The 211,954-nt window shown below is 67.5% G+C and carries 189 protein-coding genes, 3 tRNA genes, 3 pseudogenes and 3 riboswitches; of the genes and pseudogenes, 74 read left to right on the forward strand and 121 right to left on the reverse strand.

Annotation, left to right across the window (positions count from 1 at the left end; all coding sequences use genetic code 11):
• On the reverse strand, positions 1–357 hold a 357-nt coding region (locus tag WT24_RS35395), incomplete at its 3' end, for a hypothetical protein (protein WP_257127527.1).
• Between WT24_RS35395 and WT24_RS33120 the strand changes: the two are divergent.
• From WT24_RS33120 to WT24_RS18840, 7 genes and pseudogenes are all read left to right on the forward strand, one after another.
• Positions 244–578 (forward strand): annotated as a pseudogene (locus WT24_RS33120) (helix-turn-helix domain-containing protein); the annotation flags it as partial. The gene WT24_RS35395 and the pseudogene WT24_RS33120 sit on opposite strands and share 114 nt — an antisense overlap.
• 402 nt (positions 579–980) lie before the next feature.
• Positions 981–2,123, forward strand: a complete 1,143-nt coding sequence (locus tag WT24_RS18815) for an acyl-CoA dehydrogenase family protein (protein ID WP_060035457.1) — start codon at positions 981–983, stop codon at positions 2,121–2,123.
• A gap of 49 nt (positions 2,124–2,172) precedes the next feature.
• Positions 2,173–3,075 carry a CoA ester lyase gene (locus tag WT24_RS18820; RefSeq protein ID WP_059785824.1) on the forward strand — a complete coding sequence of 301 codons (903 nt, stop codon included), beginning with the start codon at positions 2,173–2,175 and terminating at the stop codon, positions 3,073–3,075.
• Positions 3,076–3,083: 8 nt separating this feature from the next.
• A complete protein-coding gene (locus WT24_RS18825; RefSeq protein ID WP_060035459.1) occupies positions 3,084–3,737 on the forward strand; it encodes a pyridoxal 5'-phosphate synthase in 654 nt (217 codons plus the stop codon).
• Positions 3,737–4,966, forward strand: a complete 1,230-nt coding sequence (gene metC / locus WT24_RS18830) for a cystathionine beta-lyase (protein WP_373557243.1) — start codon at positions 3,737–3,739, stop codon at positions 4,964–4,966. Before WT24_RS18825 ends, metC begins: the two co-directional genes overlap by 1 nt.
• Positions 4,960–5,604, forward strand: coding sequence for a glutathione S-transferase family protein (locus WT24_RS18835; protein ID WP_082742238.1), 645 nt, complete (start codon positions 4,960–4,962; stop codon positions 5,602–5,604). Before metC ends, WT24_RS18835 begins: the two co-directional genes overlap by 7 nt.
• A gap of 20 nt (positions 5,605–5,624) precedes the next feature.
• Positions 5,625–6,407: a glutamine amidotransferase gene (locus WT24_RS18840; protein ID WP_082742008.1), complete on the forward strand. Its 783-nt coding sequence runs from the start codon at positions 5,625–5,627 to the stop codon at positions 6,405–6,407.
• Here the strand turns inward: WT24_RS18840 and WT24_RS18845 are convergent.
• From WT24_RS18845 to WT24_RS18865, 5 genes are all read right to left on the reverse strand, one after another.
• The gene (locus WT24_RS18845; protein ID WP_059498898.1) at positions 6,330–7,064 is read right to left on the reverse strand and encodes an autoinducer binding domain-containing protein; all 735 of its coding nucleotides are present in this window, start codon (positions 7,062–7,064) and stop codon (positions 6,330–6,332) included. The two genes, WT24_RS18840 and WT24_RS18845, sit on opposite strands and share 78 nt — an antisense overlap.
• Positions 7,065–7,149: 85 nt before the next feature.
• On the reverse strand, positions 7,150–7,635 hold the full coding sequence (locus WT24_RS18850) for a hypothetical protein (RefSeq protein ID WP_257127522.1): 486 nt from the start codon (positions 7,633–7,635) through the stop codon (positions 7,150–7,152).
• 5 nt (positions 7,636–7,640) lie between these two features.
• Entirely contained in the window at positions 7,641–9,179 is a 1,539-nt protein-coding gene (locus WT24_RS18855; protein WP_034207345.1) for a DHA2 family efflux MFS transporter permease subunit, read from the reverse strand.
• Positions 9,176–10,540 (reverse strand): efflux RND transporter periplasmic adaptor subunit, encoded by a 1,365-nt coding sequence (locus WT24_RS18860; RefSeq protein ID WP_060035465.1) that lies wholly within the window; start codon positions 10,538–10,540, stop codon positions 9,176–9,178. The genes WT24_RS18855 and WT24_RS18860 overlap by 4 nt, the downstream gene beginning before the upstream one ends.
• A gap of 9 nt (positions 10,541–10,549) precedes the next feature.
• Positions 10,550–12,049, reverse strand: coding sequence for an efflux transporter outer membrane subunit (locus tag WT24_RS18865; RefSeq protein WP_060035467.1), 1,500 nt, complete (start codon positions 12,047–12,049; stop codon positions 10,550–10,552).
• A 103-nt stretch (positions 12,050–12,152) separates the two neighbouring features.
• Here WT24_RS18865 and WT24_RS18870 point away from each other — a divergent pair, with 103 nt between their 5' ends.
• Both WT24_RS18870 and WT24_RS18875 read left to right on the forward strand, forming a co-directional pair.
• Complete coding sequence (locus tag WT24_RS18870; RefSeq protein ID WP_059498901.1) at positions 12,153–12,989, forward strand: helix-turn-helix domain-containing protein; 837 nt, start codon at positions 12,153–12,155, stop codon at positions 12,987–12,989.
• 119 nt (positions 12,990–13,108) lie between these two features.
• Positions 13,109–14,476, forward strand: coding sequence for a glutamate--cysteine ligase (locus WT24_RS18875; protein WP_060035635.1), 1,368 nt, complete (start codon positions 13,109–13,111; stop codon positions 14,474–14,476).
• A gap of 19 nt (positions 14,477–14,495) precedes the next feature.
• On the opposite strand, the gene WT24_RS18880 is transcribed toward WT24_RS18875, so the two are convergent.
• Positions 14,496–15,608, reverse strand: a complete 1,113-nt coding sequence (locus WT24_RS18880) for a 3-deoxy-7-phosphoheptulonate synthase (protein ID WP_082742231.1) — start codon at positions 15,606–15,608, stop codon at positions 14,496–14,498.
• A 383-nt stretch (positions 15,609–15,991) separates the two neighbouring features.
• On the opposite strand from WT24_RS18880, the gene WT24_RS18885 reads away from it, so the two are divergent.
• From WT24_RS18885 to WT24_RS18920, 8 genes are all read left to right on the forward strand, one after another.
• Positions 15,992–16,402, forward strand: coding sequence for a thioesterase family protein (locus tag WT24_RS18885; RefSeq protein ID WP_034207340.1), 411 nt, complete (start codon positions 15,992–15,994; stop codon positions 16,400–16,402).
• A gap of 28 nt (positions 16,403–16,430) precedes the next feature.
• On the forward strand, positions 16,431–17,078 hold the full coding sequence (locus WT24_RS18890; protein ID WP_060035469.1) for a hypothetical protein: 648 nt from the start codon (positions 16,431–16,433) through the stop codon (positions 17,076–17,078).
• Positions 17,075–17,626, forward strand: a complete 552-nt coding sequence (locus tag WT24_RS18895) for a shikimate kinase (RefSeq protein ID WP_156440185.1) — start codon at positions 17,075–17,077, stop codon at positions 17,624–17,626. The genes WT24_RS18890 and WT24_RS18895 overlap by 4 nt, the downstream gene beginning before the upstream one ends.
• Positions 17,627–18,249: 623 nt before the next feature.
• Positions 18,250–18,669, forward strand: coding sequence for an organic hydroperoxide resistance protein (locus WT24_RS18900; protein WP_034201940.1), 420 nt, complete (start codon positions 18,250–18,252; stop codon positions 18,667–18,669).
• A 66-nt stretch (positions 18,670–18,735) separates the two neighbouring features.
• Complete coding sequence (locus WT24_RS18905; RefSeq protein ID WP_060035471.1) at positions 18,736–19,062, forward strand: DUF4148 domain-containing protein; 327 nt, start codon at positions 18,736–18,738, stop codon at positions 19,060–19,062.
• A gap of 64 nt (positions 19,063–19,126) precedes the next feature.
• Positions 19,127–19,453 carry a DUF4148 domain-containing protein gene (locus tag WT24_RS18910; RefSeq protein ID WP_059789929.1) on the forward strand — a complete coding sequence of 109 codons (327 nt, stop codon included), beginning with the start codon at positions 19,127–19,129 and terminating at the stop codon, positions 19,451–19,453.
• A 74-nt stretch (positions 19,454–19,527) separates the two neighbouring features.
• Positions 19,528–19,857, forward strand: a complete 330-nt coding sequence (locus WT24_RS18915; RefSeq protein ID WP_059498904.1) for a DUF4148 domain-containing protein — start codon at positions 19,528–19,530, stop codon at positions 19,855–19,857.
• Between the two features lie 167 nt (positions 19,858–20,024).
• The gene (locus WT24_RS18920; protein ID WP_060035473.1) at positions 20,025–20,741 is read left to right on the forward strand and encodes a GNAT family N-acetyltransferase; all 717 of its coding nucleotides are present in this window, start codon (positions 20,025–20,027) and stop codon (positions 20,739–20,741) included.
• A gap of 52 nt (positions 20,742–20,793) precedes the next feature.
• Here the strand turns inward: WT24_RS18920 and WT24_RS18925 are convergent, their stop codons facing one another.
• The 12 genes and pseudogenes from WT24_RS18925 to WT24_RS35840 form a co-directional block, all read right to left on the reverse strand.
• Positions 20,794–21,249, reverse strand: a complete 456-nt coding sequence (locus WT24_RS18925) for a MarR family winged helix-turn-helix transcriptional regulator (protein WP_060035475.1) — start codon at positions 21,247–21,249, stop codon at positions 20,794–20,796.
• Between the two features lie 111 nt (positions 21,250–21,360).
• Positions 21,361–21,489: a hypothetical protein gene (locus tag WT24_RS35400; protein WP_256122098.1), complete on the reverse strand. Its 129-nt coding sequence runs from the start codon at positions 21,487–21,489 to the stop codon at positions 21,361–21,363.
• The gene (locus tag WT24_RS18930) at positions 21,486–21,857 is read right to left on the reverse strand and encodes a GFA family protein (RefSeq protein WP_060035477.1); all 372 of its coding nucleotides are present in this window, start codon (positions 21,855–21,857) and stop codon (positions 21,486–21,488) included. Before WT24_RS18930 ends, WT24_RS35400 begins: the two co-directional genes overlap by 4 nt.
• Before the next feature lie 119 nt (positions 21,858–21,976).
• Positions 21,977–22,090, reverse strand: a pseudogene (locus WT24_RS35405) (nitronate monooxygenase); the annotation flags it as partial.
• A gap of 279 nt (positions 22,091–22,369) precedes the next feature.
• A complete protein-coding gene (locus tag WT24_RS18940; RefSeq protein ID WP_059789922.1) occupies positions 22,370–22,582 on the reverse strand; it encodes a hypothetical protein in 213 nt (70 codons plus the stop codon).
• Between the two features lie 198 nt (positions 22,583–22,780).
• Positions 22,781–23,218 (reverse strand): hypothetical protein, encoded by a 438-nt coding sequence (locus tag WT24_RS18945; protein WP_059498907.1) that lies wholly within the window; start codon positions 23,216–23,218, stop codon positions 22,781–22,783.
• Between the two features lie 120 nt (positions 23,219–23,338).
• Positions 23,339–24,262, reverse strand: a complete 924-nt coding sequence (locus tag WT24_RS18950) for an ABC transporter permease (RefSeq protein WP_060035481.1) — start codon at positions 24,260–24,262, stop codon at positions 23,339–23,341.
• Positions 24,262–25,134 (reverse strand): ABC transporter permease, encoded by an 873-nt coding sequence (locus WT24_RS18955; RefSeq protein WP_060035637.1) that lies wholly within the window; start codon positions 25,132–25,134, stop codon positions 24,262–24,264. The genes WT24_RS18950 and WT24_RS18955 overlap by 1 nt, the downstream gene beginning before the upstream one ends.
• 49 nt (positions 25,135–25,183) lie before the next feature.
• Positions 25,184–26,263, reverse strand: a complete 1,080-nt coding sequence (locus WT24_RS18960) for an ABC transporter ATP-binding protein (protein ID WP_060035483.1) — start codon at positions 26,261–26,263, stop codon at positions 25,184–25,186.
• A gap of 49 nt (positions 26,264–26,312) precedes the next feature.
• Positions 26,313–27,479: an ABC transporter substrate-binding protein gene (locus WT24_RS18965; RefSeq protein WP_060035485.1), complete on the reverse strand. Its 1,167-nt coding sequence runs from the start codon at positions 27,477–27,479 to the stop codon at positions 26,313–26,315.
• Between the two features lie 384 nt (positions 27,480–27,863).
• Entirely contained in the window at positions 27,864–28,250 is a 387-nt protein-coding gene (locus WT24_RS18970) for a type II toxin-antitoxin system death-on-curing family toxin (protein WP_059498911.1), read from the reverse strand.
• Positions 28,251–28,560: 310 nt separating this feature from the next.
• Positions 28,561–28,998: an alpha/beta hydrolase gene (locus WT24_RS35840; RefSeq protein ID WP_373557242.1), complete on the reverse strand. Its 438-nt coding sequence runs from the start codon at positions 28,996–28,998 to the stop codon at positions 28,561–28,563.
• Here WT24_RS35840 and WT24_RS18975 point away from each other — a divergent pair.
• Positions 28,948–29,652: a glutathione S-transferase N-terminal domain-containing protein gene (locus tag WT24_RS18975; RefSeq protein WP_059789914.1), complete on the forward strand. Its 705-nt coding sequence runs from the start codon at positions 28,948–28,950 to the stop codon at positions 29,650–29,652. The genes WT24_RS35840 and WT24_RS18975 overlap by 51 nt on opposite strands.
• A gap of 122 nt (positions 29,653–29,774) precedes the next feature.
• Here the strand turns inward: WT24_RS18975 and WT24_RS18980 are convergent, their stop codons facing one another.
• Positions 29,775–30,290 carry a MarR family winged helix-turn-helix transcriptional regulator gene (locus WT24_RS18980; protein ID WP_059498913.1) on the reverse strand — a complete coding sequence of 172 codons (516 nt, stop codon included), beginning with the start codon at positions 30,288–30,290 and terminating at the stop codon, positions 29,775–29,777.
• Between the two features lie 130 nt (positions 30,291–30,420).
• On the opposite strand from WT24_RS18980, the gene WT24_RS18985 reads away from it, so the two are divergent.
• On the forward strand, positions 30,421–31,599 hold the full coding sequence (locus WT24_RS18985) for an MFS transporter (protein ID WP_060035487.1): 1,179 nt from the start codon (positions 30,421–30,423) through the stop codon (positions 31,597–31,599).
• Between the two features lie 21 nt (positions 31,600–31,620).
• Here the strand turns inward: WT24_RS18985 and cobM are convergent, their stop codons facing one another.
• The 4 genes from cobM to WT24_RS19005 are packed head-to-tail and all read right to left on the reverse strand — an operon-like array spanning position 31,621 to position 35,458.
• Positions 31,621–32,349, reverse strand: a complete 729-nt coding sequence (gene cobM / locus WT24_RS18990) for a precorrin-4 C(11)-methyltransferase (RefSeq protein ID WP_060035489.1) — start codon at positions 32,347–32,349, stop codon at positions 31,621–31,623.
• Positions 32,350–32,391: 42 nt separating this feature from the next.
• Entirely contained in the window at positions 32,392–33,123 is a 732-nt protein-coding gene (locus WT24_RS18995) for a cobalt-precorrin-6A reductase (protein WP_060035491.1), read from the reverse strand.
• A complete protein-coding gene (locus WT24_RS19000) occupies positions 33,120–34,208 on the reverse strand; it encodes a cobalt-precorrin-5B (C(1))-methyltransferase (RefSeq protein WP_060035494.1) in 1,089 nt (362 codons plus the stop codon). Before WT24_RS19000 ends, WT24_RS18995 begins: the two co-directional genes overlap by 4 nt.
• Positions 34,208–35,458: a bifunctional cobalt-precorrin-7 (C(5))-methyltransferase/cobalt-precorrin-6B (C(15))-methyltransferase gene (locus WT24_RS19005; protein WP_060035639.1), complete on the reverse strand. Its 1,251-nt coding sequence runs from the start codon at positions 35,456–35,458 to the stop codon at positions 34,208–34,210. Before WT24_RS19005 ends, WT24_RS19000 begins: the two co-directional genes overlap by 1 nt.
• Positions 35,459–35,660: 202 nt before the next feature.
• A riboswitch (cobalamin riboswitch) is annotated at positions 35,661–35,851 on the forward strand.
• 106 nt (positions 35,852–35,957) lie between these two features.
• Between WT24_RS19005 and cobG the strand changes: the two genes are divergently transcribed.
• The 5 genes from cobG (at position 35,958) to WT24_RS19030 (ending at position 42,090) form a co-directional block, all read left to right on the forward strand.
• The gene (gene cobG, locus WT24_RS19010; protein ID WP_306453357.1) at positions 35,958–37,322 is read left to right on the forward strand and encodes a precorrin-3B synthase; all 1,365 of its coding nucleotides are present in this window, start codon (positions 35,958–35,960) and stop codon (positions 37,320–37,322) included.
• Positions 37,315–37,941: a precorrin-8X methylmutase gene (locus tag WT24_RS19015; RefSeq protein WP_060035498.1), complete on the forward strand. Its 627-nt coding sequence runs from the start codon at positions 37,315–37,317 to the stop codon at positions 37,939–37,941. The genes cobG and WT24_RS19015 overlap by 8 nt, the downstream gene beginning before the upstream one ends.
• Positions 37,938–38,672 (forward strand): precorrin-2 C(20)-methyltransferase, encoded by a 735-nt coding sequence (locus tag WT24_RS19020; RefSeq protein WP_050012643.1) that lies wholly within the window; start codon positions 37,938–37,940, stop codon positions 38,670–38,672. The genes WT24_RS19015 and WT24_RS19020 overlap by 4 nt, the downstream gene beginning before the upstream one ends.
• Positions 38,669–40,384 carry a precorrin-3B C(17)-methyltransferase gene (gene cobJ / locus WT24_RS19025; protein ID WP_060035501.1) on the forward strand — a complete coding sequence of 572 codons (1,716 nt, stop codon included), beginning with the start codon at positions 38,669–38,671 and terminating at the stop codon, positions 40,382–40,384. The genes WT24_RS19020 and cobJ overlap by 4 nt, the downstream gene beginning before the upstream one ends.
• A gap of 350 nt (positions 40,385–40,734) precedes the next feature.
• Positions 40,735–42,090 (forward strand): chitinase, encoded by a 1,356-nt coding sequence (locus tag WT24_RS19030; RefSeq protein ID WP_060035503.1) that lies wholly within the window; start codon positions 40,735–40,737, stop codon positions 42,088–42,090.
• A gap of 101 nt (positions 42,091–42,191) precedes the next feature.
• On the opposite strand, the gene WT24_RS19035 is transcribed toward WT24_RS19030, so the two are convergent.
• The 4 genes from WT24_RS19035 to WT24_RS19050 all read right to left on the reverse strand — a co-directional run bounded on the left by WT24_RS19035 (position 42,192) and on the right by WT24_RS19050 (position 46,900).
• On the reverse strand, positions 42,192–42,935 hold the full coding sequence (locus WT24_RS19035) for an IclR family transcriptional regulator (protein WP_060035505.1): 744 nt from the start codon (positions 42,933–42,935) through the stop codon (positions 42,192–42,194).
• 60 nt (positions 42,936–42,995) lie between these two features.
• The gene (locus WT24_RS19040; RefSeq protein WP_059498922.1) at positions 42,996–44,162 is read right to left on the reverse strand and encodes an acyl-CoA dehydrogenase family protein; all 1,167 of its coding nucleotides are present in this window, start codon (positions 44,160–44,162) and stop codon (positions 42,996–42,998) included.
• A 127-nt stretch (positions 44,163–44,289) separates the two neighbouring features.
• Positions 44,290–45,591 carry a CitMHS family transporter gene (locus tag WT24_RS19045; protein WP_060035507.1) on the reverse strand — a complete coding sequence of 434 codons (1,302 nt, stop codon included), beginning with the start codon at positions 45,589–45,591 and terminating at the stop codon, positions 44,290–44,292.
• A gap of 133 nt (positions 45,592–45,724) precedes the next feature.
• A complete protein-coding gene (locus WT24_RS19050) occupies positions 45,725–46,900 on the reverse strand; it encodes a CaiB/BaiF CoA-transferase family protein (protein ID WP_060035509.1) in 1,176 nt (391 codons plus the stop codon).
• 276 nt (positions 46,901–47,176) lie between these two features.
• Between WT24_RS19050 and WT24_RS19055 the strand changes: the two genes are divergently transcribed.
• Positions 47,177–47,437, forward strand: coding sequence for a hypothetical protein (locus WT24_RS19055; RefSeq protein ID WP_060035511.1), 261 nt, complete (start codon positions 47,177–47,179; stop codon positions 47,435–47,437).
• A 151-nt stretch (positions 47,438–47,588) separates the two neighbouring features.
• Positions 47,589–48,011 (forward strand): NUDIX hydrolase, encoded by a 423-nt coding sequence (locus WT24_RS19060; RefSeq protein WP_060035513.1) that lies wholly within the window; start codon positions 47,589–47,591, stop codon positions 48,009–48,011.
• A gap of 33 nt (positions 48,012–48,044) precedes the next feature.
• Here WT24_RS19060 and WT24_RS19065 read toward each other — a convergent pair whose 3' ends face one another.
• The 7 genes from WT24_RS19065 to cobW form a co-directional block, all read right to left on the reverse strand.
• Positions 48,045–48,371: a low molecular weight protein tyrosine phosphatase family protein gene (locus WT24_RS19065; RefSeq protein ID WP_060035515.1), complete on the reverse strand. Its 327-nt coding sequence runs from the start codon at positions 48,369–48,371 to the stop codon at positions 48,045–48,047.
• A gap of 29 nt (positions 48,372–48,400) precedes the next feature.
• Positions 48,401–49,033: a DUF1993 family protein gene (locus WT24_RS19070; RefSeq protein WP_060035517.1), complete on the reverse strand. Its 633-nt coding sequence runs from the start codon at positions 49,031–49,033 to the stop codon at positions 48,401–48,403.
• A 25-nt stretch (positions 49,034–49,058) separates the two neighbouring features.
• A complete protein-coding gene (locus WT24_RS19075; RefSeq protein WP_059789886.1) occupies positions 49,059–49,511 on the reverse strand; it encodes a YaiI/YqxD family protein in 453 nt (150 codons plus the stop codon).
• 37 nt (positions 49,512–49,548) lie between these two features.
• Positions 49,549–50,181 (reverse strand): VWA domain-containing protein, encoded by a 633-nt coding sequence (locus tag WT24_RS19080; RefSeq protein WP_060035519.1) that lies wholly within the window; start codon positions 50,179–50,181, stop codon positions 49,549–49,551.
• 68 nt (positions 50,182–50,249) lie between these two features.
• Positions 50,250–51,341, reverse strand: coding sequence for an ATP-binding protein (locus WT24_RS19085; RefSeq protein ID WP_060035521.1), 1,092 nt, complete (start codon positions 51,339–51,341; stop codon positions 50,250–50,252).
• Positions 51,338–55,147, reverse strand: coding sequence for a cobaltochelatase subunit CobN (cobN, locus tag WT24_RS19090; protein ID WP_060035523.1), 3,810 nt, complete (start codon positions 55,145–55,147; stop codon positions 51,338–51,340). Before cobN ends, WT24_RS19085 begins: the two co-directional genes overlap by 4 nt.
• Before the next feature lie 6 nt (positions 55,148–55,153).
• A complete protein-coding gene (cobW, locus tag WT24_RS19095) occupies positions 55,154–56,233 on the reverse strand; it encodes a cobalamin biosynthesis protein CobW (RefSeq protein ID WP_060035525.1) in 1,080 nt (359 codons plus the stop codon).
• A 326-nt stretch (positions 56,234–56,559) separates the two neighbouring features.
• A riboswitch (cobalamin riboswitch) is annotated at positions 56,560–56,825 on the reverse strand.
• 152 nt (positions 56,826–56,977) lie between these two features.
• On the opposite strand from cobW, the gene WT24_RS19100 reads away from it, so the two are divergent.
• The 5 genes from WT24_RS19100 (at position 56,978) to WT24_RS19120 (ending at position 62,661) form a co-directional block, all read left to right on the forward strand.
• Positions 56,978–59,116: a TonB-dependent siderophore receptor gene (locus WT24_RS19100; RefSeq protein WP_060035527.1), complete on the forward strand. Its 2,139-nt coding sequence runs from the start codon at positions 56,978–56,980 to the stop codon at positions 59,114–59,116.
• A gap of 69 nt (positions 59,117–59,185) precedes the next feature.
• A riboswitch (cobalamin riboswitch) is annotated at positions 59,186–59,423 on the forward strand.
• A 110-nt stretch (positions 59,424–59,533) separates the two neighbouring features.
• Positions 59,534–60,343, forward strand: a complete 810-nt coding sequence (gene cobA / locus WT24_RS19105; RefSeq protein ID WP_179949375.1) for a uroporphyrinogen-III C-methyltransferase — start codon at positions 59,534–59,536, stop codon at positions 60,341–60,343.
• Positions 60,340–60,717 (forward strand): cobalamin biosynthesis protein, encoded by a 378-nt coding sequence (locus tag WT24_RS19110; RefSeq protein ID WP_060035529.1) that lies wholly within the window; start codon positions 60,340–60,342, stop codon positions 60,715–60,717. Before cobA ends, WT24_RS19110 begins: the two co-directional genes overlap by 4 nt.
• Before the next feature lie 34 nt (positions 60,718–60,751).
• Positions 60,752–61,354, forward strand: coding sequence for a cob(I)yrinic acid a,c-diamide adenosyltransferase (gene cobO / locus WT24_RS19115; RefSeq protein ID WP_060035531.1), 603 nt, complete (start codon positions 60,752–60,754; stop codon positions 61,352–61,354).
• 2 nt (positions 61,355–61,356) lie between these two features.
• Positions 61,357–62,661, forward strand: coding sequence for a cobyrinate a,c-diamide synthase (locus WT24_RS19120; RefSeq protein ID WP_060035533.1), 1,305 nt, complete (start codon positions 61,357–61,359; stop codon positions 62,659–62,661).
• A gap of 94 nt (positions 62,662–62,755) precedes the next feature.
• Here WT24_RS19120 and WT24_RS19125 read toward each other — a convergent pair whose 3' ends face one another.
• Complete coding sequence (locus WT24_RS19125) at positions 62,756–63,919, reverse strand: M20 aminoacylase family protein (protein ID WP_060035535.1); 1,164 nt, start codon at positions 63,917–63,919, stop codon at positions 62,756–62,758.
• Between the two features lie 343 nt (positions 63,920–64,262).
• Between WT24_RS19125 and WT24_RS19130 the strand changes: the two genes are divergently transcribed.
• Complete coding sequence (locus WT24_RS19130) at positions 64,263–65,339, forward strand: type IV toxin-antitoxin system AbiEi family antitoxin (protein ID WP_059498937.1); 1,077 nt, start codon at positions 64,263–64,265, stop codon at positions 65,337–65,339.
• Entirely contained in the window at positions 65,308–66,213 is a 906-nt protein-coding gene (locus WT24_RS19135; RefSeq protein ID WP_059498938.1) for a nucleotidyl transferase AbiEii/AbiGii toxin family protein, read from the forward strand. The genes WT24_RS19130 and WT24_RS19135 overlap by 32 nt, the downstream gene beginning before the upstream one ends.
• 42 nt (positions 66,214–66,255) lie before the next feature.
• On the opposite strand, the gene WT24_RS19140 is transcribed toward WT24_RS19135, so the two are convergent.
• From WT24_RS19140 to WT24_RS19180, 9 genes are all read right to left on the reverse strand, one after another.
• The gene (locus tag WT24_RS19140; protein ID WP_059789866.1) at positions 66,256–66,678 is read right to left on the reverse strand and encodes a PIN domain-containing protein; all 423 of its coding nucleotides are present in this window, start codon (positions 66,676–66,678) and stop codon (positions 66,256–66,258) included.
• Positions 66,675–66,938 (reverse strand): type II toxin-antitoxin system VapB family antitoxin, encoded by a 264-nt coding sequence (gene vapB / locus WT24_RS19145; RefSeq protein ID WP_059499090.1) that lies wholly within the window; start codon positions 66,936–66,938, stop codon positions 66,675–66,677. The genes WT24_RS19140 and vapB overlap by 4 nt, the downstream gene beginning before the upstream one ends.
• A gap of 250 nt (positions 66,939–67,188) precedes the next feature.
• A complete protein-coding gene (locus WT24_RS19150; protein WP_059498939.1) occupies positions 67,189–68,205 on the reverse strand; it encodes a GNAT family N-acetyltransferase in 1,017 nt (338 codons plus the stop codon).
• A complete protein-coding gene (locus WT24_RS19155; protein WP_060035537.1) occupies positions 68,205–69,044 on the reverse strand; it encodes a N(5)-hydroxyornithine transformylase PvdF in 840 nt (279 codons plus the stop codon). The genes WT24_RS19150 and WT24_RS19155 overlap by 1 nt, the downstream gene beginning before the upstream one ends.
• 88 nt (positions 69,045–69,132) lie before the next feature.
• On the reverse strand, positions 69,133–71,400 hold the full coding sequence (locus WT24_RS19160; RefSeq protein ID WP_060035538.1) for a TonB-dependent siderophore receptor: 2,268 nt from the start codon (positions 71,398–71,400) through the stop codon (positions 69,133–69,135).
• Between the two features lie 22 nt (positions 71,401–71,422).
• On the reverse strand, positions 71,423–72,799 hold the full coding sequence (locus WT24_RS19165) for a lysine N(6)-hydroxylase/L-ornithine N(5)-oxygenase family protein (RefSeq protein WP_060035540.1): 1,377 nt from the start codon (positions 72,797–72,799) through the stop codon (positions 71,423–71,425).
• A 32-nt stretch (positions 72,800–72,831) separates the two neighbouring features.
• Positions 72,832–73,863 carry a GNAT family N-acetyltransferase gene (locus WT24_RS19170; protein WP_060035542.1) on the reverse strand — a complete coding sequence of 344 codons (1,032 nt, stop codon included), beginning with the start codon at positions 73,861–73,863 and terminating at the stop codon, positions 72,832–72,834.
• Complete coding sequence (locus WT24_RS19175; protein WP_060035544.1) at positions 73,853–78,838, reverse strand: non-ribosomal peptide synthetase; 4,986 nt, start codon at positions 78,836–78,838, stop codon at positions 73,853–73,855. Before WT24_RS19175 ends, WT24_RS19170 begins: the two co-directional genes overlap by 11 nt.
• Positions 78,839–78,847: 9 nt before the next feature.
• The gene (locus tag WT24_RS19180) at positions 78,848–88,522 is read right to left on the reverse strand and encodes a non-ribosomal peptide synthetase (RefSeq protein WP_060035643.1); all 9,675 of its coding nucleotides are present in this window, start codon (positions 88,520–88,522) and stop codon (positions 78,848–78,850) included.
• Positions 88,523–88,794: 272 nt separating this feature from the next.
• Between WT24_RS19180 and WT24_RS19185 the strand changes: the two genes are divergently transcribed.
• Positions 88,795–90,540, forward strand: coding sequence for a cyclic peptide export ABC transporter (locus tag WT24_RS19185; protein ID WP_060035547.1), 1,746 nt, complete (start codon positions 88,795–88,797; stop codon positions 90,538–90,540).
• A gap of 174 nt (positions 90,541–90,714) precedes the next feature.
• On the opposite strand, the gene WT24_RS19190 is transcribed toward WT24_RS19185, so the two are convergent.
• From WT24_RS19190 to WT24_RS19220, 7 genes are all read right to left on the reverse strand, one after another.
• Positions 90,715–91,737, reverse strand: a complete 1,023-nt coding sequence (locus WT24_RS19190; protein ID WP_059789852.1) for an ABC transporter substrate-binding protein — start codon at positions 91,735–91,737, stop codon at positions 90,715–90,717.
• Positions 91,734–92,534: a siderophore-iron reductase FhuF gene (gene fhuF / locus WT24_RS19195; RefSeq protein WP_060035549.1), complete on the reverse strand. Its 801-nt coding sequence runs from the start codon at positions 92,532–92,534 to the stop codon at positions 91,734–91,736. Before fhuF ends, WT24_RS19190 begins: the two co-directional genes overlap by 4 nt.
• Positions 92,531–94,621, reverse strand: coding sequence for a Fe(3+)-hydroxamate ABC transporter permease FhuB (gene fhuB / locus WT24_RS19200; protein WP_060035551.1), 2,091 nt, complete (start codon positions 94,619–94,621; stop codon positions 92,531–92,533). Before fhuB ends, fhuF begins: the two co-directional genes overlap by 4 nt.
• On the reverse strand, positions 94,618–95,466 hold the full coding sequence (locus WT24_RS19205; RefSeq protein WP_059498949.1) for an ABC transporter ATP-binding protein: 849 nt from the start codon (positions 95,464–95,466) through the stop codon (positions 94,618–94,620). Before WT24_RS19205 ends, fhuB begins: the two co-directional genes overlap by 4 nt.
• Positions 95,463–96,473, reverse strand: coding sequence for a TauD/TfdA family dioxygenase (locus WT24_RS19210; protein ID WP_059789845.1), 1,011 nt, complete (start codon positions 96,471–96,473; stop codon positions 95,463–95,465). The genes WT24_RS19205 and WT24_RS19210 overlap by 4 nt, the downstream gene beginning before the upstream one ends.
• Positions 96,474–96,519: 46 nt before the next feature.
• Positions 96,520–96,762, reverse strand: a complete 243-nt coding sequence (locus tag WT24_RS19215; protein WP_006476052.1) for an MbtH family NRPS accessory protein — start codon at positions 96,760–96,762, stop codon at positions 96,520–96,522.
• An 85-nt stretch (positions 96,763–96,847) separates the two neighbouring features.
• Positions 96,848–97,516, reverse strand: coding sequence for an RNA polymerase factor sigma-70 (locus WT24_RS19220; protein ID WP_059498951.1), 669 nt, complete (start codon positions 97,514–97,516; stop codon positions 96,848–96,850).
• A 293-nt stretch (positions 97,517–97,809) separates the two neighbouring features.
• Here WT24_RS19220 and WT24_RS19225 point away from each other — a divergent pair, with 293 nt between their 5' ends.
• Both WT24_RS19225 and WT24_RS34950 read left to right on the forward strand, forming a co-directional pair.
• Positions 97,810–98,055, forward strand: coding sequence for a hypothetical protein (locus WT24_RS19225; RefSeq protein ID WP_059498952.1), 246 nt, complete (start codon positions 97,810–97,812; stop codon positions 98,053–98,055).
• A 46-nt stretch (positions 98,056–98,101) separates the two neighbouring features.
• Positions 98,102–98,239, forward strand: a complete 138-nt coding sequence (locus WT24_RS34950; RefSeq protein WP_014897078.1) for an HHHH-motif protein — start codon at positions 98,102–98,104, stop codon at positions 98,237–98,239.
• Positions 98,240–98,314: 75 nt separating this feature from the next.
• Here WT24_RS34950 and WT24_RS19230 read toward each other — a convergent pair whose 3' ends face one another.
• Both WT24_RS19230 and WT24_RS19235 read right to left on the reverse strand, forming a co-directional pair.
• Positions 98,315–99,694: an ATP-binding protein gene (locus tag WT24_RS19230; RefSeq protein ID WP_060035553.1), complete on the reverse strand. Its 1,380-nt coding sequence runs from the start codon at positions 99,692–99,694 to the stop codon at positions 98,315–98,317.
• A complete protein-coding gene (locus WT24_RS19235) occupies positions 99,691–100,356 on the reverse strand; it encodes a response regulator transcription factor (RefSeq protein ID WP_059789840.1) in 666 nt (221 codons plus the stop codon). Before WT24_RS19235 ends, WT24_RS19230 begins: the two co-directional genes overlap by 4 nt.
• Positions 100,357–100,640: 284 nt before the next feature.
• Between WT24_RS19235 and WT24_RS19240 the strand changes: the two genes are divergently transcribed.
• Together WT24_RS19240 and WT24_RS19245 are read left to right on the forward strand one after the other, a co-directional pair.
• A complete protein-coding gene (locus WT24_RS19240; protein ID WP_060035645.1) occupies positions 100,641–101,168 on the forward strand; it encodes a DedA family protein in 528 nt (175 codons plus the stop codon).
• Positions 101,169–101,210: 42 nt separating this feature from the next.
• Positions 101,211–101,855, forward strand: coding sequence for a class I SAM-dependent methyltransferase (locus WT24_RS19245; RefSeq protein WP_156441836.1), 645 nt, complete (start codon positions 101,211–101,213; stop codon positions 101,853–101,855).
• Positions 101,856–101,968: 113 nt separating this feature from the next.
• On the opposite strand, the gene WT24_RS19250 is transcribed toward WT24_RS19245, so the two are convergent.
• From WT24_RS19250 to WT24_RS19280, 7 genes are all read right to left on the reverse strand, one after another.
• Positions 101,969–102,994 (reverse strand): fimbrial protein, encoded by a 1,026-nt coding sequence (locus WT24_RS19250; RefSeq protein ID WP_060035555.1) that lies wholly within the window; start codon positions 102,992–102,994, stop codon positions 101,969–101,971.
• Positions 102,991–103,737 (reverse strand): molecular chaperone, encoded by a 747-nt coding sequence (locus WT24_RS19255; RefSeq protein WP_060035558.1) that lies wholly within the window; start codon positions 103,735–103,737, stop codon positions 102,991–102,993. The genes WT24_RS19250 and WT24_RS19255 overlap by 4 nt, the downstream gene beginning before the upstream one ends.
• Positions 103,738–103,752: 15 nt before the next feature.
• Positions 103,753–106,206 (reverse strand): fimbria/pilus outer membrane usher protein, encoded by a 2,454-nt coding sequence (locus WT24_RS19260; RefSeq protein ID WP_060035559.1) that lies wholly within the window; start codon positions 106,204–106,206, stop codon positions 103,753–103,755.
• A 122-nt stretch (positions 106,207–106,328) separates the two neighbouring features.
• Positions 106,329–106,841 carry a fimbrial protein gene (locus WT24_RS19265; protein WP_059498958.1) on the reverse strand — a complete coding sequence of 171 codons (513 nt, stop codon included), beginning with the start codon at positions 106,839–106,841 and terminating at the stop codon, positions 106,329–106,331.
• 862 nt (positions 106,842–107,703) lie between these two features.
• Positions 107,704–109,164 (reverse strand): efflux transporter outer membrane subunit, encoded by a 1,461-nt coding sequence (locus WT24_RS19270; RefSeq protein WP_060035647.1) that lies wholly within the window; start codon positions 109,162–109,164, stop codon positions 107,704–107,706.
• Positions 109,164–112,304 (reverse strand): multidrug efflux RND transporter permease subunit, encoded by a 3,141-nt coding sequence (locus tag WT24_RS19275; RefSeq protein WP_060035561.1) that lies wholly within the window; start codon positions 112,302–112,304, stop codon positions 109,164–109,166. The genes WT24_RS19270 and WT24_RS19275 overlap by 1 nt, the downstream gene beginning before the upstream one ends.
• A gap of 15 nt (positions 112,305–112,319) precedes the next feature.
• Positions 112,320–113,519, reverse strand: coding sequence for a MexX/AxyX family multidrug efflux RND transporter periplasmic adaptor subunit (locus WT24_RS19280; RefSeq protein WP_060035563.1), 1,200 nt, complete (start codon positions 113,517–113,519; stop codon positions 112,320–112,322).
• 151 nt (positions 113,520–113,670) lie between these two features.
• Between WT24_RS19280 and WT24_RS19285 the strand changes: the two genes are divergently transcribed.
• Positions 113,671–114,333 (forward strand): TetR family transcriptional regulator, encoded by a 663-nt coding sequence (locus WT24_RS19285; RefSeq protein ID WP_059498961.1) that lies wholly within the window; start codon positions 113,671–113,673, stop codon positions 114,331–114,333.
• 321 nt (positions 114,334–114,654) lie between these two features.
• Positions 114,655–115,920 (forward strand): M23 family metallopeptidase, encoded by a 1,266-nt coding sequence (locus tag WT24_RS19290; protein WP_060035565.1) that lies wholly within the window; start codon positions 114,655–114,657, stop codon positions 115,918–115,920.
• Positions 115,921–116,059: 139 nt separating this feature from the next.
• On the opposite strand, the gene WT24_RS19295 is transcribed toward WT24_RS19290, so the two are convergent.
• The 24 genes from WT24_RS19295 to WT24_RS19410 all read right to left on the reverse strand — a co-directional run bounded on the left by WT24_RS19295 (position 116,060) and on the right by WT24_RS19410 (position 149,475).
• Positions 116,060–116,782 (reverse strand): amino acid ABC transporter permease, encoded by a 723-nt coding sequence (locus WT24_RS19295; RefSeq protein ID WP_059499094.1) that lies wholly within the window; start codon positions 116,780–116,782, stop codon positions 116,060–116,062.
• A 2-nt stretch (positions 116,783–116,784) separates the two neighbouring features.
• Positions 116,785–117,507, reverse strand: a complete 723-nt coding sequence (locus tag WT24_RS19300) for an amino acid ABC transporter permease (protein WP_060035567.1) — start codon at positions 117,505–117,507, stop codon at positions 116,785–116,787.
• A gap of 92 nt (positions 117,508–117,599) precedes the next feature.
• Positions 117,600–118,415, reverse strand: a complete 816-nt coding sequence (locus WT24_RS19305) for an ABC transporter substrate-binding protein (RefSeq protein WP_059498964.1) — start codon at positions 118,413–118,415, stop codon at positions 117,600–117,602.
• Between the two features lie 181 nt (positions 118,416–118,596).
• Complete coding sequence (locus WT24_RS19310) at positions 118,597–119,775, reverse strand: fimbrial protein (protein ID WP_059789832.1); 1,179 nt, start codon at positions 119,773–119,775, stop codon at positions 118,597–118,599.
• Between the two features lie 64 nt (positions 119,776–119,839).
• Positions 119,840–122,836 carry a GLUG motif-containing protein gene (locus WT24_RS19315; protein ID WP_060035569.1) on the reverse strand — a complete coding sequence of 999 codons (2,997 nt, stop codon included), beginning with the start codon at positions 122,834–122,836 and terminating at the stop codon, positions 119,840–119,842.
• Between the two features lie 80 nt (positions 122,837–122,916).
• A complete protein-coding gene (locus WT24_RS19320) occupies positions 122,917–123,708 on the reverse strand; it encodes a molecular chaperone (RefSeq protein WP_060035570.1) in 792 nt (263 codons plus the stop codon).
• Between the two features lie 4 nt (positions 123,709–123,712).
• Positions 123,713–126,364 carry a fimbria/pilus outer membrane usher protein gene (locus tag WT24_RS19325; RefSeq protein WP_060035572.1) on the reverse strand — a complete coding sequence of 884 codons (2,652 nt, stop codon included), beginning with the start codon at positions 126,362–126,364 and terminating at the stop codon, positions 123,713–123,715.
• 167 nt (positions 126,365–126,531) lie between these two features.
• A complete protein-coding gene (locus tag WT24_RS19330; RefSeq protein ID WP_257126160.1) occupies positions 126,532–127,242 on the reverse strand; it encodes a molecular chaperone in 711 nt (236 codons plus the stop codon).
• Between the two features lie 72 nt (positions 127,243–127,314).
• The gene (locus WT24_RS19335) at positions 127,315–127,899 is read right to left on the reverse strand and encodes a fimbrial protein (RefSeq protein ID WP_059498970.1); all 585 of its coding nucleotides are present in this window, start codon (positions 127,897–127,899) and stop codon (positions 127,315–127,317) included.
• 940 nt (positions 127,900–128,839) lie between these two features.
• Positions 128,840–130,144, reverse strand: a complete 1,305-nt coding sequence (locus WT24_RS19340; RefSeq protein WP_059498971.1) for an MFS family transporter — start codon at positions 130,142–130,144, stop codon at positions 128,840–128,842.
• 234 nt (positions 130,145–130,378) lie between these two features.
• Positions 130,379–132,058 (reverse strand): SpoVR family protein, encoded by a 1,680-nt coding sequence (locus WT24_RS19345; protein WP_060035574.1) that lies wholly within the window; start codon positions 132,056–132,058, stop codon positions 130,379–130,381.
• Positions 132,055–133,323, reverse strand: coding sequence for a YeaH/YhbH family protein (locus tag WT24_RS19350; protein ID WP_034207259.1), 1,269 nt, complete (start codon positions 133,321–133,323; stop codon positions 132,055–132,057). Before WT24_RS19350 ends, WT24_RS19345 begins: the two co-directional genes overlap by 4 nt.
• A 125-nt stretch (positions 133,324–133,448) precedes the next feature.
• Positions 133,449–135,371 (reverse strand): PrkA family serine protein kinase, encoded by a 1,923-nt coding sequence (locus WT24_RS19355; RefSeq protein ID WP_027784391.1) that lies wholly within the window; start codon positions 135,369–135,371, stop codon positions 133,449–133,451.
• 557 nt (positions 135,372–135,928) lie between these two features.
• Complete coding sequence (locus WT24_RS19360; protein WP_060035577.1) at positions 135,929–137,698, reverse strand: methyl-accepting chemotaxis protein; 1,770 nt, start codon at positions 137,696–137,698, stop codon at positions 135,929–135,931.
• 268 nt (positions 137,699–137,966) lie between these two features.
• Entirely contained in the window at positions 137,967–138,896 is a 930-nt protein-coding gene (gene rbsK / locus WT24_RS19365) for a ribokinase (RefSeq protein WP_060035579.1), read from the reverse strand.
• Positions 138,893–139,924 carry a LacI family DNA-binding transcriptional regulator gene (locus WT24_RS19370; protein WP_034207256.1) on the reverse strand — a complete coding sequence of 344 codons (1,032 nt, stop codon included), beginning with the start codon at positions 139,922–139,924 and terminating at the stop codon, positions 138,893–138,895. Before WT24_RS19370 ends, rbsK begins: the two co-directional genes overlap by 4 nt.
• 35 nt (positions 139,925–139,959) lie before the next feature.
• Complete coding sequence (locus WT24_RS19375) at positions 139,960–140,979, reverse strand: ABC transporter permease (protein WP_059789824.1); 1,020 nt, start codon at positions 140,977–140,979, stop codon at positions 139,960–139,962.
• Complete coding sequence (locus WT24_RS19380; RefSeq protein WP_059498975.1) at positions 140,976–142,589, reverse strand: sugar ABC transporter ATP-binding protein; 1,614 nt, start codon at positions 142,587–142,589, stop codon at positions 140,976–140,978. The genes WT24_RS19375 and WT24_RS19380 overlap by 4 nt, the downstream gene beginning before the upstream one ends.
• Before the next feature lie 145 nt (positions 142,590–142,734).
• Positions 142,735–143,685, reverse strand: a complete 951-nt coding sequence (locus tag WT24_RS19385; RefSeq protein WP_059498976.1) for a sugar ABC transporter substrate-binding protein — start codon at positions 143,683–143,685, stop codon at positions 142,735–142,737.
• Between the two features lie 720 nt (positions 143,686–144,405).
• Positions 144,406–145,332, reverse strand: coding sequence for a CysB family HTH-type transcriptional regulator (locus WT24_RS19390; protein ID WP_034207252.1), 927 nt, complete (start codon positions 145,330–145,332; stop codon positions 144,406–144,408).
• 75 nt (positions 145,333–145,407) lie between these two features.
• Complete coding sequence (locus WT24_RS19395) at positions 145,408–146,466, reverse strand: sulfate/molybdate ABC transporter ATP-binding protein (RefSeq protein WP_060035581.1); 1,059 nt, start codon at positions 146,464–146,466, stop codon at positions 145,408–145,410.
• Positions 146,467–146,479: 13 nt separating this feature from the next.
• Positions 146,480–147,424, reverse strand: a complete 945-nt coding sequence (gene cysW, locus WT24_RS19400) for a sulfate ABC transporter permease subunit CysW (RefSeq protein WP_059789822.1) — start codon at positions 147,422–147,424, stop codon at positions 146,480–146,482.
• Positions 147,421–148,314 (reverse strand): sulfate ABC transporter permease subunit CysT, encoded by an 894-nt coding sequence (cysT, locus tag WT24_RS19405; protein ID WP_060035583.1) that lies wholly within the window; start codon positions 148,312–148,314, stop codon positions 147,421–147,423. Before cysT ends, cysW begins: the two co-directional genes overlap by 4 nt.
• A 123-nt stretch (positions 148,315–148,437) precedes the next feature.
• Positions 148,438–149,475 (reverse strand): sulfate ABC transporter substrate-binding protein, encoded by a 1,038-nt coding sequence (locus WT24_RS19410; protein ID WP_059498979.1) that lies wholly within the window; start codon positions 149,473–149,475, stop codon positions 148,438–148,440.
• A gap of 264 nt (positions 149,476–149,739) precedes the next feature.
• Between WT24_RS19410 and lexA the strand changes: the two genes are divergently transcribed.
• From lexA to WT24_RS19425, 3 genes are read left to right on the forward strand one after another with little or no spacing between them, the layout of a single operon-like run.
• Positions 149,740–150,387 carry a transcriptional repressor LexA gene (gene lexA, locus WT24_RS19415; protein ID WP_059498980.1) on the forward strand — a complete coding sequence of 216 codons (648 nt, stop codon included), beginning with the start codon at positions 149,740–149,742 and terminating at the stop codon, positions 150,385–150,387.
• 25 nt (positions 150,388–150,412) lie between these two features.
• Positions 150,413–150,748 (forward strand): hypothetical protein, encoded by a 336-nt coding sequence (locus WT24_RS19420; protein WP_006476078.1) that lies wholly within the window; start codon positions 150,413–150,415, stop codon positions 150,746–150,748.
• Between the two features lie 29 nt (positions 150,749–150,777).
• The gene (locus WT24_RS19425; RefSeq protein ID WP_060035585.1) at positions 150,778–151,503 is read left to right on the forward strand and encodes a DUF2939 domain-containing protein; all 726 of its coding nucleotides are present in this window, start codon (positions 150,778–150,780) and stop codon (positions 151,501–151,503) included.
• Positions 151,504–151,590: 87 nt separating this feature from the next.
• Here the strand turns inward: WT24_RS19425 and WT24_RS19430 are convergent, their stop codons facing one another.
• Complete coding sequence (locus WT24_RS19430; protein ID WP_059498982.1) at positions 151,591–152,088, reverse strand: universal stress protein; 498 nt, start codon at positions 152,086–152,088, stop codon at positions 151,591–151,593.
• A gap of 330 nt (positions 152,089–152,418) precedes the next feature.
• Here WT24_RS19430 and nodI point away from each other — a divergent pair, with 330 nt between their 5' ends.
• Both nodI and WT24_RS19440 read left to right on the forward strand, forming a co-directional pair.
• Positions 152,419–153,333 carry a nodulation factor ABC transporter ATP-binding protein NodI gene (gene nodI, locus WT24_RS19435; protein WP_060035587.1) on the forward strand — a complete coding sequence of 305 codons (915 nt, stop codon included), beginning with the start codon at positions 152,419–152,421 and terminating at the stop codon, positions 153,331–153,333.
• A 6-nt stretch (positions 153,334–153,339) separates the two neighbouring features.
• Positions 153,340–154,173 (forward strand): ABC transporter permease, encoded by an 834-nt coding sequence (locus tag WT24_RS19440; RefSeq protein ID WP_060035590.1) that lies wholly within the window; start codon positions 153,340–153,342, stop codon positions 154,171–154,173.
• A gap of 37 nt (positions 154,174–154,210) precedes the next feature.
• Here the strand turns inward: WT24_RS19440 and WT24_RS19445 are convergent, their stop codons facing one another.
• The 4 genes from WT24_RS19445 to WT24_RS19460 all read right to left on the reverse strand — a co-directional run bounded on the left by WT24_RS19445 (position 154,211) and on the right by WT24_RS19460 (position 157,938).
• Complete coding sequence (locus WT24_RS19445) at positions 154,211–154,633, reverse strand: hypothetical protein (RefSeq protein ID WP_034207242.1); 423 nt, start codon at positions 154,631–154,633, stop codon at positions 154,211–154,213.
• A gap of 101 nt (positions 154,634–154,734) precedes the next feature.
• Positions 154,735–155,793, reverse strand: coding sequence for a permease (locus WT24_RS19450; RefSeq protein ID WP_060035592.1), 1,059 nt, complete (start codon positions 155,791–155,793; stop codon positions 154,735–154,737).
• Positions 155,790–156,920, reverse strand: a complete 1,131-nt coding sequence (mnmH, locus tag WT24_RS19455; RefSeq protein WP_059789818.1) for a tRNA 2-selenouridine(34) synthase MnmH — start codon at positions 156,918–156,920, stop codon at positions 155,790–155,792. Before mnmH ends, WT24_RS19450 begins: the two co-directional genes overlap by 4 nt.
• Positions 156,921–156,984: 64 nt before the next feature.
• Positions 156,985–157,938 (reverse strand): LysR substrate-binding domain-containing protein, encoded by a 954-nt coding sequence (locus WT24_RS19460; RefSeq protein ID WP_059498987.1) that lies wholly within the window; start codon positions 157,936–157,938, stop codon positions 156,985–156,987.
• 162 nt (positions 157,939–158,100) lie between these two features.
• Here WT24_RS19460 and WT24_RS19465 point away from each other — a divergent pair, with 162 nt between their 5' ends.
• Positions 158,101–159,522, forward strand: coding sequence for a M20 family metallopeptidase (locus WT24_RS19465; RefSeq protein WP_060035594.1), 1,422 nt, complete (start codon positions 158,101–158,103; stop codon positions 159,520–159,522).
• A 33-nt stretch (positions 159,523–159,555) separates the two neighbouring features.
• Positions 159,556–160,842, forward strand: coding sequence for an MFS transporter (locus tag WT24_RS19470; protein WP_059498989.1), 1,287 nt, complete (start codon positions 159,556–159,558; stop codon positions 160,840–160,842).
• Positions 160,843–160,919: 77 nt separating this feature from the next.
• On the opposite strand, the gene WT24_RS19475 is transcribed toward WT24_RS19470, so the two are convergent.
• Both WT24_RS19475 and WT24_RS19480 read right to left on the reverse strand, forming a co-directional pair.
• Entirely contained in the window at positions 160,920–161,972 is a 1,053-nt protein-coding gene (locus WT24_RS19475) for an NADP(H)-dependent aldo-keto reductase (RefSeq protein WP_059789816.1), read from the reverse strand.
• Positions 161,973–162,121: 149 nt separating this feature from the next.
• Complete coding sequence (locus tag WT24_RS19480; RefSeq protein WP_059498991.1) at positions 162,122–162,559, reverse strand: PaaI family thioesterase; 438 nt, start codon at positions 162,557–162,559, stop codon at positions 162,122–162,124.
• Positions 162,560–162,746: 187 nt separating this feature from the next.
• On the opposite strand from WT24_RS19480, the gene WT24_RS19485 reads away from it, so the two are divergent.
• Both WT24_RS19485 and WT24_RS19490 read left to right on the forward strand, forming a co-directional pair.
• The gene (locus WT24_RS19485; protein ID WP_060035596.1) at positions 162,747–163,235 is read left to right on the forward strand and encodes a helix-turn-helix domain-containing protein; all 489 of its coding nucleotides are present in this window, start codon (positions 162,747–162,749) and stop codon (positions 163,233–163,235) included.
• 335 nt (positions 163,236–163,570) lie between these two features.
• Positions 163,571–164,194 carry a phospholipase D family protein gene (locus tag WT24_RS19490; RefSeq protein ID WP_027784365.1) on the forward strand — a complete coding sequence of 208 codons (624 nt, stop codon included), beginning with the start codon at positions 163,571–163,573 and terminating at the stop codon, positions 164,192–164,194.
• Between the two features lie 150 nt (positions 164,195–164,344).
• On the opposite strand, the gene WT24_RS19495 is transcribed toward WT24_RS19490, so the two are convergent.
• Positions 164,345–164,572 carry a hypothetical protein gene (locus tag WT24_RS19495; protein ID WP_060035598.1) on the reverse strand — a complete coding sequence of 76 codons (228 nt, stop codon included), beginning with the start codon at positions 164,570–164,572 and terminating at the stop codon, positions 164,345–164,347.
• Positions 164,573–164,770: 198 nt separating this feature from the next.
• Here WT24_RS19495 and WT24_RS35845 point away from each other — a divergent pair, with 198 nt between their 5' ends.
• Positions 164,771–165,091 (forward strand): diguanylate cyclase domain-containing protein, encoded by a 321-nt coding sequence (locus WT24_RS35845; protein ID WP_373557104.1) that lies wholly within the window; start codon positions 164,771–164,773, stop codon positions 165,089–165,091.
• Positions 165,092–165,165: 74 nt separating this feature from the next.
• On the opposite strand, the gene WT24_RS19505 is transcribed toward WT24_RS35845, so the two are convergent.
• The 4 genes and pseudogenes from WT24_RS19505 to WT24_RS19515 all read right to left on the reverse strand — a co-directional run bounded on the left by WT24_RS19505 (position 165,166) and on the right by WT24_RS19515 (position 167,029).
• A complete protein-coding gene (locus WT24_RS19505) occupies positions 165,166–165,639 on the reverse strand; it encodes a VOC family protein (protein WP_059498995.1) in 474 nt (157 codons plus the stop codon).
• Between the two features lie 186 nt (positions 165,640–165,825).
• Positions 165,826–166,327 (reverse strand): annotated as a pseudogene (locus tag WT24_RS19510) (aspartyl-tRNA synthetase); the annotation flags it as partial.
• Between the two features lie 103 nt (positions 166,328–166,430).
• A complete protein-coding gene (locus WT24_RS35660) occupies positions 166,431–166,679 on the reverse strand; it encodes a hypothetical protein (RefSeq protein WP_082741804.1) in 249 nt (82 codons plus the stop codon).
• A gap of 41 nt (positions 166,680–166,720) precedes the next feature.
• Positions 166,721–167,029 (reverse strand): hypothetical protein, encoded by a 309-nt coding sequence (locus WT24_RS19515; RefSeq protein ID WP_059499096.1) that lies wholly within the window; start codon positions 167,027–167,029, stop codon positions 166,721–166,723.
• 183 nt (positions 167,030–167,212) lie between these two features.
• On the opposite strand from WT24_RS19515, the gene WT24_RS19520 reads away from it, so the two are divergent.
• Positions 167,213–167,956 (forward strand): DUF695 domain-containing protein, encoded by a 744-nt coding sequence (locus tag WT24_RS19520; RefSeq protein WP_060035601.1) that lies wholly within the window; start codon positions 167,213–167,215, stop codon positions 167,954–167,956.
• Between the two features lie 684 nt (positions 167,957–168,640).
• Here WT24_RS19520 and WT24_RS19525 read toward each other — a convergent pair.
• Positions 168,641–169,036, reverse strand: coding sequence for a hypothetical protein (locus tag WT24_RS19525; RefSeq protein ID WP_059789811.1), 396 nt, complete (start codon positions 169,034–169,036; stop codon positions 168,641–168,643).
• 283 nt (positions 169,037–169,319) lie between these two features.
• On the opposite strand from WT24_RS19525, the gene WT24_RS19530 reads away from it, so the two are divergent.
• Positions 169,320–169,784, forward strand: coding sequence for a hypothetical protein (locus WT24_RS19530; RefSeq protein WP_060035603.1), 465 nt, complete (start codon positions 169,320–169,322; stop codon positions 169,782–169,784).
• 95 nt (positions 169,785–169,879) lie between these two features.
• On the opposite strand, the gene WT24_RS19535 is transcribed toward WT24_RS19530, so the two are convergent.
• Positions 169,880–170,395, reverse strand: a complete 516-nt coding sequence (locus tag WT24_RS19535; RefSeq protein ID WP_060035605.1) for a GNAT family N-acetyltransferase — start codon at positions 170,393–170,395, stop codon at positions 169,880–169,882.
• Between the two features lie 1,211 nt (positions 170,396–171,606).
• On the opposite strand from WT24_RS19535, the gene WT24_RS19540 reads away from it, so the two are divergent.
• The 10 genes from WT24_RS19540 to WT24_RS34490 all read left to right on the forward strand — a co-directional run bounded on the left by WT24_RS19540 (position 171,607) and on the right by WT24_RS34490 (position 180,267).
• On the forward strand, positions 171,607–172,980 hold the full coding sequence (locus tag WT24_RS19540; RefSeq protein WP_060035607.1) for an integrase family protein: 1,374 nt from the start codon (positions 171,607–171,609) through the stop codon (positions 172,978–172,980).
• Positions 172,981–173,063: 83 nt separating this feature from the next.
• Positions 173,064–173,339: a hypothetical protein gene (locus WT24_RS19545; protein ID WP_156441837.1), complete on the forward strand. Its 276-nt coding sequence runs from the start codon at positions 173,064–173,066 to the stop codon at positions 173,337–173,339.
• Positions 173,340–173,856: 517 nt separating this feature from the next.
• The gene (locus tag WT24_RS34480) at positions 173,857–174,237 is read left to right on the forward strand and encodes a hypothetical protein (RefSeq protein WP_156441838.1); all 381 of its coding nucleotides are present in this window, start codon (positions 173,857–173,859) and stop codon (positions 174,235–174,237) included.
• Between the two features lie 50 nt (positions 174,238–174,287).
• Positions 174,288–174,755 (forward strand): hypothetical protein, encoded by a 468-nt coding sequence (locus WT24_RS33165; RefSeq protein ID WP_082742234.1) that lies wholly within the window; start codon positions 174,288–174,290, stop codon positions 174,753–174,755.
• A 118-nt stretch (positions 174,756–174,873) separates the two neighbouring features.
• Positions 174,874–176,349, forward strand: coding sequence for a hypothetical protein (locus WT24_RS34485; protein WP_156441839.1), 1,476 nt, complete (start codon positions 174,874–174,876; stop codon positions 176,347–176,349).
• 143 nt (positions 176,350–176,492) lie between these two features.
• Entirely contained in the window at positions 176,493–176,699 is a 207-nt protein-coding gene (locus WT24_RS19555) for a hypothetical protein (protein ID WP_060035612.1), read from the forward strand.
• Position 176,700: 1 nt separating this feature from the next.
• Entirely contained in the window at positions 176,701–177,039 is a 339-nt protein-coding gene (locus WT24_RS33170) for a hypothetical protein (protein WP_082742235.1), read from the forward strand.
• On the forward strand, positions 177,036–179,015 hold the full coding sequence (locus WT24_RS19560; RefSeq protein WP_060035614.1) for an AAA family ATPase: 1,980 nt from the start codon (positions 177,036–177,038) through the stop codon (positions 179,013–179,015). The genes WT24_RS33170 and WT24_RS19560 overlap by 4 nt, the downstream gene beginning before the upstream one ends.
• A 166-nt stretch (positions 179,016–179,181) precedes the next feature.
• Positions 179,182–179,607 carry a DUF5681 domain-containing protein gene (locus WT24_RS19565; protein WP_060035616.1) on the forward strand — a complete coding sequence of 142 codons (426 nt, stop codon included), beginning with the start codon at positions 179,182–179,184 and terminating at the stop codon, positions 179,605–179,607.
• 171 nt (positions 179,608–179,778) lie between these two features.
• Positions 179,779–180,267: a hypothetical protein gene (locus WT24_RS34490; protein WP_156441840.1), complete on the forward strand. Its 489-nt coding sequence runs from the start codon at positions 179,779–179,781 to the stop codon at positions 180,265–180,267.
• Positions 180,268–181,027: 760 nt separating this feature from the next.
• Here WT24_RS34490 and WT24_RS34495 read toward each other — a convergent pair.
• From WT24_RS34495 to ssuD, 9 genes are all read right to left on the reverse strand, one after another.
• Positions 181,028–181,576, reverse strand: a complete 549-nt coding sequence (locus WT24_RS34495) for a hypothetical protein (RefSeq protein ID WP_156441841.1) — start codon at positions 181,574–181,576, stop codon at positions 181,028–181,030.
• Positions 181,577–181,776: 200 nt separating this feature from the next.
• A tRNA-His gene (locus WT24_RS19570) sits at positions 181,777–181,852 on the reverse strand.
• A gap of 54 nt (positions 181,853–181,906) precedes the next feature.
• Positions 181,907–182,893, reverse strand: a complete 987-nt coding sequence (gene dusA, locus WT24_RS19575) for a tRNA dihydrouridine(20/20a) synthase DusA (protein WP_059785570.1) — start codon at positions 182,891–182,893, stop codon at positions 181,907–181,909.
• 128 nt (positions 182,894–183,021) lie between these two features.
• Entirely contained in the window at positions 183,022–183,267 is a 246-nt protein-coding gene (locus WT24_RS19580; protein ID WP_059789796.1) for a hypothetical protein, read from the reverse strand.
• Between the two features lie 55 nt (positions 183,268–183,322).
• Positions 183,323–183,520, reverse strand: coding sequence for a hypothetical protein (locus tag WT24_RS19585; protein WP_059499097.1), 198 nt, complete (start codon positions 183,518–183,520; stop codon positions 183,323–183,325).
• 148 nt (positions 183,521–183,668) lie between these two features.
• The gene (locus tag WT24_RS19590; RefSeq protein ID WP_006476104.1) at positions 183,669–183,884 is read right to left on the reverse strand and encodes a molybdopterin-binding protein; all 216 of its coding nucleotides are present in this window, start codon (positions 183,882–183,884) and stop codon (positions 183,669–183,671) included.
• 57 nt (positions 183,885–183,941) lie between these two features.
• A complete protein-coding gene (locus WT24_RS19595; protein WP_060035618.1) occupies positions 183,942–184,901 on the reverse strand; it encodes an ATP-binding cassette domain-containing protein in 960 nt (319 codons plus the stop codon).
• Positions 184,898–185,710 (reverse strand): aliphatic sulfonate ABC transporter permease SsuC, encoded by an 813-nt coding sequence (gene ssuC / locus WT24_RS19600; protein WP_059499003.1) that lies wholly within the window; start codon positions 185,708–185,710, stop codon positions 184,898–184,900. The genes WT24_RS19595 and ssuC overlap by 4 nt, the downstream gene beginning before the upstream one ends.
• Positions 185,711–185,725: 15 nt before the next feature.
• On the reverse strand, positions 185,726–186,883 hold the full coding sequence (gene ssuD / locus WT24_RS19605) for an FMNH2-dependent alkanesulfonate monooxygenase (protein WP_059499098.1): 1,158 nt from the start codon (positions 186,881–186,883) through the stop codon (positions 185,726–185,728).
• Between the two features lie 340 nt (positions 186,884–187,223).
• On the opposite strand from ssuD, the gene WT24_RS19610 reads away from it, so the two are divergent.
• The gene (locus tag WT24_RS19610) at positions 187,224–187,652 is read left to right on the forward strand and encodes a hypothetical protein (RefSeq protein ID WP_034207173.1); all 429 of its coding nucleotides are present in this window, start codon (positions 187,224–187,226) and stop codon (positions 187,650–187,652) included.
• Between the two features lie 133 nt (positions 187,653–187,785).
• Here WT24_RS19610 and WT24_RS19615 read toward each other — a convergent pair whose 3' ends face one another.
• The 3 genes from WT24_RS19615 to WT24_RS19625 are packed head-to-tail and all read right to left on the reverse strand — an operon-like array spanning position 187,786 to position 189,811.
• Positions 187,786–188,940: an enoyl-CoA hydratase/isomerase family protein gene (locus WT24_RS19615; RefSeq protein WP_060035649.1), complete on the reverse strand. Its 1,155-nt coding sequence runs from the start codon at positions 188,938–188,940 to the stop codon at positions 187,786–187,788.
• A gap of 31 nt (positions 188,941–188,971) precedes the next feature.
• Positions 188,972–189,304 (reverse strand): multidrug efflux SMR transporter, encoded by a 333-nt coding sequence (locus tag WT24_RS19620; RefSeq protein WP_373557105.1) that lies wholly within the window; start codon positions 189,302–189,304, stop codon positions 188,972–188,974.
• 9 nt (positions 189,305–189,313) lie between these two features.
• Positions 189,314–189,811, reverse strand: coding sequence for a heme-degrading domain-containing protein (locus WT24_RS19625; RefSeq protein WP_006476110.1), 498 nt, complete (start codon positions 189,809–189,811; stop codon positions 189,314–189,316).
• A gap of 197 nt (positions 189,812–190,008) precedes the next feature.
• Here WT24_RS19625 and WT24_RS19630 point away from each other — a divergent pair.
• The 7 genes from WT24_RS19630 to WT24_RS19660 all read left to right on the forward strand — a co-directional run bounded on the left by WT24_RS19630 (position 190,009) and on the right by WT24_RS19660 (position 195,299).
• Positions 190,009–190,085 (forward strand) — tRNA-Met (locus WT24_RS19630).
• A gap of 183 nt (positions 190,086–190,268) precedes the next feature.
• Entirely contained in the window at positions 190,269–190,814 is a 546-nt protein-coding gene (locus WT24_RS19635) for an NUDIX hydrolase (RefSeq protein WP_006476111.1), read from the forward strand.
• A gap of 11 nt (positions 190,815–190,825) precedes the next feature.
• Positions 190,826–191,590 (forward strand): leucyl/phenylalanyl-tRNA--protein transferase, encoded by a 765-nt coding sequence (aat, locus tag WT24_RS19640; RefSeq protein ID WP_059499005.1) that lies wholly within the window; start codon positions 190,826–190,828, stop codon positions 191,588–191,590.
• A gap of 33 nt (positions 191,591–191,623) precedes the next feature.
• Positions 191,624–192,454, forward strand: coding sequence for an arginyltransferase (locus tag WT24_RS19645; RefSeq protein WP_060035620.1), 831 nt, complete (start codon positions 191,624–191,626; stop codon positions 192,452–192,454).
• Positions 192,455–192,551: 97 nt separating this feature from the next.
• The gene (locus WT24_RS19650; protein WP_027807358.1) at positions 192,552–193,589 is read left to right on the forward strand and encodes a quinone-dependent dihydroorotate dehydrogenase; all 1,038 of its coding nucleotides are present in this window, start codon (positions 192,552–192,554) and stop codon (positions 193,587–193,589) included.
• A 100-nt stretch (positions 193,590–193,689) separates the two neighbouring features.
• Positions 193,690–194,484: a cystine ABC transporter substrate-binding protein gene (locus WT24_RS19655; RefSeq protein ID WP_034207169.1), complete on the forward strand. Its 795-nt coding sequence runs from the start codon at positions 193,690–193,692 to the stop codon at positions 194,482–194,484.
• A 122-nt stretch (positions 194,485–194,606) separates the two neighbouring features.
• The gene (locus WT24_RS19660; RefSeq protein ID WP_006484207.1) at positions 194,607–195,299 is read left to right on the forward strand and encodes an amino acid ABC transporter permease; all 693 of its coding nucleotides are present in this window, start codon (positions 194,607–194,609) and stop codon (positions 195,297–195,299) included.
• 52 nt (positions 195,300–195,351) lie between these two features.
• Here WT24_RS19660 and WT24_RS19665 read toward each other — a convergent pair whose 3' ends face one another.
• The 6 genes from WT24_RS19665 to rnr all read right to left on the reverse strand — a co-directional run bounded on the left by WT24_RS19665 (position 195,352) and on the right by rnr (position 202,567).
• The gene (locus WT24_RS19665) at positions 195,352–196,338 is read right to left on the reverse strand and encodes a Gfo/Idh/MocA family protein (RefSeq protein ID WP_060035622.1); all 987 of its coding nucleotides are present in this window, start codon (positions 196,336–196,338) and stop codon (positions 195,352–195,354) included.
• A 98-nt stretch (positions 196,339–196,436) separates the two neighbouring features.
• Positions 196,437–197,153, reverse strand: coding sequence for a FadR/GntR family transcriptional regulator (locus tag WT24_RS19670; protein ID WP_006476118.1), 717 nt, complete (start codon positions 197,151–197,153; stop codon positions 196,437–196,439).
• A gap of 280 nt (positions 197,154–197,433) precedes the next feature.
• Positions 197,434–198,129 carry a ribose-5-phosphate isomerase RpiA gene (rpiA, locus tag WT24_RS19675; protein WP_059499010.1) on the reverse strand — a complete coding sequence of 232 codons (696 nt, stop codon included), beginning with the start codon at positions 198,127–198,129 and terminating at the stop codon, positions 197,434–197,436.
• Between the two features lie 92 nt (positions 198,130–198,221).
• Positions 198,222–199,094 carry an N-acetylmuramoyl-L-alanine amidase gene (locus tag WT24_RS19680; protein ID WP_060035624.1) on the reverse strand — a complete coding sequence of 291 codons (873 nt, stop codon included), beginning with the start codon at positions 199,092–199,094 and terminating at the stop codon, positions 198,222–198,224.
• A gap of 109 nt (positions 199,095–199,203) precedes the next feature.
• Positions 199,204–199,947 carry a 23S rRNA (guanosine(2251)-2'-O)-methyltransferase RlmB gene (rlmB, locus tag WT24_RS19685; RefSeq protein WP_059499012.1) on the reverse strand — a complete coding sequence of 248 codons (744 nt, stop codon included), beginning with the start codon at positions 199,945–199,947 and terminating at the stop codon, positions 199,204–199,206.
• A gap of 148 nt (positions 199,948–200,095) precedes the next feature.
• A complete protein-coding gene (rnr, locus tag WT24_RS19690) occupies positions 200,096–202,567 on the reverse strand; it encodes a ribonuclease R (RefSeq protein ID WP_059789788.1) in 2,472 nt (823 codons plus the stop codon).
• 252 nt (positions 202,568–202,819) lie between these two features.
• Between rnr and WT24_RS19695 the strand changes: the two genes are divergently transcribed.
• Positions 202,820–202,906, forward strand: a tRNA-Leu gene (locus WT24_RS19695).
• Between the two features lie 229 nt (positions 202,907–203,135).
• Here the strand turns inward: WT24_RS19695 and WT24_RS19700 are convergent.
• The gene (locus WT24_RS19700; protein WP_060035626.1) at positions 203,136–203,708 is read right to left on the reverse strand and encodes a bacterioferritin; all 573 of its coding nucleotides are present in this window, start codon (positions 203,706–203,708) and stop codon (positions 203,136–203,138) included.
• Positions 203,683–203,940, reverse strand: coding sequence for a hypothetical protein (locus WT24_RS34955; protein ID WP_179949374.1), 258 nt, complete (start codon positions 203,938–203,940; stop codon positions 203,683–203,685). The genes WT24_RS19700 and WT24_RS34955 overlap by 26 nt, the downstream gene beginning before the upstream one ends.
• Here WT24_RS34955 and WT24_RS19705 point away from each other — a divergent pair.
• Positions 203,891–206,248, forward strand: a complete 2,358-nt coding sequence (locus tag WT24_RS19705) for an AsmA family protein (RefSeq protein ID WP_060035627.1) — start codon at positions 203,891–203,893, stop codon at positions 206,246–206,248. The two genes, WT24_RS34955 and WT24_RS19705, sit on opposite strands and share 50 nt — an antisense overlap.
• 374 nt (positions 206,249–206,622) lie before the next feature.
• Here WT24_RS19705 and WT24_RS19710 read toward each other — a convergent pair whose 3' ends face one another.
• A complete protein-coding gene (locus WT24_RS19710) occupies positions 206,623–208,287 on the reverse strand; it encodes a SulP family inorganic anion transporter (protein ID WP_257127526.1) in 1,665 nt (554 codons plus the stop codon).
• Positions 208,288–208,946: 659 nt separating this feature from the next.
• Between WT24_RS19710 and WT24_RS19715 the strand changes: the two genes are divergently transcribed.
• Entirely contained in the window at positions 208,947–210,479 is a 1,533-nt protein-coding gene (locus WT24_RS19715) for a CYTH and CHAD domain-containing protein (RefSeq protein WP_060035631.1), read from the forward strand.
• A 169-nt stretch (positions 210,480–210,648) separates the two neighbouring features.
• On the opposite strand, the gene WT24_RS19720 is transcribed toward WT24_RS19715, so the two are convergent.
• Entirely contained in the window at positions 210,649–211,170 is a 522-nt protein-coding gene (locus tag WT24_RS19720) for a DUF6496 domain-containing protein (protein ID WP_059499017.1), read from the reverse strand.
• Positions 211,171–211,460: 290 nt separating this feature from the next.
• On the opposite strand from WT24_RS19720, the gene WT24_RS19725 reads away from it, so the two are divergent.
• The coding region (locus WT24_RS19725; protein ID WP_179949376.1) for a PhnD/SsuA/transferrin family substrate-binding protein at positions 211,461–211,954 on the forward strand (494 nt) is incomplete at its 3' end.

Genomic DNA, 211,954 nt, shown 5'->3' on the forward strand with positions numbered 1-211,954 from the left:
AAACGCTGCAAAACCAACCTTGAAACCGGACATTTTTAAATGGCTCGAAGGTGGACATCTGAATCCGGGTATGACATGTATTGTAGCAGCTAAGTTCAAATGTCCGCTTCCGGCTAAGTTCAGATGTCCGTTTTTCGACCCGTCGCAAGCTGACCGACCGCTGGCAATCCAGCGCCGGAGGCTGCGATGGCTGCAACGGAACGGATCACGATGACGATGCGCGAGCTGGACCGATTCAAGGTCATTCAGGACGTAGCCGACGGCAAGCTCAAACCATGGCGTGCGGCGGAACGGTTGGAACTGACGACCCGGCAGGTTCGCCGACTGGTCGCCAGATTGCGGGAAGACGGACCTCAAGGTCTTGTGTCGGGACGGTATGCGAAGCCCAGCAACACCCGGCTGGACGCGGTAATTGTGGACCGGGCGCTATCGATCATCCGCGATCGCTCGCCGATTTCGGGCCGACGTTGGCCTGCGAGAAGCTCTGGGAGTGTCACGGCATTCGGCCGGCCAAGGAGGCGGTCAGGAAGCTGATGACGGAGGCCGGGTTATGGATTCCGCGTCGGCAACGACCGCCGAGCCGACCGTCTGGCTGAAATCACTTTTAAATCGCCGGCGGGCGGACATCTGAATCCGGGTATGGCACGCGTTATCAAACCCGGATTCAGGCGATGCGAAACACGGAATTGCATCGTAATCCAAATTGTTTAAGTGTCGACCATCCTCTGCGCGATCGCGTCGCGCTCGACCGCACGCACGCTGGCGGCCGCCGTGCCCTTTGCCGCATCGATACGCCGGATGTCCAGCGTCGGTGAATCGATCAGCCTCGTATCCCGGGCCGTCGCGATCCCCCCTGAACCGTCCATTCACCCTGCAACTACCACTACTGCCAGTACCTGCGCTGTCCGTGGCCTCTTAATCTTGTCGTCACCACTGGCGCGCCGTCGAAGGCCGCGCCGCTTCGACTGGAGACACGAAAGATGCCATTTGACTGGACGCAGGAGCAGCACGCGACGCGTACGCGGTTTCGCGATATCGGCGCGGGGATCGCCGCTGCCGTCGAACACGACGGCAACGCGCCCGCCGGGTTCGACGAAGCCGGCTGGACGCGGCTCGGGCACGAAGGACTGTGGGACATGATCGTGCCGGAGACGTATGGAGGCGACGGTCACGGCTGGTGGCATTTTTCCGCGGCGCTGGAAGGGCTTGCATCGTCGATCCGCCGTCCGGCGCTGCTGCTGTCGGTGATCGCGCAGGCCGGCATGGTGCGCGCGCTCGAGCGATATGGCACGGCGGCGCAGCAGGACCGCTATTTCGGCGCGATCCTGCGTGGCGAACTGAGCGCGACCGCGATTGCCGAGCCGGGCACCGGCACCGACGTGCGCAGTATCGCGACGACGCTCGTCGAGCACGGCGACGGCTACCGGCTGACCGGCAGCAAATTCAATATCGCGCATGCACCGCTTGCGCGTTTCATCCTCGTCGTCACGCGCATCGAAACGCCGGGTCGGCGCAACACCGCGCTCGTGATCGTCGATCGCGACCAGCCGGGCATGACGGTGGCCCCGCCCGACCGCAAGCTCGGCCTCGACGACCTGCCCACCGGCGCGCTGCATTTCGACGACTGTCCGATCATGCGCGGCCAACTGCTCGGCGAACCGGGTGCCGGGCTCGGCAACCTGATCGACATCATCTCGCTCGGCCGTCTCTATTACGGTCTCGTCGCCGCCCAGGTGACGGCGCCCTATCTGCACGATGCGATCGGCTATTGCCGCGAGCGACGCAGCTTCGACAGCACGATCGACACGCATCAGTACGTGCAGCGCCGCCTCGTGGACCTGCAGATCGGCATCGAGCGCGGCACGTGGCTCGCGCGCGGCGCGCTCGCGCAGTTGCTGACGGATCATCCGCAAGCGTTGATGACGTGCTCGATCGCGAAGCTGGTCGGCGCGCAGGATCTCGTCGACAGCGCGCTCGGCCTCGTGCGGCTGTACGGCAGCCTCGGCTACCAGGCCGGGCCCGTGGCCGCGTTCGTCTCGGACGCGCTGGGCTTCATGAGCGTCGGCGGCACCGAGGAAATGCATCGCAAGAACATCTTCAACCAGATGATGCGCGCCGGCTGATCGCCCGCGCCATCGCCACGCGTACCACGCGCCCTACAGGAAACCACGCATGACACCGACGAACCGACGCCCTTCCCGCCTGCGCCGCTCCTGGCTGTTTCTCGCCGGCGCCGATCACGATGCGCTCGTTGACGGCACCGCGAGCGGTGCGGACGTCCTGATCCAGGAACTGGAAACCTTTACTCCTCCCGACCGGCGCCCGGCCGCGCGCGAACTGAGCGAGCGGGTGCTCGCGGGCTGGCGCGATGCCGGCGTGCTGGCGTCCGTGCGCGTGAATCCGCTCGACGCGGGCGGCATCGACGACCTGCGCGCCGCGATGCGCGGGCGCCCGGACATCGTGATGATGTCGTACGTCGCGACGCCCGAGCAGGTCGTCGCGCTCGACGAAGCCGTCACACGTTTCGAGCGCGAGTACGGTATCGCACCGGGCTCGACCGAGCTCGTGCCGAACGTCGAGACGACGCTCGGACTCGTGAACACGATGGCGATCGCGCGCTCGAGCCCGCGTGTGTCGGCCGTGCTCGTCGCAACCGAGGACATGGTGGCCGACATGGGCGCCGAGCGCACCCGTGCGGGGCGCGAGCTCGACTACGTGCGCTCGCGCTTTCGCGTCGAATGCGCGGCGGTCGGCGTGACCGCGATCGACTGCCCGTACAGCTATGCCGACAACGAAGGTGCTGAACTCGACATGCGCGTGTCGCGTGGCCTTGGCTACCAGGCGAAAGCGATCGTCAACGCGCAGTTCGTGCCGGTCGTCAATCGCGTACTGACGCCGACGGCCGATGAAGTCGCCCTCGCCCGCCGCGTGATCGACGCGTTCGATCACGCGCGGCGCGCCTCCGGCGGCCGTCGCGTTGCCGCCGCCGTCGTCGACGGCTTCCTCGCGGAAGTCCCCGACTATCTCGCCGCGCATCGGTTGATCGCCCGCGCGACGCAATTCGGCATCGCATGAGTGTCGCCATGGATACGATCGCAACGCGCCTGAAGGCGCTAAAAACCCTCGCCCACGCTGCGCCGCACGTGGCGACCGACAACTGGGCCGGCACGCCGCACGCGCAGTTCGAACGCTGGCTCGACGAGGCCGTGAGCGCCGGCGCACTCGAACCGCAGGTGACGACGCTGTCGACGCTCCACCCGGACGGACGGCCCGATGCACGGTCCGTCGTGCTGCTGAATGTGGACGCTCGCGGCTGGCATTTCGCGGCGAACGCGTGCAGTCCCAAGGGGCGCCAGCTCGCGAACCGGCCGTTCGCGGCGCTGACTTTCTACTGGCCCGTGATCGCGAGCCAGATCCGGCTGAGCGGCCCGGTCGAGCGGTTGCCGGCCGCCGAAGGCCACGCCGATTTCGCGGGCCGCCCCGAGCGGTCGCGCGCGAGCATTCTGGCCGGACGGCAAAGCGAACGACTCGACGATCCCGCCGACCTGACGCGTGCGATCGACGCGCAGCTCGAGCGTCTGGCCGCCGACCCCGCGCTCGTGTCGGAGGACTGGCACCTGTATGCGCTGGCGCCCGACGAAGTCGAGTTCTGGCGGGCCGACAGTTCGCGCCGTTTCGCGCGGCAGGCTTACCGTCGCGCCGGCGCGCGCTGGGAACGGTGTGCGCTATGGCCGTGATGTCCGCCGAAGCGCCGTCGCTGCCGCGCGACGGCATGCATGACCGCCTGCACGACGACACGCGGCTCGCGCACGCGGGCCGCGACAGCGCCGCGTGGCACGGCTTCGTCAATCCGCCCGTCTACCATGCGTCGACCGTGCTCAGCCCGACGGTGTCGGATCTGTTGAACCGCACGCAGCCGTATATCTACGGCCGTCGCGGCACGCCGACGACGGAAGCGCTCGAGCGCGCGGTGACGAGCCTCGAGGGGGGAGCCGGCGCGGTGCTGTGCCCGTCGGGCCTGTCCGCGTGCACGCTCGCGCTGCTGTCGTGCCTGAAGCCTGGCGACCATCTACTGATGACCGCATCGGTCTACGGCCCGGTGCGTCACGCATGCGAAGGCGTGCTTGCGCGGCTCGGCGTCGAGACGACGTGGTACGACGGCAGCACGCCCGTCGCAGCCGCGTTTCGTCCGAACACGCGCGCGCTGTACGTCGAAGTACCCGGGTCCTACACGTTCGACATGCATGACATCCCTGCCCTCGTGCGGCTCGCGCACGCACACGGCGCCCAGGTCATCGCGGACAACAGCTGGGCCACGCCGCTGTTCTTTCAGCCGCATGCGTTCGGGATCGACCTGTCGATCCAGGCCGCCACCAAGTATCTGGTCGGGCACTCGGATGCGATGCTCGGCACGGTGTCGGCCAGCGCGCGCGCGTGGCCCGCGTTGAAGCAACTGCATGGCGATCTCGGACTGTGCGCGGGCCCCGACGACGTGTATCTCGCGCTGCGCGGGTTGCGCACCCTCGGCGTGCGGTTACGGCAGCACCAGCGCAACGCGCTCGCGGTCGCGAGCTGGCTCGACGGGCGTCCCGAGGTGCAGCGCGTGCTGTATCCGGCCTTGCCGGGCGACGACGGGCACGCGCTGTGGCGCCGCGATTTCCGTGGCGCGTCGGGGCTGTTCTCGGTCGTGCTGCAGCCGGCTCCCGCGCACGCGATTGACGCGTTTCTCGATCACCTGACGCTGTTCGGGCTCGGCTATTCGTGGGGCGGCTACGAGAGCCTCGCGCTGCCGTTCGAGCTGGAGGCGCACGGCCTCGCGGCGCGCTGGCCGTCCGGCAGCCGCGGCGTGCGCCTGCACATCGGGCTCGAGGATCCGGACGACCTGATCGCCGACCTGGCGGCTGGCCTCGATCGCTACGCGGCATGCGCGTCGATCGCCGCCTGCGAGGATGCGTCGCGATGCTGACCGTCTGGGGCCGCCGCACGTCGTTCAACGTGCAGAAGGTGTTGTGGCTGATCGGCGAGCTCGGCCTGCCCTACCGGCATATTCCGGTCGGCGGCGAGCACGGTTCGCTGCAGACGCCCGCATTCGCGGCACTGAATCCGACCTGCCGGATTCCGGTGATCGACTGGGACGGCGACGTCGTATGGGAGTCGCACACGATCCTGCGCTATCTGGCCGCGCGGGTGCCGAACAATCCGTTCTGGTGTCGCGACACGTTCGCACGTTCGCGCGCGGAGCGCTGGATGGACTGGTCGCAGACCGCGCTCGAACCCGACGTGATGACCGGACTGTTCTGGGCACTCGTGCGAACGCCACCGGAGCGGCGCGACGATGAGATCGTGCGCGACAAGGCCGCGCGCAGCGCCATGCATTACCGGCTGCTCGACCGGCTGCTGTCGACCCAGCCGTTTCTCGGCGGCGCGACGCCGGGCCTGGCCGACATTCCGGCCGGCGCGACGCTGTTCCGCTATTTCTCGCTCGACGTCGAGCGGCCGCCGCTGCCGCACGTCGAAGCCTGGTACGCCCGCCTGTGCCGACGGCCCGCCTACCGCGAACAGGTGATGGTGTCGTTCGACGCGTTGCGCGGCCAGCCGGGCTGATCTTCTACCGACTACACGACATGACGCACTTCGCACTTCGTCCGATCCTGATCGTGCTGCATCGCGAACAGTCGAGCCCCGGCCGGATCGGCCGGCTGCTCGCCGCGCGCGGCCATCCGCTCGACATCCGCCGTCCGCCGCTCGGCGATCCGTTGCCGGCGACGCTCGCCGACCATGCCGGCGCCGTGGTGTTCGGCGGCCCGATGAGCGCCAATGACGGCGATCGCTGGATCCGCGACGAGATCGACTGGATCGGTGTGCCGCTGCGCGAGGCGGCGCCGTTTCTCGGCGTCTGCCTCGGCGCGCAGATGATGATCCGCCATCTGGGCGGTCGCGTGAGCGCGCATCGGGACGGGCGCGCGGAAATCGGCTACTGGCCGATCGCCGCGACGCCGGCCGGCCGGCGGCTCGGTTCATGGCCGTCGCACGTGTACCAGTGGCATCGCGAGGGCTTCGAGCGCGTTGCCGGGCTCGAGATTCTCGCGACCGGCGAGCATTTCGAGAACCAGGCCGTCCGTTACGGGCCGTGCGCGTATGGTGTCCAGTTCCATCCGGAAGTGAGCTATCCGATGATGCGGCGCTGGAGCACGGCCGCCGCGCACAAGCTCGCGGCACCCGGCGCGCAGGACCTCGCGACGCAGGCGAGCGAAGGCTGCCGCCACGACCGCTCGACGGCCGCGTGGCTCAGCGCGTTTCTCGACCGCTGGCTCGACGAGACGCCGGCATCAGGTCGGCACCGTCACGTCGGAGATGCTGATCAGCCCCCACTCGACCGCGCGCAGCACGGCTTCGTGCCGACGTGACACGTTGAACTTGCGGCGAATGTTCATGAAGTGGAAGTTGATGCACGACTCGGTCACGTTCAGGATGTGGCCGATTTCCCACGAGGTCTTGCCGGCCGCATGCCAGCGCAGGCACTCGACCTCCCGCCGGCTGAGGCGCGGCACGCTGTCGGGCGGTGCGTGGTAGCGCGTGCCGGCGATCGCTTCGCATGCGATGTCGCGCAACAGCGTGAGCGCGGCCAGATGCCGGTCGCAGCGCTCGCGCGTGGCGGCGAGATCGTCCGCGCTCGCGCACGACAGCATGCCGACTTCCCCCTTCGGGCCGTGCACGGGCAGCACGACGCCGCTGCGCATGCCGTACGCGGCCGCCGCTTCGTAGCACGGCCGTTGCCCGGGCAATTCGTACAGCGCGTCGTCCCAGACGAGCGGCAGCGCCGAACGAAAGCAATGCTGCAGCATCGGGTCGATGCGGTCGAACTGCCGCTGCCGGTACAGCGCCGTCCAGCCCGGCACGCCGCTGCTCCACTTGCGCGCGAGATCGAACGATGCGCCGGTAAATGGCAACACGATCAGCACGACCTTGTCGAATCCCATGCCGGCGGCCGCGTCGGTCATCCGCTGCCATGACGCGTCCGTGTCGCCGGGTACCAACCATTTCAGACAATCCAGTCCTTTCATACAAGCCACCCCGTTTATTCGTTGAAATCTTCAATCAGGCGGACTTGCGCAACCGGTTCGAGGCGTTGCGCGCGAACGGGCCGCGCTAAACCGCCTCGGTCAGTCGTCGCCGACCCGCCTGCTTCGCGTCATCCAGCGAAGCCGCGACGTCGAACGGAATCCCGAACGCCTTTTCGATGCCGGATGCGTTGGCAATGGCCGCTTCACGCTCGTTCGGGTCCGGTTCGACCGACACGAGCGCGCGGCAGACCGCAGCAAGCGCGGCGCGGTTCTGCTTGAGCCACATGCCGCGCTCCTTGCGGTCGTCGTGCGGCTCGTCGGGGCGGGCCGGCGGAAAGATCATGACAAACGGCTCGCCGTGCAGCATCAGCGCATGCATGTCGTCGAGCCAGCGTTGTGCGTAGCCGGGGGATGCGATTGCATCGTTGCGCACGACGACGAGCGGAAATTCCGCGACGTCGAATACGGCGAGCGTCGCCAGTGCGGGCGGCGTGTTTCCGGCGTGGTGGGTAGGCATCGGGTCAATCTCCATCGAATTGAACAGCATGGGTCGGAACGGGCCGCGCAGCACTCGCTTCATCGTTTGGCGGCGGCCCCGGGGCCGAACGGCGGGCGGGCGAGCCACACCACCGCGATCACGGCGAGATACACGCAGCCGAGCGCGAACGACACGTCGTTGAACGAAATCTGGTACGCCTGCGCATCGACCAGGTTGCCGAGCAGCGCCGCCGCGCGTTGCGGATCGCCGCCGCCGAGCTGCGCGAGCTCCGCGCGAACGGCCGGATCGAACTTGCTCACGTGTTCGCTGAGCTGCGCGTGATGCAGGATCGCGCGCCGGTCCCACAGGAACGACGTGATCGACACGGCGAAGCTCGCGCCGAGCGTACGCAGGAACGTCGACAGGCCGGAGCCGGCGGCGATCTCGTCCGGCTTCAGGTCGGACAGCAGGATGCTGTTGATCGGCATGATGAACAGCGCGAGGCCGAGGCCCTGCAGCAACTGGATCAGCGCGATGTGCGTGAAGTCGACGTCGGGCACGAAACCCGCGCGCAGGAACGACGACGTACCGAGGATCGCGAACGCGCAGCACACGAGCACGCGCATGTTGAAGCGCGGCGCGTACTTGCCCATGAACGGCGTCATCAGCACGGGTATCACGCCCATCGGCGCGACAGCCAGCCCGGCCCAGAACGCCGTATAGCCGAGCGTGCGCTGCAGCCACTGCGGCACGATCACGTTGACCGCGAAGAACGCCGAGTACGCGAGCACGAGCGTCAGCGTGCCGGCCGCGAAGTTGCGATGCGCGAACAGCCGCAGGTTCACGATCGGGTTCGGCTCGTTGAGCTCCCAGATCAGGAACAGCAGGATCCCGAACGCGGCGACCACGGACATCACGACGATGAACGTCGAGTTGAACCAGTCGGCCTCGTTACCCTTGTCCAGCACGATCTGCAGCGCGCCGACGCCGACGACGAGCGCGGCGAGACCGACGTAGTCGACGCGCGCGGCGACCGTCGTCTCGACGCGCGCGCGCATCTGCGCGAACACGCACATCGCGGCGAACACGCCGATCGGAAGATTGATCAGGAACGCCCAGCGCCACGAGTAATGTTCCGTCACCCAGCCGCCGAACACGGGGCCGGCGATCGGCGCGACGACGGTGACCATCGCGATCATCGACAGCGCGAAGCCGCGCCGCTGCGGCGGGTAGATCGACAGCATCAGCGCCTGGGTGGTCGGGATCATCGGGCCGGCCACGAGGCCCTGCAGCGCGCGGAACGCGACGAGCTGCGGCAGGTTCTGCGCGAGGCCGCACAGCAGCGACGCGAACGTGAACGCCAGCGTCGCCCACACGAACAACCGCACTTGTCCGACGCGCTTGACGAGAAACCCGGTCAACGGCAATGCGATCGCATTGCTGACCGAGAACGTCGTGACGACCCATGCGCTCTGCGTCGTGCTGACGCCGAAGTTCCCGGCGATCGTCGGCAGCGAGACGTTCGCCACGGTGCCGTCGAGCACCTGCATGAACACCGCGAGCGCGAGGCCGAACGTCGTCAGCGCAACGCTCGACGGACGAAAGCCGGCGTCCGCGGCTGGCATCGGGCCGCTCATCGCACACGCTCCGCACGCACCGCCGCCGGCAGGTTCGCATGCACGATGTCCGCGATCAGGCTGTCGGCGCGCGCGAGCTCGTCGCGGTACACGTCGGTCCGAAACACCGGCGAATCCTGCTCGCGACGCGACAGCATCGCGCCGCTACGGTCGTGCTGGTCGACGCGCACATGCATCGACAGGCCGATGCGCAGCGGATGCGCGTCGAGTTGCGACGGATCCGTCAGTTCGATGCGCACCGGCAATCGCTGCACGATCTTGATCCAGTTGCCGGTCGCGTTCTGCGCGGGCAGCAGCGAGAACGCGCTGCCGGTGCCGACGCCGAGGCTCTGCACGCGGCCCGTATACCGCACGGCGTTGCCGTACAGGTCGGCCGTCAGTTCGACCGGTTGCCCGATCCGCATGTGCTCGAGCTGTTTTTCGGTGAAGTTCGCGTCGACCCACAGCTCGCGCAGCGGTACGACCGCGAGCAGCGGCACGCCGGGCGACACGCGCTGCCCGACCTGCACCGTGCGCTTGGCGACGTAGCCGGTGACGGGCGCGACGATGTCGGTGCGTGCACGGGCAAGATAGGCGGCGCGCAGCCGCGACGCCGCAGCTTGCACGTCGGGATGCGACGCGACCGCGGTGTCGTCGACGAGCGCCTTGCTCGTCTGGTGCTGTTCGCTCAAGGTCGCGAGCGCGCTTTGCGCGGCGGCGTACGCGCTTTGCGCGGACGTCAGCGTGTCGAGCGCATGGGCGAGCTCCTCGCGTGAGATCGCGCCGGAGCGGCCGAGATCCTCGCGGCGCCGGTAGTCGGCCCTTGCCTTGTCGAGCGCGGTGCGCCGCGCGTCCAGGTCGGCGCGCGCGCCGTCGATGCTGTTCGCGAGCCCGCGCTCGTTGCTGTACAGGCCGCGCACCTTGCGCACGGTGGCCGCGAGATCGGCCTGCGCGGCCGCGAGCGCGATCTGCGCGTCGCTCGCGTCGAGACGGACGAGCGGCGTGCCGGCGCGGACGAGGTCGCCGTCGTCCGCGTCGATCGACACGACGGTGCCCGTCACCTGCGGCGTCAGCTCGACGACGTTGCCTTGCGCGTACGCGTTGTCGGTGGACTCGTACCAGCGACCGACGATTCCGTACCAGATACCCCACCCGGCGATGCCGACCGCGAACGCGGCGACGAGCGCACGTACGAGGTGCTTGCGTCTGGCGGGCGGCGGCGTGGCCGGTGCGGCGCCGCCCGGTACCGGTTGCGTGCGGGCGTCCGCCCCACCTGGGGCGCGTGGCGCACCGGTGTGGTCGGCCGACGGGTGCTGGCGGGCACTGGCGGGATCGGCGGCTGCGGGCCGCACGGGAGTCTGCAGGGTGTTGTCGCTGCTCATGGTTCGATGTCAAGGACGGTTGGAAGGCGTGGCGGCAAGCGCAACGTCGTCGGGCTCGGCGCGAAAGCCGCCGCCGAGGGCTGCAACGAGCTGCAGCGACTGGTCCGCGCGCTGGGCGCGCAACGCGGCGACTTCGCGACTCGCGATCAAGAGCTGCTGGCGCACGACGAGCGCGTCGAGGTAACTGCCGACGCCGGCCCGGTAGCGCGCGTCCGCGAGCCGCCATGCATCGGTGGCGGCATCGAACGCGCGCTGCTGGGCATCGGCCTGCACGGCGAGCGCATGCAGCCGGTGCAGATCGTCGGCCACCTCGCCGATCGCGCCGATCAGCGTCTTGTTGTAGGCGGCGACCGCGACGTCGTATTGCGCGTCGCGCTTGCGCAGCACGCCGCGCCGTTCGCCGCCGTCGAAGATCGGCAGGCTCACGGCCGGGCTGACGTTGTAGGTGCGCGAGGCGGCCTGGAACAGCGATGCGCCGCCGCGCGTTGCAAGACCGATCAGCGCGGTGAGACTCACGTCGGGCAGGAAGTCCGCGCGGGCGGCCGCGACGTTGCGGCTCGCGGCCTCCACCCGCCAGCGTGCGGCGACGAGATCGGCGCGCCGGCCGAGCAGCGCGGCCGGCAGGTCGGCCGGCACCGCGAGCGCGGCGGCGGGCAGCGGCGCAGGCCGCGCGAGCGCGAGGCCGCGATCGGGGCCTGCGCCGAGCAGGATCGCGAGCGCGATGCGCGCGCTGTCGACCGCCTGCGCCGCGCGTGCCTGCTCGCGCATCGCGGTCGCGACTTCGCTTTCCGCCTGGCGCTGCTGCGCGACGTTGTCGATGCCTTTCATGACACGCTGTCGCGTCAACGACAACGCTTCGTCGGCGCGGTCGTATTCGGCCTGCGCGACGTCCTGCTGATCGAACGCATAGGCGAGATTCACGTAGGCCCGCGCGACGTTGACGGACAGCAGCACGCGCGCGGCCCGCGCATCGATCCGTGCGGCCCGCGCTTCGCCGAGCGCGGCTTCCCACGCCGCGCGGCGGCCGCCCCACAAATCGAGATCCCAGCTCAGGCCGAGATTGACCTCGCGCGTGTGGCTGAAGAAACCGCCGCCCTCACCCGCCGAGAATTGCGTGCCGGACGTTCGCTCGCCTTTCGCGCTTGCACGGCCGACGAGGTGCGGCAGTCGGGCGGCCTGCGCTTCGATCACGAGCGCCTGTGCCTCGCGGGCACGCGCATCGGCGGTCGCGAGATCGGGATTGCCGGCAAGCGCTTCGTCGATCAGCGCATTCAGTTGCGCATCGTTCAGCGCAACCCACCAGTCGGCGGCCGGCCAGTCGCCGGCCGGCGCATGCGCGAGGCTGCGCGATGCGGCGAGCGTATCGGCGCCGCGCAGCGTACCGGCGGGCGCGAGCCCGTCGCGGCTCGCGCAGGCGCCTAGCAAGGCGAGCGCCACGGCGACGGCCATGCGCGACAGCGTGCGCAGCGTGACGGCATCGCGTGGCGAGGGAGCAAGTGCTGCATGCATCGCGTTCCTCTGCTTCGTTTGGGTTTGAACACGACTCGCATTGTTGGACGCTCGCGGGCAAAGCTGATAATGTTGTTTAGACAAAAAATAATGAATTCCGGCCATGCCCATCCGAGACGCTTCTCCCGCCCGCGCAGTGCAGCGCGCCAACGCCGATCCGAGCGAACGCGCGGACGGCCCGTCACTGATCGCCGTCTGGGGCGAGGACGACGGCAGCAACGCCTACCAGCTCGGCACGCGAGAGGTCGACTGGCACAGCCATCTGCGCGGCCAGGTGTTCTGCGTCGAAAGCGGATTCGCGCACGTACGCACGCCGCACGGTTCGTGGCTGCTGCCGCCGCATCGCGCGGGCTGGATTCCGCCGGGAGAGCAGCACAAGGTCAGCATCAGCGGTGCGTTGAGCGGCTGGAGCGTCGTGATCGCACCGGCCGCGAGCCGCCGGATGCCCGATCAGCCGTGCGTGATCGCGATCACCGAACTGATGCGCGCACTCGTGCGGCGCGCAGTGTCGTGGGCCGCTCAGGATCGGCTCGACATCGAGCAGGCGCGCATGAGCGTCGTGCTGCTCGACGAGATGCGCCGCGCGCCGCACGAACCGCTGCACTTGCCGATGCCGCACGACCGGCGGTTGCTGCGGATCGCCAACGCGATCCTCGGGCAGCCGCACGATGGCCGCACGCTCGACGCATGGGCCGAATGGGCCGGACTGTCCGCCCGCACGCTGAGCCGGCTGTTCGTCGCGGAAACCGGCACGAGCTTCGCGCAGTGGCGGCAACAGGCACGGCTCACGCATGCGCTCGAACGTCTGGCGAACGGCGACAGCGTCGCCAACATCGCGGACGCGCTCGGCTATGCGACGCCGAGCAATTTCATCGCGATGTTCCGTCGCGCGTTCGGCGATTCGCCTGCCCATTACTTCGCGAAGCGCAAGCAGCCGTAATGCCGCACGGCATCGCACGGCCCCTATCACCCCTGCCAGTACTGCGCGCGCATCGACGTCGCTATAGTCGCCGTGCGACCGGCCGGTCGGTCGCCCAATGTGACCTGTGGAGGATGTCGATGTCGAATGCCGTCGGATCGGACAACACGCCGATCGTCTCCGAGCAGCAGCTCGCCGATCATCTGGCCGCCGGCTGCAAGCCGGCCGCGCAGTTCCGGATCGGTACCGAGCACGAGAAGTTCGTCGTTTCCCGCGCGACGCACGCGGCTGCGCGCTATGAAGGGCCGTCCGGCATCGCCGCGGTGCTGGCGCGGCTGCGCGGCGACGGGGCGCCGATCGTCGATGCCGGGCAGACCGTCGGCGTGATTCAGCGCGACGGCGCCGCGATCTCGCTCGAGCCGGCCGGCCAGCTCGAACTGTCGGGTGCGCCGCTCGATACGCTGCACGACACGCATGCCGAACTGCATGCGCACCTCGCCGCGGCCCGTGCAGCATGCGATCCGCTCGGCCTGCGCTGCGTGCCGCTCGGCTTTCACCCTCACCTGTCGCGCGACGCGCTGCCGTGGATGCCGAAGCAGCGCTACGCGATCATGCGGCGCTACATGCCGCGTGTCGGCACGCGCGGGCTCGACATGATGCAGCGCACCTGCACCGTGCAGGTCAACCTCGATTTCGCATCGGAAAGCGACATGGCGCGCAAGATGCGCGTCGCGCTCGCGTTGCAGCCGGTCGCGACCGCGCTGTTCGCGAATTCGCCGTTCCGCGACGGCCGCCCGTCGGGCCTGCTGTCGACGCGCGCACACACGTGGCTCGATACCGACGAGGATCGCTGCGGCGTGCCGGCGCTGTTCCTGTCGCGCAGCTTCGGCTTCGAGCGCTACGTGAGCTGGCTGCTCGACAACGTGCCGATGTATTTCGTGCGGCGCGGCGATCGTTATGCGGATGCGACCGGGCACACGTTCCGCGATTTCATGCGGCGGCGCATTCCGCATCTCGAAGGCGAGACGCCGACGCTGGGCGATTTCGCGGACCATCTGACGACGGTGTTCACCGAGGTACGGCTGAAGCGCTATCTCGAGATGCGCGGCGCCGATGCCGGCTCGCCCGACATGATGGTCGCGCTGTCCGCGTTCTGGACCGGCCTGCTGTACGATCCGGCCGCGCTGTCGGACGCCGGGACGCTGGCTGCCGCGATCGACCGCGGCACGTTGCTCACGCTGCGTCGCGACGTGCCGCGTACCGGGCTCGATACGCCGGTCGACGGCCGGTCGTTGCGCGCGATCGCGGCCGATGCGCTCGCGATCGCGCAGCGCGGCCTGCGCGCGCGGGCGCGCATGGATGCGGCCGGCCGCGATGAATCGATGTATCTCGCGCCGCTCGACGAGATCGTCGCCGGCGCGCCGACCCAGGCCGAACACTGGCTGGCCCGCTATCGCGACGCGTGGGCCGGCGATGCGACGCGGATCCATGACGAAGCCGCCATCTGAGCACGTCGCGCCGGGCCGCTCACGCGCAGCAGGCGAGCAGCGGCTCGTGAGCGAACTCGACGCCGATCGGCAGCGCGTGGCCGCGTCGCCGCGTACGGACGGCGTGCGCGAGCGTCTCGAACAGCCGAGCGGTATCGGCGAACGACAGGCACGCGTCCGTGATGCTCTGCCCATAGCGCAGCGGTACGCCGGGCACGAGATCCTGGCGCCCTTCGATCAGGTTCGACTCGATCAGCACGCCGACGATGCGCGTATCGCCGGCCGCCACCTGCGCGGCGACTTCCGCGCCGACCGCGAGCTGATTCCGGTACTGGCGGCGGCTGTTGCCGTGACTGACGTCGATCATCACACGCGGTGCGAAGTGCGCGGCCGTCATGCGCTCGCACGCGGCATTCACGGCGGCCGCGTCGAAATTCGGCTCGCGGCCGCCGCGCAGCACGACGTGCGTATGCGGATTGCCGGACGAAGCGGCCGCGCATAGCCGGCCGCCCGCATCGATCGACAGGAAGCGGTGCGCGTGCGCCGCCGCGCGCATCGCATCGACGGCGATCTGGACATTGCCGTCGGTACCGTTCTTGAAGCCGATCGGGATCGGCAGCGACGACGCCAGCTCGCGATGCACCTGCGACTCCACGGTGCGCGCGCCGATCGCGCCCCACGCGACCAGATCGGCCAGGTAGCGCGGCGACAGCGGATCGAGCAACTCGGTCGCAGCCGGCATTTCCGTGCCGTTGATGTCGCATAGCAACGCACGGGCCGTGTGCAGTCCGACGTCGATCCGGTCGCTGCCGTCCAGCAGCGGATCGTTGATCAACCCCTTCCAGCCGACCGTCGTGCGCGGTTTCTCGAAGTACACGCGCATCACGATTTCCAGTTCGTCCGCAAAGCGCGCGCGTTGCAGCGCGAGCCGCGCCGCGTAGTCGCGCGCGGCGTCGGGATCGTGTATCGAGCACGGACCGGCGATCACCACGAGCCGGTCATCCGTGCCGTCGAGCACGTCGACGATCGCGCGGCGGGTCGTATGAACGGTGCGCGACGCGCGCCACGCCGGCGGCAGTGCGTCGGCCAGATCCGCAGGGGACGGCAAGCGCAGCACGGCGTCGCGGTTTGTCGTCCAGGCGTTTGCATCCATGGGGACTGCCCTCCTGTCGATAATTAACGAGACTTTTTACTACAGCGCGACTGTATTGAATGGTGCTTTCGACGCGCAACTAACATATTTATCAGTATCTAATTCATAACCTTATGAATATGAAGAATAAGCGTCGGATTCAATAATCGGGGGTCCGGCAATTTGTCGTTAACGGGGCGTGAAATGGAGCGTGCATTCGGTTTTCATTTGAAAACGCGGATGCGATTGTTGCGCGGCAATGCGCGCACGGACGGCATTTTTACCAAGCTTCGCTATTCGTTCTGATAGTGGCGGCCCGATAGTCGTTCGATTAATTTTCGGATGCCCGACAGGCCATTCGGGCTCGAAAATATAAATCAACCCAGTCATTGCGGAGAGTCATCATGTCGAAGCGACATTACGAAACCCCCATTCACGTCAAGTATCGCGATACGGATTCGATGGGGCATGTGAGCAGTCCCGTCTATTACGACTATCTGCAGCATTCGTATCTCTGCTACATGTTCGACCTGCTCGGCCTGCCGCGCAGCGAGAAACTGCCGCACATCATGGTGAAGACACAGTGCGAATACCTCGCGCCGGCACAGTTCGGCGACAACCTGACCGTTCGCTCGAGCATCGTGCGCTTCGGCAGCAAGAGCTTCGATCTCGAACACCTGATGGAGCGCGACGACCAGACCATCGTCGCGCGCGGCGTGTCGACGCACGTGATGTTCGATTACGCGAACAACACGACGCTGGCCGTGCCCGACGAATTCAAGACGCGCGTGCTCGAATTCCAGGGGTCGCTGTAATGGGGGCGCGCCTGCTCGGGAGCGACACGTGAGCTGCGCGGTGGCGCGCGCCCGGCGCCGGATCGGCGCGATCGTCGAGCGGCGGGACGATCGCGCGATCGTGATCGTCCGGCATGCAGCGCAGGCATTGCTCGAGCCGGCGACGCTCGAGCGGCACCGTGCGCTCGCATGCCGCCATGAGGACGAGCTGGAGGTGCTGCTGCAGCCGTGCGGCGGTGTGCACGACGGCGTGCGGCCGCTGCTCGGCCGGCTGCGGGACGCCGGCGTGGCCGTGGCGCTCGACGCGGCGACGGTGGCCCACGACGCGTCGCTGCTCGAATTCGCGAGCTGGGTCACACGGTGTACGACGCCCGACGGTTCGGCGGCGGCCCCCGACGACACGGCCGTGCCCGGCGGTGCGCTGCTCTACGGGCTGGTCGTGCGGTGGCGCGATCTGCACGGCAGGTGGCGACGGCCGGGGCGCGACGCGGAGCCTGAACGCACGCCGCGGACCATCGCGGCGGACGCGGCCGAGCACCTCGTGGCCGGCGATCCCGACGCGCCGGTGCTCGGCGCGCTGCTCGACGCCGATGACGCGTCGACCGACGCGGCGCTCGACACGCTGTCGGATGCGGTGCGCGCGCGACGGATCTGTCTGGCGACGCGGGCGCGCTGGCCGCTCGCGCGACGGTTATGAGCGGCGTGGTCGCGCCGGCTGGCGGGCGCGCGTTCCTGGTCGGCATGATGGGTGCAGGCAAGTCGACGCTTGGCCGCGCGCTCGCGGCTTCGCTCGGCTGGGCGTTCGCCGACAGCGACGACGAGATCGAACGGCGCACGGGGCGCTCGGTCCCCGCGCTGTTCGATGTGGTCGGCGAAGGCGGCTTTCGGCTGCTCGAAACGCAGATCGTCGACGAGCTGACGCAACGCGCGAACGTGGTCGTCGCGACCGGCGGCGGCTCGGTCCTGAATCCGCGCACCCGCGCCCGCCTGAGCGAACGCGGCAGCGTGATCTATCTGCATGCGGATCCCGATGTGCTGTGGCGGCGGACACGCGACGACACGCGGCGGCGGCCGCTGCTGCAGTCGGGCGAGCCGCAGCAGACGCTCGCCGCGCTGTACCGGATGCGCGACCCGCTGTATCGCGAATGCGCGCATGCGCTGGTCGATACGGCCGCACATGATGTCGCGCGCGCGACGGCGGAAGTATTGACGTTGCTGTTTGCGCGGATGAAGGCGCCGGAGTGACGGCGCTTTCGCTTCCCTGCCCTTCGAATCGAGCGCGCGTTCGGTATCACGCGCGTTTTTGGAACGGCGAGTTCGGATTCTTTATCGTCCTATTGTGATAAGAAAAGTTATCCAGATGGTAGTGTTTCGTGATCCAACTGCGTGTTCCGCGACAGAAGAATCGACGCGCCGCGCGCCGCGAATCCGTACTCGTCGAACCACCCGGCGCGGTGTCGTCGCGCGACACGTAACGTCTCCGTTTCGAATGCGCTCGTTGTCCGTGCAAGCGCAGGCCGTCGGCGGGTCGCTCGCGATCGGGGCCTGCAAAGCTGGGAGAGACGGTGCGCTGTATAAAGCGGAATAATGACGAGGCGCCTGTTCGCTTTAGGGAAACGTTGAGCGGACGACTGCTCCGCTTTCCCGCGGCCTTTCCGGAATCGTTCGCCGTTCGTCGATGTCCGGCCATCATCGCCGGACCGCCCGAAAGCCTTGTCCAGCAAGGCGCTACACGATCCAGATACATTGAAATACAAAATATCGTATGCGATTTAATCGAATGCGCTTGACCTGGCTGGCCGTCAGGCGGAAACTGCGTCGCATGCGATCGAATCGCATCTGAGACAAACCTACCGACGGAGCAAACGATGAGCAAGATCGACAAAGTGCTGTACACGGGCAAGACGCATACGACTTCCGGCGGCCGCGACGGCGCCGCGCGCAGTTCCGATGGCCGCCTCGACATCCAGTTGTCGTCGCCGGGCAGCGCCGGCACCGGCACCAACCCGGAGCAACTGTTCGCAGCCGGCTGGTCGGCCTGCTTCATCGGCGCGATGCAGCTTGCGGCGCGCGCCGCGAAGGTGACGCTGCCGGCCGATCTCGCGGTCGACGCCGAAGTGGATCTCGGCACGGCGGGCAACGCGTACTTCCTGCAAGCCCGGCTGAACGTGAGCGTGCCGGGGCTCGAGCGCGACGTCGCGCAACGCATCGTCGACGCCGCCCACCAGACCTGCCCGTATTCGAAAGCGACGCGCGGCAACATCGACGTCGACATCCGGATCGCCTGAACGTTGCATCGGGCGGCCGAGCGCCGCCCTCCCGAATTCCCGATTCCTTTTCCATCGAGGTGAAACATGAAAGTCCAACTGATCGCTGCCCTGTTCGTCGCTGTTTCGGCTGCCGTTGCCGCTCCGGCGTTTGCCAATGAAGCTACCGTGACGCGTGCGCAGGTGCGCGCCGAACTCGCGCAGCTTCAACGCGTCGGCTATCCGCTGAACCGCGCGACCGACGCCACCTACCCGAACGATCTGCAGGCCGCGCTGACGCAGATCCACGCCGACGATGCCGTCGCGGCCAACGCCGCAGCGTCCGGCTACGGCAGCGACGGCGACACCGCGACGCAATCCGGTCGCCGGCACGTCGCAAGCGTGGCCGAGCGCTCGGTGTACTTCGGTTACTGAGCACACACGCGGTACGTGAACCCTGATTCCCTTTATCCCTGATTCCATTTTGTCGAGGTGAACGATGAAAACCCGATTGATCGCTGCCCTTCTCGTGGCTGTTTCCGCTTCTGCCGCCGCACCGGCGTTTGCCGACGAAGCCGTCGTGTCCCGCGCGCAAGTCCGCGCCGAACTCGTCCAACTGGCACAGGCCGGTTATCGGCCCGGCCGCGCGAACGATCCGCACTATCCGGACGACCTGCAGGCCGCGTTGACGCGCATTCATGCCAGCAACGCGGTGGCGGCCGATGCTGCGGCATCCGGTTACGGCAACGATGCCGCCGCCGCGACGCAGTCGGGTAGCCGGCCGGCGACGCGACTCGCCGAACGCTCGATCTACTTCGGTCATTGAACGAACGCGCGAACGGCGCCGATGGCCGGCGTGCGATGCGCAACCCCTGAATTCCTGAATCCCTGTCGAGGTGAATGATGAAGACCCAACTGATTGCCGCCCTTCTCGTTGCCGTGTCGGCTTCTGTCGCCGCACCGGTTTTTGCCGGCGAAAGCACTGTCACGCGTGCGCAGGTGCGTGCGGAACTGGCCGCGTTGCAGCAAGCCGGCTACCAGCCGAATCGCCCGAACGATCCGAACTACCCGGACAATATCCAGGCCGCGCTGAACCGGATTCGCGATGGCGGCGCCGTCGCGGCCGATACGCAGGCGGCCGGTTACGGCAGCGACGCCGGCGGCGCCACGCAGTCCGGCAGCCGAAACACGGTGCGTACAGCCGAGCGCTCGATCTATTTCGGCCATTGAGCGCGGTACGGCGAATTCGGCCGCCGAAGTCCACCATATAACTCGCATGCGATGTAATCGCATGCGAGTTATTATTTGCATCGTCCGGACTGCATCGTCAGCGCTACCTGTTCGCCTGATCCGGGATTATTCTGTGCGGCACCCCATCTTCCACCAAGGAGCCGCCGATGCCGGACGCCATGACCGGAAACGCGACAGGCGATGCGCACGTGCTCGACCGGGTCGTCTGGAATGCGCTCACGGGCAGGCAACGCCGTTTCGCGCTCGGCGAGGGTCGCGCGCTGCGGTTCCCGGCGGCCATCGCGCCGTTTGCCGCGATCGACGACACGAGCCCGGCGTCGTTCGGCGCGCTGTGCGAACTGATCGCCGCACACGGACCGGCGGCGCTCGTCACGCCGGACGAGATCGAGCCGCCGGCAGGCTTGTCGGTGATCCGGCGCGCGACGTTGCTTCAAATGACCTGGCAACGGACGTTCGATCCGACGCACGACGCGGAATCTGTCTCGCTCGGCGAAGCCGACGTGCCTGACATGCTCGCGCTGACCGCCGCCGCGCAGCCGGGCCCATTCGGTCCGCGCACGTTCGAACTGGGCCACTACGTCGGCGTGCGCCGTGAAGGCCGGCTGGCCGCGATGGCGGGCCAGCGAATGCAGGTCGACGGATATACCGAGATCAGCGCCGTCTGCGTGGATGCCGCGTTTCGGCGGCAAGGGCTGGCGACGCGGCTGATCCGGTCGTTGATCGCGACGATCGGTGCGCGTGCGGAAACGCCTTTCCTGCACGTCCTCACGACGAATCAGGTGGCGATCGCGCGCTATCTCGCACTCGGTTTCGTCGTCCGTCGCGAGATGCACCTGCTGGTGGTGGGCGACGCGCGCACGTGACAACGCGGCCGGCGCGATTCCCGCGTCGGCCGCTTGTCGTGTCTGGATATTTTTATGCTTCGGTCGACCGGATCAGGTTGCCGCGCAGCGTGACGATCGCCTTCTGCACCTTGGCGAACTCGTCCGGCTTCAGCCCGGTAGCTTCGACCAGGTTCATGTCGAGCCCCTTCTCGCGCACGCGGCGACCGCTTTTGGTCAGGCTGACGAGCACCTGGCGCTCATCGGACGAATCGCGATGCCGCTCCAGATAGCCCATCGCCCCGAGCTTCTTCAGGATCGGCGTCAGCGTGTTGGATTCGAGGAACAGCTTCTCGCCGAGCTGGCCGACGGTCTGGTTGTCCTGCTCCCATAGCGCAATGATCGTGATGTACTGCGTATACGTGAGGCCGAGCTCGTCGAGAATCGGCTTGTATGCCTTGCCGAACGCGAGGTTCGCCGAGTAGATCGCAAAGCACAGGAACTCGGACAGCTTCGGCGCGGCGGACGACGGGGTTTCGGTCGGTTTCATGGACTTCCTCCAGCGACGCGAACGGTCGCAGACGATCGCATTATATATCGCATGCGATCTTATCGGAAGCATGATAATCGGTGTCGATAGGCCGACGCCCGCCGCGTTCGCTCAGCCCGGCTTGCGGCGCTTGCCGGTTTGCTGACGGCTGACCGACAGCAACGTGCACTGCACCGGATGCGCGATTTCGGTCGCGAGGCCGCCCGCGGCAAACAGCAGGATCATCAGCCAGCGTTTCATGCGTCCTCCACGACCGAGAGGCTCGCACCGTCGGCGATCGTCGCATCGAGCGTAGTCGGATCGACGCCGTCGAGGCAGCCGAGATTGACGCGCCAGCATGCCGGGTCCTTGCGGGTCTGATGGAACGGATAGACGCCGCACCGGCTGCAGAAATAGTGGCGCGCGGTGTGCGTGTTGAAGCGATAGCACGTCAGCGCGCCCTCGCCTTCGACGATCGTCAGGCTGGCGGCGGCGAGCATCGGGCTCATCAGCGCGCCGCGCCGGCGGCACAGGCTGCAGTTGCAGCGGACGGCCGGCGTGATGGCCGCGCTGACTTCGAATTTGACGGCCCCGCAATGGCAGGACCCTTTGAACCAGGTGGCAGACATGATGGGCTCCGAAACGGTCATGCCTGCTTTATAGCGAACCCGCGCGCGGGCGTTGTATCGCACTGTATCGACGGTCGGCGCAGATACAGGACATTGCAAATCCGCGGCTTACGCGCTCGGTCCGGCACGTGCTGCATCCGCGCGATTGCCGCGCGCGTTTCGCGTTCGAGCGCCGCGAACGGCTCGGCTGCCGGCAGCGCGCGAGCCAGCAGTGCTGCCGGTCTCGCCCATTTGTGGACGACCCACGTTGCGCGACGCGCAACGTCGCCGCTTTCGTTGGCGGCGGGCTGCGGAATGTCGCGTGACATGCACAAACAGAACGGCCCCGCTCGATTGCTCGAAGCGGGGCCGACCGGATGTGCGGCTGCTTACGCCAGCGACTCGGCACATAACAGATTCGTGCATGCTCCCTGTCTTGCGGCCGGTTTCCGAATGCCGGATGGCCGCTGCTTCAACGCATTCGGATCGGCGGTGATGCAGGCAAGCCCGGCAAGCGGAAAAGCGGCTCAGGCTCAGTAAGCGGACATCTCGACGCAGGGATCGACCTTGGACGGCGAGCAGATGACCGAGTACTTGGCGCTTTCGCGCATCAGCGCTTCGCCTTCGTGCAGCGCGATCTTGATCTCGGGATGACGCTCGTACGCGAGGAAGGCCGAGCACACGACGGCGGACATCACGACGATAGAAAACACAAATTTTTCAAGGGTTTGGAAGCGTTCAGGCATGGTATGACCTTTCTCTCATGGCCGAAATTATACCGTGAGATAAGGGTTTTCCCTATAACCCTGTCTGCATACCGAGGATGCGTTCGAACGAGATGGGCACGACGCTCGCGCCCTTTTACCGGGGCAAGCGCGGCGCTACGGCCGGCAAGGCCCGCGCCGCCTATCCGGGGAAGAGAACGAAGGCTTGCCGCCCGCGCATCACTGCGGCGCCGACGCGCCGCTCGCCGCATTGCCCGGCCACGCCTTGCCGATATGGTCGATCAGCGACTTCGCGGTGCCCGTCACGATCGCCGCGTCGACACCCGACGTCTGCCACGAGCCGTCTGCTGCCTTCACGAAGGTCAGGTTCGCGCGCGACGGCGAGTAATCGGCGTTGCGCCACGTGACCACGACGTCGCACGAATACGTGCGATCGCCGAGCTTCTTGCAGTCGCCGTCGGGTTTCGCCGACACGACGTCGGCCGATACGGGCAGCGGCTGACCGAACAGCGCGTTCAGGCCGCCGTGGTTTTCCGCTTCGAGCGCGCGGCGCACGGCGGCGTCGACGTCGCTCGATCCGGGACCGTCGTGAAGCAGGTTGCAGGCGGCCAGCAGCGTCGAGGCGCCGGCGAGTGTCAGCAGCGTTTGAACCTTCATGGATATCCGTCGATCGGGGGAACGCCGCGTAGTCTGCAACGTCCGCGTGTCGTGCGCGGTATCCATTTGTAACCAATTGCACGCTGTCGGCAGCCCCGCGCGACTGTACGACGCCCTCGCCTACTGCCGCTCCTGCTTCACGCGGCTCACGAGCTGGGTCGGACTGACGAACTGCAGCGCGATCACGACCCACACGAGCGTGATGACCATGTAGATCATCGCCATCGCGTCGATCGACTGCGGCGCGCGCACGCCGGTCGAGAACACCGCGTAATACAGTGCGACGACGAGCGTCTGCGTGCTCGGGCCCGCGGTGAAGAACGTCAGCTCGAACATCCCGATCGTGCGCACCAGCACGAGCAGCCCGGCCGCGAGCATGCCCGGCACCAGCAGCGGCAGCAGCACGTAACGGAAATAGCGCCACGTGTTCGCGCCGAAGATGCGCGCGGCGGCTTCGAGGTTCGGATCGATCTGCTCGATGAACGGCGTCATCACGAGGATCACGAACGGCAGCGCCAGCACGAGGTTCGCGAGGATCACGCCCGGCAGCGTGCCCGCGAGCCCGATCTTGTACATCACGGTCGCCATCGGGATCCCGTAGGTGACGGGCGGCACCATCAGCGGCAGCAGGAACACCAGCAGCGCGAAGCGCTTGCCGCGGAACTGCACGCGTGCGAGCGCATATGCGGCCGGCACGCCGAGCGCGATCGACAGCAGCACGACCGCGCCGACCACCTCGACGGTCACCCACAGCACGCTCGCGAGCTGGAAGTCTTCCCACGCCTTCGCATACCAGTGCAGCGTGAAGCCTTGCGGCAACGGCGTGCCGAACCAGCGCGTCGCGACCGAATTCACCGCGACGGTGGCGATCAGCAGCATCACGTTCAGCAGGAAGAACGCCATCAGCGCCCACACGAGCGCCTTCCATGCGCGGCCGGCGAGGTTGCTTCTCATCCTGTGCGGTTTTCCCGTGTCGACGGGCCGCGCGTCGGGTGCATCGTGCTTCGGCGGCCACGTGCGAGCGGCATGATCGTCGGTCGCCATCAGCCCTTGCCTCCCGTCACCGCGCCCGTATAGAAGAAGCGGCGCGCGCCGAGCATCGACGCGACCACCAGCAGCTGCACGAAGCCCATCACGATCGCGATCGCCGACGCGAGCGAATAGTCGTAGCTCTCGAACGCGGCTTCGGCCGCCGCGATCGAGATCACGCGCGTCGGCCCGGCCGGCGCGCCGAGCAGCACGGCCGACGGAAATACCGAGAACGCCTGCACGAACGACAGGCACGCGGCCATCGTGAGCCCCGGCACGAGCAGCGGCAGGTAGATCTGCCGGAACTGCTGCCACGGGTTCGCGCCGAGCGTCGCGGCCGCGTGCGCGAGGGTCGGGTCGATGCCGCTGATGTACGACAGCATCAGCAGGAACGCGAATGGAAAGCCCGACACGATCAGCGACAGCAGCACGCCCCAGTAGTTGTGCGTGAGGCGCACTTCGTCCGTGTACAGGTGCAGCCCCTGCAGCGCCTGTGGAAACCAGCCGTTCGGCCCGAAATACGTGAGCATCCCGTCGGCGACGAGCACCGTGCCGAGCGTGACGGGAATCACGAGCAGCGTCGTGACGAACTTCTGGTATGGCGAGTTGCGACGCAGCGCGAATGCGACGGGCACCGCGATGCCGACATTGAGCAGCGTCGCGGGCACCGCGAGCTTCAGCGTGACGAGCACGGTCGGCCACATCGCGGTGTCGGTGAAGAACTGCACGTAGTTCGCGAGCGCGCCGCCGCCGTTCATCGGCTGGAACGACAGCACGAGACCGTACGCGAACGGATAGATGAACAGCGCGGCGATGAACGCGAGCGCCGGCGTGACGAGCCAGGCTTTCGCGTCGCGCGCCGCGCCGTCGGTCGCGAGCGTGCTCATGCGGCCTCCGGGCGAGACGCCGCCATGCATGCCGCTTGGCGCAGCCCGTTCATTGCACGTCTCCCGGATAGACCAGCGTCCGTGCCGGCGCCACGCGCAGCCGCAGCGGTTCACCTTCCGCGAACTCCCCGGCCACACGCGCCCAGATCGCGCCGAACGGCGTGAGCGCGCGGATCAGCGAGTCGCGCCCGCCGTACTCTACGGTCTCGACGGTCGCGTCGAACGCGTTGTCGGCGCCTTCTTCCGCGCGCTCGACGTCGTCGGGGCGCAGCGCGACCACGACGCCCTTCGCGTCGAAGCCGGCCATCGGCACGCCCGCGAGGCGCACGCCGCCCGACGCGACACTCACGCGATCGCCTGCCATTCCTTCGAGCGTAAACGGCAGCACGTTGCGATAGCCCATGAAGCGCGCGACATGCAGGTTGTGCGGGCGCGTGTACACGTCCTTCGGCGACGCGACCTGCTGCACGACGCCCTCCTTCATCACGACGATGCGGTCGGCCATCGACAGCGCCTCGTCCTGGTCGTGCGTCACGTAGATCGTCGCGCGTTCGAGCTGCGTGTGGATGCGGCGAATCTCCGCGCGCATCTCGATGCGCAGTTTCGTGTCGAGGTTCGACAGCGGCTCGTCCATCAGCACGAGCGGCGGCTCGATCACGATCGCGCGCGCGATCGCGACGCGCTGCTGCTGCCCGCCCGACAATTGCCCGGGCAGCTTGCCTTCGTGGCCGACGAGTTGCACGAGCTCGAGGGCCTGCTGCGCGCGCCGCCGCGTTTCCTGCTTCGGCACGCCGCGCATCTTGAGGCCGAAGCCGACGTTGTCGAGCACCGACATGTGCGGAAACAGCGCGTAGTTCTGGAACACCATCCCGAAGCCGCGACGCTCGGGCGGCAGCACGTCGATGCGCGTGTCGTCGAGCCAGATGCCGCCGCGCGTGAGCGGCTGCAACCCGGCGATGCAGTTCAGCGCGGTCGATTTGCCGCAGCCCGACGGGCCGAGCAGCGCGATGAACTCGCCGCGCCGGATCTCGAGGTCGAGCCCGTTCAACGCGGCGACCTGTGCGCCTTGCGCATTGGTGAAACTGCGGCACACGCCGTCGAGCCGCAACCGTTCGAAACCGTGCTTCATTCCACGAACTCCATCGACGCGGGCGCCGCGGCGCCCGCCGGTTCAGCCGTCACTTCGATTTCTGCGAACCGATCTCGCGATCCCACTTCTGGAACGCGGCGACCATTGCCTGCGCGCTGAGCGGCTGCACGTGCGGTCGATCGGCGAGCAGCTTCGCGTATTCGGGGCGACCGAACTTGCGAACGACTTCCTGGCTGTGCGCGGGCGCCATCTCGAGCGTCACGCCCTTCACCGCCGGCCCCGGATAGAAGTACCCGTCGTCGTAGGTCATCGCCTGCTGCGCCGGTTCGAGCAGGAAATTCATCAGCTTGAACAGCACGTCGAGCTTTTCCTTCGGCACGCCCTTCGGGATCACCATGTAGTGCGCGTCGTTGACCCACGTCATGTTGTCGAACGCCTGGATTCTGAATTCGGCCGGCACGATGCCGAGCGCGCGCGGGTTGAGGTCCCAGCCGGTGACGGTCACGGTCATGTCGCGCGTGCCTTCGCCGAGTTCCTTCATCACCGCCGACGTGCCGCCCGGGTAGTACGGCACGCAGTCGTTCAACTGTTTCAGGAATGCCCAGGTCTTGTCCCAGCCGTTGATCGGGTCCTGCGGATTCTTGTCGCCGAGCACGTACGGCAGCCCCATCAGGAACGTGCGGCCGGGGCCCGAGTTCGCCGGGCGCGCATAGATCAGCTTGTTCGGGTGCGCCTTGCACCAGGCGAGCAGTTGATCGGGGGTCTTCGGCGGGGCGCTCACCTTCGCGGGGTTGTATTCGAGCAGCGGGCCGGCCGGCATGTAGGTGACTTCGAGACCGAAGCCCTGCGCGAGATCCTGCATCTTTCGCGGGCCGGGCGCGTACTTGTCGAGTACGCCGGGGAAGGCGGCCGCGTTGTCGGGCAGGAGCTTCTGCCACAGGTTCTGCTCGATGCCGGCGGCCAGCGCGTCGGTGCCCGTCAGCACGAGGTCGATGTCGGAGCGCCCCGCCGCCTGCATCGCCTTGATCTTGCCCGGCAACTGCGGCGCGGGTGCGTTCGTGAACGTGACGTTCGCGACGAGATTCGGATTCTTCTCCTTGAACGCCTCGATGGCCTTCTGCGTGAGCTGCAGGTTGCCTGCGACGTCGACGATGTTCAGCGATACGGGGGCAGCAACGGCTGCGGCGGCCGACAGCGCGAAGCCCAGTGCGAGTGCGATCCGGCGGACACGGCGAGCGATCGGGGTGGTGTTCATGTCTCCTCACTTCGGTCGGTGGATGGGACCTTTCTTGTCAGGAAATCATGACGGCGTTATACGATGTCGGTCAACAAAAAACCACGGAATCCGGGGCGGGACTTTCCCTGACAAAAACCCTTCTGCGGTGAGGCGATCCGGCAGGCAGAATGAGCGCCAAGGGCCGAAATGGAGCGCTGAACGATATGAGTTAGGACATCGTATATCGATGCGAGATCAGGCTGAAACCGGGCGGCGACCAAGCACAACCGGCATATTTCGCGGGATGGAATGCCAGGCCCGACGGACGTCCGGCGCGAGTAATCGAATCTTCGTGCCCGTTGTTTATCGACGAGTGGCCATTGGCGGGGACATGGTGAGAAAATGCCCCGGCGGGCCCCGCTTTCAGCGAGACAGGGACAATTCCCAGACCGCACTGAAATACTCGGCCAGTTCCTCGTTCGTCACGCTGCCGTCGGCAACATCGACCATGAGATCTTCGAGATCGGCTAGACGAGGAATCGAGATGCCCTGTCGTTCCATATACGTCAACGCACAAGTGAGGCCGGTACGCTTGTTTGCATCATTGAACACGTGGCCCCGTGCGATTGCGACGGCATAGGTCGCCGCAATGCCGAACACGTCATCGAGCCCCGCGTAATGGACATGATTGTCGACGCGTTGCAGGGCGGCCTCGACTCCGCCCCGGCCTGCATGCGCGAAACCGCCGAGGCCGCCGAGATCGCGGATGATCTCGTCGTGGATGGTGATGACGTAGTCGAGATCCAGCAAATCAGCGATCCTTCAACGCGATTAGTACGTCCCGGTGTTCCGAAATGACTTTTCGCGCCGCGCGAAGCACATCGCCTTTCTCGGTCTCGGTCGAAGCCTTGACCTCCGTCGTGGGACGAATGATTGCGCGGGGTTTCAGTTCAACCCCGTACAGCACCTTTCTCTTGGGAGCCATGACAGATACCCGCTAAAAAAAACGATAACAATCAGCCGCTTACCCCGTTGTCATACGGGTGGCCATATCACCGGCAATCATAGCACCCGACGAACCGGCGAAGGAGGCCCGGGACGGGCAAACGGTATCGGTGCGTCAATCCCTCGGACCGGAGCGACCTTCTCCGAGCGCGATCGTCTCGTTGGCCAGCCGCTCCGCATCACGCCACTCGCCGTAGCGGGATGCCGGATTAAGGTGCCCGACCTCGCCGAGATGGACGAGCTGGCTACCCACCCGGCCGTCAGCGTCTCGATGCGTTCGAAGCGCGAGCGGATCGTTGCGGCTTTCGACGACGATGCTCGGGAATGGCAGACGCGCAGCCGGGCGGTACAGGCGCAGGCGTGGCCAGCCCCTGCATCGATTTCCCGGATCGGCTACAGTGGGCGCTTTCGGCGCGCACCGCCCCGCCGCCGCGCCCTGAACCGTGCGCGAGCACGGCGGCACGGGCGGGCGCGGATCATTCACTTCGACGAGCGAACCTTCATGCCCGATCTGTCCGCCTTCCCGATCACGCACAAGTGGCCGGCCCAGCACCCCGACCGTCTCCAGCTCTACTCGCTGCCGACGCCGAACGGCGTCAAGGTGTCGATCATGCTCGAGGAAACCGGCCTGCCGTACGAGCCGCACCTCGTGCGCTTCGACACGAACGACCAGATGTCGCCCGAATTCCTGTCGCTGAATCCGAACAACAAGATCCCCGCGATCATCGATCCGAACGGCCCCGACGGCCAGCCGCTGCCGCTGTTCGAATCGGGCGCGATCCTGATCTATCTCGCGGACAAGACGGGCCAGCTGATCCCGAAGGATCTCGCGGGCCGCTACGAGACGATCCAGTGGGTGATGTTCCAGATGGGCGGCATCGGGCCGATGTTCGGCCAGGTCGGCTTCTTCCACAAGTTCGCCGGCCGCGACTACGAGGACAAGCGCCCGCGCGACCGCTACGTCGCCGAATCGAAGCGCCTGCTCGGCGTGCTCGACGCGCATCTCGCGAACCGCCAATGGGTGATGGGCGATACCTACACGATCGCCGACATCGCGATCTTCCCGTGGGTGCGCAACCTGGTCGGCTTCTACGAAGCGGGCGATCTGGTCGGTTTCAACGAATTCCGGCACGTCAAGCGGGTGCTCGACGCGTTCGTTGCGCGGCCGGCCGTCGCGCGCGGGCTCAATATCCCGGCGCGCGATTGAGACCGGGCAGCAGCGCGGGCTCGCCGTGTGCGGCCCACGCGCTGCTCGAGCCAGGCCCGCCGCATTGCGCGGCGGGCATTTTTTTGCCCGTGCGGTGCGCCGGCGTCACGCATCCGGCGGCGCTACTTTCCGCCACGCGCGTCCGGCGCAGGATTTTCCAGCCCCGCCAGCAGCTTGCCCAGCAGTTGCGACAACTGCGCCTGTTCGGCCGCCGACAACGCGGCCAGCAGGTCGCGCTGGTTGTCGATGTGCGCGACGACCGCTTCGTCGATCAGCGCACGCCCGGCGTCGGTCAGCGCGACCAGCGTGCCGCGCCCGTCGGCCGGGTTCGGCCGGCGCTCGACCCAGCCGGCCTTCTGCAGCCGGTCGATGCGCGCGGTCATCCCGCCCGACGACATCATCAGCGCGTCGTACAGCGCGGTCGGCGTCAGCGCGAACGGCGCACCGCTACGCCGCAGCGTCGCGAGCACGTCGAATTCGCCCGGCTGCATGCCGTAGCGCGCGAACAGAGGATTGAGACGGTCGCGCGCAATCACGAGCGCGGCTTCTTGCAGCCGCCCCATCACGACCATCGATGTCGCGTCGAGATCCGGGCGCTCCGCGCGCCATTGCGCGAGCGCATGCTCGGCTCGATCCATTAACCCTCCTCGGCTTGCCAGTTATCTTGACGTCGAGATAAATAGTCATTTATCTTGATATCGAGATACTTTACCTGAAAAACGCGCGGCGCCTCGCGGGCGGCCGCGCACCGATATCGAGGGCCTTGCATTGAATCGCTTCACTTCCCCCGGATGGCGGCTCGGCGCGATCGTGCTCGTCGGGCTGAACCTGCGGCCGGCGCTCGCCGCGGTCGGCCCGTTGCTCGACATGATCCAGCGCGCGACCGGTATCGGCGACGGCGCGGCGAGCCTGCTGACGACGATCCCGATTCTGCTGATGGGGTTCGGCGCGCTGAGCGCGCGGCGCCTGCAGCGCATCGCCGGGATCGCGGGCGGCGTGTGGCTCGGCGTCGCGTTGATCGGACTGGCTTGCGCCGCGCGCGTCGGTGCGCAGCATGCAGGGTTGCTGCTCGCGAGCGCGTGCTGCGCGGGCGTCGGAATCGCGATGGTGCAGGCGCTGTTGCCCGGCTTCGTGAAGGCGCATTTCGCGACGCGCATCGGCGGTGCGATGGGCGTCTACTCGACGTCGATCATGGGCGGCGCGGTGCTCGCGAGCGTCGTCGCGCCCTTCGCGGCGGCGCGCTGGGGCTGGCTCGTCGCGCTCGCGGGCTGGGCGTTGCCGGCGGCGCTCGCCGCACTGGCCTGGCCGCTGGCGAGCCGTGGCGGTGACGCGCCGGCCGGCGGGCCGCTGTCGGTATCGAATGCGCGGCCGTCGCGTTCGCCGCGCGCATGGCGGCTCGCGTTGTTCTTCGGCATCGCGACGGGCGCCTACACGCTCGTGCTCGCGTGGCTGCCGCCGTACTACATGCGGCTCGGCTGGTCGCCGACCGCGGCCGGCAGTTTGCTCGGCGGCGTGACGCTCGCGGAAGTGGTCGCGGGATTGACGATTGCCGCGACGATCGACCGCCTGCCCGATCGCCGGCCCGCGCTGCATGCGGCGATCGCGTCGCTGTTCGTCGGGTTGCTGACGATGCTGGCCGCGCCCGACGCACTCGCGTTGCCGGCCGCGCTGCTGCTCGGCGCGGGAATCGGCGCGCTGTTTCCGCTGTCGCTGATCGTCACGGTCGACCACGCGGCCACGCCCGCCGATGCCGCGTCGCTGACGGGGTTCGTGCAGGGTGTCGGCTACCTGGTCGCCGGGTTGTTTCCATTCGCGGCGGGTGTCGTGCGCCAGCATCTCGCGGACCTGACGCCCGCGTGGGTCGCGATGGCGTGCCTGTGCGTCGCGCTATTCGCGCTGGCGGCGGGGTTTGCGCCGAAGCTGGCGCGGCACGTGGCGCGGGTCTGAGCGACGCGGGCGCGGGTGCGTTCAGCCCGTGCTTGCGTACAGCGTCGAATCCGCGAACCCTTCGGCGTCGAGCACGCGACCGATCAGGATCAGCGCGGTGCGCTCGATCTGCGTGCCCTGCACCTTGCCGACGATGTCGGCCAGTGTGCCCGTCACGCGTTCCTCGTCGGGCCAGCTCGCGCGATAGATCACCGCCACCGGGCAATCGGCGCCGTAATGCGGCAGCACTTCGTCGACGATGCGCGCGAGATGGCGCACGCCGAGATGGATCGCGAGCGTCGCGCGGTGCGCGGCGAGCGAGCCGAGCGCTTCGCCTTCCGGCATCGTCGTCTTGCCCGCGAAGCGCGTGAGGATCACCGTCTGCGCGACGTCGGGCAGCGTCAGCTCGACGCCGAGCGTCGCCGCGCACGCGGCCGTGGCCGTCACGCCCGGCACGATTTCGTACGGAATCCCGAGCGCTTTCAGGCGGCGGATCTGCTCGCCGATCGCGCCGTACAGCGATGGGTCGCCCGAATGCACGCGCGCGACGTCCTGCCCTTTCGCATGCGCGGCGGCGAGCAGCGCGACGATCGCGTCGAGATCGAGGTCGGCCGTGTTGACGACCTGCTCCGCGCGATGACCGTCGAGCACGGCGGCCGGCACGAGCGAGCCCGCATACAGGATCACCGGGCACGTGCGCACGAGGCGCTGGCCCTTTACCGTGATCAGCTCCGGGTCGCCGGGGCCCGCGCCGATGAAATACACCGTCATCGAAATTTCTCCGTCAATTCGTGGGATGACCGCTGCGTCGCGTCAGGCGCGCGCGGCCGGATCGAGTGCGTCGACGAGCGCCCGGACCGAGTCGAACGCGCGGTCGGCATCGGGCAGCGGCGGCCGGCGCAGCATCACGACCGGCAGCCTGCGTTCGCGTGCGACGTCGAGCTTGGCCTCCGTGGCCGCGCCGCCGCTGTTCTTGCTGACGACGACGTCGATCCCCGCCAGTGCGAACAGCGCACGCTCGCCGTCGGGCGTGAACGGCCCGCGCGCGGCGACGACCTGTGCGCGGGTGTTGCCGGGATGCGCATCGAGGCAGCGCACGAGCCAGAACTGGTGCGGCGGGATCGTGTCGAGATGCGCGAGCGGTTCGCGGCCGAGCGTGAACAGCGGACGCCTGAACGGCGCGAGCGCGGCCTCGATGCCGGCCCAGTCGTCGACCATCCGCCAGTCGTCGCCCGGTTGCGGCGTCCACGGCGCGCGGCGCAGCGCCCATAGCGGCACGCCCGCGTCGCGCGTCGCCGCCGCGGCGTTCGCGCTGATTTGCGCGGCATACGGATGCGTTGCGTCGATCACGAGGCCGATGCCGGCGTCGCGAAGATACGCGGCGAGCCCGGCTGCGCCGCCGAAACCGCCGACGCGCACGTCGCAGCGCAAGTCGTCGGGCGTCTTGCCGAGGCCGGCGAGACTATAGACATGATGCGGGCCGAGCGCGCGCGCGATTTTCAGCGCATCGCCGGTGCCGCCGAGCAGCAGGATGCGCGGGCTCATCGCGCCTCCCCGACGAAGCGGCCTTGCCGGTCGATCGCGAACATCTCGACCGCGACCGACGGCGGCACGATGTCGCGCGCCACCTGCAACGCATGTGCGCAAACGAGATCGCCGAGCGGCACGCCGTCGGCCTGCGCGAGTTTCAACGCTTCCTGGCTCGTGTTCGCGGCGCGCATCGCGGCCTGCAGCGCATCGCCCGCGCCGGCTTCGGCCGCCCACTGCGCGAGCAGCGGCAGGTCGATGCTCGAATGGCGGCTGTGCAGATCGAGATGGCCGGCCGCGAGCTTGCTCAGCTTGCCGAAGCCGCCGCACATCGACAGGCGCGCGACCGGCGCGCGCCGCAGGTGCTTGAGCACCGCGCCCGCGAAGTCGCCCATCTCGATCAACGCCATGTCGGGCAGACGGTAGTGCGCGCGCATCGCGTCCTCGCTCGCGTTGCCCGTGCAGGCGGCGATGTGCGCGATGCCGTTCGCTCGCGCGACGTCGATGCCCTGATGAATCGACGCGATATAGGCCGAGCACGAGAACGGCCGCACGATGCCGGTCGTGCCGAGGATCGACAGCCCGCCAACGATGCCCAGGCGCGGGTTCATCGTCTTCAGCGCGAGCGCCTCGCCGCCGTCGACGCCGATCGTCACGTCGAAGCCGCCCGCGTAGCCGTGTTCGGCGGCGAGCGCTTCCAGGTGCGTGGTCATCATCCGGCGCGGCACCGGGTTGATCGCCGGCTCGCCGACCGGCAGCGTCAGCCCTGCCCGCGTGACCGTGCCGACGCCCGGCCCGGCATGAAAGCGCACGCCGGGCGCCGCCGCGAGCGCGACGCGCGCGAAGATCAGCGCGCCGTGCGTGACGTCCGGATCGTCGCCGGCATCCTTGATCGTGCCGGCTTCGGCGCCGTCGGCCGTGGCGCGGCAGAATTCGAGCCGCATCATCACGCGCTGCCCCTTCGGCAGCACGATCTCGACCGCGTCGTCCGCATGGCCCGCGAGCAGCAGTCGCGCGGCCGCGAGCGACGTCGCGGTCGCGCAACTGCCGGTCGTGTAGCCGAAGCGCAGCGGCGCGGGCTGTTCGGGAGTTTCGTCGCGCATCACGCGTCCGTTGCGTTCGACGGATTCAGAGTCGACGAGCCGGCCGCGTCGGGCTTGCGCACGTCGTACAGCGTGACCGGCAGCGGCTGTCGCCACGTGTCGAAACGGCCAAGCGGTTCGGCATGTGCGAGCGACACGCGCGTGAGCGTGCCGCCGTGCACGTCGCGCCACGCGGCGAGCGCCATCTCGCCCTGCAGCGTGACCGCGTTCGCGACCAGCCGGCCGCCCGGTTTCAGCGACGCCCAGCACGCGTCGAGCACGCCGGGCGCCGTCGCGCCGCCGCCGATGAAGACCGCGTCGGGCGCGGCGAGCCCCGCGAGCGCTTCGGGCGCACGACCCGCGACGAGTTGCAGGCCCGGCACGCCGAGCGTCTCGCGGTTGTGTTCGATGAAGCGCTGCCGCTCCGCATGCGCTTCGATCGCGATCGCCTGGCACGATGGATGCGCGCGCATCCATTCGATGCCGATCGAGCCGCTGCCGGCGCCGACGTCCCACAGCAGCTCGCCGGGCGCGGGGGCGAGGCGCCCGAGCGTCATCGCGCGCAGGTCGCGCTTGGTGAGCTGGCCGTCGTGGCGGTACGCGTCGTCGGGCAGGCCGGGCGTGAGCGCGCGGCGCGGCGCGTCGGGGCCCGCCCGGCAGTCGAGCGCGACGAGATTGAGCGCGGCGGTTTCGGCGACGCTCCAGTCTTGCGCGAGGCCATCGATCCGTCGCTCGAGCGGGCCGCCGAGGTGTTCGAACACGCTGACGCGCGTCGGCCCGAAACCGCGGGCGGCGAGTTCGGCCGCGACGGCGGCCGGCGTGCGGCCGTCGGCGCTCAGCACGAACAGGCGCCGGCCCGGCAGCAGATGGCGCGCCAGCGTCGCGAGCGGCCGCCCGACGAGCGAGACCGCGCCCACGTCCTGCAGCGCCCAGCCGAGGCGGGCGGCCGCGAGCGACAGCGACGACGGCGCGGGCAGCACGCGCCATTCGTCGGGAGAAAGCGCGCGGGCGAGCGTCGCGCCGACGCCGAACAGCATCGGGTCGCCGCTCGCGAGCACGCACACGGGCGCGCCGCGGCGCGCGAGCAGCCCCGACAGGTCGAACGGCGACGGCCATGCTTCGCGCGTCGCCCGCAGCCGTGCGGGCAGCATGTCGAGATGCCGTTTCGCGCCGACCACGCGTGTCGCGTCGAGCAACGCGCGCCGCGCGTGGCGTCCGAGCCCCGCGTAACCGTCGTCGCCGATGCCCACTACCGTCAGCCACGCCGTCATCCACCCTTCCCCATCGTTCGATTTCATCGTGTCGCCGCGCGGCCCCGAAAGCGCCGATGCGGCCGTCCGCATTGCGAAATACGGCATGGTACCGTGTTCCACTCCGCGTTTCATCCGGCCGCCTGCTCGCGCCCGGGCATTGCCCGTTTCGCCCGCCGCGAACGGCCAGCCGGTCGCGAATCGTGGTCGAAATCGGGTATCCTACGGCCGTTCGTTCGCCGGTGCCCTTCGGGGCCGAAGAGGGAACACAGGGCGCACCGCGCGCCGCTGTGGCTGCCCCCGCAACTGTAGACAGCGAGCCGATCCCCCCTCATGCCACTGGTTTCACCGGGAAGGCCGGGAGCCGGCGCCGACCTGTCAGCCAGGAGACCTGCCGGCCAGAAAGTGCGTGCGTGCCAGTCGGCGTCGGGCGGGGTGTACCGATGCGTTGGCCGCGGCGCCACACTGTTCCGGTATCCCGTTGAGTTCCGCTCCCGATTCGATTCCTGCGTCGTCCGTCGTGCGCCCGTCGGCCTGCCCGGGGCTCGTGCGCGTGGTCGCGGCCGCCGACGGCGGGCTGTGCCGGATCAAGCTGCCGGGCGGCCGGCTCGACGCGCGCCAGGCGCGCGCAATCGCCGCCGCCGCGCGCCTGTACGGCTCCGGCGCGATCGATGCGACCAATCGCGCGAATCTCCAGTTGCGCGGCATTCGCGACGGTGCGGCCGATGCGCTGACGCGCGCGTTGCTCGATGCGGGGCTCGGCCCGCGAGCAAGCGCCGACAACGCCACCATCGTCAATGCGGCCGCGCTCGCGGCGAGCGACGACGTCCGCAACGTGATGCTGAGCCCGCTTGCCGGGCACGACCCCGCCGCACTCGTCGACAGCCACGCGCTCGCCGTGCCGCTGCTCGACATGCTCGCGAGCGAGCCGCGCCGCGGCGAATCGTCGCCGAAATTCTCGATCCTGCTCGACGGCGGCGAAACGGTCGCGGCGCTCGATCATCCGCACGACATCTGGCTGGCCGCGTGGCGCCGCGGCGACGGCGCGGTACGTCTCGCAGCGGGACTGGCCGGCTGTCCGCCGGCGGCGCACGGCGATCGGCCCGCTTCGGTCGACGTGTCCGCGGACCAAGGCGTGGCACTGGTTCGCGCGCTGCTGCTCGCGTTCCTCGATCTCGCGCCGGCCGACGTCACGCGGATGCGCGCATTGCTTGCGACGTGCGACGAACGCACGCTGCTGGAACGCGCGCAGCACTACCTGCCCTTCCCGCTCGCGGCCGATCCGGCGCTTGCCGACTGGCGGCGCACGCGCGTCGACCCTGCGTTGCGTTTCGGCGCGCGCCCGTCGCGCGACGCGGCGCGTTGCAGCGTCGGCGCGCAATTCGCGCTCGGGCGGCTCGACGCGGCGCAACTGGAGCAGCTCGCCGCACGGGCCGAAGCCGATGGCGACGGCACGCTGTCGATGACGCCGTGGCAAGGCGTGTTCGTGCACGGCGTGCCGAACGAGCGTGCGGCTGCGACGCGCGACGCACTCGCGTCGCTCGGCCTCGTGTGCGCGTCGTCCGACCCGCTGGCGATGCTCGTTGCCTGCACCGGCAGCACGGGCTGCGCGAAAGCGCGCGCCGACACGAAACGCGACGCACGCGCACTCGCCGCGCGCGTCGGCCATCCGCTCGACGTGCATCTGACCGGATGCGAGCGCCACTGCGCGCTGCCGCACCCGGCCGCCCATACGCTCGTCGCGGTGGCGCCCGCGCATTACGACCTTTACCGGCGCGACGCGGCCGCGGGCCTCGGCGCCCCGCTCGCGCGCCATCTGACGATTGATCAGGCCGCGGTCCGACTCATGGACGCGCGGCACAGCCAGGACACCACCGATGCTTGACTACATTCGCGACGGGCAGGAAATCTACCGCCAGTCGTTCGCGACGATCCGCGCCGAGGCCGACCTGTCGCGGGTTCCGCCCGATCTCGAGAAACTCGCGGTGCGCGTGATCCACGCGTGCGGGATGGTCGACGTCGTGTACGACCTGCGCTTCTCGGCCGGTGCCGGCGCGGCCGGCCGCGCCGCGCTCGCGGCCGGCGCGCCGATCCTCTGCGACGCGAGGATGGTCGCCGAAGGCATCACGCGCGCGCGGCTGCCGGCGGCCAATCGCGTGATCTGCACGCTCGGCGAGCCGGAAGTGCCCGACCTCGCACGGCACCTCGGCAACACGCGTTCGGCCGCCGCGCTCGAACTGTGGCGCCCGCATCTCGCGGGCAGCGTCGTCGCGATCGGCAATGCGCCGACCGCGCTGTTCCACCTGCTCGACATGATCGACGCCGGCGCGCCGCGCCCCGCGCTGATCCTCGGTTTCCCGGTCGGCTTCATCGGCGCTGCCGAATCGAAGGCGATGCTCGATGCCGACAGCCGTGGCGTGCCGTACGTGGCGCTGCTCGGCCGGCGCGGCGGCAGCGCAATAGCCGCCGCTGCGGTCAATGCGCTGGCCACGGAGGTCGAATGACGCGCGCGCGCGGACGGCTGTTCGGTGTCGGCGTCGGCCCCGGCGATCCCGAACTGATGACGATCAAGGCGCTGCGCGTGCTGCAGGCGGCGCCCGTGGTCGCGTATTTCGTCGCGAAGGGCAAGAAAGGCAACGCGTACGGCATCGTCGAAGCGCACCTGCTCGACGGGCAGACGCAATTGCCGCTCGTCTATCCGGTGACGACCGAGGCGCTGCCGCCGCCGCTGTGTTACGAGACGGTGATCGCCGATTTCTACGACACCGCGGCCGAGATCGTCGCGGCGCATCTCGATGCAGGCCGCGACGTCGCGGTGATCTGCGAAGGCGACCCGTTCTTCTACGGCTCGTACATGTACCTGCACGACCGTCTCGCGCCGCGTTACGACACCGAGGTGATCCCCGGCGTGTGCGCGATGCTCGGCGGCACGGCCGTGCTCGGCCAGCCGCTCGTCTATCGCAACCAGAGCCTGTCGGTGCTGTCGGGCGTGCTGCCCGAGCACGAGCTGCGCGAGCGCCTCGCGCGCGCCGATGCGGCGGTCGTGATGAAGCTCGGCCGCAACTTCGACAAGGTGCGGCGCGTGCTCGACGAACTCGGGCTCGCGAAGCGCGCGCTGTACGTCGAGCGTGCGACGATGGCAAACCAGCGCATCGTGCCGCTCGACGAGGTCGATCCGATGGCGTCGCCGTATTTCTCGCTGCTCGTCGTGCCGGGGGAAAAATGGCAAGGATGACGACACCGCCCGCGATCGTGATTCTCGGCGCGAGCGCCCTCGATACCGCGCGACGTATCCAGGCGCGCTACCCGGGCGCCCGTGTGCACGGGCTCGCGTCGCGCGTCGACGCGGACGTGCCGTTCGACGAACTCGGCGCGCACCTGCGCGAACTGTATGCGCGCGGCTTGCCGATCGTCGCGCTGTGCGCGGCCGGCATCGTGATCCGCTGCCTCGCGCCCGCACTCGCCGACAAGGGCGTCGAGCCGCCGGTACTCGCGGTCGCGGAGGACGGTTCGGCCGTCGTGCCGCTGCTCGGCGGGCTGACGGGCGTCAATGCGATCGCGCGCGAAATTGCCGAATGCGTCGGCGTCGCGCCCGCGATCACGACGAGCGGCGAACTGCGCTTCGGCGCGTGCGTGCTCAATCCGCCGGAAGGCTATGCGCTCGCCGATCTCGCGCAGGGCAAGCGCTTCGTGTCCGACCTGCTCGCGGGCGCGTCGACGCGCATCGACGGCGCCGCGCCGTGGCTCGACGCGGTCGCGCTGCCGCGCGATGCCGCGGCCGCACACGCGATTCGCGTGACGCCCGATGCGTGGCGCGGCGCGCGCGACGAACTCGTGATTCATCCGCGCAGCGTGGTGGTCGGCGTCGCCGCGGAGGCCGTGCATGCGGAACACGCGCTGGCCGAGCGCATCGCAGCTGCGCTCGATACGCAGGGTCTCGCCCGGCTGGCGCTCGCGGCCATCGTCGCGCCGGCGTCGGCGATCGGCGAATCCGCGCTGGAAGAAGCGGCGAGCACGCTCGACGTGCCGCTGCGTTTCGTCGATGGCGATAGCGACAGCGCCATGCCCGCCGACGCCGCCACGCTGCTCGCCCGCGCATTGCGCGTCGCCCACACGATGCGTGCGGCATCGCACGGCCTCGCGTGCGCGGTCGCCTCGCATCCGATCGATCCCGCGACGCTCGGCCGCGCACGCGGCCGCCTGACGGTGCTCGGTCTCGGCCCGGGCGGCGCCGCATGGCTCACGCCGGCCGCACGCGCGGCGCTCGCGGACGCGACCGACATCCTCGGCTATACGACCTACGTGAACATGGCCGGCCCGTTCCGGGCGGACCAGCGCGTGCACGGCACCGACAATCGCGAGGAAATGCAGCGCGCGCGCCATGCGTTCGAACTGGCGGCCGAGGGCCGCCGTGTCGCGGTCGTATCGTCGGGCGACCCCGGCGTATTCGCGATGGCCGCGGCCGTGCTCGAAGCGCTCGACGAAGCGCGCGACCCGCAATGGGCCGCGGTCGACCTGCGCGTGGAGCCCGGCATCTCGGCGTCGCTCGCGACGGCCGCGCAGGCCGGCGCGCCGCTCGGTCACGACTTCTGCGCGATCTCGCTGTCGGACAACCTGAAGCCGTGGGACGTGATCGAGACGCGCCTGCGGCATGCGGCGCAAGCCGATCTCGTGATGGCGTTCTACAACCCGATTTCGCGCGCGCGGCCGTGGCAGCTCGACCGGGCGCTCGATATCGTGCGCGCGTATCGCATGGCCGACACGGTGGTCGTGCTCGGCCGCGACATCGGCCGGCCGGGCGCGACGCTGTCGACGACGACCCTCGGCGCGCTACGCGGCGACCAGGTCGACATGCGCACGATGGTGATCGTCGGCTCGTCGACGACGCGGCGCTTCGCGATCGGCAACACGCGCGAATGGGTCTATACGCCGCGCTGGTATCGCTGACGGCCGCTGCGCCCGGCCGGCGCGCGTACCGCATCCGGCGGCGCTCGCGTGAATGCGCATGCGCGCGAGCCGGTAATCGGCATGCCGGCGCGTCGCCGGTTCGCTGGAACCGGTCCATGCGCACCGCGTCGCGCGATCGGCCGGAAAAAATGCCCGCCCTGCGTTTCGAAATGCGATCGAATCGGCAAGTTCGTTACGTATCGGGAATCGAATAACAAAAAGAAGAACACCTAAATTCCCTATTCGACGCGAATCCTCCAAGATAGGCACGCCGCCGGCGGGGCACGTGCCTGCCCCATCGGCGGCGATACGCAGGCCAGCGTATCCCTCTTCCACTTGGAGAACACAGAATGAACAACAATGCGTTGACGCGTTTCGTTCCGCGTGCGTTTGCCGCGGGTTGTCTGCTCGCGATGGCGAGCGTGTCGCACGGTGCCGGCGTCTATGCGCCCTATGTCGACGTGACGCTTTATCCGACACCGCTGATCGACCAGATCGGCGTGCGCCAGGGCATCCAGCAGTTCACGCTCGCGTTCGTGGTCGCGGGCAACGGCTGCGTGCCGTCGTGGGGCGGCGTGCAGCCGATCGGCAACGGCGCGAGCGGCGGCCTGCTGACTGCACTGTCCACGTCGATCGCGAGCTACCGCGCGAAAGGCGGCGAAGTCGCCGTGTCGTTCGGCGGTGCGAACGGCACGCCGCTGATGCAGGCGTGCTCGACGGTCCCCGCGCTGAAAGCCGCGTACCAGACGGTGATCGACACGTACGGCCTCACCCATGTCGACTTCGACATCGAGGGCGGGTCGCAGCAGGACACGGCGGCGCTCGCGCGCAACTTCCAGGCCGTCGCGCAACTGCAGGCCGACTACGCGGCGAAGGGCAAGCCGCTGCATGTGACGCTGACGCTGCCGACGATGCCGACCGGGCTCACGCAGGACGGCGTGAACGTCGTCAACGCGGCCATCGCGAACAAGACCGCGTTCGACGCGGTCAACGTGATGGCGATGGATTACGGCCCGGCGAACCTCGACATGGGCGCCGCGGCGATCAGCGCCGCGCAGGCGCTCTACTCGCAGCTCGACACGGCGTTCAAGTCGGCCGGCCAGCCGAAGACGAATGCGCAGCTGTGGCAGATGGTCGGCGTCACGCCGATGATCGGCGTCAACGACGTGCAGGGCGAGACGTTCACGCTCGCGAATGCGCAGACCGTGCTGAACGCGGCAGTCGCGAACGGCTACGGCTTCTTCGGCAACTGGTCGGTCGGCCGCGACCAGGCGTGCCCGTCCGGCGGCACGTATGCGTCGCCGACCTGCTCGGGCGTCGCGCAGCAGCCGTACGCGTTCGCGACGATCTTCAAGAAGCTCGACGGCAAGTGGGGCGCGGGCGTCACGCAGGACCCGAACTACGGCGGCGGCACGAATGGCGGCACGCCGCAGCCGGGCGCACCGTGGGCGGCCGGCCAGGTCTATACGGCCGGCGCGACGGTCACCTACCAGGGCACGACGTATCAGGCGCAGTGGTGGACGCAGGGCGACGTGCCCGGGCAGGCGGCCGTGTGGAAGCCGGTCGGCGGCGGCACGCCCGCGTGGTCGGCGACGACCGCCTACCAGGGCGGCACGTGCGTGACGTACCAGGGCGCGAAGTATTGCGCGAAATGGTGGACGCAGGGCGACAACCCGAGCGCAGGCGGCGTGTGGGTGAAGTCCTGACGTTGCGACGGGCCGGCGCGTGACGCGCGGCGGGCCGTTTTCGGCGTGGCTGACCGCACGCCGGCAACGGCCCGCTGCCGTCGCCGTCGGGTGCCGCCGCCCTACCCGCGTGCATGCTCGGCCAGCAGCCGCGCCTTCGCGTCGACGAGCAGCGCCGCATGCGCGTCGCGATGCTGGCGAATCCGCTCGGTCGGCCCGACGACCGACAGCCCGTACCAGTCGCCGTCGAGCATCAGCGCGACCGCGATCGCCGACAGTTCGGGCGCGCTCTCGCCGAAGTTCTCCGCCCAGCCGAGCTCGCGAAACCGCGCGGTCTGCGCGACGAGCGCCGGCAGGTCGGCCACCGTCGCGTCGGTGAAGCGGTCGAACGGCAGTTGCGCGCCGAGCGCCTGCTGCACGTCGCTCGCGAGTTCCGCGAAGATCGCCTTGCCGATCGAGTTCGCGTGCAGCGGGCGCAGCTCGCCCGGCTGGCGCGTATAACGGATCGCCTGCTCGGATTCGACGACGTCGAGGTAGGTGACCGACACGCCCTGGATCTTGCCGAGCACGGCGGTTTCGCGGGTCGCGTCGCGCAGCGCGACGAGGTGCGGATGCACGATGTCGACGACCGGGTCGGTCGCGTCGATCGCGGCGGCGACCGTCTGCAGGCGTCGCGTCGGATAGTAGCCGCCGCGCTTGCGCACTTCGTACAGATAGCCGCGGCTCACGAGCGTGCGCGCCATCGCGAGACAGCTCGACGCCGGCACGTTGAGCAGGCGCGCGAGTTCGGTCAGCGGCAGCGGCCGCCGTTCGGCGGCGAACAGCTCGAACAGGTCGAGCGTGCGGGCAACGAGTTTGACGTCCATGGCAAGCGCTTGATTCGGAACGGGAAACCGCGCGCCGGGCGAGCCGCCGGGTCGGTACGGTCAGTACGACTTCGGCAGCCCGAGCACCTTCTCCGCGATGTAGCACAGGATCAGTTGAGGGCTCACGGGCGCGAGCCTCGGAATCATACACTCGCGCAGGTAGCGCTCGACATGGTATTCCTTCGCATACCCCATGCCGCCGTGCGTCGCGATCGCCGTCTGACAGGCCTGGAACGCGGCTTCCGCGCCGAGGTATTTCGCCGCGTTCGCCTCCGCGCCGCACGACTGGCCCGCGTCGTAGCGCGTCGCGGCCTTCATCACCATCAGCCATGCGGCCTCGAGCTGCATCCACGCCTGCGCGAGCGGATGCTGGATCGACTGATTCTGCCCGATCGGTCGGCCGAACACGACGCGCTCGCACGCATACTGCGTCGCGCGGCGCAGCGCGGCCTGCCCGAGCCCGATCGCCTCGGCGGCGATCAGGATCCGTTCGGGGTTCAGGCCGTGCAGCAGATAGCGGAAGCCGTCGCCTTCGTTGCCGATCAGGTCGTCGCGCGACACGCGCAGGTTGTCGATGAACAGCATGTTCGAATCGACCGCCTTGCGGCCCATCTTCTCGATTTCACGCACCTCGACGCGCGAACGGTCGAGGTCGGTATAGAACAGGCTTAGCCCGTCGGTCGGCTTCGCGACCTGGTCGAGCGGCGTCGTGCGCGCGATGATCAGCATCTTGTTCGCCACCTGCGCGGTCGAGATCCAGATCTTGCGTCCGCTCAGCACGTAGTGATCGCCGTCGCGGCGCGCCTGCGTGCTCAGGTGCGTGGTGTCGAGGCCCGCGTCGGGCTCGGTCACCGCGAAGCACGCCTTGTCGCGCCCGGCGATCAGCGGCGGCAGGAAGCGCGCCTTCTGCGCATCGTTGCCGAACACCTGCACCGGGTTCAGCCCGAAGATGTTCATGTGGACGGCCGACGCGCCGGACAGGCCGGCGCCCGATGCGCTGATCGTGCGCATCATCAGCGCTGCCTCGGTCATCCCGAGCCCGGCGCCGCCGTAGGCGGGATCCATCGCGATGCCGAGCCAGCCGGCGTCGGCGAGCGCCGCGTGGAAATCGGCCGGAAACCCGCCCGCGCGATCGCGTTCGAGCCAGTAGTCGTCGCCGAAGCGCTCGCAGATTTTCTCGATCGCGCTTTCGATCGCGCGCTGGTCGTCGGTCAGGTCGAACTGCATGGTTTGCTCTCCAGGAAAACGTGAACGGCCGCGCCGCTTTCGCGACGACACCGGGCCGCCCCGGCCGTCGCGCCGACGAAAAACGCCTTCGGGCGGCCGGCACGCGGCGTCGGGGCAACGCGCACGGTCATAACGGAAACACGCCCGTCGCGACCGCGGCGAATACCATCAGCACGGTGGCGGCGAACAGGAACGGAATCGTGAATTTCTGGTGCTCGGCGAGCTCGACGCCGGTCAGGCCGACGATCAGGAACGTCGCGGGCGTAAGCGGGCTCACCGGAAAGCCCGTCGTCATCTGGCCGAGCAACGCGGCTTGCGCCATCTGGATCGGCGGCACGCCGAGCAGCTTGCCGCTTTCCGCGAGCACGGGCAGCACGCCGAAGTAGAACGAATCGGGATCGAACAGCAGGCTGAGCGGCATCGACAGCAGCCCGAGCACGAACGGCATGTGGCGCGCATGCTCGATGGGCACGTGCGCGACGACGACCTCGGCCATCGCCTTCAGCATCCCGGTGCCGGACATGATCCCCGTGAACGCACCGGCTGCGAGCAGCACGCTCGCCATCATCAGCGCGGCTTTCGCATGCGCGTCGATCCGCTCGCGCTGCGCCTGGACGTCCGGGTAATTGATCACGAGCGCGGCGACCGTGCCGAGCATGAACATCACCATCGGGTCGACGATGCCAGACACGAGCGTGACGAGCACGACGAGCGTCAACGCGACGTTGATCCCGAATCGCCCCGGCCGGCGCAACGCGCGTTCGGCGTCGGTCAGCTCGCGCGGCGCGATCGCGAGCGACGCCGCGCCGGCGCGGTCGAGCCCGAGCCGTTTCGCCTCGCGTACGCCGAGCACCCAGGCGGTGCCGAACACGAACGCGAGCCCCACGATCTGCACCGGAATCATCGGCGTGAAAATCGCCGAGCCGGGAATGTGCAGCGCCGCCGACGCGCGCAGCATCGGCCCGACCCACGGCAGGAAGTTGACGCCGGCCGCCATCGACGCGACGCACGCGAGGATGCGGCGATCCATCCCGAGCCGCGTATAGAGCGGCATCATCGCGGGCAGCGTGACGAGAAACGTGACCGCGCCGGAGCCGTCGAGATGGATCAGCAGCGCGAGCAGCGCCGAGCCCATCACGATGCGCGGCGGATGGCAGCCGATCACGCGCAGCACGCCGGCGATGATCGGGTCGAGCATCCCCGCATCGGTAAGGATGCCGAAAAAAAGAATCGCAAAAACGAACATCCCGGCGATCGGGCCGATGTTCTGTACGCCGTGCACGACGAACTTGCCGGTCTGCAGCCCGAAACCTGCCGCGAGCGACGCGGCCACCGGCACGACGATCAGCGCGACGAGCGGCGACAACCGCTTCGTGATGATCAGGCCGAACAGCGCGACGATGGCGACCGCGCCGATCCATGCGAGCATGATGCGTCTCCTCTTCTGCCGGTGCGCATGTCGGTGCATGTCGACGCGCGGGCCGGCGTGATGTCCGAATGACGGTGCGCGCGGCGCGCGGCCGTGCGCCGCGGTACCGCACGGCTGGCGGCCGCGATGCCGGTCAGCGCCGGCGGTCGTCGGCGTTGCCGTTGTCGTTGCCTTCGTCGTCCGCAAAAACCTGCGCCGCATGTTCGTTCAGCGCGGGCGGCGGACGCCGGTACGTCGCCGGCGTGCGGCCGAGCTTGATCGGCGACGCGATGCCGCGATGCCGGCCCAGCTCGATCTTCATCCGCCGATGCGCGACATGCGGGTGGTCGAGCGCCGCATCGAGCCCGAGCACGGGCGCGCACGGCACGCCGCGACGCATCAGTTGCTCGGCGAGCGCGGCGCCGTCGTGCGCGGCCAGCGCCGTTTCGAGCAGCGTGCGCAGCGCGGTGCGATGCTGACTGCGCGCGCGGTTGTCCGCGAAGCGCGGATCGTCGAGCCAGTCGCGCGTGCCGAGCACGTCGCACAGCGCGGAGAACTGCCCGTTGTTGCCGACCGCCAGGAAGATGTCGACGCCCGCCGTCGGAAAGCTGTCGTACGGCGTGATGTTCGGATGCGCGTTGCCGGTGCGCACGGGCGCCTTGCCGGAGTGGAAGAAGTTCGGCGTATGCGGATGAAGGATCGACAGCGCGCAGTCGAACAGCGTCGATTCGACGAACTGGCCGCGGCCGCTGGCGTCGCGCTCGCGCAGCGCCATCAGCACGCCGAGCGCCGCGTTCAGCCCCGTGACGAGATCGACGATCGGCACGCCGACGCGCAGCGGCGCGCCGCCGGCTTCGCCGTTGACGCTCATCAGCCCCGCGAGCGCCTGCACGGCCGCGTCGTAGCCCGGCAGCCCGCCCAGCGGGCCGTCCGCGCCGAAACCCGACACGCGGCAATGGACGAGGCGCGGAAACCGCGCATGCAGGGCGTCGAACCCGAGCCCCCAGCGCTCCATCGTGCCGATCTTGAAGTTCTCGACCAGCGCGTCCGCATGTTCGAGCAGCCCGAGCAGCCGCTCGCGATCGGCCGGCTGCGTCAGGTCGAGCACGATACCGAGCTTGTTGCGATTCACGCCGAGAAAGTACGACGCGGTGTCGCCGTCGAACGGCGGGCCCCACGTGCGCGTTTCGTCGCCGGACGGCGGTTCGACCTTGATCACCTCCGCGCCATGATCGGCGAGGATCTGGGTCGCGTACGGACCGCCCAGCACCCGCGACAGATCGATGATGCGCAATCCCGCCAGCGCGCCCTGCTGCTCGTGTTCCGCCATGCGTCTCGCTCCTGGTTCCGGTTGATCGGACTGCCGGTTCCGGCGGCCCGGCGCGTGCAGCGGGGTTGCTCCGGATTCGACGAATAATTCTTGTATGTGAATTTATATTCACACCCACGAATTATGTTGTCAAGCCCGGATGGACCCGGCTACCGCGCGGACGACGTCGGCGTGCACCAGGTGGAACGGCACCGAACGCGCGCCGGTTGCGGTCGCGCCCCGCCGTTGGCTAAGCTGGCGGGCGACATTCATCCCCCCATACAAGGCGGAACATTCATGAAACGGTTGTGGCTGGCGGCCTTCGTGCTGGCGTCGACGCTGGGCGTCGCGCACGCGCAAAACCAGACTTTCCACTTCGGCGAAGGACAAGCCGGCATGCCGGGCGCGGCGCCACACGCTGCCGCGCCGGCGGCCCGGCCCGCGCCCGCACGCCGGCACGTCACCGCGCCGTCGCCTCATCATCGGCGTGCGGTTCACAAGCGCCGCCATTCGCGCGGCGCGAAGCCGGCGCGCGGCGGGATCTACACGCACGCGTGACTGGCGTCCGTGGCGCGACCGCGGTGCACGCGATTGTCATGAACGGCCGGTAACATCGGCGCGGCGGCTTGCATGCCGTCGCCGCCTGCTGCCAGACCACGCGCAGCCGACGTGCCTTTCCTCCACGATTCAGCACCTGTTTTGCCAGAACATGAGCACCGGGCCGGATACCCTCCCCGTCAACAAGGAACGCGCCACGATCGTGTGCCGCCAGCGCAGCAGCGTGCTGCTGGTCGCGCGCACCGCGGCGCGCTGGTCGCTACCGGGCGGCACGATCCGGCGCGGCGAGACGCCGCTCGAAGCCGCGCTGCGGGAACTCGCGGAGGAGACGCGGCTGGAGGGGCTCGCGCTCGACTACGCGGTGCAGTTCGGCGGGCTGACGAAGCTGCATCACGTGTTCGTGGCCGACGTGCCGGCGCACCTGACGCCGCGCGCGAGCAACGAGATCGCCCGCTGCAAGTGGTTTACCGTCGACCGGCTCGACACGCTGCGCGCCAGCGTGCCGACGCGCAAGATCATCGAGTTGCTGCGGCTCGACTGTTTCTCTGCGCTCGCGAGCGGGCCGCTTCGCTGAGGCCGATGCCGGGTCGGCCTCCGACCGCGGCGATTACGCGCGCAGGAACGGGCCGGCCTTGCGTTCGAGCAGTGCGACGAGTTCGGGTTGCATGAACGCGTAGCGGTCGGGGATGTCGAGGCAGACGATCTTCCGGTGCTTCAGATGCGCACCGAATTGCGCCGACAGTCGCGCCTTGTGCGCGCGCTCCATCACGAACACGATGTCCGCCCAGTCGAGTTGCTCGGCGGACAGCCGCACGTCCGCGTCGGGCGCGAGGCCCGCGGAGTCGGTTTCGACGCCGGGCCACGCGGCGAACACCGCTTCGGCCGTCGGGCTGCGTAGCCGGTTGCGGCTGCAGATGAACAGTGCCCGTGTCATGTCGCTTCGCGGCTGCCCGAGCGGCCGGCTCAGCCCTGCGGAATCGTGCCCGGCCGCACGTACGCAAGCATGTGCGGCACGTAATCGGCCTTGCCGAGCTCGACGCCGTGATGGCGCAGGATCGCGTACGCAGCGATCGCGTGGAAGTAGAACTGCGGCAGCGCCCAGTCGCGCACGTACTGTTCGCCCGTCATGTCGAACGCGATCCCGTTCGGCAGTTCGAGCGTGATCGGCAGCGCTGCGCCGCCATCGAGCGCATCCGGCGCGAGTTCGCCGAGAAAGGCGAGCGTGCCTGCGATGATCGCCTGCGCATCGGCCGGCGAACCGGGTTGCGCATCGGCGTTCCAGCCCGCCTCGCGCAACGCGAGCAATGCCGCCGGCAGCGGTTCGCCGCGCAGCCGGTGGACCGGCTCCATCGCCTGGAAACACGAGAAACGCACCTGGGCGGCGAGCGGATACATGTCGGGCGCCAGCCTCAGCGTCATCGCCGCGTCGGGTTCGTCGCCGGCGGACTGCCGGTGCGCGACGGCCTTGTCGAGCCACGCGGACTGCGCACGCAGCATCTGGGTGTAGGTCGGAACGAGAAGTTGGGTCGGTGACACGCGTGCGCTCCTGTGCTGGGGTTCGCGCCACACGATAGCAGCGTCGGCGCAAACCTGCATCCTTGGTCGGGCGCGCCGTGTGCCGTCACGGCTTGCCGTGCCGCGCCAGGAACCGGTCGAGCTGCGACGCAAACGCCTTGCCGTCGCGCGCGCTGAACGGCGCCGGCCCGCCCGTGTCGATGCCCGCGCTGCGCAACTGGTCCATCATCGCGCGCGTCGACAGGCGTTCCTCGATGTTCTCGCGGCTGAACCAGTTGCCGCGCGGGTCGAGCGCGTGTGCGCCCTTGTCGAGCACGGCGGCGGCCAGCGGGATGTCGGCCGTGATCACGAGGTCGCCGGGTTCGGCCAGCTCGACGATGCGCGCATCGGCCACGTCGAAGCCGGCCGGCACCTGCACGGCCTTGATGAACGGCGACGGCGGCGTGCGCAGAAACTGGTTCGCGACCAGCGTCACGCAGATCTCGGCGCGACGCGCGGCGCGAAACAGCATGTCCTTGATGACGGCGGGACACGCGTCGGCATCGACCAGTACTTGCATGGCGGAGGTTTCCGGTGGGCAGAAGCAGAAGCGGCGATCATAGCGCACCGCCGGCCGGCCATCGGCCGCCGAGATCGGTGCGAAGCGCGTCGGCCGTCACCCGCTGCGCGCCCCACGACGCGGCGAGCCGTGCACCCTGCCCGATCCGCACGGCCGCATCGTCGAAGTCGACGAACACGACGTGATCGGCCGCCGCGGGTCTGGCTGGCGTGTCGCGCGTGCGCCCGTCGGACAACACCCATAGCCAGCGCGCTTTGCCGGGCTCGCGCCGCGCCGCGCGGGTGAGCAACTGCGCGGCGGCCGCGATGCCGTCCGCGAGCGGCGTACCGCCGCCGCCGTCGACCGGCTCGAGCCAGCGCGCATTCCACCAGCGCGGCACGGCCGGGCCGAAGCGCCGCACGGCGCCGTTGCCGCCGAAGCAGACCAGCGCGGTTTCGACACGCGCGTGCGCGGCCTGATCGAAATACGCGACGATCAGCCCCTTCGCGAGCGCGAGCCGTTCGTGCGACAGCATCGATGCCGAACAGTCGAGCACGAAGCAATGCAGCGCGTGCAGCGTGCCCGCGCGTTTCCCGTAGCGCAGATGATCGCGATGCAGCGGGCCGCCGCGCTTCGCGGCGAGCGTCGCCGGCCATGCGACGGCCGTGCCGGCGCGCACCGTGCCCGGCACGCGCGCGGCAGCGCCTGACTGCCATCGAGGACCGCGAATCGCGTTCGCGGCGGCGCCGGCTCGATGGCTCAGCGTTTTTTTAGCGGCAGCGGCACCACGCTTTTCACGTCGCGCAGCCCGGCCGGTTCGGGCGGCAGGTAGCCCCAGTCGGCCTGCGGTGCCGACACGCCGGCCGTCGGGTCGCCCGTTTCGCGCGGCCGGTCGTCGGGGCGCGGGTCCGGCGGCGCGCGACCGTCGCGTTCGCCATCGTGCTGCGACGACTGGTACGACGATTGCTGCGACGACTGCGGCCCCGCATGGCGCCGGTGCCGCAGCACGGCCTCGGCTACGCGCTCCACGTGCGACACCGCCACCGCGCCGGCCCGTTCCAGCGCGGCCAGCGCACGCGCGGCGCGCAGCATCACGAGATCGGCACGCAGCCCGTCGACGGCCGCGTCGATGCACAGCGCGCTGACGCGCGCATGGACCGCATCGTCGAAATCCAGCGCCGGCAGCCGGGCGCGCGCCGCGCGAATCCGGTCCGCGAGTTCCCGCTGAGCGGACGCGTGACGCGCGCGAAACGCGTTGGGATCGAGATCGAACGCGAGTCGCGCCTTCACGATCCGCTCACGCTGGGCGGCGTCGAAGCAGTTCTCCAGTTCGACCATCAGCCCGAAGCGGTCGAGCAACTGCGGGCGCAGCTCGCCCTCCTCGGGATTCATCGTGCCGACCAGCACGAAGCGCGCGTCGTGCGCGTGCGACACGCCATCGCGCTCGACGATGTTCACGCCGCTCGCGGCGACGTCGAGCAGCGTATCGACGAGCCCGTCGGCGAGCAGGTTCACTTCGTCGACATACAGCACGCCGAGATGCGCGCGAGCCAGCAGGCCCGGCCGGAAGCGCACGCCGTTTTCGGCCAGCGCATGCGCGAGATCGAGCGTGCCTGTCACCTGCTCGTCGCTCGCCGACAACGGCAGCGTGACGAACTGCCCTTCCGGCAACAGCTCCGCGAGGCCGCGCGCGGCGGTCGATTTCGCGGTGCCGCGCGGCCCGCTGACGAGCACGCCGCCGAGCGACGGGTCGATCGCGGCAAGCAGCAGCGCCTGCTGCAACGCGTCCTGCGCGACGAGCGCCGCAAACGGAAAAACCGCGCGGGCGCGGTGCGTCGTCGGATCGGTCATCGCCGCCCCCCTTCCTGAAGTTGTTCGCTCGCGAGCCAGACCGCTTCGATCCGCTCGCGATAGTTGCCCGGCTGCTGCCACAACCCGCGCTGCATCGCCTCGACGAAGCGTTCGCAGATCCCGTGCAGCGCCTTCGGGTTGTGCCGCTCGAGGAACGCGCGGGTGGCGTCGTCGAACAGGTATGCGTCGGCGACGAGCGCGTACTGGTGATCGGACAGCACGCGTGCGGTCGCGTCATAGCCGTACAGATAGTCGACGGTCGCGGCCAGCTCGGCCGCGCCCTTGTAGCCGTGACGCTTCACGCCGTCGAGCCATTTCGGGTTGACGACGCGCGAGCGGATCACGCGCGCGATTTCCTCGCGCAGCGTGCGCATCTTCGGCGCGACCGGGTTCGCATGGTCGCCGTGGTAGATGCTCGGCTGTTGCCCGGACAGGTGCCGCACCGCCGCGGTCATCCCGCCCTGGAACTGGTAGTAGTCGTTCGAATCGAGGATGTCGTGCTCGCGACTGTCCTGGTTCTGCACGACGACGTCGATCGTTGCCAGCCGTTCGCCGAACACGTCGGCCGCCGCGTCGCCTGCGCTGCTCTGCGCGTACGCATGGCCGCCCCATCGACGGTAGGCGTCCGCGAGATCGGCGTCGGTCTGCCAGCGGCGCCGGTCGATCAGGTCCTGCAGGCCCGCGCCGTAGCTGCCCGGCCGCGCGCCGAACACGCGCCAGCCGGCGCGGCGCCGCGCTTCGTCGTGCGCCACGCCCTGCGCGATCCATTTCGCGCGTTCACGCTCGATGCGCGCGCGGATCGGGTTCAGCGCCTCGGGCTCGTCGAGCGCGGCGACGGCCTGCACGGCCGCGTCGAACAGGTGCATCAGGTTCGGGAACGCGTCGCGGAAGAAGCCCGACACGCGCAGCGTCACGTCGATGCGCGGCCGGTCGAAGATCTCGATCGGCAGGATCTCGAAGTCGGTCACGCGATGGCTGCCGTGCGCCCATTTCGGCCGCACGCCGATCAGCGCGAATGCCTGCGCGATGTCGTCGCCGCCGGTGCGCATCGTGGCCGTCCCCCACACCGACAGCCCGATCGCGCGCGGATAGTCGCCATGATCCTGCAGATGGCGCTCGATCAGTTGCTGCGCGGATTTCAGGCCGAGCGACCACGCCGCCTGCGTCGGCACCGCGCGCGTATCGACCGAGTAGAAGTTGCGGCCGGTCGGCAGCACGTCGGGACGGCCGCGCGACGGCGAGCCGCTCGGCCCCGGCGGCACGAAACGGCCGTCGAGCCCACGCAGCAACTGACGCATTTCCTCGCCGCCGCAGGCGTCGAGCGCGGGTAGCAGCATCGTGCGCACGCGCTCGATCACCGCGAGCGTATGCGGCCATGCGCCGGGCGGCGGAATGTCGATGCGGGGTTCGTCTGAAGCGGCTCCGCACACGGCGTCGAGCCAATGTTGCGCAAGCCGTTCGAGCCGCTCGCGCGTATCGCCCGCATGACGCCACGGCGACGCATCGAGCGCCTGCAGGACGGTCGGCCGCGGCCCCGTCCACGGCGCGGCCCAGTCGGCCGCGAGCGGGTCGAAATCGTCGCCGAGCGCGAGATCGCGCGCGAGTGCGCCGATCAGCCCGGCACGTTCGCCCTTGCCGTCGCCGACCGGAAAGCGCGCGAGCGCGAGCAGCGTGTCGCGCCGCTGGCGCTCGACCGGCGACGCGCCGAACACGTGCAACCCGTCGCGAATCTGCGCCTCCTTCAGCTCGCACAGCCATGCGTCGACCCGCGTGAGCAGCGCATCCTCGTCGCCCGCGTCGCGCGGCGGCGACACGCTCAGCTCGTCGTGCAGCCGATGCTCGGCGATCGTCGCGAGGATCGACTTGCGCAACAGCTTCGCGCGCCGCGCATCGACCATCAGCGCTTCGTAGTATTCGTCGACCTGCCGTTCGAGATCCTGCAGCGGGCCGTAGTTTTCCGCGCGCGTGAGCGGCGGCATCAGGTGATCGACGATCACGGCCTGTGCGCGGCGCTTCGCCTGGCTGCCCTCGCCCGGATCGTTGACGATGAACGGATACAGGTGCGGCAGCGGCCCGAGCGTCAGGTCGGGCCAGCACGCGTCGGACAGCGCGACGCTCTTGCCCGGCAGCCATTCGAGATTGCCGTGCTTGCCGAGATGGATGACCGCGTCGACGCGATACGCATCGCGCAGCCAGAAATAGAACGCGAGATACGCATGCGGCGGCACGAGCTCCGCATCGTGGTAGCTCGCGTAGTCGTGGTCGTCGCGCGAGCGTGACGGCTGGATGCCGACGAACACGTTGCCCGCGCGCCAGCCAGCGATCGTGAAACGCCCTTGCCGCAGCGTCGGGTCGGCTTCAGGCGGCCCCCAGCGCGCGTTCAGCGCGTCGCGCACGGCCGCCGGCAGCCGCGCGAAATGCGCGACGTAGTCGGCCAGCGGGAAGCTCTGGAACGCCGGGCGCAGCGCGTGCACGGCCGTGTCGTTGGTCACGCCTTCGATGAGCCGCGCGATCAGCGCGTCGCCGTCGGGCGGCAGATCGGCAACCGTATAGCCCGCGTCGCGCAGCGCCGCGAGCACGCGCAGCGCGGATGCCGGCGTGTCGAGCCCGACGCCGTTGCCGATGCGCCCTTCGCTTTGCGGATAGTTCGCGAGAATCAGCGCGATGCGCTTGTCGGCATTGTCCAGCGTGCGCAGCCGGCACCAGCCGCGCGCGAGCGCCGCGACGAACGCGATCCGCTCGGCATCCGGCTGATAACGCACGACGTCGACCTCGGTATGCGGGCAGCGATACGCGAGCCCCTTGAAGCTCACCGCGCGCGTGACGATGCGCCCGTCGACTTCGGGCAGCGCGACATGCATCGCGATGTCGCGTGCGTGCAGGCCCTGGTTGTCGGCCACCCACACGTCGCGATTGCCGCCGGACAGGATCACTTGCAGCACCGGCGCGTCGCCGGCGAGCACGTCGTGTTCTGGGCTGTCGATCGCGCCGGCCGCGAACGCGGTCGTGTTCAAGACGAGTGCGACGCCGTGCGTGTCGCAGAGTTGCGCGATGACCTCGCGGCTCACCGCATCCTTCAGCGACGTCACCGCGATCGGCAACGGATTCAGCCCTGCGTCGATCAGCGCGTCGGCCAGCGCATCGAACACGGCCGTGTTCGCGGCTTGCCAGTGCGCGCGATAGAACAGGATCGCGACGACGGGCGCGTCGGGCGTCCAGCGCGGCCGCCAGTCGTCGACGCTCGCGCGGTCGCGCGCCGGGTGATACAGCGCGGCGGCCGGCAGCGGGCGTGGCGGTTCGGGCTCGTCGCCGAACCCGAGCGTGTGAAACGCGATGCTGCGCAGCAGCGCGTCGGCGTTGTGCACGCCGCCTTCGCGCAGATAGCGCCACCATAGCCGGCACAGGTCGGCCCCGACCGTGCTCTTCGCGACGAGGTTCGGGTCTTCCTGCAGGTCGCCCGAGAACATCGCGAGCCGTTGCCCGCGCTTCGACGCGAGCGACACCGCCTGTTCGATCCCGTACGGCCAGTACGCTTCGCCGCCGAGGTGATCGATCACGACCGTCTTCGCGTGACGCAGCACGTCGTCGACGTAGAAATCGACCGACGCCGGCTGCCGCAGGAACGTGACGTTCGCGAGCCGCACGCTCGGGAACCCGGCGGGCAAGTGCGGCACGACACTCGCGAGCAACGACAGCGTCGTGTCGGCCGAGCTCAGGATCACGATGTCGGCCGGCTGCTGGTCGATCCGAACGACACCCTGCGTATCGTCGACGAAGCCGCCCGGCGTGGTGCGCAGCAGATGCATCGTGCGTTACGCCTGTTGCGGCTCGGCCGCGCACGCGGCGTCGAACGCGCGTTGCAGCGCGGCCGCGTCGAGATCCTCGCCGATCAGCACGAAGCGGCTCGCGCGCGTTTCGCCGTCCTGCCAGCGGCGGTCGAAATAGCTGTCGAAGCGGCGGCCGACGCCCTGGATCACGAGCCGCATCGGCGCGCCGGGCAGCGCGGCGAAGCCTTTCGCGCGATAGATCGTGTGCGCTTCGACCACGCGCTGCAGCGCGGCGATCGTCGCTTCGCGCGTGCCGGCGTCGCCCGACACCACCACCGAATCGAAATCGTCGTGATGGTGGTCGTGATCGCCGTCGTCGGCCGCACCGTGATGGTCGTGACGCAGGTGGATCGTTTCCTCCGACGCCGATTCGAGGCCCAGCAGCATCGCGAGATCCAGTTCGCCGCGCGTCGCGCGCACGATCTTCACCTGTGGCGGGATCTCGTCGCGGATCGCGGTTTCGATTCGCGCGAACTCGGCGTCGCCGACGAGGTCGGCCTTGTTCACGATCACGAGATCGGCGGATGACAACTGATCGGCGAACAGTTCGTGCAGCGGCGATTCGTGGTCGAGATTCGGATCGGCGCGGCGCTGCGCGTCGACGGCCTGCGGGTTTTCCGCGAACTGGCCGCTCGCGGCGGCCGGCCCGTCGACGACGGTCACGACCGCGTCGACCGTGAAGCTGTTGCGGATCGTCGGCCAGTTGAACGCCTGCACGAGCGGCTTCGGCAGCGCGAGGCCCGACGTCTCGATCAGCACGTGGTCGATGTCCGCGCGGCGCTCGACGAGCGCTTCCATCACCGGATAGAACTCTTCCTGCACGGTGCAGCACAGGCAGCCGTTCGCGAGTTCGTACAACTGGCCCGATGCCTCGCCCCGTGCATCGTCGCAGCCGATGCCGCAGCCCTTGAGGATTTCGCCGTCGATGCCGAGTTCGCCGAATTCGTTGACGATCACCGCAATGCGGCGGCCTTCGGCGTGCTGCAGGATATGGCGCATCAGCGTCGTCTTGCCGCTGCCGAGAAAGCCCGTGACGATCGTGACGGGAAGCTTGCGTAGGGTCATGGTAGGTCCTGTGACGGAAATGGAATCAGGCCGGGGTCGTCGCGTCGGTGGCGGCGCGGCCATTCATGGGGCGGGACGCGGGAAGGCCGCCGCGCAGTCCGGCCGGACAGCCGCAGGACGGGCGGAACAACGAATCGGGCATGGTGCTTCCTTGCGAACGGTCGACATCGTGAATGCCAACACGGCTGCCGCGGCCCCGCCCGCGCCGCCTGCCGCTCGCCGCGCCGGCCGCTCGCGTGCGCGCGGCGGCAGATGGGCGGAGGAAGCGTCGAACACCGGGCGTCGGGCCTGCTGCGGCCGTGGACGATGCGCCGCCTCCCCGCGGCGCTGAACCCTAACGTTTAGGCCGGTATCCGGGCTGACGAACACGCCGCTTCGCCTTCCCGGATACGCGCGGCATCCAGTGGCGGTCGTCCGCATGCGCGGGGCATGCGGCGAAGCGGCGCTGCATCGCGCTGCGCGCGACGCGTTCGCTTACCGTTGCGGGGGCAGCACAGGTTGGCTCGACTGCGGCGCAGGCAGGCTCCCTGTTTCCCGTTTAACTGCGTGCGCCGGAGCGGCGCGCGCGAGCACCAAAACGCGTGCGAGTGTAGGCGGCGGTGCGGGGAGCGTCAAGGCGAGCGGCCGGCAGCAAACGCGAATGATTGTCGTTTTCAACCATGTGAGATAAACTTCGCTCGATAACGAAACCTACCATCACGCGACGGCCATGTGAGGCAATCACTCAGTCATCCTTAAATTTCCATGTCGAAACGACAGATATCCGGGCGGCGGTTTCCTGTGCTGGCCCTGTCGCTGTGCTCGATCGCCGGCGTTGCTTCCTGCCCTGCCCCGGCGGCCGAGTTCGACGACGAGCTGCCCACGCTCGAGGTGCGCAGCCGACGCCATCCGAACGATCCGCGCGCCGAAAGCGTGAGCACGGCGACCCGCACCGCGAGCGATCCGCGTGACGTCCCGCAAACCATCGACAGCGTGCCGGTCGAGGAAACGCTGTCCTATGGCGGCCGCACGCTTGCCGACGCGCTGGCCGGCGTGCCGGGCGTGTCCAATACGTCGGACACGCGCTTCGATGCGTTCCGCATCCGCGGCTTTTCCGCCGCGGGCGACCTGCTGCTCGACGGCATGCGAGACGACGCGCAATACGTGCGCAGTCTCGGCAATATCGAACGCGTCGAAGTGCTGAAGGGGCCGGCCGCGGCGCTGTACGGGCGCGGCAGCGGCGGCGGCGTCATCAACCGGATCACCAAGCAGCCGTTGCCGGAAAACTTCGGACATGTCTCGGCGGCGACCGGAAGTTATGGACGGCTCGGCGCGTCGGTCGATCTCAACCGGATGCTGTCGAGCGCATGGAGCATGCGGCTCAACGCGGGGCGCGAACACGCAGGCAGCTTCCGCGACCACGTCGACGGCACGCACCAGTACGTCGCGCCGTCCATCAAGTGGCAGGACGCGCGGCGAAGCTGGCTGCTGCAATTCGAATACGACACGTACGACCGCGTGCCCGATCGCGGCATGCCGGCGCCGGTCGCCGCGGTCGATGCGGCCGGCAAGCCGGTCGCGTTCTCGCTGCCGTCCACGCCACGCGCAACCTTCTTCGGCGCGGCGGGCCGCGACACCCTCCGCGACGAGAACATGAACTGGCGCTCGGTCTTCACGCACGTGCTCGATGGCGACTGGAAATTGCGCCATACGCTGGGCGTGCTGGATTTGCGCAGCACCTTCGACAATACCTACGTCACGCAAAGCTACGTCACGAAGCCGCGCGACTACCGGCGCGTGCAACGTGCGCGCTACCTGCAGGACATGACGCATCTCAACGTGCAGACCGGCGTCGAGCTGAGCGGCAAAGTCGCGACCGGCCCCGGCTTGCATCACCTGCTGTTCGGCATCGAATACGGCTGGCAGAAACGCAGCCCGACGCTCTGGCAGGCCGACGCGGCGCCGGTCCCGATCACCGGGCCGGATCGCCTCGCGCCGGCCGGTGGAGCGCCGCGCCCGTATGCGATGAACCGCCATCGCGTCAGCGACTACGCGATCTTCGCGCAGGATCGCATCGACCTCGGGCGAGCGTGGAAACTGCTCGGCGGCGTGCGCGGGGAACGCTTCGACGTCGATTCGACCAACGCGCTGAACGCTTTGCATGCGCGGCGCACGACGACGGCATGGAGCCCGCGGCTCGGCGTCGTGTGGTCGCCGGTTGGCGCGCACAACGTGTATGCGTCGTACAGCAAGAGCTTCGCGCCGGTCGGCGGCGACCTGATCGGCATCACGCCGGACGCGCGCGGCAACGCCAACGATCTCGGCCCGCAATACAACCGCCAGTACGAGATCGGCGTGAAAAGCGACTGGCGCGATGGCGCGCTGAGCACGACGCTCGCACTGTTTCAGCTCGATCTGTACAACCGCCGCGTCGCCGATCCGGTTCGGCCCGGTTTTTTCGACCTCAACGGCCTCGAGCGCAATCGCGGCCTGGAACTGGGCGTCGCCGGCCGGCTCGCGGGCGACTGGTTCGTTCGCGGCGGCATCGGCTGGCAACACGCACGCGTGGTCGACGCCGAGCCGAAGTACGCGGGCAAGCGGTCGGCAGGCGTGTCCGGGTCGAACGGCAGCCTGTTCGTCGGCCATGCGCCGCTGCGCGGATTTTTCGCCGAACTCGGGCTGGTGTACGAAGGGGCGCGTTACGCCGATCGCGACAACCTGCTCGAACTGCCCGCATACGTCCGCTGGGACGGCAAGGCCGGATATCGCACGCGCGACCTCGAGGTGACGCTGGCGGCCGTCAACCTGACCGATCGCGACTACTACGCGAATGCGACGGGTCTCGCGCAGATCGTGCCCGGTTCGCCACGCACGTTCACGCTGACGGCGGCGTACAAGTTCTGACCTCGCGGGCCGCGCCGACGCCCCGCGCAACCGGTCCGCCGGGCGGCTCGTGCGTTGCACGCCTGTGCTATCGTATGCGCCGCGTTCGGTGCTCGCATGCGCATTCCGCGCATGCAGTTAAACGGGAAACAGGAGGCGGATGTCCGCCCGGCCTGTGCTGTCCCCGCAACGGTACGCCGCCCGCGCAACGCGCTTTTCCGCACGTGCGCCCAGGCCGCCCGCGATGCCACTGCCCTTCGACCGGGCGGGAAGGCTGCGGTCTGGCAAGCGGCCAGCCCGGATACCGGCCGACGCAAGGGGCGAGCGCGATGCTCGCCGAACGCCCGATCCGCGGGGGACGGATGGGGTGCGCATTCCACCCGCGTTCGCGCGGGGTTTCGCCCGATCCGTCATGCACTGCCTGCCCGCCGGCCGCCGATGTGCCGCCCGCCTTCCCCGTTCCACTGTGTCGACACGGTGCGCACCGTGCCGCGCGCGATGAGCCGCGCATGGCTCGTCGGCGCGGGCCCCGGCGACGCCGACCTGCTGACGCTCAGGGCCGTGCGCGCGATCGGCGCGGCCGACGTGCTGCTCGTCGACGATCTCGTGAACCCCGACGTGCTGCGCCATGCGCGCGCCGACGCGCTGATCGAGCACGTCGGCAAGCGTGGCGGCCATGTGTCGACGCCGCAGGAGGCGATCGTCGCCGCGATGCTCGCGCACCTGCGCGCGGGCCGCAGCGTCGCGCGGCTCAAGGGCGGCGATCCGTTCGTGTTCGGCCGCGGCGGCGAGGAACTGGTCGCGCTCGGCGCGGCGGGCTTTCCGGTGGAAGTCGTCAACGGCATCACCGCGGGCATCGCCGCGCCGGCCGCGCTCGGCATCCCGGTCACGCACCGTGGCGACGCGCAGGGCGTGATCTTCGTCACCGGCCACGGCGCGGGAGCCGACGAGCCCGACTGGCGCGCGCTCGCGGCCACGCGCATGACGATCGTGATCTACATGGGCATCCGCCGCCTCGACGCGATTGCCGCGGCGCTGCGCGACGGCGGCCTGCCCGGCGATACGCCGTGCGCGGCGATCGAAAGCGCCACGCGCCCCGAACAGCGCCACCTGCTCGCGACGCTCGATACGCTCGTCGAGCGTGTCGGTGCGGCCGGTATCGGTTCGCCTGCGATCGTCGTGATCGGCCGCGTCGCGGCGCTCGCCGACGATCCGGCGGTGCGTGCGGCGCTCGGCGGCTGCGCATGATGCGCGTCGCGCTCGGCGTCGGCTTTCGCGCGGGCGTCACGGCCGCGCAACTCGATGCCGCAATCCGTGCCGCACTCGCGCGCTACCCGGCCGCCGAACCGGCGCTCGTCGCGACGCTCGCCGACAAGGCACGCGCCCGGGCGCTGCGCACGCTGTGCGCACGCCGTGGCTGGCCGCTCGTCGCGTTCGATGGGGCGCAACTCGCGAGCCGCCCGGAACTGGCCGCGAGCGGCCCGTCCGGCGCCGCGCTGGCGCGCTTCGGCATCGCGGGCGTGGCCGAGCCGTGCGCGCAGCTCGCCGCGCCGCACGGCCGGCTGCTCGGCCCCAAATCCATCCGGGACGGCGTGACGGTCGCGCTCGCCGGCCCGCTCTGAACCCGTTGTTTCGCTTTCGACAGGACGATTCCCGATGAAGACCGATTCCGAATCCCATCAGCGGATGGCCGAACGCCGCCGCGCCGGCCACGAGAAGAAGCAGGCCGCCGCCACGCAGGAAAAGGGCCTGCTGATCGTTCACACCGGCAACGGCAAGGGCAAGAGCACGGCCGCGTTCGGGATGGCCGTGCGCGTGCTCGGCCACGGCATGCGGCTCGGCGTCGTGCAGTTCATCAAGGGGGCGTTGCACACGTCCGAGCGCGACTTCCTCGGCGCGGTCGCGCAATGCGATTTCGTGACGATGGGCGACGGCTATACGTGGAACACGCAGAATCGCGACGCCGATATCGCGACCGCGCGCAAGGGCTGGGGCGAGGCGCGCCGGATGATCGACAGCGGCGACTACCGGATGGTGATCCTCGACGAACTGAACACCGTGCTGAAGTACGAATACCTGCCGCTCGACGAAGTGCTCGCGACGCTCGTCGCGCGTCCGGCGTCGGTGCACGTCGTCGTCACCGGGCGGCATGCGCCCGATGCACTGATCGATGCAGCCGATCTCGTCACCGAAATGCGGCTCGTCAAGCATCCGTACAAGGAGCAAGGCGTGAAGGCGCAGCGCGGCGTGGAGTTCTGAGCATGCCGGCCTGCCCCGCGCTGTTCGTCAGCGCCCCCGCGTCGGGCCAGGGCAAAACGTCGGTGACGGCCGGCCTCGCGCGGCTGCACCGCCGGCTCGGCCGCCGCGTGCGCGTGTTCAAGACCGGCCCCGATTTTCTCGATCCGATGCTGCTCGAACGCGCGAGCGGCGCGAGCGTGCATGCGCTCGACCTCGGGATGGTCGGCGAGGCCGGTTGCCGCGCACTGCTCGCCGAAGCCGCGCGCGACGCGGACCTGATCCTGATCGAAGGCGTGATGGGGCTGTTCGACGGCACGCCGAGCAGCGCCGATCTCGCGGCCGCGTTCGGCGTGCCGATCGTCGCGGTGATTTCGGCGAAGGCGATGGCGCAGACGTTCGCGGCGATCGCCTTCGGGCTCGCGCGGTTCCGGCCGGGATTGCCGTTTCACGGCGTGCTGGCCAATCGCGTCGGCTCGGGTCGGCACGCGCAATTGCTGCAACAGGCGTTGCCCGACGAGCTGCGCTGGCTCGGACACGTGCCGGCCGATGCGGGCATCGCGCTGCCGGAGCGACATCTCGGCCTGCATCGGCCGGCCGATATCGACGATCTCGACGCGCGGCTCGATCGCGCGGCCGATGTGCTCGCACAGACGGCGCTGGCCGACTTGCCGCCGGCCGTCGCGTTCGCGGAACCGGACGTGGCCGCGCCGCTGCCGCGCGCGCTGGCCGGCAAGCGGATCGCGGTGGCGCGCGACGCGGCGTTCTCGTTCATCTATCCGGCCAATCTCGCACTGCTGGATACGCTCGGTGCGACGCTGCGATTCTTCTCGCCGCTCGCCGACGAACCCGTGCCCGACGATTGCGATGCGCTGTTTTTGCCGGGCGGCTATCCGGAACTGCATGCGGCGACGCTTGCCGGGAATGCCGTGACCGCACGGACGATTCGCGCGCACGCGGCAGCCGGACGGCCGATCGTCGCGGAATGCGGCGGGATGGTGTATTTGTGCGAATCGCTGACCGATGCGGATGGCTCGACGACGCCGATGCTCGGCCTGCTGCCGGGGCATGCGACGATGCAGCGCCGGTTCGCGGCGCTCGGCATGCAGCAGCTCGATACGCGCACCGGGCCGATGCGCGGTCATACGTTCCACTATTCGCGGCTCGCGACGCCGCTGGAACCGGTCGCGCACGCCGCGCGCCCCGACGCCGCGCGGGACAGCGGCGAAGCCGTCTACCGGAGCGGCGCGATCGTCGCGACGTACATGCACATGTACTGGCCGTCGAATCCGGATGCAGTCGTGGCGTTGTTCAGCGGGGACGCGTTCTAGATAGCTGGATGCGGCGCTCGGATCGAGGCCGCGCGTTCGCCGTTCCGAAGCGGGGCCGATGCTCGGCCCGGCGCCGCGTGCCTCGCCTCGTCCGTCACACCAGAAACGCCTCGGTCAGCTTGACCCAGTACGACGCGCCGGTCGGCAGCGCCGCGTCGTTGAAGTCGTAGCCGGGGTTATGCACCATGCAGCCGCCCTCCCCGTCGCCGTTGCCGATGATCAGGTAGCAGCCCGGCCGTTTCTCGAGCAGGAACGCGAAATCCTCGCTGCCGGTGAGCGGCACCATCCCGTCGATCAGGTTGGCTTCCCCGACCCATTCGCGAGCGACGCCGCGCGCGAACGCCGTCATCTGAGCATCGTTCACGAGCACCGGGTAGCGGCGCTGGTAGTCGATCGTCGCGGTCGCACCGAACACGGCCGCCTGCGCATGCACGACCTCGTTGATGCGCGTTTCGAGCAGGTCGCGCACCTCGGGCTTCAGCGCACGCACCGACAGGCGCATCTGCGCACGATCGGGAATCACGTTCGGCGCCTCGCCCGCATGGATCGCGCCGACCGTGACGATCGCCATGTCGAGCGGCGACACGTTGCGCGACACGATCGTCTGCAGCGCCAGCACGATCTGCGCGCACACGACGACCGGATCGATCGCCCGGTGCGGCACCGCGCCGTGACCGCCGCGGCCCTGCACGTCGATGACGACGGTATCCGACGACGCCATGAACGCCCCCGGCAGGAAACCGAATTTGCCGGTCGGAAAGCCCGGCATGTTGTGCATCGCGAAGATCGCGTCACACGGAAATTGCTCGAACAGCCCTTCGTCGAGCATCTTCTTCGCGCCGCCGAGCCCTTCCTCGGCCGGCTGGAAAATCAGGTTCAGCGTGCCCGAGAAGCGGCGTTCGCGCGCGAGGTGTTTCGCGGCCGCCAGCAGCATCGCCGTGTGGCCGTCGTGGCCGCATGCGTGCATCTTGCCCGCGATCGTGCTCTGGTACGGCAGGCCCGTCGCTTCGTGGATCGGCAGCGCGTCCATGTCGGCGCGCAGGCCGAGGCGCTGCTTGCCGTCGCCCACTTTCAACTGGGCGACGACGCCGGTGCCGCCGAGCCCGCGATGCACGGTGTAGCCCCACGACTGCAATTGTTCGGCGACGAGATCGCTCGTCGCGAATTCCTCGAAACCCAGTTCGGGATGGGCGTGGATGCGATGCCGAATCTCGATCATTTCGTCGGCGAGGCCTGCGGGAATCACGCTGTGCGTCACGGTGTCGTCTCCTGATGTGCGATGAGGAACATGCAGGCAACGATAGTCGATTCGGCAGCAACCGGACAGACGGAAAGTCGTCGCGGTAGCAACCGGTGGTTGCTATATGGAAATATGGCTCAGGGCACATGGTGGCCGGCCATCCGGACGACTGACGCGGCCGATCCGGCCGTGCGACACTGGGCGTCCTGTCGCGAATTCTCGTGCAAGAGGGGTGGTCGTGGTCATTTATGCGCCTGAAATACTGCCTTTATCTCAAAGACTTACGAGATTATGTTCACTCTTTGACGTTTGTACATTTTTTGTGTACGCTGATAAAAAAGTGAACAAGCGATCCTCGTTGATGCCCAAGAACGCCACTCTCCCGATGTCGGAACAGCAGGTGCTCGACGAAGCGTGCGCCGCGTTCGGCCGCATAACCCCGCGCTTCAACGCGCGGCCCGTGCGCGTGCCGGCGGCATACCGCGCGCGTGCCGACGCGATGATTCGCTTCGACGTGGCGGGACAGGTGGTGGAGATGCCGGCCGCCGTGAGCCTTCGTATCGAATCGCTGGCGGGCGCGCTCGCGGAACTGCGTCGCCGCAGAGGCGGGACCGCACACGCGCCCGGCGAGCGGCCGCTGATGCTGGTCGCACCCTACCTTTCCGGCGAACTGGCCGCCGGCCTGATCGACCAGGGTATTCCGTTTCTCGACACCGCCGGCAACGCATGTCTGATCCAGCCGGAAGCGACCGTCATGATCGCGGGCCGGCCCAAACCTGCACGCACGCCGCGCCGGCAGGCGTCACGCGCGACGACGCCGAAGGGGCTGGCCATGATGTTCGCGCTGGCGACGCAGCCGGGCCTGGTCGCGCAGCCGTATCGGGAGATTGCCGCCGCGTCGGGCGTCGCGCTCGGCACGGTCAATCTCGCGATGGACGATCTGATCGCGCGCGGTCTCGTCGGGCAACGCCGCAACGGCGAGCGCCTGATTCCCGACTGGCCGCGCTTCGTACAGGAATGGGCCGCGCTGTACCCGAGCCGCTTGCGTGCGAAGCTGCCGAGTCGCCGGTTTGCCGGCCTCGCGCCCGACTGGTGGCGCGGCTTCGATTTCGCGGCCTTCGATGCGCAACTCGGCGGCGAGCCGGCGGCCGATCTGCTGACGCACGATCTGAAGCCGGCCGCGATCACCGTCTATACGCACGGCGCCGTGCCGAACCGCCTGCTGCTGCAGGGCCGCCTGCGTCCGGACGCGCACGGCGACGTCGAAATCCTCGAAGCGTTCTGGCCGCGCTCGCCGGCACTCGACTGGCGCGAGCAAGATGTGCCGCTCGTGCCGCCGCTCCTGATCTATGCGGATCTCGTCTCGTCCGGAGACAGCCGCAATCTTGCCGCCGCCGAACACATCCATGACCGATACCTCGCCCACCCGCCCGCTTGAAGTCGATGCGAGCCGCCCGCTCGAGCCGGCGGCGGTGGCGCTGCTACAGTCGGTCGGCGCGGCCTGCGCGCAACTCGACGCGGCATTCGTCGTGGCCGGCGCGACCGCACGCGACATCCTGATGTGGCATGTCCACGGCATCCGGCCGGTGCGCGCGACGCGGGACGTCGACGTCGCGGTGTGCGCGGTCAGCTGGCCGTTTCATGCACGGCTCGTCGATACGCTCGTCGCGACCGGGCAATTCGCCCGCGCGCCGAAGCATCGGCAGAAACTGCTGTTCGACAGCGGTACGCAAGGCTTTCGCACGGAACTCGACCTCGTGCCGTTCGGGCCGCTCGAAGCGCCGCCCGGCGAAATTGCATGGCCGCCCGGCGGCGACTTCGTGCTGAACGTGCTGGGTTTTCAGGAGGCGGTCGATACCGCGCTGACCGTGTCGATCGGCGCCGGCATCACGGTGCCGGTGGCGAGCCTGCCGGCGCTCGCGCTGCTGAAGCTGCTCGCGTGGAAGGACCGACGGGCACGCCAGAACAGCGACGCGTACGACCTGCTGTTCCTGCTCACGCATTTTCACGATGCGGGCAATCGCGAGCGCATCTGGGACGTCGCGCCCGACCTGCTCGAACGACATGGCTTTCAGCCGGAACTGGCGGCAGCGGCGCTGCTCGCGCGTGACGCGAAGCGCGCCGCGTCGCCGCATACGCGCGATGCGATCCGCGCGCTGTTGTCCGACGAAGCGACTTACGCGACGCTCGGGCAGGATCTGCAGGCCCGCGCGTTCGCGCTCTTGCCAGGTGAATTCAATGACGATGCCGACCGGTATCTCGATGCGTTCCGCGATGGCTTCCTCTCGGATCCGCCCGTTCGTCGGGCATGACATGCTGCCGCGCGACGGCAATACCGTCGTGCATTCGCCGCGTCATGCCGAGGCTGCCCAGTCTTCGAGCGGCAACCCCGCGACACGACTGAATTCGCGACCATTGTTCGTGACGAGCACCGCACCGGCTGCGATCGCGTGGCCGGCGATCGAGGCGTCGTTCGCGCCGATCGGCGTGTCGCGTGCGGCAAGGTCGGCGCGGATCGCAGTCGTTGCATCGATCGCCGCGGTATCCCACGACAGCACGCCGTCCAGCCGCGCGACAAAGCTCGTCACGAGCTCGGCATGCTTCGGCGATGCCTTTCTGCCGACTGCACCAAACCGCATTTCGGCATAAGTAACGGCCGATACGACGATCCGGTGCTGCGCGTTGACGCACGACTGCAACCGCGACAGCACCGCGGGCGGCCGCTCGCGCATGATGAACGAACAGATGTTCGTATCGAGCATGTAGAGCGTGGTCACCGCTTGGACTCCGTCGGCGCATCGGCGTCGCCGGACAAGTCGAAGCGGCCGGATTCGATGACGGCCGGGCGCTCGGCAAGGAAATCGGCATCGGCCAGCGGTTCGTTCGCGAACGACAGCCACGTGGGACGGACCGGCCGTAACAGCAGCGTATCGCCCTCGCGGCGGATCTCGAGCTCCGTGACACCCTCGAACTCCATGTCCTTCGGGATGCGGATTGCCTGGTTACGGGCGTTCTTGAAAATGGAAACGGTGCGCATGAGCCACTCCATGGGAGTACGATGCGCCCACTGTAGACATATGCTGGCATATGTCAATTTGGCGGGAGGCGAATCCACCGTTGCGCCCCACGTGGTCGAGGATGTCTGATTCATGCTGCCGGCCTGTCGTCGATGATAGGAGCAATCCATTCTTCATGACGCAGGCCGCGCGGTCCATATACCGGACGGCCAATGCATACGCATCGCAAGGCCGCGCACACCGTCGCACCGACGCTGCGCGCGCCGCCCCTCATGGCAACCGGAAAGTGTCAAAGAACGTATCGCGCTCGATCACGGTGAGCGCCGCGCGCTTGTGCGGGAAATCGAACTCCTTCAGCGTGTAGAACCCGAGCCGATGCATGTACGCGATATGCCGCACGTGGTCGACGCGCGGCTCGCCGACGAGCCGCTGCGTGCGCGGCTCGTCGACGAACATGTAGTGCAGCACCCCGCTCCACCACGCATGCAGCTTGCCGGCGCTCTGAAAACGCGAGTCGCCGATCAGCAGGTGCAGCCCGCGATCGTAGTCGTGCGCATCGTAGAACGGCGCGAGGCGGTCCTCCTTCGCCCAGTAGAACTCGAAATAGCCGAACGGCGTGTCGTCGAAATAGCCGATCATCGGGTGCATGTGCGGGTCGGCGAGCCGTTCGGCGAGATACGCCGCATGCTCGTCGCGCGTGCCGCGCTGGTCCCAGAAATGCGCGACACGGTCGAGGTTCATCCAGGTGCTGAACAGGTCCGCGTGCGCATCGATGTCGACGGTGCGCAGGCTGAACGTCATGCCGACCTGCGGCATCGCGCGGGCATAAATCTCGCCGGCCGGCGACGGCGGCCGCACCGGATGCCGATGGCCGTTCGTGATCGCATAGCGCAGCGGCATCCCGCCCGACGCGGGCGCCTTCAGCCACGGCCGCGGATTCTGCCAGAACGTCGTGCGCGACACGGTGAGCCGCAGCGTGTCGCCCGCGACCTGCGCGCCGTCGATCACGCCTTCGCGCACCGCACGCGCGACGTACGATGCCACGGCCGCCGCATCGGCGCCGCCGAGCGGCACCGAGATCGTCGCCGCATCGTGCCGCGTGTCGGTGTTGAACAGTGCGACGAAGGTCGCGAGCAGCGCGTCCGGCGCGTCGTCGGGCCGCCATGCGTCGAGCGCCTGCTCGACGACGGCCGCCGCCTGCCCGTGCGCGGCGCCGTCGAGCGCCGCGGCCACTTCACCTTCGACGGCGTCGGCCGTGCCGGCCGGTTTCGTCAGCGTGTCCTGCATCACAATGCTCCCGCGTCGTGGCGATCGGCGAGCACGTGCAGCCCGCGTTCGAGCGCCGGAAACAGGCTGCGCTGGAAGTTGTTCCAGCGCAGTTCGAGAATCGTGTCGTCCGGCGCGATCGGCGTGTCGAGCACGTCGCAGATCACCTCGCCGGAATCGATACCGTTGTCGACGTAGTGGAACGACGCGCCCGTCATCGTCACGGGGTCGACGGACGACGTCGCGCCGGTGGCCCAGTCGACCCGTTCGCCGCGTGCGCCGTGCAGCGCGTCGAGCGTCGCCCACGCGCCGCGCCGCTGGTACGGCGAATCGTCGGCCGTGATGCCCGGGTGGATGTTCGCGATGCGCCGGTGAAAACGCGCGCCCGGCCGCACGAGTTCGTCGAGGATCACGAGCAGCCCGTCGAGCACGACGATGTCGGCGTCGAGTTCGAGCAGGCGCTCGAGCAGGCGGCGCTCGAATGCCTGTTTGCCGGTCACGCGCTCGCGCGCGTCGCGCGGCAGCCGCCGATACGTCGACGCGATCGTGCAGAACAGTTCGTCGACGGGCCGGCCTTGCACCGTCAAGCCCTCCGGCAAGATCCACGGGCGGCCCGGCGTGCGTGCGAACCCATAATCGGCCACTTTCGCGCGGTCGGATGGCGACCCGTCGTCGTCGTCGACGATCACGCCCCGGAGCGTGTAGCGTTCGCCGAGCGGCGAATCGTTCAGGCGCTCGACGAGGAATTCGAGCGGCGCCTTCATGTAGCGCGTGCCGCCGCGATAAGCGACCGGCTGGCCGGCACGATCGGCCGCGCCGTTGCGCAGCGACTGGATGTAGACGAGATTTTTCTTCGGCATGGAGGCGTCGTGGAAAAAAGCGGACGAAGGCGCCGCGGCCGGCCCGCGCCGGCCACGCAGGCCGGCCGGCGAGCGGCGGCGCGCGACGTCACCAGTTGTATTTCGCGGTCGCGATCACCGTGCGGTCGGTCCCGAAAATGCAGACGTTCGCCGATTGGCAACCGCTGATGTAATGGCGATTGAACAGGTTCGTCCCGTTCACGGCGAAGCGCCAGTTACGCGTGTCGTAATGCAGGCCCGCATCGAACAGCGTGACGCTCGACACCGTCAGCGAGTTGTCGGCCGCACCGGCCGACGCGCTCTGGTAGCGAATGCCGCCGCCGAGGCCGAAGCCTGCGAGCGGGCCGGTGTGCCACGTCCAGTCGGTCCACAGCGACGCCATCTGGCGCGGACGCGGAATGTCGACCGGCCAGTTGTTCAGCGAGACATCGTTGGCCTGCACGTTCTTCACGTCCTGATAGACGTACGACGCGATCACCGACAGGTTTCGCGTGACCTTGCCGGTCGCGCTCAGCTCGATCCCGCGCGAACGCACTTCGCCCGTCTGCACGGACTTCGTGCCGGTGTCGTCCTGGCTCGGCAGCGCCGGCGTCAGCACGTTGGTCTGGTTGATCTGGTAGATCGCCGCGTTCAACATCAGGTTCTTGCCGGGCGGCTGCCAGCGCAGGCCGGCCTCGATCTGCTTGCCGCGCGTCGGCTGCGGCAGCCCGCCGCCGAGCAGGTTCACGCCGATCAGCGGATTGAACGACGTCGCGTAGCTGATGTACGGCGACAGCCCGTAATCGCCCTGGTACGTGAGGCCGACGCGGCCGGTGAACGCCGTGACGTCCGCCTTCGTCGACGTGCCGGCCGCGCGGTCGTCCATCCGCATGTTGACCCAGTCCTCGCGGCCGCCGAGCGTCAGCGTCCAGCGGTTCCACTTGATCTGGTCCTGCGCGTACAGGCCGAACGTGTTCATCGTCGTGTACGTATTCGTGCGGTACGTGGTGTTCGGATCCGAGAACACGGCCGTCGTGACCGGCGTATAGACCGGGTTGTACAGGTTCAGTGTCGGCGCGGCGGCCAGCCATTCGCTGTCGGTCGTGGTCTGACGGTTGTACTGGAAGCCGAGCAGCAGCGTGTGCTGCAGCGGCCCCGTCGCGAAGCGGCCCTCGAGGTTGTTGTCGATGTCGAAGCGGCTGTAGTTCATCTGGAACACGCCGGCCCAGCGATTGACGGTGGTCAGCGTGTCGTCCGAGAAGCCGTTGCCCCACACCGAACCGTTGTCGAGCGACAGGTGCATCAGGCGCGTGTTCTGACGGAACGTCCAGGCCGGCGTCAGGTTGCGCTCGAACTGGTAACCGACCGACCACTGCTTCTTGCGGTAGTAGTTGAAGTTGCCGTCGCCTTCGTAGATGTCCTTGTCGATCTGGCCGTTCGGGTTCGGCAGCACCGTGCCCTGCGCCGGCAGGAAGTTCGACGAGATGTCGCCCCAGTCCTGCAGGTAGGTCGCGGACAGCGTCAGCGACGTATCCGCGTCCGGGCGCCAGCGGAACGACGGCGCGAGTGCGACGCGCTGATCGTTGTTCGGTCCCGTCAGTGCATTGCCGTCGCGCGCGACGCCGACGAACCGGTACGCATACTTGCCGTCCGGATCGAGCTTGTCGCCGACGTCGATCATGAACTGCTTGCGTGCGTAGTTGCCGATCTGCACGCCCGCTTCGCGCACGCGCTCGCCGTCGGCGAGCTTGGTGTGCACGTCGATGATCGCGCCCGGATCGCCCGCACCGTACAGCACCGAGGTCGGCCCGCGCAGCACGCTGATGCTGTCGATCATGTACGGATCGACGCGCCAGCTCGCGAGGTTGATCGTGTTCGGCACCTGCAGCCCGTTCACGTAGGCGGTCGGCGTGAAGCCGCGCAGCGCCGCGTACCAGTCGGAGCGGTTGTCCGATCCGTACGACGAGAAGCCCGGCACGTAGCGCAGCGCCGCGTTCACGTCGGTGGCGCCGGTCATCTCGATCTGCTGCGCGGTGACGACGTTGATCGTCTGCGGGATCTCGTTGAGCGGCGTGTCGGTCTTGGTGCCGGTCGTGCTGCGCTTCGCGACGAGCCCGACCGTGCCGTCTCCCGCCGAGGCCGCGTTGACGGTGATCGCCGGCAGCGTGCCGTTTTGCGCGCCCGTCGACGGATTCGCCGTCGCGCCGTTCTGCGCACTGCTCGCCGACGCCGCGGCGCCTGCGTTCACGGCCGGCGCCGTCTGGGCATAAGCGTGCCCTGCCGCCGCCGTACCGAACGCCACGCTTGCCGCGGCTGCGATCGCACGCAAACGCGTGCCTGTTGCCCACTCCATCTTCTTCTGCTCCACTTTTTTCATGCGGTCTCCGACCGCGCCTTTGTCAAAGAGCGAAAGCCATCCGGCCCGCGCTCACCCCGTTGTTCGGTCGTTTTTCATGCGTTGCCCGGGCCGCGCCTTCGTCATGCGCGGACGCGATCCCGTCTTCGAGCGACGCGCAGATTTCGTCCGCGCGGCGCGCCAGTACCGACAGCAGCGTGTCGGACAGGCCGTGGCTGTCTTCGCAGCAGCCTTGCAGATAGATGCGCGGCGCGAAGTGCTCGGGCGTCGCGAGCAGGTAGTCGCGCGTCACGTCGCCGCGCGCGAGCGCATCGCCCAGATGCGGCGCGAGGCCTTCGAGCAGCGCCGAATGCGTGTCGCGGCGGTAGCCGGTCGCGAGCACGAGCGCGTCGAAGCGCTCGACGCGCGTGATGCCGCTCAACCGGTCGCGCAACGTCAACTCGATGCGGCCGTCGGCGGTGCGCACCGCGGCCTCGATCGCGCTGTTCGCGAGCAGCGCATGACGCGGCGTGCCGTCGATGCGCTGCAGGTACAGCATTTCGTAGATCTGCTCGATCAGCGGCCGGTCGACCACCGCGTAGTTCGTGTCGCGATAACGCTCGAGCAGCGCGCGGCGCGCATCGTGCGGCTGCGCATAGACGACGTCGGTGAATTCGGGGCTGAAGATTTCGTTGACGAACGGGCTGTCGTCGGCCGGCTTCAGCGCGCCTGCGCGCATCACGAGGCTCGCGTCGACGTGCGGGAAGCGGCGCGCGAGGTCGATGAACACCTCGGCCGCGCTCTGCCCCGCCCCGATCACCGCGACGCGACGTCGCTCGCCGTCGGGCGACGCGACGAGCCGGTCGATGTCGGTCAGGTAGGATGACGAATGGATCACGCGGTCGCGGCCGAGCGCGGCGAACGCATCCGGAATCGCCGGCGTGCCGCCGACGCCGACCGACAGCGCACGCGTGACGCGCTGGCGCTCGTGGCCGGCCGCGTCGCGCGACAGCACGCGCAGTGCGTCGATCCTTGCCCCCTCGCCGCGCACGGGTTCGATCCCGAGCACGGTCTCGCTGTAATGGACGCGATCGTCGAACGCGTCGGCCACCCAGCTCAGGTAGTCGTGGAATTCGACGCGGGTCGGATAGAAATTCTTCAGGTTCACGAATTCGTTCAGCCGGCCGCGTTCGAACAGGTAGTTGATGAACGTGTAGCGGCTTTTCGGATCGCGCATCGTGACGAGATCCTTCAGAAACGAGATCTGCATCCGGCAGTCGTCGAGCAGCATCCCGCGATGCCAGCCGAATTCCGGCTGGCGCTCGACGAAGCAATGGGCGAGCGCGTGCACGCCGCCGCGCTCCGCGAGGCGCACGGCCAGCGCCAGATTCGACGGCCCGAAGCCCACGCCGATCAGGTCGAATACGGTTTCTCTCTGCATGTCTCAGCTCCCTTGTCGGTGAATCCGGCCCGTCAGACGTGACGGCCGGAGAAGAACGTCTCGCGCAGCGTGCGCATCCACAGCGGCTGCGCGTCGGCCAGCGCGAGACGGCGCTGCCGCGCGAAGCCGTGCCGCGCGAGATGGTCGGCAACCCGCGTGTGGCCGGCCGGAACGGCACAGCCGACCGCATCGGTACGCAGGTCGTCGAGAAACAGGTAATGCACGACGGACGGCAGCCAGCCGGCTACGCGGTGCGGGCCGCGCCAGCGCGGCTCGCCGACCAGCATCCGCAGCCCGCGGTCGTAGTCGCGCGCCGCGACGTGCGGCGCGAGCGCGTCCTCCTTCAGCCAGAACGCTTCGAAATACGCGAACGGCTCGCCGTCGAAGCAGCCGACGAGCGGCGTGACGTGCGGATCGGTTTCCTGCGGGCCTGCCGCGCCGCATGGCGCGGGCCGTGCGCCCGGCCAGCCGTCGCGCACACGCGGTTCGTCGAACCAGCGCGCGAGCCGCTCGGCATCCTCCGCCGGCTGCCAGCCGCGCAGCGTGAAGCGCACGCCGAGCGCCGGCAGGTCGCGCGCGTAGACGTCGCCGCGCGGCGCGGGCGGCCGGAGCGGATGACGCCGGCCGTCGGTGATCGTCGGCAGCATCGCGCACGGCGGAGGCGCGCCGACGCGCCACAGGTCGGCCTGTTGCGCCCAGCCGTCGCGCACGCAGCGGCCGCCGTCGGCGAGGACGCCGCTCGCGCGCAGCGCGTCGAGCGCGACCGCCGGCCAGGCGGCCGGGTCGAGCCGGATCGCCGCGTGGCGCGCGCTGTCCGAGAACGCCGCGGCCAGCGCGGCCAGCAGCGCCCGCCGCTGATCGGCCGGCGCCGCGCGATGGTTGTAGGCGACGAGGCGCAGCGCGCCGTCGTCGCCAAGCTGCGCGCGCAGCAACTGCGCGCCGATCCCGTCGCCCTGCGCGACGCGAATCTCCACGCCGTCGCGCACGGCGAACAGGCCGTCCGCGAACGCGAGGCGGTAGGTATCGAGCATCGTGAATCCGTCCGGACGCACCTCAGCCAGCATGGCGCGCCTCCTGTCCCGTTTGCGCTTGCGCATCGAGCCGCGCGCCGAGCGCTGCGAGCGTCGGCGCCGCGAACACGTCGGCGACCGTCAGCGCATGGCCGGCACGGCTTGCGGCATCGACGAAGCGCACGACGTCGAACGACGTCGCGCCGGCTTCGAACAGGTCCGCATCGGGCTCGGGGGCGGCCGTCGCGAACGTGTCCGACCACAGCGCGGCGAGCACGGCAGCGGCATGCGACGGCATGGCGTGGATCCGTGTCGCGCCGTCGGCGCGTGCGCCGAACGCGACGCGCGTATCCGCGCGCTCATCGGGCGCGCCGAGCACGGCTTCCGACGCACCGGCGAAACGCGCGACTTCGTCGTGATACAGATCGACGAGCGTGTCGACGAAATCGCGCGCGAGCAGTTCGTCCGCATACGAGAACGCGGCGCTCACGCGGCCGTCCGGATGCTCGACGACGTCCAGCTCCAGCGTAAACACGACACGATGGCGCACGTCGTCGAATTCGGCCAGCGACAGGCCGGCCCAGTCGCGCGCGGCCGCACCCGTCGGGCGCAGGTAGTTGAACATCACCTGGAACAGCGGATTGGCCTGCGCGGCACGCGGCGCACGCAACGCGGCCACCACATCGGCGAACGGCACGTCGGCATGCGCATACGCGGCGAGCGCCGTGTCGCGCACCTGTGCGAGCACGTCCGCGCGACGCGCGGCCGGGTCGATGCGCGTGCGCACGACGACCGCGTTGATGAACAGGCCGAGCGCCGCGCGGGCCGCGTCGCCCGTGAGCGCGCGCGTCGACGCGAGCACGCCGACCGGCTGGTCGGCCACGCCCGTCGCGCGGAACAGCGCGGTGTTGAGCGCCGCGTGCAGCAGCATCGGCAGCGTGGCGTGCGACGCCGACGCGGCGTCGCGCGCGGCGCGAATCAGTTGCCCATCGAATTCGAACGCGATGCGGGCCGCGCGCCATTGCGGCACGGCCGGCGCGTCGGCACGCTGCGGCAGCACGCGCGACGGCAGATCGGCGAGCGCATCGCGCCAGTACGCGACACGCGCCGGATGGCAAGGCGCCGGCAGCACGAGCGGCAGGGCCGGCTGCACGGCTTCGTCAGGCTGCACGGCGCCGCGCCGCACGCGGGCGACATAGCGGGCGCGCACCGCGTCGAGCCACAGCTCGATCGATTCGCCATCCGACACGATGTGGTGAATCGTCAGCGACAGCACGTGATCGTCCGCGCCGAGCCGCAACACGCGAGCGCGCCACAGCGGCGCGTCGGCCGCGAGGTCGAACGGTGCGAGCGCATCCGCGTCGGTCAGCGCGGCCGCGCGGGAGAGCGCATCGGCGTGGGCCGACAGGTCGGTCACCGGCAGATCGACGGCAATGTCCGCGTCGATCCGCTGGCCCGGCAGCGCGCCGTCGCGAGCGACGAGCCGCGCACGCAGCGCCGGATGCACGGCCGCCGCATCCGAGAACGCCCCGCGCAGCGCCTCGACATCCAGCGGGCCGCGCACGCGCAGCGCGACCGGAATGTTGTACGCGGCGCTGTCCGGTTGCGCGCGCCACAGGAACCACAGGCCGAGTTGCGCGGGCGACAGCGGCCATACGCCGTGCGCGTCCGGCTTGACCACCGCGACGCCCGGCGCCGCGGCGCCCGCATGCGCGGCGCGCGGCGCATCGGCCACCTGCAGCGCGTATTGCGCAAGCACGGGTGCCTCGAACAGCGCACGCACCGGCACGTCGCGGCCGAGCCGTTCGGCCACGCGCGTCGCGACGCGCACGGCCGCGAGCGAATGACCGCCGAGATCGAAGAAGTGATCGCCGCGGCCGACGCGCTCCAGGTTCAGCACGTCGCACCAGATCGCCGCGAGCACGGCTTCGTCGCCGTCGTGCGGCGCCTCGTACTCACGTTCGATACGCACCGGCGCCGGCAGCCGCGCGCGGTCGACCTTGCTGTTCGCGTTGCGCGGCAGCGCGTCGAGCACGATCAATTGCGCGGGCACCATGTAATCGGGCAGCGTGCGGCGCAGATGCGCGTCGAGCGTCGCGGCTTCGACCGGCTGCGCGGCTGCCTGCGCGTCGGCGGTCAGTTCGACGTACGCGACGAGTTGCGCGAGCGCGCCCTGCCCGTGCACGACCGCGCATGCTTCGCGCACCGCGTCATGTGCGGCGAGCTGCGCTTCGATTTCGCCGAGCTCGATGCGCAGGCCGCGCAGCTTCACCTGGTGATCGACGCGGCCGATGAAATCGAATACGCCGTCCGCGCGGCGCCGCACGAGGTCGCCGGTGCGGTACAGTCGCGCGCCCGGCGCGCCGTACGGATCCGGCACGAAACGCTCGGCCGTCAGCGCCGGGCGGTCGAGGTAGCCGCGTGCGACGCCGATCCCCTCGCCGCCCAGATACAGTTCGCCGATCACGCCGACCGGCAGCGGATGCAGCCGCGCGTCGAGCACGTGCGCGGTGCGCGCGCCGACCAGCGTGCCGATCGGCAGATACGCGGCGTCGCCGAGCTTCGCGAGATCGTCGCCGGGGCGAAACATCCACAGCGTCGGCGTGATGACCGTTTCGGTCGGGCCGTAGCCGTTGACCACGCGCACGTTCGGCAGCGCACGGCGCAACATCGCGAACGCCTCGCGCGACGTCGCCTCGCCGCCGACGGTCAGCGAACGCAGCGTCGGCGGCGCGCCGTGCGCAAGCGCCCATTCGGCGAGCTGTGCCGCGCAGCCGGGTGGCACGTAGGTCATCGTCACGCCGTCGCGGATCATCATCGCGCAGGTCTGCGCGGGCGGCCACAGCACGTCGGCCGTCACCGACACGGCGGCGCCCGACATGTATTGCGAAAACCAGCCTTCGTGCGCACCGTCGAAATTGACCGACTGGAACAACAGGAACACGTCGTTCTCGCCCGCGCCGTAACGCTCGGCGATCGCCGCGCAATGCAGCGCGAACGACGCGTGGTCGACGATCACGCCTTTCGGCTTGCCGGTCGAGCCCGACGTATAGATCGCATAGGCCGCGTGGCCGGGCAGCACGTCCGGCAACGCGACGTGCGCGGCTTCGTCGAGCGCATCGATCGCATCGGCGCGCCACACGCGCAGCGCAGGCAGTTCGGGCAGCGACGCGGCGCTCGCGGCGTCGGTCAGCACGTGCGCGATGTTCGCGTCGCCGACGATCTGCGCGAGCCGTTCGCGCGGGTGAGCCGGGTCGAGCGGCACGAACGCGGCGCCCGACTTCAGCACCGCGATCAGCGCGACGAGCAGGTCGACCGAGCGCTGCAGCGCGACGCCCACGCGCATCTCGGGCCGCACGCCGGCCGCCACCAGATGACGCGCCAGGCGCGCCGCGCGGTTATCGACTTCGCCGCGCGTCAATGCGCGATCGACATCGGCGACGCCGCGTGCGTCGGGCCGCGCGTGCGCATGCGCGGCGATGCGCACATGCACCGGAACGAACGGCTCGGCAGCGGTCGCGCCGGCCGGCGCGTTCCACGCGAAGAGCTGCGCGCGTTCGTCGGCAGGCAGCCAGTCGAGATCGCCGATCGGCATGTCGGGGCGCGCGAGCGCATCGGTCAGCAGCGTGACGAAGCGCGCGGCCAGCCGTGCGATCGCATCCGCGTCGAACAGGTCGAGCGCGTAGATGAAAGCAGCGTCGAAGGTGCCGTCCGGCGTCGCTTCGACGGACAGCGTCAGGTCGAATTTCGCGGACGGCGTGCCCGACGGCAGCAACGCGGCCGATGCCGAGCCGAGTGCCGGCAGCGCGCGGCGTTCGCCGTACGCGGCCATCACCTGGAACAGCGGATGATGGCTTGCACTGCGCGGCACGCCGAGCGCGTCGACCACCTGCTCGAACGGCACGTCCTGATGCATCTGCGCGTCGACGAGCGCGCGCTGCGTACGCGCGACCAGCGACGAGAAATCGCCGTGCGCGGGCACGTCGACGTCGATCGCCAGCGTGTTGACGAAGAAACCGATCAGGCCCGCGACTTCCGCGCGCTCGCGGTTCGCGGCCGGCACGCCGACGCAGATCCGTGCGTCGCCGGTCGCGCGCGCCAGCAGCGCGTCGAGCGCGGCGAGCAGCACCGCGAACGGCGTCGCGCCGGCCGCGGCCGCGAACGCGCGCAACCGCGCACCGATGCGCGCATCGAGCGAAAACACATGACGCGCGCCGCGCGCACTGCGCCGCGCCGGCCGCGCGGTCGCGCCGGGCAGCGTCAGCACGCCGCGCTGCGGATCGAGCCGCTCGCGCCAGAACGCGAGCTGACGGTCGCGCTCGCCGGCGTCGAGCCAGCGGCGCTGCCACAGCGCGTAGTCGGCGTACTGGATCGGCAGCGGCGCGAGCGGCACCGGCTCGCCCGACGCATACGCGCGATAGAACGCCGCGAGTTCGTCCAGCATCACGCCCGACGACCAGCCGTCCGACACGATGTGATGCACGGTGAGCGCGAGCCAATGATGCGTCGCGTCGAAGCGAATCAGATGCGCGCGCACGAGCGGCGCCGCCCCGAGATCGAACGGTTCGGCTTCGTCGGCCGTCGCGAGCGCTTGCGCGCGCGCCACGCGCTGCGCATCCGGCAACGCATCGAGATCGGTTTCGCGCCACGGGCAGCGCAACGGCGCGTGGATCGTTTGCGCGACGCCGTCCTGCGCTTCGTCGAAGGTCGTGCGCAGCGCCTCGTGGCGCGCAATCAGCGCATCGCATGCGAGACGCAGCGCATGCACGTCGAGCGGGCCCGTCAGCGCCAGGCGCTCGGTGATGTGGTACGCGTCCGGCGCATCGATCAGCCGCGCGTGCAGCCACAGCCGCGTCTGCGCGAACGACGCCGGCACGCGGTCGCTGCGCGGCGTGCGCGGCGGGATGGGGAGCACGCGGAAGTCGATGCCGGCCGCGCCGAGCTTGTCGATGAAGACCGCGCGCTGCGCGTCGGGCAGTTGCGCGAAACGCGTCGCGAGCGCGAGCCAGTCGGGTTGAACCTTCGTCATCCGTCGTCCTTATTGGGTTTCCAGTTCGCCGAGCAGCGCGTCGATCGCGCTTGCCGCATCGGTTGCGCCGCGTGCCGCGCAGGCCGCGTCGATCGCTTCCGCGCAGCGCGCCAGCGTGCGCGTGTCGAACAGCGTGCGCAGCGGCAGCGCGAGCCCCCAGTGCAGGTTGGCCTGCGCGTGGGCCTGCGTCGCGAGCAGCGAGTGGCCGCCGAGCAGGAAGAAATCGCCGTCGCGGCCGATCGCGTCCACGTGCAGCACGCGCTGCCAGATTTCCGCGAGCGCACGCTCGGTATCGGTCGCGAGTTCGATGGCTTCGGTCGCTTCACGCACCGGCGCGGGCAACGCATGGCGGTCGCACTTGCCGTTCGGCGTAACGGGCAATGCATCGAGCTCGATCAGTTGCGACGGCACCATGTACGCCGGCAGTTGCGCACGCAGCGCGTCGAGCAACGCCGCGCGGTCGAGCGGGCCAGCGCCGCCGCGGGCGACGTAGCCGATCAGTTGCTCGTCGCGCACGATCACGACCGCATCGTTGACGCCCGGCGCCGCGCGCAGCAGCGCCTCGATCTCGCCCGGCTCGATTCGCTGGCCGCGCAGCTTCACCTGCGTGTCGACCCGGCCGAGGTAGTCGAGCGCGCCGTCCGCGCGCCGGCGCGCGAGGTCGCCGGTGCGGTACATGCGGCCCCCCGGCACGAACGGATCGGGCACGAAGCGCTCGGCGGTCAGCGCCGGACGGCCGAGATAGCCGCGTGCGAGGCCCGCGCCCGCGAGATACAGTTCGCCGGTCGCGCCGGCCGGCACCGGCTGCCACGCGGCATCGAGCACGTGCAGTTGCAGGTTCGCGATCGGATGGCCGATCGGCACCGCGGCCGCACGCGCGTCGTCGGGGCCGCAGGTCCAGTGCGACACATCGATCGCGGCTTCGGTCGGCCCGTACAGGTTCACGAGCGTCGCGTTCGGCAAGAGGCGCGCCATCTTCGCGACGAGTTCGGGCGCCAGCGCCTCCCCGCTCGCGACGATCAGGCGCACGCTGTCGCATTGCGCGGCGGCCGAGAAATCGTCGAGATGCGCAGCGAACGCGGCGAGCATCGACGGCACGAAATGCAGCACCGTCACGCCGTGCGCGTGGATCGCGGCGGCCAGACGCGCCGGATCGCGGTGATCTCCCGGCGCGGCGATCGCGAGCTTCGCGCCGATCGCGAGCGGCCACACGAATTCCCACACCGACACGTCGAAGCCGAACGGCGTCTTGTGCAGCACGACGTCGTCGCGCGTCAGCCGGTACGCATGCTGCATCCACGCGATCCGGTTCGCGAGCGCGCCGTGCGTGTTGCCGGCGCCCTTCGGCTTGCCGGTCGAGCCGGACGTGTAGATCAGGTACGCGAGCTGCGCGTCGTCGATCGCGGCGGCGTGATCGTCGGTATCGCCCGCTTCGTCGGCCAGCAGTTCCGCGACCGTCAGCAGTTGCGTCTCGGCGCCCTCGCCCAGCGCGGCCTCGACCTGTTCGCGCAGATGCGCCTGCGTGATCGCGACGGCCGGCCGCGCGTCGCGCAGCAGGTAAGCAATGCGTTCGGCCGGATAGTCGGGATCGACCGGCAGATACGCGGCGCCGGCCTTCAGCACGCCGACGAGCGCCATCACCATGTCGAACGAGCGCTCGACGCACAGCGCGACCGGCGTATCGGGCTGCACGCCGCGCCGGCGCAGCGCAGCGGCGATGCGCGACGTCGCGGCGTCGAGTTCGCGATAGGTCGCGCGCTGCACATGGCCGCGAGCGTCCGCGTATTCGAGCGCGGTCGCGTCGGGCGTCGCCCGTGCCGCGTCGCCGAATTGCAGGTGCAGCGGCTGCCGTCGTTCCACCGGCCAGGTACACGCGGTGTCCTGCACACGCGTCAGCGCATCGCGGGCCGCATCGTCGGCGATCGACAGCGTGCCGAGCCGCGCGTCAGGCGTACGGGCCAGCGCATCGAGCGCGCAGGCGAAGGCGCGGTGCCAGGTCTCGACCTGACGCGCGTCGATGCGCGCGGTGTCGTAGCCGTAGTCGATCGTCAGTTCGACGCCGGTTTCGATCACGAGCGTCAGCGCGAAATCGGTCGCTTCGATGCTGCGTACGCCGCTCAACGCCAGCCCGCGCGGATCGGCATCGCGCGCGGTGTCGTCCACCGGATAGTTCTCGAATACGACCAGCGTATCGAACAGTGCGCCGCCCGCCCCGCGCGCCCAGCGCTGGATGTCGGCGAGCGGGGTGTGCGCGTGTTCGGCGGCGGCCGCGTTCTCGCGTTGCAGCGTTTGCAGCCAGTCGGCCGCCCGTTGCTGCGGCGCCGGCGCGGTGATCACCGGCAGCGTGTTGATGAAAAGACCGAGCACCGAGTCGACGTCCGCGAGCGCGTCGGGACGGCCCGCGACGGTCGCGCCGAACGCGACGGCCGGCTGGTGCGTCATCCGCTGCAGCGCGAGCGCCCATGCACCCTGCACCAGCGTGTTGACGGTCAGTTTCAACGCGCGGGCGGTCTGCGCGACGCGCGTCGTCGTGTCGGCATCGAACGTCGCGCGCCACGTGACCATCTCGGCATCCGCGCGGTCGGCCGTGCGTTCCGCGATCAGCGTGGGCGCGTCGAGCCGCGCCAGGCGCTCGGTCCAGAAGCGCTCGTCGGCGTCGCGATCGCGCGTGCCGAGCCACGCGATGAAGTCGCGATAGCGCAGCGCCGGACGGCTCGCGAACGGCGACACGGCGTCCGGGTCGCGGTAGTCGCGCAGCACGTCGGCGAGCAGCCGCGCGGTGCTCCAGCCGTCGAGCAGCACGTGGTGACGCGTCCATACGACGCGCCATGCGTCGTCCGTCACGCGGATCAGCGTGAGCCGCATCAGCGGCGGCTCGCGCCAGTCGAAGCCGCGTGCGCGGTCGGCCGCGAGCCACGCGTCGAAATCGGCGTCGAGCGTGTCGCCGCGCGTGCGCCAGTCGAGCTGCTCGACCGGCATGCGCGCGTGGCGATGCACGCACTGCAGCGGCGCGGCTTCGTCCGGCATCACGCTCGTGCGCAGGATGTCGTGACGCGCGACGGATGCGTCGAACGCAGCCGCGAGCCGGTCGGCGTCGAGCGCCGTTGCGGTCGCGACGAGCTGGTTCACGTAGCTCGCGTGGCCGGGCGCGAACAGCGCATGGAACAGGATGCCCTGCTGCATCGGCGACAGCGGATACACGTCGTCGATCGCGCGCCAGTCGAGCGGTGCGCGCTCGATCGCGGCCTGCGTGAGACCGGCCGCCTGCGCGAGCGGGAAATCGCCCGGCGTCGCGCCGGCGCCGCGATGCGCGACGCGCGACGCGCAGGCGTCGACGAGTTCGCGCAGCGCGGCCGCGAAGCGTTCGGCGAACGCGTCGATCGTCGCGCGTTCGAATTGCGGCGCACCGTAGACCCAGTGAACCTTCAGCGTGCGCGCGCCGTCGCCGTCCGCGTCGAGGTACGCGTGGATCGCGAGCGTATTGCCGAGCGGGCCCTGCGGGTCGCGCTCGACGCCGGTGCCGCCGAAACGCGGGACGAGCATTGCATCGCGCGGCGCGTCGAACTGGCCGAGATAGTTGAACGTGACGCGCGGGCGCGGCACGGCGGCCAGCGTCGCGCGCGTCGCCGTATCGCCATGGTGCGCGAGCACGCCGAAGCCGAGCCCCTTGTGCGGCACCGCGCGCAGCGTGTCCTTGACCGCGCACAGCGTGTCGCGGGCCGTCGCTTCGACCGGCAGCGTCACCGGGTAATGACTCGTCAGCCAGCCGATCGTGCGGCTGGCATCCGCGTCGTCGAACAACGCCTCGCGGCCGTGTCCTTCCAGCTCGACCCGGCACGATGCGGCGCCCCGCGCGCCGGCCAGCGCCAGCGCGAGCGCCGCGCCGAGCAGCTCGATCGTCTGCGTGCGATAGGCCGCGTGCGCGTCGGTCAGTGCGGCGCGGGTCAATGCCGCGTCGATCGTCTGCACGACGACTGCCGCGTCGGCGTTCGTCGCCGCTGCGTCGGGGTGATCGGGCACGATGTCGTCGCCCTGCGCCATGCCGGCCCAGTAGGCGGCTTCGGCTGCGAACGGCGACGCCGGCTCCGTTGCGGCGCGGGCGAGCCGCGCGGCCCATGCGTCCGCGCGCAGGCCCGGTTGCGACAGGCGGATCGGCGTGCGCTCGCATGCGGCGCGATAAGCGGTGTCCAGGTCGTCGAGCAGGATCCGCCACGACACGCCGTCGACGATCGCATGGTGAATCGCGAGATAGAGCCGCGTCGAACCGTCCGGCAGCCGCGCCGCGCACGCGCAGGCGAGCGGCCCGCTGCCGAGGTCGAGACGGCGTTGCAGCGCGTCGAAACGTGCCAGCGCGTCGGCTTCGTCACGGGCGGCGACTTCGACGAACGGCAGCGCGTCGTACGGCTTCGCCGCATCGCTCGCGTGCCACGTGCCGTCTGCGCCGCGCGCGAAGCGCTGACGGAATGCGTCGTGATGCGTGAGCAGCGCGTCGAATGCGCGTGCGAATGCGTCCGCGTCGAACGCGCCGCGCACATCGAACGACACCGACTGGTTCCAGTGGCCGCGGTGCGGGATATCGAGCGCGAAGAAGCGTTGCTGCGCGGGCGTCAGGATCGACGTGGCAGCCGGCAGCGCGACGGCAATCGCGTCTGCGCGTGCAGGCCGGGCGGCGATGGCCGTGTCGTCCGTTTTTGCGATGCGTGCGAGTTCGGCGACGGTCGGCCCGTCGAACAGCTGCTTCGGCGTGAAGCGCACGCCGCGCTTGCGCGCACGGGCGATCACCTGCAGCACGAGGATCGAATCGCCGCCGAGTTCGAAGAAATTATCGTCGCGGCCGACTTTCGGCGCCTTCAGCACGGCTTGCCAGACGTCGGCGAGCACCGTTTCGACCGCGCCCTGCGGCGCATCGCCGGACGCGACCGGGACCGGCACGGCCGCCAGCTCGCGCAATGCCGCGCGATCGATCTTGCCGTTCGCCGTCACGGGCAGGCGCGCCAGCGCGACGAATTGCGCGGGCACCATGTAGTCGGGCAGCTTCGCGGCGAGCGCGGCGCGCATCGCGGCCTCGTCGAATGTCGCACCGTCGCGCATCACGACGAACGTCGCGAGCCGCAGGCGGCCATCGTGCTCGATCGCGAGCGTTTCGGCCTGCGCGATCGGGCCGGCCGCGCGCACGGCCGCACTCACCTCGCCCGGCTCGACGCGGTAGCCGCGAATCTTCACCTGGTCGTCGATACGGCCGAGGAAAACGAGCCGGCCGTCCGCGCGCAACCGCACGCGGTCGCCCGTGCGATACAGCCGCGCGCCGGGTGTGAACGGATCGGGCACGAACCGTTCGGCGGTTTGCGCGGGGCGTCCGAGATAGCCGCGTGCGACACCCGGCCCGCCCAGATACAGCTCGCCCGTCGCGCCGGCCGGCACGCAGGCGCCGAACGCGTCGAGCACCAGCGCGCGCGCATTCGGCAGCGGCACGCCGAGCGGCACGCCGCTCGCGGGATCGCGCGCGTCGGCGGCAATCGACGCCGTGTCGCACGCGATCGCGCCGACCGTCGCTTCGGTCGGCCCGTAATGGTTGATCACGCGGCAGGCCGGTGCGAGCGCGGCCAGCCGCGCGACCAGCGCCCACGTGAGCGTTTCGCCGCCCGTGACGAGCGCGTGGCGCGGCAGCACGTCGGCCGGCGCGCGCGCATCGAGCAGCGCCTGCAGGTGGCTCGGCACGATCTTCAGCACGCCGACGTCGCGTCGGCGCATTTCGTCGGCGAACAGATCCGGGTCGAACGCACACGCGGCCGGCAGCAGGTGCAGCGTGCGGCCTGCGCACAACGCGCCGAACAGCGTCGTGTGGCCGAGATCGGCCGCGACGGTCGAGACCATCGCGAACGACGCGTCGGGTGCGAACGCGAGTTCGTCGAGCATCCCCTGCACGTAGTCGGCCAGCGCGCCGTGCGAGACGACGACGCCCTTCGGCGCGCCGGTCGAGCCCGACGTATAGATCAGGTACGCGCCCTGTTCCGGGTGCGGCGCGGTGCGCACGCCGGCCGCATGGGCGAGCGTCGCGTCCTGGACGAGCGCGTCGACGTCGAGCGGCTGCGCGTCGATGCCCGCCGGCCACGCGGCCGGCTCCGCGACGAGCGCCCAGCGCGCACCGCAGTCGGCCGCCGCCGCGGCGAGTCGCGCGGCCGGCTGCGCGGGGTCGAGCAGCACGGCCAGCGCGCCGGCTTTCAGCGCGCCGAGCAGACCGACGACGAAACGCGCCGAGCGCTCGATGCAGACGACGACGGCCGCTTCGGCGGCCACGCCGCGTTGCGCCAGCGCCCGCGCGATGCGGTTCGATGCGTCGTCGAGCTCGGCGAACGTCAGCGAAGTCGATGCGTCGGAAAGCGCGACGCGATGCGGATACGCGGCCGCCTGCCGGGCGAATGCGGCGACGATGTCGGCATGTTCGACTTGCAGCGCACGGCCGTCGCGCGGCTGGCGCGACGCGGCCGAAGCATCGCACGGTAGCGTGGCCGTCGTGTGCTGCGGATCGCGCGCGGCCGCGCCGACGAGCGCCGCATAGCTGTCGAGCCATGCGCGCGCGGTATCGGTGTCGATGCAGTCGGTCGCATACGCCGCGACCAGTTCGATCCCGTTCGCGTCTTCGGTGAAATCGAGCGCGAAGTCGAAGCGCGCGGCGAGATCGGGGCCCGGCGTCGCGACCGCCGTGGCGCCCGGCAGCACGCTGTCGTGCCGTGCGTCGAACTGCTGCGCGAACTTCACCCGCAGCCATTCGTCGCCGCGCTTGACGGGCGGCTTCACCGCGTCGACGACGCGCTCGAACGGCACGTCCTGGTGCGCGACCGCATCGAGCGCCGCGGTACGCGCCGCGTCGACGAGCGCGCGGAACGGCAGTGTCGGCGCCACGCGTACGCGCAGCGCGACCGTATTCAGGAAAAGGCCCAGCAGCGCACGCGTTTCGGGACGCTGGCGATGCGCGACCGGCACCGCGACGACGACGTCCGTTTCGCCGGTCAGGCGCGACAGCCATGCGTCGAGCGCCGCCAGCAGTACCGTGAAGACGGTTGCCCGTGCGTCGCGTGCGAGTTGCCGCACGTCGGCCGCGACCGCATCGGGCAGGCGCGCCGACACGCGCGCGCCGTGCAGCGTGCGTACCGCGCCCGGCTGGCGATCGACCGGCAGCGCGAGCGGGCCCGGCACGTCGCGCAACGCGCCGCGCCAGTAGTCGAGCTGGCGCTCGCCCTCGCCGCCGGCCAGCACGTCGCGCTGCCAGTCCGCGTAGTCGGCGTACTGGATCGGCAATTCGGGCAGCGACGGTTCGCGGCCTTCGGCATACGCGCGATACGCAGCCGACAGTTCGTCGAACGCGCAGCGCGAGCTCCAGCCATCGGTGATCGCGTGATGCGCGGTCAGCAGCAGGCGATGACGATCGTCGGCGAGCGCGATCAGCGTCGCGCGCAGCAGCGGGCCGCGCGCGAGGTCGAACGGCTCGGCCGCGTCGCGCTCGGCGAGACGGGCGGCTTGCGCGTCGCGGGCGGCCGGCGGCTGGTCGCGCAGGTCGACCGCGGCGATCGGCACCGGCAGATGCGCATGAATCCGCTGCATCACGACGCCGTCGTCGTTGTCGACGAGCGTCGTGCGCCAGGCTTCGTGACGGCCGATCACGTGATCGAGCGCCCGCTGCAGCGCGTCGCGGTCGAGCGCGCCGTCGATCGTCCAGTGTGCGGCGATGTGATACGCGGCGCTGGCGCCGCGTGTTTGCGCGAGCACCCAGAAACGTTGCTGCGCGAGCGATGCCGCACGGTCGATGTGCGGCGCACCCTGCGCACCCGGCGCCGCCGCATCGGCCGCCGCACGGCGCGCGGCAATCGTGGCCACCGGTTCGCCGGTCTCGCGTTCCGCCCGGTCGACTGTTGCGGCCAGTTCGGCGAGCGCCGGATCGGCGAACAGCGTATCGAGCCGCAGATTCACGCGCACGGTGGCGCGGATCGCGGCCTGCAACTGCATCGCGGCGAGCGAATCGGCGCCCAGCGCGAAGAAGCGATCGTCGCGCGACGGCGTGACGTCGAGGCCCAGCAGCGTCTGCCAGAGGCCCGCGATCTGCCGTTCGGTCGGCGTGCGCGGCGCATCGCCTGCGCCTTGCGCCGTGTCGCGCGCGGCGGCGATCCGCTCGCGCAGCGCGGCACGGTCGAGCTTGCCGTTCAGCGTGTACGGCAGCGTATCGCAACGCACGAACCGGTGCGGCTGCCAGGCGGCCGGCAATTGCGCGGCCACGTGCGCCTTCAATGCGGCATCGTCGGCCGCCGCGCGCAGCGCGACGCACGCAATCAGCCGCGTCGGCCCGTTGGCGGTTTCGGCCACCACGGCCGCGTCGGCCACGGCCGGGTGCGAGCGCAGGCATGCGGCGATTTCCGCCGGCTCCACGCGCACGCCGCGCACCTGAACCTGATCGTCGAGGCGGCCGAGAAAGTCGAACGCGCCGTCGTCGCGCAGGCGTGCGAGGTCGCCCGTGCGATAGACGCGCGCGCCGGGTTCGCCGTGCGCATCGGGAATGAAACGTTCGGCCGTGAGCGCCGCGCGACCGTGATAGCCGCGTGCGACGCAGACGCCGCCGAGCAGCAGCTCGCCCACGCCATCGGCTGCGGCGCCGCCGATGCGTGCCACGCGCGGGCCGATCGCGCGGCCGATCGGCAACGACGCATACGCGTCGTCCGCGGCCAGCACCGGCGTTTCGCCCGGTTCGACCGGCCACAGCATCGGCGAGATCACGGCCTCGGTCGGCCCGTAACCGTTGATCAGGCGGACTGCCGGGAACGTGCGGCGCACGAATTCGAACGCCTGCTGCGGCAGCGCTTCGCCGCCGAACGCGAGTACGCGCAGTGCCGGCGGCACGCCGTCGCGCGCGGCGACGGCCGCGAATTCGCGCAGGTACGCGGGCGGAAATGCGGCGACGCTGACCGCTTCGCGCACCATCAGCGCATGCGCGGCGTCCGGCGCGAACGGCTGCGGCGGCGCGACGACGATGCCGGCACCGACCGCGAGCGGCGCGAGCCAGCATTCGTGCGCGGCGTCGAAATTGACCGACGCGAAATGCAGCAGGCGGTCGCCCGCCTCGATCGGCAACGCGGCCGCGAGCGCGTCGCAATGCGCGGCGAGCGGCCCGTGCTCGACGACCACCGCCTTCGGCGTGCCGGTCGAGCCCGACGTATAGATCATGTACGCGGCCGAACGCGGGTGCACGGTCATCGTGTCGTCATCGAACGCATCGTCCTGCGCGACACCCGATGCGTCGGCCGTCGCGTCGAACGCGTGTTCGAACGGCGTGCCGAGCGCCGCACGGCCGGCGGCGTCGACGATGCCGTGCCGCAGTTGCGCGTCCTGCACGATCCAGTCGAGGCGTGCGGCCGGATGGCGCGGATCGAGCGGCACGAACACGCCGCCCGCCTTGAGCACGGCCAGCAGCGCGACGAACAGTTCGCACGAACGCTCGACACATACGCCGACCCGCACTTCGGCGCCGACGCCGGCCGCGCGCAGGCGCCGGGCGAGTTGCGATGCACGTGCGTCGAGCGCACCGCGCGACAGGCGCAGGTCGTTCTGGAAAGGCACCGCGATCGCGGGTGCGTCGGGCGCGATGCGCGCCAGTGCGCGGATTCGGTGATGCAGCGCAGTCGGGAAACTCGTCATGTGCGTGAAGTCCTTCGGTCCGGCCGCTTCGGCCAAGTCTCGGGGCCGCTTGGGGCGGCTTCACTGGTGTGACGAACGACGCGGCCGATTTTTTACCGTTTTGCGCGCAAAGTGCGTGCGACCGCTTTTTTTGACGACGGGGCTAAATATTTGCGCGGCCCGTTCGTCTATCAGGGAGGAACGCCGCAACGGGGCAGGCCCCGCCCGCTGCGTTCGCATCAGATTCGCCGTTTTTCGCGTTATTGCCCGCCTTCCCTTTACCGACGTTGCCGATGACAGCCGCCCACGAGCCCTCCTCCCCGCCGTCCCTCGACGCTTCCCCCGCCCGCCCCGCGGCGCGCCTGATCCTTGCGCTGCTGCGCGAAAGCCGCGTGTCGCTCGCGCTGGCGCTCACCGCGTGCGTGCTGAACGGCGTCGCGAGCGTGCTGCTCGTCGCGACGCTGAACCGCGCGCTGTCGCAACCGGGGGCGGCCGATGCATCGCTCGCGTGGCGCTTCGCGTTGTGCGCGGTGATCGCGCTCGTCACGCGGATCGTGTCGGGCACGCTGTTTGCCCGCCTGTCGCAGGACACGATGGCGCGGCTGCGCGTGCATCTGGCGCGGCGCGTCGGCGCGGCCGAATTGCGCGACATCGAGCGAATCGGCGCCGCACCCGTGCAGTCGGTGCTGACCGACGACGCGACCAACGTGTCGATGCTGTTCTTCGCGTTGCCGAACCTGGTCATGCACGGCTCGATCGTGTTCGGCTGCCTCGGCTATCTGGCGTGGCTGTCCTGGCCCGTGTGCGTGCTGGCGCTGGCCGCGATCGTCGCCGGCTCGCTCGGCTATCACACCGGCGACCGCCGCGCGATCGCGTCGCTCGAAGCCGCCGGCCACGCGCAGGACCGCCTGTTCGGCTATCTCGGTTCGCTGTTCTCCGGCGCGAAGGAGCTGAAGCTGCACGATGCGCGCGCACGCCAGTTCGTCGACGGCCAGCTCGGCGCCGCGATCGGCGAGGTGCGCGACCACCGCCGCCGCGCATTCAGCGCGTATGCGGTCGGGGTCGGCTGGATCATCTTCCTGTTCTACGTGTTCCTCGGCGTCGCGTCGTTCTGGCCGCAGCTCGGCGTGCATGCCGACCCGGCCGCGGCCGCCGGCTACGTCGTCGTGTTCCTGTTCATGCTCGTGCCGCTCGACGGCCTGCTGAACAACCTGCCGACCGTCAACGCGGCGCGCGTGTCGCTCACGCGGATCGAAGGCGTGATGGCCGAATTCGGCGCGCTGCGCACGGTGCCGCCCGCGGCCGATGCGCCCGACGTGCCGCCGGCCGGCGCCGTCACGCTGCGCGGCGTCACGCACGCGTATTTCCACGAGCGCGACGAACGGATGTTCAGCATCGGGCCGATCGACCTGACGATCAAGCCGGGCGAGCTCGTGTTCATCGTCGGCGGCAACGGCAGCGGCAAGACGACGCTCGCCAAGGTGCTGACGGGGCTCTACGAGCCCGAGCAAGGCATGATCGAGGTCGATGGCCGCACGATCGGCTGGCGCGAGCGCGCAGCCTACCGGCAGCGTTTCAGCGCGGTGTTCAACGATTTCCATCTGTTCGATGCGCTGCTCGGCATCGTCGACCCCGACGATCCGTCGCGCGCACAGGCCGATGCGCGGGCGAACGCGCTCGTCGCGAAACTCGCGCTCGACCACAAGGTGAAGGTGGTCGACGGCGCGTTCTCGACGCGCGCGCTGTCGACCGGGCAGCGCAAGCGGCTCGCGCTCGTCGTCGCATACCTGGAGGATCGTCCGTTCTACCTGTTCGACGAATGGGCGGCCGACCAGGATCCGTCGTTCAAGGCCGTGTTCTACGAGCAATTGCTGCCCGAGCTGCGCGCGCGCGGCAAGGCCGTGATCGTGATCACGCACGACGACCGCTACTTCGACCTCGCCGACCGTCTGCTGAAGCTCGACAACGGGCGCATCGTCAGCGACACGCAACCGGCGCGCGTGCGTGCGCAGGATGGCGTCGATGCGCTGAGCGCGTAACGCGGCGGTCGATCGAAACATCGCCGGCACGCTGCACTGGCAGTGTGTCGGCGATTGTCGGATTGTCGTTTCGCAGGAAATGGGGCTTGATGCGTTGGCGAACAGGAAAAAGCGGAAGTCACGCGTCGTCAAGCCAGCACGGCGCCCTGCCGGCATCCCCCCGGCGACGCGCACTCAGCGCACGGCCGGCAGCTTCAACATCGTGTCGGTCATCACGTCGGCCAGCTTCAGCGCCGACATCGGGCCGCCAAACCCCCAGATGTTGCGCTCGATCAGCGCGATCCGGTGCGCCTTCAGCGCGGGCACGAAACGCCACACCGGCGAATCGAGTTTGGCCGACAATGGCACGTCCATCCCCGACGCGGTCACGAACAGCACGGCGAGATCGCGCTGCCGCAGCAGATCGGCCGACGTCACGTACAGCGTGCCTTCTCGCGTCGGCTTCTTCGGCCACGGATCGAGCCCGAGCGCCCGCGCGAGGCCCGCGGACGTACTGTTGCCCGTATAGGCCCAGTAACGATCGGGCAAGCCGAGATCCTGCAGCAGCGCGACGCGCTCGCCGTTGCGGCCCGCGGCCGCGAGCCGCGCCGCATTGCGCGCGATGCCGGCGTCGAGTTGCGCTTCGACTGCCTGCGCGCGCGCGTCGCGCCCCGTCACCGCGCCGATCGTCCGGAAGATCTGCCGCATCCAGTCGAGCTGCGTGACCGGCACGCCACCCTCCGACACGTTCGGGCTGAACTGGAACAGGATCGTCGGCGCGATCCGGTCGAGCGCGTCGAAGATCGGCGCATGCCGGAAACCGACGCCGATGACGAGATCCGGCTTGACCGCCGCGATCGCCTCGAGCCCGGGCTCCTGTCGCGAGCCGACGTCGGTCACGCGTGCGAGCTGCTCGCTCCGGTAGCCGAGCCAGCCCGGGTAGAACGCCGTATCGGCCATCCCGACCGGCACGATGTCGAGCGCGATCACGCTTTCCGCGAACATGAAGTCGAGCGCGACCACGCGCTGCGGCCGCACGGGCATCTTCGCGCTGGCCTGCGACACGACGGGATTGCCGGCCAGCGACACGGCGCCTTGCGTACCGCCGGCACCCCCGGCCTCGGAAACGGCGGCCGCCGATGCGGACAACGCGCCGCAGCACGCGGCGCCGAGCGCGGCGAGTGCGCCGAGCGCATGCCGGCGGCCGGGGCGCGTCACCGGATCGCGTCCTGCTCGGCCAGCGCCGCGTCGTCCATCGTCAGTAGCAGGGGGCAGCTTCCACACAGTTGCGTTTCTCCAGGAATTTCGTAGCGCAGGCAGCACACGCGGCGCGCGCGAAACGGCGTCGGCAGCAGCGGCGAGCGCGGCAGCGCGTCGCGCACCGGCATGCGCAGCGGATTCGGCTCGCCGTGCATGCAGGTCGAACCGAACAGCCAGTTCGCGTCGCCGACGGGATCGGCCGCGCACGGCAACGCACGACAGGTCTCGAGCAGATAGTCGAGCAGATTGCCCGCGTTGCTCCACAGCACGCGCGGCGTGACGCGCCCCATCGCCGCGAGCCGGTCGATCACCGCGCCGAGATGCGCGATGAGCCCCGCATAGCGCGGCTCGGGATCGTCGCACGGCGCACCGAGCGCGTCGCTTGCGAAATACAGCGCGGCCGGCATCCCGCCATCGAGCGCGACGAACGTACGCTCGGGCGTCATGTCGAGCGGCCGACCGAGCGTCAGCGCGGCGACGACGCCGGCCGTCGCCGCGCGGCCGAAATAGTATTTGCTCCACTGCGACATCAGCGCACGCGCATGCTGCGTCGGATCGCCGCCGTAATGGTCGACCATCGCGCCGAGCACGGCGTCGCGGTGCGCGGGCAACGCGCTGACGGGCACGACGATGCGACCCGGCGCGTGGGCATCCTCGGGCATGCCGAGCCACACGACGTCGAGGTGTTCGGCGAACGGTTGCGGCGCGAACGCCGAAAAGCGCATGGCACGCGCGCCGTCGACCGACGGCGTCATCGCCCCGCGCGCCGGGCGCGGCGCCCCTCGAGAACCAGCAGCCCGAGCAGGTACGGTGCGCCGATCAGCGCGGTCAGCACGCCGGCCGGCACTTCGCGCGGCGCGACGACGATGCGCGCCGCGAGATCCGCGGCGCCGAGGATCAGCGCGCCGCACGCCGCCGCGAGCCACAGCCGCGTGCGATGCCGGCGCGCGCCGAGCATCGTCGCGACGTGCGGCGCCATCAGCCCGATGAAGCCGACCGGCCCGACCGCCGCGACCGCCGCGCATGCGGCGAGCGTCGCGATCGTCAGCGCGAGCGGCCGCAGCGCCGCCACCGGCAGGCCGAGCGCAGCGGCCTGGTCGTCGCCGAGCGCGAGCATGTCGAGCGGTTTCGCGAGCCACGCGAACACCGGCACCGCGAGCGCGCACCACGGCAACAGCATCGAGACCTCGCCCCAACTGCGGCCATACGTGCCGCCGACGAGCCACACGACGAAGCGCGCGGGCTGCACGCTTTCCTGCGTGATCAGCCACTGCGCGAGCGTGGTCCACAACGCACCGATCACGATGCCCGTCAGCGCGACCGCGAGCGGCGCGTAGCGATGCCGGTGATTCAGCGCGAGCGTGATCGCGAGCGACAGCCCGCCGCCGATCAGCGCGGCGGCGGCAAGCGTCACGTGGCCCATCAGCGGCCACGTCGACAACGCGAACAGCGTGACGAGCCCCGCGCCCTGCGTGACGCCGAGCACTTCGGGGCCTGCGAGCGGATTGCGCACGACGCTCTGCATCGCGACCCCGCTGACGGCAAGTAGCGCGCCGGCGAGCAGCGCGCACAGCAGGCGCGGCATGCGCAGGTCGATCAGCATGCGCGCGAGCGCATCGTGACCGGACAGCGCGGCCGACCAGCGCGCGGGCGACAGCCACTCCGGCCCGGCCGACACGCCGACCAGGACCACCAGCACGCCCGTCGCGACGAACAGCGCGGTGCGCAGCGGCCAGCCGAGCCGTTCGAGCCAGCCGACGAGCCGCGTCGAGCCGCCGCCCGCCGCGCGTTCGGCATCCGCGTGCAGCACGCCCGACCACGCGGCGCCGCGCCGGATCATCGCGAGCATCAGCGGCGTGCCGACCAGCGCGATCGCGACGCCGGTCGACAGCGTCGCGTCGAGGCCCGACGCGAGCACCGCGCTGTCGGTGACGAGCACGAGCGCGCCGCCGGCGAGCGCCGACAGCGGCACCAGCACGCCGAGCCGGACCGTGTGCGCGCCGCGCACCTGGCGCAGCAGGTTCGGCGCGACGAGGCCGACGTACGACAGCGGGCCGGCGATGCTGACGGCCACGCTCGTGAACGCGACCGCGACGATCGTCGCGGCGAGTCGCGTCGCATCGACGCGCACGCCGGCCGCGGCCGCCGCATCGTCGCCGAGCGTGAGCGGATTCAGCGGCCGGATCACGAACGGCAGTGCGATCAGCGGCACCACGAGCCAGCGCACGGCGAGCGCGAGGCCCGTCGCGCCCGGCTGGTACAGGCTGCCGTTGGTCCACAGCGCGGCGCCTGCGATGTTCTGCTCGAAGAACGCGAGCACGAGCGTCGACAGTGCGGCGAACAGCAGCATGCACACGCTGCCCGCGAGCACGAGCCGCAACGGCGTCGCGCGCCAGCCGCCCGCTGCGACGATCGCGCACGCGGCGGCGGCGAGCCCGCATACGAACAGCAGCGGCACCGACGCGACGCCCGCCAGCGCCGGCACGAGCATCGCCGCGAGCAGGCCGAGTTGGGCGCCCCCCGTCACGCCGAGCAGGTCGGGCGATGCGAGCGGATTGCGCGTGAGCGACTGGAACAGCGCGCCGGCGATGCCGAGACAACCGCCCGCGACGAGCGCGGCCGCGACGCGCGGCAGATTGAGGTCGAACAGGAATACGTGCGCGAGCGACGCGGCATCGCTGCCGGGCGCCGCGTCCCACCACACGCGCAGATCGGGGGCAATCCGCAGCGCCGCGAGCAGCGCGATCAGCACGACGAGGCCGAACGCGATCGCGCCGGCCCGCCCTGTCGTCGCCCCGTTGCCCGTCGCCGTGAGGCGCTTGCGCATCGCGAACGTCGTCATACCGCGAGATCCCGGTCGAAGACGCCGGCCGCCTGCGGCGCGCCGTCGGTCGACGGCCCGTAGGCCGGCACGCACATCGGTGCGCCCGTGCGCGGATGCGCGAGCTTCAGCATCTCGACGCCGAACGCCGCGCGCAGCCGCGCCGGGTCGAGCATCGCGTCGGGCGTGCCCTGCGCGACGAGGCGGCCCGCGCGCATCAGCACGATCTCGTCGCTGTACGCGGCCGCCTGGTTCAGGTCGTGCAGCACCCACACGATCGTCAGCCCGCGCGCACGGTTCAGCGCACGCAGTGCATCGAGGATGTCGAGCTGGTGATGGATGTCGAGATAGGTCGTCGGTTCGTCGAGCAGCACGATCGGCGCCTGCTGCGCGAGCGCCATCGCGATCCACGCGCGCTGGCGCTCGCCGCCCGACAGCGCGCCGACGTCGCGCTGCGCATCGTCGGCGAGGCCACTCGTTTCGAGCGCCTCGTCGATTGCCGCATGATCGATCCGCGACAGGCCGCGCAGGAAGCCGCCGTACGCATAGCGCCCGTACGCGACGAGCTCGCGCACGGTGAGGCCCGACGGAATCTGGTTGAACTGCGCGAGCATCGTCAGCTCGCGCGCGAGCGCGCGACGGCGAAACGATGCAAGCGGCTTGCCGTTCACTTCGACATGACCGGCGCGCGCGGGCTGCAGGCCCGCCAACGTGCGCAGCAGCGTGCTCTTGCCGCAGCCGTTCGGTCCGCACAGCGCGGTGACGCGGCCGGCCGCGATCGACAGGTCGAGCCCGTCGATCACGACATGGTCGCGATATCCCACCGACAGCCCGCGCGCGGCAAGCGCGGCGGTACTACGCGTCATCGATCCTCCGTTCGGTCGCGCGGGACCGTGTAACTCTGGGCCATCGCGACGACGACCTTGCGCGGCCCCTCGAACGGGTCGCGTGCATGCGCGCTCAGCATGTTGTCGAGCATCAGCACGTCGCCGGTGCGCCACGGGAACACGATGCGCTGCTGGTCGAGCACGCCGCGAATCTCCGCGAGCGCGTCGGCCTCGAGCGGTTCGCCGTCGCCGTAGTACACGTTGCGCGGCACGTTCTCGAGCCCGACCGCGTCGACGAGCGCTTCCTGCATGTCTTCGTCGAGCGCCGACAGGTGAAACAGGTTCGCCTGGTTGAACCAGACGCGCTCGCCCGTGCGCGGATGACGCGCGACGGCCTGGCAACGCTCGCGCGTGCGCAGCAGCAGCTCGCCGTCGTCGTCGGTGCGCCACGCGCATTCGATGCCGCGCGCCGCGCACATCCGCTCGACCTCGGCCGGCTCGTCGGTGCCGAACGACTGCTGCCACGGCAGATCGAGCCCTTGCCCGAAATTGCGCACGTACAGCAGCTCGCGCTTCTCGAAGCGCGCGACGAGCGCCGGATCGAGTGCGCGGTACACGGCGCGGCTGTCCGCGATCGGCGTCGCCCCGCCCTTCGGCGCGGCGAGCGCGCAGTGGAACCAGATCCGCAGCGGCCATTCGCGCGTGTACGACTGTTCGTTGTGCAGCGGAATCGCGCGGTGCGGCGGGTATTCGGTCGACGTGTAGACCGCGCCTTCGACCTGGCTGCGCGGCGTCGATGCGTATTCATAGCCGATCAGCGGATCGCCGAACGAAGCCGCGAACTGCTGGAACGCGTCGATCGACGGCACGCGAAAGCCCGTGAACAGCACGCCGCCCGCCCGTTCGAGCGTGTCGGCCGCGATCTCGCGCGCCAGCGGCGCGACATCGTCGATCGACATCCCGTCGTTGCCGCGCGGCGACACGACGGTGGGCAGCCCCGGCTCGATACGCAGATCGTCGAGCGTCGGCAACGAAAGCAGGGTCATGCAAACGTCCTCTTCAGGTGAGGCGCCGCACCCGCGGCGCAGCAGATCACGACGCGCGCGTCGCGCGCTCGCCGTCCATCGCACGGCGCAGGCTCGCCGGGCGCATGTCGGTCCAGACGGTCTCGATGTGCGCGAGACAGTCGGCCTTCGGGCCGCTCACGCCCACTTCGCGCCAGCCGGCCGGCACGGGCCGGAACGTCGGCCAGATCGAATACTGTTCTTCGTCGTTGATGACGACCGTATAGACGAGATCGTCGGTGTCGGCGGAAGGCGTCGGGGCTTGCGTCATGATCGGAAATCGCTGGGCGGTTGAAGGAGGCGAAGCGGCGGATTCGGCCGCTCCTGTCTGATAGACGGTTGGCCGGCGCGTTTTTTTACCGCCGCCGCGCGCGGCCGCCGAGGAACACCGGGCAGGCGACGCCACGATGGCACGCGTCGAGGCATTCCGCGCAATGGCGCTCCGCGTCGCGCACCATGAAATGCACGAGCGTCTGCGACACGTTCAGCGCGCGCGCCGCGGTCTGCAGCGTCTCCTCGCGCAGCCGCACCATCTCGAATGCCGCACGGCTGCGCGCCGGCAGGTCGTCGAGCGCGGCCCACACGCGCCGCAGCGTATCGCGCGTCATCAGCGCGGCTTCCGGCGTCGGCTCGGGCGACGGCACGTCGAAGCCGTCGTCCTCTTCCGTGTGATAGACGTTTTCCAGGCTCTGCCGGCGGCATGCGTCGATCGACGCATTGCGCACCATCCGCGTCACGTACGCGACCGGCTGGCGCACCGCGTCCTGGTTCGGGAATTCGACGAGCTTCACGAACACGTCGTGCACGACGTCCTCCGCGCGGCTCGCGCAACCGACGAAGCCGCGCGCGACGTTGACGAGCATCGCGCGATGGGCGATCAGCACGTCGAGCAGCGCGCCCTGCGCGCGGGGCTCGGACGCCCGGCGCGGACGCGGCGCGGCGCGTGGCGGCAGGTCCGGATAACTGCCGAGGAACGGGTTTGCCGCTGTCGCCGCCGGTCGGTCGAGCACTTCCGCCATGGCCATCGATCTGCTCCGTCAAATTCCGAGATAGCGCAATTTAACGTAAACGCAAATCATTCTCAATCCGATTACGAGATGACCCTTTAGGTCATCGGGATTTGTCTGAACAATTGGTGGAATCGTTGTTGGAGTGGACAGGTGTGTATCTGCGCTGCGCAGACGGCTCGCACGCCGCGCACGCATGCTTTCACGTTCCTGACGAAACGCCTGCACGTGTCATCGGCGGTAGCAACTTCTTACTACGTGAAATTTTGGGGTCTCGTACGATCGACCTGCCGTTTCCAAGGGAGAGCAACATGAAATCCATCGTGTTATCCGCAGTCATGGTGGGCGCGCTGTCGAGCGTGATGCTCGCCGGGTGCGTCGCCTACCCTGGCCCTGCCGAAGTCACGATCGGCTGGCATGGCGATCGTTACTGGGACGGAAATCGCTACTGGGAGCGCCGCGACTGGGAAGCCCGGCATCCCGGCCCGCGTGACGACCGCGATCGCCGGGATGACCGCCGTGACGACCGTCGCGACGATCAGCGGCCGCAGTGGTGATGCCGCTGCGCACTCTTGACCCATCATTCAACGACAGGACCTCGACATGAAGACGCTACTCAAAACCCTCACCGCCGCCGCCGTTGCCGCCGCCGTGCTCGTGCCGGCCATCGCCGAAGCGCATCCGCACCGCGTGTGTCACTTCGAGCATCACCATCACAAGGTATGCCGCTGGGTGCGTTGAGCGTCGCGCAGCCGATGCGGAAAAGCGCCGCTTGCCGGCGCTTTTTTTCGTGGTCGACGCCACGCGGCGTCCACGCTAGCGCTGCCACTGCTCCGGCGCGAGCCAGATCGGAAACGACAGGATCACCGCGAGCCCGCGCCCGTCGATACCGGACGTCACGTCGACCGCCCCGCCGTGAGACTCGGCGATGCGCGCGACCAGCGACAGTCCGATACCGCTTCCCGGCTGCGCGGTGCCCGGCACCCGGTAGAAGCGTTCGAAGATTCGCTCGCGCTGATCGATCGGCACGCCCGGTCCGTCGTCCGCGATCCGCAACCCGACCCGCCCTGCATCCGCAACGCCATCGCACGTGATCTCGACCCGTCCGCCTTCACGGCCGTAACGCAGCGCGTTGTCGATCAGGTTGCGCACCGCGATCGCGATTTCGTCCAGGTCGCCCCACACGCATACCGGCTCGACCGCCACCCGCACCGTCTGCCCGCGTGCATGCGCGGCCGCGTCGAAGTCGCTCGCGATCAGCGCAACGAGCCGTGCCAGGTCGACCGGCCCATGCTGCTCCGCACGCGAGCCGGCATCCAGCCGCGCCAGCTCGAGCAATTGCGCCGACAGCCGCGCGCTGCGCTCGACGCCCGTTGCCAGCCGGCGCAGCGCCGCGTCCTTGTCCGTCGGATCGTCCGCCCGCAATGCCACTTCCGCCTGCGCCGACAACGCCGCCAGCGGAATGCGCAATTCGTGCGCCGCATCGCCGATGAAACGGCGCTCGGTATCGACGGCCTGGCTCAGCCGCGTGAGCAGCCGATTGAACGATTCGACGAGCGGCCGGAGTTCGCGCGGCAGCATCGTCAACGGCAACGGCGAAAAATCGAACGCGGCCTTGTGCTGGATCGCCCGCTGAACCTCGCGCACCGGCCCGAACGACCAGCGGATCCCCCACCAGATCGCCACGCCCAGCATCGCGAGCATCACCGCCGTATTGAACAGGCCGAGCTGCACCGCATTGCTGGCCTTCTCCTGCCAGGTCGTGGCCGGCCCGCCGGTCTGCACGTGAATCCGGCCGGCCGGATCCGCGAGCGAGTAAACCCGCCAGGTCTCGTCGTGCGCGAGACCGCGTCCGGCGCTCACGCCGTATCCGTCGCGCATGTCGGCCTTGAGCGCCGGCCCCGGCGCATCCGCGCTGTGCATGACGTTGCGGCCGTCGACCCAGATCTGGAACGCGACGTCGTATTTGCCGTACGCCGTTTTCGGCAACACTGCCTGTGTGCGCACTTCGGGCAGGCGATCGATCGTATCGGGCAACGACAACAGCAGCAGTTGCGCGGCGCCCTCGAGCAAGCCGTCGCGCCAGCCGCGCTGTTCTCGCCACAGGCCGATGCCGAGAAACGCGCCCCAGCCGGCCCAGAACACGACGACCATCGCCATCACGGTCGCGAGCAGGCGTACGCGCAGCGACCTCATGCCGTACCCTCCCCGATGCGATAGCCGAAGCCGTGCACCGTCACGATCAGTTCGTCGCCGAGCTTGCGCCGCAATTGATGGATGTACACCGCGATCGTGTTGCTTTCGATTGCGTCGTCGTTGCCGTACACGCGCTCCTCGAGCTGCGCCCGCGTGACGACTCGCCCTTGCCGCTCCATCAGCGCGAGCAGCGTCCGGTATTCGTGGATGCTCAACGCAACCGGTTCGCCGGCCCGCGTGACTTCCCGGCGCGCCGGATCGACGTGGACATCGCGGCAGACCAGCCGCTCCGACACACGGCCCTGGCTGCGGCGCGTCAGCGCGCGAAGCCGCGCATAAAGCTCGTCCAGCTGGAACGGCTTCACGAGATAGTCGTCGGCGCCGGCGTCGAGGCCGCGAATACGGTCGCTCAACTGATCGCGCGCGGTCACGATCAGCACCGGCGTCGCATCGTAGTTCGCACGCATCGCGGCCAGCAGCGTGAAACCGGACGCGCCCGGCAGTTGCAGGTCGAGCAGCACCGCGTCGTAGTCGTGCCCGACGAGCGCGAGCCGCGCCGCCGGCACGTCGGCCGACCAGTCCGCGTGCCAGCCGTTCTGCGCGAGGCCGGCCCGCACGGCGTCGGCCAGCATCGCATCGTCTTCCACCAGCAGGATATGCATCGATATCGCTCCTCGATTGGCGAGGTCGCCAGCCTGACGGACCGCGATTAAAAACTTCTTAAAGCCGAGGGGCCACGATGCGCATCGATCGCCGCATTGCCGGCGCAATGCATCCGGCGCTTTCCAGAGAGGCCCGCCATGACCGTGTTCCGTTCTTCGATTTCGTTGCTGCGATGCAAGACGGCGCGGCGCGCCACCTTCGCGCCGGGCCGGTGCGCGCCATTCTGGCATGGAAGGCCGCACGCGTCGTGCCCGTCGTGCCCGGGTCGCACGGGAGCCGCGCGATGAACCAGTTCGCCACGCTCGTCCCGTTCGGCCTCGCGCTGAGCCTGGCCAGCGCCAACGGCATCGTCTGCCTCGCCGGGCTGTCGCTGATCGAACGACTGATTCCCGTGCTGCCGTCGCACGTGCTGCTCGCGATGATCGGCGTCGCCGGTGCGCAAGGCGCGTGGACCTTGCCGGAAGCGATCGTCGTCACGGTGCTCGGCAGTTTCGCCGGCTGCCTCTTTCATTACGCGCTCGGCAATCTGTGGCCCGAAGACAGCGTGCTGCCCCTGCTGCGCCGCCTCGCACCGCTGGGCCGGCTGCAGCCCGCCAGAATCGACGCGCTGATCGAAAGCATCCGCGCGCGGCCCACGCGGCTCGCCCTCTGGTCGCAATTGGTGCCGTTCGTCCGGCTCGTCGCGCCGGCGCTCGCCGGATTGCTGGAAACGAGCTTCACGCGTTTCGCGTCCGGCGCCGCGGCCGGCATTGCGCTGTGGAACACGCTGTTCATCACGGCCGGCTATCTCGCCGCGCAAGCGGTCGCCTAGCCGCGCCTGTCATTGACCGATCGACCCTCCAGGAGCCTGTCGATGCGAATCCCCGAATGGATGCTGTTTCTGCGTAGCTGGTGGCACAACCCGCGCCGGGTCGGCGCACTCGCGCCGTCCGGTCCGGCGCTCGCCGCGTTGATCACCGCACAGGTACCGTGCGACGGCGCGTCCGTGATCGAACTCGGCGCCGGCACCGGCGTGTTCACGCGCGCGCTGCTCGCACGCGGCGTCGCGAGCGAGCGGCTGGTGTTGGTGGAAGCCGATCCCGCGTTCGCGAACGCGCTGCGGCATCAATTTCCGGCGTTGCGGGTGATGCAGATGGATGCGGCCGAGCTCGGGACGACGGGCGACTTCTTCGGCGGGCAGCGCGCGCACGCGATCGTGAGCGGGTTGCCGCTCGTCGCGATGCCGGTCGAACAAGCCGTCGCGATCGTGCAGTGCGCATTTGCGCGCCATCTGGCTGCCGGTGGCGCGTTCCATCAGTTCACCTATGTGCCGCGCTGCCCGATTCCCGCGCGCTATCTGGAAGCCATGCGCGTTCGCGCCGTGCGGGTCGGGGTCGCGTGGATGAATTTTCCGCCGGCCTTCGTGTATCGGTTCGAACGGCTGGGTGAGGTGGTCGGCCGGCACCGTGCCGCTGCGAAGCTGTCGCTGGATGAGGTTGCGCGAGCAACGGCTTCGTAGGGTCGAGACACGGCCCGGCTGTTCGTGCTGCCGGGCGCTGCCCCGGGCGACGGGTCGCGCGCGTTCGCTCCGGTCGCGCCGATCCCGGTCAATGGATCGACGCCGCCCAACACTCAATACAGGAAAATCCGGATCGTTGCGGCTGCATCGAAAGGCCCGATCTTCGGTGGTCCGAACGACTTGAGCACCGCATCGAGCAACACGCTCTGATTCGCGACGTTGGCCGGAAACTGCGTGAGCGTGAACTGCTTGTTGAACTCGATCGCCTTGCCCTGGCTGTCCTCGAGGCCGATGCCGAAGTTGCTCTTGCTTTCAGGCACCAGCAAGCCGTTCTGCACGATGCCTTTCGTCGCTTCGAAGTAACCGTCGACGCGCACCGGGATGCTGCATTTCTTCGTCAGCGACAGCGAAAACCGCCGGCGCGGCACGGCCGGCAGGAAGCCGTTGCCGGACGTCTGCACCTGCCCGAAATTGACGATGCCCGGCTCGGGCGTCACCAGCACGTCGACGAAGCACGGCGTCGGCTTGAGGTTGCGCAGGCCGCTCAGACGGTACTGGAAGCTTGTGCCGAATGCATTCAGTCCGAACTCGCCGTCGAACTGGAACACCGTATAGATATCGCTCGGCGGCTGGACCCAGTTGCCCTTCTTGCGCACGACGACCTGATAGTCGATGCTGATGCGCGTCTGCTGGCAACGCCCGCGGCCGAAGTCGTACCTGCTGCACGGCGGCACCGAATATCCGGTAAACACCCCGCCGCCGCGATTGCTGGTTTTGTCGAAATAGTCGACGCCCTTGTAGCGGATGCCGATCTCGAGCCCCCACGCGGCAGGGTCCGTGCGATTCGGATTCGCGTAGAAGTAAATGTTGTCGACAACCTTCAGGCTGCCGTCGTCACCCAGATCCTTGTAGCAGTACCCCGACGTCGTGCGCACCGGCGACACCCAGATCACATAGCCGTCCGGCGCGTCGGTCGGATACGACGCAACACCGCCGATCGGCTCAGTCAACGACGTCGCGCCGCTGTTGGTCAGGCAGCGCAGCGCCCACGCAGGCTGCACGGCCGCGAGCAGCAGCGCGAGTACGACCCAGCGCAACCATGCCGTCGACGATTCCCGCTGACGCATTCCCCCGCTCATTTCTTCACGCTCTTGCACACACCGGCCTCGCACGCATACTCGACCGCCACCTGGCCGCCGTAATCGTCGATATGCGTGACGAACAGCGTCGACGGCGTCGCCGCGTTGAACGGCACGTCGGCCGTGCTCATCGGGCCGACCATCACCGGCTCCATCGGCACGGGCGTCTTGTGTGCGCCCGACGCCACGTCGACCACCGTCACGTGGTAAGGCGTCGGGTTGTCCAACACCAGCTTGTGCGCCGCCGCATCCACCCGCAGCGTCATCGGCAGCGTCCAGTCCTCGTCGCGCGCGGGCTGCACGGCCTTCGGCCGGTAGAACAGCTTCATCTGCGTATGCAGCGCGATCTGCAGCGTGTTCGGCGTGTCGGTCTTCGGCGGCACTTCGCGGATGTTCAGGTAGAACACCGTTTCGCGATCGGCCGGCAGTTGCGCACCGGGCAGCTTCGCGATCCGCAGCACGTTGCGCTCGTTCGCCTCGACCCGCTGCAGCGGCGGCACGACCATCAGCGGCGACGTGATCTTGTTGCCCTTCGTATCCTCGAGCCACGACTGCACGAGATACGGATACGTCGTGCTCTTGTTGGTGATCGTCACGATCGCGGCCTGCTCGCCTTCGTTGAAGATCACGCGTGTGCGGTCGGGCACGATCGCCGCCTGCGCGGCGCCGGCGAGCAGCGCGCCGACGGTTGCGAACGCGCACAGCGCGCGCCGCGGGAAAGAACGGGAAATGGAATGCTTCATCGCTGGATCCGTAAATCATCGTTCGGCCCGCACGGCCGCTGCATGCGACTCGCCGGGCGGCTGGCACGTCACCGGAATCGGCGTGCCTTCGAGTTGGAGCTGGTTCGGCAGTGCGTCGATCGTGCAGAGCGTCCGTTCGCCCGCCCGCACCGCCAGCGTGGCTTTCGGCTGAACCTGGGTCAGGAACGCCGCGCCGCCTTCGCCCACGATGCCGAGTTCCTTGCCGTTCGCCGCGTCCTGCACCGACGCACCGAACGGCAGCGGCTTGCCGGCCGCGTCGGTCAGCGTCAGGTACAGGTTGCTGCCGCGCGCGGTGGAAAATTTCACGAAGCCGATCGCGCCGTCGGTCAGCACCATGCGCTGGATCGGGTTTGTCACCTGCACTTCGAGCGGCAGCTTCTCGACGTTGACCGTCGCGTCGTACACGTTGTACGGCGAGATGCCGTCGAGCACCGCGTAGCCGCGCGAGTCGGTATGCGTGAGCGTGCCGGACAGCGGCACGTCGGGCACGCCGTCGGTCGACACCAGCAGCCGCGTGTCGCCCGCATTGCCGTTCGCGTGCGCGGACACGCCGTACTGCGTCGCGACGAACGAGCCGTCGACTTCGAGCGACGCGGCCGCATACGCATTGGCGAGCGTCGACGCCTGCGCGGTGAGCTGGTACGCCGACGTGCGCTGGCGGAAGCTCGCGTTCGCCGACGCGCGGCCGTCCGTCGCGCCCGCATTGACCTGGTAGACGCGTCCGGCCGGGTCGTCGTAGATGTAGCCGGCGTTCGCGCTGGTGCTGCCGCTGCCCGTCGTCAGGTTCGACGTGACGGTGTGGTTGCCGCCGATCGGCAGCGTCGCGGTGACCGAGAACTGGTTGCCGCTCGCGCCCGCGCTCTGCGTGCGGAATGCCGACACGCTGACGTTCAGGTTGCGCAGCGTGCCGATCGAGAACGACCGCGTGAGCGTCAGGCCGACCCGCTGCTCGGACGCACGCGCCCAGTAGGTCGTCTGGTCGTACGAGAAATAGGTCGACGTATTGCCGAAGCGTTTCGACATCGTCGCCGAGTAGCGCTGCTTGCTGTTGGCGAGGCCGTACGACGTCGGATCGCCGGAGAATTGCGCGAAGTTGGTGTACTCGCGCTCGGAGAAACGGTAGCCGAAGAAGCGCACGTCGGCATCGAGCCCGTCGAAGTGTTTCGAATAGTTGATGCGATACGAGTTGCCGTTGCGTGTCGCGCCGTTCCACCACAGGCGCGCCCGCGCGTGCGTGACGTCGGCCGACACCGCGCCGAAGGCGCCGAAATCGCGGCCGACGCCGAGTGCGACCGACGTGTAGCCCGACGCCGCGATGAAGCCGCCATACGCGGTGATGTCGAACCGCAGACCGTACGCGATTTCGCCGAAACCGAAGAACGGCGTGATGCCGGCGCCGCCGAACAGGCGCGGCTTGCCGACCGCGGCCTTGTAGCGCAACTGTCCGGTGCGCGCGAGGAACGGCACGGCGGCGGTCGTCACCTGGAAGCGCTGCACGCTGCCGTCCTCTTCCTCGACCGCGACGTCGAGCGTGCCCTGCACGCTCGTGTTGATGTTCTGCAGCGCGAACGCGCCCGGCGACACGCGCGTCACGTACAGCACGCGACCGGCCTGCGACACGGTCACGGTCGCGTTGGTGCGCGCCACGCCCGAGATCAGCGGCGCATAGCCGCGCAGCGACGGCGGCAGCATGCGGTCGTCGCTGCGGATCGACGCGCCCGTCAGCGCGAACGTGTCGAAAATGTCCGAGCTCAGGTAGTCGTCGCCGAACGTCACCGTCGACTGGATCGACGGCAGCGCGCGAAATGCGTAAAGCCGGCTGAAGCGGAACGTGCGGTCCGCGTACGCCGTGTTACCCACGTTCGATTGCGCCTGGTAGTCGCCGCGCAAGCGCCACGCATCCCAGTTCGCGCCCACCGTCCCGTAGGCCTGGATCGAATTCGTCTGCCCGCCGGCCGCACCGAAGTTGCGGTTCGTGTTCGCGATCACGCGATAGTCCAGCATCGCGCCGGGAATCCCTTCGGACCAGTGATCCGGCGGCAGGTAAGTCGAATCGGTGAATTCGAGCGCGGCCTGCGGAATCGTGATCTTGAGCCGCCCGTCGCTTTTCAGGTAACGCACGGTCGCCCCTTCGATCGCCGCCAGGTCGACGCAAGCGCCGCCCCGGAAGCGCGGCAGGTCCTTGACCAGCGACGGCTTCAGGCCGAACCGAGCGACGAGCTCCGGTCGCAGGCACGGCTTGCCCGCGCCCGTTGCATCGACGGTCACGAATTCGATCGGCTGCAGTCCGAGGTACAGGTCGTTGACCTGCACGTCGAGCATGTACTCGCCGGGCAACGTGAAGTCCGGCTGCGAGAACTGCGACAGGTCGACGTTGCTCGTTCCGTCGATGTCGAGGAACGACGAATTGAATTCCGTCGCATGGCTCTGGCTGCCGACGACCAGCACGGAGACGCAAAGGAAGGAATGTCTGATTCGCACGCGGCGCTACCGGGAGTCCAGGGAGAAGGAAAACGGGAGGAAAGACGAAGGAGGAAGGGACGCACGCCCCCCTCCTCCGGTACGGACGCTTACTGGTAGCGGACCGTGAAGTTCGCGACGCCGTCGGCGGTACCCGGCGTCACGCCGGCTGCCGTCGCTTCGTACATCGCCGCGAAGCGCGCGGTGTTCGTGCCGTTCTGCAGCAGCGTCGGTGCCTTCTGCTCGGCACCGTTGTCGAGGTATTCGCCCGACGCGGACTGCAGGCGGATGCCGACGTTGGTTGCCGAACCGATCGTGGCAAGCAGCTTCGGCTGGCCGGCACTCGACGTGCCCGTGAACGTGAAGTACGCGTTCTGCGCGATGCTGGTGTCGCAGTCGGTCAGCTTGATGTCGAACGACACCGGGTCCGACTTGTCGCCGGCTTGCTTGAACTTGTTGGTCGGCACCTTGCCGAGCTGCACGGTCTGGTTGACCGAGTTCGAATCGATGCCGCATGCGCCCGCGACGATCTCGCCCGTGAAGTTGATCGTGCCGGTGCCCGCCGCGAAGGCCGAGGTGGACAGGGCCGCGAGTGCGACAGCGGTCAGGAGAGATTTTTTCATGACGTTTCCCGTAAGGAGTGCAAATGGAATGAACGACGTGGCGGACACAAACGGTAGCGTGTGGTGGCTCCCGTCCGACACGAGGCCGCATTATCGAGATAACCGTGAAAGATTTCTGTAAATCATTGTCAAATACATCTGACAATGTTTTCTTTATTCCTCTGGAACCTCATTCTTTCCTTTCGATTTCCAATTCCGGATCTTTAATCCGCAGTCATTTTTTATTTTCCGGAACCGATTGAAGATTAAGGGAATTTTTTGCCGGTAATCGGCTTGGCCGTGCCCCTCGTCGCTGGGGCCGGCTCGCACGCTGCCTCCATTCAAAGGACAAAACATTGTCCAGTGCCGCCATCGTTGTCCGATCGCAACACGAATATCGAGTCATTTTCAACTGACAGGAAATTAAAGACGGTATTTCATCAATATGGATTTATCGCGCAAACGATTGCGAAAAGCATACAAACGTTTTACTGCGACACTTTGCCGCCGCCATTGATTCCAATGCATTGATTAATTCGATCGTCAATTACCGATCGGGAATCGACAGCATGCGCGGCCGCCGGAACACGCCTGGCATGCCGGATCGGATGAGATGAGAAACGAAGAGACGCGGCACATGTTTACGCCGGCGGGCGACACGATTGGTCCACGGATGCGGACGCCGCCCCTGCGCGCGGCCGAGAGATGAGAACGATGCGCGGGCCGGCGAAAGGAAGCGCCGATGACGAAAGGCGGTACGGCGGGCGGTACGACGGGCGGTACGGCGGACAGCACGCCCTGTCGAAGCGGCGGCCGTACGTCGAATCGTACGGCCGCCATCATGTCGCCCGACACGCTGCGGTATCGGGCGACGAATCGCCCATCACGCGGAAGCCGCGGCCTCCGCCGATGCAAGCGCCCAGCCGCCGCCGAGCGCGCGATACAGCGCGATCGCATTTGCGAGCCTGAGCTGCCTGAGCCGAATCAGCTCCTGCCCCGACTCGTACGTGCTGCGCTGCGCGTCGAGCAGTTCGAGATAAGTCGCGACGCCGCCCGCATAACGACGCTCCGCGAGCTTCAGCCGCGCGCCGTCCGCCGCATACACGTCCTGCTGCGCGGCAAGCTGCCGGTCGATCCAGTCGCGCGTGGCGAACGCATCGGCCACTTCGCGAAACGCGGTCTGCACCGCCTTCTCGTATTCGGCGACCGCGATGTTCTTGCGCGCGTTCGCGACGTCGAGGTTTGCGCGATTGCGCCCGCCCGCGAAGATCGGCAGCGTGATGCGCGGCGCGAAGGTCCACACGCTCGTGCCGGCCGCGAACAGATTCGAGAACGCGTCGCTCACGGAGCCGTAGTCGGTCGTCAGCGCGATGCGCGGGAAGAACGCCGCGCGCGCCGCGCCGATGTTCGCGTTCGCGGCCTTCAGCCGTGCCTCGGCCTGCCGGATGTCCGGCCGCCGTTCGAGCAATTCGCTCGGCGCGCCCGGCGCCACGGGCGCGATCGACAGCGTGTCGAGCGCGGTCGCGTCGGCAGACACGTTGCGCGCGAAATCGCCCGCCAGCAGTTGCAGCGCCCGTACGGCCTGCGCATGCTCGCGCTGCAGCGCGGCCTGCGACGCGCGCGCGGATGCGACCAGCATCTCGGCCGAGCGCAGCTCGATCGCGTCGCTCGTGCCGGCGGCATAGCGGCGTTGCGTGAGCGCGGCCATCCGCTCACGCGCATCGAGCGTGCGCTGCGCCAGCGCACGCTGCTCGTGCAGCGCACGCTCCGATACGTACGCACCCGCCACTTCGGCGATCACACCGATGCGGACCGTTCGCTGCGCGTCGGCCGTCGCGAAGTATTCGGCGAGCGCCGCGTCGGACAGGTTGCGCACGCGGCCGAACAGGTCGAGCTCGTACGCGCTGACGCCGACGCCCGCGCGATACAGCCCGCTGATCGCGCTTTCGCGCACGACCGGATCGTACTGGCGCGCGCGTTCATAACCGAGCTGGGCATCGACCGACGGCATCCGGTCCGCACGCTGCACGCCGTACAACGCGCGCGCTTCCTCGAGCCGGCCGGCCGCGATCCGCAGGTCGCGGTTGTTCGCGAGCGCCGCATCGATCCACGCCTGCAGCGCCGGATCGGTGAAATACGCATGCCAGTCGTCGAGCAACGCGGCATCCTGCGCCGCGGCCGGGTCGGCCGCCGGCGCGGTACTGCCGTCGACCGGCGCATAGCTTGTCGGCACCGGCGCCGCCGGGCGCTCGTAACGCGGCGCGAGCGAGCAGCCGGCGAGCGCGAGTGCAGCGGCCAGCGCGGCCGGAACCCGCCGCGCGGCGCGCGCGTTCAGCGCAAACATCATGGTTGCGAACCCTCCATCGTCGCCGGCCGCGACCCGCCGCGCCGGCGCGGGCCGACGTCGAACAGGCGGCCGACGATCACGAAAAACAGCGGGACGAGAAACACCGCGAGCACGGTCGCCGTGATCACGCCGCCCAGCACACCGGTGCCGATCGCCATTTGCGCACCGGACGCGGCGCCCGATGCGAATGCGAGCGGCAGTACGCCGACGCCGAATGCGAGCGACGTCATCACGATCGGCCGCAGCCGCAGGCGCGCGGCCTCGAGCGCCGCGTCGACGAGCGACATGCGCTGCGCCACGAGATCCTTCGCGACTTCGACGATCAGGATCGCGTTCTTCGCGGACAGCCCGATCGTCGCGATCAGCCCCACCTTGAAATAGATGTCGTTCGGCATCGCCCGCAGCGTCACGCCGAGTACCGCGCCGATCACGCCGAGCGGGACGACCAGCATCACCGCGAACGGAATCGACCAGCTCTCGTAGAGCGCCGCGAGCGCGAGGAACACGACGAGCACCGACAGCGCGAACAACATCGGCGCCTGCGCGCCCGACAGCCGCTCCTCGAACGACTGCCCCGACCACGCATGGCCGATGCCGGCCGGCAACGTCGCGGCGATCCGCTCGATCGCGCTCATCGCCTCGCCGCTGCTGTGGCCTGCCGCGGCCGAGCCGTTGATCGTGAACGACGGATAGCCGTTGTAGCGCGTGAGCTGCGGCGGCCCGAGCGTCCAGTGCAGCGTCGCGAACGCCGCGAGCGGCACCATCTCGCCGCGCGCGTTGCGCACGCGCAGCTTCCTCACGTCGTCCGGATCGAGCCGGTGCAGCCCGTCGGCCTGCACCATCACGCGCCGCACCTGCGTGCCGTGCATGAAGTCGCCGATATAGTCGGAGCCGAACATCACCGCGAGCGTCGTGTTGATCTCGTCCATCGACACGCCGAGCGCGGACGCCTTCGTGCGATCGATGTCGAGCTTCAGTTGCGGCGCGTCCTGCGTGCCCGCGAACATCAGGTCGGTCAGCGCCGGATCCTTGTGCCCCGCCGCGAGCAGTTGCTCGCGTGCCGCGCTGAACGCCGCGTAGTCGAGCCCGCCGCGATTCTGCAGCCGGAAGTCGAAGCCGCTCGACGAACCGAGATCGGGCAGCGCCGGCGAATTCATCGCGAACACCGTCGTGTTCGGCGTGCCCGCGAAGCGCTCGTTGATGCGCGCGACGATCGACTGCACGTGATCGCGTGCGGCCTTGCGTTCCTTCCAGTTCTTCAGCGTGACGAAGATCATCCCGCCGTTCGGCCCTTCGCCGTACAGGTTGAAGCCGCCGAGCGCATACGTATAGGCGGTCGGCTCGTCGCGGCGGATGCTCGACTCGACCTCGCGCACGCTCTGCATCGTTTCCGCGAGCGGCGTGCCTTGCGGGCGAATCACCATCACCATGAAGTTGCCCTGGTCCTCGTCCGGCAGGAACGCGGTCGGCAACTGCGTGAGCATCAGCGCGGCCGCCGCGGTCAGCGCGCCGTACACGACGAGCCAGCGCAGCGGCTTCTTCAGCATCGTGCCGACCCGCGTCGCGTAGCGCTGTGTCGCGCGCGCGACGAAGCGGTTGAACCAGCCGAAGAAGCCGAGCTTCTCGTGATGGTCGCCGGACACCGGCTTGAGCAGCGTCGCGCACAGCGCGGGCGTCAACGACAGCGCGAGGAAGGCCGAGAAGCCGATCGATACCGCGAGCGACAGCGCGAACTGCCGATAGATGTTGCCCACCGCGCCGCCGAAGAACGCCATCGGCACGAACACCGACGTCAGCACCACGGTGATCCCGACGATCGCGCCGCTGATCTGCCGCATCGCCTTGACGGTCGCGTCGTAGGGCTGGAGCCCTTCCTCGACCATCAGCCGCTCGACGTTCTCGACGACGACGATCGCGTCGTCGACGAGGATGCCGATCGCGAGCACCATCCCGAACATCGTCAGCACGTTGATCGAGAAGCCGGCCGCATACATCACGCCGAACGTGCCCGCGAGCGCGACCGGCACGACGAGTGTCGGGATCAGCGTCGCGCGCAGGTTCTGCATGAACAGGAACATCACGAGGAACACCAGCACGCCGGCCTCGATCAGCGTCGTGACGACCTTGTTCATCGACACGCGCACGAACGACGACGTCTCGTACGGGATCTGGTATTTCACGCCCGGCGGGAAGTATGCGGACAGCTCGTCCATCGTCGCGCGCACGCGCTTCTCGGTGGACACCGCGTTCGAGCCCGGCGCGAGCTTGATGCCCATCCCGGTCGCGACCTTGCCGTTCACGTACGACGGATAGTTGTAGTCGTTGCCGCCGAATTCGACGCGCGCGACGTCGCGCAGGAACAGCGCGGAGCCGTCCGCCCGCGCGCGCAACGCGATCGCGCCGAAATCGGCCGGCGTCTTCAGCGGCGCGTCCGCGAACACGGTCGCCGCGATCGGCGCGCTGTCCGGCACCGCGCTGCGCCCGATGTCGCCGATCGTCACGCGCGCATTGTGCGCCCGCACGGCCGACGCGATGTCCGACGCGGTGAGGCCGTGCCCGGCCATCTTCACCGGGTCGGGCCAGATCCGCATCGCATATTCGGCGCCCCAGAACTGCACCTTGCCGACACCCTCGACGCGGCGCAGCGCCTGCACCACGTTCGCGGACGCGTATTCGCCGAGTTGCACGGCATTCATCCGGCCGTCGTCGGACGTCAGCGACACGACGAGCTGGATGTTGTCGGCCGCCTTCTCGACCTGGATGCCGTCGCGGCGCACGGGCTCGGGCAGGCGCGCATCGACCGTCTTCAGCCGGTTCTGCACTTCGACGGCCGCGAGATCGGCGTTCACGCCCTGCTTGAACGTCAGGTACAGCGACGCCGCCCCGGCGCTGCTCGTCGCCGACGTATACAGCAACCCCGGCGCCCCGTTCATCTCGCGCTCGATCAGCGCGGTCACCGATTCCTCGACGACCTGCGCGGACGCGCCCGGGTACGTCGCATAGATGCTGACGACGGGCGGCGCGATGTCCGGATACTGCGCGACGGGCAGCGCGCGGATCGCGAACAGGCCGCCCAGCATGATGAAGATGGCGATCACCCATGCGAAGACGGGGCGATCGATGAAGAAACGTGCCATGTTGGTTTGAACCGGTCAGGTTTGACGGGCGGCCGGCGAAGCGGCCGCTGCCGGCGCCGCCTTCGACGGCGGCGCCTTCTCGACGGGCTTGACGACCGTATCGGGCGCGAACTGCGCGGCGTCGTCGACGATCACGCGCTCACCGCCCGCGAGGCCGCGCGTGATGCGCCAGTCGTGGCCGCTCATCTGGTCGGCCGTGACTTCGACGTCCCTGACCTTGCCGTTCGCGCCGACCACGCGCACCGACGTCCGGTCGGTCGTGCGCAGCAGCGCGTCGCGCGGCACGAGGATCGCCCGCTGGTCGACCGCCGTGTCGAGCGAGATCCGCACATACGCGCCGGGCAGCAGCTCGCGCTCCGGATTCGGAAACAGCGCGCGCATCGCGACGGTGTCGGTGGTCGGATCGACCGCGAGATCGCTGAACAGCAACTTGCCCTTCAGCGGATACGTAGTGCCGTCGGCGCGCAGCAGCGTCACCGCGACGTCGTGCTGCGCGATGCCCGTCGCGCGCCCGCTCTTCACCGCGCGACGCAATGCGTCGACGTCGGCGGCCGGCTGCGAGAAGTTCACGTAGATCGGATCGAGCTGCTCGACGGTCGTGAGCGGCGTCGCCTGGTCCTGGCCGACGAGCGCGCCCTCGGTCACGAGCGCGCGCCGTGCGCGACCCGCGATCGGCGCGGTGACGGTCGCGTAGTCGAGCTGCAGTTGAGCCCGCGCGAGTTCGGCCTTCGCGGATACGACTTCGGCCTTCGCCTGCGTGTCGGCCGCGACGGCCTCGGTGTGGTCGCGCTCGCTCACCGCGCGATCGCGCACGAGATCGTCGTAACGGCGACGCTTGTCGGTCGCCGCGAGCGCGGCGGCCTGCGCCTTCGCGAGCGCGCCCTGCGCGGCGTCGCGTGCGGCCTTCAGTGGTGCGGGATCGATGCGGAACAGCACCGCGCCCTGCTTCACTTCCTGGCCTTCCTCGTAGGTACGTGCGGTGACGATGCCCGCGACCCGCGCGCGGACCTCCGCCTGCCGGTATGCGTCGAGCCGGCCCGGCAGTTCGACGGTCATTGGCACGGCCGTCGGGCGTACCGTCACGACGGTGGCCTGCTTCGCGGTCTCCGGCGCGGCGTCCTTGTCGCCCTTTCCGCATCCGGCCACGGCCAGCAAGGCTGCGAGCGCGAACGGCGCCAGCCGCATGCGGCGCCACAGGGTGCGTTTGTTATTCATGTTCTGACCTCGGATCACTCGCCGCCGATACAATGCGGCGGCTCAGGGTGGCCGATTATAATCAGTCACGACTGATTAAATACAGACGACTTCAATCTGGCCCGCACATTGTCTCAATAAAACGACAGCGAACTGTAAGGAATTTCACGACATGGCCCGCAAGACCCGGGAAGAATCGCTCGCCATCAAGCACCGTATCCTCGACGCCGCCGAACTCGTGCTGCTCGAGCGCGGCGTCGCGCAAACCGCGATGGCGGACCTCGCCGAGGCCGCCGGGATGTCGCGGGGCGCCGTGTACGGCCACTACCGCAACAAGATGGAAGTGTGTCTGGCAATGTGCGACCGCGCGTTCGCGCGCACCTCGGAAGGTTTCGACGCGGGCGATGGCCTGCCGCCGTTCGCGACGCTGCGGCGCGCCGCGTCGCACTACCTGCAGGAATGCGGCGAGCCGGGCCCCATGCAGCGCGTGCTGGTGATTCTCTATACGAAGTGCGAGCAGAGCGAGGAAAACGGTGCGCTGCAACGGCGGCGCATGCTGCTCGAGTTGCAGATGCTGCGCATCACCAAGGCGCTGCTGCGTCGCGCGATCGCCGCCGGCGAAGTCGCCGCCGATCTCGACGTGCATCTGGCCGCCGTCTATCTCGTGTCGCTGCTCGAAGGCGTGTTCGCGTCGATGATCTGGACCAACCGGCTGCGCGGCAATCTGTGGAACGACGCCGAGGCGATGCTCGACGCCGGTTTCGACGCCGTCCGCACCTCCGCCGCCCTCCGCCGACGCGCGCAAAAATTGCCTGACCGACCAAAATCGTCGTAACAAATGCTGATTTAACCCGATTTACCGCAGTGCGAAACGAATGAGCTGACCCCCTTTAAAATTTTTAACGTTTCGCGGAACATCGGTAGACTGACGCTGTCATTTTTCTTTAGCGTCTGCGTGATACCGGGTTCGACCCGGTATGCACGCCGCCGTTCGAAGCGGGCCCACCCCGCGCGTTGGGTCGAACGGAAACGACACAGGCCCCTGGCGGGGCCTGTTTTGTTGCACGCCCGCCGCCCGCCCCGTCGCCTTTCGACGATGTGCCGCCGGTGGCCCCCGCCCACACCCCTTTGAACCGCTTTCCTGGATGTGGACACCTTGGTCAAGTCCGTCGTAACCCCTGATGCCGTCGCGCCCGGCCGTGCGCAGCGCGCCGTGCGCGCGCTCGTGCCGGCCGCCGTGCTCGGCGCCCTCGCCACATTTGGCCTCGCCGCCGCGCTGCCGGCGGTGTCGCAACTGCCGGGCGCCGTCGACTCGGGCACGGCCGCGCTGCCGCAGCGCGTGCTGTCCGATACGCCGTTTCCCACCGCGCAGCATTTCGTGACGAGCGAGCTCGCCCGCACGATCGGCGAGCGCAACGAACACGTCGAGCGCAACGATCGCAGCCTGCAGCCGGGCCTGTTCGCACCGCTCAGCGCGCATCGCAACGACATGCTCGGCTATGCGAGCCTGTTCCAGTTCGCGTCGCCCGAACAGCAGCACGGGATGCGCGCGGGCGACATCGAGCTCACGCTGTCCGATACGCTGAACCGCCTCGACGTGCCGCCCGAAGTGCGCATCCAGCTCGGCGATCTCGTCACCGGCAAGGTCGCGATGCGCGCGAGTGCGCAGCGCGGCGACTATTACCGCATCGCGTTCGACACGAACGACGGTACGCCGCGCGTCACCGCGCTCGAGCTGCGCGTCGCCGGCCGCACGTTCGGCGCGATCTGGTTCCGCGCGCCCGGCGCCGAGCACGGCGCGTACTACACGCTCGACGGTTCGCCGCTCGAAGCTGCCGCGTTCACGATGCCGGTCAAGTGGACGCGCATCAGCTCGTTCTTCGGCGAGCGCATCCATCCGCTGTCGCAGGCGATGGCGTTCCATACGGGTGTCGATCTCGCCGCGCCCAGCGGCACGCCGGTCGATGCGGCCGCCGACGGCGTCGTGTCGTTCGTCGGCACCGATCCGGGCGGCTACGGCCGCTATGTGATCGTCGATCATGCGGACGGCTATTCGACCTACTACGCGCACCTGTCCGCGTTCGCGCGCGGGCTGAAGGTCGGCGAAACCGTGAAGCAAGGCCAGCGCATCGGCTCGGTCGGGATGACGGGCGCCGCAACGGGCCCGCACCTGCATTTCGAGGTGCGAGTCGCGAACGATCCGGTCGATCCGCTCGTCACGCTCGCGAGCGCGCAGACGGCGCTGTCCGACATGCAGCTCACCGCGTTCCGTCAGGAAGCCGCGCAATGGCGCTTGCGCCTCGCGTCGATCAGTACGACGCCGTTCGCGTTCACGCAGAACGACGGGCCGCTGTGGGGCGATTTCGCGACCGGTTCGTCGACGCTGCGCGCGGTGTTCGATACGCATTACAGCGCGTCCTGACGCGCGAACGCCGGCACTCACGCCAAGAATCGCACCGCGGCCACAGCAGCATGCTCACGCCCGTCGCCGCTCGACCCGCGGCGACGCGGCCCCCATCTTCATCACCGGAAATCCGCCGCCTGCATCGGGCGGCACGCCGTCACCGCGCGGGTTCGGTGCGCTCCGCCGCCTGCGCGATGCGCGGCGCCCTCGGGCGCCGCGACAGCAACCACCGCGCCGCGCCGTCGAGCGACGTGCACAGCACCAGATAAATCGCCGCGACGAACAGGAAGATCGGCGCCGGATACACCATCAGCCGGTTGTTCACCTGGGTCGCGACGAACGACAGCTCCGGCACGCCGACGATATACGCGAGCGACGTGTCCTTCACGAGCGCGACCCACTGGTTGACGAACGACGGCGTCATGATCCGGATCGCCTGCGGCAGCAGCACGTAGCGCACCGTCTGCCAGCGCGTGAGGCCAAGCGACAGCCCGGCCTGCCATTGCCCGTCGCCCGCCGCGACGATCCCCGCATGCACCGCATGCGCGAGATACGCGCCGCCGACCAGCGCCAGCGCGCACACGACCGTCGCGAGCCCCGGCACGTCCATGTGCAGCAGCACGGGCATCAGGAAATACGTCCAGAAGATCAGCATCAGCACCGGAATCGCGCGAAAGAAGCCGATGAACGCGAGCAGCAGCACGCGCGCCGGACCGCGTGCGAGCGCCATCGCGACGCCGAGCGCCACGCCGAGCCCGGCCGACGCAATCGCGGACGCGAGCGCCAGCACCAGCGACAGCGCGGCGCCGCCGAGCGGGCCGTCCGGAAACGCGCCGACGAGCAGGTACGGCAAATTGGAGACGAGCAGCGAAAGATCCATCGTCAGCGCCCCGCTCCGAGCCGGTCGCGCCATTGCGTCGCCGCGTACGCACCGGCTTCGATCGCGGCCACCGTCGCGACGTACAGCAGCGTCGCGACGCCGAACGCGGCGAACGTCCTGAACGTTTCGGTCTCGACCTGCCGCGACGCATACGACAACTCGGCGACGCCGATCGCCATCGCGAGCGACGAGTTCTTCACGAGATTCATGTATTGGCCGAACAGCGGCGGCAGCGCGATGCGCACGGCCTGCGGCAGCACCACGTAGTGCAGCGACTGCATCGGCGTGAGTCCGAGCGCGGCCGCCGCATCGTGTTGCGCACGTCGCACGCCGCGCAGGCCGGCTTCGCATTCCTCGGCGACGAATGCCGCCGTATAGGCGCTCAGGCCGACCCAGCCCGCGACGAATTCGAACGACGGCCACGCGAGCGTAAACGGGCCCACGCTCACCGCATGGCGCGCGTTGAGCCACGCGACCCACGTATCGGGCAGCAACGACGCGACGCCGAAATACCAGAACAGCAACTGCACGAGCAGCGGCGTGTTGCGAAACGCGACGACGTATGCGGCGGCGACCGTGCGCGGCGCCCTGCCGCGCGCATGCCGCATCACGGCGAGCAGTAGCCCGCCGACGGTCGCGGCGACGGCCGACGCGGCCGCGAGGCCGAGTGTCAGCAGGAAGCCCTGCCAGAGCCAGGACAGATATTTGGGAGCCAACCCGAGCATGCTGTGGCGCGCGCGAAGCGCACGTTCGGATGAAAACGAAAAGCGCCGCACGGCCGACGTTCAGGCCGATCGCGGCGCACGTGCGTGACCGATCAGGTCTTGTCGCCGATACGGAAAATGCGCGTGAGCGGCGTTTTCGTGGTCGGCCCGAACCATGCGTCGTAGATCTGCGTGGCGCGACCGCTCGCCTCGAGCCCCTTCAGCGTGTCGTTGACGAAGCCGAGCAGGCGCGTCTCGCCCTTCGGCACGCCGACACCCATGTAGTCGTTCGAGATCGTGAACGCCGGGATCTCGTAGTTCTGCTTGTCGGGCACGTTCGCGAGTAGGCCGATCAGTTTCGGGCCGTCCTGCGTGATGGCCTGCACGTTGCCGGCGCGCAGCGCGGCGAACGCGAACGGCGTGTCGTCGTACGCGACGATCGTCGCCTTCGGGAATTTCTCGCGCAGCGTGATCTCGTTGGTCGTGCCCTTGTCCGCGCCGACGCGCAGGCCGTTCAACTGGTCTGCCGATTTCAGCACGCCCTTCTTCGCGAGAAACTGCTGGCCCGACGAGAAATACGGAATGCTGAAGTCGACCTGCTTCGCGCGCTCGTCGGTGATCGTGAAATTCGCGAGCACGAGATCGACCTTGCCGGACGTCAGGAACGGGATGCGGTTCGCGGGGTTCGTCGGTTGCAGTTGCAGCTTCACGCCGAGCTTGTCGGCCAGCGCCTTCGCATAATCGACGTCGAGACCGACGATGCGGTTGCTTTTCGCGTCGACATAGCCGAACGGCGGATTGCTGTCGAACGTCGCGACGCGCAGCACGCCGGCCTTCCTGATGTCGTCGAGACGGTCCGCATGCGCGACGGTGCCTGCGGTAACGAGCGCGACCCCGATGAGCCACGTAGCGAGCGTGTTGATTTTCATGAGCACGACCTGATTTGTTATGGAGGCCGCCGCGGATCGCGCGGCGGCACGGTTCGAAGAACATCGCGACGAAGTGTGTCGTCGCGAAGCCGCTAACGTATCAGCGCGTGCGGCGAACTCGAACCAATAAATGGTGCTTTGCTCTGCGGGTTTCGTGATGAGGCACGCATCGCGCGCCGCGTCACGGAAACGTGAACGAGAATTCCGCCCCACCGCCCGCATAGCCGGGCGCCAGTTCCCCGTCCGCGCCGGTACGGATGTACTGCGCACGCAGCGGCATCACGGCCATGTCGCCCGTGCGTCGCATCGGATACTCGGTCGCTGCGCCCGGCTCGCCGTACGCGATCCGCTCGCCGGTCAGCGCGTTCGTCATCACGATGTTGAATCCGCGCGCGACCGTCTGCCCTGCCGGCGCGCTCAGTTGCAGCAGCGTCTTGTCGGGATTCGGCTGCGCGGCCTTGTCGCGGAAGCTGATCGACGGCTTGGCCGACGCTGCGCACTGGCTGAGCGCGATATCGAAACTGACCGGCTTCGACGTCGCGTTCAGGCTCGGAAAATTGCTGATCGAGAAGTTGCCGAGCGTCACCGGCACGATCTCCTTCGACTGCACCTCGCAGCGGTTCGGCACATGAATCTCGCACTCGCTGCCAATGCACACGTTGCCGACCCCGACGAAAGCCTTCAACTGCTTGCAAAGGTTCGGCGGGCTTGTCTGCTCGGGCACCGCCACGGTGCCGCCGACCGTTGCGACACCTTTCGGCAAGTCGAGCGCGTAAATCGCGACGGTCGGATTGCCCGGCAGATTCTTGACGACCAGCTTGCCCGGCGGCAATTGTGAAACCGGCTTGGCGAGCACCAGGAATTGTCGGAAGCGCATCATTCGCGAATCGGTACCCCCGGCGCCCGACTGGATGAGTGCTTGCTTCGCGGTCGCCACCGGCAGCGTGCCTTGCTGCAGCGTGCGCTCGACGCCGTCATCGGATACGCCCGCCCATTTGAAGCCGATGCCATCGACGTTCGTCTGCGCGACGCCGTCCGCGACGATACTGCCCGGCGTCCAATGTGCCGCACTCACGAGTTCGTGTGCCGTCGGAGCCATGCTGCCGTACTTGAACGTCACCATGAGCGAAACGGTGCGCTTGTACAGGATCGCGTTGTTCGGTGTCGTGCTCGTCAACGGCGTCTGCATTTGCCAGGGTGTCGCTTCGACGTTGCTGAAACTGCAATCCAGCGCCGTCGCGTTACTACCGCTTTGCGCCATGACGTGCGTGCCGAACGCAAGCATCAGATATCCCATCATCGTCAGGCGTCGTATCGCCCGGCCGATACGCCCGGGCCTGCACCATTGAATCGTCTTCATGCTGCCCCACCTTTGTATCGCTGGCTGGCGGGCGTGCCGATCGGCACGCCCCCCAGCCATTGCATTACTCGATCACACCGAGATTGAGACCGGCGATCTTTTGCAGTGCAGCTTCGCCGGACGCGATGCTGTTGCGGAAGATGCCTCGGTTGATACCGACGAGGCCGCCGAAGGTCTGGCCCGACGATCCGTTGACCCGCCCGCTCGCGACGGAGCGCTCGACAAATCCGGTGTTCATGCCGATCAAGCCGCCGAGTGTCGAATAGCAGCCGGCGCCGACCATGCCCGATGCCGACGCGTCACGCACCGTACCGAGGTTTTCGCCAGTAAAACCGCCCACCGTGCTGGACCCACCGCCCGTCACGTTGCCGGTTGCCGACGCGGCCTCGATCGTGCCGGACGTCGTGTTGGCGCCGGCAAAACCGCCCACCGACGCGCCAAACCCGCCAGACACGTCGCCGCTCGCATCGACGTTGCCCAGTTCGGCCGCGTTGCTGCCGACGAAGCCGCCCGTCTTGCTGTAGTTGCCGCCCGTCGTCTTGCCGCGCGCGACCGCGTGTGCAATCCGTCCGCCGAGATGACTGCCGACGAAGCCGCCGTTGGTGCCCTGGCCGCCTTTCACCGCGCCATGCGCTTCCGCCATGTCGATGATCGCGTTCGGACCCAGGTTCATGCCGACAAAGCCGCCCGTCGAACCCGTCGATGCGCTCCAGACCTCGCCCAGCGCCTTGCTGTCGGTCACGATCCCCTGGTTCAACCCGACGAAACCACCGATCGCTTGCGCATATCGACCGTCGACGATGCCGCTCGCACTCGACTTGACGATCTTGCCGGTATTGCTGCCGACGAGGCCGCCCACCGTACCGCCCGAGCCGCCTGTCACGCGGCCCAGCGCGGCCGAGTCCTCGATCATGCCGAGCAGGTTCGCCCCCACCAGTCCACCCACGTTCACGCCGGCGATATTGGCGCCCGACGTGGTGCCGCGGCTCGTCGACCGGAGAATGTCGCCGCCCCGGTTCACGCCGACGAGCCCGCCGATCGACGCGAGATTCGATGCACCGCCGAATACGGTCGCATTCGATTCGCTGTCGGACACGACACCGGAGAGCTCGCCGACGCGGTTCTCGCCGATCAGGCCGCCGACCGCATACGACATGTGGTTGCCTGTCACATATCCGGCAAACGATGCGCGGGACATCTCGCCCAGATTGGTGCCGACCAGCCCACCCAGCGCATTGCTGCGGTTGGCGTTCGCATTGACCTGCATGCCGGTTGCGGTCACGTTCGAAATCTTGCCGGCGTTTTCGCCCACCAGCCCGCCGATGGACACCGGACCGACGCCCGCCGCGGCGCTGACGCGCAACGACTTCAGGTTGAGGTTGGCAAGCGTGCCGGTGTTGCGGCCGAACAGCCCGGCGTACGGGTCGCTGCTCGTAATGTTGAGGTTGCTGATCGTGTTGCCGAGGCCGTCGAACACACCGGAGAACTGTGCTCCCGAACCAATCGTCTTGAACGCGGAGCCGTAATAGGAACCCGCGATGTCGTTGCCGAGCACGTACAGCCCGTCGAGATTCGCATCGACCGCCTGCAGCTGCTGCAGGTTCTGGATCACGGTATAGCGATACCCGTTCGATTCGAAACCGGCCGCCGCCCCCGACAGCTTCACTGCCGCACCGCCCGTCAGCGATTGCGCGACGCCGTAGTCGAGCGTCAGAAGCGCATTCGCGCCGGTCAGCGCGATCGGCGCCGCGATCCGCACGTTGTCGTGTGCGTTAATCGCGAAGTGTGCATTCGCGCCTGTCGCGCGCAGCGCGCCGTTGATCGACACGTCGCCCTGCCGGCTGGCCAGCGTCAAGCGATTGCCGCCGGCCCAGGTAACGGCCCCGTCGACCGAGGTGTGGCCGCGATCGGCGACCAGCTCGACATCGGTGGTCGCGAGATTGCGCGACAGCGTGTCGGCCACGATCGTACCGGGCTGGTTCGCACCGGCCGTGACCGACACGTCGGACGATGCGATGCGCCAGGAGCCGCCGCGACCGTTGGTCGCGCGCGTATCGACCGTTGCACCGAGCGCCACCTTCACGTCCGCGCCTCGCGTGTCGACCGTGCCGCCGTTGCCCGGTGCCGTCGCGCTCGCATTCAGCACACCCGCGACGTTCACGGTGCCGGCATCGTAGCCATCCAGCGAGATCCGGCCCGCCGTATTCCTGAGCGTGCGCGCCTCGATGGTGCCTTGATTGTTGACTACCGTACGCAGCAACGTATCGGCGGTTTTGGCGTTCATCAGCACCTGTCCGCCGTCGGCTTTCAGCAATTGTTCGTTGCTGACGAGCGCGTTGACGGTTCCCTGGTCGACCTGCACGCTGAGCAGCTTGCCGCTGTCGAAGTTCAGCGTGACGTCGCTGCCCGACGCCAGTGCAACGGTGCCCATCTGTGCCTGGACGATTCCCCTGTTGAACACGCGCGCGCCCAGCAGAGCGATCGACCCGCCTTCGCGCGCTACGAGATTGCCGAAGTTCTGCACTTCGCTCGGACTCCGGCCGGAGAACCGGAAGCGGCCTGCGTCGAAGTCTTCGTTCCTGATGTCCAGCGTCGTCGCCAGCAGCCCGCCGACATTGACCTGCGCGCCCTTGCCGAACAGGATGCCGTTGGGATTGACGAGAAACACGCGGCCGTTCGCGTCGATGTTGCCGTAGATCGCGCTGCCGTCCTGGCTGACGACCCGGTTCAGCGCGATCGACGTCGCGGACGGCTGGTTGAACGTGACACGCTGCCCTTTGTCGACGTTGAACGACTGCCAGTTCGTCACCAGTTTGTCGCTGTGCTGGTTGATCGACATCTGCTGCCCGCTGTCGTAGCGAAGCATGTCGGCTTTCCCGGACACGATCGTCTCGCCCGTCGGCAGCGCATGCACGGACGTCGCTGCGCCGCCCGCAAGCAGCATCAGCACCGCGACGACACGCGCTCGCGTGCTGGACTTGCCGCGCCGGCGTACCCGTTCGCCGGCGACCTGCCAGGCGCCTTGTCGGTCGTTCCACACCAGAGCATAGGTCTTGTTCACTTTCGTTTTCCCTTGTTGTAGTTGAATCCCTGCCGATACCCCCGGCAGGACGGGTCCTGCAAACATTGACGTGCCGCTCGTCACGGCGGCGCGGCCCGCGCGCGGTATTCGTGCGACGCACCGCTCTCGTCGACGGCCTCGAACACGATCGCGCCCGCGCCGGCCCGCATGCCGATCGGAATCTCGGCCCGGCCGAACGGCGCGACGTCCACCGCGCCGCTCTCCAGCACGACGGGTTCGCCGTTCACCGACAGGCGCGTCAGCGTCACGTAGTACGGTGTGGGGTTGCGCGCGGCGACCGATGCAGCGGCCTGCGTGCCGCCGTGCGTCCATACGAGCCGGTTCGGCGCGTCGTCGGGTTCGCCATCGAGACCGGGCGGCCGAACCAGCAGCTTCATCCTGAGCCGGTACGCGATGCGCAGTACGTGCTCGCCGGTCGGCGCGGCCGGCGGCACTTCGAGCAGATTGATCCAGAAGCACACCTCGCGGTCCGTGGGAAGGCCGCCGCCGACAGCCTGCACGCGAATGGACAGCGGCTGCCCCGGATCGAGCCGCGCAAGTGGCGGCGCGACGACGAACGGCACGCGCAGACGGCTCGGGTCGGCATCCGGGTCGCCGTCGTCGAGCCACGCCTGCACGAGGATCGGGGCGCTCCCGCCGTTGCGGGCGAGGATCGTCAGCGCGCGCGCATTGCCCGGATAGACGAACCGCGTGCCGACCACGGAGAGAGACGCCTCGCACCGGACCGCGCCGACGCTCGCGACACAGGCCAGCACGAGCGCGCGCAGGACGCGACCGGTATCCGGGCGGCGGCACCCACGACGCGACGACAGCCGCGCAAGCGGGACATCACGAAAGCGTGAACGATGCATCGTGTTAGCGCCCTCCGTCGTGCTCGGCTCGCGATGCGACGGCGTCCCGCGTCACCGTCGCCGCGCGGCAGGTACCCGTCAGCATCACGTAGCCCGTCCCCGCACGCTGCGCAGCCGGTATCGTGTAATCGATCACGCACTGCTGGTCCGCACGCGGTCCCCATTCGACACGAATCCGGCCGTCGTCCGCGGCGCTGCGTACGAACAGTCGGCTGCCCTGGCCGACCACGCCGAGCGCCGCGCCGGTGTGTGCGTCGAACGCGCGTGCCGCGAACGCCAGCGGCCGCCCGTCGTCGGTCTGTGCGTCGATCAGCAGCGCGCGCGCCTTCAGCGTGTCGTAAGACAGCATGACGATCGACCCCGAGCGCGGGGCAACACTGCGCGACACCGTCTTCAGCTCGACGTTCTCCGGAATGTCCTTCGGGTCGATGTCGATCTTGTTGAGCTGATACGGAATGAGGCTCGGCACGATCGCGTAGCCGAAGCGGTCGACACGCGCGCTCGTGTTCGCGACCTGTGCGCCGCGCGCGTGCGGCGCGTGCACGACGCCGATGGTTTCGCTCAACGTGGGTGCCGGCGTCAGGCCGCCCGGATGCAACACGAGGCCGCCCGTCGCGTTCGCCGAAGCCTGCTGGTAGTCGCGCCCGATGCCCAGATTCGCCGACACGGACACGGCCGGCCGCTGATAGCCGATGCCGAAACTGCCCGACGATGCGCGATTGTTGCCGTCATAGCTCGACGCCAGCGAGTACGATCCGTCGCCCCGCTCGCCGAAGCGGCCCGCGAGGCTCGCCGTGGCGCTCGTGCCGGCGCTGCTGTCGTGCGTCACGAGCGAGCTGAAGATCGGCGCACGCCGCGAATTGCGGCCCAGCGGAATCGACACGTTCACGCTCGCGAGCGTGCTGCCCGCGCCACCCCCGAACGACGGCTCGCGTCCGGACAGGTTGCGCACGCGCTGCACCGACGCGGTCACCGTGGCATCGCGCCACTGCGTGCTGTAGCCGAGCGTGAAACTGACCGTCCGCCCGCCGCCCGCCCAGTAGCTGAGCGCCGATCCGTTCGCATAAACGCTGCCCGCACTCCCGATCTGCTGGCTCACGTTGAGATCGACCCGATCGCGCAAACGCGCAAACGTGGCCGCCCCTGCGCCCTGATCGCCCCGGCCGTTCAGCAGCATCGCGTCGCGCAGGCCGAGATAGCCTTTCGTGGAATAGCGATACGCGAGCAGCGAGAAGTTCGTCCCGCTGTTCGGCAGGTTCTTGCTGTACGACACGCGAATGCTCGAACCGGTCAGGCGCTCGCTGCCGCGCGGCTGCGTGCGCGCGATCGTGATGTCCGCCCCGAAGCCGCCGATCGACGTATTGAGCGCGACACCCATCAGCGCGGACTGGTAGCGGCTCGCGAACGCGGCGCCGCCATAAGCCGTCACGGCGTTGCTGACGCCGCGCTGCACGGTGAACTGGCCGACGTACTGCTTGCCGATATCGTCGCCGAGTTCGATCGCCTGCCCCGCCATCACGCTGAACCGCGTGCTGCCCGGACGCAGCAGTTGCACCGTCGTCGCGAACGGCACCACGAAGCTGCGCGTCTCTCCGTTGGCCTCGGTCACCGTCACGTTCAGGTCGCCGCCGTAGCTCATCGCCTGCAGGTTGTCGATCGCGAACGGTCCGGGCGCGACGGTCGTCTCGTGCACCAGATAACCGCGTTGATAGATCGACACCTTGGCGTTCGATTGCGCGACGCCGCGCACGACGGGAGCGTAGTAGCGCTGCTCGTCGGGCAGCATCCTGTCGTCGCTCGCGATCTGCACGCCGCGAAACGACACGGCGTCGAACATCGAACCGCTGGTCGAGCTCTCGCCCGCCAGCAACTGCGCGTGCCAGTCGGACAGATCGGTTTGGGCATACACGTAGCCGCGCTGATAGCGCGCGCCGCTGCGCTGCGACCACGTCAGGTTGCCGTTGTGACGGATCCGGATGGGCCCGGCGCTCGCCGCCATCGACAGGCCCGTATAGAACTGCGAATACTCGTAACCGCTTGAACGCGCCGCAAACGCACTCGCGTTGTAGTTCAGCCATGCGGCGGGCACGCCGTTCGTCCAATGCGACGGGTCGACGTATGTGCTCTGGCTCGCGAGCCGCATGTAGAGCTGAGGCGCAGTCAAATACAGCCTCTGCTCGGCCGCGTCGAACGACAGCGCGCCGCCGGGCACGTAGCGGGACAACGCATCGCAGATCGACCCGTCGGGCATCGGATTCGGCGGCTGGCTGCCATCCTGGCCGCGCGCGCTTCGATCCAGATCGATGCCCGCGCGCTGCAGCAGCGCGCGATCGTAGCAAGGCAGCACGTCACCGCGCACGTCATGACGGAACATGATGTCTTCCACGCCGCGCCACTGCCCGTTGACGATCAGGTCGACGCGATGCATGCCGGGCACGACCGCGTTCGGCCGTGCGAACGGCGTCGTATCGATCGGCTCGCTGCCCGCGCCGTGCATCAGCATCGAATCGTCGAAGTGCGTGTCCCCGCCTGTCGACACGCTCGATGCCGCGCTCGCTGTCGAGCGGCGCGAGCCGTCCCGCCCGGCCGGCTCGACCGTATCCGTCGTCGCGGCGAAACCGTTCGTCCCCGACGCCATCGCGATCGATGCGAACACGGATGTGACGGCCAGCAGACAAGGACGCTGCAGAAACCGCGGCGCACATGAAAATTGAAAACCAGCCGAACTCAGCATGAGGATACAGTTGTTTCGCATACCGAATCTATTTTCATGATCCGGCATGCTGTGTCGTGCCTTCGAGATGTGCTATGTGAACCTGTTGCTCAATCGGTCAATTTTTTAGTTATCGTGCTGCGGCCGCCGTAGTCGTCGATCGCCATGTAGCGCACGGCCGTCGGACGCTGCGAACGCGCGGCGGCGGCGGGCAACGGGAAGCGCTGCGACCCGAACGGGGCGACCATCCCGCCGCCGGCCGGGACGAAGGTTCCGCCGACGTCGCCCTCCACCATGCCGAACGACACGTAGTACGGCGTCGGATTGGAAACCTCCAGCGATATCGGCTGCCCGCGCGCAGGCGCCGCATCGGCCGATACTTTCCAGACCAGCTTGTCCGCTGCGGTGTCGGCGTCGTTCGCGAGCGCCGTGGGCCGGTAGAACAGTTTGATGCGGGTCCGGAACGCGAAGCGCAAGCGGTTGTCCGCGTCCTGCGTCACTGCCGGCACCTCGAGCACGTTCAGCCAGAACACCGATTCGCGGTCGGCGGGCAGTTGTGCCTGCAGGTTCGTGATGCGCAGCACGGCGTTGCGTCCGGTTTCGACGCGCACCAAGGTCGGCGCAACCAGGAACGGTGTGCGCATCTCCTCGGGCGGCACATCGGCGCGGCCGTCGTCGATCCAGCTCTGCGCGAGTACCGGCTCGGTACCGGCGTTTTTCATCCGGACCGTCACATCGCGGGCATGCTCCGGAAAAATCACCCGGGTACCGTCCAGCAGCAGTGCCGCCTGTGCCGGCGCGGCACAGGCGGCCCACGCCACGACACCGGCCACGGCTTGCACACGAAGGGAACGAATGGACAGGTTCATGACGTGGAGCAGGGATTGCATCGATCAGTGGTACGCGAGCACGTAGCGGATGAACGAGTTGCCCGAACCGGTCTTGATCGCAGCCGGCGCGGCCGTCGATACGTATTGCGCCGTATAGGTCAGCGTGGCGGTGTTGTTCGCGACCGTCGCGACTTGGGCATCCGCGATGTTCTGCGGCTGACCGAGCATGATCTTGCCGTTCTTGCCGTTGCCCGCATCCTTGAGCTGGATTTCGATGCCTTCCGCCGGCTTGGTGCCGACGAGTTTCAGGTTGCCGGTCACCGGATTGATGTTGATCGACCGCTGATCGAATTCGACCAGAACCTTCGTGCCGTCGGTACACCCTGCATTGCCGCCGATGTTCAGGTTGAACGTGACGGGATTCGAAGTCTTGCCGATTTCGGTGAACGTGTCCGTGCCGATGCGGTCGCCGAGTTGCACTTCCTTGCGGTTGCCGGCGCCCGGCGCCGCGCCGTCGATGTTGCAGGTGACGTCGGAAATGCTGCCGTAGAACGCGAGCTCGCCGTCGAATGCGTGGGAAACCGACGGCACGAGCGCAGCACTTGCGATACCTGCGGCGACGCAACCCCGGAGCAGATTCATCTTCATCGTTGAATTCCTTTAAAAATGGATGTTTTCTCGGAACAACCCGTTCACGTGCCGGCATTCGATCGTTTCGCCGATTGCCCGCAGCACGAACCTGGTCGTCTTATTCCGGAAGAAAGGCTGATCTCATCCGAGAATTTGACGGCCAGCGAAATTCTATTAATCAAAATGATTTATCGATATCGTACGGGTACGAATTATTCCATTTGCTTATCGAAGCATGTGGAATTCGAATGAACGCGGCAATCGCGAGCGGCAGGCAGCCGACGATGCTGGCGCAGCAAGGGCGCACGGCACTTTGACCGATAGTCGATAACGGAACGACGAGGCGAAAGAAGGCCCGGCGAGCGTCCGTCATTGCACGCGCAAAATCCAGGCCAATTGCATTATTTTGTTAACAACAGTTTCAAATCATCTCCCATCCAATAATTTTCTCATTGGAATTGACATGTATTCAGAAAAATCTCATGTGCACGCCCCTCGCGACTCATTTTAAAAGGGTAACCAATCGAGAATATTGCACACCAGAATCAGCATTTTCCTTTTCCATGCCGATTCGTCATTGCGGGCCGCCGGTCGTTTCGCAATCGCATCGATATACGCGTCGTTACCGACTTGTCCCATGTGCGTCGTTCGGGTCCGGCGCTGCCTTCCCGCCGTCTCGAGCGGCAACGAACGCAGCGCCAAAAAAAACGCCCGCTGCAAGCAGCGGGCGCGAATCCCAGTCAAGGAGGTGTCACACGAACTACGGGTCCAGCATAAAAGGATCGGCCATCGTCGACAACGAAGCGATTGCGATATCGATATCGTCGCCGTGCGGATGAGCTTCCGAGTCGGCGCGCCCCATAAACGAAACGGCGCTCCGCCGTCCGGGAGGAGCGCCGCTGGCTATCCGTGGCGGCGGGCAGCGCCGGCCGTCGGCCGGGCTATGCTCCGCGGCCGATCACGGCTCGTGGCGCAGATACCCTTCCTTGCTCGGATCGCGCATGCGCCACGACACGATCAGGGAGATCGCGCACAGCACGGTCACGTACCAGTAGAAGGTTTCCTCGCTGCCGATCGACTTGAACCACAGCGCGACGTACTCGGCCGAGCCGCCGAAGATCGCGTTCGCGACCGCATACGACAGGCCCACCCCCATCGCGCGCACTTCCGGCGGGAACATCTCGGCCTTGATGAGGCCGCTGATCGACGTGTAGAAGCTGACGATCGCCAGCGCAACCGTGACCAGCACGAACGCGGCCACGGGGCTCGTCACGTCCTTCAGCGCATGCATCAGCGGCACCGTGCCGATCACCGCGAACGAACCGAACAGGATCATCGACGTGCGGCGGCCGATCTTGTCCGACAGCGCGCCGAACACCGGCTGCATCAGCATGTAGACGAGCAGCGCGACGGTCATCACGTTGCTGGCCGTCTTCGCCTGCATGCCGGCCGTGTTCACGAGGTACTTCTGCATGTACGTCGTGAACGTGTAGAAGATCAGCGAGCCGCCGGCCGTGAAGCCGACCACCGTGAAGAACGCCCCCTTGTGCTGCCACACGCCGCGGATCGTGCCGGCGTCCTTCTTGTCGCGCGATGCGCTCGTCGACGTCTCGTCGAGCGACTTTCGCAGGTACAGCGAGATCAGCGCGGCCGCCGCGCCGACCACGAACGGAATGCGCCAGCCCCACGCTTTCAGCTCACCGGCCGACAGCGTCTGCTGCAGGATCACGAGCACCAGCAGCGCGCACAGCTGGCCGCCGATCAGCGTCACGTACTGGAACGACGCAAAGAAGCCGCGACGGCCCTTCAGCGCCACTTCACTCATGTAGGTCGCGCTCGTACCGTACTCGCCGCCCACCGACAGGCCCTGGAACAGGCGCGCGACCAGCAGCAGCGCCGGCGCGAGCGCACCGATCTGCGCATAGGTCGGCAGCACCGCGATCACGAGCGAGCCGCCGCACATCATCAGCACCGAGATCATCATCGCCGTGCGACGGCCGTGACGGTCGGCGATGCGGCCAAACAGCCAGCCGCCGATCGGACGCATCAGGAAGCCGGCCGCGAACACGCCCGCCGTGTTCAGCAGCTGGGTCGTCGTGTTGCCGCTCGGGAAGAATGCCGGCGCGAAGTACAGCGCGCAGAACGAGTAGATATAGAAGTCGAACCACTCGACGAGGTTGCCCGATGAGGCGCCGACGATGGCGAACACGCGCCGCCGGGTGTCATGCGCGGACAGCGCAGCTTGGTCGGTCTGGACGTCCATGGGTTGGTCTGTTCCTTTTAGTACTTTCTGGGCGAGACGGCTGGGGCCGCCGCGTGCGGTCGCACGTGGCACCGGTTCCGGCGCACGGCGCTACGGGATTTTAGCGAAATGTAAAGTAACAAGCGCTCCGGGTTCGTCCGGATGTAGAAAATTTTTCTCCCGCCACGCGTTCGTCATATGAAAACGCCAGCCTTCAGGCTGGCGTCCGATGCAAACATTTTCGCTTGGCGACGATCACACGCGCACTTCCGGCGGCACGTAGCGGCACTCGTAGCGCTTGCGTACGGTGCCGGCCTCGTCGACGCTTTCCAGGTACACGTCGAACTGCCAGAGCCGCGCCATGTGCTTGAGCACCTCTTCGCTGTCGTTCGACAGGTGGCGGTTGTCGGTCATGAAGTGACGCAGCGTAAGGCTACGGTCGCCGCGCGTGTTGACGGCCCATACCTGGATGTTCGGCTCGCGATGATGGATGTCGTACTGCCGCGACAACGCCTGCCGCACGTACTGATAGCCGGAATCGTCGTGGATCGCCGATACCTCGAGCGAGTCGCGCATGTCGTCGTCGAGCACCGAGAAGAGCCGCATCTCGCGAATCAGGTTCGGCGACAGGTACTGCGCGATGAAGCTCTCGTCCTTGAAGTTGCGCATCGCATAGTGCATCGCCGGCAGCCACGGCGTGCCCGCGATCTCCGGAAACCACTTGTAGTCCTCCTCCGTCGGCGCTTCGCAGATCCTTCGGATGTCGCTCATCATCGAGAAACCGAGCGCATACGGGTTGATCCCGCTGTAGTACGGCTTCGTGACGGGCGGCTGGTAGACCACGTTGCTGTGCGAATGCAGGAACTCCATCATGAAGCCGTCTTCCAGCTTCCCCTGGTTGTACAGCGTATTGAGCAGCGTGTAGTGCCAGAACGTCGCCCAGCCTTCGTTCATTACCTGCGTCTGTCGCTGCGGATAGAAATACTGGCCGATCTTGCGCACGATGCGGATCACCTCCCGCTCCCACGGTTCGAGTAGCGGCGCATTCTTCTCCGCGAAATACAGCAGGTTCTCCTGCGGCTCGGGCGGATAGCGCTCTTCCTGCTCCTCCGTCAGCTCGGGCTTCTTGCCGGGCAGCGTGCGCCACAGTTCGTTGACCTGCGACTGCAGGTACGCCTCGCGCTCGCGCCGCAGTGCCGCTTCCTTCGACAGCGACGGTTTCTGCGGCCGCTTGTAACGGTCGACGCCGTAGTTCATCAGCGCGTGGCACGAATCGAGCAGTTCCTCGACGCGATCGAGACCGTAGCGCTCCTCGCATTCCGCGACGTAGTTCTTCGCGTACACGAGATAGTCGATGATCGCGTGCGCGTCGGTCCACAGCCGGAACAGGTAGTTGCCCTTGAAGAACGAGTTGTGCCCGTACGCCGCGTGCGCGATGACGAGCGCCTGCATCGTCATCGTGTTTTCTTCCATCAGATACGCGATGCACGGGTTCGAATTGATGACGATTTCGTAGGCCAGGCCCATCTGGCCGCGGCGGTAGCTCTTTTCGGTCGCGAGGAAGTGCTTGCCGAACGACCAGTGGCGATAGTTGACGGGCATCCCGACCGACGCATACGCATCCATCATCTGCTCGGCGCTGATCAGCTCGAGCTGGATCGGGTAGATGTCGAGCTCGTATTGTTCGGCGACCTGCGAGATGTGCGTGTCGTATTCCTCGAGCAATTCGAACGTCCAGTCGGACGGGCACGGCAGTGGCTTGCGTTCGGCAACGTTCATACGCGCTTCCTTTTGCCCGGCACCGGGCAAGTCGGCGGCCGGCGGCGACGGTTCGGCCTGCACGCGTTGCTGCGGTGCGGCAGGGCCGGCCGTGTCGTCGCCGGAAGGGCGCGGCTCGTAGCCGCGCGACTCGTTGTGCAGATGGCGGGTCGTCATGACATTTCCACCTGCTTTTCGAACAATTCGCGAAACACCGGGTAAATGTCCGCAGCCGATTCCACTTTTTTCATCGCGAGATGCGGTTGCGACAGGGCCAGTTGCGCGTATTCCAGCCACAGATTCTGCTCTTCCGGCGCGACCTGGATATACGCGAAGTAACGCGTCTTGGTGAGAATATCCTCTTCCAGGATTTTGCGACACTTCGGCGAATCGTCAGTCCAGTTGTCGCCGTCGGACGCTTGCGCGCCATAGATGTTCCACTCGGTCGGCGAGTAGCGCTCGTTCATCACCTTGCGCATCAGTTCGAGCGCGCTCGACACGACCGTGCCGCCGCTTTCGGTCGAATGGAAGAAGGTATCTTCGTCCACTTCCTCGGCGCGCGTATGGTGACGGATGAACACCACTTCGATGCGCTCGTAGTTGCGCTTGAGGAACAGGTAAAGCAGGATGAAGAAGCGCTTCGCGAGATCCTTGCGCTGCTCGTCCATCGAGCCCGACACGTCCATCAGGCAGAACATCACGGCCTGGCTGGACGGTTGCGGCTGCTTCACGCGGTTGATGTAGCGCAGGTCGAACGGATCGATGAACGGAATCCGCCAGATGCGCCCTTTCAGGTGGTGGATCTCGGCTTCGAGCGTCGCGATTTCCGCGCGGCGGTCTTCGGTGTCGTTCTTCAGCGCTTCGAGCCGCGCCTCGAGCTCGCGCAGCTCGTTGACGAGCGGCGAGCCGAGCGCGATGCGCCGGCCGAGCGCGCTGCGCAGCGAACGCACGACGTCGATGTTGTTCGGCGTACCTTCCGCCGACCAGCCCGCGCGCACGTTCTTCCAGCTCGGCACCGTCAGCAGGTGCGTCTTCACGAGGCGCGGCAGTTCGAGATCGTCGAAGAAGTACTGCATGAACTCGTCGCGCGACAGCTCGAACACGAAGTCATCCTGCCCTTCTCCTTCGTTGCTCGCCTGACTCCCGCCGCCGCCCGAGCCGCCCTGCGGACGCGGAATCTTGTCGCCGCGCACGTAGTCCTCGTTGCCGGGGTGCACGTATTCGCGACGCCCGCCCGGCGCGTGCCGGAAATTCGGCTCCGCGATGTCCTTGCGCGGGATCGTGATGCTCTGCGTGCTCTGGATATCCTTGATGCTACGGTCGCGCACCGCGTCGGACACGGCACGACGAATGTAGTTCTTGACGCGACGCAGAAAGCGTTCGCGATTGGCGATGCTCTTGTTCTTGCCGGCCAGCCTGCGGTCGATGATTTGATGAAGCACTCCCGGTCTCCCGCTCGAAAGTCGATCTGCCGGGGCACTCGCCGCGCATGCCGTCTGCCGTCATGCGGGCGGCGCCTCTGAAAGCGCCCGGGCGGACTCGCCGTCCGGGCGCGATGCCGCGCGTGTCATGACGACTTGCGCACGCGCAGGTACCAGTCGCAAAGCAGCCTCACCTGCTTCGGCGTATAGCCCTTCGCGACCATCCGGTTCACAAAGTCCTCATGCTTGCGCTGCTCCTCCGCCGAACCCTTGGCGTTGAACGAAATCACCGGCAACAGCTCCTCGGTGTTCGAGAACATCTTCTTCTCGATCACGACGCGCAACTTCTCGTAGCTCGTCCACACGGGGTTCTTGCCGGCGTTCGCCGCCCGTGCGCGCAACACGAAGTTCACGATCTCGTTGCGGAAATCCTTCGGATTGCTGATCCCGGCCGGCTTCTCGATCTTCTCCAACTCCGCGTTCAGCGCGGCGCGGTCGAAGCTCTCGCCCGTGTCGTGGTCGCGGAATTCCTGATCCTGGATCCAGAAGTCCGCGTACGTGACGTAGCGATCGAAGATGTTCTGCCCGTATTCCGAATACGATTCGAGATACGCCGTCTGGATCTCCTTGCCGATGAACTCCGCGTAGCGCGACGCGAGCACGTCCTTCACGAAGGACAGGTACTTCTGCTCGGTTTCCGGCGGGAACTGCTCGCGTTCGATCTGCTGTTCGAGCACGTACATCAGGTGCACCGGGTTCGCCGCGACCTCGCTCGTATCGAAGTTGAACACGCGCGACAGGATCTTGAACGCGAAGCGCGTCGATACGCCGGTCATCCCTTCGTCGACGCCCGCGTAGTCGCGATACTCCTGGTACGACTTCGCCTTCGGATCGGTATCCTTCAGGTTTTCGCCGTCGTACACCTGCATCTTCGAGAACAGGCTCGAATTCTCCGGCTCGTGCAGGCGCGACAGCACCGAGAACTGCGACATCATCTTCAGCGTGCCCGGCGCGCACACGGCCTCGGCCAGCGACGAATTGCGGATCAGCTTCTCGTAGATCTTGATCTCTTCCGACACGCGCAGGCAGTACGGCACCTTCACGACGAAGATCCGGTCGAGCAGCGCCTCGTTGTTGCGGTTGTTGCGGAAGGCCTTCCACTCCGATTCGTTCGAGTGCGCAAGAATCACGCCGTCGAACGGAATCGCGCCGAAGCCTTCGGTGCCCTTGAAGTTGCCTTCCTGCGTGGCGGTCAGCAGCGGGTGCAGCACCTTGATCGGCGCCTTGAACATTTCGACGAATTCGAGCAGGCCCTGGTTCGCAAGGCACAGGCCGCCCGAGTAGCTATAGGCGTCGGCATCGTCCTGCGCGTACTGTTCGAGCTTGCGGATATCGACCTTGCCGACCAGCGACGAGATGTCCTGATTGTTCTCGTCGCCCGGCTCCGTCTTCGCGATGCCGACCTGCCGCAGGATCGACGGATAGCGTCGCACCACGCGGAACTGGCGGATGTCGCCGTTGTATTCGTGCAGGCGCTTGACGGCCCACGGACTCAGGATGCTTTTCAGGTAGCGGCGCGGAATGCCGTACTGTTCCTCGAGGATCGGACCATCCTCGTCGTAGTCGAACAGCCCGAGCGGCGATTCGTTGACGGGCGAGCCCTTCAGCGCATAGAACGGCACGCGCTCCATCAGTTGCTTCAGACGCTCGGCGATCGACGACTTGCCGCCGCCCACCGGGCCCAGCAGATAGAGGATCTGCTTCTTCTCTTCAAGACCTTGCGCAGCGTGGCGGAAATACGCGACCACCTGCTCGATCACCTCCTCCATTCCGTAGAACTCACGGAATGCCGGATACACCTTGATGACCTTGTTCGCGAAGATCCGCGACAGGCGCGGGTCGTTGCGGGTATCGATCTGTTCAGGTTCCCCGATTGCTTCCAGCATGCGTTCACCCGCCGTCGCATACGCGGATGGATCGTTCTTGCAGAGCGCGAGATACTCCTCCAGCGAGAGCTCTTCCTCTCGCGTTTTTTCGAAGCGGTTCGCGAAGCTGCTGTAAATATCCATGCTACCTCCCTCGCCTGAGTCTGAAGACGTGCCTGCCTTCTATGACTGCGCAGAAGCAAGCGCGTTCGAATTCATCCTAAACCCTTTCTTATTTTTTTTCACGAACTCTTCGTATGAAGTTCGTCATTCTCGACAACACCGCTTGGACAACGCATTTCGTCGTTTTACAATCGACCTCCCGAGCCGCAGAAACTGCATCCGCCGCGTCTCGTCGAACATCGAAACGGCTCGTGCGTTGGACACCTCCGACGTCGCCACCTCTCCCCTTCATCCCTATACGTTCGAGCGGCCGCGCGCGATGACACGCCGCCCGCACCGTTACAAATTTTTTTCGCAGTCCCGTACGGACATACCCGTACGACGAACGCGGGAACACGACGCGCACGCAGCGCCTCCGCGCGAATCCGTCGGCGCGTCACGCACGATGCGCGACGCACGTGCCTGTGCCCGATCGATCGTCCGCGCTGTCACATTCGGCCTGTCGCAGAAACGACGACGCCCGCGGATCGCGGGCGTCGTTCGTCACCAAATGGGGATAGATACGCGGCGCACGCGGATCAGAACGTCTCCCAGTCGTCACCGCCGGCGCTCGCGACGGCCGGCGCGGGCACCGGCGCAGCCGATACGGCGGCAGGCTTGCGCGCCGGCATCGCGGCGGTCGCGCGTTTCGGCGCGGCATCGCGTTCGACACGCGCAGCGGCCTGTACCGGCGCCGCCGCCGGCGCGGACGATGCGCGCGGCGCATGCCGCGCCACCGCAACGACGGTGTCCGCGCGCGCCGTTTCGTCGTCGAGCTGGAATACCGCCGCCGTTTCGCGCAGGCGCATCGCCTGTTCGTCGAGCGACTGCGCGGCGGCCGCGGCTTCCTCGACGAGCGCCGCATTCTGCTGCGTGACCTCGTCCATCTGCGCGACCGCGCGCGCCACCTGATCGATCCCGCCGCTTTGCTCCTCGGACGCCGCCGCGATCTCGCCCATGATGTCCGTCACACGCTGGACCGCGCCGATCACGTCGTTCATCGTGCGCCCGGCTTCGTCGACCAGCGTCGAGCCGGTCCGGATACGCTCCACCGACGCGTCGATCAGCGTCTTGATTTCCTTCGCCGCGCTCGACGAACGCTGCGCGAGGCTGCGCACTTCGCCGGCGACGACCGCGAAGCCGCGGCCTTCCTCGCCTGCCCGCGCGGCTTCGACGGCCGCATTCAGCGCAAGTATGTTGGTCTGGAACGCGATTCCCTCGATGATCGCGATGATGTCCGCGATTTTCGCCGAGCTGTCGTTGATTTCGCCCATCGTGCCGACCACCTGGCCCACCACCGTATTACCCTTGTTTGCAATGTCGGACGCATTCGCGGCCAGCGCGCTTGCCTGGCGCGCATTGTCCGCATTCTGCTTCACGGTGCCGGTCAGTTGCTCCATGCTCGACGCGGTTTCCTGCAGCGCAGCGGCCTGTTCCTCGGTACGCGACGACAGGTCGATGTTACCGGCCGCGATCTGGCGGGCCGCGGTCGCGATCGATTCGCTGCCGCCGCGCACGGTGCGCACCGTGTCGACGAGCCCGCGCTGCATCCTCGCGAGGCCTTCCAGCAACTGCCCCATCTCGTCGCGCCGATCGACGACGATCGGCCGGCGCAGGTCGCCCGCGGCGATCGCGTCGAAATGCGACAGCGCATCGGCAATCGGGCGGCCGATCGCGCGGCTCAGCGTCAGCCACGACAGCGCCGCGGCCCCGATGCCGGCCAGCAGCACGACGATCGACAGCACGCGCATCGTCTCGAACACCGATTCCGCCCGATCGAAGCGCGCCTGCGCATTGGTGAACTGAAAGTTGCGCAGCGCTTCGCCGGCCACGGCCAGTTCGTTATAGCGCGCCTGAAGCTGCTTCGCGCCGTCGCCGATCCGGTCGTGATCGCCCGTGCCGATCGCGCTCGCGAACGCGTCGCAGGTATCCTGCAGCACCTTGCGCCGGGCGACGACGTCCTGGGCGAGGCGATCCTCATCGGCGCCGCGCGGCAGCGCGAGGTACTTCTGCCACCATGCGTCGGATTGCGTGCGCATCGCGCGGCTGCGCTCGATGGCAGCCGTGGAATCGGGCGTGCCGACCAGCAGCGCCGCCCGGTCGAGTGCGAGGCGCTCGCGCGCGGCGAACATTTCCGCGACCGACACGTCGACCGCGCTCGGCATCTGGTTCGTGAAAATCTCGCGCGTCGAATCGTTCGAACGCGTCATTCCGTACAGACCGAGCACGCCGGTGATACCCAGCAGTACCGCCAGAAACGCCATCGTCAAACCGATGCGCGCACGAATCGTCAGGTTCCTGAACACCATCATCCATCCTGTATTGCGTCGTCATGAACGGGCCTCGCCCGTTGGCTCGAAGCATTGCTTCACTCGGTGCATTTACGACCGTGTGGCGCATAACTTGATGGTTTTGGCGTCATTATTTCGAATTATTCGTCTGTTTATTACAAATGACTGAATAATTGACGCAATTCGGGTCGGAATGGCGAACAGGAGAAAGGCGCACCGGTACGCGGCCGTCCGTCTCGTGCGACGGACGGGCCGCGTAGCGGAACCGGAAAGCGGTGATCCGGTCCTAGTCGGCCAGTTCGATGCGGCTCGGAATCGACGGCTGTGCGCCTGCGCGCGTGACCGACAGCGCCGCCGCGCGTTGCGCGAAGCGGATGGCCGTGTCGACGTCCGCGCCGGCCGCGAGCCGTGCGGAAAAGCCGCCGATGAAGGTGTCGCCGGCCGCCGTCGTGTCCACCGCCTGCACCACCGGCGCCGGATAGTGTCGCGCGGCGCCGTCGGCCGTCAACGCGAGCACGCCGCGCGCACCGAGCGTGACCAGCACGTTGCGCGCGCCGCCGGCCTGCAGCAAGCGCGCGGCGGCTTCGGCCTCCGCCGGGTCGCGCACCGGCAGCCCGGTGAGCGCGGCCGCCTCGACCTCGTTCGGGATCAGGTAATCGACGAGCGGCAGCCAGCCGTCCGGCAGCGGCGCGACGGCCGGGGCCGGATTGAGCACCACCGTGCGGCCGAGCCGGCGCCCGGCCGACAAGGCCGCGAACACCGCGTCCGGCGGCGTCTCGAGCTGGCAGATCAGCACGTCGGCCGCCGCGAGCGCGGCCTCGTGCCGGGCAATCGTGTCGGTCGTGACCTCGCCGTTGCCGCCGGCGACGATCACGATCGCGTTCTGGCTCGCATCGTCGACGACGATCAGTGCGACGCCGGTCGACGCCGACGCGCTCGTCGCGAGCCCCGTGCAGTCGATTCCCTCGACCTCGAGGCCCGCTCGCAGTGCCGCGCCGTGCGCATCCGCGCCGACGCAGCCGATCATCGCGACGTGCGCGCCAAGCCGGGCGGCGGCGACGGCCTGGTTGCCGCCCTTGCCGCCCGCTGCCTGCGCGAACGCATGCCCGGCCAGCGTTTCGCCCGGCAGAGGCAACCGCGGCGCCCGCACGACGAGATCCATGTTGAGGCTGCCGACCACCGTCACGCGGCCGGCGCCCGTGGCGGTCGCCGTCATGCGCGAGCGCCCGGCGCGGCCGGCTCGCGATAGACCGCCGTCGATTCGCGCAGCACGAGGCGCGGCGACACGACGCGGCGGCGGCTCGGCACGGCGCTCGAACCGCCGCCGATCCGTTCGATCAGCGTCTGCGCGGCCATTTCGCCGAGCGCGCGCACCGACTGGCCGACCGTCGACAGCGCCGGATACGTGTAGCGGGAAAATTCGATGTCGTCGAACCCGATGATCGAGCAGTCGTCGGGCACGCGCATCCCGCGCTCGGCCGCCGCGCGCAGCGCGCCGACTCCCATCAGGTCGTTGCCCGCGAAGATCGCGCTCGGCCGCACCGATTCGAACAGCCGCGACGCCGCGTGATAGCCGCCCAGGCACGAGAAATCGCTTTCGGCGATCGCGCCCGGCACGATGTCGACCCCGCGCTCGGCCATCGCGCGGATGAAGCCGTGCACGCGCATCGCGCTGACGGCGGTGTCGGTCGGCCCGGTGATGCAGCCGATCTTAGCGTGCCCGAGTTCGAGCAGATGGCGCGTGGCCAGATACGCGCCGCGCTCGTGGTCGATCTGTACGAGATCGGCCGCGAGCCCCTCGATGTTGCGATCGACGACGACGAGCGGCGCGTGGATATCGGCAAGCGTCTGCGCGAGCACCGCGTCCTCGCCCGCCGACGCGACGATCAGACCGTCGATGCGCTTTTCCTGCAGCACGCGCAGGTAATTGCGCTGCTTCACGGGATCGTCGTCCGAATTGCAGAAGAACACGCAATAGCCGTTGGCTGCGCACTGATCCTCGATGCCGCGCGCAAGCTCCGCGAAGTATGGATTCGTGCTGTTCGGCACGACGAGGCCGATGGTCGCCGTCGCCCGTGCCTTCAGCGAGCGCGCCACGGCCGACGGCACGTAATTCAGCTCGCGGATCGCGCCCTCGACCTTCGCACGCACATCCGCGGACACCGGCCGCGAATTGTTCACCACGTGCGAGACGGTCGTAAACGACACGCCCGCCATGGCCGCCACATCCTTGATCGTCGCCATTTCCCGTTTCTCTCTGGTCTGTTCTGTGTGTCTTCTTACCGCACGCGCGTACGCCGGCTGCGATACGTATCGAGCACGACCGCCACCACGATCACCGCACCCGTGATGATCCGTTTCGTCGGCTCGTTCGCACCGATCTGCGCCAGCCCCGCGGCCAGCACGGAGATGATCAACACGCCGAAGAACGTGCTGATCACCGAGCCGCGCCCGCCCATCAGGCTCGTGCCGCCGATCACGACGGCGGCGATGACCTGCAGTTCGAGGCCCGCGCCCGCGTTCGGATCGGCCGCCTCGAGCCGCGAAATCTGGAACAGCGACGCGAGCCCCGCGAGCGCGCCCATCAGTGCGAATACGAGAATTTTATACGGCCGCGGGTTAACCCCTGCAAGTCGCACCGCTTCCTCGTTCGTGCCGATCCCGATCAGATACCGCCCGAACACCGTGCGCGTGAGCACGAACTGGGCCGCGATCATCACCGCGACCGCGATCAGGAACGCCGGCGAGATGCCCAGCGCGATCGGGTTCGACAGGAAATCGAACGCGTCGCCGATATACGCGGTGCGCGAATTCGTCAGCTGGTACGCGAGGCCGCGAGCGGCCTCCAGCACGCCGAGCGACACGATGAACGACGGAATCCGCCAGCCGACCGTGACGGCGCCGGTCAGCGTGCCCGTCGCGGTTGCGACCGCGATCCCGATCAGCGCGGCCGGCAGCGGCCCCCACTGCCATTTCAGCGCGGCGACGCTGACCATCGACGCGGCGAGCGCGAGCACCGAGCCGACCGACAGGTCGATCCCTGCGATGATCAGCACGAAGGTCATCCCGACCGACATCACGACGAGATCGGGAATCTGGTTCGCGATCGTGCTGAACGTGTCGTAGGTCAGGAAGTGCGCGCTCAGCACCGAAAACAGCGCGATCATCGCGGCCAGCGCGCCGGCGAGCCCGAGATAGTTCGACAGGCCGAGCCGCGTGCCGGACAGCGTGCGCGCGCGGCGCCCCGTCACGTCCTGCTGCGCGCCTGCGTCGGTCGGGGATACGGGAGGCTGGGTCATTGCTGTGGTCCTGTCGTCGAAGTGCCCGGAGCGGCGCCGCGCGCCTGCCCCGCATCCGGATGCTGCATGGCGGCCGCCGGCGTCTCGCGGCCAAAGCCGGCGAACGCCGCGGCCAGCAGCGCATCCTGGGTCCAGTTGCCGCGCTCGAACACGGCCGTCATGCGGCCGGCCGACATCACGCCGATCCGGTCGCAGATCAGCATCAGCTCGCGCAGGTCGCTCGATACGACCACGAGCGCGCGGCCTTCGCGCGCGAGCGCGCCCATCAAAGTGTAGATCTCGAATTTGGCGCCGACGTCGATCCCGCGCGTCGGCTCGTCGAACAGCAGCACGCCCATGTCGCGCGCGAGCCAGCGGCCGATCACGACCTTCTGCTGGTTGCCGCCCGACAACTCGCCGACCGGCTGCGTCGCCCCGTGCGTGCGGATTCGCAGCGCGTCGATCTGCTGCTCGGCGAGCGCGGTCTCGCGCGCCGAATCGACGATGCCGCCGCGCGCGAGCCGGTCGAGCTGGCCGAGCGACACGTTCGCTGTAATCGACTGCGACAGCAGCAGCCCTTCGCCCTTGCGATCCTCGGTGATCAGCGCGATGCCCTGCTGCACCGCATCGACCGGCGACGCGATCCGCACCGGCTTCAGCGGCTGGCCCACCGCGATCGTCCCGGCATCCGGCGTGTCGGCACCGTAGATCAGCCGCAGCAGCTCGGTGCGACCCGCGCCGATCAACCCCGAGATGCCGAAGATCTCGCCCGCGCGTACCTCGAGCGACACGTCGCGCACGGCCGTCCCGCGCGTGAGGCCCGACACCGCGAGCCGCGGCGCGCCGAAACGACGTTCGCCGAGATCGATATGTTCGCCGATCTCGCGCCCGACCATCAGCGTGACGAGCCCGTCGGACGTGGTCGCCGCCATGTCGCCCGCATGCACGAGCCTGCCGTCGCGCAGCACCGCGACGCGCTCGGCGACGCGCGCGAGTTCCTCGAGCCGGTGCGAGATGTAGACGATCGCGACGCCGCGCGCCTTCAGCCGGTCGATCTGCTCGAACAGCAGCTCGACTTCGCGCGCGGTCAGCATCGCGGTCGGCTCGTCGAGAATCAGCACGCGGCAGTCGCCGATCAGGTTGCGCGCGATCTCGACCATCTGCTGGTGGCCGATGCCGAGCGCGCCGACCGGCGTATCCGGATCGACCGCGTCGAGCCCGACCTGCGCCATCGCCGCGCGCGCGTCGTCGCGCAGCCGCGCGCGATCGATGATCCCGAAGCGCCGCGGCAGGCGGTTCAGGAACAGGTTTTCGGCGACGCTCAGCGTCGGCAGCAGGTTCAGCTCCTGCATCACCATGCGCACGCCGAGCGCCTCGGCCTGCGTGCGGCTCGCCGGCGCATAGGCGTGGCCGCCGAGCTGCATCGTGCCGGCGGTCGGGTCGACGAGCCCGCCGATGATCTTCGACAGCGTGCTCTTGCCGGCACCGTTCTCGCCCGTCAGCGCGAGCGCCTGGCCCGCGTCGAGCGTCAGCGTGACGTCGGCGAGCACGGGTTCGGCATAGGTCTTGCCGATGCCGGATACGGACAGCACGGGGTGGGCTGAACGGGAGGGTTGGAAGGTCGGTTCCATCGCGATCCTGGTTGCGGCCGCGCGCACGGGGCGCGCGGATATGACGCTCACAAGTGCATGTGCATGCAGTGGCCGTGATCGCGCTCACACCGGATAACGGCCGCCGCGCCGGATTCTTGAGGGCGGCAGCCGGACCGGTGCGGCGTTACTTCGTCACGAGATCCACCGGCGTCTCGACCACGCCGGACATGTCGGCCTGCTTGCGATGCTCGGCGATCGCCTTGAGCGCCGTGTCGATGCCGAATACGGCCTGCTTCGCCGCGTACTGGTCGGCGGTCGCGAGCACGCGGCCGTCCTTCAGCATCGGCTTGATCGCGTTGATGTTGTCGTAGCCGACCACGAGCACCTTGCCCTGCTTGCCGGCCGCGCGCACGGCCGACACGGCGCCGATCGCCATGTTGTCGTTGCCGCACAGCAGCGCCTTCAGGTTCGGATATTCGTTGAGCATCGCGGCGGCCACCGCATTGCCCTTGTCGATCTCCCATTCGCCCGACTGCACCGACACGACCTTCATCCCGCCCGCCTTCATCGCGTCCTGGAAGCCGGCCGTGCGCTGCTGGGCGTTGGTGGTCGTCGACACGCCTTCGACGATGCCGACCTGATCGCCCGCCTTCAGCCGCTTCGCGAGGTAATCGCCGACCTTGCGCGCGCCCTTGCGGTTGTCCGGGCCGACGAACGGCACGTTCAGGTTCTTCGACTTCAGCACGTCGGGATCGAGCCGGTTGTCGATGTTCACGACGACGATGCCTGCGTCGACGGCCTTCTTCACGACCGGTACGAGCGCCTTCGAATCGGCCGGCGCGAGCACGATCGCATCGACCTTCGAGACGATCATCTGCTCGACGATGCGGATCTGGTTCGCGGTGTCGGTCTCGTCCTTGATGCCGTTGGTGACCAGGTCGAACTGGTTCGCGTTGTGTTTCTGGTATTCCTTCGCGCCCGTTTCCATGGTCAGGAAGAACTCGTTGGCGAGCGACTTCATCACGAGTGCGACCTTCGGCTTGGCCGCGGATTGCGCGTGGACAGCCGGTGCGGCGGCCACCGCGACGGCGGCGAGCGCGGCGGTCAGGAAGCGACGGCGAAAGCGGACATTCATACACATCTCCTGGCGACTGGCCCGAAGGGCCGGATTGTTGTTCGGTTGTTGTTTTAATGTGAGCAAACGTTTGCGCCACACTACCCGGGCAATGGCCATCGATGCTGCTGTCGGTACCACGGAATGGAAGCAAGGCAGACGGCCGACTGCCTGGCGCGTGCTGTCGTCGACGCGCCACCGCCTGCGGGACGCCGGCGGAGTGAAGGCTATGCTGTACCGATTCGCTTCGGCGCGCAACCTGTCTGATCAATATTTAAGGGTTTATTCGGAGCGCGCGAGCGCGCTTCACGACGCGCAAATGCGACAGTCGCGATGCCGAAGGCGGCTCGCCGACGCGCGTCGCCGGCGGCGGGCCGATGATGAAGCGGTTCGGCGCGAACGACGCGATCGGCACGCGGATCGCCGGCATCCACCGCCCGATATGTGGTCGACTGTGACTGAACCGGCGATTCGTATCGCGCTGCTTCGTGAATGAGGATGGTTGCCGATCGTGCGTTCCGCACCGAGATTCGGCGTTGCAAAGCGTTCTTGTTTTTCCGTGGGCACGGAAACGCGTGCCGGTCGTCCTGACGCGACGCACCTGATCGGATGCCTCGGCCGATGATTCGGACGCGCCGGCGGCAATCCCGCCGCCGCCCGGTGCGGTGTACGGCAGGCTATGCGCGGCGCGTGTCGCGCACCGTCCGCGGCATCTGCCCGGACGGCGTGCGACATGCGCCATCAAACGGCTTCGCGCAACAGCCCCGCGATTTCCGCTTCGTTCAGATGCGGCGCGAACATTTCGATCAGCCGGTACGCATACGCGCGCAGGAATGCGCCCTTGCGCAGGCCGACCCGCGTCGTGCTCGCCTCGAACAGGTGCTGCGTGTCGAGCGCGACGAGCCCCGTGTCGCGCTGCGGATCGTAGGCCATCGCCGCGACGACGCCGATCCCCATTCCGAGCTCGACGTAGGTCTTGATCACGTCCGCATCGATCGCGGTCAGCACGACGTCGGGCACGGCGCCCGCCTGCGCGAACGCCTGGTCGATGTGCGAGCGGCCCGTGAAGTCCTGGTCGTACGTGATGATCGGGTACTCGGCAATCTCCTCGAGCGTCAGGTTCTCGCGGCCGACGAGCGGATGGCCCTTCGGCACGACGACCGTGTGGTGCCACGAATAGCACGGGAACGTGACGATGTCCGGATAGCGGTCGAGCGCCTCGGTCGAGATGCCGAGATCGGCCTCGCCGTTCAGGATCATCTGCGCGATCTGCTGCGGGCTGCCCTGGCGCAGCGCGAGATGCACCTTCGGGAACACGTCGGTGAATTGCCGGATCACCTTCGGCAGCGCGTAGCGCGCCTGCGTGTGCGTCGTCGCGACGACGAGGTGGCCGCTGTCCTGATCGGCGAACTGGCGCGCGACGCGGCGCAGGTTCTCGGCGTCCAGCAGCATCCGCTCGATCAGCTGGTGCACCGCCTTGCCCGGCTCCGTGAGCCCCGTCAGCCGCTTGCCGCGCCGAATGAAGATGTCGACGCCCAGCTCATCTTCCAGATCCTTGATCTGTTTCGACACGCCCGACTGCGACGTGTACAGCACGTTCGCGACTTCCGTCAGGTTCATGTTCTGGCGCACCGCTTCGCGCACGAACCGCAATTGCTGAAAATTCATGGGTATGCCTCTTAGGCTGTCGTTGTTTGATTGTCGAATCGGAGCGAATCCCGCCCTCTGCCCTGCATTGTCTCGTCAACGTGCGGGAAACACCCGCACGGCGCGCGGCACGGCCGTCGCGCCGTCGCCGACCTGCAGCGAAAGCGCCCGCCATGCGTCGCGGTCGAGTTCCGCCTCAAGCGCGCCGCCCGCGCGCGCCTCGAGCTCCACGCGCACCGAACCGCCGAGCGGAATCACGCGCCGCACGTCCACCGCGATGCCGTCGCGGTGGCCTTCGCCCGCCGGCCACAGCTGCAGATCGTGCGGCCGCACGTAAGCGTTCGCGGGGCCCGCGAAGTCGGCGTCGACCTCGATCGGCGCAGCCGCACCCTCGGCGACGAAGCCACGCCCGGCAACCGTGCCCGGCAGCCGGTTCGCCGCGCCGAGGAACTCGTACACGAACGCGCTTTGCGGATGATCGTAGACGTCCTGCGGGCTGCCGACCTGCTCGACGTGGCCGCGGTTCAGCACGACGATGCGATCGGCCACTTCGAGCGCCTCTTCCTGGTCGTGCGTGACGAAGATCGTCGAGATGTGCAGGTCGTCGTGCAGGCGACGCAGCCAGCCGCGCAGTTCCTTGCGGACCTTCGCGTCGAGCGCGCCGAACGGCTCGTCGAGCAGCAGCACCTTCGGCTCGACCGCGAGCGCGCGGGCGAGCGCGATGCGCTGGCGCTGGCCGCCCGACAGCTCGGACGGGTAACGCTGCGCGAGCCAGTCGAGCTGCACGAGCTTGAGCAGCTCATGCACCTTGTCGCGAATCGCGGCTTCCGACGGCCGCTCGCGGCGCGGTTTCACGCGCAGCCCGAACGCGACGTTCTCGAACACCGTCATGTGGCGGAACAGCGCGTAGTGCTGGAACACGAAGCCGACCTGGCGGTCGCGTGCGCCGACCGACGCCACGTCGAGCCCCTGCAGCACGACCTGGCCGGCGTCCGCGTGCTCGAGGCCCGCGATCACGCGCAGCAGCGTGGTCTTGCCGCAGCCGGACGGCCCGAGCAGCGCGACCAGTTCGCCGGGCGGAAAGTCGAGCGACACGTTGTCGAGCGCCGTGAAATCGCCGAAGCGCTTCTGAAGGTTACGGACGATGATACCCATTCTGGTTGCCTCTTTACGATTTCGACGAAACGGCGCCGACAGGGCCGGCATGTGCGGGAACGGCGTCGTGCGCGTCGGCCAGTTCGGCCGCGAGATGACGCTCGGCGATCAGCTTGAGCGCGAGCGTGACGAGCGCGAGCAGCGCCAGCACCGACGCCACCGCGAACGCCGCCGCGAAGTTGTATTCGTTGTACAGGATCTCCACGTGCAGCGGCATCGTGTCGGTCACGCCGCGGATGTGGCCGGACACGACCGACACCGCGCCGAACTCGCCCATCGCGCGCGCATTGCACAGGATCACGCCGTACAGCAGGCCCCATCTCACGTTCGGCAGCGTCACGCGGCGGAAGATCTGCCAACCCGACGCGCCGAGCACGCGCGCGGCCTCTTCCTCGTCGGTGCCTTGCGCCTGCATCAGCGGAATCAGCTCGCGCGCGACGAACGGGAACGTGACGAAGATCGTCGCGAGCACGATGCCCGGCACCGCGAAGATGATCTGGACGTCGTGATCCTGCAGCCACGGCCCGAGCCATCCCTGCGCGCCGAACAGCAGCACGTACACGAGGCCCGAGATCACCGGCGACACCGAGAACGGCAGGTCGATCAGCGTCGTCAGCAGCGCCTTGCCGCGGAATTCGAACTTCGCGATCGCCCACGATGCGCACACGCCGAACACGAGGTTCAGCGGCACCGCGATCGCGGCGACGGTCAGCGTCAGCTTGATCGCCGACCACGCATCGGGATCGGCCAGCGATTCGAGATAGAAGCCGACGCCCTTGCGCAGCGCCTCGACGAACACCGCGGCGAGCGGGACGACGAGGAAGAACGCGAGGAACGCCAGCGCGATGCCCGTGAGCAGCCAGCGCACGACGCGCGATTCGCTGACGGGGTCGAGCCGCTTCGCGGCGCGCGCGGTGGGCGACGGGGTTTTCAGCACGACGGTGGCCTCCTGGCTCATTGCTGGCCTCCTGCGGCGACGGCGCTGACGGCGGCGGGCGCCGGACCGCTCGCGCCCTTGCTCGTCCTGCGCTGCAGATACCACTGCAGCGTGTTGATCAGCAGCAGCATCAGGAACGACACGACCAGCATCACGACCGCCAGCGCAGTCGCGCCCGCGTAGTCGTACTGCTCGAGCTTCGTGATGATCAGCAGCGACGTGATCTCGGATTTCATCGGCACGTTGCCGGCGATGAAGATCACCGATCCGTATTCGCCGAGCGCGCGCGCGAACGCGAGCGCGAAACCGGTGAGCAGCGCCGGCAGCACGGCCGGCAGCACGACGCGCCGGAACGTCAGCCAGCGCGACGCGCCGAGGCATGCGGCGGCTTCTTCCTGCTCGCGCTCGAAATCCTCGAGCACCGGCTGCACGGTGCGCACGACGAACGGCAGCCCGATGAAGGTCAGCGCGACCAGCACGCCGGCCGGCGTGAACGCGATCTTGATGCCGAGCGGCGCCAGATACTGGCCGACCCAGCCGTTGGTCGCGTAGACGGCCGCGAGCGAGATGCCGGCCACCGACGTCGGCAGCGCGAACGGCAGGTCGACGATCGCATCGACGAGGCGCTTGAAGGGGAACGTGTAGCGCACCAGCACCCACGCGACGAGGAAGCCGAACACGGCATTGATCAGCGCGCCGCCGAACGCGGCCGAGAACGTCAGCCGGTACGACGCGAGCACGCGCGGCGACGTGACGGCGGTGACGAACTGCTCCCACGACAGCGTCGCGGTCTTCAGGAACGTGGCGGCGAGCGGAATCAGCACCACGAGGCTCAAATAGGCCACCGTGATGCCGAGTGTCACGCCGAAACCGGGCAGCGCGCTCGGCTTGCGAAAGGTGTACGTCGTCATCGGATGCTCTTGCTGGGTCGATGCTGCTCATGGGCCCGACGCAAACGCCGGCGCAGTGAATCGCGCCGGCGGCCCGTCGGGGATGCGGCGCGCTGTCGTGGCGCGCCGCTTGTCGTTATGGCGTTACTGCGGCTTGTAGATCGAATCGAACACGCCGCCGTCCGCGAAATGCGTCTTCTGCGCATTCGTCCAGCCGCCGAACGTGTCGTCGACCGTGTACAGCTTCAGCTTCGGGAACTGCCTGGTCAGCTCCGCCGGCACGTTCTTCGAACGCGGCCGGTAATAGTTGCGCGCCGCGATTTCCTGGCCCTGCGGGCTATACAGGAAATTCAGGTAGGCCTCGGCCAGCTTGCGCGTGCCCTTCTTGTCGACCACCTTGTCGACCACCGCGACGGGCGGCTCGGCCAGGATGCTCACCGACGGCACGACGATCTCGAATTTGTCGGTACCGAATTCCTTGACCGACAGGAACGCCTCGTTTTCCCACGCGATCAGCACGTCGCCGATCCCGCGCTGCACGAAGCTCGTCGTCGCGCCCCGCGCGCCCGAATCGAGCACGCCGGCGTTCTTGTAGAGCTTCGTGACGAATTCCTTCGCCGTCTGCTCGTTGCCGCCCGGCTTGTGCAGCGCGTATGCCCACGCGGCCAGGTAGTTCCAGCGCGCGCCGCCCGAGGTCTTCGGATTCGGCGTGACGATCGAGATGCCCGGCTTGGTCAGGTCGTCCCAGTCCTTGATCCCCTTCGGATTGCCCTTGCGCACGAGGAACACGATCGTCGACGTATACGGCGACGCGTTGTCGGGCAGACGCTTCTGCCAATCCTTGTTCACCAGCCCCTTGTTCGCGAGCGCGTCGATGTCGTACGCCAGCGCCAGCGTGACGACGTCGGCCTGCAGGCCGTCGAGCACCGAGCGCGCCTGCGCGCCCGATCCGCCGTGCGACTGCTTGAAGTTGACGGTTTCGCCCGTCTTCGCCTTCCACTCCTTGCCGAACGCCTGGTTGAAATCCTGATACAGCTCGCGCGTCGGGTCGTACGACACGTTCAGGAAAGTCGTATCGGCCTGCGCATGCGTCGCGACGCCCAGCGCCGCCGCCGCGCCCAGCGCGAGTGTTGCGATCAGGCGGCCCACCCCGCCCACCAGCCCCGTATTGCGCTTCGCCATCCTTGGTTCTCCAGTGTTGTCGGTATTGCGATGTCGGGCCAGTCTAGCGAACGGGTTACATGATTAAAAATAATCGTTCCTCATTTTTTAATACTCAAAAGTGCTAACGCATACGGGATGGACGGTTGCGGCGGACAAACCGGCGTCCGGGCGTCGCGAAATCGCGCCGGAACCGGCGCGATCGCGTCGAACCTCAAGTAACACTTGAAATTCACCAAGTACTGTATAAAAATACAGCTCACTGTCTATCCATACAGTTGAGCCATGACCAAACTCACCGCCCGCCAGCAGCAAGTGTTCGACTTGATCCGTCGCGCGATCGAGCGCTCCGGATTCCCGCCCACCCGCGCCGAGATCGCGGCCGAACTGGGCTTCAGCTCGCCGAATGCGGCCGAGGAGCATCTGCGCGCGCTGGCACGCAAGGGCGTGATCGAGCTGGCCGCCGGCGCATCGCGCGGCATCCGGCTGCTCGGCATCGACGACACCCCGCACCAGTTCACGCTGCCGCACGCCGGCCTGATGCAACTGTCGCTGCCGCTCGTCGGCCGCGTCGCGGCCGGTAGCCCGATCCTTGCGCAGGAGCACATCTCGCAGCATTACGCATGCGATCCCGCGCTGTTCACCAGCAAGCCCGACTACCTGCTGAAGGTGCGCGGCCTGTCGATGCGCGACGCCGGCATTCTCGATGGCGACCTCCTCGCCGTGCAGAAGCGCACGGAAGCGAAGGACGGCCAGATCATCGTCGCGCGTCTCGGCGACGACGTCACGGTCAAGCGCCTGATGCGCCGGCCCGGCGGCCTCGAGCTGATCGCGGAGAACCCGGATTACGAAAACATCTTCGTCAAGGCCGGCAGCGCGGATTTCGCGCTGGAAGGCATCGCCGTCGGGCTGATCCGCTCGGGCGAACTCTGACATTCCATCTCGCCAGGAGAACATCATGGAACGCCTTGCCCGCCTGCTGCCTTTCCGTCAATTCGGTCGCCTGCGTCATCTGCGCGGCCGCACGCCATGCGCACCGCTGTCCGCGGCGGCGCCAGTGCAAGAAGAAGTCGCAGTCGAACGGCAGGCGTCCCTGCTGCCGTCAGCGCTTCCCGCATTCGCGCGGGTATCGCTGAATGCCGGTCTGAATCACGCGGAACCCGCACGCCGCGCGCCGGTGCGCGTCTATCACGGCCGCTCGCGCCTGATCATGGTGGGTACGATCGATGCCGTGTGCCGCATGATCGATCGCTGCATTGCAGAGGAACGATCGGCCACGCCGGGCGGTCTCTGATTGCGGAACGTTCCCGCACCGGAGGCAACGTGACTGAATCGTCGCGCCGCGCACGGCGCCTCAAGCCCCTGCTGATCGTCGTGCTGGTCGTCGCCGTCATTGCGACGCTCGGCTATGCGTACGCGTCGCCGTATGTCGCGCTCGGCCGCCTGAAATCGGCGATCGATGCGCGTGATGCGCAGGCGATCAGCGAATATGTCGACTTTCCGTCGCTGCGCATCAGCCTGAAGCAGCAGGTCACGGAAGAGTTGATGCGTCGGATCGACGCCGTGAAGAAAAATAATCCGTTCGCGGTGATTGGCGCGCTGATCGGCTCTGCGCTGATCGGCCCGCTGGTCGATGCGTACGCGACCCCGGAGGGCGTGGCCGCACTGATGAACGGATTGCCGCCACGCGGCAATCCGGGCGAGCGTCCGCCTGAATGGTCGAACCCGCCGCCAGCAGGCAATGCACCCGGCAACACGCCTGCCGCACCGGCCGCCAATCCGGCGCCGGCAAGTGCCGGCGCACCGGGCGGCAACGCGGCCGCTTCGGCCGCATCGTTGCCGGCACCGGCACCCGCGCCCGCCGCACCGGCCAGCCCGAGCGAAGCAACGCCAGCACCGCACCAGCAGCAAACCAGCGCGGGCTACCGAAATATCGATGAATTCGTCGTGACGTATCAGCGCAGCGCCGACGGCACGCGTTATGCGGCGATCTTTCACCGCTTCGGGCTGTTCTCGTGGAAATTGTCCGGCATCGACCTGCATGCGTAGCAGGCCGCGCTCGACACGCGCCCTGCCGATGCAGTACGACGCCTGACCGACATGCATCGCCGGTCAGGCGGCCATCCGGCCTTTAGATCATTTGCCGCTCGCGATGGTCGCTTCACGCTCGCGTGCGATTTCGGCCTTCTGCTCTTCCGCCGACGAACACGCCACCAGAATGCTGCAGTTCACGCGATCGAGCAGTTGCGTGTTGCCCGACCCCATCCACCATCTCGACAATCCGCTGCGGCACCGGTGCCCGACGACGACGAGATCGACCTTCAGCTCCGATGCGAGATTCGCGATTTCGTCGATCGGATAACCGAACGCGAAATGGCCCTCGGCCTGGACGCCGCGCTCGCGCAGCCAGTTCACGCCTTCCTGCAGAATTTCGCGCGCGGTTTCCTCGAAGCGGCCGCATGCGACATCGGTCAGCAAGCCTGCACTTTGCGCAATGCTCGAACGCATGTCGACGACCGACAGCAAATGCGTTTCGGCCTTCAGGTCCATCGCGAGATTGGCGCCGCAACGCAGCGCCTTGCGCCCCTCGAGCGTGCCGTCGTAACACAGCAAAATCTTGTTGTAGCTAGCCATGGAGCCTCCCTATCGCAACAACGAGCCTACGCATTCATCATGGTGCGCCGCAATTCAGGACGCAAGGGATGGAAAACGCTGATTCGCCCCGCGCGGCGCGTGCGCGATGATGCGGTGCACGATCGGTGCGCACCTGCATCGCACCGTGCAGGCATGCGCTGAAGCGATGCAGCCGATGCACTAGAATGGCCCGTTCCATCTCGAGCGGGCCGCGTCGCGCCGGCATCGTGTGCTTCGACCATGCCCGTGTGACACGCATTCGCGCGATCCGTTCGCCAGCCCGCCACGCACCGGTAGCGGAACGCGCCCGCTTACAACGACAACCCGCCCATGTCCGTCGCACCGATCGATTTCCGCAACGTCGAAAAGCACTATGGCGACAAGCTCGTCGTCGACGGGCTGTCCTTTAACGTGAAGGCCGGCGAATGCTACGGCCTGCTCGGGCCGAATGGCGCCGGCAAGACCACGGCGCTGAAGATGCTGCTCGGCCTCGCGCATCCCGATGCTGGCGCCATTTCGCTGTGCGGCGAACCGGTTCCATCGCGTGCGCGACACGCACGCCGGCGGGTCGGCGTCGTCCCGCAGTTCGACAACCTCGACCCCGACTTCACGGTCCGGGAAAACCTGCTCGTGTTCAGCCGCTATTTCGGGATGTCGGCGCAGGCTGCACGCGCACTCGTGCCGCCGCTGCTCGAATTCGCGAAGCTCGAGAACAAGGCCGATGCGAAAGTCGGCGAGCTGTCGGGCGGCATGAAGCGCCGCCTTACGCTCGCCCGCGCGCTCGTCAACGATCCCGATGTGCTGGTGCTCGACGAGCCGACGACGGGCCTCGACCCTCAGGCCCGGCACCTGATGTGGGAGCGGCTGCGCTCGCTGCTCGCACGCGGCAAGACGATCCTGATCACCACGCATTTCATGGAGGAAGCCGAGCGCCTGTGCGATCGGCTGTGCGTGATCGAGGAAGGCCGCAAGATCGCCGAAGGCGCGCCGCACGCGCTGATCGAATCGGAGATCGGTTGCGACGTGATCGAGATCTACGGGCCCGATCCGGCCGCGCTGCGCGACGAGTTGTCGGCATTCGCGAAGCACACCGAGATCAGCGGCGAGACGCTATTCTGCTATGTGACCGATCCCGAGCCGGTCAGCGCACGACTCAAGGGCCGTACGGGGCTGCGCTATCTGCATCGCCCGGCCAATCTGGAGGATGTGTTCCTGCGGCTCACGGGCCGCGAGATGCAGGATTGATCGACCATGGACGTCCGTCACTATTCCGCCACCACGTCATCGGCCCCGCCGCGCGAATCGCGCTTCGCGATAGCGATGCCGGCGAACGCCAGCAACTGGATCGCCGTCTGGCGGCGCAACTATCTCGTGTGGCGCAAGCTCGCGCTCGCGTCGATGTTCGGCAATCTCGCCGATCCGATGATCTATCTGTTCGGGCTGGGTTTCGGGCTCGGCTTGATGCTCGGCCACGTCGACGGCGTGTCGTACATCGCGTTTCTCGCGGCCGGCACGGTCGGCTCGAGCGTGATGATGTCCGCGAGCTTCGAATCGATGTATTCGGGTTTCTCGCGGATGCACGTGCAACGCACGTGGGAAGCGATCATGCATACGCCGCTCGCACTCGGCGACATCGTGCTCGGCGAGATCGTCTGGGCGGCCAGCAAGGCGATGTTGTCGGGCGGCGCGATCATGCTCGTCGCGGGCGGGCTCGGCTACGCGCAGTTTCCGTCGATGCTCGCGGTGCTGCCCGTGATCGCGCTGGCCGGCCTCGCGTTTGCCAGCATCGCGATGATCGTCACGGCGCTCGCCCCGTCGTACGATTTCTTCATGTTCTATCAGACGCTTGTGCTGACGCCGATGCTGCTGCTGTCGGGCGTGTTCTTCCCGATCGCGCAGTTGCCGCCGCTCGCGCAGCACGCGGCGCAGGCGCTGCCGCTCGCGAACGCGGTCGAGCTGATCCGCCCTGCGATGCTCGGCCGGCCGGCGACCGACATCGCGTTGCACGTCGCGGTGCTCGCCGGCTACGCGGTCGGTGGGTTCCTGCTGTCCGCATGGCTGTTCCGGCGGCGGATGATGCGCTGACGGCCGGCGCACCGGCCGCCGGCTTCATGCGACGACATTACTCGTCGTCGTCGCTCCACGGAATTTCGACGTCGGTCAGGAACGCGACGGTCGCGAGCGGGCCGCCTTCCTGGCGGCCGAGCTTGCCGTCCGCACGATGCCATTCGACGCGAAACTGCGTGCCCGGATCGTCGGCCAGCAGATAGACCGTGCGCAGCTCTTCCTTGTCGGCTTCGTCCACCGGGCCGTCGAACGACACCAGCATCTTCTGCGGCCACAGGCCGTTGACGGGATCGTAAATCCGATCGCCTTGCGGAATGTCGATGCTGGCCTCGACACCGATCGTTGCGGAGGCCTCGATGATCATCGTGCCGAGTGCCTGCAGCACGGCAGTCGCCCGCGCGGAATTGGCCTGGCGGATCGCGAGATCGCCGCGCGTCAGCGCCTTTTCGAGTCGAGGATGGATCTTCGGTTGGGTCATGCGTTTTCCTGTTTGCTTCTTGTAAAAGGCGCCGCACACGTGAAGCGGCGGCGCCGGATGAATACGACGATGGCGCGCGACGGGCGCGCCGTTTGCATGCGTCAGAACCCGAACGCGATCGCGAGCAAGCCGCTCGCGATCCCGAACACGACGACGAGCGCCGCGACGATCGCCAGCATGTAGGGCTTGAACGAACGCGCGAGCATCGCCAGCGACGGCACACTGATCGGCGGCAGCGTCATCAGCAGCGCGGCGGCCGGGCCGACGCCCATGCCGAGCGACAGCATCGCCTGGATGATCGGCACCTCGCCGGCCGTCGGGATCACGAACAGCATGCCCGCAACCGCGAACGCGACGATCCAGCCGAGATGATTGCCGATGTCCGGGCCGATATGCGGGAACAGCCATGCGCGCGCAGCGCCGAGCAGCAGCACGAGCACGATGTATTCGGGCACGAGCCGCACGGCCATGCGTGCGAGCAGTTTCATCCAGCGGACGAACGGATTGCCGGCTGCGGCCTGCTCGGCCGCCAGCGCGGCGAGCTGCGCATCGTCGATGCTGCGGTCTTCGGGACGCGCGATGCGGTTCAGCAGATAGCCGATCCCGAACACCATCGCGATGCCGAGCACGACGCGCAGCGCGCTCCAGTGCCAGCCGAGCACGAAGCCCATGAACACCAGCGCCGCCGGGTTCAGCACCGTATTGCCGAGCCAGAACGCGACCGCGCCGCCCGGCGACGCATGGCGCGCACGCAAGCCCGCCACGACCGGCGCCGCGCAGCACGTGCACATCATCCCGGGCAGCGACAGCAGCCCGCCCGCGGCGACGCTGCCGAATCCCGTGCGGCCGAGCACGCGCGCCACCCAGTGCGCGGGCAACAGCGCCTGCACGGCCGAGCCGAGCAGCAGGCCGAGCACCATCGCCTGCCAGATCGCCTTGCCGTACGCCCACGCATAGTCGAGCGCCGCCTTCAGCGACGGTTCGGGCGCGGCCGCGGACGTGCCCATCAGGATCGACTGGCCGATCGAATGGTGCTCGGCGGCAACGAACGCCTTGTTGTAGTACGGGAACCATTTCACATAGAACAGGCCCGCGACCGCGATCAGCAGGAAGGTCATCCAGCCGAGCGCCGGAGTGGGTTGGGTGCGTGTGGTCGTCATCGTGCGGTGGTCGTCGATTGGTCTTTGTCGGTTTCGGATGTCGCGCCGGCGGCAAGCGCGGCCGATGCGGGCAGTCCGGCTCGCGCGAGTTCGGCCAGCAGCCTGCGCGCCTGATCGCGCACGTCGGCTGCGTTGGGCCGGAACGTGAACGTCAGCGCCCGGTTCGGCTTGTTGTACGTCGCGCGGTAAGTGCGCGCATAGGCGGGATCGTAATGCTTGTCGATCAGTTCGGCGAACAAATCGGCCCGCGCGCCGGCATCGATCAGCCCCTTCCAGCGCGTCACTTCTTCGCGGCTGTGCAGGCCGATCAGCCGATGAAGCTGCGCCTTGAACGCATCGGGTTCGTCGAACAGATGCGCGTAATCGTCGAGCAGGAACGCGATCCGCTCGTCGTGGGCCGCCTCGACCTGCACCCACGGCCCCGCGTGAAACGCGTCGATCAGCGCGATCGGCAACTGCACGAGGCCGATCCTGCGGCTTTCCGACTCGACGAACACCGGCCATTCGGGGTCGAAACGCCCGAGCGTCTCGACGAGCCCCGAATCGAACCCCTTTTGCGCCGGCTGCGGCTTGCCCGGCAGCGCGCCAAGCAGCGAGCCGCGATGGCATGCGAGCGCTTCGAGATCGAGCGTCTGCGCGCCCACGTCGCGCAGCGCGTTCAGCAGGCGCGTCTTGCCGCAGCCCGTATGGCCGACGAGCGCGATGTAGCGAAAGCGCGTCGGCAGCGAATCGAGCGTCGCACACACCGACTGGCGGTACGCCTTGTAGCCGCCGTCGAGCTGGCGCGCCTTCCAGCCGATCAGGTTGAACCAGGTCGTCATCGAGCCCGAGCGCTTGCCGCCGCGCCAGCAATAGATCAGCGGCCGCCAGTTGCGCGGCCGGTCGGCGAACGTCGTATCGAGATGGCGCGCGATGTTGCGCGCGACGATCGCCGCGCCCACGCGCGTCGCCTCGTACGGCGATACCTGGCGGTACATCGTGCCGACGAGCACGCGCTCTTCGTTGCTGAGCACGGGCGCGTTCAGCGCGCCGGGAATATGATCCTCGGCGAACTCGAGCGGCGTGCGCACGTCGATGATCTCGTCGAACTCGCCGGCGCGATCGAGGGTGACAATCAGGTTCTTCAATTTGGCGTCGAACAGGGGCGATACGGCTCGGGGAGCCGCATGGGCACGGAAGGCGGATTGACGATTATCTCACGGGCCGGCGTCCCGGGCGTCGCGCGGCAGTCGGCGGCGGCGAGGCGGCCTGCATCGCGTCGATCAGGTGGTCGCGGAACGCGCGCACCGACGCGGGCAGATCGCGCCCCGCCATCGTCTGCACCTGGATGCTGCGTTCGCGCAATTGCGGGTTCGTCACGGGCACGACGACGAAGCCGTCCGCATCGGAGCGATCGCGCACCGACAACAGCCCGGTGAACATCACCGCGCCCGTGCGCCGCGCGTAGCCGTACATCGCGGCGGTGTTGTTGCTCGTCAGTTCGGGCTCGAGCAGCAGCCCGTCGAGCGCGCACGCGATGTCGATCAACTGACGCACCGTCGTGCCGGCCTCGGGCAGCACGTGCGCGTGCCGCGCAACGTCGGCGAGCGACACCGCGTCGCGCGCCGCGAGCGGATGATCGTGCCGGACCAGCGCAAAGACCGGCGCGCGTTCGGTGTGGTCGACGCGCACGCCCTTCTCCGGCGCGAGGCTGAAGGTCAATGCGATGTCCGCATCGCCGTCGCGCACGCGCCGGGTCGCGTCCGCCGGCGACACGACCCACACGGTGAAATCGACGCCCGGGTGGCGCGCCTTGAAGCTCGCGAGCACGCCGGGCAGGAAATCGATCGCGAACCCCTCCGAGCACGCGATCTTCAGCAGGCTGCCGTGCAGCGCGTCGAGCCCGCCGATGTCCTTCATCACGTGTTCGGCCTCCAGCAGGCTGCGCTGCGCGAACGCCAGCAACCGCTCGCCGGCCTCCGACAGCGCCATCCCGCGCGGCCGCCGCTCGAACAGCGGCGCGCCGAGCTCGCTCTCCAGTTTCGCGATCTGGCGGCTGATCGCCGACACGGCCACGTGCAGCCGCGCGGACGCGTCGCTGATCGAGCCGGTACGCGCCACCTCGACGAAATATCGCAACGCCAGACCATGCAGGAAAGCCGCCATCGTTCTGTCTCCGCGCCGCATCCGGTCGCGCTGCTTTGCCTTTTCGGCAAAGAAAGGTTCGAAATTCGATCATTGTGACAAAAAAACCGGCTTTCTAGAATCGATCGCACTTCACGTTGCGTGCACGGCCCGCGCGTAGCGAACCATCAAAGGAGACACGATTTGAGCCGTACCGCCGCTATCCAGCACGCACTGAACCAGTTCGAATCCGGTGCATTCTTCACGACCCTGAGCCGCCGCGTCGGCCTGCGCACCGAAAGCCAGGAAAGCGGCAGCGGCGCCGCGCTGCGCGCCTACCTGACCGACGAGATCGCGCCCGAGGCCGCCCGCCTCGGCTTCGCGTCGCGGATCGTCGACAACCCCGTCGACGGCGGCGGCCCGTTCCTGCTCGCGTCGCGCCACGAAGACGACGCGCTGCCGACCGTGCTGATCTACGGCCACGGCGACGTCGTGCGCGGCTACGACGCGCAGTGGCGCGCGCCGCTGTCGCCGTGGACGCTGACGGCCGACGGCGACCGCTGGTACGGCCGCGGCAGCGCCGACAACAAGGGCCAGCACTCGATCAACCTGGCCGCGCTGGCGAGCGTGCTCGATGCACGCGGCGGCCGGCTCGGCTTCAACGCGAAGCTGCTGATCGAGATGGGCGAGGAAACCGGGTCGCCGGGCCTCGACGCGCTGTGCCGCCGGGAACGCGACGCGCTCGCGGCCGACGTGCTGATCGCGTCCGACGGCCCGCGCATCGCCGCCGCGCGCCCGACGGTATTTCTCGGCTCGCGCGGCGCGGTCAACTTCAAGCTGAGCCTGCACGCCCGCGACGGCGCACATCACTCCGGCAACTGGGGCGGACTGCTGCGCAATCCGGCGATCGTGCTCGCGCATGCGCTCGCGAGCCTCGTCGACGCGCGCGGCGCGATTCGCGTCGCGGGGCTGCGCCCGCCGCCGATCCCGGCTGCCGTGCGCGACGCGCTTGCCGATCTCTCCGTCGGCGGCGGCCCCGGCGACCCGGCGCTCGACGCCGACTGGGGCGAGCCCGGCCTGTCCGCCGCCGAGCGCGTATTCGGCTGGAACACGTTCGAGATTCTCGCGTTCAAGGCCGGCAACCCGGAGCATCCCGTCAACGCGATTCCGCCCGCCGCGTATGCACACTGCCAGTTGCGCTTCGTCGTCGGCACCGACTGGGAAGCGCTGCATGCGCATCTGCGCGCGCATCTCGATGCGCACGGCTTCGCCGACATCGAGATCGACGTCGAACGCGGCGCACCGGCGACGCGCGTGCCGCCGGACGATCCGTGGGTCCGCTGGGCCGTCGCGTCGCTCGCGCGCACCACCGGCAAGAAGCCCGCGATCCTGCCGAATCTCGGCGGCACGCTGCCGAACGAGGTGTTTGCCGACACGCTCGGGCTGCCGACGCTGTGGGTGCCGCACTCGTACCCGGCGTGCTCGCAGCACGCGCCCGACGAGCATCTGCTCGCGAGCGTCGTCAGCGAGGGGCTGCAGATGATGGCCGGCCTCTTCTGGGATCTCGGCGACGACGCGCCGCCCGTTCGCCGCGCGGCAGCCGCCGCGGCCGGCGCCGCCCTGTAACGCGCTTCGCCCTTTCACGGGACTGCACACACGATGAATACGACCACCCTGACCTCGCAGGACGCCGCGCACCCCAGCGCCGCGAAGATCCGCCGCATCATCTTCGCGGCGTCGATCGGCAACGCGCTCGAATGGTTCGACCTGATCGTCTACGGCTTCTTCGCGGTCACGATCGCCAAGCTGTTCTTCCCCGCCACGAGCGAAGCGACGTCGCTGATGCTGACGCTCGGCACGTTCGGGCTGTCCTACCTGATCCGGCCGATCGGCGGCTTCGTGCTCGGCGCGTACGCGGACCGCGCGGGCCGCAAGGCGTCGCTGCTGCTGTCGATCGCGATGATGATGGCTGGCACGCTGCTGATCGCGCTGATGCCGACCTACGCGTCGATCGGCATTCTCGCGCCGCTCGGGATCATGCTGTCGCGGCTGATGCAGGGCTTTTCAGCGGGCGGCGAATTCGCGAGTTCGACCGCGTTTCTCGTCGAGCATGCGCCGCAGCGGCGCGGTTTCATGTCGAGCTGGCAGTTCGCGAGCCAGGGCCTCGCGACGTTGCTCGCGTCGGGCTTCGGCGCGCTGCTGACGGCCACGCTGACTTCCGCGCAACTCGAAAGCTGGGGCTGGCGCGTGCCGTTCCTGTTCGGGCTCGCGATCGGTCCGGTCGGGCTGTACATTCGCCGCTACGTCGACGAAGGCGTCGAATTCAAGACGCAGGCGCGCTCCGACGCGCCGGTGCGCGAGCTGTTCGCGGCCCAGAAGTTGCGGCTGCTGCTGTCGATCGGCGCGCTCGTGATCTCGACCGCGATCAACTACATGATCCTGTACATGCCGACCTACGCGATCAAGCAGCTCGGGCTGCCGGCCTCGACGGGATTTGCGGCGACGCTCGCGACCGGCTTCGTGCTGACGCTCGTCACGCCGGTCGTCGGCCATCTGTCCGACCGCACCGGGCGGATCCGCATGATGGCGGTCGCCGCCGTGCTGATGCTCGTGACCGTGTGGCCGACGTTCGCATGGCTCACACGCCACGCGTCGTTCGCGACGATGCTCGCCGCACTGGTCTGGATCGGCGCGCTGAAGGCGATGTATTGCGGCGCGCTGCCGGCGCTGATGGCCGAACTGTTCCCGTCGCAGACACGCGCCACCGGGCTCGCGGTCAGCTACAACACCGGTGTCACGCTGTTCGGCGGCTTCGCGCCGTTCGTCATCACCTGGCTGATCAGCGCGACCGGCAACCGGCTGTCGCCGGCGCTCTATCTGATCGGGTGCGCGCTGCTGAGCCTCGCCGCGCTGTTCGTCGCACGCACGCGGCTGAAGATGCGCTGACGCGGGACACGACGGCGCAGCCATGCGCCGCCGACACGGCCCGTCGTGGCATCGCTGCCGCGCGGGCCGCGCGCCGTTTACGGCGCCGGATTCGGCTGCCGTTCGTGCAATGCGTCGATCTCGGCGAGAATCTCGTCGGACAGCGTTACGTCGATGCTGCCGATGTTCTCCTTCAACTGCTCGAGCGACGTCGCGCCGACCAGATTGCTGCGCACGAACGGGCGGCTGTTGACGAACGCGAGCGCCAGTTGCGCGGGCGACAGCCCGTGACGCCGCGCGAGCGCGACGTAACGCGACGTCGCCTCGATGGCCTGCGGCTTGCTGTAGCGCTGGAAGCGCTCGAACAGCGTGATGCGCGCGCCGGCCGGACGCGCGCCGTTCTCGTACTTGCCGGACAGCCAGCCGAACGCGAGCGGCGAATACGCGAGCAGGCCGACGCCGTCGCGATGCGTGAATTCCGACAGCCCGTTTTCGAACGTGCGGTTCAGCAGGCTGTACGGATTCTGGATGCTCGCGATGCGCGGCAGCCCGAGCCGCTCGGCCGCGTGCAGGAACTGCGCGACACCCCACGGCGTTTCGTTCGACACGCCGATCGCGCGCACCTTGCCGGCCTTCACGAATTCCGCGAGCACGCCGAGCGTTTCCTCGATCGGCACCGTGTACGCGTCGTCGACCCACGGATACGCGGGACGGCCGAACGTGGTCGTGCTGCGATCGGGCCAATGCAGTTGGTAGAGATCGACGTAGTCGGTCTGCAGGCGCTTGAGGCTGCCGTCGAGCGCTTCGGTCAGGTTCTTGCGGTCGAACTGGTTGCCCTCGCCGCGGATATGGCGCGGATTGTGCGGCTGCCGCGCCGGCCCCGCGATCTTCGTCGCGAGCACGATGCGGTCGCGCTGCGCGCGATGCTGCGCGATCCAGGTGCCGATGTATTGCTCGGTGCGGCCCTGCGTGTCGGGCTTCGGCGGCACCGGATACATCTCCGCGGCGTCGATCAGCGTCACGCCCTGCCCGAGCGCATAGTCGATCTGTTCGTGCGCGTCGCGCTCCGAATTCTGCTCGCCCCACGTCATCGTGCCGAGACCGATCAGGCTGACCTCGATGCCCGAATCGCCGAGTGTGCGGTATTCCATGCTGTTCCTGTCGCGTCGGTGGAAAGCAGGAACGCTATCACATCGAAGCGGTTGCTTCAGGCTGGCGCCGCGCACGCTTACAAGCGGCTTTTGGGCTGCCCGGCGCGCTCACGCGCCCGCTGCCCGGACGACGCTGCTGCCGCCCTCCGTCACTGCGGCCGCTGGATGAAGCAGGTCGCCGACGCATGCGCGACGATCTTGTCGTCCGGCGTCTTCAGCGTGCCCTCCGCGACGCCCAGCGAACGCGACAGGTGAATCACGCGCCCTTCCGCGATCAGGTCGACGTCGCGCGGCACGGGCCGCAGCATCTTCACGTGCAGATCGACGGTGCCGTAACCGACGCCCGCGTCGAGCATCGAATGCACCGCGCACCCGGTGACGGAATCGAGCACCGTCGCGGCGAACCCGCCGTGCACGCCGCCCAGCGGATTCAGGTGGCGGCCGTCCGCCCGCGCCGAAAACTTCACGTAACCGAGCTCGACATCGAGCGGACGCATCGGGATCGTCTCCGAAATCGACGCAAGTGGCACGTCGCCCGACACGGCGGCACGCAGCAGATCGAGGCCAGACAGGGAAAGCGGATTCATCGGGTTGTCTCCGGGTTGAAAGCGCGTCGCCGCGCGAGTAAGTTCTAAATTGGAACCCATTATTGTCAACGATGCCGGCCGTTGTCAACGCGGCTGCGCCCGTTGCAACCGAAGGCGGGTTCTATAATCGAACCCGCTATTTCGCTGACCCGCCGCAAGACCGCCGCAAGAGGCAAGAGACTCGACGATGAAATGGGATGACATCGGCACGCTGAACTGTTCGGTCGCGCGCACGCTCGCCGTGCTCGGCGACCGCTGGACCATGCTGATCCTGCGCAACGCCTTCCTCGGCTGCCGCCGCTTCGATGCATTCCAGGCCCAGCTCGGCCTGACGCGCCACGTGCTGGCCGAACGGCTCGCGCGGCTCGTCGACGAAGGCGTGCTCGCCAAGCGCGCATATCAGGAACGCCCGCCGCGCTTCGAATACCGGCTGACGGAAAAAGGCCGCGACCTCTACCCGGCGCTGCTCGCGCTGATGGCGTGGGGCGATCGCTGGAAGGACGACGGCCAGGGGCCGCCGCTGCAATTGCGCCACCGGGCCTGCGGCCAGCTGATGCACGCGGTGACCGTATGCTCGGCCTGTGGCGAGCCGCTCGACGCGCGCGACGTGCAGCCCGAGCCAGGGCCCGGATGGATCGCGCCCGATGAGGCTGGCGCGTCTGTAACCACGGATTGACGATGCGCTACGCGCGGATGTCCGTCAGACGCGCCCGTTGCACGCACGCTTCGGCGACAGGCCGCATGGGGGCCGGGGCAGTCCGACCGGAAGCACGCATTGCTCGCACACGCGGGTCCTGCAACGGCGAATGCAATCGCATGCCATCGCCGGCGCTGTCCGGTGTCCGTTGACCGCCCCGCGCGCATACACGAGTTGCACAACGCAACTTTGCGTCACCCTCATCGCCGCTGCCGATCATCGTGCGGCCCCTCGCTTCGCATCCGCACGTGACCGGGCCGCCACGCGTGCGTTACACTCACGGCCCGCTGTCTCGAAATTATTCGCTGTCCAAGATGTTGTCGCGCAATCGCCTCGCTGCCGCCTGTCTCGCCGCTTCCCTGCTCGCCACCCCCTTCGCCGCCTTCGGCAAGACGCAAAGCGAATCGCTGCTCCAGCAAGCAATCGATCTCGTGTCGCGATGGTTGCCGGCCCCCACTCACGAAGCACCCGCGACGCAGGTCGTCGAATCGGCGTTCTCGCCCGACGGCGGCGCCGAAGCGCTCGTGCTGAAAGCGATCGGGGCGGCGCGCAGCTCGATCCGGGTCGCCGCCTACTCGTTCACGTCGCCGCCCGTCGCGCGCGCGCTGCTTGCCGCCAAGCGCCGCGGCGTGAATGTCGCGGTGGTCGTCGACGACAAGGGCAATCGCGCGAAGAGCAGCAAGCAGGCACTGAACCTGCTCGTCAACGCGGGCATTCCGACGCGCACGATCGACGCCTATGCGATCCATCACGACAAGTACCTCGTGATCGACGCGGAGCACGTCGAAACGGGTTCGTTCAACTACAGTGCGTCGGCCGCCAGCCGCAATTCCGAGAACGTCGTCGTGGTCTGGAACAATCCGCAACTCGCGTCGCGCTACCTCACGCACTGGCAAAGCCGCTTCGACCAGGGCACGCCGTACCGCTCCAGCTACTGACGCGCGACACGCGCTTTCGCCCGACGCTCGACCGCTCGCATTTTTGCCGCCGCGTGACAGATGATCGGCGAGCATGGCGCGATGCTCAATTCAGCCAAATGGCCAGCATGCCGGCTCGCGAAGCGCCCATCACGGGCGACGCCGCCACGTTCAATGGATTTCGGGCACCCGCCCGATCACTGCGCCGGCATGCGCGCCCGACACGCAGCGGTTCGCGTGCCCGTCCGCATCGCTTGCCGGATTCGCCGACAAGCCGCGATCGCCCATCGGCAGCACGCTGCGCACGCAATCGGTGCTGAACATCAGCGTGTTCTGCATCAGTGGGTAAAGGAGATACAGCGCAAACGCGAGATAGCCCGCGTACAGAATTCGAACCATGGTGCGATGGGATGCGATGAACGATTGGACTTGTCCTGTTTACGGCATCGCGACGCGCACCTTGAGGTATCGCCCGTGCGACGCCGCATCGGAACGAAACACGAGCCGATGACACCCGCTTCTCACAGCATCTTCGCCGACCCTCACGGAGCCGATCACCGCAGCCGCGAGACGTGCAGCGTGGCGATGCATCGAGGAATGCGGGATACGTGTTCGGAAACGTTGGCGGACGCGCTGCGCGACAGCGACGTCGTCGCGCGGCGCGGCGGCGACGAGTTCGTCGTGCTGTTGAGCGCCACCGATCCGCCGACGTCGCCGAGCCCGTCGAACGGGCGACGCAGACGCTCGCGCAGCGCAATGCAGCCGACGCACGCGGCTACGCGATCCGTTTCAGCGTCGCGCACGTTGCGTACGATCCCGCACGCCATCGCACCGTCGCCGACCTGCTCGCATCGGCCGATCGCCGGATGGACGAACACAAGCAGCGCGGCAAGACGACCGGCGCATGACCGCGGATGAGCCGCGCCGGCGCGGCAGCGCGCAACCCACGCCGCCGCGCCGCCGCTCGGCCGCGGTCGTGCAGGGACGTCGGTTCAGCTTCCGCAAGGCGGCGCACTAGCCATTGCGTCCGCGATCTGCTCGGGCGTCAGGTCGCGCTGATGCGTCGCCAGCGACCAGCGATGCCCGAACGGATCCTCGACCTGCCCGTAACGATCGCCCCAGAACATGTCGGCGGCGGGAATCGTGATCGTCGCGCCGGCCTCGACCGCCTTCGCGATCGCGGCATCCGTGTCCGGCACGTACAGATGCAGACAGACGGGCGTGCCTTTCAGCGCCTTCGGGCCGAGCGCACCGTGCTCGGGCATTTCATCCACCAGCATCAGCGTCGAATCGCCGATCGCAAGGCACGCATGCGCGAGCCGGCCGTCGGGCATCGCGAGGCGAAACTGTTCGGTCGCATCGAATGCGCGCTTGTAGAAGTCGATGGCTGCGGTCGCGCCCGCACAGATCAGATGCGGGGTCAGCGTGCGCATCCCTTCCGGGATCGGCTTGACGGACGTGGACATGGTGTCGCTCCTTCAGTCGGTTGTCGTATCGAAAATCGGGACGGACGCGCGATGCGCACGCCTCCGATGCTACGACGGACGACTCCCGCGGAAATCGACACGACATGCGGGATTTTTTGTTTGGCCGAGCCACCGGGTACACAGGACGCCCGGGGCCTCGTCAGCGGGTTCGGGCGGCCTGCTCGTCGGTTGGCCGAATTGACGGCGGCAGGCCTGCAACAACTCGGCCACCGCGTCGAGCGGAGGATCGACGAACCCGGCGATCAGCAACATCACGCCATCCGGCACCTTCGTGCGCGACGAATGTACGGAAAACGGGTAGCCGATGTAATGATGACCGGCGACGCGGACGATCCGGAATTCCGTGACGTCACACCAACGCGTGACAGGTTTTTCGCGGGCGGAACCGATCAGCCGGAAGCCCGTCTCGTCGACCTGCAGCGCCATCTGGCGCCGCGACGAGATGAACAACGCGGCGCTGGACAGCCCCAGCAGCGCGGCCAGCACCCCCACGGGCCAGAGCGTCGGGGCGGCCGCATAACCGCACCGGCTCGCCGAAGCCAGCCCCGCGCACACGATCTTTCAGCCTTCGGCCGCCGACTGCCAGCGCGACCGGCAACGGGCCGGTGACCGTTTCCGCGACGGGATCGACATGCCAGCCGGAATCCGTCGTTTCGCGTCTGTTCATTGCACGCTGGCCCGTGTCGACGGCCGCCGGGCCATCGACGCGGGCGACATGCCGGCTTTCCGATCCCGCTCGCGCGAATTACGCGCCATTGCGCCGACGTCGGTCAATTACATACCTTGACCGTGCCGTTCGTCGTGCATTGACCGATGGCCCAGTGGCTCTGCCCCGCCAGATGAGGCGCGAGGCCCATGCCGCGGATCGGCGCGGCCGGCGGTGAAGACGCGGGGACGGTCGCCGACGCGGTCTCGGGCGACGGTTGCACGGGCGACGGCCCGGACGCGGTCTGACAGGCGGCAAGCGCCGAACAAAGCGCGAATGCCAGCGAAGCGATGGCGGATCTGGGCATGATCATGGGCGCGTTCGCGCGATTCGTTTTGGGGGACCGGCTCGCAGTCAGATTTGCGGCAGATCGCGCAACGTGCGCGACTCGCTGGTTGCATCGATGTCGAGCTCGATGCCTTCGGACGCATCGCGATACAGCACGCGCTTCAGCCTGGGTCCGATCGCAGTGGTGTCCGATGCCGAGAAGATCGCGCGGACATCGTTGCCGGACGCGAGTGCGCGCGCCACGTCCGCCACCGGGGCCTCGCTGGGCGCCGCCGCCCACGAGCGATCGACCGGGTTCACGGCCGCCCAGCGCACGTGCGTCACGCGCGCGCTGAGCGGATCGATTCGGACACCATTCACCGCAAACGTCGACATCGGCATCTCCTTTGAGTTTTTGCAGCCCGCCGCATGCACGCTGCGGGCTGCGAACGGCCCGGACCTTGCCCGCGCGGCGCGCACGGCCCGCGATCACGTGCGCGGCTCCGGCCAACGCGATTTTCGATGATACATTGGGACGCTTTGCAACCGTCAACAGACGATCGTGTACGGGAGAAACACATGAGCGACGCCTGGGGAACCTTCCCTGCCAGAATGGGCGACCATCAGGCTTTCATCAGCTTCAACCACGGCTTTGCGGAAATCGCGGATGGCGATCCGCGCACGTCGGTGCTCAGCGTGCGCGTTCCCTTCGCGCATCCATCGCCCGACGGTCTGCCGACCGGCGACGAATTCGCCGATCTCGCCAAGATCGAGGATCTGCTCGACGCCGCGATCACCGCGAAAGACGGCGTGCAAGTCGGCCGCATCACCGTCGACGGCAACCGGGATTTTCTTTTCTACGTGCCCTTCGACGAAGAGGCGGCCGCCGAGATCGTCGACTCGCTGGCCGAGCGGACGACCTATGCGCTTCAGTACGCCCATCAGGACGACCCGGACAAGACGACATACTGGCAGACGCTCTACCCGACCGAGGACGATTGGCAGATCATGCGCGACATGCGCACGCTGGAGGCGCTGCGGCAGCAAGGCGACGTCCCCGACGTGAGCCGACGCGTGATGCACTGGGCGTACTTCCCCGACCCGAGCGACGCACACCAGTTCGCGGACTGGGCCGAAGCGAAAGGCTATCCGGTCGAATCGGTCGCGCCGACCGAAGACGGCAAGTCGGCGGTGCGGTTTTCGCACGAAGGTACGATGGCCCTCGCCGATATCACGCGCCATACGATCGTGCTCAATCGCGAAGTACGCGCACTCGGCGGCAATTACGATGGATGGGAAACCAGCGTCGAACAGGCCGGCTGAGCGGCGCGCGATGCCCGCGGCGCGTGATGCGACGTCACGCATGCGACGCAAAAAACATCCCGGCAGCGTTGTTGCGCGCTGCCGGGATCAAGGCATCGCCGGCAAAAACCGGCGATGGGCCTGAGGGTTCGCTCAGGCACGAGGAAAGCAATTCGAACGGATCGGGCGAACGGATGTGGGAGTGCGAACGCGTGCCGTCGCGCAGTCCGCCGAACGCCTGTCCGGTTCCGCCGACGCAATTTTCCGGCGTCGGGGGGCAAAAAGCCCCCGCTCCTGCGCGAGCGAGCGGGGAAATGGTTGACCGGGCCGGGGAAGAACGGTCAACCGGTCAAATTGTGATCTCGAGTCGCGCGGCGGTCTGTGCGGCAACTCACCCTTTAGTGACAACGTGACGGCAACCGGCATGCTCGCGTGCCGGCGAATACCGTCACGATTCAAGCACGACGCATTGCTTGCCGGCCTCGTTGACGAAAAGCCGGGAGACGGCGTTCGTCTTTTCATCCCGGCGTTTTATTTTTTAATCAAGCCGCTTTTTCAGGCCCAAAGGCGCAGCTTCCGGTAAATCACAAGTATTGTCAAAGCAGGATTATTCTATTTTTTCGCGCGATGCGATTCCCGCCTCGTCATTTCCGCACGGAATTTCTTGCGCGCAATGATCTGCGTCATGAAAATACAAGTTCGTCGCTACAACGAGCCACTGGAAAACCAGTCGGCAGCCATATCGATCCAGTCGAGATTGCTGACGATTTCAATAGCAGCGCCGCCGACGATTTCGGCTGTCGACGAATCTGCCGCCACCGCGCCGGTTGCCCCCGCGCTCACCTTCGCTATCTCGGTCGATGCGACGGGCCTCGGATCGGCAAGCCGCTCCAGCCAGTCGACGATATTGGCGCGCGCGTCCGCCTCGTCGGCGAAATCGTTTCGCTCCAGAAAACGATCGAATACGATCCACGCGAGCGTCTTGCTTCGCACCTCGGACTCGAGCTGCCTGTCGACGACGACGGTACGGCCGGACTCGGCGATTTCGAGCGTCGCCGTGAAGCAGTAATCCAGATATTCGATCTCGAGTTTCGACGACATGGCTTCTCCGCTCAATGCGCCCTCTCATTTTTCACGATGGCCGGCGTGCTTCGCGACACCGTGTGAATCTTTGAATTTCGCGCAGGGTTTCATTCTCGCTGGCAGTATCGCGATATTCTCGCAACCTGTCGATCTGGACCGTCAACACATGATCGTTCCCATTCTTTTTGTCGGTTGAGCCGTAAGTCGCTCCATTTCCCGTTTTTGGTATCGAACCGCTGCACAGCCGTCCGCGCTGCTAAACTCGAATCACGAGGGCCGCTTGCGCCACCAGGGGAAATCAATGACGCTCGCTCACGCACGACGAGGCGACGTAGATGTCTGGATCGTCCAGCTTCCCGGGCACGCTCCCTATGCCTACACGCACCTCAAGCGGGTATTTTCGTCCGACGACTCTCGACATCGGGTCGTGACGGTCGACTTGAAGAAACTGCTGACCTGCGCCGACCGCGACACCACCGACTATGTGCTGCCGTCGGTTCAGTATTGGGCACCCGGCAAGGCCGCGGGCATTCGCGAATTCCTCGATCCGGACCGGGACCGGATTCCAGACATGCCGTTCATCACGTTTCGCGAGACGAGAACGCGAACGCTGCTCGGCATTCCCGGCCTGTCGAAACTCGGCGTCGCGTCGTTCCGTAACGGCCAGCATCGCGCACGCTATCTCGCCTATGCCGGCGCGACGATCTTGCCTGTCGAAATCCACGAGACCGAAGCCGATTTGCTGGTCCGGTATTGCGGCGAATGATGGCGAAGTCCGTTCGGATTTCACCGGCCGCGATGCCGTAGCAGGCCGGCCGCGGCTGCACGCGCGTGCGCGGCACGCCGACGCCGGCAAAGCGTTCAAGCCTGGATCGCGTAAATCCGGTCGGTGACTTCCGTCCGGCCGATGCGGCTCGTTTCGACACCGGCCAATTGCCAGCCGTTGTGTTCGTAGAACCCAATCGCACGCACGTTGCCCTCCAGCACCTGCAGATGGACCTTGTCCACGCCGATCGACCGGGCCCATGCGCGAACCGCTTCGATCATGCGCTTACCCGTGCCGCTGCCGTGATGCGACGGATGAACGTGCAGGCAGTCAAGCAACACACCCAGCGCCGGATCGACGGGGCGCTCGGCGCTGACGAAGCCGACCGGCTCGCCATTCGACTCGGCGATCAGCACGAAGCCCCAGTCGCGCTCGTTGCGATCGAAATACTTGCGCCACCGGATCGCATGCTCGGTCGGCGCCTCGTCGGACAGATAGGTGGCCGGAAGAATATGGCTATAAGCGGTTTGCCAGCTCAGCGTGTGCAGGCGAGCAATGTCGTTCGCGTCGTGCACCGTCGCGGCGCGCAGTGTGGTCCGGGTGTCCGGCATCGGTAGCAACTCCTTATGCTCGTTCTCTTGATCGGCATGTGTCTTCGCAAAATATACCGTGCTTGCGGGATGCACTTCGCACGGGCTCGTCGTCGGAAGGTCGGCACGCGGGCAAAAAAATCCCGACACCGCCTGCGGTCGTCGGGATCGAACGGCCCTGCAAAGCATGAGGGCACGAGGAAGGTCACACATTACATGAATGTAAGACTGTCGCGCTTTGTCGGTTTGCGCCAAGCCCCTGTTCGATTCCGCCAATCGGCCTGTTGCGCGCGGTCGTAAACGAAAAAAGCCTGCTCGCGTTTTGCGCGAGCAGGCAAGAAAACGGATCAGCATTCGAGGCACGAGGGCTGTCCAGGCAAGATAACGGCACGGCGCGCGGGAACCTTAGGCGGAAAGGAAGCATCGCGGACAAATTGATGCGACCGTTGCCTGCGCAACGACACGGACGCGCGATACGAAGCACGCTCGGGGGCTCGTCGCCATGCTCGTCTCCACATCGGAGGTGCCGGACAAGTGGTGCTATCTATCGGTCGATATCACGCACGATCGATCGCACGCCCGATTTCGATTCCTGCCCGCCTCGCTTCGTCCGACGGTCTGATATTCGGCATCGAAGTCATATCGCCAAGGCCACTCGATTCCGTCTGTGCGAACCCGAACGTTCGCCATCCACGTGCCGCCGGGTGCCGGCCGCACGAACGCGACGATGATTTCGTAACCGTCGAATTCATCGCTATGGCATTCGATTGTCTTGCGTATAGGGTGTCCGTTTCCATGCGCTTGATGCTGCTGTCCCGCAGTGCGCTTTAGCGCTATCGGTCTTTTGAAGCGCGAGGCCGAGATGGCATCGCGGTTGATTCATTGAATACGGCGCGCCACTTCGTTAAAGACGCCGTGACCAAAACACGTCGTGATCGTGTCCGAACGCCGGAAAGCAAAAAGCCCGGTTCAATGAACCGGGCTTTTTGCTTGAATTCGTTGGGGTGGCTGATGGGACTCGAACCCACGACGACAGGAATCACAATCCTCTCATCAACACATTCCGTGATGTTGACCTAGATTCCAACATCAACCCAAGCCGTTGTCATCATTGAGTTTTTTGGCAATCCGGTTACAGAATCCTGTTGACCTCCGTTGATTGATGTGCCAATAATGCGGTTACACGGCAGTTACATGGCTCTCATGTAACCCGAAACCCGACGGGTGAAGCAGTGGCAAAGGTCAATTTCACGGCAGGTCGCGTCAACGGGCATAGCTGCCCGGCCGGCAAGTCTCAGGCGTTTCTCTGGGACAGCGGTGCGTCAGGCCTCGGCCTCCGTGCTACGGCTGCTGGCTCACTTGCGTACATCTTTCAGGGCAAGCTAAACGGCGCGACGGTACGCGTCACAATCGGCTCACCGAAGGATTGGGGGATTGATGCTGCCCGAGACGAGGCGCGCCGCCTGCAACGCCTAATTGACGCCGGGAAAGATCCGCGCGAAGAAGCCGCCGAACAGCACAAAGCACGCGAAGCACGCAAAGCCGAGGCGCGCCGCCAAGACGTGACGCTTGCAGATGCCTGGAAGGCGTACATTGAGGCACGCCGTTCTAAGTGGAGCGACCTGCATTACCGTGACCATGTAGCACTCGCCAGTGTCGGCGGCCAGCCGAAAAAGCGCGGCAAGGGGCTAACGGAGCCCGGGCCCCTTGCCGCGCTAATGCCGCTGAGGCTTTCGGACCTGAACGCCGAGCGCGTCGGTGACTGGCTGGCCGAAGAAGCCGCCCACCGTCCGGCCCGTGTCCGGCTTGCCTTCAACCTGCTGCGCATATTCGCGACGTGGTGCGAGTCGCGAGCTGAATATCAAGGCCTCATCGACCCGCAAGCCGTCGCGACCCGCCTTTCCAAAGACGCCCTGCCAAAGCAGGCTGCCAAGATCGATTCCATCCAGCGCGAGCAGCTCGCCGCATGGTTTGATGCCGTGCGCCAACTCGGCAACCCTGTGATGGAGGCGTATTTGATTGGCTTGTTGCTAACCGGCGCCCGCCGCGAGGAATTGGCCGAATTGCGCTGGGACGACGTGGACTTTCGGTGGCGCAGCCTGCGCTTAAAGGACAAGGTAGAAACCGAAACAGGCCGAGTTATTCCCCTCACGCCCTACCTTGCCGGTGTCTTGGCTGAACTGAAGCGCATCAATGACGCGCCGCCGAATGTCCGCCAGATGCGCAGCCTTGAGGCCAAAGGCGAAACCTGGCAGCCGTCAGAGTGGGTATTTTCCAGCAAGACATCAGGGGATGGCCGGCTGGCCGCGCCGAACAACGCTTTGCATCGCGTCTGCGGGATTGCCGGCATCGCGCCCGTGACATTGCACGGCCTGCGCCGTTCGTTCTCAAGTCTTGCCGAATGGACTGAAGTCCCGTCAGGCATCAAGGCCCAAATCATGGGACACAAGCCGTCTGCCATTGCTGAACGCCATTACAACGTGCGCCCGCTCGACCTTCTGCGCAAGTGGCACGACAAACTGGAGGCGTGGATCCTCGATGAAGCCGGCGTCGAATTCACGCCGGAACCGGAGAGGCCGGGACTAAAGGCAATTACCGCAGCCTGACGGCATCAGGTAAAGCGGCGGCGCGGGTGCTGGAACACTTCGCGCCGCCTGACCACAACACGGCCTTATTGGAGGTCCGTACCATGGCTATTGTTGATTCTACCGAACGCGTCATCGTAGACGGATTTGAGCCCGTTTCCGTCGATGACATCGAAGGCACCGCAAGCATCACATACGAGCAGGCTGAGGCGATGAGTGCAATCTTCCGCAGCATTTCTCGGCTTACCGACGACCGCGAAATCAAGGCGCTATGTGAGCATGGTGCTTTGCAAGCAGACCTACAGGCGAACGACATTGATGTGATTCGCGAAAGGGCCGTAAAGGCCGGTCTCGACGCGCGTGGGGTTCGTCATGGCTAACAGCAATTCCACATCCGTGACAAAACAGACCCACGGGAACGTCATGCTGTTTCCTGGTCGCATATCGGGAACTGACGTTGAGCGAAAGGCGACTTTGCGGACGACAGTGGCGCCTGTCGTCAAACTTCGTGACTTTGAGGACGCTGTAGCGACCCTTGCTCGAGTTGCACCTTGGATAAATGCGGATTCATCCATCATCAGTGCATGGCACTCGTCACCCTTCTTTCAGCGCCTTGCTGATACGGTCGAATCAGCCACCGGGAAATCGCTTATATCCACGGTAAATTGGAAGGTTAGCCAAGACGGGGGGGAGATAAGAGGGAGAGTCGCGACACCGTTTGGGAACGTGCTTTTACATGCATGGACGCGTGTCAGGGGAACGAACGCAGCAGAACTGAAGGGGCATCGAGATGCGCTGATATGGTCCGGCGTGGCCCACTCCTACTGGTTGCATACGGAGTCTCGCCAAGGGCGACGTAGTGACTTCCCTGCGAACATATTCGGCGCGGAAAGAATTGTGAACGTAAAGAAAAATGGCGCCCGGTACTCGATTCAAGTTGATTTCACGGATGAAGAATCAGAGGTCGCGAACTATCACCGCGAGTCCGTACAGAAGACCCGTGTAGATGCGATTGAGAAGTCGAAGAGGCTGCCATCCTCTCGGAGCGACTATTTGCACCGTCTCCAGTTCCAGGCTCAACTGTACGCTCGTGTAGTGGAGCGGATGGCGAGCGACGGCGAAGGAGGATATTCGCTCAGTGACGCAAGTCTTGCCGCGTTGCGTGCTCAATTGGCTGCCTTGCAGCTGACCATTAGCTCCGCCGTGGCGTCGTACAGCGGAGCTAATCGTGAGCGCGATATTACGCGTATCGCCAACGAGTTTTCACCGACTACCTAAGAACGACAGACTCCGCAGTCCCCTTCGACTGCGCTTTTTAGGAGCGACTCATGCGAACTGAGCGCTATGAAACCCGCGACCGCGCTTACGGCGCATGGCATCGCGCATCTTCGATTCGCCGATATTTGCAGGCGACTCAAGCCGAATCGCTAACGATGGTTGACCTCGATTCGGTGCTGTTCACGGAATACGACAACGGTGCCAAGGTTCCTTTGGCTCTCGTTGAAGTGGCCCGCGACATCGGCCAGGAGAAGCCAGCCGGAGTAATACAGCATCTGGCACAGCTTGCCGATGTGCCTGCCTATGTCGCGCTATACACACCATCAGATGCGGCGAATCCTGCGAACCCCAACTGGTCGGACATTATGGCTTTCCGCGTGAAGCGCCTATGGCCCCGACCTGAGCCAGGATGGCGCGTACTCTCACCCGCTCAATGGGCGCGAGCACTAGTTCAGATTCGCGGTTGGCAGATGCGGCGCTTCGAAGTTCGCGATGCGGCAAACGACGACCGCTACTAAGCGGCCTCGGATGTAGCATGATGGTTTGCCTCTGCCTAGCTCGACGGGGCGAAGAGCCGGACACCTTCACCGGCCTGGCAGGGGCTCCCGATTGAAGGCCTGCGCATGAAGGACGCGAATGGACCATCACGACCGGGCACGGCTCATACAGCACAAGCAGCGGGCAACGCTCCATGAAGCCGCATATCTCGTAACCACAAGCCTCGGTGGCACGTGGGACGATGCCGTTTCACTTCTTGTCGACTGGGTGCAAGCGAACCGCCTGCCGGCAGACGTGGCAACGCGCGTTGGCTCGTGGTCGGGAAAGGAAATCGCGCCCATTGACCCATCGAAAACAACTGTTGCGGTAGCTGACTTGAAAGCGTTACTGGAAACGCTGACAGCGCCCAAGAGCAACGTAATCGATGATATTAGTGTGCAAGACGTTGCCGATATGGCGGAAATTGGCAATAACGGAAAGTGCATAGATTGGGGTTACTGGTCGGGAAAAATGCCACGCTGGGCTGCCGCGCACGCCGTGCGACTGATGGCCGGCCTCGACCCTGAATCGTTCCCCGACCTTTCGCTAAAAAGGAATGACAGCGCAGGCGCCGCGAAGGAGCACGCGCGGCGACTGGAGAGGTTGGCAACCGCGCATCATATGACCGAGGCAACGCCTGATGCATGGCTGCAATGGGCTGATGGGCTGAGCGAGTCGGTGCACATCGGCATGCGTCTCGCTGTTGAACGTCAGCATGGAATCGGCGGCACGCCTGCCGATGGATATGAACTGCGCTACCAGGCGATTGGCGATGATGCCCGATTCGCCCTATTCAACGTGGCCGAACTCGCCGCGTGGGCCTCTGCTAACAAGATAGCGATTCCGTTCCTGAAACTACTCGTAACCGACGAACATCCCGACATTCCTCCTGAGCGCCGATTCCAGCCGTGCGGCATGCTGCCACTATTGATAGCGACCGCGTACGTTCCTGTCGATATGGATCCTCATGAGGCGAAGGCAGAGTTATTGGCGTCAGGTGATTTCGCGGACGATGGCGACCCGGTGGGACGATTACGGGGCCGTATTGCGGCGAGCTATGAGCGGCACCTACTAAATGCTGTCTATGACGGTAAGCTGACAATATATGGGCGAACGGACTACGCGCCGATTGATTTGACCGCGGCACGGCTTAGATGGAAAGAGAAATCGACGCCTCGAACACCCCAGGAAGCCCCCGAAGAACCGAAGGCCACATCTCCGGGCGATCCACCTACCTCCGTGTCCGAAGTGCCAACACATCACGCACCGACTGCTCAATCCCCTGCTCCATTAGCAACGCCAGTGATTGCGTCTGCGTTCGACGGCATCTACTCGTGGAGCGCCGACCAATGGTCGAAAGCGTTGGGCGACGGGCGCACGCTCTGGCTAAATAAGGCTCGCAAAGCGAAGGGGCGACCGGGCGTTGGCCCTGCAACCTGGAGCCCAATAACGATTGCCTTGGGGCTCCGCGATAAGGGCGTGGGGTGGGTCGCGCTCGATACCGTTTTTAAGAAGGCCGCTCTGCGGGAGTGGCGCGAGCAGTGGGAGCGAGAAACAGAGATATTGCGGGACTGAAATACGGTTCAAATACGGGACTGCGCCCCGTAAAACCAAATGGGGACAAGAACTCAAATACGGCGGTATCTGTCGACATAGCCCCGCAATTCAGGGTGCCTCCAAGCGATTCGCATTGAGTCGCGTGACCTTGGAGCCCCTACATGTCCATGCAGCAATCTGCGGCCCTCCCCACGCGCCGCCACATCACGACCGAGGAGTTGGCCGCGCTCCTCTCGATTCGTCCGCAATCAATCAGGAAGAGGCTTTGCAATACCGGCGGATATTTCAATCTGCGCCCGGTCAAGTTGCCGAACGGCCGCCTGATGTGGCCTGCGGATGCCCTTGAGCAACTGTCGGGGCAGGCGTGAAATGAATAAAAAACGCCCGACCGACAAAAGCCAATCGAGCGCGAATGCACACGTCGATTTTATCGGAACACGTAGCCCTCGTCATGTGCGCGCACTTCGCGCATTGCTGGCATCGCCGGCCGGACTGGCGCGTGAGCAACTGGACCGTGTAGCGGGATGCTCGAATGGTCCGGCATTGGTGTCCGACCTGCGCGGTAAGGGGCTTGAAGTGCCCTGCTTCATGCGCGCGGTGCACGACCGCGACGGCAAGGAAGTTGAAGCCGGCGTGTATGTTCTGACCGAGAGCGACCGTAGCAAGGTCGGCCGCTGGCTCGCCGCACACGACAAGGTGGCCACATGATGAATGGTCACGACGCCGCGCGCGCACGTGATGCCCTGTATTCGCTCGATGCCGGCTGTCCCCGCAGTGAATGGGTAAGCGCAGGCATGGCCGCGAAAGCCGCCGGGCTGTCCGAAGCGGATTTCATCGAGTGGTCGTCCACCGGCGCCAATTTCGGCGGCGAGCGTGACGCTAGGTCCGCATGGAAGAGCTTCAATCCCAACGGCGGCATTGGGCCGGGGACCCTGTTCAAGATGGCAATGGATGCCGGTTGGCGCGATCCACGCACGCGCAGCAGCATGCCGGCGGCGCGGGTGCAGGTAGCGAAATCGCCGAAGTCCGATGCATCTCCGAAGCCTCGCACCGACCTGGCTGCGGCGTTCGAAGACTATCCGCCCGCAACTGCCGACCATCGCTATATCGTCGCGAAGCGCGGTAATCCTGACGGCCTGCGCATGGTACCAGCCGACGACAACCTTACCATCGGTGGGCAACGTATCGCCGGATGGCTTGCCCTGCCAGCGCGCTCGCTCGACGGCACCCTCCGCACAATTCAATACATCCCGCCGCCTGGTACTGGGAAGAAGCTCAACGCACCCGGCGCAACATTCAGCGATGGCCTGTTCGTGGTCGGCAACATCGCGCCGGACAGCACGCTATACGTATGTGAGGGCATCGGCCAAGCATGGGCTTGCGCCAAGGCCGACTACCACGCCGCCGCGGTCGTAACGTTCGGCGCTGGTCGCACTCGTCCTGTCGCGAAGCTGCTGCGGGAGCAATTTCCGGCGGCGCGCATTGTCATCGTTCCCGACCGAGGCAAGGAAGCAGACGCCGAAGACATCGCCCGCAAGATTACCGGTGCATGGGTCGAAATGCCGACGGACAAACCGGCCAACTATGACGCGAACGACTTTGAGGCGGACCACGGCATCGACGGGCTTGCGGATCTGTTGCGCGCCGCCAAAACCCCGCCCCTGAGGTACCGACTGCAATCGGCCGACGACCTGCTCAACGCGCCGCCGCTTCGCTGGATGGTTCAAGGCGTGCTCCCCGCCTCTGGGTTCGCTGCCGTCTACGGCCCGTCCGGTTCTGGGAAATCGTTTCTGGTCCTCGACCTCTGCGCGGCCATTGCTGCGGGCGCTGATTGGTTCGGTCGGCGCGCGACCGCAGCTCCCGTCACCTACGTATGCCTCGAAGGCGAAGCCGGCCTTGGCAAGCGGGCGAAAGCATGGAGCATCCGCAAGCAATGCAGCCTGCCGAGCCGCCTGCGCTTCGTCACTCAGCCGCTCGACCTACGGCAGTCGGAAGACGTTGCAGACCTGTGCGCGGCCGTGTTGACGGCGGGTGGTCGCGATGGGCTGCTTGTCATCGACACCCTGAACCGCGCAGCGCCTGGTACGGACGAGAACTCCAGTGTAGACATGGGCCAGCTCATCGAGGCCTGCAAAGTGGCACAGCGCCGGCTTGGCGGCGTGGTGCTGCTCGTTCATCACACCGGCAAGGATGGTGCGAAAGGTCTACGCGGTCATAGCAGCCTCTACGCCGCTCTCGACGCCGCTATCGAAGTCTCTCGCCATGACACTCGCCGCGAATGGAGCGTTGCCAAGAGCAAAGACGACGCTGACGGCGGGCGCAATGCCTTCACGCTGCGAGTAATCGAACTCGGCGACGATGACCAAGGCGAGCCGATTACATCGTGCGTCGTGGAGCAAGATGACACGGCTCCGGCGCCCGTACGCCCCGTGCCGAAAGGCAAGACACAGCGGATTGTCTACGAGGCCCTTGGCGAGCTTCTTCGGGCCGCTAAGGACTGCGGCAAGGGCGGTGCTCCAGCAGGTCGCCCGTGCATACAGGTGGAAGCAGCCGTGCCCGTTATCGGCGAGCGCCTTGCGTGCCGCCCTGACCAACGCCAATACCAAGTGCGCCGCGCAATCAACGCTATGAGCGGCGAACGGGAGATTTACCAACTGCGGGAGGGTTGGATATGGGCGAACTGACAAATCGCACAACCCGCACAAGTGCGCAATTTGTGAGCCCCGTGCGCACAACACGCACACACCCCTATAGGGGGTGTGCGTTGTGCGTGATTTTGTGCGCGGCGGCGGTGTCAACAGGTTACGCAATCGCCTTCGGCCGTGAATTTTTCAGGAGCATTTCAGGGACATGACGCGATTCAGAAAAGGCGAAAGCGGCAACCCGGCAGGGAAACCGAAAGGCGCCCGCGACAAACGAACAGCGCTCCGAGAGCTGCTGCAGCCGCACGCGGCCGAGTTGGTGCAGAAAGCTGTCGAAATGGCGCTCGCTGGCGACACGGCAGCCCTACGCATCTGCATCGACAGATGCATCCCGGCAGTCAAGGCGAAGGATGAGCCAATCAGTATCTCTGGCCTAACAGGCTCACTGGCTGACCAGGGTAAGACGGTTGTCGCGGCAATGGCCGCCGGCACGATTACCCCGGATGAGGCCGCCGCGGTGATGGCAGTAATTTCCGCGCAGGCGAAGATTGTCGAAGCGGACGAGCTTGAGAAACGAATCGCAGCCCTGGAGGAAAAGAGTAATGGGAAACAGCAACCTCAAAACGCGCATTGAGCGCCTCGAACAACGGCAGCCCGAGTCGTACGCCGTGGACACCATTGTGATTACTGACCTGGAGGATACGGAAAACACGCCCCGCCTCATTTGGCGTCTTGGGCAAAGTGGCTTTGAGGAAGTCCCCGAAGGGACGACCTGGGAAGATCTTCAACGGTAAGGAGCTTGGCAATGGCAATCTTTGGTTTTGGAAGCGACCCAACATCCGGCCCGGGTGTTGGCGGGCTCAATGGATTCTTCAACGGCCCCGCTGCGTATGGCGATACGGGCATGACGGGAAGCGTTACGCCGAATGGCTCGGGGCTCAACTCGGCGATGAGCGGCAATCTCGGAGGCGCGCTCGGTTTCGCGCCTACGGGGCTGTTCGGCGGTTTCCTTCCTGGTGGCGGGATGAGCGCAACACAGAGCGGCGCGCTCGGCGGCGGCCTCTCGGGTGCAGTTAATGGCGCTGCTCCGATTGGCGGCGCAACGATGGGCGGTTTCAGTCCGGCACCCTGGATGCTCGGCGCAGCTGGCCTCGCTGGTCTGGGACTTCTCGCCGCGTCTCATAATCGGCAACAAGCAGGGCCAGCACCCGCGCCGGTCGCTCCGTTCGGATTCGGGCGCCCTGCCGTTCAAGCCCCGCCGATGCAGTCGACGCAGCCGTACATGCACATGTGAGCGGTGGACTCTAATGCAGTAAAGTGTGGCGCCGCGCCGTCTGGTAACAGAGAAATAACAGACGGCGCGTTGCCCGTTTCGCTGGTAACAGCGAAAAAACAGCCAATCTGCGGGCAGCATCGTGCAAGACGTACTGTCGAACTATCCTTGCACCTTCTTTCGGAATCCGCGGCGGATCCATCCGACCGCAAAGAAAAGAGCCCCAACTGTTCCACTTACCCAAGCAACTATCAAAGCTGACGCTGATAGCGCGCCACTCTTCGCTATCGCAATCGAATCGTCACGCTGCCGCTCCTGTTCTGCGGCGTATTCGGCTCTTGATTGCCTCGCGAAGTCACATGCCGCCGCTGCCGCCGCTTCAAGGGTGGACACGAGGTCCGAAACAGAGCCTGTATCACCCGGACGAGGCTGTAGACGTGGGGAACTTGGCGTTGGTTGCGGGGGTGCGTTTCGGCAGTTGTCGTAAGCGGAAAGTGCCTGCTGGTACGCATCCGTCGCTTGCCGCTCGGCGTTTCGGACGGCGTCCACATAATTCACAGCCGCAGCCGCTCCGGCCAGAACGGTCACAACCACCCAAATACGAGTCCATCCGCCCATTTTGCTCCCCGCAGCTATCGTGTTTCACGGGGATGGTAGCGGATGTCGGGCGAGTTGCGTCAGTAGCTAGAGCGACCTCTCCGACGTTAGAGAAGAGTCATGCAGGGGTGCCAAGCTTTCCGACGTTAGACATGCCACCGAGAAACGCGGCAAGGTTAGATGCCTATTTGCCCATGCTCGCCTTTTCCGCCTCGCAGGGCTGGCATGGGGCAGCCCAGTCGAACCCGTCTCCCTTCTGGACAATCTTCGGAAATCCGTTGGAAGCTCTCACCGTGTTGCAGTTGGGCCAACGCTTATCGAACGTCCGCACAATCATCCGGTCAGGCGGTAAGAATTTATCTAGCCATTGTGGGCCGCCGTCCTTTTGTAGCAGGTCGATAGCCAGCACATGCACACCGGACAGCGGAATATCTGTCCAATTGCTTGGACACGAAGCCTCCAAAGCCTTCAATTCTGGCGTCGCGGCATATTCGGGATTGCCGCCGAATACATATCCCGCGTCAAACAACGCTTTCTTGGTCAGCGGTTCGCATTGAGCCCATGCCGTCGCCTCTGCCGCCGTCGTCGGAGCTTTGGTGTTGATTGACGCCCAACAGGTATCAAACCATTCCTGTCCCGTCTGGTAAAACCAGCCCCTACTTGCTCCCCATGCGACCACCGCCGCAATGACGATGACGCCCAACGCACTGCTTCCGCTATCGTTGCTGCTCACGTCGGCCCCCGCCTCTTTCTATTAATCGAAAGCATTATCGGAGTTGGGGAGGTAGTGAGCAATCGGACACTGGGTGGCGAAGCGACTGGGACGCAACTAGCCTCGTGACGAATTGACTAAATCCGGTTACACCATGGTTACATGGAAGCCAGAAAGCAAAAAGCCCAGTCGCAATGACTGGGCTAAGTGCTTGAATTCTTTGGGGTGGCTGATGGGACTCGAACCCACGACGACAGGAATCACAATCCTGGACTCTACCAACTGAGCTACAGCCACCACTGATACTGCTTGCTTCGTTTCGCTGTTTTGTTTCAGCAGCGAAGAACAAGATTATACGAACACTTTTGAATCTTGCAAAGCCTTTTTTTCAAAAATTTCTTCGGCTTCGTTCAGATGCGCGCGTGCCTCGTCGAACACGGCCAGATCGCCGCGCGCGAGCTTCTTGTTGTCGGACAGCACACGACGCCAGCCACGCGCGCCCGGCATGCCACGATACAGCCCGAGTGCGTGCCGCACGATCGCGCCGAGGTAGGTGCCGCGCTTCAGCTCGGCCGCGCAATACGCGATCAGTTGCGCCTCGGCCTCTTCGCGCGTCGGCACCGCTGCGCTCGATCCGTAGAAGCGCGCATCGACCTCCGCCAGCACGTACGGGTTGTGATATGCCTCGCGGCCGAGCATCACGCCATCGACGTGCTCGAGATGCTGCTCGACTTCATCGAGCGTCGTGATGCCGCCGTTGATCACGATCTCCAGCGACGGAAAATCGCGCTTCAACCGATACGCATAGTCGTACTTGAGCGGCGGGATCTCGCGATTCTCCTTCGGCGACAACCCCTTCAGGATCGCGTTGCGGGCGTGCACGACGAACGTCTCGCAACCGGCCTCGGCCACCGTGCCGACGAAGTCGCGCACGAATGCGTAGTCCTCGACCGCATCGACACCGATCCGGTGCTTGACCGTCACCGGCACCGACACCGCATCGCGCATCGCCTTCACGCAGTCGGCAACGAGTTGCGGCTCGTTCATCAGGCATGCGCCGAACGCGCCGCGCTGCACGCGCTCGGACGGACACCCGCAATTCAGGTTGATTTCGTCGTAGCCCCACTGCTCGCCGAGCTTCGCCGCGCGCGCGAGATCGTCCCGCTCGCTGCCGCCCAGTTGCAGCGCGATCGGCGATTCGCTCGGCGTGAACGCAAGATGCCGCTGGGCGTCGCCGAACAGCAACGCGCCCGTCGTGATCATCTCCGTATACAGCCACGTGTTGCGCGTCAGCGTGCGGTGAAACGACCGGCAATGACGGTCGGTCCAGTCGAGCATCGGCGCGACGGATACACGGCGGGGAGGAAGCGAGGACGGAACGGACATGGAATCGGGTACAGGCCAGACGGCGCGGAAACAACCGGATATTTTACCGCAATACTGGCCACCCCCGCCCGACGCGTGCGCTAGCCGTCGCCCAGCTCCGCATCGACCGCCCGGCGTGCCTCGTCGAGCACGCATTCGATCACGCGCCGCTCGGTCAACAGCATCCCGTCGACCTTGACCGGCCGCCAGTCGATCCGCACGGCCTCACCCTGCAGCACGCGATAGTGCGCATGTTCGCCGTCCCAGACCTGCTCGGTCTTCACCTCGATCTCGAAACCGCGGTACGGCTCGCTGAAATCGCCGAGGTCGCTGCCTCTCGGTTCCATCGCACGCTCCGTGACGACGCCGCGCGAGGCCGCCTGAGCGGCCGGCGCCGCGTGCTCAATCGTATTCGTCGGACAAGAAAGACCGGCCATCGGCCGTCAGATCGACCCGGTCGGCCGTCGCCAGATAGATCAGCCCGTCGTTCAGCAACGCATGGACGACGCCGTCGAATGCGGCGGGAACCGGCCGGCTGTCGCCGAACTGGTCGATCCATTTCAGCGCCTCGATGGCTTCGGGGGAAAGGATGGGGGTCATGCGTTCGCCTCCGGCATCGGTGTCGTTCCATCCTAGCACTTCGTCCGGGAGTCGAATACCGAGGCAAACGCGCTGCGCGGATGCAAATGCGGCGCCATCGGGCACGTCGCCAGCCCGGCGGCGCCGCACCGATGCGCGACACACGCGCTCAGAGGCGCGCGATCGACACTTCCGTCGACTTCACGAGCGCGACGACTTCGGCGCCGACCTTCAGTTCGAGTTCGTCCACCGAACGGGTGGTGATCACCGACGTGACGATGCCGAACGGCGTCTCGACGTCGACTTCGGAAACCACGGACCCGCGAATGATCTCCTTGACCTTGCCCTTGAACTGGTTCCGTACGTTGATTGCAGTGATGCTCATCGGGATGATCGCTCCGAAGAAAAAAGTCTCAGAACGGGCGGCCGGAGCCGCCCGGAATTAAACGGCCCAGCGGATCTGCCCGACCGGTCGAATCTCGTCTGCTGCTTGTTCTGCGTGTTGATCGGCCGTACCGGCGCCGCCGGCGAGCACGCGTTTCAGCACGCGATCCTCCAGCGCCGCAAATGCAGCCGACGCACGGGCACGCGGCCGGTCGAGCGGCACCGACTGGTCGAGCGCCACGCGCCCCTGCTCGATCAGCAGGATGCGGTCGCCGAGCGCAACGGCCTCCTGCACGTCGTGCGTGACGAGCAGCGCGGTGAACCGGTGCTCGCGCCACAGGCGCTCGATCAGCGCATGCATTTCGATGCGGGTAAGCGCATCGAGTGCGCCGAGCGGCTCGTCGAGCAGCAGCAGTTGCGGCCGGTGCACGAGCGCGCGGGCCAGTGCGACACGCTGCCGCTGCCCGCCCGACAGTTGCGCGGGCCAGTCGTTCGCGCGTTCCAGCAGCCCGACTTCGTCGAGCACCGCGCGGGCCTGGTCGCGCGCGCCGCGGCCGAGGCCCAGCATCACGTTCTGCAGCACGGTCTTCCATGGCAACAGGCGCGCATCCTGGTACATGATCCGCGTATCGAGCACGCCGCCGCCCTCGCCGCGCGTCACGAGCGCGCCGCTGCTCGGCTGCTCAAGCCCCGCGACGAGACGCAGCAGCGTCGATTTCCCGCAGCCGCTGCGGCCGACGATCGCGACGAAGCTGCCGCGCGCGATGCCGAGCTCGACGTTGTCGAGCACCGTGCGGGCGCCGAAGCGCTTGCTGACGCCCGACAAGGTGACCGCATCGTCGAGAGCGGAGCCGCCCGCGCGCCGCCGCGCGAGCGGCACGACCGATGCGCTGCCGTCACGTTCGAGGATCGCCGCATCGCGCGCATCGCCATCCGCGACGCGGGCCTGCGCCAGCTCGGCCTCGAGGTCTGCGCCGGCGAGCGGGCCGTAGGCGGCCGCCGAGGTCGTCGCATTCATGCCTTTGCTCCTGATTGATAAGCGGGGTGCCAGCGCAGCGTCACGCGTTCGAGCCATTTCGCCAGCACGTCGGCCAGCTTGCCGAGCACCGCGTACAGCAGGATGCCGACCACCACCACGTCGGTTTGCAGGAATTCGCGTGCGTTCATCGTCATGTAGCCGATGCCCGACTGCGCGGAGATCGTCTCCGCGACGATCAGCATCACCCACATCAGCCCGAGCGCGAAGCGCACGCCGACGAGGATCGACGGCAACGCGCCGGGCAGGATCACGTCGCGGTACAGCGCGAAACCGCGCACGCCGTAGCTCTTCGCCATCTCGATCAGGTTCGCGTCGACCGAACGGATCCCGTGATAGGTATTGATGTACACGGGGAAGAACACGCCGAGCGCGACGAGGAACAGCTTCGCCTTCTCGTCGATGCCGAACCACAGGATCACGAGCGGGATCATCGCGAGCGCCGGGATGTTGCGGATCATCTGGATCGTCGAATCGAGCGCGACCTCGGCGGCTTTCGACAGCCCGGTCGCAAGCCCCAGCGCGAGGCCGACGCCGCCGCCGATCGCGAAGCCGAACAGCGCGCGCCACGTGCTCACTTTCACGTTCGCCCACATTTCGCCCGACGTCACCAGCGACCACGCCGCGCGCACGACCGCCACCGGCTCGGGCAGCACGCGGGTCGACAGCCATCCGGTGCGCGCACCGACTTCCCACGCCACCAGCAACGCGAGCGGCACGAGCCACGGCGCGACGCCGCGCCATGCGCGGGCGGCCACGGCGACACCCGTCGCCGACGTTTTCGTTGTCATCGCAAGCCTCCTCGCTCAGCTCTGGCTCGTCTTCGGCAGATAGTTGTTGCCGACGATCTCGCCGAACGGCCCCGACAGCGGGCCGGCCGCCTTCTCGACGCCCTTGCCCTTGATCAGCGGGAACACGAGCTCCGCGAAGCGATACGACTCCTCGAGGTGCGGATAGCCGGACAGGATGAACGTCTCGATGCCGAGATCCGCGTATTCGCGCATGCGTTCGGCGACCTGCTCGGGATTGCCGACGAGCGCCGTGCCGGCGCCGCCGCGCACGAGCCCCACGCCGGCCCACAGGTTCGGATAGACCTCGAGCGCCTCGCGGCCGCCGCGCTTGCCGCCGTGCAGCGCGGCCATCCGGCGCTGGCCTTCCGAATCCATGTTCGCGAACGCCTTCTGCGCACGCGCGATCGTGTCGTCGTCGAGCCGGCTGATCAGCCGCTCGGCGTCGCGCCACGCTTCGTCCTCGGTCTCGCGCACGATCACGTGCAGGCGGATGCCGAACTGGATCTTGCGGCCGCGCGCGTCGGCACGGGCGCGGATGTCGGCGATCTTCTTCGCGACGGCCTCGGGCGGCTCGCCCCAGGTCAGGTAGGTATCGATGTGATCGGCGGCGATCGCGTGAGCGGCCGGCGACGAGCCGCCGAACCACAGCGGCGGATGCGGGTGCTGCACGGGCGGATAAAGCGCCTTGCCGCCTTTCGACTGCAGGTGCTTGCCGATATAGTCGAACCCGCCGTTGTCGTGCGACGCGGCCAGCAGCCCGCGCCAGATGTTCAGGAAATCGTCGGTGATCTCGTAGCGCGTGTCGTGATCGGCGAAGAGACCGTCGCCTTCGAGCTCGGCCGCATCGCCGCCCGTGACGACGTTGATCAGCAGGCGGCCGCCCGACAGGCGGTCGAACGTCGCGGCCATCCGCGCGGCCAGCCCCGGCGAAGCGATGCCGGGGCGCACGGCGACCAGGAACTTCAGGCGCTGCGTTGCCGGAATGAGGCTCGACGCGACGACCCACGCATCCTCGCAGGAACGACCGGTCGGCAGCAGCACGCCGTCGTAGCCGAGCGTGTCCGCCGCCACGGCGACCTGCTTGAAGTAATCGTAGTCCGCGGCACGTGCGCCTTCGGCCGTGCCGAGATAGCGGCTGTCGCCGTGCGTGGGGATAAACCAGAACACATTCATCTGCTGCTCCTGCTTGACTGTCACTGCCGAAATTTGGAAAAACATCGCCCTGCTCGCGTCGTGGATGAGCGACGCATGCATGGTGTGCATTCGAATCGGGATGGCTCGCCGGTCAGGCCGTGCAGCGGACGAGGACGCGATCGCACGGCTGTTTCCGGGAAATCAGTCTAGGGATCGGTACAGGGCTTTGGAACGATTTTTTTGAGCTTAGGTTTTCCGCTTTCGTGATTAGCACGACGCTGGAGCGAATATCGCCGCGGCGGGGCCCTATAATGACGCACCTATCCGAATAACTCCGCGCGCCCGGCCCCAGCCGTGCGCGCCTGCGATGCGCTCATCGATGCAGAAAGTCATCCTGCCCTTCCTGTCCGGCTTCCTGGCCGCCCTGTTCTTCCGCGAGGCCACCCTCGCCCTCCTTCACACGGCCGACCTGATCGCCGCGACCGGCTTCTCGACACAACCGTTCGCGCCGCTCGGCATTCCTGAATTTGTCGCGAATGCGCTGATCAGCGCGTGCTGTGCGATTCCGATGGCGTGGTTGTTGCGCGTCTCGCCGGAACGCGAAGCATCGTGGGTCGGCGCGCTCGTGTTCGGCGGTATCGTGCTGACGGCCGCCCGCGTGTTCGCGATCGATCCGCTGCGCGGTATCTGGCCGTCGGGCAACATGATGCCCGTGCTCGCGGCCGGCTTCGCGGCGAACGCGGTGTGGGGCTTCGGCGCGCTCGTGTTCATGCGCGCCTTCATGTCGGACGACGCGGGCGACGAATAACGCCGGGCCGGACGACACACCCCTCGGGCCTGGACCGGCCGACGTCCATGAAAAAGGCCGCGTGCACATGCACGCGGCCTTTTCGTTTCTGCCTCGCGCGTCGATCGAACGCACGGGTCGTGCCCGATCGACGTCAGTCTTTCAGTTTGCGCAGCGGATGCGTGTCGGGCGCCCACGGGCTGTCGAACATCGCGAGCACGTCGGCACGGTCGACGTCGGCGGCCGACTTGAAACGCCACACGGGCTGGTGATCCTTGTCGACGATCAGCGCACGCACGCCTTCGATCACGTCGCCGCGCGCGAAGGTCGAGCGTGTGAGATCGAGATCGCGCCGCAGGCAATCGGCCATTGTCGCGCCGCGCGCGCGTTCGACGACTTCGAGCGACACGGCCATCGACAGCGGCGACAGCTGCTCGCGCATCGCGTGGGTCGCCTTCTCGACCCACCCGTCGACCGCCGCGCAATCCTGCTCGGCGTCGAGCGACGCGAGGATCGCGTCGAGGTCGGGCTGCGCGAAATGCCGGTCGATCCCGGCGCGCGCGTCGGCGAGCGCCGACGTGTCCGGCGTCGGCACGACCTTGTGCGCGGCGGCCGCCTCGGTCACGCAGGCGACGGCCTGCGCACCGTTGTCGACGCGCACGCTGCGCAGCGTGTCGAGCAACGCCGGAAGCGCGGCATCGGGCAGATAGACGTCGGCGAGTTGCGCGTACAGCGCGCCGGCCGCGTCGAGCGTCGCGCCCGTCACCGCGAGATAACGGCCGATCGCGCCGGGCGTACGCGCGAGGAACCAGCTCATTCCGACGTCCGGGAACAGGCCGATGCGCGTTTCGGGCATCGCCATCTTCGTCGAGTCGGTCACGACGCGCAGGCCGCCCGTATGCCGCGCCGCCTGCGAAATCCCCATGCCGCCGCCCATCACGACGCCGTGCATCAACGCGATGTACGGCTTCGGATACGTGAAGATCGCATGGTTGAGCGTGTATTCCTCGATGAAGAACGTGTCGACCGCATCGCGGTCGCCGCGCTGCCACGCGTCGTGGAAGAAGCGCACATCGCCGCCCGCGCAAAATGCGCGCGGATGCGGGCTGTGCACGACGACCGCGACGACGTCGGGATCGTCGCGCCACGTATCGAGCGCCTGCTGCATCAGCCGGATCATGCCGACCGACAGCGCGTTCAACGCCTTCGGTCGGTTCAGTTCGAGAAAGCCGATGCGGTTCGCGACATACGCACGCACGTCGGGCTGGGCGGATTCGGCGGAAACGGCGGCGGAAGTGGAATCGGTCATGAAGGTCATCCGGCAAACGGCAGGCGCACGCTCAGTGCGCCTGCATCTTCGAAAACAGGTTCAGCACGACGACGCCCGAGATGATCAGCCCGAGGCCGATCACCGCCGGCAGGTCCGGCACCTGGCGATAGAGCAGCATCGCGACGAGCGTGATCAGCACGATGCCGGCGCCCGACCAGACTGCATAGATGATGCCGACGGGCATCGTGCGCAACGTGAGCGACAGGCAGTAGAACGCGACGCCGTAACCGGCGACGACGAGCACCGACGGCCACAAGCGCGTGAAACCGTCCGCCGCGCGCAGCGCGGACGTGCCGATCACTTCCGCGACGATCGCGATCGCGAGCCATGCGTAACCGGGCAGTTGCATCGCTCAGCTCCTTGCGAGAGCCAGTACCGCATAGTCGTGACCGAGCTCGGCGCACAGCGCCTCGACGACGAACTCGTGGTCCGCGCGCTGCGGCAGCCCGGACGCCGTGATCGAGCCGATCACGCCGGCGCCGGCGACGGTCAGCGGAAACGAACCGCCGTGCGACGCATACTCGGCGACCGGCAACCCGTGCTTGTCCGCGAGCGTCGCGCCGGCCTGCTGCATGCGCAGGCCGATCGCGTACGAACTGCGGCGAAAATGCGCGACGACGTTGCGCTTGCGGCGCACCCAGTCGGCGTTGTCGGGCGTCGCGCCGGCGAGCGCCGCGTAAAACAGCGGCTGGCCGAACGTGACGATGTCGATCGCGATCGCATGACCGCGCGACGTCGCGAGCGCATGCATGCGGTTGCCGAGCGCCCATGCACGGGCCGGGTCGAAATGGGGAAACACGAGCGCCTGTTCCTGCGCGCCGATCGATTGCAGATCGTGAGCGATGTCCATGAATCCGTCGATGCAGTAGTGAAAGTCGCAACGGCGCCGAGGCGATCGCGCAGGGCCGCTGCCGGAATGACGACACAAACCGCTCGATTCTAGCGCACGTGCTTCCCCGTACCGGCCCCACCGGAGCCCGCCATCCGGTTATCAGAAAACACTTGCACGCATTCGGGTTAGCCCATATAATCTATTTCTTCGACGGACGCGGGGTGGAGCAGTCTGGCAGCTCGTCGGGCTCATAACCCGAAGGTCGTAGGTTCAAATCCTACCCCCGCAACCAACCGTCCAGAATTTCGCAAAAAGCCCGGCTTCGCGCCGGGCTTTTTGCTTTTGCGCGTCCGGGCGCCGCCCCCTCGTCGCACACCCGACCGCCGTTTCGCGCGACACGCCGCGGCATGCGCGGGCGTTCGAGAATGCCGCGGCCCGGTGATACACTCGCATCAACTCGTCCCTTCCACTCGACATGAAATTCTGCTCCGTCTGCGGTCACGAAGTCCTCGCGCGCATTCCTCCGGGCGACAACCGCGAGCGCTTCGTCTGCGATCACTGCGGCACGATCCACTATCAGAATCCGCGCAACGTCGTCGGCACGGTCCCGGTCTGGGGCGACCAGATCCTGCTGTGCCGCCGCGCGATCGAACCGCGCTACGGATTCTGGACGCTGCCGGCGGGCTTCATGGAAATGGGCGAAACGACCGCGGAAGCCGCCGCGCGCGAAACGCTCGAGGAAGCCGGCGCGCGCGTCGAGGTGCAGAACCTGTTCACGCTGCTCAACGTGCCGCACGTGCACCAGGTCCACCTGTTCTACCTTGCGCGGCTCACCGATCCGGGCTTCGAAGCCGGCGAGGAAAGCCTCGAAGTCAAACTGTTCGACGAGGCCGACATCCCGTGGGACGAGATCGCGTTCCCGACCGTCAGCCAGACGCTACGCTTCTTCTTCGCCGATCGCGCCGCCGGCGACTACGGCGTGCACACCGGCGATATTTTCCGCTCGCTGCGCAACGGCTGAGCCCCGCACCCATGGTTCCCTGGCTCGGTCCGGACGATCCGTTTCCGTCCATCGAACGCGCGCTCGGTCCCGCGACCGGCGCCCCCGGGCTGCTCGCCGCGAGCGCCGACCTGCTGCCGTCGCGCCTCATCGACGCCTACCTGCGCGGCATCTTCCCGTGGTACTCGGACGGTCAGCCGGTGCTGTGGTGGAGCCCCGACCCGCGCATGATCCTCGTGCCGGCCGAATTCAAGGTCGCGCCGTCGCTGCGCAAGACGCTCAAGCGCGTGCTGCGCGAGCCGGAATGGGAGGTGCGCGTCGATCACGATTTTCCCGGCGTGATGCGCGCGTGCGCGCAGGCGCCGCGCCGCGGGCAGCGCGGCACCTGGATCACCGCCGAGATCATCGACGCCTATACGTCGCTCTACCGCACCGGCAACGCGCACAGCATCGAGACGTGGCGCGGCGGGCGCCGCGTCGGCGGCCTCTACGGCGTCTCGTTCGGCCGGATGTTTTTCGGCGAGTCGATGTATGCGGACGTGACCGATGCGTCGAAAATCGCGCTGGCCGCGCTCGTCGCACACCTTCGCGAGCAGGGGCTGGAAATGATAGACTGCCAGCAGAATACGTCGCATCTAGCGTCGCTCGGCGGCCGCGAGATCGCACGCAAGGCCTTTGTCGCTCACGTGCGCCGCGCGGTAGCCGAACCGCCGATTCCGTGGCAGTTCGACAAGCGCGTGCTCGCCGCGCTGACGAGCCCCGCCGAAACGGCGGCGCCCTCCGGGACCGAGCGCTAGCGCGGCACTCCTTCCCTGCATCGAGAGCTGCCCATGACTCACCCGACTGAGCTGCCGCTTTCACCGCTTTCGGCGCTGCAATTCTATGCAACGGCGCCCTATCCGTGCAGCTATCTGGACGGCCGCATCGCGCGCTCGCAAGTCGCGACGCCGAGCCACCTGATCAATTCCGACATCTACACCGAACTCGTGAAGGCCGGCTTCCGCCGCTCGGGCGTCTTCACGTACCGCCCGTACTGCGACGGCTGCCGCGCATGCGTGCCGGTGCGCGTGCCGGCCGGCGAGTTCGTGCCCACGCGCACGCAGCGCAGGATGTGGAAGCGGCACCGCGCGCTGGTCGCGACGGTCTCGCCGCTGCACTACGATGAAGAGCATTACGCGCTCTACATGCGCTACCAGTCCGCGCGCCACGCGGGCGGCGGCATGGATCGCGACAGCCGCGACCAGTACGAACAGTTCCTGCTGCAAAGCCGGATCAATTCGCGCCTCGTCGAATTCCGCGACCTCGACGCGCCGGGCGGCGAGCCCGGCAAGCTGCGGATGGTCAGCATGATCGACATCCTCGGCGACGGGCTGTCGTCGGTGTACACGTTCTTCGAGCCCGACGACCGGCACACGAGCTACGGTACCTACAACATCCTGTGGCAGATCGAACAGGCGAAGAGCCTCGGGCTGCCCTACGTGTACCTCGGCTACTGGATCCGCGAGAGCCCGAAGATGGCCTACAAGGCGAACTTCCATCCGCTCGAAGGACTGATCGACGGCCGCTGGAAGGCGCTCGACCCGGAACGGATCGACCTGCCGCCCGTCGACGCGGCGCTGGCGCGCGCGCCATTGCCGGGCGGGCATTCCAGCACGGGCTGACGCGCGTCGCGGCGGCTACGGAGCGAAGCTCGCCCGTGCCGTGCAACTCCCGGTAAAATAGCGGGTTGTCATTCATTCGGCTGTCCGCCCCATTCCCGTGTTCAGTTCCCTCTACCCGCTGGCCCGCGCATCCCTGTTCAAAATGGATGCGGAAGACGCTCACCACCTTACGCTGCGCGCGCTCGGCGCGGCCGGCCGCACAGGCCTCGCCTGCGCGCTGTCGGCCCGCGTGCCCGACGCGCCGCGCACCGTGATGGGGCTCACGTTCCGCAACCCGGTCGGCCTCGCGGCCGGCCTCGACAAGGATGGCGCGGCCATCGACGGCCTCGCGGCGCTCGGTTTCGGCTTCATCGAGGTCGGCACGGTCACGCCGCGCCCGCAGCCCGGCAATCCGCGCCCGCGGATGTTCCGGCTGCCGCAGGCCGAGGCGCTGATCAACCGGATGGGCTTCAACAACCACGGCGTCGACCAGTTCGTGAAGAACGTCCAGGCCGCCCGCTATCGCGGCATCCTCGGCCTGAACATCGGCAAGAACGCCGACACGCCGATCGAGCGCGCGGCCGAGGATTACCTGTACTGCCTCGAGCGCGTGTACCCGTTCGCGAGCTACGTGACGATCAACATCTCGTCGCCGAACACGAAGAACCTGCGCCAGTTGCAGGGCGCGGGCGAACTCGACGCGCTGCTCGCCGCGCTGAAGGACAAGCAGCAGCGCCTCGCCGACCTGCACGGCAAGCTCGTGCCGCTCGCGCTGAAGATCGCGCCCGACCTCGACGACGAACAGGTCAAGGAAATCGGCGACACGCTGCTGCGCCACAAGATCGAAGCGGTCATCGCCACCAATACGACGCTGTCGCGCGCGGCCGTCCAGGGCCTGCCGCACGCGGACGAAGCCGGCGGCCTGTCGGGCCGCCCCGTGTTCGATGCATCGAACGAAGTGATCCGCAAGCTGCATGCGGAAGTCGGCAACGACGTGCCGATCATCGGCGTCGGCGGCATTTTCTCGGGCGAGGACGCGCGCGCGAAGCTGGCGGCCGGCGCGGCGCTCGTCCAGCTCTATACCGGCTTCATCTATCGCGGCCCCGCACTCGTGTCGGAGTGCGTAAAGGCGATTGCCCGCGAACGCAGCGCGTAATATAGTCATAAGCAAACGATATTTAGATATCGATAGCATTTTTGCTATTATCGGCTTCACTATCCGACTCATTGACCCGGACAGGGCAAGGACACACACGATGAAATTTTCGCTGCTGAAGAAGCTGCTGGTGGCCGGCGTGATCGGCACGTCGTTCGCTGCGGCAACCGCGCATGCGGCCGACCTCCTCGATCAGGTCAAGCAACGCGGCACGCTGCGGGTCGGCCTCGAAGGCACGTTCCCGCCGTTCAACTCGAAGAGCCCGCAAGGCGAGCTCGTCGGCTTCGACGTCGACATCGCGAAAGCCGTCGCGGCGAAGCTCGGCGTGAAGGCCGAATTCGTGACGACCGAATGGAGCGGCATCATCGCGGGCCTGCAGGCCGGCAAGTTCGACGTGATCGCCAACCAGGTCGGCATCACCGACAAGCGCAAGGAAACGCTCGACTTCTCGCCGGCGTACACGTACTCGTCCGCGCAGCTGATCCAGCGCAAGGACGACACGCGCCAGTTCAAGTCGCTGGAAGACCTGAAGGGCAAGAAGCTCGGCGTCGCGCTCGGCACGAACTACATGGACATGGCGAAATCGGTGCCGGGCATCGACGTGAAGACGTACCCGGGCGCGCCCGAGTACCTGCGCGATCTCGCGGCCGGCCGCCTCGACGCGGCGCTCAACGACCGCCTGATGCTCGCGTACCTGACGAAGAATTCCGATCTGCCGTTGCGCCCGGGCGCGAACGTCGGCTCGGCGAACCCGTCGGGCATCCCGTTCAAGAAGGGCAACCCGAAGTTCCAGAAGGCGATCGACGACGCGATGGCGCAACTCGAGGCCGACGGCACGTTCACGAAGATTTCCGACAAGTGGTTCGGCATCGACGTGACGAAACCGATCAAGTAAGCACGCCTGCATTTCCCGCCCGACGGCGGGCCGGAAAGGGCGGCATCCGCAACGATGCCGCCCTTTGTTTTATCGGTCCGGTTTATGATTGCGCTTTCGCGCACGCATTCGCTTCGTATTCCATGTCGACAACGTCCCTGCTCGTCCAATCGCTGCCGGTGCTCGCCCAGGGTGCCGTACTGACCGTCAAGTTCGCCGTGCTGTCGATGGTGTTCGGCCTGCTTGGCGCCGTCGTGCTCGCGATGATGGGCATCCGGCAAAGCGAAGCGCTCGACGGCTTCGAGCGCATCTGGGTCAACGCGCTCGCGTGGCTGGCGCGCGCGTACGTGAGCCTGATGCGCGGCACGCCGCTGCTCGTGCAGATCTTCGTCATCTATTACGGGCTGCCGAGCCTCGGCATCTCGCTCGATCCGACGCCGGCCGGCGTGATCGCGCTGTCCGCGAACGTTGCGGCCTACATGTCGGAAAGCATGCGCGGCGCGATCAACGGGATCGCGCGCGGCCAGTGGCTCGCCGCGTACAGCCTCGGGCTGTCGTGGGGGCAGACGCTGCGCTACGTGATCGGCCCGCAGGCGCTGCGCATCGCGGTGCCGAGCCTGTCGAACAGCCTGATCAGCCTGATCAAGGACACGTCGCTCGTATCGGTGATCACCGTGACCGAACTGCTGCGCAGCGCGCAGGAAGTGATCGCGGCCACCTATCAGCCGCTGCCGCTCTATCTCGCCGCCGCGGCCGTGTACTGGATCCTGTGCCAGATCCTCGAATGGGTGCAGCGCTGGTACGAAAAGCGCCTGTCGCTGCCGTCGCGGCACTGAGCCGCGCAGTTGCGCCGGGCCACGCTCGCGGGCCCGGCACCCTTCTTCCCGCTTACTCGCCCGAATAACGCACGCCGAGCACGGCGCGCGCCGCGTCGGTCATCGCGATCATCTGCCGCGAATGGTCGTGCGTCATGATCGGGCTTTCGATCTCGCCCGCGCGCAGCAGGTCGCAGAAATGCGCGGTTTCGTAGTTCAGCCCACCGCCGTCGACCGGCGCGTCGAGTTCGACGGTGCGCCCGTCCGCGTAGCGGATCGTCGCACGCGCGGGGTTCCACCACTTCTCGTGAATCGTCACGTGGCCGCCCGCCGCGGCAATGAGCGCGTCGCCGCGCCCCATCACGTCGAGGCCGCAAAAGAGCTGCGCGATCCCGCCGTTCGCATGCACGCTGTTCAGGCTCGCGAACAGGTCGACACCCGTCGCGCCGACGCGGCCGAGCGTCTGCACGTCGCGCGCCGCGCCGAGCCAGTCGACGGCAAGGAACGCCTCGTAGATGCCGATATCGAGCAGCGCGCCGCCCGCGCAATCGAGCCGATAGACGGAATGGTCCCCCGGCACCGACGACGACGCGCAGCCGGCTCGCACGAGCCGGATCTCGCCGATCGGATCGTCACGCAGGTGCGCGCGCAACTGACGGTACAGCGGGAAGAACGGCGGCTTCATCGCCTCCATGAAGAGCAGCCCGGCATCGCGCGCCGCGTGCAGCACCGTGTCGAGTTGCACGGCGTTCAGCGCCGCGGGTTTCTCGCACAGCACGGCCTTGCCGGCAGCCAATGCGGCCAGCGTGTACTGCGCGTGACTGTCATGGAGCGTCGCGATGTAGACCGCGTCGATATCGCTCGAGAGGAGCGCATCGAGGCGCGCGGCAGGCGCGCCGCCGTAAGTCTCGCAGAAGGCGGCCGCTGCATCGGCGCGGCGGGCCCAGACGCCAGCGAGCGTGGCGCCCGGCACGTGCGCGAGGCTTTGCGCGAAGCGGCGCGCAATGCTGCCTGCACCGACGATGCCGAAGCGCACCGGGCGATGGTCGTTGTCGTTCATCCTGATCTTCCGTGTCGGTCGTATGACGGTTGCCGGCACGCTGCCGGCCGGCCGTCATGATAAACGGCCCGGCACACGGATGAGCGATACGCGCAACGTCAGGCACGCACCGGCACGTCGACCGAGAAATCGCGCGAAATCTCGTCCGCGCTGAAATCGATCAGCGCGAGCGAGGCCGCTTCGGCTTCGCGCGGGTCGCGCCGTTCGATCGCATCCACGACGCGCGCATGCGCCTTCACCGCGATGTCGTGCGCGCCTTCCTTCTGCACGACGCGCGGATTCACGAGACGCACTGCCCCGCGCACGATCGCCGCCATCTGCTGGAAGAACTGATTGCCGCTCGCCTGGACGATCCGCGTATGCAGCAGTTCGTCCGCCGTGTCGTAGCCGGGGTCGCCCGGCTGCAGCACCTTGAACGCATCGAACGCTTCGCGAATGCCCGCGATGTCGGCCGCCGTCGCACGCACCGCCGCCTGCGCGGTCGCGCGTGGTTCGATCAGCATCCGGAATTCGATGACGTCGCGCATGAACTGCGGATCGGGCTTTGCCCGGAATCGCCAACTCACGACGTCTTCGTCGATCATCCGCCAGTCGCGCATCGGCCGTACGCGCGTACCGACTTTCGGACGCACGTCGAGCATGTCGCGCGCAAGCAACATCGACAACGCTTCCCGCATCACCGTGCGGCTCACGTCGAACTCTTTCGACAGCACGTCCTGTGGCGGCAAGATGCCGCCGTACTTGTCTTCGACGATACCCGCGACAAGCCCATCCATCACTTTGGCGACCAGTGACCGGTCTTTGCCCTGCTCCATGACACCTCCCCGTGCGTCGATTTGCGAACACCTGCTCCGCAGTTCCGCCGGCCCTGGTTACTACTGTTCTTATGATCTATAAGTTGATGAGTTCGACGATATTTCGCTATCTGGTAAACACCTGACAGGGTTATCCCTCTTTTGAACGAGGTGATTTATACGGCTAAAAAAAAGGCCCGGGAAGCGCGCCGCGCCTGCCGGACCCCGGTTTCCACAAGATTTATATATCCAATCCGTGACGGCAGATAGCGCGCCGTTACGGACTGCTTCTCATTCAGATTCAGCCAGCCGGATAAACGATCGTTTCAACGCCGTTTTCCGTGCCGAGCAAGCACAGATTCGCGCCGCGCTCGGCGAACAGGCCGACCGTCACGACGCCCGGCCATGCGTTCACCTGCGCTTCGAAACCGCGCGGATCGGCGATCTGCAGGCCCTTCACGTCGATGATCTCGTTGCCGTTGTCCGTGATGTAGGGCGCGCCGTCCTTCGTCACGCGCAGCACGGGCACGCCGCCGAGCGCGGTCACGCGCCGGCCGATCGCCGTGCGCGCCATCGGCACGACCTCGATCGGCAGCGGGAATGCGCCGAGCACCGGCACGCGCTTGCTGGCGTCCGCGATACACACGAACGTGTCGGCCACCGACGCGACGATCTTCTCGCGCGTCAGCGCGCCGCCGCCGCCCTTGATCATCGCGCCGCTCGCGTCGATCTCGTCGGCGCCGTCGACGTACACCTGAAGCGACTCGATCTCGTTCAGGTCGAACACCTTGATGCCGTGCGATTTCAGGCGTTCGGTCGTGGCGACCGAGCTCGACACGGCGCCGCGATAGCGCGATTTGACGGCGGCGAGCGCGTCGATGAAGCAGTTGGCGGTCGAGCCGGTGCCGACACCGATCACCGCACCTTCGGGCACGTTCTGGATCACGTAATCGGCGGCGGCCTGGCCGACGAGGCGTTTGAGTTCGTCTTGAGTCATGGCGTGGTAATGCTGCGGGATTGCGGAAAACCGCCAGTTTACCGGAGTCGGCGGACCGCCCTGCGTTTTTCGGCGGCCGATGCGCCGCGTATTCAGTGTGTGTCGGCGGCCGGCGCGAGGTCCGCCGCTTGCGTGCCGGGGAAGTACTTGTCGAGCAGCGCCTGCGCGATCGCGTCGCTTTCCGCGTCCGGGTTGCCCGCGTAGTCGGACGGCCGGAAATGCATCTGGAACGCGGCGAACACGCGCCGCGTGCGCGTGTCGAGCACGCCGTCGGTCGGCACGTCGTAGCCGTAGCGTGCGAGCTTGAGCTGCAGTTCCCGCACGTCGACCGGTGCGTGCGGATCGCGGCCGCCGAGCCGTGCCGCGACGGTCGCGTCGTCCGGCCATGCGCCGACGCCGGCTTGCGCGAGCGCATGCCACGGGAACAGCGGCCCGGGATCGATCTTGCGTTGCGGCGCGATGTCGCTGTGCCCGACCACGCGCGTCGGCGCAATCCCGTAGCGCGCGACGATGTCCTTCGACAGGCGGATCAGCGCGTCGACCTGTTCGGGCGGATACGGCTGCCAGGTGCGTTGCTGCGGATCGAGCGGGCCGCGGTTCACGTTCTCGATGCCGATCGACACCGCGTTCAGCTCGGTCGTGCCCTGCCATTCGCTGATACCCGCGTGCCACGCGCGCCGCGCTTCCGGAACGAGCTGGTAGACGACGGGCATCCCGCGCTCGGTGCGCGGCTGCGGCGGGATGACGTAATGCACGCTGACCGACTCGCCGGTCAGCGTGCGCAGCGATTTCGCCTCGTCGCTTTCGGTGTAATGCATCACGAGAAAGCGGATCCGCGAATCGGCGCCGCGCGCATGCAGGCTCGTGTCGGCGTAGTAGGTGTCGCGATCGACGAGCGTCGGCGACGTGCAGGCAGCCAGCAGGCCGAGCACGGCGCAGGAAACGCCGACACGGAACGGGGTCATCGGTCTCGGATTCCGGAGAGCTTGCATCGGGGCACGCGTCGTTCGGGTCATTCGATGCCCGCGCGTCGCGCGCGGGACGGGCCGGCCCTCGGTCGGGTCAGCCTCGGGGTCAGCCCTTCGCGCGTCGCTGGCGCACGGCTTCGTACAGGCACACGCCGCTCGCGACCGACACGTTCAGGCTTTCCACACTGCCGGCCATCGGGATGCTCATCACTTCGTCGCAGGTGTCGCGCGTGAGCCGGCGCATGCCTTCGCCTTCCGCGCCCATCACGAGCGCGACCGGGCCGTCGAGCTTCGTCTCGTAGAGCGTCGCCGGCGCCTCGTCCGACGTGCCGATGATCCACACGCCGGCTTCCTTCAGCTCGCGCAGCGCGCGGGCCAGGTTCGTCACCGTGATGTACGGCACCGTATCGGCCGCGCCGCTCGCCACCTTGGCCGCGGTCGCGTTCAGGCCGACCGCCCGGTCGCGCGGCGCGATCACCGCGTGCGCGCCGGCCGAATCGGCGACCCGCAGGCACGCGCCGAGGTTGTGCGGATCGGTGACGCCGTCGAGCACGAGCAGCAGCGCGGGCCCGTTGATGCCGTCGAGCAGCTCGGACAGGTTCTGCGCGAGCGGCATGTCCTCGACGCGCGCGACGACGCCCTGGTGGCGCTCGGTATGCGCGAGGCCCCACAGGCGCGTTTCGTCGGCTGCGATCAGCCGCACGCCCGCTTCCTTCGCGGCGTGCAGGAACTCCTGCATGCGGCGGTCGCGGCGCGTCTGGTCGTACAGCACCTCCGCCACCGTCGATGCATCGTGCCGCATACGTGCGGTCACCGCATGAAAACCGTAAAGAACCTTCAGACGTGACATGACTGGAACAACCTTCGATCAAACGTGCGGCCGCGCGACATGCGCAGCCGCGATCCATGGAAAAGGAAAGCGCCGCGTGGCCGGCCGATGACCGGTGACGCGGCGTCTCTCGATACTGCAGGGCGTGCGCTTGCGCCGCCCCGAACGCTCAATACTTCTTGCGGGCGCGGGCCTTCTTCGCGGCCGGCTTCGCCGACGCACCGCCGCCACCGCCCTTCTTCTTCGCGGCGCCACGCGCGGCGCGCGCTTCCTTCACCGCGACGCTCGGCGCGCTCGCGGCCGTCTTGCGGCGCGGCACGGTTTCCTCCGTCGGCGGCAGCGCGCGCACGCGCGGGCCGCTGCCGTTGCGATCGACGCCGGCAGCCGGTGCGGGCGACGGACGCGGCGCCTTCACCGGCGTATCGCGCACGAGCCGGAAATCGATCTTGCGCGCATCGAGATCGACGCGGCTCACCTGGACGCGCACGCGATCCGACAGGCGATAGCGGATGCCCGTGCGTTCGCCGCGCAGCTCGTTCTTGATCTCGTCGTACTGGAAGTAGTCCGAGCCGAGCTCCGTCACGTGCACGAGCCCTTCGATGAACAGCGTGTCGAGCTGCACGAAGATGCCGAACGACGTCACGCCGTTCACCATCCCGCCGTACTCCTCGCCGAGCTTGTCGCGCATGAAGTAGCACTTGAGCCACGCTTCGACGTCGCGCGACGCTTCGTCCGCGCGGCGTTCGTTCGCCGAGCAGTGCAGGCCGAGCTCTTCCCAGATCGCCGTGTTCGAACGCGAGCGGCCGCGCGCTTCGTCGTCGGCCTGCTGCATCGCGCGGGCGCGCGGCGACAGCGCGGTGTTCAGCTCGAAGCCTTCCGGCGCCTTCGGCACGTACTTCTTGCCCGACAGGATCGCGTAGATCGCGCGGTGCGTGAGCAGGTCCGGATAGCGGCGGATCGGGCTCGTGAAGTGCGCGTATGCCTCGTACGCGAGACCGAAGTGGCCGATGTTGTCCGGGCTGTAGACGGCCTGCTGCATCGAGCGCAGCAGCATCGGCTGCAGCATCTGCGCGTCCGGCCGGTCGCGGATCTGCGCCATCAGCGCCGCGTAGTCGCTCGCATGCGGCTTGTCGCCGCCGCCGAGCGACAGACCCATGCCGCGCAGGAACGCGCGCAGGTTCTCGAGCTTTTCCGGCGTCGGCCCCGCGTGCACGCGGTACAGGCCCGGATGCTTGTTGCGCTTCAGGAAATCGGCCGCGCAGACGTTCGCGGCCAGCATGCATTCCTCGATCAGCTTGTGCGCGTCGTTGCGCTGACGCGGCACGATCTGCTCGATCTTGCCCTGCGAGTTGCAGACGATGTAGGTCTCGGTCGTGTCGAAGTCGATCGCCCCGCGCTTTTGCCGCGCGGCGAACAGCGACTTGTAGACGCCGTACAGATCCTGCAGGTGCGGCAGCAAATCGGCGCGGCGCGCAGCCTCCGGCCCCTTCGTGTTCGACAGCACGGCCGCGACTTCGGTGTACGTCAGGCGCGCCGCCGAATGGATCACGGCCGGATAGAACTGGTATGCCTTGATCTCGCCGCGCGCGGTGATCACCATGTCGCACGCGAGCACGCAGCGGTCGACCTGCGGATTCAGCGAACAGAGGCCGTTCGACAGCTTCTCCGGCAGCATCGGGATCACGCGGCGCGGGAAGTAGACCGACGTGCTGCGCTCGAGCGCGTCGGCATCGAGCCCGCTACCCGGCTGGACGTAGTGCGACACGTCGGCGATCGCGACGATCAGCCGGAAGCCGTCGCCGCGGCCGACCTTGACCGGCTCGCAGTAGACGGCATCGTCGAAGTCGCGGGCGTCCTCGCCGTCGATCGTCACGAGCGGCACGTCGCGCAGGTCGACGCGGAAGCGCAGGTCGGCCGGCCGCACCTTGTCGGGCAGCGCGGCGGCTTCGTCGAGCGCCGGCTGGCTGAATTCGTGCGGCACGCCGTACTTGCGCACCGCGATTTCGATTTCCATGCCCGGATCGTCGATATCGCCGAGCACTTCGACGACACGGCCGAGCGGCTGCGAATGGCGGCTCGGGAAATCGGTCAGCTCGACGACGACGACCTGCCCGACCTTCGCCTTCTTCACGTTCTGCGTGATCAGGATGTCGTGGCCGATACGCTTGTCTTCCGGCGCGACGATCAGTGCGCCGTTCTCGTTCAGCAGGCGGCCGATGACGCGCTTGTTCGCGCGCTCGGTGACTTCGACGACATGCCCTTCCGGCCGGCCGCGGCGATCGTAACCGACGATCCGCGCGAGCACGCGGTCGTTGTGCATCACCTTCTGCATTTCGCCGTTCGGCAGAAACAGATCGTCCTGGCCGTCGTCGCGGATCACGAACCCGTAGCCGTCGCGATGCCCCTGCACACGCCCCGCGACGAAATTCGACGGATGGGTCAACTGGTAGTGGCCGCGCTTGTCGAGGCGGATCTGGCCGTCGCGCTCCATCGCGGCGACACGCCGGAAGAACCCCTCGCGCTCCTGACGCTTGATCGACAGGGCTTCGGCGATGTCGTTGGCGGCCAGCGGCGCGTCGCTCGTACGCAGCACGCCGAGAATCTCTTCACGGCTCGGAATGGGGTACGGATATTTGCTCAAGGGTTTGTCGATGATTGTTCTCGTTGCGTTGACCGATGGTGCACGGCATCAACATAGAGGTGTCCGTCCGAGACAGTTCTATATTGACGGCGGCGGGTCATTCTATCACCCGCCCGTGTCGCCAAATGACGGGGAATGCCGCGGCCGCGCACGGTGGCGGCCGGTTTGCGATGCGCCGCAAAAAGATGTTGACAGGAATAATTGGGGCGCTATAATTTCGCTTCTTTGCAGCAAGCAGCTACTGCAAAACGTGCCCAGGTGGCGGAATTGGTAGACGCACTAGGTTCAGGTCCTAGCGGTGGCAACATCGTGGAGGTTCGAGTCCTCTCCTGGGCACCATCTGTTTTTTAAAAAGGTCGGCTTTCAGCCGACCTTTTTTCATTTCAAGCTCGGGAAACACCGCGCCCGCATACTTGTACGAAGGCGCGCAGGCCTCGCGCTTCCCGGCGCGTCCGTGGGCTGAAGACATTCTCCCGGAACGCACGGCCCGGCCGGGCGCCTTTCCCGCGCTACCGCCCGGCCTCGCAAGCGCCTTGCCAGACTTCTCCACCATTACGCCTTCAACGGACTATCCACGCCCCTGGAGCAGATCGGCCATATCGTCGGCATGTTCTTCCTCGACCGCGAGAATCTCCTCGAACAGCCGGCGCGTCGTGACATCCTTCTCGCCGAGGTAGCGGATGATCTCCCGATACGTGTCGATGGCGATCCGCTCGGCGACCAGATTCTCGCCGATCATGCTGGTCAGGTCCGTGCCTTCCCGGTACTCCGAATGCGCACGCGTTTTCAGGCCGTCCGGCGCGAAATCGGGTTCGCCGCCGAGCTGCACGATGCGCTCGGCGATCCGGTCGGCGTGCTCCTGCTCTTCGGTCGCATGCTGCGCGAATTCCTGCGCCACGGCTTCGGAATTGATGCCTCTGGCCATGAAGTAATGCCGCTTGTAACGCAGCGTGCAGACGATCTCGGTCGCCAGCGCGTCGTTGAGCAGCTTCAGCACCTTGGTGCGGTCCGCGCCGTACGTTTGCGTGACCGGGCCGTCCGACATGTGCTTGCGCGCGTCTTCGCGAATTTTCTCGAGGTCCAGCACGAACGGGTCGCTGGATTCAGGTACCGCGTCATGGGTTGCAGGTGATTTCGTCATCGATCTGCTCCTTTATCCGGTAAGAAAATCTGCTGCCCGCCTTGGACAGCAAAATCGATACCTGCCCGGTACTGCTCGACCATCCCGCAGCGGACAGGCCCGCCCGCGGTACGGCAATTGCTGCCTTCCTGCCGAAGGCCGGCCCGTGAGGGGGCCGGACCGCAAATCTCAAGACCTTCGCCATGGCCTTACCGAACGCGTCCGGAATGACGATCGCCAGAATGGCAGGCAAAGTCGTTGCATGGCTCGTCGCAGTACTGATCATTCTGATCGCGGCGATCGCGCTGTTCATTTTCACGTTCGACTGGAATCGGGCGCGGCCCATGGTCGACGACAAGGTGAGCGCCGCGATCGGTCGTACGTTCACGATCAACGGCGACCTGACCGTGAGCTGGCATCGCGCCAGCGGCGAAACCGGCTGGCGTGCGTGGGTTCTCTGGCCTACCTTTGCGGCGCGAAACATCACGATCGCGAACCCGGACTGGACGAAACAGCGGTACTTCGCCACGCTCGACGAAATCGACTTCCAGGTGAAGCTGCTTCCGCTGATCACGCACGACATCGTCATTCCGGTCATCCATCTGGTGAGTCCTTCCATCGACCTCGAACGCGTCGCCGACGGACGAAACAACTGGACCTTCAAGCTCAAGTCCTCCGCGCACCCGCTCGAGTGGAAACTCGACCTGCACGACATCCGGCTCGACCAGGGCAACATCACGCTGTCCGACCAGCAAAAAGACGTGGCGATGCAGGCAACGGTCAACACGCTCGGCCATGCGATCCCGATCGGCGAAGTCCTGAAACAGCAGGAAAACAAGTCGCGCAGTGTGTCGGCCGAAGTGGTCGGCAAGCGAGGCGCGCAAAAGCTGAGCACGCAAGCGCAAGCGGCGGCATCTGCGGCGTCGGCAGCATCCGGTGTATCGGCAGCGCCGACCACGCCCGGAAGCCCCGCTTCGGCTGCCCAGCCGCCCGCAAGCGGAACGGCTGCCGCCGTCACGCAACAGACGGGCGAGCCGCAATACGGCATCGGCTGGACAGCGACAGGCAGCTACAAGCATTCGGCGTTGTCGGGTAACGGCAAGCTCGGCGGCGTGCTCGCGCTGCAGGATGCGTCGCGGCCCGTCCCGGTACAGGCCGACGTCAAGGCCGGCGACCTGCATGTTTCACTGGTCGGTACCGTCACCGACCCCGCCCATCTGGCTGCCGTCGATTTGCGCCTGTGGCTGCAAGGCTCGAGCCTCGATCGCCTGTATCAATTGACGGGCATCACGCTTCCCAAGACCCCGCCCTACGCCACGGAGGGTCATCTGACGGGCAACATCAAACCCGGCGGCAGCGTGTTCCGTTATGAAAAATTTTCAAGCCGCGTGGGCGGCAGCGATCTCGACGGCACGCTGATCTATACGCAACGCGCACCGCGGCCGCTGCTCACGGGCGAGGTGGTCTCGAATCTGCTGCAGTTCAAGGATCTGGCACCGGTGGTCGGCGCGGACAGCAACGCGAGCAAAGCCAGGCGCGGCGACAGCGCGCGTCAGCCGCCGAACAAGGCCCTGCCTGTCGAAGGCTTCCGGACCGAGCGCTGGAAGGCGATCGATGCCGACGTGAAATTCACGGGCCGCCGCATCATCAAGGATCCGGCGCTGCCCATTACGGATCTGTACACGCACATCGTGATGATCGATGGCGTGCTGTCGCTGGAGCCGCTCAAGTTCGGCGTCGCGAGTGGCTCGATCGCGTCGGACCTTCATCTCGACGGCCGCGAGCGGCCGCTCAAGGCACGCGCGTCGACGCGCGTGCGCCATCTCAAGCTGAAGCAGCTGCTGCCGACCGTGAAGACGATGCAGAGCGCGCTCGGTGAAGTCAATGGCGACGCGCAGTTGTCCGCGACCGGCAACACGCCGGCGGCGCTCGCAGCCAGCTCCAACGGCGAGGTGAAGCTGCTCGTCACCGACGGCGTGTTGAGCCGACTGCTCATGGAAGCCGCGGGCCTGAACGTCGCGAACGTCGTCTACGAAAAGCTGTATGGAGATCGCACCGTGCACATCAACTGCGCGGCCGCCGATTTCGTGGTCACCGATGGCGTGCTCGATTCGCATGCGTTCGCACTCGACACGGACGACGCCGTCATCAACATCGACGGCAAGGTGAACATGAAAAACGAAACGATGGATCTCGGCGTACACCCGCACACGAAGGGCTTCCGCATTTTCACACTGCGCTCGCCGCTCTACGTCAAGGGCACCTTCAAGAATCCGCACGTCGGCGTGAATCCGACCGCGCTCGCGCTACGCGGCGGCGCGATGGTCGGCCTCGGCATCGTCAATCCGTTCGCCGCGCTGATTCCGTTGATCGCGCCGAGCAACCACAAACCGCTGCCGTGCCGGCAACTGATCGCGGCGATGCAGTCGCAGCAACCGACCGCGCCGCCGCCGGGCCAACGCAAGAAGGCCAAAGGGCTGCGCCTGCCGCCGGGCACGCCGGTCGGGGACGCGACTCATTCCTCCGCCCTCGGCATGCCGTTGCCCAAGACAACTCGCTGACTCTCGTCGTTGTACCGGCGATCGCTCCGCCCGAACACGGAACGGCTGACGATCCGCCGCCGGGCACGAGCTTCGCGCGTTGGGGGAATTCGATGCCGCCCATTGCAGGCTGCCGCAACGAGGCGGCTGGAGCGGCGATCGCCCGGCCTGACTCAGCGGCGAGGCAGGAACCGACCGATACCGCGCGCCGTCGGTACTGTGCATTGCGGGCCGCGGCGACCGTGACGATCTCGTTGCCACCCTCGCGGTGAGCCCGCCCCGCCAGCGCGGGCTGCGTGCGAACAGTACTGGCTACGCGCACTTCGCGAGGGACGGCTTTCGCGACGCGCGTCGCGCTGCCTCCACTACGTCGTCGTCGCCCAGACGCGGGTACATCATCCTTCGCCTTCCCAATCGTGCCACTCGACCGAATGGGATTTCAGATACGCCGACACGGTTTCGCCGACCGTCGGCATGAAGTGGTCTTCGCCGATCCGCTCGTACAATCCGTATCGCTTCAGGCTGTCCTTGACCGGCCCCTTGAGTTCCGCGAAGCATAGCTGCATGTCCGCATCGTCGAGTTCGTCGTCGAGCCTCGCCAGCATGTCGGCGGCTGTAACGTCGATATCCGTCACGGGCTCGGCCGCGATGGCGACCCAACGGGTACGGGTGGGCGCATCGCGCGCCGCGGTCATCACGCGCTCGTGAAAGATTTCCGCGTTGGCGAAGAACAGCGGCGCATCCCAGCGCAGCAGAACCAGCCCGGGGATGCGCCGCGCGTCCGGATGACGCGCGATATCGTGATAGCCCTTCACGCCGTCGCGCCGGCCGAGCACGGCCGAATACGGGCGCCACGCCCGCCAGAGGAAAGCCAGCACGGCAAGCCCGAGGGCGATACCGACGCCGGCCACCACGCCCGACAGCACGACCCCGGCAAAGCATGCGAGGGACTGCACGAATTCCGGACGGCGCAACCGATAAAGCCGCCGCAGGCCGGCGATTTCGATCAACGAAAACGATGCGGCGACGACCACGGCCCCGAGGGTGGCTTGCGGCGTATCACGGAGCGCCTGCGGGGCAAAAACCAGCAACGCCGCCACGATGAGTGCGGCAATCAGGCCGCAGGCCTGGCTCTTCGCACCGGCCCCCTCGGCGACCGGCGTGCGCGATCCGCTGGCCGCGACCGAAAAGCCCTGGAACAGCCCTGCTGCAATATTTGCGATCCCGAGCGCGACGAATTCGCGATTGCGGTCGACACCGTCCCCGCTGCGCAGCCCGTAAATCTGCGACAGCATGCTGATGTCCGTAAACGACACCAGTGCGATCGCGGCGGCACTTGCCGATAGTGCGAGCCATTCGCTCGGCGCAAGCGCCGGAAAGTCCGGCAGCGGTAGGCCGCGCGGCAACGTGCCCACTACGCTGATGCCCGTCCGGGCCGCCAGATCGAAATATGCAGTCCCGACGGTGGCGACGGCCACGGCCACCAGCACCCCCGGCAGTTTCGGTGCCCAGCGTCTGAATGCCAGGATAACGGCGAGCGACAGCACACCGATCGACAAGGCCGCGAGGTTCGTTTTTCCGGCGGCAATGGCGCTCGCCAGCGCGCGCAACTGTTGCAGAATCGACGCTTCGTGCACGGTCAGACCGAGCAGCTTCGGTAACTGACTGACGATGATCGTGACGATGATGCCGTTCAGATAGCCGTAGCGGATCGGCGTGGACAGCAGATCGGTGATGAAGCCCAGCCGGAACAGGCCGACCGCCAGACAAAGGGCGCCGGACAGCAACGCAAGCGCGCCCGCGAGCGCTGCCGCATGCGCGAGGTTGCCGTGCGCGAGCGGCACGATGCTTGCCGCGATCAGCGCAATGAGCGCCGAATCGGGCCCGAGCACGAGGATGCGGCTCGGCCCGACCGCCGCATAGGTGACCAGCGCGGCAATCGACGCATAGAGCCCCGACGCGGCGGACAGGCCGGACGCGATCGCGTAAGCCATGCCGGCGGGCACCAGCACGGCGCTCAGCGTCACGCCTGCGGTGGCGTCACCCGGCAGCCAGGCCATCCGGTACGTGCTGAGCCACGCGATACCGGGCACGCGGCGGGCGATTTCCTTCAATCCTTGTACGGTGCTATCGCTGACCACACGTGTCGCTCCCGCGTGTCTTGGCCGGGTCATGAACTTTCGGATCGCGTGGTTCCATGACGAGCCCTCTCCCAACCGTTCACCGGCGCTGGCGGCACACTGCCGCTGTCGTGACAAGCCCGGTCGACGCTGTCTGCAGGCTGCCGCGAACGCCGGCGTTTGCGCAACGCCTTCGGATCCATTGCACTGCGCCTGTTCCGACGCGTCAGGCGGCGCAACGGAAACGCCACGCGTCGGTTCGGGTGCCCGTTCGCAGCAAGCCTCGTACCCGGCACCGGCACGCAACCGGTTGAACCACTTCGATTCGTATGGCCCCTTCTCGATTACGAGCAGTCGCTTTGTACGTTTTACCTGGCTCGCGCAAATTCCGTGTCCGGACCGCGGCGCATGACGGGGAAGAGGCAGATGGATGGGAGCCCGTCGGGTATGTCGGCATGTCGGCATGTCGGGCGCTACCAGCGTGACACTCGAAGCGGCCGCCGGAGGGTGCAAAAAATGCTCGCCTGCATCGGACGGCGAAGCTTCGCCGCCGAACGGCGCGCGAGCTGACCGGCCGATGACGAGAGCAAAGGAGTGCAATGGAAAGGGAACTGAAACTGCTGGTAGACCGCGAGCACGTGGGTAGAATCCGCGAGTCGCCGCTGTTCGCGGAAAGCAAGAACACAGTGTCGTCTGACACAACGCTCGTCAGCACCTACTACGACACACCGGAACTCGCATTTCGTCGGTGCAATGCGTCGCTGCGCGTGCGCGATCACGGCGACAAGACGGTCCAGACCATCAAGCTCGACGGCTCGGCGCAGGCAGGCGTGTACGAGCGCGACGAATTCGAAATGCCGGTCGACGGCCGCACACCCGATCTGAGCTTGTTCACCGATTCGATCCCCGCCGACAGCAGTCTAGGAAAGCTGATTCGCGATAAACGCACCGCGTCGAATCTCGAAGCGCGCTTCGTCACCAGGATTCGCCGCACGGTGCTGCCATTACACCTGCCGCCCGACGAAGAAGTCGAGTTTGCGATCGATGAAGGCACCATCGAAACCGACACGGCTTCGACTCCCATCGTCGCAGTCGAGATGGAATTGAAGCGCGGCCGGCCCGACCGTCTGTATCAGATTGCGCGCGATCTGCTCGCGACGGTTCCGCTTCGCTTCGACCGCCTGAGCAAGGCCGATCGCGGCTATGAAATGCTTCTGCAACAACATCAGACACCCGTGAAAGCGAAGCCGGTGACGCTTCACAAACGGGACAGCATCGAAGACGCATTCCACCAGATCGCACACAATTGCCTCGAGCACATTCACGCGAACGAACGCGGCGTCGTGTCCGGTCACGACCCGTCGAGCGTGCATCAGATGCGCGTCGGCCTGCGGCGTCTGCGCTCGGCGCTCGATCTGTTCGACAAGGTCATTCCCGCCTATCCGGGGCTTCAGGACGAATTGCGCTGGATCGCATCGGAGCTCGGAGAGGCGCGCGACTGGGAGGTGCTCGTTCGCTCGACACTCGGCCAGGCACTCGAGCAGACGGAGAAGAAGCTGGAACGCCGGGCAGTGGAACGCGCGTGCCAACGGGTGGCAACGGAAAAGCGCGCCAACGCAGCCGCTGCCGCGGAGTCCGTCCGTTACACGCGTCTGATGCTGCAATTGACGCTATGGCTAAACGGTGCACGCTGGCGTGACGGCATGTCGACGAAGACGTCCGAAGCCATACGAAATCCGGCGAAGCGGCTTGCATCCGACATATTGCGTCGCAGGCACAACAAGTTGCTCAAGCGCGGCCGCGGGCTGGCCGGGCTCGATGATCGCCGCCGGCATCGGGCGCGGATCGCCGCGAAGAAACTTCGGTATGCGACGGAATTCTTTGCTTCGTTGTTTCGGAAGTCGGCCGTGAAGCATTATGTGGCGACATTGAGTACGCTTCAGGACGACCTGGGCTGGCGCAACGACGCAGTGGTCGCGGACCGTCTGCTGGATTCGCTTCCCCGCACCCACGCCGATACCGCTTCGGGCGCAGCTTTCGTTCGAGGGTTCTGGGCTTCGCGCGTGGCCGCCGATTACGCTCAAATGAAAAAGTTATGGAAGCGCTTCAAGCGGCTGTCTCCACCTCGATAGAGACCGGTGCCGGCCACGCCGTATCGAGCCCGGCATAGTCGCCGCAACGGCTGCGGCAGCGCGCACCCGCGCAGCGGCCCCTTCCGCGCAAGCGCGCGGGGTTCTGCCCGTGCTGCCGATATTTCGCCGGCTCCGCGATCCGAGCGCGCGTTGCCGATCGGCCAACGCGTTAGTGATGATGCGAACGGGCCGCCCGCGTCTGTGCTGCCTTCTTGGCCGCTGCCGAGCGGCCTGCCGCGCCTTTGGTCTGCGCCGCCTTCTTGGCCGCCGCGGAACGGCTCGCGGCCGGACGGCGTGCGGCAGCGCTCTTCGCCTGCCTCGACATCGCGGTCGACGACGCCCCCTCCTTACTCTCGCGCTTCAACACGGCAGTCGTGGTGCGCGAGCGTTTCGCTTTCGATTCGGTGCTCGGGCTCGCCTTTTTCCTGCCTTGTCCCGCGGCGGTGTCCTGCGCCGCCTTCTTGCGGGTCGCTTCGCTCGTCTTGCCCTTCGCGGGCGGCTTGAGATCGACACCCGCACGCCGCGCCTGCGACAGACCGATGGCGATTGCCTGCTTGGCGGAGCGTACGCCATGCTTGCCGCTGCGTACGCGGTCGATCTCTTCCTTGACGAACTCGCCTGCCTGGGTGCTCGACGACTTGCCGCTGCGTTTGTCGGCGCGGGCTCGCTGGATCGCTCTCTGTTCGGGCATGATCACTCTCCTTGATAAAGGCGTACGCACTTTTTCGAGCAACGGGCGTGCCCAGTGCACCTCGAAGCGCGCACCGCGCGCGGCGACTGCTCCGCACAATCCGGATCGCACCGTGCGCCGCCGAAAATCAGGACTCCCCGACACCAAGCGAACGCATCCGAATCAGTGAGCGCTCCGCTTATGCCGGTTGGTTGGATCGATAGCAGAATTTATCGGTTATCGGCCGCCCTCGGCGTTGGTACGTTAGCCGGTTCGCCTCACCGCAACCCACCCACCGAGGAACACGCTTGATGACGTCGATGAACCGCCGCGCGTTTGCGCGCACGATACTGGCTGCGGGCCTCGCTGCCGCGGGCATCCGCACGCATGCGGAGAACACGCCGGCCGCGCTGCGCATCGGCTACCAGAAATCGTCGACGCTGATCACGCTGCTCAAGGCGCACGGCACGCTCGAGCAGGCGCTTGCGCCGCTCGGGCTGCGCGTGTCGTGGCATGAATTCGCGAGCGGATTGCCGCTGACCGAGGCGCTCAACGTCGGCGCCGTCGATTTCAGCGCCGACGTCGCCGACACGGTCCCGGTCTTCGCGCAGGCCGCCCATGCGCGTTTCGTGTATGTCGCGCAGGAAGCGCCGTCGCCGAAGGCACAGGCGATCATCGTGAAGAAGGACAGCGCACTGCGCACCCTCGCCGACCTGAAGGGCAAGCGCATCGCGGTCACCAAGGCCGCCGGCAGCCACTATCTGTTGCTCGTCGCGCTCGCACGCGCGCGGCTCGCGCCCGACGA

This window comes from Burkholderia sp. MSMB1078WGS (assembly GCF_001528895.1).
Lineage (GTDB): Bacteria > Pseudomonadota > Gammaproteobacteria > Burkholderiales > Burkholderiaceae > Burkholderia.

Excerpts from the sequence above, each read along its gene's own strand:
- WT24_RS19210 (WP_059789845.1), bottom strand. The coding sequence starts at position 96,473 with ATGACCCTGCTTTCGTTGCCGACGCTCGACGATCTGCGTATCGAGCCG.
- WT24_RS19705 (WP_060035627.1), top strand. The coding sequence starts at position 203,891 with ATGGCCTTACCGAACGCGTCCGGAATGACGATCGCCAGAATGGCAGGC.
- WT24_RS19150 (WP_059498939.1), bottom strand. The coding sequence starts at position 68,205 with ATGCAGGACACGCTGACGAAACCGGCCGGCACGGCCGACGCCGTCGAA.
- WT24_RS19580 (WP_059789796.1), bottom strand. The coding sequence starts at position 183,267 with ATGGAACCGAGAGGCAGCGACCTCGGCGATTTCAGCGAGCCGTACCGC.
- WT24_RS19280 (WP_060035563.1), bottom strand. The coding sequence starts at position 113,519 with ATGAATAACAAACGCACCCTGTGGCGCCGCATGCGGCTGGCGCCGTTC.
- WT24_RS19430 (WP_059498982.1), bottom strand. The coding sequence starts at position 152,088 with ATGGCTAGCTACAACAAGATTTTGCTGTGTTACGACGGCACGCTCGAG.
- WT24_RS19035 (WP_060035505.1), bottom strand. The coding sequence starts at position 42,935 with ATGGACGTCAAACTCGTTGCCCGCACGCTCGACCTGTTCGAGCTGTTC.
- cobN (WP_060035523.1), bottom strand. The coding sequence starts at position 55,147 with ATGCATCTGCTGCGCACCACGCCGGGCGGCTTCGTCGACGATACGCAG.
- fhuB (WP_060035551.1), bottom strand. The coding sequence starts at position 94,621 with ATGACGACGTTCGCGATGCGCAAGCGCCTCACGGCGACGGGCAACGGG.
- WT24_RS18855 (WP_034207345.1), bottom strand. The coding sequence starts at position 9,179 with ATGAGCGGCCCGATGCCAGCCGCGGACGCCGGCTTTCGTCCGTCGAGC.
- WT24_RS19380 (WP_059498975.1), bottom strand. The coding sequence starts at position 142,589 with ATGGAACCGACCTTCCAACCCTCCCGTTCAGCCCACCCCGTGCTGTCC.
- WT24_RS18940 (WP_059789922.1), bottom strand. The coding sequence starts at position 22,582 with ATGCCTGAACGCTTCCAAACCCTTGAAAAATTTGTGTTTTCTATCGTC.
- WT24_RS19310 (WP_059789832.1), bottom strand. The coding sequence starts at position 119,775 with ATGAAGACGATTCAATGGTGCAGGCCCGGGCGTATCGGCCGGGCGATA.
- WT24_RS19585 (WP_059499097.1), bottom strand. The coding sequence starts at position 183,520 with ATGACCCCCATCCTTTCCCCCGAAGCCATCGAGGCGCTGAAATGGATC.
- WT24_RS34485 (WP_156441839.1), top strand. The coding sequence starts at position 174,874 with ATGGACCATCACGACCGGGCACGGCTCATACAGCACAAGCAGCGGGCA.
- WT24_RS19390 (WP_034207252.1), bottom strand. The coding sequence starts at position 145,332 with ATGAATTTTCAGCAATTGCGGTTCGTGCGCGAAGCGGTGCGCCAGAAC.
- WT24_RS19165 (WP_060035540.1), bottom strand. The coding sequence starts at position 72,799 with ATGCAGAGAGAAACCGTATTCGACCTGATCGGCGTGGGCTTCGGGCCG.
- WT24_RS19595 (WP_060035618.1), bottom strand. The coding sequence starts at position 184,901 with ATGAATGCGACGACCTCGGCGGCCGCCTACGGCCCGCTCGCCGGCGCA.
- WT24_RS19225 (WP_059498952.1), top strand. The coding sequence starts at position 97,810 with ATGAAATCCATCGTGTTATCCGCAGTCATGGTGGGCGCGCTGTCGAGC.
- dusA (WP_059785570.1), bottom strand. The coding sequence starts at position 182,893 with ATGCTCGACTGGACCGACCGTCATTGCCGGTCGTTTCACCGCACGCTG.
- WT24_RS19395 (WP_060035581.1), bottom strand. The coding sequence starts at position 146,466 with ATGGGTATCATCGTCCGTAACCTTCAGAAGCGCTTCGGCGATTTCACG.
- WT24_RS19565 (WP_060035616.1), top strand. The coding sequence starts at position 179,182 with ATGACGCGATTCAGAAAAGGCGAAAGCGGCAACCCGGCAGGGAAACCG.
- WT24_RS19075 (WP_059789886.1), bottom strand. The coding sequence starts at position 49,511 with ATGCAAGTACTGGTCGATGCCGACGCGTGTCCCGCCGTCATCAAGGAC.
- WT24_RS19420 (WP_006476078.1), top strand. The coding sequence starts at position 150,413 with ATGGAACGCCTTGCCCGCCTGCTGCCTTTCCGTCAATTCGGTCGCCTG.
- WT24_RS19175 (WP_060035544.1), bottom strand. The coding sequence starts at position 78,838 with ATGACGAAGGTTCAACCCGACTGGCTCGCGCTCGCGACGCGTTTCGCG.
- rbsK (WP_060035579.1), bottom strand. The coding sequence starts at position 138,896 with ATGACGGCGACCGCCACGGGCGCCGGCCGCGTGACGGTGGTCGGCAGC.
- WT24_RS19240 (WP_060035645.1), top strand. The coding sequence starts at position 100,641 with ATGAACCAGTTCGCCACGCTCGTCCCGTTCGGCCTCGCGCTGAGCCTG.
- WT24_RS19060 (WP_060035513.1), top strand. The coding sequence starts at position 47,589 with ATGAGCACCGGGCCGGATACCCTCCCCGTCAACAAGGAACGCGCCACG.
- rlmB (WP_059499012.1), bottom strand. The coding sequence starts at position 199,947 with ATGTCACGTCTGAAGGTTCTTTACGGTTTTCATGCGGTGACCGCACGT.
- WT24_RS19230 (WP_060035553.1), bottom strand. The coding sequence starts at position 99,694 with ATGAGGTCGCTGCGCGTACGCCTGCTCGCGACCGTGATGGCGATGGTC.
- WT24_RS35660 (WP_082741804.1), bottom strand. The coding sequence starts at position 166,679 with ATGATCATGCCCAGATCCGCCATCGCTTCGCTGGCATTCGCGCTTTGT.
- WT24_RS19535 (WP_060035605.1), bottom strand. The coding sequence starts at position 170,395 with ATGCCGGACACCCGGACCACACTGCGCGCCGCGACGGTGCACGACGCG.
- WT24_RS19495 (WP_060035598.1), bottom strand. The coding sequence starts at position 164,572 with ATGGTTCGAATTCTGTACGCGGGCTATCTCGCGTTTGCGCTGTATCTC.
- WT24_RS18910 (WP_059789929.1), top strand. The coding sequence starts at position 19,127 with ATGAAAACCCGATTGATCGCTGCCCTTCTCGTGGCTGTTTCCGCTTCT.
- WT24_RS35845 (WP_373557104.1), top strand. The coding sequence starts at position 164,771 with ATGCGGGATACGTGTTCGGAAACGTTGGCGGACGCGCTGCGCGACAGC.
- WT24_RS18975 (WP_059789914.1), top strand. The coding sequence starts at position 28,948 with ATGCCCGATCTGTCCGCCTTCCCGATCACGCACAAGTGGCCGGCCCAG.
- WT24_RS18960 (WP_060035483.1), bottom strand. The coding sequence starts at position 26,263 with ATGAAGCACGGTTTCGAACGGTTGCGGCTCGACGGCGTGTGCCGCAGT.
- WT24_RS19710 (WP_257127526.1), bottom strand. The coding sequence starts at position 208,287 with ATGGCCTGGCTGCCGGGTGACGCCACCGCAGGCGTGACGCTGAGCGCC.
- WT24_RS19220 (WP_059498951.1), bottom strand. The coding sequence starts at position 97,516 with ATGGCCATGGCGGAAGTGCTCGACCGACCGGCGGCGACAGCGGCAAAC.
- WT24_RS19040 (WP_059498922.1), bottom strand. The coding sequence starts at position 44,162 with ATGCAGTTCGACCTGACCGACGACCAGCGCGCGATCGAAAGCGCGATC.
- WT24_RS19130 (WP_059498937.1), top strand. The coding sequence starts at position 64,263 with ATGCCCAAGAACGCCACTCTCCCGATGTCGGAACAGCAGGTGCTCGAC.
- WT24_RS19235 (WP_059789840.1), bottom strand. The coding sequence starts at position 100,356 with ATGCATATCCTGCTGGTGGAAGACGATGCGATGCTGGCCGACGCCGTG.
- cysT (WP_060035583.1), bottom strand. The coding sequence starts at position 148,314 with ATGACGACGTACACCTTTCGCAAGCCGAGCGCGCTGCCCGGTTTCGGC.
- cobA (WP_179949375.1), top strand. The coding sequence starts at position 59,534 with ATGTGCCGCCCGCCTTCCCCGTTCCACTGTGTCGACACGGTGCGCACC.
- WT24_RS19005 (WP_060035639.1), bottom strand. The coding sequence starts at position 35,458 with ATGACGGCGTGGCTGACGGTAGTGGGCATCGGCGACGACGGTTACGCG.
- WT24_RS19030 (WP_060035503.1), top strand. The coding sequence starts at position 40,735 with ATGAACAACAATGCGTTGACGCGTTTCGTTCCGCGTGCGTTTGCCGCG.
- WT24_RS19285 (WP_059498961.1), top strand. The coding sequence starts at position 113,671 with ATGGCCCGCAAGACCCGGGAAGAATCGCTCGCCATCAAGCACCGTATC.
- ssuD (WP_059499098.1), bottom strand. The coding sequence starts at position 186,883 with ATGAATGTGTTCTGGTTTATCCCCACGCACGGCGACAGCCGCTATCTC.
- lexA (WP_059498980.1), top strand. The coding sequence starts at position 149,740 with ATGACCAAACTCACCGCCCGCCAGCAGCAAGTGTTCGACTTGATCCGT.
- WT24_RS19385 (WP_059498976.1), bottom strand. The coding sequence starts at position 143,685 with ATGAATGTCCGCTTTCGCCGTCGCTTCCTGACCGCCGCGCTCGCCGCC.
- WT24_RS19470 (WP_059498989.1), top strand. The coding sequence starts at position 159,556 with ATGAATACGACCACCCTGACCTCGCAGGACGCCGCGCACCCCAGCGCC.
- WT24_RS18825 (WP_060035459.1), top strand. The coding sequence starts at position 3,084 with ATGGATACGATCGCAACGCGCCTGAAGGCGCTAAAAACCCTCGCCCAC.
- WT24_RS19655 (WP_034207169.1), top strand. The coding sequence starts at position 193,690 with ATGAAATTTTCGCTGCTGAAGAAGCTGCTGGTGGCCGGCGTGATCGGC.
- WT24_RS19560 (WP_060035614.1), top strand. The coding sequence starts at position 177,036 with ATGATGAATGGTCACGACGCCGCGCGCGCACGTGATGCCCTGTATTCG.
- WT24_RS19715 (WP_060035631.1), top strand. The coding sequence starts at position 208,947 with ATGGAAAGGGAACTGAAACTGCTGGTAGACCGCGAGCACGTGGGTAGA.
- rpiA (WP_059499010.1), bottom strand. The coding sequence starts at position 198,129 with ATGACTCAAGACGAACTCAAACGCCTCGTCGGCCAGGCCGCCGCCGAT.
- WT24_RS18900 (WP_034201940.1), top strand. The coding sequence starts at position 18,250 with ATGAGCAAGATCGACAAAGTGCTGTACACGGGCAAGACGCATACGACT.
- WT24_RS19645 (WP_060035620.1), top strand. The coding sequence starts at position 191,624 with ATGACTCACCCGACTGAGCTGCCGCTTTCACCGCTTTCGGCGCTGCAA.
- WT24_RS19320 (WP_060035570.1), bottom strand. The coding sequence starts at position 123,708 with ATGCATCGTTCACGCTTTCGTGATGTCCCGCTTGCGCGGCTGTCGTCG.
- WT24_RS18950 (WP_060035481.1), bottom strand. The coding sequence starts at position 24,262 with ATGGCGACCGACGATCATGCCGCTCGCACGTGGCCGCCGAAGCACGAT.
- WT24_RS19545 (WP_156441837.1), top strand. The coding sequence starts at position 173,064 with ATGGCTATTGTTGATTCTACCGAACGCGTCATCGTAGACGGATTTGAG.
- WT24_RS18870 (WP_059498901.1), top strand. The coding sequence starts at position 12,153 with ATGCCCATCCGAGACGCTTCTCCCGCCCGCGCAGTGCAGCGCGCCAAC.
- WT24_RS19215 (WP_006476052.1), bottom strand. The coding sequence starts at position 96,762 with ATGACGCAAGCCCCGACGCCTTCCGCCGACACCGACGATCTCGTCTAT.
- vapB (WP_059499090.1), bottom strand. The coding sequence starts at position 66,938 with ATGCGCACCGTTTCCATTTTCAAGAACGCCCGTAACCAGGCAATCCGC.
- WT24_RS19625 (WP_006476110.1), bottom strand. The coding sequence starts at position 189,811 with ATGGACATCGCTCACGATCTGCAATCGATCGGCGCGCAGGAACAGGCG.
- WT24_RS19160 (WP_060035538.1), bottom strand. The coding sequence starts at position 71,400 with ATGAAAAAAGTGGAGCAGAAGAAGATGGAGTGGGCAACAGGCACGCGT.
- WT24_RS19300 (WP_060035567.1), bottom strand. The coding sequence starts at position 117,507 with ATGCTCGGGTTGGCTCCCAAATATCTGTCCTGGCTCTGGCAGGGCTTC.
- WT24_RS19275 (WP_060035561.1), bottom strand. The coding sequence starts at position 112,304 with ATGGCACGTTTCTTCATCGATCGCCCCGTCTTCGCATGGGTGATCGCC.
- WT24_RS19070 (WP_060035517.1), bottom strand. The coding sequence starts at position 49,033 with ATGCAGGTTTGCGCCGACGCTGCTATCGTGTGGCGCGAACCCCAGCAC.
- WT24_RS19135 (WP_059498938.1), top strand. The coding sequence starts at position 65,308 with ATGACCGATACCTCGCCCACCCGCCCGCTTGAAGTCGATGCGAGCCGC.
- WT24_RS19020 (WP_050012643.1), top strand. The coding sequence starts at position 37,938 with ATGACGCGCGCGCGCGGACGGCTGTTCGGTGTCGGCGTCGGCCCCGGC.
- WT24_RS18905 (WP_060035471.1), top strand. The coding sequence starts at position 18,736 with ATGAAAGTCCAACTGATCGCTGCCCTGTTCGTCGCTGTTTCGGCTGCC.
- WT24_RS18920 (WP_060035473.1), top strand. The coding sequence starts at position 20,025 with ATGCCGGACGCCATGACCGGAAACGCGACAGGCGATGCGCACGTGCTC.
- WT24_RS18885 (WP_034207340.1), top strand. The coding sequence starts at position 15,992 with ATGTCGAAGCGACATTACGAAACCCCCATTCACGTCAAGTATCGCGAT.
- WT24_RS19660 (WP_006484207.1), top strand. The coding sequence starts at position 194,607 with ATGTCGACAACGTCCCTGCTCGTCCAATCGCTGCCGGTGCTCGCCCAG.
- WT24_RS19410 (WP_059498979.1), bottom strand. The coding sequence starts at position 149,475 with ATGGCGAAGCGCAATACGGGGCTGGTGGGCGGGGTGGGCCGCCTGATC.
- WT24_RS35400 (WP_256122098.1), bottom strand. The coding sequence starts at position 21,489 with ATGAAACGCTGGCTGATGATCCTGCTGTTTGCCGCGGGCGGCCTCGCG.
- WT24_RS19460 (WP_059498987.1), bottom strand. The coding sequence starts at position 157,938 with ATGGCGGCTTTCCTGCATGGTCTGGCGTTGCGATATTTCGTCGAGGTG.
- WT24_RS19450 (WP_060035592.1), bottom strand. The coding sequence starts at position 155,793 with ATGACGACCACACGCACCCAACCCACTCCGGCGCTCGGCTGGATGACC.
- WT24_RS18875 (WP_060035635.1), top strand. The coding sequence starts at position 13,109 with ATGTCGAATGCCGTCGGATCGGACAACACGCCGATCGTCTCCGAGCAG.
- WT24_RS19515 (WP_059499096.1), bottom strand. The coding sequence starts at position 167,029 with ATGTCGACGTTTGCGGTGAATGGTGTCCGAATCGATCCGCTCAGCGCG.
- WT24_RS19610 (WP_034207173.1), top strand. The coding sequence starts at position 187,224 with ATGCAGAAAGTCATCCTGCCCTTCCTGTCCGGCTTCCTGGCCGCCCTG.
- WT24_RS34950 (WP_014897078.1), top strand. The coding sequence starts at position 98,102 with ATGAAGACGCTACTCAAAACCCTCACCGCCGCCGCCGTTGCCGCCGCC.
- WT24_RS19015 (WP_060035498.1), top strand. The coding sequence starts at position 37,315 with ATGCTTGACTACATTCGCGACGGGCAGGAAATCTACCGCCAGTCGTTC.
- WT24_RS19050 (WP_060035509.1), bottom strand. The coding sequence starts at position 46,900 with ATGGCGGAACACGAGCAGCAGGGCGCGCTGGCGGGATTGCGCATCATC.
- WT24_RS18925 (WP_060035475.1), bottom strand. The coding sequence starts at position 21,249 with ATGAAACCGACCGAAACCCCGTCGTCCGCCGCGCCGAAGCTGTCCGAG.
- WT24_RS18860 (WP_060035465.1), bottom strand. The coding sequence starts at position 10,540 with ATGAGCAGCGACAACACCCTGCAGACTCCCGTGCGGCCCGCAGCCGCC.
- ssuC (WP_059499003.1), bottom strand. The coding sequence starts at position 185,710 with ATGACAACGAAAACGTCGGCGACGGGTGTCGCCGTGGCCGCCCGCGCA.
- WT24_RS33170 (WP_082742235.1), top strand. The coding sequence starts at position 176,701 with ATGAATAAAAAACGCCCGACCGACAAAAGCCAATCGAGCGCGAATGCA.
- WT24_RS19170 (WP_060035542.1), bottom strand. The coding sequence starts at position 73,863 with ATGCTGGCTGAGGTGCGTCCGGACGGATTCACGATGCTCGATACCTAC.
- WT24_RS19110 (WP_060035529.1), top strand. The coding sequence starts at position 60,340 with ATGATGCGCGTCGCGCTCGGCGTCGGCTTTCGCGCGGGCGTCACGGCC.
- WT24_RS19245 (WP_156441836.1), top strand. The coding sequence starts at position 101,211 with ATGCGAATCCCCGAATGGATGCTGTTTCTGCGTAGCTGGTGGCACAAC.
- WT24_RS19480 (WP_059498991.1), bottom strand. The coding sequence starts at position 162,559 with ATGAATCCGCTTTCCCTGTCTGGCCTCGATCTGCTGCGTGCCGCCGTG.
- WT24_RS19335 (WP_059498970.1), bottom strand. The coding sequence starts at position 127,899 with ATGAAGATGAATCTGCTCCGGGGTTGCGTCGCCGCAGGTATCGCAAGT.
- WT24_RS19475 (WP_059789816.1), bottom strand. The coding sequence starts at position 161,972 with ATGGAATACCGCACACTCGGCGATTCGGGCATCGAGGTCAGCCTGATC.
- WT24_RS19445 (WP_034207242.1), bottom strand. The coding sequence starts at position 154,633 with ATGACCCAACCGAAGATCCATCCTCGACTCGAAAAGGCGCTGACGCGC.
- WT24_RS19665 (WP_060035622.1), bottom strand. The coding sequence starts at position 196,338 with ATGAACGACAACGACCATCGCCCGGTGCGCTTCGGCATCGTCGGTGCA.
- WT24_RS19205 (WP_059498949.1), bottom strand. The coding sequence starts at position 95,466 with ATGACGCGTAGTACCGCCGCGCTTGCCGCGCGCGGGCTGTCGGTGGGA.
- WT24_RS19505 (WP_059498995.1), bottom strand. The coding sequence starts at position 165,639 with ATGTCCACGTCCGTCAAGCCGATCCCGGAAGGGATGCGCACGCTGACC.
- WT24_RS19265 (WP_059498958.1), bottom strand. The coding sequence starts at position 106,841 with ATGAAAAAATCTCTCCTGACCGCTGTCGCACTCGCGGCCCTGTCCACC.
- WT24_RS19340 (WP_059498971.1), bottom strand. The coding sequence starts at position 130,144 with ATGGACGTCCAGACCGACCAAGCTGCGCTGTCCGCGCATGACACCCGG.
- WT24_RS18955 (WP_060035637.1), bottom strand. The coding sequence starts at position 25,134 with ATGAGCACGCTCGCGACCGACGGCGCGGCGCGCGACGCGAAAGCCTGG.
- WT24_RS19700 (WP_060035626.1), bottom strand. The coding sequence starts at position 203,708 with ATGACGAAATCACCTGCAACCCATGACGCGGTACCTGAATCCAGCGAC.
- WT24_RS19250 (WP_060035555.1), bottom strand. The coding sequence starts at position 102,994 with ATGAGCGGGGGAATGCGTCAGCGGGAATCGTCGACGGCATGGTTGCGC.
- WT24_RS19045 (WP_060035507.1), bottom strand. The coding sequence starts at position 45,591 with ATGCTCGCATGGATCGGCGCGGTCGCCATCGTCGCGCTGTTCGGCCTG.
- WT24_RS19255 (WP_060035558.1), bottom strand. The coding sequence starts at position 103,737 with ATGAAGCATTCCATTTCCCGTTCTTTCCCGCGGCGCGCGCTGTGCGCG.
- cobJ (WP_060035501.1), top strand. The coding sequence starts at position 38,669 with ATGACGACACCGCCCGCGATCGTGATTCTCGGCGCGAGCGCCCTCGAT.
- cobW (WP_060035525.1), bottom strand. The coding sequence starts at position 56,233 with ATGACCCTACGCAAGCTTCCCGTCACGATCGTCACGGGCTTTCTCGGC.
- WT24_RS19370 (WP_034207256.1), bottom strand. The coding sequence starts at position 139,924 with ATGGCGACGATCAAGGATGTGGCGGCCATGGCGGGCGTGTCGTTTACG.
- WT24_RS19355 (WP_027784391.1), bottom strand. The coding sequence starts at position 135,371 with ATGGATATTTACAGCAGCTTCGCGAACCGCTTCGAAAAAACGCGAGAG.
- WT24_RS18865 (WP_060035467.1), bottom strand. The coding sequence starts at position 12,049 with ATGCATGCAGCACTTGCTCCCTCGCCACGCGATGCCGTCACGCTGCGC.
- WT24_RS18915 (WP_059498904.1), top strand. The coding sequence starts at position 19,528 with ATGATGAAGACCCAACTGATTGCCGCCCTTCTCGTTGCCGTGTCGGCT.
- WT24_RS18995 (WP_060035491.1), bottom strand. The coding sequence starts at position 33,123 with ATGAGCCCGCGCATCCTGCTGCTCGGCGGCACCGGCGATGCGCTGAAA.
- WT24_RS33165 (WP_082742234.1), top strand. The coding sequence starts at position 174,288 with ATGCGAACTGAGCGCTATGAAACCCGCGACCGCGCTTACGGCGCATGG.
- WT24_RS19485 (WP_060035596.1), top strand. The coding sequence starts at position 162,747 with ATGAAATGGGATGACATCGGCACGCTGAACTGTTCGGTCGCGCGCACG.
- WT24_RS19615 (WP_060035649.1), bottom strand. The coding sequence starts at position 188,940 with ATGACCGATTCCACTTCCGCCGCCGTTTCCGCCGAATCCGCCCAGCCC.
- WT24_RS19670 (WP_006476118.1), bottom strand. The coding sequence starts at position 197,153 with ATGGAGCAGGGCAAAGACCGGTCACTGGTCGCCAAAGTGATGGATGGG.
- WT24_RS34490 (WP_156441840.1), top strand. The coding sequence starts at position 179,779 with ATGGCAATCTTTGGTTTTGGAAGCGACCCAACATCCGGCCCGGGTGTT.
- WT24_RS18895 (WP_156440185.1), top strand. The coding sequence starts at position 17,075 with ATGAGCGGCGTGGTCGCGCCGGCTGGCGGGCGCGCGTTCCTGGTCGGC.
- WT24_RS19155 (WP_060035537.1), bottom strand. The coding sequence starts at position 69,044 with ATGCCGAAGAAAAATCTCGTCTACATCCAGTCGCTGCGCAACGGCGCG.
- WT24_RS19555 (WP_060035612.1), top strand. The coding sequence starts at position 176,493 with ATGTCCATGCAGCAATCTGCGGCCCTCCCCACGCGCCGCCACATCACG.
- WT24_RS19065 (WP_060035515.1), bottom strand. The coding sequence starts at position 48,371 with ATGACACGGGCACTGTTCATCTGCAGCCGCAACCGGCTACGCAGCCCG.
- WT24_RS18845 (WP_059498898.1), bottom strand. The coding sequence starts at position 7,064 with ATGAAAGGACTGGATTGTCTGAAATGGTTGGTACCCGGCGACACGGAC.
- WT24_RS19305 (WP_059498964.1), bottom strand. The coding sequence starts at position 118,415 with ATGAAAATCAACACGCTCGCTACGTGGCTCATCGGGGTCGCGCTCGTT.
- WT24_RS19590 (WP_006476104.1), bottom strand. The coding sequence starts at position 183,884 with ATGAGCATCACTGCAATCAACGTACGGAACCAGTTCAAGGGCAAGGTC.
- WT24_RS19520 (WP_060035601.1), top strand. The coding sequence starts at position 167,213 with ATGAGCGACGCCTGGGGAACCTTCCCTGCCAGAATGGGCGACCATCAG.
- WT24_RS18930 (WP_060035477.1), bottom strand. The coding sequence starts at position 21,857 with ATGTCTGCCACCTGGTTCAAAGGGTCCTGCCATTGCGGGGCCGTCAAA.
- metC (WP_373557243.1), top strand. The coding sequence starts at position 3,737 with ATGTCCGCCGAAGCGCCGTCGCTGCCGCGCGACGGCATGCATGACCGC.
- WT24_RS18880 (WP_082742231.1), bottom strand. The coding sequence starts at position 15,608 with ATGGATGCAAACGCCTGGACGACAAACCGCGACGCCGTGCTGCGCTTG.
- WT24_RS19185 (WP_060035547.1), top strand. The coding sequence starts at position 88,795 with ATGACAGCCGCCCACGAGCCCTCCTCCCCGCCGTCCCTCGACGCTTCC.
- WT24_RS19530 (WP_060035603.1), top strand. The coding sequence starts at position 169,320 with ATGACGCTCGCTCACGCACGACGAGGCGACGTAGATGTCTGGATCGTC.
- WT24_RS19295 (WP_059499094.1), bottom strand. The coding sequence starts at position 116,782 with ATGGATCTTTCGCTGCTCGTCTCCAATTTGCCGTACCTGCTCGTCGGC.
- WT24_RS19680 (WP_060035624.1), bottom strand. The coding sequence starts at position 199,094 with ATGACCCCGTTCCGTGTCGGCGTTTCCTGCGCCGTGCTCGGCCTGCTG.
- WT24_RS19345 (WP_060035574.1), bottom strand. The coding sequence starts at position 132,058 with ATGACGACCCGCCATCTGCACAACGAGTCGCGCGGCTACGAGCCGCGC.
- WT24_RS19525 (WP_059789811.1), bottom strand. The coding sequence starts at position 169,036 with ATGTCGTCGAAACTCGAGATCGAATATCTGGATTACTGCTTCACGGCG.
- WT24_RS18965 (WP_060035485.1), bottom strand. The coding sequence starts at position 27,479 with ATGAACACCACCCCGATCGCTCGCCGTGTCCGCCGGATCGCACTCGCA.
- WT24_RS18840 (WP_082742008.1), top strand. The coding sequence starts at position 5,625 with ATGACGCACTTCGCACTTCGTCCGATCCTGATCGTGCTGCATCGCGAA.
- cobM (WP_060035489.1), bottom strand. The coding sequence starts at position 32,349 with ATGACGGTGTATTTCATCGGCGCGGGCCCCGGCGACCCGGAGCTGATC.
- WT24_RS19635 (WP_006476111.1), top strand. The coding sequence starts at position 190,269 with ATGAAATTCTGCTCCGTCTGCGGTCACGAAGTCCTCGCGCGCATTCCT.
- WT24_RS19360 (WP_060035577.1), bottom strand. The coding sequence starts at position 137,698 with ATGGTGTTCAGGAACCTGACGATTCGTGCGCGCATCGGTTTGACGATG.
- WT24_RS18945 (WP_059498907.1), bottom strand. The coding sequence starts at position 23,218 with ATGAAGGTTCAAACGCTGCTGACACTCGCCGGCGCCTCGACGCTGCTG.
- WT24_RS19085 (WP_060035521.1), bottom strand. The coding sequence starts at position 51,341 with ATGACCGATCCGACGACGCACCGCGCCCGCGCGGTTTTTCCGTTTGCG.
- nodI (WP_060035587.1), top strand. The coding sequence starts at position 152,419 with ATGTCCGTCGCACCGATCGATTTCCGCAACGTCGAAAAGCACTATGGC.
- WT24_RS19375 (WP_059789824.1), bottom strand. The coding sequence starts at position 140,979 with ATGACCCAGCCTCCCGTATCCCCGACCGACGCAGGCGCGCAGCAGGAC.
- WT24_RS19490 (WP_027784365.1), top strand. The coding sequence starts at position 163,571 with ATGTTGTCGCGCAATCGCCTCGCTGCCGCCTGTCTCGCCGCTTCCCTG.
- WT24_RS19055 (WP_060035511.1), top strand. The coding sequence starts at position 47,177 with ATGAAACGGTTGTGGCTGGCGGCCTTCGTGCTGGCGTCGACGCTGGGC.
- aat (WP_059499005.1), top strand. The coding sequence starts at position 190,826 with ATGGTTCCCTGGCTCGGTCCGGACGATCCGTTTCCGTCCATCGAACGC.
- cysW (WP_059789822.1), bottom strand. The coding sequence starts at position 147,424 with ATGAGCCAGGAGGCCACCGTCGTGCTGAAAACCCCGTCGCCCACCGCG.
- fhuF (WP_060035549.1), bottom strand. The coding sequence starts at position 92,534 with ATGACGCCGTCGGTCGACGGCGCGCGTGCCATGCGCTTTTCGGCGTTC.
- WT24_RS19180 (WP_060035643.1), bottom strand. The coding sequence starts at position 88,522 with ATGACGAGTTTCCCGACTGCGCTGCATCACCGAATCCGCGCACTGGCG.
- WT24_RS19440 (WP_060035590.1), top strand. The coding sequence starts at position 153,340 with ATGGACGTCCGTCACTATTCCGCCACCACGTCATCGGCCCCGCCGCGC.
- WT24_RS18820 (WP_059785824.1), top strand. The coding sequence starts at position 2,173 with ATGACACCGACGAACCGACGCCCTTCCCGCCTGCGCCGCTCCTGGCTG.
- WT24_RS19720 (WP_059499017.1), bottom strand. The coding sequence starts at position 211,170 with ATGCCCGAACAGAGAGCGATCCAGCGAGCCCGCGCCGACAAACGCAGC.
- WT24_RS19100 (WP_060035527.1), top strand. The coding sequence starts at position 56,978 with ATGTCGAAACGACAGATATCCGGGCGGCGGTTTCCTGTGCTGGCCCTG.
- WT24_RS19000 (WP_060035494.1), bottom strand. The coding sequence starts at position 34,208 with ATGCGCGACGAAACTCCCGAACAGCCCGCGCCGCTGCGCTTCGGCTAC.
- WT24_RS18835 (WP_082742238.1), top strand. The coding sequence starts at position 4,960 with ATGCTGACCGTCTGGGGCCGCCGCACGTCGTTCAACGTGCAGAAGGTG.
- WT24_RS19270 (WP_060035647.1), bottom strand. The coding sequence starts at position 109,164 with ATGTTTGCGCTGAACGCGCGCGCCGCGCGGCGGGTTCCGGCCGCGCTG.
- WT24_RS18815 (WP_060035457.1), top strand. The coding sequence starts at position 981 with ATGCCATTTGACTGGACGCAGGAGCAGCACGCGACGCGTACGCGGTTT.
- WT24_RS19120 (WP_060035533.1), top strand. The coding sequence starts at position 61,357 with ATGCCGGCCTGCCCCGCGCTGTTCGTCAGCGCCCCCGCGTCGGGCCAG.
- cobO (WP_060035531.1), top strand. The coding sequence starts at position 60,752 with ATGAAGACCGATTCCGAATCCCATCAGCGGATGGCCGAACGCCGCCGC.
- WT24_RS18980 (WP_059498913.1), bottom strand. The coding sequence starts at position 30,290 with ATGGATCGAGCCGAGCATGCGCTCGCGCAATGGCGCGCGGAGCGCCCG.